Raw genomic sequence first — 230065 nt, forward strand, 5'->3', positions numbered from 1 at the left:
CTCGTTGCGGAATACCGGATGGCCGAGTGAGGCTTCGAGGTCTTTCGGGCCGATTTTGATCACCGCTTTTGGCTCGTCGATCAATTTCACGACGGCCTTGCGCACCAGTTTGCCCAGCTGTTTTTCCAGCTGCCGCACGCCGGCTTCACGGGCGTAACCGTCGATCAAGGCTTTTAACGCGGTGTCGCTGATGGCCAGGCTACCTTTCGATACGCCGGCCTTTTCCAGTTGCTTCGGCCACAGATGACGCTTGGCGATGGCGATTTTTTCTTCGGTGATGTAACCCGACAGGCGAATCACTTCCATCCGGTCCAATAATGGGCCGGGAATCGAATCCAGGGTGTTGGCGGTGCAGATGAACAGCACTTTCGACAGGTCCAGACGCAAGTCCAGGTAGTGGTCGAGGAATTCGACGTTCTGTTCCGGGTCGAGGGTTTCCAGCAGCGCCGAGGCCGGGTCGCCCTGGTAGCTCTGGCCCATTTTGTCGATCTCGTCGAGCATGATCACCGGGTTCATCACTTCGACGTCTTTCAACGCCTGCACGAGTTTGCCCGGTTGCGCACCGATGTAGGTGCGGCGGTGACCCTTGATCTCGGCTTCATCGCGCATGCCACCGAGGCTGAAGCGGTAGAACGGCCTGCCGAGGGATTCGGCGATGGATTTGCCGACACTGGTTTTACCCACGCCCGGTGGACCGACCAACAGCACAATGGAGCCGCTGATCTCGCCTTTGTAGGCACCGACCGCGAGGAACTCGAGGATGCGTTCCTTGATGTCGTCGAGGCCAGCATGGTGTTTGTCCAACACTTTGCGTGCGTGCTTGAGGTCGAGTTTGTCCTCGCCGAACACGCCCCACGGCACCGATGTCGCCCAGTCGAGGTAGTTGCGGGTGACCGCGTACTCCGGCGAACCGGTCTCGAGGATCGACAGCTTGTTCATTTCCTCTTCGATGCGTTTTTGCGCCTGAGCCGGCAGGACCTTGCCTTCCAGGCGCTGCTCGAATTGCTCGATGTCGGCGCTGCGGTCGTCCTTGGTCAGCCCCAGCTCTTGCTGAATGACCTTGAGTTGTTCCTTGAGGAAGAACTCGCGCTGATGCTCGCCGATCTTACGGTTAACTTCGGCGGAAATTTCTTTTTGCAGGCGCGCGACTTCAACTTCCTTGCGCAGCATCGGCAGCACTTTTTCCATGCGCTTGAGCATCGGCACACAGTCGAGCACTTCTTGCAGATCGTTGCCGGTGGCCGAGGTCAGGGCCGCAGCAAAGTCGGTCAGCGGCGACGGGTCGTTGGGGCTGAAGCGGTTGAGGTAATTCTTCAGCTCTTCGCTGTACAGCGGGTTGAGCGGCAGCAATTCTTTGATCGCGTTGATCAGCGCCATGCCGTAGGCCTTGACCTCGTCGGTCGGCTCGGTGGGCTGGTGCGGGTATTCGACTTCGACCAGATACGGCGGGCGATGGTGTTTGAGCCAACTGCGAATGCGTACGCGAGTCAGGCCTTGGGCGACGAATTGCAGTTTGCCGTTTTCGCGACTGGCGTGATGCACCTTGACCAGGGTGCCGTAGAGCGGCAGGACCGAGGTGTCGAAATGACGCGGATCTTCCTGGGGCGTGTCCATGTAGAACAGGGCCAGGGAGTGGTGATCGGATTTGCTCACCAGATCGAGGGTTTCAGCCCACGGTTCTTCATTGACGATGACCGGCAGCACTTGGGCCGGGAAGAACGGGCGGTTGTGGATCGGGATGATGTAGACCTTGTCCGGCAGGTTCTGGCCTGGCAGGGCGAGGTCTTTGCCGGTGGAGTGGTGTTCGGCGTTCTCTGGGTCGGCGTATTCGCTCGGGTCTTCGGGGAATTCTTGCTGGTCGCTCATGGGGCACCTGCGCAATTGGGTATGGGTGTTAGATGGGGCGGGTGGGGGGTGGTTTCAATGGCGGGGGATATTTCTGGTGTGTGTTCAGGGTTTGGACAGGTGCTTTTGACTTGGCGGCCTTTGGGCCGACCATGTTCCTGTTGACGGTGTACATATCCGTTCCTGCGGTAACGGCGGCTGGCGGTTTCGTCCTTACGACGAGTCCCTTTGGCAAACGCCCCAAAGGAACCAAAGGTCTTGCCCCGAGCGTCCGGCCCCTCGCCTAGGCTCGGCGTTCCTTCGCTCCGGCATTCATCTGGGGGCATCGCCTCCGGTCGGCTTCGCTTCGACCTCCTCTCGATGTGTTCGACTGCGTCGAACGGCGCTACGCGCCTACCCCCAGATGAACGCCTCCACTCAGCCTCCCGAAGGGGCGGGTGGATCAAGATCAAGAGCTGCAGGCGAGCTAACGCTCGGCCTGTTGAGTGGTGGAGGGCGGTGGGTGTATGCCGCTTCATTGTGGGAGCGAGCTTGCTCCGGGCGGCGTTCCGACGAAGGCTGTTTAACATTCAACATCAATGCTGCCTGATATACCGCATTCGCGAGCAAGCTCGCTCCCACAGGGGACGCGTGGTGTGGCGGGAAATCCAGCGGCCACAAAAAAAGGGCGACCCCCTCACAGGAGTCGCCTTTCCTTTAACCGCCGCTAAAACTTACTCGGACAGTTTGTACGCAATCACATAGTCACCCTGCTTGGTGCCCAGCGAACCATGACCACCCGCAACGACGAGCACGTATTGCTTGCCGTCCTTGCCGGTGTAGGTCATCGGCGTGGTTTGTGCGCCGGCTGGCAGGCGGCCTTCCCACAGCTGCTTGCCGTTTTTCACGTCGTAGGCGCGCAGGTACTGGTCGAGGGTGCCGCTCAGGAAGCCAACGCCACCGGCGGTGGTGAAGGTGCCGCCCAGGCTAGGCACGCCCATGCTCAGCGGGATCGGAACCGGTGAGCTGTCGCGCACGGTGCCGTTCTTGTGTTTCCAGATGATTTTGCTGGTGGTCAGGTCGATCGCAGCCACGTAGCCCCATGCTGGCGCCTGGCATGGCAGGCCCATTGGCGAGAGCAGGGGTTCGAGGACGACGCCGTAGGGCGCGCCTTTGTTTGGCTGCACGCCTTCGGTTTCGCTTTTACGCGGGCCTTGGGCGGCGATTTCGGCGGCCGGGATCAGTTTCGATTTGAACGCCATGTAGTCCGGGTTCATGAAAGCAATCTGACGCACCGGGTCAACCGAGATACCGCCCCAGTCGAACACGCCGAAGTTGCCTGGATACACGATCGAACCTTGCAACGATGGTGGGGTGAACGGGCCGTCGTAACGCAGGGATTTGAAGTCGATCCGGCAGATCAGTTGGTCGAACGGAGTCACGCCCCACATGTCGCGTTCTTTCAACGGCGGCGGCATGAGGTTGAGGTCGGATTTCGGTTGGGTCGGCGAGGTGTGATCACCGGCGACCGCGCCTTGCGGCACTGGCACTTCGTTGATCGGCACGATCGCCTGGCCGGTGCTGCGGTCCAGCACGTAGATGCTGCCTTGCTTGGTCGACACGAGTACCGCTGGCTTCACGCCGTCTGCGGTTTTCAGGTCCATCAGGGTTGGCTGGCCGCCGATATCCATGTCCCACAGGTCGTGGTGGGTGAGCTGGAAGTGCCAGCGCACCTTGCCGGTGCCGATGTCCAGCGCGGTCAGGCCGGCGGCGTGCAGCTCTGATTCAGGGGTACGCGCGCCACCGAACTGGTCCGGGGTCTGGTTGCCCATCGGCAGGTAAAGCATGCCGAGTTTTTCGTCCACGGCGAACATGGACCACATGTTCGGTGAGTTGCGGGTGTAGACCTTGCCTTCGGCAATCGGCGTGGTGTCGTCCGGGTTGCCGCTGTCCCAGTTCCACACCAGTTTGCCGGTGTGCACGTCGAACGCGCGAATCACGCCGCTTGGCTCGTCGATGGAAACGTTGTCGGTGACGTGGCCGCCAATTACCACCAGGTCTTTGGTGACTGCAGGAGGCGAGGTGGAGTAGTAACCGCCGGCGTTAAAGCCGCCGATGTTGGCGCTCAGGTCGACCTGACCACCGTTACCGAAGTCTTCGCACATCTTGCCGGTGTCGGCGTTCAGGGCGATCAGACGGGTGTCGGCAGTCGGCAGGAAGATCCGGCGCGGGCAGACGTTGCTGACCGGAGCAGGGCTGGCGGTGCCTGTCGGGCTCTGCTCGGACGCGTAAGCGGCGTCATCGTGATAGGTCACGCCACGACAAGTCATGTGCGCCCAGCCCTTGAAGTTCGCCGCGTTTTGCGTGGAGAGCTTCGGATCGAAACGCCAGAGTTCCTTGCCGGTGTCCGGGTCCAGCGCGATCACCTGGCTGTGCGGCGTGCAGACGTAAAGCATGCCGTTGACTTTCAGCGGAGTGTTTTCGGCAGTGGTTTCGCCTGGGTCGTTAGGGCCCGGGATGTCACCGGTGCGGTAGGTCCAGGCTGGTACCAGTTTGTTGACGTTTTGCGGCGTGATCTGCGCCAGTGGCGAGTAACGATCGCCGTGCGCACTGCGGCCGTAGGAGTTCCAGTCACCGTCGGGCATGGCCGGGGCGGTGTTGGTCATGCCCGGCACGCTGTCGCGGTCCAGTTGGCCTTTGATTTCACCGGGGTTGGTGAATTGGCTGGCCAGCGCAGCAACGGCGGCCAGCACCACGGCGACGCTCAGTGCGCCGGTGCCCATCGGCGCAGGGCCGGTAATCAGCAGCGGATGGCGGAACCACGGCAGCAGCATGACGATGCCCAGCGCAAACAACATCGCCAGACGCGGCACCAGTTGCCACCAATCGAGGCCGACTTCCCACAAGGCCCAAACGGTGCTGGCGAACAGCACCGCCGCGTAAAGGCCCAGCGCAGCGCGGCGTGCCAAGATCATCAACACGCCGGTCAGCGCCAGGCCGATACCGGCCAGTAGGTAATACAGCGAGCCGCCGAGCATGCTCAGCTTGATCCCCCCGGCCAGCATGGCCAGGCCCATTAGCAGAAGCAGGATACCGAGCAGGCTCGGCAGCAGACGGCTTCGACTCAAAGCACCATCAGTGCTCATAGTGTGGTTCTCCGTGACGTTTTAAATAGCCCGCGCAAGTTCACTGTAGATGACGATCCTGTGCGGGCAGGGTTCAGTTGAAAGTGTGCGGACGCCGCATTCCCTGTGGGAGCGAGCTAGCTCGCGATAGCGGTGGGTCAGGCAATATCAATGTTGGCTGTGATGGCCTCTTCGCGAGCAAGCTCTCGCTATCAAAGGCCAGGGCCGCCTGGGTGCAGGTGGCGAGGCCCAACGCGGTGAATCCGCCGATCAGGTTCAGGGCTTTTCGCCGAGCAATAGCGTTGCAGACAGCGCTGTCTCGCGGAGTTTGAAAATAAGGCATAGGAGAAGTAATTCTGGGTCTTTTTCTGGGAAGTGAACTGAAGCGGCGATATGACGCGGGCAGCGGAAGCGTTTCAGCTTGACGGGCGCAAGGATAATGTCCTGTTACAAATAGAGAAAGCGCTTTTAACGAGATGAATTCTTTCGTATTCGGTAACAGTGCCGGGAGGCGATCTTTGAGGGTTCACCTACATTTAACGGACAGCACACAGATCGCTTTCCACCAACGAAGCCCTCGGCTAAGGTGCGCGGCTTCTTTACCCTTTCTACGCTTGAAGGCCCGGCATGACCGAACAGAACAACAACCCACTGCACGGCGTGACGCTGGAGCAAATCCTCAACGCGCTGGTTGAACACTACGAATGGTCGGGGTTGGCCGAGCGCATCGACATCCGCTGCTTCAAGAGTGACCCGAGCATCAAGTCGAGCCTGACATTCCTGCGCAAAACCCCGTGGGCACGGGAGAAGGTCGAGCACTTGTACGTGAAGTTGATGCGCACCAAGCGCCCGGTCTGAATATGGTCAACCCACCGACGCCAGGTTCTGCCGTGAGGCGTCGTGTTGTTGCCGTGGCGGCTGTGCTGGGCTGGACCGGTCTGGCCATTCAGCTGTACCTGATTTTCTACTCACGCTGGACCCTGGCGGCCAGTCTGCTGGGTGGACTGGTCAGCTTCTTCAGCTATTTCACTGTGCTGACCAATACGCTGGTGGCGACCGTGCTGACCTGTGAACTGACGTCCCGCGAGTCGGCAGCGCGACGCTGGTTCTTGCAGTCGTGGGTGAGTAGCGGGATTGCCGTGAGCATCGCCGTGGTCGGCCTGGCATACAACGTGTTGTTGCGCCATTTATGGCATCCGCAAGGCTGGCAATGGCTGGCCGATGAACTGATGCATGACGTCATGCCACTGCTGTTTCTGGCTTATTGGTGGTTCTGTGTGCCGAAAGGCACGTTGCGACTGCGGCATATCGCTGTGTGGGTGATCTATCCATTGGTGTACTTCGCCTATTCGCTGCTGCGTGGGCACGAGTTGGCGGTTTATCCCTATCCGTTCATTGACGTCGGCACGCTGGGTTATCCACAGGTGTTTGTGAATGCGGGGGGGGTATTGGTGGGGTTTATAGTGATCGCGTTGTTATTGATCGCTCTTGATAGATGGCGCGCCCCAAAATGAACACAGGAGCCCCCTCACCACAGGAAACCTGGCAGGCACAAAAGCTGCGGTCATTCTTCGTCGCTGTCATCCAGCCGCCAGTAACCCACGGCTTTGACGAATTGCTCATTCAAACCATGCACCTCCAGCAACACCCGGCGTATCTGCCGCGACACTTTGCTCTCGGTCGCCACCCACGCATACAGATTGCCGCTCGGCACTTGCAGCTGCTTCACCGTCGTCAGCAGGTTGTCCTTGCCACCCTCGCGCAGTACCCAGATCACATTGACCTGCGCGGCGCTTTCCAGACGTTGCTGCTCGGCGCCGTTTTCCACTTCAACAATCACCAGTGCACGACGATTCGCGGCAAGGCCTTCGAGACGACGGGCGATGGCGGGCAGGGCGGTTTCGTCGCCGATCAGCAAGTAGCTGTCGAACATGTCCGGCACGATCATCGAGCCGCGTGGCCCGCCGATGTGCAGGAACTGGCCGGGCTTGGCCTGCTCTGCCCACGTCGAGGCAGGGCCGTCGCCGTGCAGTACGAAGTCGATGTCCAGTTCCAGCGTGTTCAGGTCGTAACGGCGCGGCGTGTAGTCACGCATCGCCGGCATCGGGCCGTTGTCTTTACCGGCACCGAGCACCAGGGTTTCCAGCGCTGCCTGTTCCGCCGCGTTTTGCGGGAACAGCAGTTTGACGTGGTCGTCCGTACCGAGGCTGATGAAGCCGGCCAGTTCAGGACCGCCCAGCGTGAGGCGGCGCATGCGCGGCGTCAGGTCGACCACCCGCAACACTTCCAGACGACGGCGTTTGATTTCATGCATGACACGGTGAATGGATTGCACGATCACTTCATTCATTCGGCTTGCTCCTGAACGGGTTGAACGACAGGGCCATCGACGATGGCTTTGGCGGTGTTGTTGAGCAGGTCGCGCACCCGCAGGATTTCTTCCGGGCTCCAGCGGCCGTGATGCATCTGCAAGGCGTGACGCAAGTTGTGCACAGCCTCGTGGATCTCGGCTGGACGATCATGGCCGCGCAATGACCGCTTGCTGACCTCGATGCGCATTCGCACGCCGTCCAGCGCAATGGCCTGATCGGTCAACGACAGACGTCCGGCGTCGGTGATGCTGTAGCGTTTTTTGCCGCCCTCGGCGTCGCCCAGAATCATTTCGCTTTCTTCAAGAAAGGTCAGGGTCGGGTAGATCACGCCGGGGCTGGGGCTGTAGGCGCCGTCGAACATGCTTTCGATCTGGCGGATCAGGTCATAGCCGTGGCACGGCTGCTCGGCGATCAGCGCCAGCAGCAGCAATTTCAGATCGCCAGGGGCGAAGACACGGGGGCCGCGACCGCCGCGTTCCCGGCCGGGGCGTTTCTCGAAGCCGTCGCGACCGTCGCCGTGCTCGCGGTGGGGGGCATGAGGGTCTCTCATTTTTCTGACCTCTGTCGTGTTTAGATACAACTTAAGATATATCTTAAGGCGTGGGCAAGACCTTTTTGTGGGACTCGTCTTTCAGTCGACGAGTGGTAGGTTGCTTCGAACCATGGAAATTTACGCATACGCCAGGCAAATTCTATTTATAGGGGATGGCTCGATAAATTAAAGTCATTGCTCTATTTTTTAATTGAGTTCAAGTTCTAAAACCTAAAAAGTCCCATGGTGCCTAGTGGGAACTGCTGTATGGTTTTTTAGTTAAATCTGTATGTAGGGCGGAACTTACAGCTGCTATTTTGTATTTTGATTTTTTGTTCTTTTTTCTTTCCGGTCATGGGGTTATTTAACTACGTGATCATAGGAAGTTGCCTGCTTACATTCCAGAACGAACAGTCGATCATGCCCCGGCGTTGAAAGTTCACATCAACACAACCCGTCACCGGTATGCGTTGTTTGAACTTTCAATGAACCGATCCTCTTCTAAAAAACAGGTACTGAACGATGTTCAAGAAATTCGCGATTGCTGCTCCATTGGCTGTTCTGGCACTGGGTTCCTCCATGGCTTTCGGCGCGGGCGAAGCTCGTCACTCCATCAGCCTCATCGCCCACGTACCCACCAACGGCTTCTACGTGGTGCCGACTGACCCTGACCTGGTCAACAAGGACCAGGACATGAGCTATCTGCCGACCACCGGTAAGATGGGCGAAGTCAACGGCTTCTTCGACGTGCGCAACAACAACGGTTCGGTTCACGCCAGCCTGGAAAGTCTGCCGAAGCTGATTTCTGGTGCCACAGCGATTGATCTGCAAGTCTCGTTCAACAACAAGGTCCTGACCACGACACCGCAAATGGTCGTGGGTGAGGCTGAGTCCGACGTGAACTTCCGCGCACCACTCAATATCAAGGCGTTGGGGGCTACCTTCGAACCGGGCGATTACACCGGTGCCGTGGCAATGATCTTCGATGCTGTCACCCCTTGATCGAACGATCAGGCACTAAGCGCTAACTTCTATAAGTAGCGTTACCCGGCGGACAACCTGCACGGCTTGTCTGCCGGACTCCAACGTGTTCGTAATCAGAGTAAGAGTTCATGTTCCCGATGACACCCATCGCGGCCGCGCTTGCGCTGTTGTTTTGTGCCAGCGCAATGGCGGCTCCTGTTTTCGCCGGTACGACACCGCGAAGTTTGTTGGCGCAGGCCAAGGGTTTGCCGGCGGATTTCGAGGAGCATTTTTTTGATGTGCCTCTGGCTGTTCGGGTCGAACTCGATCAGCAGCCGCTGGGGGAGGCCATGGTGGTGTTGTCCCGTGATGATCGCATCACCCTCCTCGAATTCACCGACACCAGCGAAAACCGTTACGGCCCGGCCGAGCGGGAAAAGTGGGCCAGCTTTCTGAAACCTGGCGTGCCGCTGGGCACGTGCACCGGTTCCTGCCCCGATCAGGTGCTGGCCGTGCATTACAACCTGGAAAACTCGCTGGTTTCGATCCTCACCGAAAACGCTGAGCGCAACGTGGAGGCTAAGCGTTATTTCGAGCAACCCGAGGGCGGCAGCAGCGGCCTGATGGTGCGCAACCAGCTCAATCTCAACGGCGGTCAACAACAGGATCTGGGCGGACGCTTCGGCCTTGAGGCCAGTGGCAGCCTGGGCAACTGGAGCCAGGCGTTCAACATGCAAATGGCCCGCCTCGGCGGCCCGGACGACAAGCTTTACCACGCGGTGCACGAGCTTTACACCCAGCGCGAGCTGCAAGGCAGTTTCCTGCGCCTGGGCTATTTCACCCCCAATTCCGAAGGGCTGACCCGCCAACCGCGCACGTTTGGCACCAGCCCCGACACGGCAGTCGGCGTCATGTACGGCAGCTCCGACAGCCTGGCGATCAACAGTCCCATGCCGAGTGTCTATCCGATCTATGTCACGGCCAATCGCCAAGGCTCGGTGGAGATCTATCGCGATGGCCTGTTGATCAACACTCAGTCGGTGCCCGCCGGTTTGCAGACGCTCGACACCCGACCGCTGGCAGGCGGGATCTATGAAGTGGAAGTGCGCCTGATCGAAGACGGCCAGATCACCTCGACCACCCGTGAGTTGGTGTACAAGCCCAACAACTGGCGCAACCTCGACGAGCGCTGGCGCTACAACCTGTTTGCCGGTGAAGAAAGCAAACTGCTCAGCAACTGGGATCAACAGGCCAGCGGCAGTGCGACGGCGGGGGCCTCGGTCAATTACTTGATGCACCCACGGGTGATTGTCGGCGCGTCGGCGCGGCAGATTCGCGAAAAAATGCAGTACGGCACCTCCATCGACTGGACGCTGGCCAACCAGATCAGCCTGTACGCCAACGTTTACCAGACGCAGGATCATGGCACCGGCCTGGACCTGCAAAGCCTCTACAACTATGGCGCCGGCAGCCTGGTCGTCAGCCACAACCGCAGCTGGCTCGACACCACCCATATTTACGACACCCTGCCGGACGGCACGCGGGTACGGCAACGCAATGTCTTCGTCGGCGAGACCAGCAACTCATCCCTGGCGCTCAATCATCGGATCAGCAGCAAAACCTCGATCAACGCCCGCGTATCCCACAGCGAAGGTAACACCGAGGGCGTCGGCCTGGACCTGGGCTGGAACCAGCGCACCGTGCTGTTCGGCAGCGATGCCAACTGGCGCTTGTCGCTGTTCGATCGGCCGGGCAGCTTCAGCAGCGGCGATGCGCGCAATCGCGGCGTCGATTTGAGCATCAATGTCGCGCTGGGCGCGCCGGGTCAGCAGATTACCGGCAGCATCGGCTCGCGCACCGACCGCGACGGCGGCCGCGACAACAACGCCTCCATCGGCTGGCGCAAGGACTTGAAGGATCACGTGCTGCAGAACGTCTCGGTGACCGCGCTCACTGATACTTACGGCGTCGGCGTGTCCAGCCTGGCCAACTTTCGCACCGACGCAATCAATGGCGATGGCTTTATCCAGCGTTCCTCCTACAACGGCAACTTCACCGGCGGCCTGAACGTGGACAGCACCCTGGTTGTGGGCGGGGAAAAAATGGTGTTGACCAGCCAGCATGAAATGCGCGGTGCCGGGCTGATTGTCGACGTGGAATCGGACATTGATGACATCGCACTGCGCGCGGACGATTACAGCGGCGGCAGTGCTGCACTGCGGCCGGGGCGCAATTTCATCCCGATCACCGCCTACCAGAACAGCTCGGTGAGTTTCGACTTCGAAGGCAACAACGTGCCTGCCGCCACCATCGAGCCGGCACGCACCCGTTATCACCTGAACAAGGGCGGTGTCGAGTACCGCAAGATCCGCGTGATGAAAACCCTGACCGTGCTCGGTCGACTGGTCGACTCGCAAGGGCAGCCGCTCAAGGGCCACCACGTGATCAACCACGCCAGTCGCGGGGTGACGGAAGTTGACGGCTTCTTCTCGATGGAAATGAACGCCGGCTCGCCGACCCTGGAAGTGCGCCAGGGCAACCAGTTGCGCTGCCAGTTCCGCCTCGATGCGAACCGTCACCGCAGTGAAAACAACGTGTTGATGATTGGGGACCTGCGCTGCACGCCGGACACCCTGGCCGATGTCGCGACCACCGAACAAAAGGCGGGTTGAGCATGAAACGGTTCACCGATTGGCTGGGGCTGGGGCTGTGCCTGTCGTTGGCAGGGCCTCCAGCAGCGGCCATCAATCAGGAGATCAAAGCGTCATTCGCGCCGGATCCGTCGCAGCCGGGCAAAAATGTTTTTATCAACAAGACGCCGAACAGTGGTTATTGCGCGACCTATCCAGAGCAATGTGTTCAACACAGCATGTTTAGTATTCAACTGCCTGTGCGTTTCGATTCCCGGCGCGCCATTGAGCCTGGCGAATCTATTGCGTTGAAGGTACCGGCCAACTGGCGACAGCTGACGGTGACTAACAGCGAAACTCATGAAACAGAAACCGTTGAAGTACGCATTATCGGCATTGGTTCCATGTTCATTCTGAGTGAATCCGTCACCACGCTGACCGGAGAGCCGGTAATAACCAAGGCCCATGACAAGCTGTGGACCAGTAATGGCTGGGTTTATCCGCCATCCCCTTGTCAGTACAGTGGTGTAGCGAGCTATGCCCCCAGAAGTTATCGATTTTTCTGGAAGGCCCCCGTGGAGGCGCCCTGCACCAAGGTGGCTGCTTTCACGATTCCGTCGATTTACTTCAACACGTTCGATTTTGCCTATGAGCTACGTACCCCCAATCCTTTGGGGATGTCTTCCGGGGTGTTTACCGGCTCGTTTTCCTACTCCATAGGCACGGGTGCGGATTTCGACTTCGGGCCGTTGATGCAGCCGAATGACAACATCCTGACCCTGGACTTTGTGCTGGATGTGCAGCACGTGCTGAAAGTCGACATTCCCCCGGGCGGCGACAAGGTTCTGCTCGTGCCCGCCGGGGGCTGGCAAAGCTGGCTGCAGGCCGGACGCAAGCCGGTGCGATTGTTTCGCGACCAGACCTTCACTCTTTCCGCCTCGTCTCGATTCAAGATGTATCTGGAGTGTTCTTCAATCCTCGGAACGGGCTGCAGTGTAAGCGATGCCGACAGCCTCATATTCGCCCCGTTGAAGGTCAGCGTGACCATGCCGCATGGAGTAACCGATGTGTACGGCAAACCGGTCGAGCACCGGGAACTGAGCACCGTCGCAAGCCCCGTCATGCTCCAGGCCAGCCAGTTTGTAGAGCGAAAACCGGGCAAGTTGCATTTCGAACTGGAGGCGTTCGATCCGATTTTCAGCCCAACAGCGCCCAAGCGTTATTCGGGCAGCGTGGTGGTGGTTTGGGATTCGGAAGTGTGATGGGCCGCGTATGGAGGATCCTCAAATGAGCAGGCAAACATCCCTGGCCCTGGGCACGGGCATTCTGATGTTGATGAGTGCGTCGGCGTTCGCGACGCGTGAAGAACATACCTTCGAAGTCCTGGTGGAGATTCCGACACCGAGTTTTTATGTGATACCGAGCGAGCCCGACTGGATTCACCGCGATCAAGTGTTGCCGTGGAATCTGAACACCGCAACGTTGGGCGGGTTACGCAAGAATTTCGACGTCAAGCATGACACCAGCGCCATCCAGGCCCGGTTGGAAAGCGAGCCGTATCTGTCAAACGGCAATGACGAGCAGAACATCTCTTTGCAGGTCAGTTTCAACGGCCAGCTACTCAGCCATGAGTCGCCGCCCCGCAGAGTGGTGTCGGCTACCGAGGCGATGATGGGGGGGCGTTTTGCGCTGGAGATCCAGCCCAAGGTGCCCGTCGGAGGTTTCCAACCGGGAAGCTACTACGGAGCGGTGCAGCTGATTTTCAGTGCCGAGGCGCCGTGAGGGGCCATGCAATGCAAAGGTGGAATCAAATAATGCAAAAGTGTTTGTGGTTCCTGGGGCTGTTGGCGGCGCTGAGCGCCCCCTCGGCGCAGGCGGCGAGTCAGGAGATCCAGGCGTTGTTTCAGCCGGATCCTGCGCAGCCGAACAAAAATGTGTTCATCAACAAAACGCCGAACACCGGGTATTGCGCGCTTTATCCAGCGCAATGCACCGATAACGGCATGTTCAGCATCCAGATCCCGGTCCGGTTCAATTCTCAGCGGGCCATGAACCCAGGCGAAGTTCTCCAGTTGCGGGCGCCGGCCAATTGGCGAAAGCTGACCGTCACCAATGCCCAAACCCTGGAAACGGAAACCGTCGAGGTGCGCATCATCGGCCTGGGCTCCCAATACGTTCTGAGTCACCCTGCCGCCGAGTTGACCGGGGAAACCAGCGCGCTCAAAGGTCATGAGCAGCTGTGGAGGGAAGGTCTTTGGGTTAATGCATCGCCGCCATGCCAATACAGCGGCGTGGGGTCTTACACCGCTGACCGGTTCCGTTTTTTCTGGAAAACACCGCAGGAAGAGCTTTGTACAAAGACCACTCAGTTCCACATTCCGTCGATTTCGTTCGACACCATGGATATCGCCTATGAATTGCGCACACCCAATCCTCTGGGCATGTCATCCGGGCTGTACACCGGGTCGTTGACCTACACGCTCGGCCCACAGGGCGATTTTACGTTTGGGCCATTGATGTTTGCGGATGACAACGTGCTGACCCTGGACTTCGTACTGGACGTACAACACACCCTGAAAATCGATGTGCCGCCGGGCGGCAACAAGGTCTCGCTTGAACCAGAGGGCGGTTGGCAGCAGTGGATCGACGGTGGCCGCAAGCCCGACAGAATATTCCGCGAACAGATCTTCTACATCTCTGCCTCGTCGCGCTTCAAGGTGATGATGGTTTGCGGCGATTCGAACGCTAGAGACCACTGCCGAATGTATGGAGGGGGAAATTACACGAAGGTGACAACCGACATGACGCTGCCTGCCGGAATCACTTCCAACGGGAGTCCGGTGAGTCGCTTCCGGTTACTGCACAACGTCTGGAGCGAGCCATTCCAGCCGAGTCAGTATGTGGATCGCCAGGTCGGTACGCTGCTTTTCGAAATCCCCCGCGAGTCGATCGAGCAGTTGCTGCAGCCAGGCACGAGCGCTTCGCTTTCCACCGCCATCACCATCATCTGGGATTCGGAAGTCTGAGTTGCCAGTGCTGATCAATTTAATTTTTACAGGATTGAAGACGATGAATCGTGTGTTCTTACTGTGGGCGCTCAGCCTGTTTTGCAGCGTTGTGCAGGCCGGGCCGCAAATCAATGTCGGCACTGTGTATGACTATCTGGATGCGGACAAAAGTACTTACTTGAAACGGGTGTTCAACAGCGGCGACGCCACCGCTTTCGTCAAGGTCAATGTGCTGGAAATTGTCTATGACGCCGACGGCACAACCCGGGAAATTCCGGTCGAAAACGCCGCCGATGGCGCCTCGCGCAACGGCGTGATGGCCAGCCCGGCACGGCTGATCGTGCCGGCCCAGGGCATGCAGGGCACGCGCTTGCTGTACATGGGCGAACGTGACCGCGAGCGTTACTTTCGGGTGCGCTTCGTGCCGGTGGTGCCAGAAAAGGAAGATGACTTTGTGGTGACCCAGGACGAGCGCGAAGACTACAAAAAGAGCCTGTCGGCCGGGGTCAACCTGATGACCGGGTTCGGCACGATCTTTTTCGTGCGGCCCAAGGACGCCCGTTTCGAGACCGCCGTCAACGAAACCGACAGCCGCTACGAACTGCGCAACAACGGCAACACAGTAGTGATCGTCGATGAATTCAAAAGCTGCTCATTGACCGAGGAAGCCGATTGCGGTGCAACCACCAAGCACCATGTAATGGCCGGCAAGACGTTCGGTTTCGACAAGGAAAAAGGCCGCGAGTACCGTTTTTTCCTGATTGAAGGCGACAGCAAAAAAACGCAGAAAATCACCAGCCGCTGAGCTGACAGGCATTCACCAATAATCTGCTTTCCATTGACGCAACAGGTAATGAAACATGATCAAGCAATGTGTTGTCGCCGCGTTGGTGGCGGTCAGCGGGCTAACGAGTTCACTGGCCGAGGCGGCTCGTGAATCGCAGATCTTTTGGGTATCTCTGGAAGTCCCTACCCGTGCCTTTTACATCTTGCCAACGGAGCCCGGCTGGTTACATCAGCCCCAGGAACTCGAATGGAATCCCGTCGCCGAAGAACTGAGCAGCGTGCGCAAATATTTCGATGTGCGGCATGCTTCCAGCGCCATTCAGGCACGTATGGAAACACTCCCGTATCTGTCGAACGGCAGGCCCAGCGAGGACATCCCGTTACAGGTCAGCTTCAATGGCGTCGTATTGCGTTCCGACATTAATGTGCAGGAGGTGGTGTCACAGGCTGAAGCGGCGGCGGGCGCTCGGGTGTTGCTCGAAATTGCCCCCGTGAAACCGGAAGGTGGCTACCGGCCGGGGGATTACAGCGGCAGCGTCGTGCTGATGTTCAGCGCCAAAACACCGGGGGCATGAATGTCTGCATCAGCGGGTACCCCTGATGCACAGGCATCAGGGGTGTTTGCGTTTGAACCTTATGACGAGGACTTTTGCAGTGCCTCGCGCGTCAGCCGCCTGCTCAGCTGCTTTTCCTGATAGCCAATGTCGTTCAGCAATTGGCCATAAACCTCATCGCTCATCGCTTGATCGACGAGCACGCTACTGTCGGCGATATCCAGTTGCCTGGCCAGGTTTTGAAGATGCCGTTTGAGGTTTTGTCTGTGCGCTGTCGGCTCTCCCTTGGCGCTGATCCAGGCCTGTTGGCTTTCGCGCAACTGATCCAGCAGGTCAGTCTTGTTTTCGTACAGCCGGGTGTTACGCGTGAACTCGTTTGGATAAGTATCACGCAGGTATTTTTCCCAGAACGGCTGCTCGATCATGTCATTGATCAAGCCATCGCCGGCTTCCATCGACATCACCGTGTCGAAGGCCGTATCGAGGGTTTTGCCGCTGACGCCCGCTATCGGGCGGAACAACATCGACTCCGACTGCCAGGGTAAACCGAGGCGTCGGGCGAGGCCGGTTTCATAGGCGAGAAATACCTCCACTTCATCAGGATTGCCTTCGCGACTGGCGAAATCTGCGCGTGCGATGTCTTCCACCCGTGCGAGGCGAGCGGCGCCTTTTGCCAGGGTGGCCAAGCTTTTTTCAAGGTCCTCGGTCGACGTCGAGAAGGCATAGGCTTCGGACACCAGCACCTTGATGCCCATGTGGTTGAACACCTGCGCACCGGCATCGGCGCAGGTGGTGGGCGCCGTCGCCATTTCAAACAGGTCCTTGCGCAACCCGGTGTCCAGGTCAATGGCCTCGATCATCCGCCAGACCCTATTGCTGAGCTGGTCGCGCCTTTCACCGCCGGTCCGGTAATCGGCGCCGAGTGCTTGTTTCTGGATCAGCTCAAAAAAGCCTTCGGAGCCAGGCTCGCTCATCAGATCGTGCCAGGCTTCTTCCCTAAAGGTGCCCAACCCGGAGACGTTGTTACTCCACCATTCGGAGTCGTCCTTCATGGGCCATTGGGCGATCGTGTCCAATGCCCCCTGGGCATAGGCTTGCTCAGGCGAAAGGCCGACTGAGCGCCGATATTCCTGGAACATAACCTTATTGGTGTCAGAGAGATCCCATTGATGCACGCGGGTACGCGCCACGATCAAGGCATCGTGGGAGCCCGGCACCACGGTCGGGATTTCACTGATCGGGTTTTGCTGCAAATCCAGAAAAAACCCCCGGGGCCGAGGCTTGTTGAATGACCCGAGCCCGAGGACGCCCTGGGGCCATGTGGTGGCGCCCGTGTTGCTCAAGCACAGCACTTTCAGCCTGGGCATGCGTTCAACGTTCGGAAGCAGGCCCAACGGCGGATTGTCATCGAGCCTGATGGTTTCCATGCGGGTCAGATTTTTCAGGCGCTCGACATCCGCTGCTGTCAACGTGATTTGGTTGTCGATCAGGCGCAGGGTTCGAAGGAAGTGCATCTGGCCGATGCCTTCGGGCAGTTGTTTCAACTCACAGGCCCTGGCACTCAGCTGCCGTAGATGCGGGAAGTTCTTGAGCAGGCCGGAAGCCTTTGCGGAAAAACGTGTGCGGTCCAGATTCAGGGTGTCGATCTGATCGAGGTACGGTTTGAGATTCGGCAGCTTACTCCACCACCGCTCAAGGTTGACGGGGAGTATTTCGTTGGACAGGTCCAGCGCATACCCGCCCTCGGCAGTGATACTGCGCTCGCCGAAGACCGTCGCCTGTCGCTGGAAACACTCGATCAGTCGATCGAAAATGTGCAGTCCGCCCTTGTCGCGAAAGGACTGGCTACCCGGCCCCCAGCCTTCAGGTTGCTGGAATCGCCACTGGTTGAGCAGCACCTTGAGGTCATCCAGCTCGCGTTCCAGTCGTGTCAAAGTCTCGTGCCCTTGCTCCTCCGGGCCGAGGGAGCGGACAAAAGTCTGAGTCTCGCGCTCGCTGAAATGCGGATACAAATCCTCCACCCGTTCGGTGAGCGTGGTCGCCGATCTGGACAAGGTCGGGCCGCGCAACAACAGCATGTCTTCGAATACCGGGATCGTGCGGATCGGCGGCTCGGCCAGCGCGGTACGACGCTCGGCGGGTGTATCGGTCTTGGCCATCACCCATTGCTTCAAAAAATTGCCCTGGCCTGGCCGGTAGCCCAATTGCGCCCGTTTTTCCGCGGGCAAGGCCTGGAGGATCGCTTCGTAAAAGTCCTGCGCTTGACTGAGTGGGCGATTGTCGCCATCCCTTATTTCATACCGGCCCCTTTCATCCCGGATCAGCACGCGGACCGTCGACGCTTCCTGGGAACCGACACTGCACCGCAGCGGCCCGATGTCTGAGGCATCACGCACTTCGATCCGTAGCTCAAGGAAGGTATCGGAATGCAGTCTCAGCGCGTTCAAAATCAGGTTTTCCGTTTCCGGAACCCACTGCACGGCGTCCTCGAACCCGGCGTAGGCATGGTTCGTTCGTGCCTCGAATGCGGCTTCGCGGGCGCGGCTTTTGATGCTCAACGGCAGTCGATGCTCCTGGGCCATGCGCTCGAGGTCAGCACCTTTTGCATTGCTCAACAGGGTTGTGACCGCACGGGTGGGCAACTCGGGAAAGGCTTCGCGAATCAGCCGGACGTGAGGATCGACGGTGGCCTGTGCGCCTTGATACAGGTAATTGAAGACATCTGCATAACGGCGTTGTGCTTCACCAGCCAGACGATTGCGCAGGGCTTGCACCTGTTCGGTTTGGGGCAATGGCCCACCGAGCAAAGCCTCGATCTGCGGGGCACCGAGAAAGTCGACCAGGCTTTGCGCGAACTGCTCGCTCAAAATGTGAGAAAGGCTGGTGGACAGGGTTTGCTCGCCGGTTGCGGTGGCATTGCCGTACTGGCGCAAAGGCCCTGTCAGATCAGCATTCTGATAAACCTTGATTGCTTTGTCCGCAGGCCAGCCATCCAGGTAAGTCGCCATCGGCTCGAACCAGTAGGAGGAGGGATCGAGCGCCTGACCTGTTCGAATCCGTTGAATGGTTTCGCCGATCAGCCGCTGGATTTCCAGGCGTTCAATGCTGTCTTCCAGAAGCGGCGGTGGGGCCGTGTGGTCGACGTACATCTTGCGCAACGCGCCCTCTTCAGTGCCGCTGATGATGCGCGCGTTTTCCAGCTCAGCGTCGCTGAAGGCATCGACACTGTGGCCCAGACGCCGCAACAGTGTCAGCCTATCCCAGGTCCGCGGGTTCTCCGCTTCGTGGGTCCAGGCGCCGAGGCCGTTGTGTTGCAACTCGGGCCTGTAGGCATTCGGACGTTGCGGATGGGTGACGCGGTAACCGTCGGTTTGTGCGTCTTTGTGCACGGCGAAATGTTTGTCATCCAGCGGCAGAATTGTTTGCCCTTCGTGGGCATGCAGGCCGAGTTCGTCAGGCCTGGAGTCGGTCGCCAAGGTTAGACCTGATAGTTCGTAAGCTTTAAGGTCGGGATGCCACAGCCGTCGTTCACCGTTGGCCCGTTTCACCGGTTTCATGCCTTCGACTAGCGGCGACAGTTTCAGGCGAGCGAGGTCGCCGATCTTCGCGCCTGCGGCAAACAGGGCCAGTTGAACGATGTCCGTGACCACGCCGACGACATGCTCGGCGGCTTCAATCCGCAGCCCTTCGGCCAGGTCGACAATACCTTCGATAACGTCGCTGGTGATCTGATACGCGGTGTACACCATCATCAATTCCCCCACGCCGGGGACGAACGGTGTGACGACCAGCAACGCCACATTGAAGATGTCCGAGACTATTTTCTTGAAGTTGTCCCACCACGCCCAACGTGCATTGCGGTCGGTATCGGCAGTTGACACGGCAATGTGCTGGGCGTCGTTGAGAATTTTGTTCAGTTTTGCCTGGTACAGGTGTTCACAAAGATCGCCTCTGATCGGCGTTGCGCTGAATTGCAGATTGACAGCGTTTTTCGGGACTTCCCTCCAGTTCGGTAGCGGGTCCGTGGTTGCTCTGTCATGCCATTTCACCTCGAACAGGCGTTGTTGCAGCTCGCCGAAAAAATGCCCTCGTTGCGTCTGATCAACGAACCGGCTGAAGTACTGGCGATAGCTCATGCCGGAGGAAGAGATGACGGCATTGTCGCGCAGCTGTCGGGTCAGTTCGTTCATGAAAGCGCTGGTCGAGGGGTATTCCTTGAGCGGATGCTCCGGGTCTTGCGGCACGTAAGCGATGACGGGCACGACACCGCGATGCTGCTCCAGATCCGGGGCGATCAGCACGATGCCTGTCAGCCGGCTGTCCAGAATGTACAGTTCAGCGAATTGCATTGCCCTGCCGTTACGCAGCAGCTTGCGCTGGCCGTCGAGCATGTTGAGGATCAGGACGCGGGCGCCGAAGTCGATATCTCCGGTCATTACCGCCTGTTGAGCCGCCGCCTTGAAAGCCGCTTTTTCGGTATCAGTGATCCAGCGCTGCAACACATACTGCGCAACGCCATCCCGGGGTCGCAGCTGTTCTTCCAGGTATTGGCTGTAGTGCGCGCCGATGTCCAGTTCGCGGCACAAATTCTGAAACCCGGGGATAGACATCTTGCGTTTGATCGGCAACACGGTGAAGTGCCCACGGGAATCGGGCTGGCTGATGAATTCCGAGTCCGGTTCACACGTTTCGTTTCGGGCGAAGTTGTGCAGCGCGGCATCGAGCAGCGATACGGTTCGCGTGACGAACCCGTCGTTCGAATCGATGAGGTACCAAGGATTTTTTTTGGGTAAATAAAGATGCAAGTAGGTAGTTTTTACATCGACCTCAACACCGAATTGTTTCTTCAGCGCGTCGGTAAGTAACGGCTCGGCGAACGGGTAAACGTTTTGCAACGTGTCGAGGAAACGGTCGATCTTGTTGCGAGAGGACCAGAGCTCGAGGTTGGCATTTTGCAAGTGCGCGTGATCGCGGTCCGTGGCTGTCTTGATCCATGGCGCAGGCGTTGTTTTCGTTAGGGCCAGCTCTCTGAGGCTTCGCAACGGAGTGTTCTTGAATGTGGGGTGAATCCGGCTCTCGATGAACGCGTAATGACGACCTTTATTGTCGGCTTGCGACAGTTCAGACGTACTTCCTTGTAAGTCAGGCATGCTGTTGATAAACCTTGGGCATTAATGGGAGTCATCAGCCTAACGCCCGAGGCTCAAAGTAAAAGTTCGAATTACAGCTGCTTAATAAGCGTTCGTCCCCACAACGCATTGGAATTATCAATGCCGAAAATAATTAATTACCGCCCTTTTTTATCCGCGGCGAGCTACCTCGACCGGCAGGCATTGCGTATGAGTACCCGGTTGCAGATACGGCGTCAGAATCGGCGCCATGCCCTTGAGCACCTGGACCGGCAACGCCGAAGTGAACTTGAAGGCCTCCGCCGTGCGCCCCGGCACGAACGCGGTCAAGGTGCCGAAATGGCTATCGCCGATGAAGAACACGAAAGTCGCTGTCCGGTTGATGGATTTCGAGCTCAGAATCCGTCCGCCCGAACCGATGGCTTCAATGCGGTTATCCCCGGTCCCGGTTTTGCCGCCCATGGCCAACGGTTTGCCATCCGGCGTTATGAAACTGCCAGAAACACGTTTGGCCGTACCGGCATCCACCACTTGCGACAAGGCTTCGCGCATGGCCGTGGCGACCTCGGACGGCATCACCCGTTTACCGACATCCGGGTCATTGATCAGTTTGGTTTCATACGGCGTGTTCGCCGCAAAGTGCAGGCTGTCGATACGCAGGGTCGGCATGCGCACGCCGTCGTTGAGAATGGTGCCGATCAGCTCCGCCAATGCCGCCGGACGGTCGCCGGAGCTGCCAATGGCGGTGGCCAGCGACGGCACCAGGTGGTCGAACGGATAGCCGACTTTTTGCCAGCGCTGGTGAATGTCGAGGAACGCTTCGATCTCCAGCATGGTGCGAATGCGGCTGTCGCGCGCACCTTTGTGACGGCTTTTGAACAGCCAACTGTAGACTTCCTGACGTTCGAACTGGCTGGCTTTGACGATCTGGCTCCACTTGGCATCCGGGTTGTTCAGCAGGTAGCCCATCAGCCACAGATCCAGTGGGTGAACCTTGGCGATGAAGCCCTGATCCGGCAAGTCGTAGGCGCCGGGGCTGTAATTTTCGTAGAGCCGTTGGAGGCGCTCGTCCGTCAGTTTTTCGGTGAGCTTGTCGCTTGTGAGGTGTGAACGCACGAAGGTGTTGAAGCTTTCCTGACTGGCCTGTGGCAGCAGATAACGATGCACGGCGGCCATGCGAATCGGTGTCGGGCGCATGCTGTCGAGGAAGGTTTCGAGCCGCGCCTGGGTGTCCTTGTTTTTGTACTTCTTCCAGAATTTCAGCAGGAACGACGTGCCTTCGCGGTCGGCAAAAGAGGCCAGGTATTCCTGACGCCGAGGGTCGCGATCGTCCTTGAGCAACTCGGCACTGCTGTTGGGGCCGGAGTAGGTGGTGTAGCGCACAAGGTCACGCATCAGCCGAATGAATGGCAGGTTGATCGATTCGCGCAGGGCATCGCGCAGAGTAGGCAGGCGGCCGTTGTCTTCTTTGCGGAAGTTCACGAATGTGTGTAATCCACCGCCGGTAAAAAAGGCTTCGCCGGGGCTGGCGGAGTATTTGCGGTCCAGCGCGGCACCCAGCATTGCCGGCAGGTTGCGGTCTGTATTCTGGATCAGGTAATCGACGGCCCAGCGGCTCAGGCGATCCTGATCCGGGACGTCGACTTTCTTCAATTCCGGTACGGTCATCTCAGCGTACTTATCGTGCAGCTCGGCGATGATTTGCAGATAGGTCGTCAGCACGCGCATTTTCGCGGTGGAGCCCAGTTCCAGCTTGCTGCCTTCATTGATATCGAACGGCTGATCGGTGCTGTCGGTCTGCACCCGCACCCGCGAACCGTCCGGGGTCAGTTCGAACAGGGTGAAGCTGTAGCGCACTTGCGTGGTGCTGGTGGGTGTCAGCAGGCGTTCGCCCATCAGGCCAATTTGTGTCGCAAAAACCGGGTCGGCCAAATGCTTGAGGTATTCGGTGGCCTGGGTTTGCAGATTGCCTTGCAGCGTGCTGGTGGCCGAGAGATCGAGACGATCGAGGTCGTACAGCGGCCGATTGAGCAATCCGCCCAATCGACTGCGCGCCACACTGATGCCTTTGTTGGTTTCGATCGGTTGAATGGTCGGCTGGGTCTGCCAGTCGCGATAGGTCACTTTGCTGGCCAGCGCCGCTGAGGCGAGGGGCGCATCGATCACGCCGTTCTGTGCCAGCAGGCGAATGTGGCTGTCGGTGAGGTCGGCCAGCTCCTCGTGACCCTTGGTCAGGTAATGGGAAGGGCGGCGCTGGGCAATCATCAACGAGAGCATTTCACGAAGCGCCAGGCCTTTTTCCGACATGCTTTTCGGATCTGTCGCGTTGCTGGCCAGCCGTTCGTTGGCCTTGTTGAAATCGGCGCCGTACCAAACGCGCAAACCTTCGGCCATGCCATGCACTTCACCGTGGCCGGGTACGGCCGACAGCGGCACGCTGTTGAGGTAATCGCGAACCACGTTCTGCCGAGCTTCCAGCGTTTCCGGTCCGGCCTGATAGGCGCGCACGCTGGCGGAAATCATCTGGCGGATTTTTTCCGCGCCCGACACGGTCAAGCCATCGGGCGAATGCCGGTACTTCTCAAGTTGCGTCGCCAGGGTACTGCCGCCCGCCGACTGGCCTGGCAGGTGCAACAACTTGGCGACCTGGGACCATGCCGCCATGCCGAACCGCGGCCAATCCACGGCGGGGTTGGCCCGGGGCTGACGGGGATCGAGCAGGAAGCGGTTTTCGATGAACAGCAAACTGTTGACCACTACGGGAGGGATCGCCGCAAAGCTTGAATAAAGTTGTTGTGGGTAGTTGTACTGGTAAAGCGGTGCCGCTCGGCAATCCGTGATCGACAGTCCAGCCTGAATTTTCTCCGCGTAGGGCACGAAAAGGCCCTTGTCGGTGTAGTCCATCAGCTTTTGGGAAAACCGGGTTTGTGACGCAATAACGTAATCGCGCTTGATCAGACGCGGCAGGAATTCATCCATGGAACTGTAGCCCAGACGCAGGTCGAAAGGCCCGGCGCCCGGATAGCGAATGGCGTCGCTGGGGCCGCGTTGCATTTCATAGGTCAGGGAGGCGGCAAATTGGCTGACTTCCCGGGATTGAAATTTCGAGGTGCGCATTTCCTTGGCGGCAGCCAGACCCAGGACAATCAGAATAATCAGCAACAACAACCAGAAAGCCCCCCAGCCGTGTTTCGTGCGACTGCTACGAGGTTTTTCAGGTAAAGGCGCTTCATCCACACGTTCAGTCGGGACCACATTTTTACTCGAATCGGTTTGCCATAAAGCGCCCATAGTCGACTGATCCATTCACGCAGATTGATCGGGCTTGTCTGAAGCTTAGACGGTGGTTGGCGATGGTGAAAAAATTGTGATCCTCCAAATGTCGTGGATCCACTTTGACCTGTGGCGAGGGGATTTAGCGGAACGCCGCACCGCCCCGTCCGGCTACGCAGCAGTCGTAATCCTTCAAGCGCGGTCTTTCTGAAAGGGCGAGGGTGACTGGTTTGGGGCGGCTGCGCCACCCAACGGGGCGGTGCGGCGCTCCGCTAAATTCCCTCGCCACGTTATAACCAACTGGCATCCCAGAGCGGGTAATCACCGATTTTTTCCACCAGACCTGCGCGCAATGGATTGGCAACTAGGTATCGAGCGAACGGCAGGAGTTCTTCTCCATCGCGGATTGCTCGGTCGTGGTAGCCGGTTTGCCAGAACGCCCCTTCGCGATTTAACGCCCGGTTGATAGTGAGTGTGCTAGGTGACTTGGTAGCCTGCATGACTTGCGCCAGTGTGTGTTGCTCGAGTTGCACCAGCCAATGAAAGTGGTCAGGCATGACCACCGAAGCTATCGAGTTGACCCATTTCTGTTCATGGACTCGCCTGAGTTCAGCGACCAACAACCGACCCAACCGCCAATCGGTGAATATCGGGTGGCGTTGATGCACAACCGCCGTTATGAGATAGGCCCGGCCTCGTTCCGAAAAGCGTCCATGGCGTAGCAAGTGTGAGTTTGGGTGTGGATGCATTCCTTTGCGCCCTTAAGTAGTGATTCCGATTCACCCTAGCCATCCCTCTACCTGCACGCAGCCGCAAATGCTGAGTGAATTTTCCGAAAATCCTGACGGATCCAGTCAGGAGCACAGAAATTGATGCGCGCTGGAATAACTTATTTAGAGCCATCTCCGTGTAAATACTGGTTGGATAGGAACATGACGACGCACCATTACCGTGCAATACTCCGCGCCGTTTCAATGACGAATAATCCTGCATAAGCCAGGTAATGCCCCTCCGTAAACCGCGCTTTTCCCGAGAGTTCTCGCTGAATGTTGTGGTTTATAGAGTGAAAACTCCTGTAGGAAGCTTTTTATACTGCACGCCCCGCTGATCTTGCAGGTTTTGTCCTACAAGACGGGTTTGCTCACGAAGCAGGCCCGGTTTCTCAGAAGCATTGGCTTACCGGTCAGCGCTTCGTTACTCGGTGGTCATATCCAATAACAAGATGAGGTTGTACCCCTATGCCAGTCGGCAATCACCTGCCCCACGGCGAGACCGCTCAAGGCGGCCCGCTCAAACGCGAACTCGGCGAACGGCATATTCGCCTGATGGCGCTCGGTGCCTGTATCGGCGTCGGTCTGTTCCTCGGTTCAGCCAAGGCCATCGAAATGGCCGGCCCGGCAATCATGCTTTCCTACATCATCGGCGGTCTGGCGATCCTGGTGATCATGCGCGCCCTCGGCGAGATGGCAGTGCACAACCCCGTCGCAGGCTCTTTCAGCCGTTATGCTCAAGACTACCTCGGCCCATTGGCGGGCTTCCTGACCGGCTGGAACTACTGGTTCCTGTGGCTGGTGACTTGCGTTGCGGAAATTACCGCGGTGGCGGTGTACATGGGCGTCTGGTTCCCCGATGTGCCGCGCTGGATCTGGGCGCTGGCGGCATTGGTCAGCATGGGCTCGATCAACCTGATCGCGGTGAAAGCCTTCGGTGAGTTCGAGTTCTGGTTCGCCCTGATCAAGATCGTCACCATCATTGCGATGGTGGTCGGCGGCGTCGGCGTGATCGCGTTCGGTTTTGGCAACGACGGCGTGGCGCTGGGGATTTCCAATCTCTGGGCCCATGGCGGCTTCATGCCCAACGGCGTGCAAGGCGTGCTGATGTCGCTGCAAATGGTGATGTTCGCCTACCTCGGTGTCGAAATGATCGGCCTGACCGCCGGTGAAGCGAAGAATCCGCAGAAGACCATTCCCAATGCGATCGGCTCGGTGTTCTGGCGGATCCTGTTGTTCTACGTCGGCGCGCTGTTCGTGATTCTGTCGATCTACCCGTGGAACGAAATCGGCACTCAGGGCAGCCCATTCGTGATGACCTTCGAGCGCCTGGGTATCAAGACCGCCGCCGGCATCATCAACTTCGTGGTGATCACCGCCGCACTGTCGTCCTGCAACGGCGGGATCTTCAGCACCGGTCGCATGCTCTACAGTCTGGCGCAGAATGGCCAGGCCCCGGCCGGCTTCGCCAAGACCTCGAACAACGGCGTGCCACGTCGCGCCTTGCTGCTGTCGATCGGCGCCTTGTTGCTGGGTGTGCTGCTCAACTACCTGGTGCCTGAAAAAGTCTTCGTCTGGGTGACGGCGATTGCCACCTTCGGCGCGATCTGGACCTGGGTGATGATCCTGCTGGCCCAGCTCAAGTTCCGCAAAGGCCTGAGCGCCAGCGAACGTGCCGGCCTGAAATACAAGATGTGGCTGTACCCGGTCAGCTCGTATCTGGCGCTGGCGTTTTTGGTGCTGGTGGTCGGCCTGATGGCGTACTTCCCGGAAACCCGCGTAGCACTGTATGTAGGCCCGGCGTTCCTGGTATTGCTGACGGTGGTGTTCTACGTGTTCAAGCTGCAACCGACCAATGTGTCGCAAGGTGCGGTGCATTCGGCTTCGTAAGGTGTAACGCCTGAAATGAAAAAGCCCCGGTCCATTGGCCGTAAGGCTGTTCACTTAAGAGAGTTTTGGGATGGGGTACATATCCGTTTCTGCGGTAACGGCGGCTAGCGGTTTCGCTTTTACAGCGAGTCACTTGGAAAAACCCCAAGTAACCAAGGGTTCTTGCCCCGCCATTCGGTGCCTCGCCTAGGCTCGGCATGCCGTAACGAAGGCATTGCTCCGGGGGCGGCTACCGCGGCATCCTTGCCGCGGTACCCCCTGCGCAACGCCTGCGTTCGGCCTCTGGGAAAAGGGGCGGCAGATCTGGAGCCAAAGCTAAGCAACAGCAACGGCAAGATCAAAAGATCGCAGCCTCGCTTTGCTCGACAGCTCCTACAAGGAAATGCGTTCACTTGAAGCCAGGCCGGCCGGTAGGCCGCCTCGCTTTGGCTATTGCGGTGCACGCCCCCTCGAGAGGCCGAGTGGAGGTTCTGCGCAGTGGGCAACCCGGCATGGATGGCGGCGGGCCCACGGAGCAGGACCGGAGCGAGGGCATGCCGAGCCTAAGCGAGGCACCGAACGAAAGGGGCAAGAGCGCTTTGGTTACTTTCGCGCTTTTCGAAAGTGACACGCTGTAAGAGCGGAACCATAAGCCGCCGTGACCGCAGAAACGGATATGTACACGATCAAAACCCGCCCGGCTTTCTGGCCGCCATCCATTTTTTTAAGCGAACAGCATTCCGATCCATTGGCAGGGCTTTTTGCATGTCAGGCTGTCGCGGTTTGCACTGATCGATTCAGGCGTTTATTGAAGTCCAGCCACGCCCCCAGCAACGCCATCAACCCAACCCCCAGCACTGCGCTGAAGACTTGCATCACAAAGGCATCGCCGCCCAACGAATTGAGCATGTCCGCCAAGGGCGCCAACAGCACGCCGAGGCAGAAAACTTCCAGTGAGTAGCGCCCCATGCGGCAGCATTGCTGCGCCAGCCAGTTTTGCGTCCAGCCGCCGCCGGGCAAGAGCCTGGCGGTGACATAGGCCAGCGCCAGGAAGTGCAGCAGCCGGACCGGCGACAGATCGGTCTTGCTGATCGGGTACAGCAGGTTGCTCAGGCTGGCGGGCATCACGGCATCGTGTATTTCCGGCCAGCGCCAGGAGACCGTAATCACGCCGGTAACCACCACGTACACCGCCGCGCTGACAAACAAGGGCTGGCGCAACAGCGGGCGAGTGTCGGGCAACCGTGGCCGCAGCCCGTGAATTGCCGCAAAGCCGCCGAGGATAAACAGCAGTTGCCAGGTGACGGGGTTGAAGTACCACACACCGTCCTTGATTGCCGCAAGGTTCCAGCCAAACCGCGGTGCCAGCAAGTACACCGCCAGTGATACCGCTACGACCGCCCACGGCTTACGCACCAGCAGCGGCAGGACCAGTGGCAATCCCGCCAGCAGCACGATGTACAGCGGCAGCGGGTCCATCAGGTTCGGCTTGAAGCGCAGCAGTAACTCATCCGTCAACGCTTGCTGGGGGTTGGTGATGAAGTGATGCAGGCCCATTTCCTCCACCAGGTCGCGGGTTTCCACATGGCTGTTAGCGAAGAACACGATGCCCATCAGCATGGCCAGCAGGAAAATATGGACCACGTAAAGCACCCAGGCACGCCGCAGAATCTTCACGCAGGCGATCAGGTAACCCTCGCGAGCAAGGATTTTGCCATAGGCCAGAACGGCCGCGTAACCGGCCAGGAACACGAATATTTCTGCGGCATCGCTGAAACCGACGTTGCGCAGGGTGATTTGGCCAAGGGGGTTGTGAGGCACGTGATCCCAAAAGATGAAGATCAGTGCCAGGCCGCGAAAAAAGTCGACTCGGTGATCGCGCTCAAACGTCATGACGGCGGGCTCGTGAACGGGTGTTGAGATAAGGAGTAGCCGAAAGCGGCGCAGGGTGGCGTGATTCGCAGGCAATTGCAAAACCTGGGTATTACGGGATGTCTCCTGGCAGGGCGATGGCCTTAACCGCTGGTCTGAAAGGCCATCAGACCTATGATTTCTGACAGCAGACAGGTTCAAAGTTTTATGACGTGAAACGGGAGAGTCACCATGAGGCTCTTGTGGAAAGGATTTTCCAGCTACACGGTGGTCGGTGTCGCCAACACGCTGATCCACTGGCAAATCTTTTTCCTGCTGAGTGTGGGGGTTGACTTGAGTCAGGCTGTCAGCAACCTGGCGGCCTTTTGCGTTGCCGCCTCGTTTTCCTTCTACATGAACGCGCTTTACACCTTCGATGCCAAAGCGTCGGTTGGCGGCTATCTTTTGTTTCTGGGGGCCATGGGAGGTTTGAGTCTGGGCGTCGGCCATGCAGGAGACGTGTGGAAACTTCACGGTCTGCTGACAGTGGCCATGTTTTCGGCATTGAGCCTGGTGCTGGGCTTTCTGTTTTCAAAGTACGTGGTCTTTCGCGAGCGTAACGCATGAAAGTCTCGTTGATCGTTCCGGTATTCAATGAAGAACAAGCGATCAGCCTGTTTTATCAGGCAGTGCGTCGCGAGTTGAGGCTTGAGCAGGCAGAGGTCGAGATCGTGTTTATCAACGATGGCAGTTCCGACCGTACGGCTGAGGAGGCCAAGGCCCTGGCGCAAGCCGATGAACAGGTATTGCTGATCAACTTCTCGCGCAATTTCGGCAAGGAACCGGCGTTGTTTGCCGGCCTGGAATATGCCACCGGCGATGCGGTGATTCCCATGGACGTGGATTTGCAGGATCCGATCAGCGTCATCCCGCGGTTGATCGACCAATGGCAAAAAGGCGCGGATGTGGTGCTCGCCAAGCGCCGGGATCGCACCGCCGATAGTTACCTGAAACGCCACAGCGCGTCGCTGTTCTACCGTGTGCTGAACCGTATCGCTTACACCCGGATCGAAGAAAACGTCGGGGATTTCCGGTTGATGGATCGCAAGGTAGTCGATGTTATACGTGCGCTCCCCGAGCACCAATTGTTCATGAAAGGTGTGCTGTCATGGGCCGGGTTCACCACCGTGGTCGTGGAATACGAGCGAGCCGAGCGAGTGGCGGGCACCAGCAAGTTCAATGGCTGGAAGCTCTGGAACCTGGCGCTGGAAGGCGTGACTTCGTTCAGTACAGTGCCGTTGCGCTTATGGACTTACGTCGGTGGCGGTATTTCGATCTTTGCGGTGCTTTACGCGGTGTACATGGTGCTGGACAAGGTTTTGTTCGGCAACAGCGTCCCCGGTTACCCGTCGTTGATGACGGCCATTCTGTTTCTCGGCGGCGTACAGCTGATCGGCATCGGCATCCTCGGTGAGTACGTCGGCCGAATCTACATCGAAGCCAAGCATCGGCCGCGCTATATCGTCAAAGACGTCGTCGGCGGCAAAGACCGGCTCGGGTTTTAGCATGGGCAGGTTCAGCGACTTTTTCAGCAAGGAACTCGGACGCCGCCAGGTCTGGCTGTTTTTTCTGTTGGCGACCTTTGTGTATGTCGTTCCGATCATCCTCGCGGACTATCCGTATATCGACGACAACTGGCGATCCCTGTCTGCCGGTACAGCCTGGGCGGGGCAGGGGCGGTTATTTACCGAGCTGTTCTACAACGCGCTGACCTTCAGCGATGCCGCGCCGAACATTTTCCCGTTGCCGCTATTGATCGCCACGCTGGCCATGGCCGCGGCGTTGACGAGCTTGACGTTTCATTACTACCCGCAACCGACGATTGCTTGCTGCCTGGTGCCGTTGCCGCTCTGGTACAACCCGTTCTTTCTGCAAAACCTGTCCTATCAATACGACGGCCCCGCCATGGCTTTAAGCCTGGTGGCGGTTATCTACGCGATCACCTTCCGTCATCCCTCGCGCATTGTTCATTGGCTGGTGCCCTCGTTCCTGATTGCGCTGGCGCTGGGGCTCTATCAAGTGAGCCTCAATGTGTTTCTGGGCCTGTGTTGCCTGGAGCTGCTCAGGAGCGCGAACGACAAGTTGGCCTGGCCGCCATGGTGCGGGCTGATCGGCTGGAAAATTTCGCAGGCCATCCTGGGCTGCTTGATTTACAGCGTCAGTGCTTATCCGTTCATGAATGCAAATCGCACCTTATTGTTGAACTGGACGGCGCAGCCCCTGCTGCAACTCCAAATCAACATCGCCCGGGTGCTGGAAAAAGTCGTGCTGCTGTTTCACGGCGGATTTGCCTGGGTGTTCGCCGCACTGCTGCTGTGTGCCATTGCCGGCAATGTCCGGCTGGGGCTGAACGTGCTGGAGCGTCAGGACACAGGGCTGAAGAAAACCCTGATCGGCCTGGTGTGTTTACTGACATTGCCGGTCGTGATGCTGCTGGTGTCGGGTGTTGCACTGTTTTTCCGGGACTTCAATGAAGGTGCCAGGACGCTGATGGGCTTCGCAGTCCTGCTGGTGCTGTTGTTCTATTTAAGCCAACTGGCGCTGACTCGAATCCACGAGCGGCTGCCGCTGTTGCTGGCGATTCCATTGCTGGCGATGCTTTCGCTGTCGTTCGCCTATGGGCGGGTGCTGACGGTGCAGAAAACCTTCGCGTCCAGCGCGCTATTGAGTCTTGAGCACGACATCGCGTCGAATCAACAGCTGCGCGAAGCCAAGCGCATTTACATGTCGGTGACCTATTCCGACCACTGGCTGCTGGGGGCGGCGGGCTCGTTCAAGCAGATGCCGGTGTTGCACTATCTGCTGAACATCGACTTTTTCATGCTGGCCGAGAACCTGCCGAAAGTGGGCATCACCCATGTCGTTGCGGAGAAGGAGCGACGTAACGCGACCCGAGTGGGTTATCTAAGTTATCCACCGGTGGTGGATAACCCGTACTACCGGATTTATTTGCTGGGCGATTACGGTTTTATCGTCATGAAAGAGCCTGCCCCGATCAAGGCGCTTCGCTGGTGACGACGGGCGTCAGAACGCATCCATCAGCACGACAATGCAATCCCGGGACTGGAAACGGTTGATCTGCGGCACTAGGCGCCGAAAATGCTCAGACTGGCAATGAGCATCCAGCGCCGCCTGATTCGGCCACTGTTCGACGAAGATAAAGTGCCCGGGGTCTTTTTGATCGATGAACAAGTCATAAGCGATGCAATCCGGTTCCAGTCGAGTCTTCTCGACCAGCTCGGCGTACCACGGGCGAACCGTTTCAATGTATTCGGGCTTGATGAAATCCTGAGCGATGACTTTCAGCATGGTGTCCTTCCTTGGTGTAAAGCCAACCTCCCGATGAGGTTGGCGTTCAAACGTTGTTTACGCGGCAGCCAACTCATTCGGCTCAAAACTATCCGCCCGCTCCATCTGCCACATCCGCGATGTAAAACTCGCCATTCACTTCACCGGTCAGCAACTCCCCCGGTTTCAAGAACACAGGCAACTGCGAGAACAATTTGATCTCGGTCGCCGACATGCGTCGCACGAGGTGTTTGGCCGATAGCTGCGAAGGGAAACGGTCACTAGGGCTCCGCCGAAAATGATCGCACCATAACCGCGTGAGGGATTTGCAGCAGATCGAACAGGCCCACGAGGCTGAGAATGCCGGTGACGGCGGTGATCGGCCAGAGCCAGTCATGTCCCAGAAAGGGCAGGCTGAAGAGGGTAAACATCACACAGATAGCAAAGAAGGCGTAGCGGCTGAGGAGTGACAGGCTCATACGGTTTCCTTGGGTTCGGACTCGGCTTCTTGTAGGAGCAGAGCTTGCTCGCGAAAGCGGTGTGTCAGCCAACATCAACGTTGAATGTGATGGCCTCTTCGCGAGCAAGCTTTGCTCCTACAGAAAAGCGGTGTGTCAGGCATTTTGCGCCTGGAGAAATATTGAAAACAGCTCGGACTGGGACTTGATCCCCAGTTTGCTGTACATGTGTTTCTTATGGACTTTCACGGTTTCGACAGAGATTTCCAGCTTGCGGGCGATTTCTTTACTGGAGCAACCGCTGAGCATCAAGCGCCCGACATCCAGTTCCCGGGCGGTCAATTGCGCGCCTTTGAGTTGTTGCACCGACGCTTCCAGCTGCACTCGCCAGTCGGCTTGCGGCGGTGCTGGCGCGAGGGCCACAACTTCGTTTATTTCGTAGGGCAGGCGCTGGCGCAACAGGCCGAGCACCCAGGGCTGGATCAGCGACAGCAAAGCAATCTGCTGGCCGCTGAAACGCTGCTTGCTGCCCAGTGACAGGCACAACGTGCGGTCGCCTTCGAGCTGGCAATTGAACTGGATTTCATCGGCCACCACATTCAGACGAAAGTAGCGCTGGTAGTACTCGGTCAGCTCGAAATGCTCCGGCGCCACTTCCGACAGGCGATAGAGCCCGGTGCGCGACTGCTCGCGACAGGCGATGTAGAACGGATCGAGCAGATACAAGCCGCGCAGATAGTCCTGGAACAATTGATCGGGACTGCCATCCGCGCCCGGGCATTCGGCGAACACTGCGGGTGCTGATCGGCGCTGAAAAGTAGCGCCACCCAGCTGTCGAAGGTCACGTACTGATTCAGCAACCGTACAAGCTGCGTCCAGAAATTGGGCTTGTCGAGGGCGTCGATCAATTGCCCGACCGAGCGGTGCCAAGCGATGTCGTCTAACGAGAGTGTCATGCCTCTACCCCTATCGGGTTACCCCAGCGGCGTGATTCCCCGGCCGCTGGCTTGCTGCGCATACTGGCGCACAGACACCGACCGGGCAGTCTTTCTGCCAGGCATCAAGAACAAGGAATACCCATGAAAGTCGAACTCGCCCAGTTGGCGGGCCGTGACAACGACACGGCATACAACCTCGAACGCGCCCTGAAGGCGATTGCTGCCTGTGCTGCCGATACGCAGCTGATTGTGTTTCCCGAAACTCACCTGATGGGTTTTCCGTCCCTCGAAGCGTTGGCCGCAACTGCCGAACCGCTGGACGGCCCGACCGTCAGCGCGGTGCGGGCTGCGGCGCGTGAACGCAACATCGCCGTGGTGATCGGCATGGCCGAGACCGACAACGGCCGCTTCTACAACACCACGTTGCTGATTACTCCCGAAGGTATCGCACTGAAATATCGCAAGACGCACCTGTGGGCGTCGGATCGCGGTGTGTTCGAGGCCGGAGACCGTTACGCCACGTGTGAGTGGAACGGTGTGCGGGTTGGCCTGCTGATTTGCTACGACATCGAATTCCCGGAAACCGCCCGTGCCCTGGCGCAATTGGGTGCCGAGCTGCTGATCGTCACCAATGGCAACATGGACCCGTATGGCCTGACTCACCGCACCGCGATCATGGCCCGCGCCCAGGAAAACCAGGCGTTTGCGCTGATGGTCAACCGGGTAGAACAGGGCGATGGCGGGTTGGTGTTTGCTGGGGGCAGTGCGCTGGTGGATCCGCTTGGGACGTTGTTGTTCGAGGCTGGACGGGAGGAAGGACAGTTTGTGGTTGAGCTGGATCTGAATCAGCTGACGGCGGCGCGCCAGGATTATCGGTATCTGGATGATCAGCGGCTGCGGTTGCCGGGGGAGATTGTTGAGCATGCTTGTGGATTGCAGGAGTTGCTGATTCCTGGCCATTAGATCGTTCCCACGCTCTGCGTGGTAACGCCTCAATGGACGCTCTGCGTCCGCTCTTGGGACGCGGAGCGTCCCGGGCTGCATTCCCACGCAGAGCGTGGGAACGATCACCTAACAACAACGTAACCCCCGATATTTTTTGCCGAACTCGGCTCTGCCATAAATCTAATAAATTCGGAGTAGTCGCTCATGGCTCATTTGCAACGCACCCTGTCATTGGGTTCGGTGGTGCTGTTCGGCATCGCCTACATGACGCCGATCATTGTGCTCGGCACCTTTGGCATCCTCGCTCAATCCACCGCCGGCAGGGTGCCGGCCGCTTATCTGCCCGCAACATCGGTGGTGACCTGTTCGTGTCGATCTTCCTGATCGGCCTGATCGTCGGCCTGATCGTCGGCCAGTTCGCCTCGGGCCTGTCGGCTCAGGCCAGTGGTTCGCGGTTGCTGTTCGCCATGGGCCGCGACGGCGTGCTGCCAAAATCCTTCTTCGGCACCTTGCACGAACGCTATGGCACACCGGTCAACCGCATCCTGTTGTGCGCTGTGGTCGCTTTACTGGCGTTGAAACTGGATGTCACCACCTCGACCTCATTCATCAACTTCGGCGCGTTCCTCGCGTTCAGCCTGGTGAACCTGTCGGTGATCTTTCACTACTGGATCGGCGGTGAGAGCAAAGGGCTGCGTGAATTCGTGTTGTTCCTGTTGTTCCCATTTATCGGTCTGGCGGCGGATTTGTGGCTGATGGTCAGCCTCGATCACCTGGCGATCTATCTGGGCTTGAGCTGGCTGGCGATTGGCGTGGTGTACCTGGCGGTGCTGACCGGCGGCTTCCGTCGCCAGCCACCGGAGATGGATTTCCAGGAGGCTACCTAGGCGGGAGCGGTTTGGATTGATGAATCGGCAATTCGACCCGAAAGGTTGTTCCCACGCCAACCTCACTGCGCACCGTAATATCCCCCCGGTGTTTTTTCACGATGCCATAGGACAGGGACAACCCAAGCCCTGTCCCCTGGCCCACGGGTTTGGTGGTGAAGAACGGGTCGAAGATTTTCTGCAGGCTGTCCGGTGCAATGCCGGAGCCGGTGTCTGCGACCTCGATCCACACCGTTTCAGCTTCTACCCCGGTGCGCAGGGTGAGGGTGCCGCGTTCCGGGCCGATGGCCTGGGAGGCGTTGACGATCAGGTTCATGATCACCTGATTGATTTGCGAAGGCAGGCATTCGATGTCGGGCAGGTCCTGATATTCCTTGAGCACATCGGCCTTGTACTTGAGTTCGTTGGCGACAATGTTCAACGTCGATTCGATGCCCTGTTGCAGATTGGCCCACTGCCATTCCTGATTGGAGTCCACGCGGGAGAAGTCTTTCAGGTCCTTGACGATCTGCCCGACCCGGTTGATGCCGTCCTTGGATTCCTTGATCAGCAGCGGAATGTCCTCGCGCAGGAACTCCAGCTCGACCCGTTCGCGCAGTTGGTTCAAACGCTCGATCAGCTCGCTGGAGCCGATCGCCTCTTCCGCATCCCGATAGGCGTCGAGCATTTCCTGCAATTGTTTGAAGTAGCCATCCAGGGTGCCAAGGTTGGAGGAAATGAAGCCGATGGGGTTGTTGATTTCATGGGCGACGCCGGCCGCGAGTTGCCCCAATGAGGCGAGTTTTTCCGATTGCACCAATTGGGTTTCAAGCTGTTTGCGCTCGTCGATTTCCCGCTGCAACTCAACGCTGGCCTCTGTGAACTGCCGGGTTCGGCGCTCGACCATTTGCCCTAAATGGTCCATTTGCACGCTGGCCCGTTCGGTCATGTCCCATTTGGTCAGCAGGGTGTTGGCCATCTGCTGGACTTCAATATTGTCGAACGGCTTTTTCAGGATCAGCAGCCGGTCATGCGCCTGCAAGCGGTCCAGCAATTCATCCCAGGAATAGTCGGAATAGGCGGTGCACACCACCACCTGCAGGCGGGGATCTGCTTGCCACAAATGTTCGATGGTTTGCGCGCCGTCCCAGCCCTCAGGCATGCGCATGTCGACAAAGGCCAGGGCGTAGGGGCGGTTTTCCTGCAAGGCCCATTTGAGTTTGCCCAGCCCCTCCTGCCCGCCGAACGCCGAATCCAGTTCGAACAGGGGGCTGGCGGACTTCACGTCGCTGCCGAACAGCGTGGCCTCCATCTCGTCCAGTTCGACGGTCTGCTCCGGCGTGGGCGTGAGAATCTTGCGGAAGTCCACGTGAATGGACTGCGTGTCGTCGATCAACAGAATGCGTCGGTTCGAACGCTCGCTCATGCTTCAACCGGTACGGCTTTCAGCGGAATCTGCAACGTGAACAGCGCACCCCTGCCCGGTCCGTCGCTATGGGCGGTGAGGTGGCCATTCATCTCGATGGCGGCCAGGGCGCAGCTATGCAGGCCGAAGCCGTGGCCTTCCTTGCGGGTAGTAAACCCGTGAGCAAAGATCCGCGTCATGTTTTCCTCGGCGATGCCTTCGCCGTCGTCCCTGACGCTGACTTGCAGGGTTGTGTCATCGACGATTTTGACCCCCAGGGTCATTTGTCGCGGGCGGTTGCTGAGGTCGGACATGGCGTATTTGGCGTTGCTGATCAGGTTGATCAGGATCAGCAGCAAACGGTGTTTGTCGCCCATGACCTGCGGCACATCGCTGTATTCCTTGACCACCATGACGTGGTGTCGGGTCAGCGCGCCGGAGTTCATGCGCAGGGCGTCCTCCAGCAATTCGCTGATGTGCAGCGGTTCCATCAGGCTGTTGGCGCCCGCGTAGGACTGCTGAGTGGCGACGATGTCCTTGATGTGGTCCACGCTTTTGGTCAGCTGGGCCAGTTCGTCGGTCATGCCTTGTTGTTCAAGGGAAATGGCCTCCACCAGTTGATTCAGGTAGCCGGGCAGCAACTTGCCTTTCGCGTCCTCGGTCAGAAAGTCGCCGAGGTCGCCTTGATGTTCGTTGATCAGCTGCATGGCCTTGCCCAGGCCCTGCGCCTTGCTGCCGCGCAGTTTTCGGGTCACCAGGTCGGCCGAAATGTTCACGCTGTTGAGCACGTTGCCGACGTTGTGCAGCACATTGGTGGCGATCTCGGCCATGCCGGCCTGGCGCGCGGTGTCGAGCAGTTCACTCTGGGTGTCCCTGAGCTCGCGGGTGCGCTCTTCAACTCGCAGCTCCAGGTCTTCATTGGCGGTTTGCAGGGCTTTGTTGACGCGATTGATCACGGTGAAACTGCGCATCAGGTGAACCGCCAGGTACACCAGCAGCAACACCAGCAGCACCGAAAACAACAGCATGTAGAAGTGATAGCGCTGGTCGACCGTATCGGTCCGTTGCTGATCGGTGTTGAGCAGGTTGGTAATATCGTCCAGGCGTTCGGCCACGGGAACGGCCTCGATGTTTTCCAGCAACCGATTGACCACGGGTTGTTCGCGCAGGATCAGCGCGATGTGGTTGCTCAGAATATCGATCGGGCTGTGGAAAGGCTCTGGCAGTCGCAGTTTGTTCACCCCCAGTTTGTTCAGCCCGAGCAGGATGTCGGCGGCCTTGTCATCAGAGGTGACCTGAGCGAACTCCAGGCTGCTGAGCAGCAAGTCATAGGTGTCGGTGGCGATGTTCTGAAGTTGCAGCTGGTCCCCATCCACCCGGGCCAGCTGTTCATGAATGTCGTCCTCGGCGGTGGGCAGGAACGCCAGCGAGTTGCGCAGCACGGCGTTGTGTGACTTGAACTGCTCCACCAACCGGGTCTTTTCCTGGATGGCAGTCAGGTAGGCATCGTGGCTGGCGCGCCAGATGGGCGACTCGTTGCGGCCGTGGTTCGACTCCATCGGGTCGAACCGCTCCCACAGGTTCGTCATCTCGGTCAGCGGTGCGACCAACGGATCGTAGTTGTGACTGATGGCGACCCTGGCCTTGAGGATTTCGGTTTCCCATTGCGCGTTCAGTTGTTTGATCCGGCCGATCAAGTCCCGGGATTCGGTGTAAGTCGTCGTTTGGTTCGAATTGGATTTGAGGTACAGGAACAGCAGCGTTGAGGCCAGCATCAACGCGACGATGCCAAGCAACGCCAGGTTGCGGCGATTAGTTGTTTTCATAAGGGCTTGCCTCCCCATTCACCGGTCAGGGTCTTGAGGAACTTGATGATCAGGGTTTTGTCCTCGGCGGAAGGAATACGCCCGAGCTGGAACGTGAACATCACGTCCACCGCCTCTTCGAGGGTCTTGACCGAACCATCGTGAAAGTACGGCGCGGTCACGGCGACGTTGCGCAGGCTCGGGACCTTGAACACGTTGCGGTCCTCTTCGTCCTGGGTGACCAGATAGCGACCCAGGTCGGCTTCGGTGGGGTTGCCCCGAATCTTGAAGTAGTCGCCCATGACCCCGAACTTCTGGAACATGTTGCCGCCGATGTTCACCCCTTGATGGCAGGCGATGCAGCCGTAATCCTTGAAGCGTTGATAACCGTATTTTTCCTCCCGGGTGAGAATGTCGGTATCACCCAGCAGGTATTGGTCGAAGCGCGAGTTGGCGCTGATCAGCGTGCGTTCGTAGGTGGCCAGGGCATTCTGCACATTGTTCATGGTCACGCCGTCGGGGTAGGCCTTGCTGAACGAGGTCCGATAAGCCGGGTCAGCGGACAGCACTTCCACCACGTGTACCCAGTTACTGCCCATTTCACTGGGGCTCTGCACCACTCCGTGGATCTGGGTTTCCAGGGTGTCGGCGCGGCCGTTCCAGAATTGCCGGAAGTTCAGGCTGGCGTTGAACACGCTGGGGGTGTTGATCGTCACCGGAAGGCCGGCGAAACCGATGGAAAACGCCTTGTTGTCGGCCCCGCCGTTTTCCAGTCGATGGCAACTGGCGCAGGACAGACTGTCGTTGACCGACAAGCGTTTCTCGTTGAATAACTGGCGGCCGAGTTCGACCCGCAGCGGATTCTGTTGTGGCACCGCCGGCAGTGGTTTGAGCGGTTCATTCAGCGGATCGGCGCCGGCGCTCAGGCATAACCCGAACAGTGGCACCCGCAGCAGATGGCGAAAGGAGGAAGGCGACATCTGATGATTCCTTGGCTTGGGGCCTGTGTGTCGTTGCGCATCGTTCACGTGGTGGCGGATGAAGGGGGCTTCACCGACCCCAGATACCGGACGAACGCTTCCGGCTCTACGGCTTTGCTGAAGTAGTAACCCTGGCCTTCCTCGCATTGATGGGCCTTGAGGAAATCCAGTTGTTCGAGGGTTTCCACCCCCTCGGCAATGATGGTCAGCTTGAGGCTCCGGCCCAGGCTGATGATGGCGCTGACGAGGGCAGCGTCGTTGCTGTCGCTGCTTAAGCCGCGAATGAACGACTGGTCGATTTTCAGCACATCGATGGGAAAACGCTGCAAGTAACTCAGGCTGGAATAACCTGTACCGAAGTCATCGATGGCCAGTCGCACGCCCATGGCCTTGAGCCGGGTCAGCGCGGTCACCGTGGTTTCGACGTTCTGCATCAACACGCCTTCGGTGATTTCCAGCTCCAGCAAGGCCGGTTCCATACCTGTTTGTTTGAGTGTCTGTTCGATGCCGTCGACAAAGTCCCGCTGACGGAAATCGATGGCCGAGATATTCACCGACATATAGATTTTTGGCAGCCCCGCGGCCTGCCAGGCGCAGGTTTGTCGGCAAGCCTCGGCGAGCACCCATTTGCTCAACGGCACGATCAAACCGCTGTCTTCGGCTACACCGATAAATTTGGACGGGTAGACCAGACCGTGCCCCGGTTTTTGCCAGCGGATCAGCGCCTCGGCACCGACCACCTGGCCGCTGCCCAAGTCCAGTTTGGGTTGGTAATGCAGGACAAATTCGTTGCGCTCCAGCGCCAGGCGAATGCCAGACTCGATGCTTTGCTGATCCCGGGCGCGCTGGTTCATGTCGTCGATAAAAAAACTGTAATCGTTCGGGCCGCTTTCCTTGATGTTGCGCATCGCGGTTTCGGCTTTCTTGATCAGCGAGATGGCATCGAGGCCGTCCTCGGGGTAGATGCTGATCCCCAGGCTGGCGGTCACGCACAGGTCGTGGCCGGCAATGTGCTGAGGCGCGCGGATGGCGTTCAAGAGTTTTTCGGCGATGCCCTTGGTCTGCTGAGGGTGGCGGACATCGGCGAGGATCACCACGAATTCGTCAGAGCCGTAGCGGAATACCGAATCAGACTCGCGAATAGTCGCCACCAGATTGCGGCCGACCTGTTTGAGCATCTCGTCACCGGCCGGATGGCCCAGGGCGTTGTTGATGCGCTTGAAGCGATCGAGGCCCAGAAACATCACGGCCAGTTGCTTGTCGTGACGACGGGACAGGGCCAGAGACTGGTTCAGCCGGTCACCGAGCAACGTGCTGTTGGGCAGCTCGGTCAGTACGTCGTACTGCAACAGGTGCGAGACTTTGAGCAATTCGTGGACCCGCGCCTCGATGGTTTGCTCCAGGCTCAGGACCTTCATTGCTGCGTCCTGCGCCATCTGCCATTTCCAGGTCAGGGCACTGGCCATCTGGCGGATTTCCAGGCTGTCGAAGGGTTTTTTCAGCACCAGCAACTGGTCGCCGAACTCCAGCCGTTCGGCCATGTCTTCCCAGGTGTAATCGGAATAGGCCGTGCACAATGCGATTTGCAGGTGAGGGTCGGCCTTCCACAGTTGTTCGATGGTTTCCAGGCCGTCCCAGCCCGGTGGCATGCGCATGTCGGTGAACGCCATGGCATAGGGGTGACCTTCGGCCAGTGCGCGCGTGACCAGTTCGAGGGCTTCCTGGCCCTGGTAGGCCGAGTCGAGCTGGAACGTCAGCCGATCAAGCTGCACGGTGCCGAACAGAGCTTCTTCAGCACCAGCCAGGGTCTGTTCGCCTTCGGTCTCTGGGCCAAGAATCTTGCGAAAATCCTCATGAATCGAGGGCGTGTCGTCGATGATCAGGATGCGCCGGTTGGTCCGAACGAAAGGCGTTTTCATCCTTTGTCCTCCGCGGAGCGTGGCGGGTTGTCCAGGATCGACCCGATGTCATGGTTCGGGAGTACGATGCTGCCAGCCTTCAGCAGCGCGGCGGCCTGCTGGCTGCTGACCGCTTTGCTGAAGTAGTAACCCTGGGCGTTCATCGGTGAACCGGTGGCCATCAGCGAACTGCGCTGTTCCTGGGTTTCGACGCCCTCGGCGATGATGCCGATCCCGACTTCACGGGCAAAGTTGATAATGGCGCGCAGGGTATTCGCGCTGGCCGGATCGCGGGCGGCGGTGTCGATGAAGGCCTGAGCGAGTTTCAGGTGATTGACCTGGTAGGTCTTGAGGTAGTCGAACGAGGAATACTCGGTGCCGAAGTCGTCGATAGCAATCTTCACCCCCAGCTCACGCAGGCGCGGCAGCACATCGTTGTGGGTCCATTTGGTCTGGGCCAGCGTCGCTTCGGTGACGTCGAAGCGCAGGTCCCAGGGGCAGAGCTCCCAGCGTGCCGTGGTGCGCAACACGTCGTAGATCAGCTCGGGACCACTTTTGAGCTGGGCCAGGGACAGTTTGATCGCAATGACGGGTGGCGCCATGCCTTCATCGCGCCATTGGCGCATTTGCTGGCAGGCGTGATCCAGCACCCAGTGACCGAGCGCGACGATGGTGCCGGTCTTCTCCGCGGCGGGCAGGAACGCCGGGCCTTCCAGTAAACCGCGCTCGGGGTGGTTCCAGCTGACCTGAGCTTCCATGCCGAGGATTTTGCCGCTGCTCAAGTCCACTTCCGGCCAGTAATGCAGTTCGAGTTCATCGTGTTCGATGGCCGCTCTCAAGTCGCTGGCGATGGTCATGCGTTCAACCACCTCCTGATTGATTTCGTCGGAGTGGAAGTGGTACTGGTTGCGGCCCTTTTCCTTTGAGCGATACAGCGCCATATCGGCCTGGGTCAGCAGACCGTCGGCACTGGTGCTTTCCGGGGTACAGCTACTGATGCCGATACTCACCGAGACCCGTATATCATTGCCAGCCAGGGAATAGGGCAGTACCAACGTATCGCGGATCTTGGCGGCCAGGGCTGCGGATTGGGTCGGGTCACCGACGTCCAACTGCAGGATTGCGAACTCGTCACCGCCGAGGCGGGCCACCACATCGTTTTTGCGCACACTGGCCTTGATCCGGCGGGCCACCTCTTGCAACAACAGATCGCCCACCGGGTGGCCGAGGGTATCGTTGATGCGTTTGAAGTGATCCAGGTCCAGGTAAAACATGGCGAACGGTGCCGCCCCCCGACGAGCCGCGGCGAATGCCTGGTGCAACCGCTCGATCAGCGTCGCACGGTTGGCCAGCCCGGTCAGGCCGTCGGTGCGGGCCAGCAGGGCGATTTTCTCCTCGGCCAGTTTGCGTTCGGTGATGTCGATGATGATGCCTTCGACTTCCAGCAAACGGCCTTCATCGTCGCGCACTGGGATGTAGCGGTTTTCGACCCAGCGCCAGTCACCGTTACCGGTGCGCATCCGAAACTCGATGGAAGCGCCCGCCGCATGCCGGTCCAGCACCCGGGCCATGGCGGTGTCGACCTTCGTTTGATCATCGGGATGGATCAATTCCTGGGCCCAGTTGGCCGAGGCCAGGAGGTTCGCGGCGACGTGACCGTACTTGGTGATGTTGTGCGAGATGTACATCAGCGGAAACGACGGCTCGCCCTGCAGCCGATACAGAATGGTCGGGCTGTTCTGCACAATAATGTTGGCATCGGACAGCTCCCGTGTGCGCTCCTCGACCGCCTGTTCCAGCAGCGACATTTTCAGCGCCGCGTCTTCGGTCATTTGCCACTTGGCGGTCAATGCACTGGCCATCTGGCGGATTTCGATGGCATCGAAGGGCTTTTTGAGAATCAGCAGACGATCGCCCAGTTCCAGGCGTTCGTCGATGTCTTCCCAGGAATAGTCGGAATAAGCAGTGCAGAGCGCAACTTGCAACTTGGGGTCGACCTGCCACAGCCGTTCGATGGTTTCCAGCCCGTCCCAGCCCGGCGGCATGCGCATGTCGATGAAGGCCATTGCGTAAGGCATGTCGTTGGCCAGCGCCGTCTCGACCTTGTCCACGGCTTCGAGGCCCTGAAACGCCGAGTCAAGTGTGAAGCTTTGCAGCGATAGCGCCGCAGGGGTGCCGAACAGGGCGTTTTCGGCGCTGATCAGGCTGTCGTCCTCAATCGAGGGTGGACTGAGGATCTTGGTGAAGTCCGCATGAATCGAAGCGGTGTCGTCGACGATAAGAATCCGTCGATTGGTCCGTGCCAGCAGCGTATTTATCGTCATACGCTGGTACCGGCAGCAGTGTGGTGCGGTTTATTCATAGGGGGCATCCTTTCCCTGATCACCTGGCCGAACGTACAGATTATGGATCCGAGTCACTTGAGCATAGTCCGCTGTCCAGCACTTCGCGCAACTCAATGAGCTGATTCATTTCCGTTTGGGGGGGGTGAAAATCATCTAGCCTGTAGGTCAGGCTCCGGCAATAGGGGATGTTTGTCCCGGGTCCTACCACAACGATGTGCCCGTTTTACTTGAGGTGACGCCATGGAAGAGCAACTCCCCACGACTTTGTACGATAAACCCAAGGTGCTGCTGGTCGATGATGAGGAGTCAATCCTCAACAGCCTGCGTCGTCTGTTACGCAGCCAGCCCTACGAATTGCTGCTGGCCACCAGCGGTGCCCAGGCGCTGGAGATCATGGAGCAACACTCCATCGACCTGGTGATGACCGACGCACGCATGCCTAACATGGACGGTGCCACGCTGCTGGCTCACATCCATCAGCTTTACCCGACGACCACCCGGATTCTGCTCACCGGCTACGCGGACATGCCGACGATCATCAAAGCCATCAACGAAGGGAAGATTCACCGCTATATCAGCAAACCCTGGAACGACGAGGAAATGCTCCTGACCTTGCGCCAGGCCTTGGCTCATCAATATTCCGAGCGCGAACGTCAGCGCCTGGAGCAGTTGACCCGGCTGCAGAACGATCAGTTGAAGTCGCTCAACATCACCCTGGAAAAACACGTCGCCGCCCGTACCGCCGAACTCCAGCAGACTGCCGACATGCTCGACCTGGCCTACGAAGAGCTCAAGCGCAGCTATGTCACCGGCACCGAGGTGTTCTCGCTGCTGGCCAACTTGCGCTTGCCACCGGCCAAACAGACTAACCGCCAGATCATCGAACTGGTGCGGGTGTTTTGCAGACTTCACGAACTGGACGAGGGCACGAGCCGCGACCTGGCCATGGCCGCGGCGCTCTACAACATCGGCAAGCTGAGCTGGACCGACAGCATGATCACCGCGTCCGCGGACCTGCTGCACCACAATGATCGGGAGCGTTATCGCGGTTATCCCAAGCAGAGCGAATCGCTATTGATGACCCTCGACCCGATGAAGGACGCCGCCCGTCTGATTCTTCATCATCAGGAGCGCTGGGATGGCAGCGGTTTCCCCGACCGGCTCAAGGGCGAGGCGATTCCGTTCGGTTCGCGCCTGCTGAAACTGGCGGTGGATTTCATCGAGTTGCAGCGCGGACTGATCCTCGAGCGGCAGATGAACAGCGATGAGGCGCTGGTCTACATCCGCAGCTATGCCGGGCGGCTCTACGATCCCGAACTGGTGGAAGATTTCATCCAGGTCTGTGCCGCGTATCTGAGCGATGTCTCGTTGGCCGATCCGTCGGTCAAGGTGCTGACCACACGGGAAGTGGCGGCGGGCATGATCCTGGCGCGCAACCTCAATGCCGATAACGGCATGCTGCTGCTCAATGCCGGCAAGGTGTTGAACGGGCCGCTGGTAGAGAAGTTGATCGCCTTCGAAGCCATGGAGGGCGCGAAGTACAGCATTTTTATAAAGGTGCCAGAAGAAGAGGAGACAGCGCTGCTGGAGCGTGCAACGACATAGATGTTGGCGCAGGATGTGATCTTTGCGGGGTGACGAAGCTGCGGCGGCCATGTGATCCTTGCGCTTTTTCCTCAAGGCCAATCCTGAACCATGACGCTTTCATCCGCCGCCTCGCCCCGTCTCATCCGCATCGCCGCCGCCCTGTTGATCGGCCCGGACGGTCGCACACTGTTGGTCCGCAAGCGCGGCACCGAGGCGTTCATGCAGCCGGGGGGCAAGATCGAAGCCCATGAGCAGCCTGCCCACGCCCTGGCCCGTGAACTGGAAGAAGAATTGGGCTTGGTCATCGATCCGGCACACGCCACCTACCTCGGACAATTCTCTGCACCGGCCGCCAACGAGCCGGGTTTTGTCGTCCAGGCCGAACTCTTTCAGCTGACCATCGATTCAGCGGTAGCGCCTGCGGCGGAGATTGAAGAGGTGCGCTGGATCGACCCGGCCACCGACGGCGATGTCACGCTGGCGCCATTGACACGGGACCTGATCCTGCCGTTTTATCGAGCTTCGTTGCCGACCGCCTGAACATTTGCGCAACGCTCGTTTTATAAGAGCCAGGACTGCCTATGATTCCGCTTCAAGACTTGCTGATCTTTGCCGCTGCTGCGTTGCTGATGGTGCTGACGCCGGGGCCGAACATGATCTACCTTATTTCCCGTTCGATCTGCCAGGGGCGCAAGGCCGGGGTGACCTCCTTGCTCGGTGTGGTCGCGGGGTTTTTCGTGCACCTGTTCGCGGCCGCTGCCGGTTTGACCGCCGTGTTTCTGGCGGTGCCGATGGCCTACGAAGTGCTGAAGTGGGCCGGCGCGCTGTACCTGGTGTGGTTGGCCTGGCAGGCCGTCAAACCGGGTGCGCGTTCACCCTTCGAGATGCAGCAGTTGCCGCCGGATTCGTCCCGTAAATTGATCACCATGGGCTTTCTGACCAGCGCCCTGAACCCGAAGATCGCCGTGTTTTATTTATCGGTGTTTCCGCAGTTCGTCACTCCTGAGCACGGTGCGGTGTTCACTCAGAGCATCATTTTGGGCCTGACCCAGATCAGCGTCAGTTTCACCGTCAATCTGCTGATCGCGTTGTTCGCCGCGGGCATCGCCTCCTGGTTCGTCAACAACCCGACCTGGCTGGCGGTGCAGCGCTATTTCATGGGCTTCGTACTGTCGGCGCTGGCGGTGCGACTGATGCTTGAACAACGACGGACGGCTTGAACATGTGGATTGAGCGGCTTGATGCCAGTCATGCCCTGGATTATCGGGCGCTGATGCTCGAAGCCTACGACCTGCACCCCCAGGCGTTTACCTCCAGCGTGCGCGAACGCGCGGTGATGCCGCTGAGTTGGTGGGAATCACGCCTGACCAGCAAGCTGGACGTGGTGTTCGGCGCGTTCGAAGACGGTGAGTTGGCGGGCATCGTCGGCCTGGCCTTCGAGCCTCGGGAAAAGGCTCGGCACAAGGCGACATTGTTTGGCATGTACGTGTCCGGCAAGGTCCGGCAACGCGGGTTCGGTTATCACCTGGTGCAGGCCGTCCTGGCTGAGGCGCAGATCCGTCAGGGCCTGCGGTTGATCCAGCTGACCGTCACCGCTGGCAATGAAGCCGCGTTCAACCTGTACCAGCGTTGCGGCTTTATCCAGTTTGGCCTCGAACCTTTGGCGGTGCGGGTGGGCGAGGACTACTTCGACAAGATCCATATGTGGCGGGAGATCACCGCCTGACCTGAGACATGCGGTCACTTTGTAGCAGCTGGCGAAGCCTGCGTTCGGCCCGAGCCGAACGCAGGCTTCGCCAGCTGCTACAGATCGCATTTGGGGGCACCCTCGACTGATCAGCGCACTGCGCTGACACCATCCAATGTCGAGAACGACGTGTCCTTGGCCGTCAGCAAAAAATCGCGCATATACGGCGCATCCAGCATGTCGGCCCGAATCCCGGCGTACAGCGTCGCAAACAAACCCTTCTCGCCCAGCCGCTTGGCCTTCACGTAACCCCGTGAGCTATATTCATGCAGCGCCCAATGGGGCATGCCGCACACGCCGCGACCGCTGGCCACCAATTGCATCATCATCACCGTCAGTTCCGACGTGCGGACCTGCGCCGGTTCGATATCGGCCGGTTCGAGGAAGCGGGTGAAGATGTCCAGCCGATCACGTTCCACTGGGTAGGTGATCAGCGTTTCGGTGAGCAAATCTTCCGGAACGATGTAGGCCTTGCTCGCCAAACGGTGCTGGTTGGCCACCGCGAGCATCGCTTCGTAGGTGAACAACGGCACGTAAGTGATCCCGGCCAGTTCCAGCGGATCGGAGGTCACCACTAAATCCAGATCGCCACGGGCCAGCGCAGGCAAAGGGGCGAAGGAGAACCCTGAGGCCAGGTCCAGTTCGACTTCCGGCCAGGCATCGCGGAACTGGTCGATGGTCGGCATCAGCCACTGGAAGCAGCTGTGGCACTCGATCGCCATGTGCAAACGCCCCGCGGTGCCACCGGCCAGCCGCGCGATATCGCGCTCGGCACCGCGCAGCAACGGCAGGGTGGCGTCGGCCAGTTGCAGCAGTCGCAAACCCGCGCTGGTGAAGCGCACCGGTTTGGTCTTGCGCACGAACAGCGGCATCCCCAGCCGTTCCTCAAGCTCCTTGAACTGATGGGACAGGGCGGACTGCGTCAGGTGCAGGCGGTCGGCCGCATCCACCAGGCTATCGGCTTCGCGCAAGGCGTGCAGGGTCTTCAGGTGACGGATTTCAAGCACCGGGGGGCTCCATGAGGAAAACTTGTGATCAACACGAAAAGGTTGAGTTTGTCTCATGTTGGGTTGGCTGTCGACAATAGGGCCATCTTATATAGGGAGAAATTCACCATGGCTCTGGCCCACACACTTGGTTTTCCGCGCATCGGCGCTGACCGCGAACTGAAAAAAGCCCTCGAATCCTACTGGAAGGGCGATCTGGATCAGGACGCGCTGAAAAGCGTCGGCCGCCAACTGCGCGCCACCCACTGGCAATTGCAGAAAGACGCCGGTATCGACCTGCTGCCCGTGGGCGACTTCGCCTGGTACGACCAGGTTCTGACCCATTCCTTGACCTTCGGTGTGATCCCCGAGCGTTTCGACAGCGCCAAGAACTCACGCGGCCTGCCGACCCTCGACACCCTGTTCGCCATGGCCCGTGGCGCCACGGCTGCCTGCTGCGGCGGCGAACACAGCAAAGCGCAATACGCCCAGGAACTGACCAAGTGGTTCGACACCAACTACCATTACCTGGTCCCGGAATTCACCGCTGACCAGCAGTTCAAGCTGAGCTGGGAACAGTTGTTCGACGAAGTCGACGAGGCGAAGGCCCTCGGCCACAACGTCAAACCGGTGATCATCGGCCCACTGACTTACTTGTGGCTGGGCAAAGCCAAAGGCAACGACTTCGACAAACTCGACCTACTGGAACGCCTGCTGCCGATCTACGGCGAAATCCTCGGTCGCCTCGCCGCTCAAGGCGTTGAGTGGGTGCAGATTGACGAGCCGATCCTGACCCTTGACCTGCCACAGGCCTGGAAAAACGCCTTCGAACGCGCCTATCACATCCTTCAATACTCGCCGCTGAAAAAACTGGTGGCAACCTACTTCAGTGGTCTGGAAGACAACCTCGGCCTGGCGGTCAGCCTGCCGGTACAAGGTTTACACATCGATGCCGTGCGCGCCCCGGATCAGCTCGGCCAGGTGCTGGACCGTCTGCCGATTTACAAGATTCTCTCGGTGGGTCTGGTCAACGGCCGCAACGTCTGGCGCTGCGAGCTGGAGCAAGTCCTCGCGCAACTGCAACCGGCCCAGGAGCGTTTTGGTGACAACCTGTGGGTCAGCAGTTCCTGCTCGCTGCTGCACAGCCCGGTGGATCTGGATCGCGAAGACAAACTCGATCCTGAACTGAAAAGCTGGTTGGCTTTCGCCGTACAAAAGTGCGGCGAAATCGCCGTGCTGCGCGATGCCCTGAACGACCCGCAATCGCCCAAAGTGCAAGCCGCCCTGGCCGAAAGTCGTGCGATTCAGGCTAGCCGCGCCGAGTCACCGCGTATCCATAAAGCCGAAGTTCAGGCGCGTATCGCTGCCATCGGCGCAGCGGACAGCCAACGCCATTCGCCGTTTGCCAAACGCATCGAGCAGCAACGTGCGCGGTTGAAACTGCCGGCATTCCCGACCACGACCATTGGCTCGTTCCCGCAGACCGGTTCGATTCGTCTGGCGCGGCAAGCGTTCAAGCAAGGCAAGCTGTCGGCCAACGACTACACCGACGCCATGCACAGCGAAATCCGCCATGCCGTGCAAGTCCAGGAACGCCTGGGACTGGACGTGTTGGTGCACGGTGAAGCCGAGCGTAACGACATGGTCGAGTACTTCGCAGAGCAATTGGACGGCTACCTGTTCACCCGTTTCGGCTGGGTGCAGAGCTACGGTTCGCGCTGCGTTAAACCGGCGATCATCTATGGTGACCTGAGCCGCCCGACCGCCATGACGGTCGACTGGATCACCTACGCGCAGAGCCTGACCGACAAGGTCATGAAGGGCATGCTCACCGGTCCCGTGACCATGCTGATGTGGTCGTTCCCCCGTGAAGACGTCTCGCGCAAAATCCAGGCGCAGCAGTTGGCGCTGGCCCTGCGCGACGAAGTGGTCGACCTGGAAACCGCCGGCATCAAAATCGTGCAGATCGACGAAGCCGCCTTCCGCGAAGGCTTGCCGCTGCGCCGTGCGCAATGGCAGGAATACCTCGACTGGGCGGTGGAAGCCTTCCGCTTGAGCGCATCCGGTGTGCGGGACGAAACCCAGATCCACACCCACATGTGCTACAGCGAATTCAACGACGTGATCCAGTCCATCGCGGCCATGGACGCCGACGTGATCACCCTCGAAACCTCGCGTTCGGACATGGAATTGCTGGAGGCTTTCGAAGCGTTCGACTACCCGAACGACATCGGCCCGGGGGTCTATGACATCCACTCGCCACGGGTGCCGGACACGGCCGAAATGGTCAAGTTGATGAGCAAAGCGGTGAAACGGATTCCAGCCGAGCGGTTGTGGGTTAATCCGGATTGCGGGTTGAAGACTCGGGCGTGGCCTGAGACTGAGGCGGCGTTGGTGAACATGGTGGCGGCGGCTCGGCAATTGCGCAGTCAGTTGGCCTGATTTGATCTGATCGTTCCCGCGCGTGGGAACGATCTTCTGTGCAAATACGACCGTTCAGCACTCTTCATCAAACTGTCACGCAACTGTGGCAGCGCGCTTGAACAAACTTCATCAGACTCGCGCTCTACTGGGGTTTTGCGTTTCGGTGTTTTTTCATGTGTGCACGATTTTTCTCGACAGCGGTTTTCCTGGCCGCGCTGTTGTTTGGCTTGCCGTCCCTGGCGGCGTCTCGTTGCGATATCAATGTTCCGACCAAGCATGTCGATCTGGCGCAGGTGAGCCTGGCGTACCAGAGCATCGGCCGTGCGTCCGACCCCGCGTTGTTGCTGGTGATGGGCCTGGGCGGTCAGTTGATTCACTGGCCGGATGAGGTGGTGGTCGCGCTGTGTCAGCAGGGGTTTCGGGTGATTCGCTATGACAATCGGGATGTCGGCCTGTCGACCTGGCGGCAAGCGCCCGTCGACGCCAACCTGATGTTCGAAGTGCTGCGCTACAAACTCGGTTTGCCGGTGTCGGCGCCGTACACCCTGACCGACATGGCTGACGATGCCTTTGGCCTGATGGATGCGTTGCACGTTGAACAATTCCACGTGCTGGGCGCGAGCATGGGCGGGATGATCGCCCAGCATATGGCGGCTATGGCGCCGCAGCGTGTGGAAAGTCTCACTTTGATCATGACCAGCTCCGGGGCTGAAGGCTTGCCGGCGCCGAGTGCGGCGTTGGTGCAGTTGTTGTCGCGACGCGGCGCGCCGAATCGCGAAGTGGCGCTGGAACAACAAGCCGATTTGCTGGCGGCGCTGGGCAGCCCGACGGTGAGCGATGATCGGCAGGGGCTGCTGCATCAGGCGGCGCTCTCTTATGACCGTGCATTTAACCCCGAAGGCGTGAAGCGCCAGATCATGGCGATTCTCGCCGAGCGCAGTCGTGTCGCGCTACTCAATCAATTGCGAGTACCGACGCTGGTGGTGCATGGCACCGCCGACCCGCTGTTGCCGGTGATGCACGGCGTACACCTGGCGGCGCATATCCGCGGCAGTCAGTTGAAGCTGATTCCGGGGCTGGCGCATCGTTTCCAGGAGGCGTTCAAGGCGCCGCTGCTGGCGGCGGTGTTGCCGTACTTGCAGGCCCACCGCGAAGACACCTCGCATTGGGCGCAGATTGATCCGGTGGCGGCACCGAACCTGCTGTAGGTCTTTCGGGTGTATCGTTCAAACTTTCCGGCGCAATCCAAGCCTGCGAGGTGTGTGATGAGTACCCCCCTGAAAATCGATTTCGTCAGCGATGTGTCCTGCCCCTGGTGCGTTGTCGGCCTCTACGGCCTGACCCGAGCCCTGGATTTGCTGGGCGACGAGGTGCAGGCCGAGATCCGTTTCCAGCCGTTCGAACTGAACCCGAAGATGGCGCCTGAAGGGCAGAACATCACCGAACACATCACCGAGAAGTACGGCTCGACACCTGAGCAATCGCAGAAGAATCGCGAGATGATCCGCGCGCGCGGTGCCGAGGTCGGGTTTGCCTTTCGCACAGACGGCAACAGCCGCATCTACAACACGTTCGATGCCCATCGCTTGCTTTTCTGGGCGGGGCTGGAAGGGTTGCAGTTCAATTTGAAAGAAGCGCTGTTCAAGGCGTATTTCACTGATGGCGGTAATCCGTCCGACCCTGGTCAGTTGGCGCAGATTGCGCAAAGCGTTGGGCTGGATCGGCAGCGGGCCGAGGCGATTCTGGCGTCGGACGAGTTCGCCAAAGAGGTTCGCGAGGAAGAGCAGTTGTGGCTGTCGCGAGGTGTCAGTTCGGTGCCGACCGTGGTGTTCAATGGGCAATACGCAGTCAGCGGTGGCCAGCCGGTGGAGACCTTTGTCGGGGCGATTCGGCAAATCATGAGCGAGGTGAAGGGGGGAACGGTGAACTGACGAAATTCAGTCGTCAGAAAAGTGTCAATATGCCACTATTGTTTATGCCGTTGCTGCCGACACAGGCAGCACCGTTCTTAAATCATAGGGATTTGATCCATGACCTTTCACGCGTTACGCACTTTTTCAGCCTTGACCTTGCTCGCCTGCCTGACCCTCACTGGCTGCGCCCACATTCAACCGCCTGTTCCGCTGGATAAACAATTCTGGGATGCCAAAGAGCCGACCATCGGCGTGGCCATCACTGTGGTGCCGGCGCCGGTGCTGGCGCTGACCGGTCAACAGGGGATGCTCGATTACGCGATCAATCGGGGCGTCAACAGCAAACTCAGTGACAACGTCGAAAAATGGCAAGTGCGCGACCTGAACACTTTGCCGGATATCATCGTCGCCAAGCTGCAAGCCAAGGGCTACAAGGTCAAGCGAATCAACGAGCCGGTTGACCTGAAAGTCTATAAGGAAACCAGTTTCCGTGAAGGGTATACGGGCCGTGACCTGACGCCGATCAAGGGCGCTTACGGTGTCGATCGTCTGTTGCTGGTGAATGTCTTCGCTACCGGTGCTACCCGCAGCTACTACGGATTTGTGCCGACCAGCGTTCCGATGGCACAGGTGAGCGGGCAGGGCATGGTGGTCGATCTGGTCGACAACAAACTGCTGTGGTTCAAACCCTTTGCCGCGGTGCAAGCCGCCCAGGGCGAGTGGGATGAGCCGACCTACACCAACCTGTCCAATGCCTTCTACCAGGCCATGGACAATAGCCGTCAGCAAATGATCACGCCGTTCGAGCAATGAAGTGCCCGATCATGGGGGCCAGCGCGCTGGCCTTGTTGATGCTCGCCGGTTGCGCGCAGAAACCGGCGCCCGAGGCCGGTTTCAAGTCGCAGAGTGCCGGGTCCTACGTCCAGGCTCATGGGCTGAAAGTGGACATGCAGCTGCCACAGGCGTTTGTCGGTGCAAGCACGGTGATTGACGCCGAGGCGGCGCAGAAGGCGGCTTCGTCGAGTCATAACCTGGTGGCGGGTTCCAATGCGGCAGGGTTGGCCGGTTTGCTGGTGGCGAGCCTGATCAACACCCAAATGGGCAGTGGCAGCTTGCAGCGCGATGCGGAAAAGACTGCCCTCAAGGATTCGCGCCCGATGGCCGATCTGCTTGCCGGCGTGCCTTTGCAGGAACGTCTGCAACAGCGCTATCAACAGGCTTCGCAAATGGCCGGGCTGAAGCAAGGGGAGGGGCAAGTCACCGCGCGTCTGGTGATTGAACCCAAGCTGGTGCTGACGGCTGATCGCGGCAGTTTTTTGCTGATCAATCAGGTGCAGGTCCAGGACATTGCCGGTTCAGCGCTGTACCGCATGCGCATCGAAGTGGCCAGCCAGCCGATCCGGCGTTGCGGCAAGCAATGCATTGACGACGGCAGCCTGGATCTGGCGAAGGTCACGGCCGTGCTCGACGAGTGCATCGACGAATCCATGCGCGTGCTGGCCACCGACCTGATGCAACCGGCACCGCCGGAAGCCGCGCAGGAAACCTTGCGTTATGTGCTCGATGGCCAGCGCGTGGTCGAGCGCGGTTATCAACTGGCCAACAACGGCAACTACTGGCGCTATCGCAATCTCTACGGCGCGGTGAAATCGGTGCCGGTACCGTTTGAGGATGCGTTGACGCAAGCGCAGTTGCAGCAGGTTTACGCACAGTAGGAAGCCTGTGGCGAGGGAGCTTGCTCCCTCGCCACAATCGTTTAACTGATCGAATCGAAATCGAGAGTATGCGGCTGTCATCGTTCGTGCTCTTTGGTGCCATGGCCAACTGCTCAGTGGCCTGATTTTCTGGATGTGCCTGCCAGCGCGGCAGGTTTTCTGCCAGTTGTTCAGGTTGTTCTGAAAGCAGCCCGTAAACATCTTGTTCGCTAACGCTCCGGTGCCGAAGGGGCGCCAATCGAGTGCGTGTTGTTTGTACCTTATCGATCTCATGATTGATCGCATCGAGCGTCCGCTTTTGGGTGCGCACATAAGCATCCGGGCGCCCCAGCAGGTCACGTCGTTTACTGCGCAACGTGCCGTGGTGTTCGTAGAGCTCGCCCGTCCAGTTGGTAATGCCCGCCACAAACACCGACAGGCCGGCGGGTACGTTGACAAAGGTCAGCGCCGCCCCCGCCCCGAAAACACCGGCTTTGGTGTTCATCCTGCTGCCGGGGACGCTCGGAACCGGGTCGTTGTGGTTGACCATGCGGTAATGCACCAGCGGCGCCGCGCCTTTTGCGAAGTTGGCGTCACCGGCGCGGGGGCGCTGTAGGTGTAGAGCTGGATGTTGTAGCCTTCAGGACTGCGACGCAGCATTTCCGAAAGCAACAACGCCACTGCGCCATCCAGGCTGTGGCCGCAAATCATGAGCTTTCGCCCTGCGTAGAATTTATCCAGATACCTGACGACAAAGATGGCTGCTTTCTGCGCGGCTTCGTAGAAACCACGATGCACTTTGTTGTCGGTGTCTTCAAACGGCACTTGAAACGCATCGGCATCGCGCAAGCCATCGGCGACGAGTTCGAAGGTGCCACGTACCGCAATCAGGATCAGTTCGTCGTTGTGCGTGATGAAGGCTTGGGTATCGGTAGTACTCGTCAGGGCAGGTGAGCACGCGACTGCTCAAGCTTAATGCCAAATCCTTTTCCAATGACGTCATGTCAAAATCTCCTTATTCCGTGCAGCCGGGGTAAATAGTGCAGGTGCGCCCATCCACCATTTTGAAGGTGCTGAAATCGGTGTGATTATCGAAGCAATACGCGTCTTGATCCTCAAAGCTTTTGCCCATGCAACGCTTCCAGCCGCCGGGCACTTTGACCCACGTATCTCCCCAGCCCAGCCCTGCCTTTCCTCACCACGCTGGCGGCATCCCCACTTGCATCTCTCCAGGTTTTTCCATAAGCCGAGTTGATTTCCAACTTGATACGACTGACCACCAATGGGCAGCCTTTCTGAGTTCTGCGAATAGTGATTTCAGAATCGGGTTTGTATTCCTTTCGCCATTCGTTATTGAAAACGGGCGCTAAGTTATCCCTTGTTTCAACGGTGCAGGTTTCACCCTTCGCGGGCACGTAGTAAACCGCTGCAATGTAGGCAAAGTTGAGCGGCAAATCAGCGGTGAAGGTGAACGTGTTCCGCTGGCCAGTGGCAGCCTGCGGTGAACGCGAGGCAGCAACCCCGGTCGCGCAGCCGCGCCTCAGGATCCTTGCGCTCGGCGAGTTTGGCGTAGGCTTGCGCCTGTTCAGCCAACAGATAGCGGTGAGCATTGGCCAGACGAATCTCCATGGCCTGCTGATCGGATACAGGCACTTGGTGCCAGAGCGGTTGGTCTGGCACCGGATACTGGCCGGGAGCGGGGTTGTCGGCACATTCCCAGCGAGTCCCTTGCCAGTAGCACACGCTGATCGCCGGCCCGAGCTAGGCCGGATAAGCCTCTGCGGGCGGATGCTCCAGAGCGCGGGCCAATACCCGGTTGTCGTGAAAGCGGTACAACGCCTGATGAGGGCGCGCACCGATGATCAACCGTTCCTGCCAGTGTTTAACCAGTTGGGGGAGGTCACCCTTTTGAAGGCTGGCGAGCCAACCCCAGTGACGCTCCGGTTTCTTGAGCAATTCGCCGATGCGTTTGTCATCGGGTTGATCGAAGGTGAAGACGAACGGCCCGGCATCTCCCAGGTCGGCAACCAGGGTTGCGCCGTAAACACTCAGGTGTTGGTCGAAGCGGCTTGAATTCAACAATAACTGTCGGATTTCGCGCTCATTCTCTGAATCCAGCATCCCACATAATTCATGGCCAAAGCGCCGCTGTTCGGTCATCCATTGGCGGGGGAGTGCGTCGACCATGCGACGGTTCCTTCCGTCAGGCAGATACCCTCTCGACAGGCCTCGCAGATCGGGCAGAAATCCGCGCCGAGCAATTTGCTGGCCGCCATCAACGCGCCCTGGGAGGGCGCGATCACTGGGGGCAGTTCGGGTGGCGCAGACAAGCCATCAACTGACCAAGGCATTGATAACGATGTGGCTGCCCCGGGCACGGGAGTACCACCGATCTCGATTTCGCTGCTGCTGAAAATGCCGTGGTCTTTTAGTACCTGCGCAATGATCTGCGGGACGGTCAATTGCTGAAAAATGCGATGAATTTGCCCGGGAATGCCGTTGCCAGCGTCGTTGAAGGCGAGGAAGGCTTGTCTATTCAGCAGGCTTTCCTGGTCCAGGTCCGGTCTTTCGCTGACCAGTTCGACATCAATGGCGTAAGGCTGGCTGATGAGTTCCTTGCCGGTGAACCTGAGCACCTGAAGGTCATGTTTAAAGTTGTTGATTGTGAGGCTGAAGCGGGCGTGTGGGTTAGCGTCAAACATCCAGTGTTCCTTGTCTGGTGACGTGGCACAGGCTCGGGAACGTTGATGCAACACGTGTGAAAGGCCTTCCAAGGCCTGATCACAACAGAACGTCCTGGAGCCGGGTTCAGTGCAACGCTAACAAGGGCGCAAACGAATTGATGTCAGACGCGTCCCAAAATGCAGTTACCACTCATGGACGTTACGCGAGCTCTCGCTTCGCTCCAGCGTTCCGACGATGCCGGACTGACAGTCACCATGGAGGTCGACTGATATACCGCTATCGCGAGCAAGCTCGCTCCCACAGGGGAATGTGGTCAGGCGTGGAGGCGAACCCAAACTCTGACAAGCACAGTCGCCGCCATCAACCAAGCCACCGCCGCCACCGCCAACGAAGCCTCCAACCGCATCCGGTCCACCATCACATACAACGTCGCCAGATAGATGAAGTAAGGAATAATCGACCACATCCCAAACACGATGGTGGTCTTCAAGTCCTCCAGCGAACGCCCCTTGCCGACGATGTAATGAGCAATCAGCGCAAAGGTCGGAAACAGCGGCACCAATCCGGCGATGTAATAGTTTTTGGTCCTGGCCAGCGCGGCGAGGATCACCACCACGGCCGCGCCCAGGGTTGCTTTGAGAATCAGGTCCATCAGTGACTCAGCCCGTACTTCTTCACTTTGTCGAACAGCGTGGTCTTGGCCATGCCCAGTTCCAGGCTCGCCTGGGTCAGGTTGCCGCCGCTGCGTTGCAAGGCATCGCTGAGCAGGTTGCGTTCGAAAGCTTCTACCGCTTCGGCGAAGGCCAGGCCCTGATTGCTACCGCTGGCGCCGGACTTCTTGAAGGCCGGCAGGCCGAGGGCAAAGCGCTCAGCGACGTTGCGCAGTTCGCGCACGTTGCCCGGCCAGTCGTGGCTCATGAGATTTGACAGGGTCTGGTTGTCCAGGTCCGGCACCGCGCGGTCGAAGCGCAGGGACGACTGCTGCAGAAAGTGTTCGAACAATTGCAGGATGTCTTCGCGTCGTTCGCGCAGTGGTGGCAGTTCGAGGGTCACCACGTTCAAGCGGTAATACAGGTCGCTGCGAAACTCGCCAGCCTTGCTCGACTCATCCAGGTCGGACTTGGTCGCCGCGATCACTCGGCAATCCACTGCCACGCTCTGGTTCGAGCCGAGGCGTTCGAGGGTGCGTTCCTGCAACACCCGCAGCAGTTTGATTTGCAGCGGCAGCGGCATGCTTTCCACTTCGTCGAGGAACAGCGTGCCACCGTCGGCGTGTTCGATCTTGCCGATCCGCCGTTTGCCGGCGCCGGTGAAGGCGTTGGCTTCATGACCGAAGATTTCGCTTTCGAACAGGTTTTCCGGCAGACCACCGCAGTTCAGCGCGACAAACTGTTTGGAGTGCCGTCGACTGAAGTCATGCAGGCAACGCGCGACCAACTCCTTACCGGTGCCGGTCTCGCCTTCGATCAGCACGTTGGCTGACGTATCAGCGACGTTGGCGATCAATTCCCGCAGGTTTTGCATGGCGGGTGAGCGGCCGATAATCCGGCCTTCGAGGGAATCCCGTTCCGCCAGTTGCCGACGCAACGAAGAGACTTCCCGCGCGAGGCTGCGTTGCTCCAGCGCACGGCGCGCCACGTCGACCAGACGTTCGGGGGAGAAGGGTTTCTCCATGAAGTCATAGGCGCCTTTTTGCATCGCGCCGACGGCCATGGAGATGTCGCCGTGGCCGGTGATCAGTACCACCGGCAGGCTGCGGTCGCGGGCCTTGAGTCGGGTCAGCAATTCCAGGCCGTCGATGCCCGGCAGGCGGATGTCGCTGATGACGATGCCTGCAAAATTGTCGCCGACCCGCTCCAGCGCTTCTTCGGCGCTGCCGACGCCCACGCAGGGAATGTCTTCCAGGGTCAGCGCCTGTTGGCAGCCGAGCAGCACATGGGGGTCGTCTTCGACGATCAGCACACTAAGGTCGTTGTTCATATTGGCTCGGCGTGAGTGGGGCTTACCAACGGTAAACTGAGGACGAAGGTGGTACCACCGCTGGCCGGGTGTTCGACACCCAGATGACCGCCGGTGGCAGCGGCCAGACTCGCTGACAGGGTCAGGCCGAGGCCCAGGCCCTGTTCGCCGGGTTTGGTGGTGAAGAACGGTTCGAATAGATGTTTGCGTGCTTCGGCATCGATGCCGTGGCCGTTGTCGCGTACACGAAGGCGATACTTGCCATCGAACTCTTCGCCTTCGAGCCACAATTCTGGCAGCGGCTGCGCCTGCATGGCGTCGAGGGCATTGCCGATCAGGTTGACCAGAATCTGCTCGAGGCGGGTCTGGTCGATCTGCACCTGGGGATCGGCGAAGTCTCGGTGCAGTTGCAGATGAGCGCTTTCCACGCGACCACAGAGCAGCTGCAAGGCTGCATCCACCGCTTTGCAGAGGCTGGCCTGACCTTTGTCGTCACCGCGGCGAGCGAACGAACGCAGGCTGGCGGTGATCCGGCCCATACGGTCGATCAGTTCGTTGATGGTCTTGAGGTTGGTGCTGGCAACGTCCAACTGGCCCCGCTCAAGGAAACGCACGGTGTTGCCGGACAACGTCCGCAGCGCTGCCAGTGGCTGGTTCAATTCGTGGGCGATGCTGGTGGACATCTGGCCGATGGCTGCGAGCTTTCCGGCCTGCACCAGTTCATCCTGGGCGCGCCGTAGCGTCTCTTCGGCCAGACGCCGTTCGCGGATCTGACCCTTGAGTCGTTCGTTGCTCGCGCGCAGATCGGTGGTGCGTTCGGTAATCCGACGCTCCAGTTGATTGTTGGCTTCCTGCAAGGCTTCCCGTGCGGCCAAGCGCGTGGCGATCACCTTGCGCCGCTCGTTCCAGGCGATCAGCAGGAATGCCACCAGAGCAAACGCTACCGCCACCAGAATCCCTTGATTGATCGCTTCACGCCGCAAATCCTGCAGGGGCGTGAGCAAAGTGAAATTCCACGGGGTATCGCTCAATGGGCGGGTTTGCGACAGGTAGCTGATGTTCTCTTCATCGGACACGAGTTCGCTGTTGGCGGGGAACGTCAGTTTTTCCTCACCTTCGGCCAGTTGTTCCCGGGCCAGCGGCTGCAGTTCGTTCAGTGGAAACCAGTAGTACTGAAGGCTGCGGGCCAGTTTTTCCTTGGTCTCGTCGCTCAGCGGCACAACCGATTTCAGGCGCCGTGCCGGATCGCTGGACAGAATGATGATGCCGTTCTCGTCGCTGACGAAAGCTTCCAGCCGCGCACGCTGCCAGCGCTCTTCCATGGCTTCGAGGCGGACCTTGACCACCGCGACGCCGATGATCTTGCCGTGTTCTTCCAGGCCATGGGCCAGATAATAACCAGGCTCGCCGTTGGTACTGCCGATGCCATAGAAGCGCCCCGGCTGACCGCGCACGGCGTTTTGGAAGTAGGCGCGAAAGGACAAGTCTTCGCCCAGGTAACTGTCGACATCGCGGCAGTTACTGGTGGCCATGACGCGACCGGTGGTGTCCATCACATAGATCGCCCGGCTGCGGCTGCGCCGGTTCAGGCCTTCGAGGTATTCATTGACCGTCTGCCGGTGTTCCGGTGACGGGTCGGCCAACAGCTTTGAGACACTGGATTCGAGTTCCAGCAGGCTGGGCAGGTAGGTGTACTTGCTGATCTCGCTCTCGACGGCACGTGCGTGCAATTCGAGCTGACGCTGGCCGTTCTCGCTGAGGCTGCGAATTCCGTAGTGTTCACTGACCCAGAAGCCGATGTAACCCAATCCGATCATCAGGGCGATGACCAGCGGCGGGAGGAACAGATGGCGAATCAGACGGGGTTTCACGGCGAGTGATGGCGGCGCGGCGCGATAGAGAGAGGGGTCGCATTTCATCACAGATGCCTTGGGTCAACCAGCATGGCAAACGGGTTTGCTCTGGTTTCCAATCGAACGCGGAACCTGTGGCGAGGGAGCTTGCTCCCTCGCCACAAGAGCAAGCCTGCTCCTGAAAGAGCAGTACCGTTTTAGTGCTGCAGAATCTTGTTAAGAAAATGCTGCGTACGCTCGGCGCGGTGGGTGATGTCGCCGAAGAAGTCCTCTTTCTTGCAGTCTTCGATGATCTTGCCCTGGTCCATGAAAATCACCCGGTCCGCCACTTTACGGGCGAAGCCCATTTCGTGGGTCACGCACATCATGGTCATGCCTTCGTGGGCCAATTGCACCATCACGTCGAGTACTTCGTTGACCATTTCAGGGTCCAGCGCCGAAGTCGGCTCGTCGAACAGCATGACGATCGGGTCCATCGCCAGCGCGCGGGCAATCGCCACACGCTGTTGCTGGCCACCGGAGAGCTGGCCCGGGTGCTTGTGGGCGTGAGCCGAGAGGCCGACGCGCTCAAGCAATTGCAGGCCTTTCTTGGTGGCTTCTTCCTTGCTGCGACCCAACACCTTAATCTGCGCGATGGTCAGGTTTTCGGTGATGGTCAGGTGCGGGAACAGTTCGAAATGCTGGAACACCATGCCGACGCGCGAACGCAGTTTCGGCAGGTTGGTCTTCGGGTCGGCGATGGACGTACCATCGACCACCACGTCACCTTTCTGGAACGGTTCCAGGGCATTGACGCATTTGATCAGGGTGGATTTGCCGGAACCGGACGGCCCGCACACCACAATCACTTCGCCTTTTTTGACCTCGGTGCTGCAGTCAGTCAGTACCTGGAAGTCGCCATACCACTTGTTGACATTCTTGATAGAGATCATACGGCAAACCTTTTTTGCAGACGCTTGACCAGCAGCGAGGCGGCAAAGCTGATTGTGAAGTACACGAGCCCTGCGAAGATCAGGAACTCATTGGAGCGGCCGATGATGTCGCCACTGGCACGCGAGGCATTGAGGAAGTCCACCAGACCGACCGCGTAGACCAGCGAGGTGTCCTGAAACAGAATAATGCTCTGTTGCAGCAGCAGCGGGGTCATCTTGCGGAACGCTTGCGGCAGGATGATCAAACGCATCATCTGGCCATACGTCATGCCCAAGGCTTGGGCAGCACCCATCTGGCCCTTGGAAATCGACTGCACGCCGGCCCGGACGATTTCGCAGAAGTACGCCGCTTCGAACATCATGAACGCCACGATGCACGAGGCGAATGCGCCGATCGGTGTATCTTCGCCGGTGATCCAGCGCAGTACGAACGGCACCGCCAGGTAGAACCAGGTGATGACCAGCAGCAGCGGGATCGAGCGGAAGTAGTTAACGTAGGCGCCGGCAATGTTCGACAGCCATTTGCTGTGGGACAGGCGCATCAGTGCCAGGATCGTGCCGAGGATGATCCCGCCGACCACGCCCAGCGCCATCAGTTGCAGGGTCATGACCATGCCGTTCCACAGGCCCGGCAGGGAGGGGATGATGCCCGAGAAGTCGAATTCCATCATTTACCCCCTACGGAGATCAGGCCCGGTACGGCGACTTTCTTCTCGACCATGCGCATCAGCAGCATCAGGCCCATGTTCAGCGTGAAGTAGATCAGGGTCGCCAGGGTGAAGGCTTCGAACAGGTTGGCGGAGAACTCGGCGGTCTGTTTGGTCTGCGCAAGCAACTCCATCAGACCGATCAGCGAGGCCACGGACGAGTTCTTGAACACGTTCAGGAATTCCGAGGTGAGCGGCGGAATGATGATCCGGTAAGCCTGGGGCAGCAGCACGTTCCAGTAGATCTGCGGCAACTTGAAGCCCATGGCGCGAGCGGCAAATTCCTGACCGCGCGGCAACGCCTGAATGCCGGTGCGCACCTGTTCGCATACACGGGCGGTGGTGAACAGGCCAAGGCACACGACGACGCTGAGGAAGGCCGAGGTGGTCGGGTTCAGGTCCTGTTTGTACCAGTCCTGCAGGTTTTGTGGCAGCAGGTCGGGCACCAGGAAGTACCAGATGAACAGCTGAACCAGCAGCGGCACGTTACGAAAGAGCTCGACGTAGCAGGTGGCGATGCCCGACACGATGCGATTCGGTACGGTGCGCATGACGCCCAGAACTGAGCCCAGCGTCAAAGCAATGATCCAGGCCACGATGGCGATGGCGATGGTCCAGCCCAAACCGGAAATGTACCAGTCGAGATACGTCTCGCTGCCCACGCCGGTGGACTTGAAGAACACGCTCCAGTCCCAGTTGTAATTCATTAGGGTCTCCCCTCAGATCGTTCGATATACAAATGCCCGCCTGGGGAAGCTCCGTTCCCGCCTGACCTTGATGGTCAGGCACACACGAGCGGCTCGACAGCCACCGGTTCGAGTGTTTCCAAAAATGCCAGCAGGGAGTGACTATCCCCTGAAAGGGCAATGGCCCTTTCAGAAGATAAGGTTAGTCAGAAATCAGGACTTCTTGTCGTCAGCCGCTTTATCGGTCGGATTGGCGATCAGGGCCTTGAGCTCGTCGCTCATCGGGAAGTTCAGGTTCAGGTCTTTAGGCGGGATAGGCGACATGAACCATTTTTCGTAGATCTTGTTGATCTCGCCTGACTTGTAGGTGGCGATGATCGCGTCATCCACGGCCTTCTTGAACGGCTCATCGCCCTTGCGGACCATGCAGCCGTAGATTTCATAGGACTGCGGATCACCGGTCACTTCCCAGTCACTCGCCTTCTTGGCTTTTGCCGCTTCACCGGCCAGCAGCGCGTCGTCCATCATGAACGCGACGGCACGGCCCGATTCCAGCATCTGGAAGGATTCGCCGTGATCTTTGGCGGAGATGACGTTCATGCCCATCTGCTTATCAGCATTCATCGACTTGAGGAGGCGCTCAGACGTGGTGCCCGCGGTGGTCACGACGTTCTTGCCTTTCAGGTCGTCAAAGTTTTTGTAGGTAGAGTCTTTCTTGGACAGCAGACGGGTGCCGATTTCGAAGATGCCGACGGAGAAGTCAACTTGCTGCTGACGCTCGACGTTGTTGGTGGTGGAGCCGCACTCGACGTCCACGGTGCCGTTCTGCACCAGCGGGATACGGGTTTGCGAGGTGACCAGATTGTATTTGACCTGGAGGTTCGGCAAGTCGAGTTCTTTCTTGATGGCTTCGACGATTTTCAGCTGGATATCGTGGGAGTAGCCAACCGGTTTGCCGGAAGCGTCCGCGATATAGGAAAACGGAATGGAAGCGTCACGATGCCCGAGGGTGATAACGCCGGACTCTTTGATCTTCTTCAGGGTGCCGGTGAGTTCGGCGGCGAAAACTGGAGTGCTGATCAGAGCGGCAGCAATGGCTGCGCCCAGGATATGGGGAACGATGCGCATCAAATTTTCCTCGACATTGTTTTTATATGGAGCCAGTTCATCGGCCCTTTTTGTGCTTCGAATGCTTGCCGGCTCCCGAAGGGTTGGCACAGCGGACATTCGTCCAAGAGTGTAGAGCATGACTCGTGCCAGGCCAGGCCTAACAGATCAAATCATTGATTTATAAGGGTATTAAATATTTATGGCGCAGATTTTGACGTTGGCGAATCCGGTTAACCGAATCGACCGACAGGTCGCGTTCGGAAAACCGAATGGTGTTTGGGGCTGCTAACGTCTCATCGGCCAGACAAGAGCCAGTGATCGTGCCGTTCATACCAAATCAGCTTTCCTGGCTTAGCGGCGTTTCATGCAGGTAGATCCATTGGGCGTTGTGGTGATGGATGCCAATGATCGCCACCGAAACCCGTGAGCTTTCGCGCTGGTCGAGGCGATGGGTTTCCTTGTAGCGGATCGCCACGCTGTCGCCTTCTTGCCAGACTGTCTGCAGGTCGCTGATGACGATCTCCAGGCCTGGCTTGGCGCCGACCGCCCCCCTGAACATCTGTTCGACCATCGCCCGGCTGACGATGGCGGCCGAAGTGGTGACCATGGTGAAGTGCTCGGCGAATGCCGACATCAGCGGCTCGAGCGCGGCCTGCCCCTTACCGTTTGCATCGGTGAACAGGGTGTGGATCAGCTCGTGCACGTGATGAATGCTGTGGTGCGCCTGTTCAACTATTTTGTTGTGCATGACAGTCCTTTTGAGTGTTCAACTGACTCAGTTGAAAGAGTGGGAGCAGGCCCACCAGCGCGGCGATGGCGAAGGTCACGTGGTAGGCCTGGGTGGTATCGAAATGCTTCAAGAGCAGGTTGAAAACCATCAGGAAGAGGGCGGCGCCGATGCTGAATGACATCTGTCGGTTGATGTTCCAGATGACACTGGCCTTGTGGGTGTCATTGCCCTCAAAGTCCATCAACGACGTGGTTTGTGCTGTGTTGGCACCGATGCCGCCGCCGATTCCCATCAGGCTGTAGGCGATGACAATCACCAGAAGGTCTGAGGGATCGTTCACCAGTAACAGGGTGGCAATGCCGACGCTGTGCAACAACATGCCGAGGGCAAACAGCCGCTTTGCGCCCATTCGGTTATAGACCCGGCCACAAATCAGCATCGCGATGAACGCGCCGATGGCGTAGAGAATCATGAACATCCCTGTCAGTCGGGCGCTGAAATGCAGGGTGTTTTGCAGGAAAAAGATGCTCATCAAATTGACCCCCGTGAACACACCGGGAATCGCGTAATAAATAAAGATGGAGGTGCTGAGTTTTTTGCTTTTGAGCAGGCTCAGTTCAATGATCGGGTTTTTGCATGTGCGGTAGTGCAGCCCGTACAGCACGACGAAAGCAACGCCGGCCATGACGAAGAGGGCGGCCAACCATGCCGTAGCGTCGCCGCCATACAACGACATGCCCATCAGCAGGCTGCCGAGTGCCGCGCTGACCAACAACAAGCCCTTGATGTCGGGCCTGGGCAAACTCGTCGGCCGCGCTTCGTTGATCCAGAACCAGGACAACAATGCCGCGATCAGCGAGAACGGGATGTTGCTGTAGAACACCCAGCGCCAGGAGCTGCTGTCGACGATGATGCCGCCGATGGTTGGTGAAATGGCGGGCGCTAGCAGGGCAACGGCCATGACCAATGTGGATATTTTCGCCCGCTGCGCACCCTTGAACAGGTTGAACGTCAGCGCCTGGCCGACTGGAATCAACAGGCCGCCGCCAATCCCCTGGACGAAGCGCCAGATCACCAGTTCGTTGAAACTGTTGGCCAGCCCACACATCCACACGGAGCCGGTGAACACGATCATCGAGGCGGTGAGGATTTCCCGACGACCAAAACGACCGGCCAGCCAGGTGCTGACCGGGATGATCAGTGTCAGCCCCAGAATGTAAGCGTTAGCCACCCAGGCAACGTCTGAAGTACTAACGTGCAACGCCGTCGATATGCTCGGTAATGCGACCGCCGACATAAAGATGTTAATGCAGTCTATAAAAAAGCCGATCAGAAAAATCAGTGCAACTTTGTAGCGATAGGTCATGTTGTTTCCCCTTTGCCGCAAAGCATAGGGGCGGTGGACTTGAACTGTCGATGCGACTATCCTTGAAACACTGTTTGACAGGATTTAACAGTGAACCCTATTGCTATGCACACTCATCTTAATCGGGTCCAGACATTTCTGGCCGTGGTCGATTTTGGTTCTTACACCAAGGCCGCCAATTACCTGAGCATCAGCAAGGCCATGGCCAGCCTGCATGTCAAGGCGCTGGAGGACGTGCTGTCAGCGACGTTGTTGATTCGTAATACCCGAAATATATCCCTCACCGAAATCGGTCAGGACTTTTATGAAGAGTTCAAAGGTATTGTCGTGGATATTGATACTGCCTTCGATAATGTATTAAAAGGGCATAATCGGGTTTCCGGTAAACTGCGCTTCAGTTCCACCAGTGAATACGGTGAGGCGTATATTCTGCCGTTGATTCCGCACTTTATAGAGCGCTATCCGGAGATAAAACTCTGTTATAACTTTAACGCGTCACTCAATGATCTGGTGGCGGAAAAGTTAGACCTGGTTATCCGTTTAGGCAACTTGTCGGACTCGGCATTCAAGAGCCGTAAGCTGGCGGATTATGAAATTGTTTTGGTGGCTGCCGAGGCGTTTCTTGCGCGTCACCCGGTGCAAAATCCCCAGGACCTGAATTCGGTGCCGTGGATTGCCAATAGCAACCTGCAGGCACCGACTCAGTGGACGTTGCGTCATCCGCAATTGGGGACTGTAGAGATCAACGGGATCAATCAGTTTGAATCCAATTCATCCACGGCCATTCGCTCCATGACGTTGTCGTCCCTTGGGGTCTCGGTGCTGCCCGCGTGGGTGGTCAAGGACGACATTGCCAGCGAGCGGCTGATCCGCCTGTTGCCCGACTATTCGCTGCCCTCGCAGTCCGTCAACGTAGTGTTTCCCAATAACCCGCATTTACCTCACAAATCGAGGGCGTTCATTGATTTCCTGTTGCTGCATCTGGCGCAATGAGCACCTACAAAAAAGCCCCTGAATCGTGTGATTCAGGGGCTTTTTAATCGGATTTCCGATCAGGCCGCTTCGATTTTGCTGCGGTTCTGTTCGACCTTGTTCAGGTAATCCGCAAGCTTTTCCTGTTCCGCCGGGGTGGTGAACAGCCCCAGCTTGCTGCGGCGCCACAGAATGTCGTGCGCCGTGGTCGCCCACTCTTCGCTGCACAGGTAATCGACTTCGCGGGTGTAGAGACCGCCACCGAGGTGTTCGCCCAGGTCGCTGAGGTTTTGTACGCCCTCAAGCATGCGCCAGGTGCGGCTGCCGTAGGTGGTGGCCCAGCGGCGGGAGATTTCGCTCGGGACCCAGTCGAACTTGTCGCGGATCAGCGAGCTCAGCGCCTGCGGGGTGGTCATGTCTTCGCCGCCCGGCAGGGTTGCGCTGGCGGTCCAGCGTGGCTTGATGTCTTTGAAGTACGGAGTCAGTTGCGCCAGCGCCGACTCGGCCAGTTTGCGGTAGGTGGTCAGCTTGCCGCCGAACACCGACAGCAGCGGCGCTTCTTCACCACTGCCTGACAGCGCCAGGGTGTAGTCGCGGGTGACGGCCGACGGGTTGTCGGATTCGTCGTTGCACAGCGGACGAACACCGGAATAGCTGTGCAGGATATCGTCGCGGCTGATGCGTTTCTTGAAATGGGAGTTGACCACTTTCAACAGGTAATCGGTTTCGCCTTCGGTGATTGCGACTTTCGCCGGGTCGCCGGTGTATTCGCGGTCGGTGGTGCCAATCAGGGTGAAGTGGTTCAGGTACGGAATGGTGAACACGATGCGCTGATCTTCGTTTTGCAGAATGTGCGCGTGCTCACCTTCGTACAGTTTCGGCACGATCAGGTGGCTGCCCTGAATCAGGCGAATGCCGTAAGGCGATTCCATCTTCAGATCGTCACGAATGAACTTGGCGACCCACGGGCCGGCCGCATTCACCAGCGCCTTGGCGCGGATCGAAAACAAACTGCCATCGGCTCGCTCCAGGTGCAGGTGCCACAGACCCTTGGTGCGACGGGCACTGACGCAACGAGTCTGGGTGTGAACGTGGGCGCCTTTTTCGCGGGCGGCCATGGCGTTCAGTACCACAAGACGAGCATCGTCCACCCAGCAATCGGAGTATTCGAAGCCTTTGGTGATTTCGCTTTTCAGCGGACTGTCCGGGCCGAACTTCAGGCTTTTCGAACCTTCGAGTTTTTCTCGCTTGCCGAGGTGGTCATAAAGGAACAGGCCGGCGCGGATCATCCAGGCCGGACGCAGGTGTGGGCGGTGCGGCAGCACGAAGCGCATTTGCTTGACGATGTGCGGGGCCTTGGCCAGCAGCACTTCGCGTTCGGCCAAGGCTTCGCGCACCAGACGGAATTCGTAATGTTCGAGGTAGCGCAGGCCACCGTGGATCAGCTTGCTGCTGGCCGACGAGGTGTGGCTGGCCAGGTCATCCTTTTCGCAAAGGAACACCGAAAGACCGCGACCGGCGGCATCCGCTGCAATCCCCACGCCATTGATCCCACCACCGATGACGGCGATATCGTAGACCTCAGCGAGAGGGGGCATAGGCAAGGTAGAAGTGGGCATCGGCTGGCCTCGGGCTTTTATGATTTTCGGTATTGGAATTCGAACATTAATGTTCATTTTCGAAAATGGTAGCCCATAAAGCCGCCCACGGCCAGTCAACTTCGATTGAAAATACTGATCGAAGGGCTGTTAAAGGAAAATTTTCGAACATTTAGATGCGTATAACGACGCGAAAGAGGAGGTGCATGAGAGATCGCTATCGTCGGAACGCCGCCCGGAGCAAGCTCGCTCCCACAAGGGTTACGGTGAACCTGTGGGAGCGAGCTTGCTCCGGGCGGCGTTCCGACGATGGCGTCGGTACAGCCGACGAAGATGTGGGGGGTTAAACGACCTCGAGCCGAATCTTGTGCTGACTCAACAACTGCGCCAAGGCCGGTACAGGTTGCTGATCGGTCACCAGGCAATCGATCAGGCTGATAGGCCCCAGGCGAATCATGGCGTTGCGCCCGAATTTGCTGGAGTCAGCCGCCAGGATGACCTGTCGGGCATTGGCGATGATCGCTTGGGATACCCGAACTTCCTGATAGTCGAAGTCCAGCAGGCTGCCGTCTTCATCTATACCGCTGATGCCGACCAGGGCGAAATCAACCTTGAACTGGTTAATGAAGTCGACACTGGCCTGACCGACCACACCTCCGTCACGTCGGACATTGCCACCGGTCAGCAGAACGTCGAAATCGTCCTTGGCGCTGAGCATCGAGGCTACATGCAAGTTGTTGGTGATGATTTTCAGGTGATTGTGATTGAGCAACGCCCGGGCAATCGATTCGGTGGTGGTACCGATATTGATGAACAGCGAGGCGTGATCGGGGATCTGCGCGGCAATGGCTTCGCCAATACGCTGTTTTTCGTCGCGCATCTGGTCGGCACGCATGGCGTAGGCGGTGTTTTCGACGCTGGAATCGTAAGCGGCGCCACCATGGTAGCGACGCAACAAATTAGCTTCCGCGAGCTGATTGATATCGCGGCGAATGGTTTGCGGTGTAACGACGAACAGCGTAGCCATTTCCTCGATGCTGACATAGCCGCGTTCGCGGACCAGTTCGAGGATTTGCTGCTGACGGGGAGGCAGATTCATGGGGCTTCCTTTGGGCTGCCGTGCAAAATTTGCCCATGATGCCGCAGGAATCTGCTCCCGACCAGTTACAACCCTATTCGTGTGCTGGGCTTGGCTTACTCAGCGCCCTCGTGCGGTTCCCAATCGCGGGTGCGGCTGACGGCTTTTTTCCAGCCGGCATAGAGTTTTTCCTTCGCGGTTTCGTCCAGGGTCGGTTCGAATTCGCGTTCGATCACAGCCTTGCCGCGCAAGTCATCCAGGCTGCTCCAGAAGCCACACGCCAGACCGGCCAGGTAAGCCGCGCCCAGTGCGGTGGTTTCGCGCATTTGCGGACGCTCTACCCGAGTGCCGAGGATGTCGGCCTGGAACTGCATCAGGAAGTTGTTCGCCACCGCACCGCCGTCCACGCGCAGGGATTTCAAGCGTTCGCCGGAATCCTGTTGCATGGCGTCGAGAACGTCGCGGGTCTGGTAGGCAATCGACTCCAGGGCTGCACGAATAATGTGATCCACACGTACGCCGCGAGTCAGTCCGAACAATGCACCACGGGCATACGGGTCCCAGTACGGAGCGCCCAGACCGGTAAAGGCTGGCACGAGGTACACGCCGTTGCTGTCCTTGACCTTGTTGGCGAAGTATTCGGTGTCGTGGGCGTCGTTGATGATCTTCAGTTCGTCACGCAGCCACTGAACAGTAGAACCGCCGTTGAACACTGCGCCTTCCAGTGCGTAAGCCACTTCGCCGCGCGGGCCGCAAGCAATGGTGGTCAGCATGCCGTGCTTGGATTTTACGGCTTTGTCGCCAGTGTTCATCAGCAGGAAGCAACCGGTGCCGTAGGTGTTCTTCGCCTGACCGGGTTCGACGCACATCTGGCCAAACAGGGCCGCTTGCTGGTCACCGGCGATACCGCCAATGGCGATGCCGCTTTTGGTGTGGCCGTAGATTTCGGACGAGGATTTAACCTGCGGCAGCATCTCGCGCGGAATATCCAGCACCTCCAGCATCTTCGCATCCCACTCCAGCGTGTGGATGTTGAAGAGCATGGTGCGAGAGGCGTTGGTGTAGTCGGTGACATGCACCTTGCCGCCGGTAAATTTCCAGATCAGCCAGCTGTCGACAGTGCCGAACAGCAGTTCACCCTTGCGCGCACGCTCGCGGCTGCCTTCGACGTTGTCGAGGATCCACTTGAGCTTGGTGCCGGAGAAGTACGGGTCGGTGACCAGGCCCGTGGTGTCGCTGATGTACTGCTCGTGGCCATCACGCTTGAGCTGCTGGCAGATTTCGGTGCTGCGGCGGCACTGCCAGACGATCGCGTTGTAGATCGGGCGGCCGGTGGTCTTGTCCCAGACCACCGTAGTTTCGCGCTGGTTGGTGATGCCGATGGCGGCGACCTGGTCGTGATGCAGGCCGGCTTGAGCCAGGGCCTCGACCATCACGGCGCTTTGAGTGGCGAAGATTTCCATCGGATCATGTTCAACCCAGCCGGCTTGCGGGTAATGCTGTGCGAATTCGCGCTGGGCGGTGCAGACCACGTTCGCGTCGCGGTCGAAAATGATCGCGCGGGAGCTGGTCGTACCCTGATCAAGGGCAATGATGTAGTTCTTATTCTGAGTGTCGGTCATGTCGATTGCCTTGGACGAAAAAAGGGAGTGAGGTCCGGCGCGCGCTCTTAATGGGCAGGATCACGCGCCAACGGTATCAAGAAGTTCTTGGTTTGCCGTCAATGGCCGGTGCTGCTTCCTTTGTAGCAGGTGTGGCACTGGGCAGGTGACGGGCAATCAGCCCGCGATAAGCGGCAGCGCCGAGGCAGGCACCGACAATCGGTGCAAAAATCGGAATCAGGAAATACGGGATATCGCGCCCGCCGGTGAAGGAAATTTCACCCCAGCCAGCGAAGAAAGTCATCAGTTTAGGACCGAAGTCGCGCGCCGGGTTCATCGCAAAACCGGTCAGCGGCCCCATCGAACTGCCAATCACGGCAATCAGCAGGCCGATCAGCAGCGGAGCGAGTGGACCCTTTGGCAAGCCGTTGTTGTCGTCGGTCAGGGACATGATCACGCCCATCAGGATGGCGGTGATGATCACTTCAACCAGGAAGGCCTGTGCCGTGGACAAGACCGGGTTGGGGAAGGTGGAGAACACCGATGCCAATTCGAGACTGGCCTGAGTACCACGAACCATATGGTGGGTTTGTTCGTAATCGAAGAACAAATTGCTGTAAAGCGTGTAAACCAACAACGCTCCACAGAAGGCGCCCGCCACCTGGGCGAGAATATAGAACGGCAGTTTGCGCTTTTCGAAGTCAGCGAAAATGCTCAGGGCAATGCTGACGGCGGGATTGAGGTGAGCCCCGGAAACGCCGGCGGTCAGGTAGATCGCCATGCTCACCCCGATGCCCCAGATGATGCTGATTTCCCAAAGGCCGAAGCTGGCGCCCGCGACTTTGAGCGCGGCAACGCAACCCGTACCAAAAAAAATCAGCAGCGCAGTGCCCAGGAATTCGGCCATGCATTGGCTGGAGAGCGACGGTTGTTGTAAAGCAGTTGTCATTGAAAACCTCGTTTTTGTTGTTGTCTGGCGCTTTGGCATCAGGGTCAAAGCGCGATTTTCACCGAGGCAGAATCCCCATCCTGTTCTCGGCCTGCTGCTGGGTGCTGCGGTAAGACATTCGTACAGTATTCAGTTTCGAAAAAATATAGACAAGAAACGCTGCTGTCAAAGGTCGAAAGTGAACCGTCAGTCACAATCGAACTATTAGTCATGTGAATGACCACATCGTTCACGCGGCAGGCTGAACGTGGACGAACGGCAGAAGGCGCCGCCAAGCCTTTGAAATAGCGCCGCAATAGAGCCTTTTATTGATCAATGGCCTAGAATTCAGCGCAGTATTTTTCTTCTGTCGCCAGCCTGGAGCTGCCATGACCCCCGCATTGGATTTGTTGAAAAAAGTTCGTGCCGAACATCGCGTGCACAGTTACGAACATGATCCGAAGGCGGCGTCCTATGGGCTGGAGGCCGCGGAGAAACTGGGATTGGACCCGGCTCAGGTATTCAAGACCTTGCTGGCAGCCAGCGAGAAAGGTGAATTGCTGGTGGCCGTGGTGCCGGTCGTCGGAAGTCTGGATTTGAAGGGCCTGGCTCATGCTGCGGGCGTGAAAAAAGTCGAAATGGCCGACCCTGCCGCTGCGCAACGATCCACCGGTTACCTCTTGGGCGGGATAAGCCCGCTGGGACAGAAAAAGCGCTTGCGCACTTTCATTGATAATTCAGCTCAGCCCTTCGCCAGCATTTTTGTCAGCGCGGGGCGACGTGGGTTGGAAGTCGAATTGGCACCCGCGGTATTGGCGGAACACACTCAGGCCAAATTTGCCGATATCGGCCGCGCCTGACTCAGGGAGAAGGTTATGCAGCTTGAATTTCACCAGGTTGATGCGTTCAGTGATCGGCCGTTCAGTGGCAATCCGGCGATGGTCTATCGCCTCGATGCCTGGCTTGCCGATGAGCTGATGCAGAAGATCGCCGCCGAGCACAACCTCGCCGAAACCGCCTTCGTGGTGCGCGAAGGGCAGGGCTGGCGCATCCGCTGGTTTACCCCGACCACCGAAGTGCCGTTGTGCGGTCATGCGACCCTGGCCAGCGCTTACGTTCTGTTTGAAATCTATAAAGAGCCGGTCGAGCGGCTGGACTTCGTCTGCAAGTCCGGCCCGCTCAGTGTGAGCCGTGAGGGTGAGCGCTTGTGGCTGGACTTCCCGGCCATCGTACCGTCGGAAGTGGGCGTGACCCTGGATGTCGAGCGCGCGCTGGGTGTGGAAGCGGTTGATGTGCTGGGGTCGAACGAGTTGTTCGTGGTGCTGGAATCCGAGCAGGCGGTGCTCGAATGTCAGCCGGACATGGCGGCGCTGGCGAAACTGCCGTGGCCGGGGGCAATTGTCACTGCCAGGGGCAGCAAGCATGACTTTGTGTCCCGCTACTTCGCCCCGGCGATCGGCATCAATGAAGACCCGGTGACCGGTTCCACCCATTGCAGCCTGATTCCGTATTGGTCGAAACGTTTGGGCAAGTCGAGCCTGACGGCTTATCAGCGTTCGGCGCGAGGCGGGGAGTTGTTCTGTCGACTGGAAGGGGATCGGGTGAGAATTGGCGGGAATGCGACGCTCGTTGCGAGTGGAAAATTATTACTCGGATGATTTCTCTGTAGGAGCGAGGCTTGCCCGCGAAGGCGTCGTGTCAGTCGACATCTTCATTGGCAGGCCTGACGCCTTCGCGGGCAAGTCGGATCGCCGCACCGCTCGCTCCTACAAATTCAGGTATCAGCTAGCGCTGCTGTAGCGGCGGACGCCGGACTCGATGATCGGAATCTGCGCCGCCGTACTGCCCGATGCCTGGAACAACACTAGATGTTCAGCCGCGACACGAATGCCGACCTCCGACCCCACCTGATGATCAGCATGACTCGGAAATATCGACTCAAGCTGTGCGCCCGTCGGTAACTGCAAGCGATACAAGGTCGACGCACCCTGGAAAGACTTGCCGACGATCCGCGCTTTCAAGTCGTTGTCCGGTGCATAAACGATATCGTCCGGACGCAGCAACACATCCACCGCACCGCCAACCGGCCAGGTGTAGGCACGATTACCGCGTAACTCTCCCAATTCGGTTTGCACCGACTCGGGGCTGCTCAGCTGGCCGCGAATGAAATAACCCTGGCCGATGAAGCTGGCCACAAACGGCGTCAGCGGTTCGTGATACAGGTTGTAGGGCGTGTCCCACTGCTCCAGACGACCTTCCTTGAAAACTCCCACATGATCGCTCACCGCGAAGGCTTCTTCCTGGTCATGGGTCACCAGAATCGCGCTGGTGCCACGGGCCTTGAGGATGTCGCGCACCTCATGGCTGAGCTTGCGTCGCAACTCGCCATCAAGGTTGGAGAAAGGTTCGTCGAGCAGCAGCAGTTGCGGTTCCGGTGCCAGGGCCCGCGCCAGAGCGACGCGCTGCTGTTGACCACCGGATAGCTCATGCGGGAAGCGTTTGCCGAGGTTTTTCAGATTGACCAGCTCCAGCAACTCTTCGGTGACGCGATCTTTCTGAGGATGTTTACGGATCCCGAAGGCGATGTTCTCGGCCACGCTCAAATGCGGAAACAGTGCGTAGTCCTGGAACACCATGCCGATCCGACGTTTTTCCGGAGCGAGGGTGAAACCGGCGCGGGAGATCGTCTCGCCCGCCAACTGGATTTCACCTTCGTGCACCGGTTCGAAACCGGCAATGGCCCGCAGGGTGGTGGTTTTTCCGCAACCCGATGAGCCCAGCAAGCAGCCGATGTCGCCGGCATTCAAATGCAGGTTGAGGTTCTGCACGACCCGCTGGTCTTGGTAGCCACAGGCGAGGTTGCGCAGGTTAAGCAGTAATGGATGGCTCATGCGTGGTGGTACGAAGGCGGGACGAGAAACTCGAGCAGGGCCTTTTGTGCGTGAAGACGGTTTTCGGCTTGATCCCAAGCAACGGAGCGCTTGTCATCGAGCAAGTCGACGCTGATTTCCTCACCTCGGTGGGCCGGCAGGCAGTGCATGAACAGCACGTCCGGAGCGGCCAGGTCGAGCAGGGCGCGGTTGACCTGGAACGGTGCAAACAGCTTCAGGCGTGTGGCGGTTTCCTCTTCCTGGCCCATGGAGGTCCAGACGTCGGTGCTGACCAGGTGGGCGCCGCGTACGGCATCCTTCGGGTCGCGGACGATGGTGATCCGATCACCCGCCTTGGCCACGAACTCAGGGTTGGGTTCAAAACCCTCCGGGCAAGCGATGCGCAACTGGAAGTCGAACTGCATCGCCGCTTCTATATAGCTGTTGCACATGTTATTGCCGTCGCCGATCCAGGCCACGGTTTTGCCCTGGATCGAGCCGCGGTGTTCGAGGAACGTCTGCATGTCGGCCAGCAACTGGCATGGGTGCAGGTCATCGGACAGGCCGTTGATGACGGGCACGCGGGAGTTGGCGGCGAATTCGGTCAGGGTGCTGTGGGCAAAGGTACGGATCATCACGGCGTCGAGCATGCTCGACATCACGATCGCGCAGTCGCCGATCGGCTCGCCACGGCCCAGTTGGGTGTCACGCGGCGACAGGAAAATCGCCTGGCCACCAAGCTGGATCATGCCGGCTTCGAACGAAATACGGGTGCGGGTCGACGATTTCTCGAAAATCATCCCGAGCACGCGGTTTTTCAAAGGCTCGAACAGTACGCCGCGGTTACGCAGGTCTTTGAGCTCAATGCCTCGACGGATCACGCTGACCAGCTCTTCGGGCGTGCAATCCATCAGGGAGAGAAAGTGCCTTGCGCTCATCATTGACTACCTTTTTGCAACAGACCGCAGATACTCAAAGCCTTGTTTAACTGAAAAACGGGCGAGACCTGCGGCGTAAGCCGCACGGGGCGACGAAATAGGGGAAGGCGCGATCTTATAATTAAATGTCGCGTCTTACCAATAGGGCTACGGTTTTTAGGGGATTTCAGAGGGGCTACGGGATGACCGCAGTAGCGCTTTTGAAGCCTGTTTCCTGACAGCAGCCCGTCATTTGTACACTGGGGTCACGGGGCTTTGCAATCAAACGGGGTGAGGATGGATAGCAGCGGTCGGTTTCTGAGCTGTCTTTCGACGCCTTTGTGCTCAGGAACGATCGATGTGTCTGGTCTGAAACATTTGCTTATGCAAGGAGGCGGGTTATAACTAACCCACGAACGACGCAGGAAGCCTTCGGAATGGAATCGAAAGAACAACAGCTAATGGAGTTACTTGGCCTTACGGCTCGCTCACTGACCCATCTCACCGCTTCCATGACCTCGATGTCCTTCGAGTTGATGCGCAGTGAAGACGAAGTGACCAAGGCCGCCGGCCGGCGGATGATTGACCGCATGGCAACCATCAGCGCCGGACTCGACGAGCACTGGCGATTGATCGGCGAACTCACGGGTGTCCATATCGCTCATGAGCAGATCGAAACCATTCAGGAGATCCAGTTGCAGGCGCCGCCGAGGCTGCCGCCGAACTGATCCCCGGCGCTCATCGGCTGGCCTGATGGTCGCCGATTCACAAGACGAACGTCGCTGGCGCAGTCGTGGGTCAGGCTCCATAGTTTTGTTCCCGCGGCCGATATTGCCCGCCCAGAACAAGACAGAGACTGGCCATGACCAAGACTCTCCATCACCGTGCGTGCCACTTGTGTGAAGCCATCTGCGGCCTGACCATCGAAACCACCGAGGTCGAAGGCGCTGTGCAGATCACTTCGATCAAGGGTGACCCTCAGGATACATTCAGCCGCGGACACATCTGTCCCAAGGCTGTCGCCTTGCAAGATATTCAGAACGATCCTGATCGTCTGCGTCAGCCAATGCTTCGGGTCGGCTACGAATGGCAACCCATCGAGTGGGAAGATGCCTTCAGCCTTGTCGCCGAACGTCTGGCGGCGATTCAGGAGCGTCACGGGCAGAACGCGGTGGCGGTCTATCAAGGCAACCCCAGCGTGCACAACTACGGGCTGATGACCCACAGCAATTACTTTCTCGGCCTGTTGAAAACCCGCAACCGGTTTTCTGCGACCTCGGTTGACCAATTACCCCATCACCTGACCAGCCATTTGATGTACGGCCATGGCTTGCTGTTGCCGATCCCGGACATCGATCACACCGATTTCATGCTGATCCTCGGCGGCAATCCGCTGGCCTCCAATGGCAGCATCATGACCGTGCCGGATGTGGAGAAGCGCTTGAAGGCCATTCAGGCGCGCGGCGGTAAAGTGGTGGTGGTTGATCCGCGCCGCAGCGAAACGGCGGCGATTGCCGACCAGCATCTGTTCGTGCGCCCGGGTGGCGATGCCGCGTTGTTGTTCGGGCTGCTCAACACCTTGTTTGCTGAAGGCCTGACCCGCGACAGTCATTTGCCGGTGGAGGGTCTGGATGAGGTGCGGGAGGCAGTCGCCAGTTTCACCGCCGAGGCCATGAGCCCACTGTGTGCAGTGCCCGCCGAACAGATCCGCCAACTGGCGCGGGACTTCGCGGCAGCGCCGACGGCGGTCTGTTACGGCCGCATGGGGGTCTCGACCCAGGCGTTCGGTACCTTGTGCCACTGGGTTGTGCAGTTGATCAACCTGGTCACTGGTAATCTCGATCGCGTGGGGGGGGCGTTGTGCACCGAACCTGCGGTGGACTTGGTGGCGTCCACTTCAGGCGGGCATTTCAATCTGTGGCAGAGTCGGGTGTCCGGGCGTCCTGAATACGCTGGAGAATTGCCGGTGTCGGCACTGGCCGAAGAGATGCTCACCGAAGGGGAAGGGCAGGTCCGCGCGCTGATTACCGTGGCGGGTAACCCGGTGCTCTCGACGCCCAATGGCCGGCAACTGGAGCAGGCACTGGACGGTTTGGAGTTCATGGTCAGCATCGACCTGTACATCAATGAAACCACGCGTTATGCCGACCTGATTCTGCCGTCCACATCGGCCCTGGAAAACGATCATTACGACACGACTTTTAATATGTTTGCGGTGCGTAACGTCAGTCGGTTCAATCGCGCGATCCTGGCCAAACCCGAAGGTGCGTTGCATGACTGGGAAATTTTCGTGGGGCTGGCCAAGGCCTTTGCTGCGAAGACTGGCAAAGCATTGAAACCAACCGTCGCCCCGGCGCAGATGATCGATCAGGGCTTGCGGATGGGGCTGTATGGCGACGCGTCGAAGCACAAGCTATCGTTGGCGACATTGTTTGATCACCCTCATGGTGTCGATCTTGGGGCATTGAAATCCAATCTGGCTCCCCGTCTGAAAACGGCAAATCAGCGAGTCCAGGCTGCGCCTGCCGTGATCCTGGCTGACCTCGCCCGCTTTGCGGCGTTGCAAGCACCGGCCTTTGATGAGTTGTTGATGATTGGCCGCCGGCATGTGCGCAGCAACAACTCGTGGATGCACAACTACCACCGCCTGGTGAAGGGCAAGCCGCGCCATCAATTGCTGATGCACCCGGATGACCTGGCCAGTCGTGGGCTCAACGACGGGCAGCGAGTGCGGGTCAGTTCGCGAGTCGGTGTGATCGAAGTTGAAGTGCTCGGCAGTCTGGACATGATGAAAGGCGTGGTCAGCCTTCCTCACGGTTGGGGCCATGCACGGCCGGGTGTGCAGATGACCATTGCCAGTGGTCAGCCGGGCTCCAGCGCCAATGACTTGACCGACGAGTGTCAACTCGATGAGTTGTCGGGCAATGCGGCGTTGAACGGTGTGCCAGTGACCGTGGCGGCGGCTTGATCAAGTCTGTCGGGGAGACCGAGCAGGGTGCTCGGGTTTCCGTTACAATGCGCCACCGTGCCGACCACTGAGTCGGAAAGTTCAGCCGAGGTGTTCCATGGATATCATCGAAACGATTAAAGAGCAGATTGCTAACAACACCATTCTGCTTTACATGAAAGGCTCGCCGAATGCCCCGCAGTGTGGCTTCTCCGCGAAAGCCGCGCAGGCCGTGATGGCGTGTGGCGAAAAGTTTGCTTACGTGGACATCCTGCAGAACCCGGAAATCCGCGCCAACCTGCCAAAGTACGCCAACTGGCCAACCTTCCCGCAACTGTGGGTCGGTGGTGAGCTGGTCGGCGGTAGCGACATCATGACTGAAATGTCTGCTGATGGTTCGCTGCAGAGCACTATCAAGGCTGCTGTCGAAGCTGCTGCTGCCAGCAAGACCGAAGCCTGATCCGCTTTTTGTAGGCGCGAGGCTTGCCCGCGAAGGCGTCTTACCTGAAAGACCGCTTTCGCGAGCAAGCTTCGCTCCTACAAGAGCGAAGGCACAAAAAAGCCCCGCCTCTTTAAAGGAGCGCGGGGCTTTTTATTGTCTCGAGTTTAGCGGGCGCTAACTTACTCTTCGCCCATCTGCGATTGCAGATAGTTCTCAAGACCGACTTTATCGATCAGGCCCAGTTGGGTTTCCAGCCAGTCGATATGTTCTTCTTCGGACTCAAGAATATCTTCAAGCAGTTCACGGCTGCCGAAGTCGCCAACGGTTTCGCAATGAGCGATGGCTACTTTGAGATCAGCGTGACCGGTGCGTTCGATACGCAGGTCGCACTCAAGCATTTCCTGGGTGTGTTCGCCGATCTGCAGTTTGCCCAGGTCCTGGACATTCGGCAGGCCTTCAAGGAACAGGATGCGCTTGATCAGCTTGTCCGCGTGCTTCATCTCATCGATGGATTCGTGGTACTCGTGCTTTCCGAGCTTGTTCAAACCCCAATCTTCGTACATGCGTGCATGCAGGAAGTATTGATTGATCGCGACCAGCTCATTGGCAAGGATCTTGTTGAGATGCTGGATGACTGTAATGTCGCCTTTCATGATGGGGTCCTGCCCTGTATTAGCTGTCTATAAGGCAGAGTTTGAGCCGCGTAATTAAGAGTGTCAAACCTAAGTTATTGAAACTTAAGTGAAAATTAATCGGAATAAGAATGTTTGTGTTCCGCGTCTAGAGCGTAAGCGGTTGATTTTCAGACATAAAAAAACCGAACATCAAGTCCGGTTTTTTGAAATAGGGTATTTACGCGGCAGTAAATTCTACGGAATAGGGAATCGCGGACTGAGCCGATTGCAATTTGGTCAGGGTTTCGCGGACCACTTCCTTGGCAAGGCAGGCACATTTGCCGCATTGGCTGGCTACGCCGGTGGCCTGTCGGACTTCTTTATAGCTGCAGCAACCTTCATAGATTGCATCGCGGATTTGACCGTCGGTGACGCCAGTGCAGAGGCAGACATACATAAGTGAAAACCGTCGCTGGTTGTGACTCAATTGCGATGGATCTTAATGTTAACGAGAATGATTGTCAAAGTGGTTTCAGAAAGCTTTGGTCGAGGCTGACGAACGGTTTCCCCCTCAGCGTCGATCACACGGAAAACCTGTCGACAGCATTTCCCTTGGCAAAAAAACCGTTAAGGACAGGTCAAAAACGCAGTGTATGATGGCCGGTCCTTGCGAAGCGGGTTCGTGTCACAGGGCTGTCGCCTGAAGGTGGCAGGCTGATGCGAGCCCAGTTCTTCACGTTATTACACCAGGAGATATCCAATGAGCGTACTCGTAGGCAAACAAGCCCCTGACTTCACCGTACCGGCCGTACTCGGTAATGGCGAAATCGTAGACAGCTTCACCCTGTCGTCGGCCATCAAAGGCAAATACGGCCTGGTGTTCTTCTACCCACTGGACTTCACCTTCGTTTGCCCGTCCGAGCTGATCGCTCTGGACAACCGCATGTCTGACTTCAAGGCTCGCAACGTTGAAGTGATCGCCGTTTCGATCGACTCGCACTTCACCCACAACGCCTGGCGCAACACCCCGGTCAACAATGGTGGTATCGGTGAAGTTCGCTACACCATGGCTGCCGACCTGAAGCACGAAATCGCCAAGGCCTACGACGTTGAGTCCGAAGGCGGCGTGGCTTTCCGTGGCGCATTCCTGATCGACGACAAAGGCGTTGTCCGTTCGCAGATCATCAACGACCTGCCGCTGGGCCGTAACATTGAAGAGCTGATCCGTCTGGTCGACGCTCTGCAATTCCACGAAGAGCACGGCGAAGTTTGCCCTGCCAACTGGAAAAAAGGCGACAAAGGCATGACCGCTTCGACCGAAGGCGTCGCGGCTTACCTGACCGAGAACGCTGCTGCGCTGTAAGGCACGTTTGAGGCATAAAAAACCGGCCGTTGAGGCCGGTTTTTTTATGGGCGGGATAAACCCGACGACGATCAGTCGTTGTAGTCTTCCCAGCCGCCCATTTGTTTCCAGCGATTGACGATGCCGCAGAACAGCTCGGCCGTCTTCTCGGTGTCGTAGCGAGCCGAGTGGGCCTCGCGACCGTCGAAGTCGATATCAGCTGCCTGACAGGCCTTGGCCAGTACCGTTTGGCCGTAAGCCAGACCGGCCAGGGTTGCAGTATCGAAGCTCGAGAACGGATGGAACGGGTTACGTTTCATGTCCAGGCGCGCGACGGCGGCGTTGAGAAAGCCCAGATCGAAGCTGCTGTTGTGCCCGACCAGAATCGCCCGTTTGCAACCATTGGCTTTAAGGGCCTTGCGGATGCCGCGGAAGATATCGGTCAGCGCTGCTTCCTCACTCACTGCCATGCGTAGCGGATGATCGAGTTTGATCCCGGTGAATTCCAGGGCGGCCGCTTCGATGTTTGCGCCTTCAAAAGGCTCTACGCGAAAGAAGTAGGTGTGGTCGGGGTACACAAACCCTTTTTCGTCCATGCCGATGGTGGTGGCGGCAATTTCCAGCAACGCGTCAGTGGCAGAGTTGAAACCACCGGTTTCAACGTCGACAACGACTGGCAGGTACCCACGGAAGCGTTCAGCCATCGGGTGGCGCGAACCACCTCCACCGCCTTGACCTTCCTGTTCGTCGTCGAAATGGTCTTCACTCACGCGTGTTCCTCCAGCAGGCGCCAGCGCAGTTTTTCACCGGCGCGCAGCGGGATTACGGTCAGCTCGCCAAATGGCAGGCTGGTTGGGGCGGTCCACTCATCGCGGACCAGGGTGATGCGATCGGTGTTCACCGGCAGGCCGTAGAAACGCGGGCCGTTCACGCTGGCAAAGGCTTCGAGCTTGTCCAGCGCGTTGCGTTGTTCGAAGGCTTCGGCATACATCTCAATCGCGGCATAAGCGGTGTAGCAACCGGCACAGCCGCAAGCGGCTTCCTTGGCGTGCTGGGCATGGGGCGCCGAGTCGGTACCGAGGAAGAACTTGTCGCTGCCGCTGGTGGCGGCGTCGAGCAGGGCTTCCTGATGGGTGTTGCGCTTGAGGATCGGCAGGCAATAGAAGTGCGGCCGAATCCCGCCCACCAGCATGTGGTTGCGGTTGTACAGCAGGTGATGCGCGGTGATGGTCGCGCCAACATTGGCCGAAGCCGCGTTGACGAACTGCACGGCGTCAGCGGTGGTGATGTGTTCGAACACCACTTTGAGCGTCGGGAAACGCTCGACCACTCGACGCATGTGCTCATCGATGAAGATTTTTTCGCGATCGAAAACGTCGACATCGCCACGGGTGACTTCACCGTGAACCAGCAAGGGCATCCCGACTTCGGCCATGGCCTCGAGTGCAGGGAAAATCTTGTCGATGCTGGTGACACCGGAGTCTGAGTTGGTGGTCGCGCCGGCCGGGTACAGCTTGGCGGCGTGAATGAATCCGCAGGCCTTGGCCTCGCGAATTTCTTCGGGCTGTGTAAGATCGGTCAGGTACAGCACCATCAACGGTTCGAAGCGACTGCCGGCCGGGCGTGCAGCGAGAATCCGCTGGCGATAGCCGTCGGCTTCAGCGGTGTTACGCACCGGAGGTACCAGGTTGGGCATGATGATGGCGCGACCAAAGGTGCGCGCGACATCCGCGACTGTATTGGTCAACACAGCACCATCGCGAAGATGAATATGCCAGTCGTCGGGACGCAGCAGGGTCAGGCGGTCGGACATGAGGGGATTCCAGGCGGGTCAAACTGAGGGGAATGCTACCGGAAAAGACTCTTCCAGGCACTCGCTATCAAGTTTTGCAGGAAGCTTCCGATATCCAACAGGTATGCCGTAAACCTGTGTATGTCGGTCTTTTTGTTGTAGAAGCCAGTGGAGCCTCCCGTGCGCCAGCGTTATTTAGCCTTGCTCAGCGTATTTGCCAGCCTTCCCGCGATGGCGCTCACTTTCCAGACCCGTCTGGAGAGCATCGAGTGGACGGTCGAAGGAGACAAGTTCGAGTGCCGCCTGACTCAGCCGATCACCGATTTTGGTTCCGGCGAGTTCGTGCGCCGCGCCGGCGAGCAAGCGACGTTTCGTCTGAAGGCCGACAGCGCGATGATCGGCGGCGGTTCGGCGACCTTGCTGGCGGCGGCTGCACCCTGGCAGCCGGGGCGTGGCGACATTAACCTCGGGTCTGTGCGAATCGGCAGTGGCAATGTGCTGTTCAACAGTTCGCACGTTCAGGCCGGGCGTTTGATCAGTGGCCTGATGGATGGCCGCAGTCCGGTTGTTCGACATTACTCTGGCGATGGCCGGATGTCGGAAGTGCGTCTGTTGCCGGTCAAGTTCAGCAAGGCCTTCAACGACTACCAGGGCTGCGTGGCAAAACTGCTGCCAAAGAATTTCGAGCAGGTCAAACAGTCCGAAATTGGCTTCCCCGGCGAAGGCATCGATCTTGACGCGCGGGCCAAGGCTCAGTTGCTGGTGATGCTGGATTTCATGAAGGCTGATCCGACGGTCAACCACATCGAACTCGATGGCCACTCCGACAATAGCGGCAACCGCCTGACCAACCGTGACCTGTCGCGCCGCCGGGCTCTGGCGGTCATGGACTTCTTCAAGGTCAATGGTATTCAGGAATCGCAGATCACCCTGCGCTTCCACGGCGAGCGTTATCCGTTGGCGCCCAATACCAGTTCTGCCAACCGGGCGAAGAACCGTCGGGTCAATGTGCACCTGGCGCGGGTTGCGCCCACCGAAAAGCCAGCCCCTCAGGCCACTGCAGCGGCGAGCGCCGCGTCGACTTCCTGAACCCGCTGTATTCGTCGCTCACTCGACATAATATGTCGCTTCGTCGTCATAAGCTGTCGCGCCTCTGTAAATTATCCTGCATGACCGGTAGACTTGACGGCTTTCCGTAGAACCCGTGGAGTGATGGCATGGCGGACGTAAACAAGGTCGTTCTGGCGTATTCCGGCGGCCTGGACACTTCGGTGATCCTCAAGTGGCTGCAGGATACTTATAACTGTGAAGTCGTGACCTTCACCGCTGACCTGGGTCAGGGCGAAGAGGTCGAACCTGCACGCGCCAAGGCACAAGCCATGGGCGTGAAAGAGATCTACATCGACGACTTGCGCGAAGAATTCGTGCGCGATTTCGTTTTCCCGATGTTCCGCGCCAACACCGTTTACGAAGGCGAGTACCTGCTGGGTACTTCCATCGCTCGTCCGTTGATCGCCAAGCGCCTGATCGAAATCGCCAACGAAACGGGGGCAGACGCCATTTCCCACGGCGCCACCGGCAAGGGCAACGACCAGGTTCGTTTCGAACTGGGCGCGTACGCCTTGAAGCCAGGGGTGAAAGTGATTGCTCCGTGGCGCGAATGGGACCTGCTATCCCGTGAAAAGCTGATGGATTACGCTGAAAAGCACAACATCCCGATCGAGCGTCACGGCAAGAAAAAATCCCCGTACTCGATGGATGCCAACCTGCTGCACATCTCCTATGAAGGCGGCGTGCTGGAAGACACCTGGACCGAGCACGAAGAAGACATGTGGAAATGGACTGTCTCCCCGGAGAAGGCTCCTGACAAGGCGCAGTACCTGGAACTGACCTACCGCAACGGCGACATCGTCGCACTGGACGGCGTCGAAATGACCCCGGCCACCGTGCTGGCGACCCTGAACCGTATCGGTGGCGAACACGGTATTGGCCGTCTCGACATCGTCGAGAACCGCTACGTTGGCATGAAGTCCCGTGGCTGCTACGAAACCCCTGGCGGCACCATCATGCTGCGCGCTCACCGTGCGATCGAATCAATCACTCTGGACCGCGAAGTGGCTCACCTTAAAGACGAGCTGATGCCTAAATACGCCAGCCTGATCTACACCGGTTACTGGTGGAGCCCTGAGCGTCTGATGCTGCAACAGATGATCGACGCGTCCCAGGCCCACGTGAACGGTGTTGTGCGCCTGAAGCTGTACAAGGGCAACGTGATCGTCACCGGTCGCAAGTCCGACGAATCGTTGTTCGACGCCAACATCGCGACCTTCGAAGAAGACGGCGGCGCTTACAACCAGGCCGACGCGGCGGGCTTCATCAAGCTCAACGCTTTGCGCATGCGTATTGCGGCGAACAAAGGCCGGAAGCTTTTCTGAGATTTTTGAAGCCGTAATGGAATGACCGTAGTGAATAGAGTTGTGGCCTTGTCGATGACAAGGCCACACATCTGAATAGGGAGGATTTCCTGCTGGACATCGTTTTAACAGCGTTCTTTTTGTTTCTGTAATACCTTCCTTCTGTTTCTTCTCTCTGAAAGCTCTTCAAGCGTTACCTGCTGCGTGTCAGGTAAAAAGAGTGATCAAGTATCGTCAGGCCACGTGAATTCAAATTGTAAGCAATGCAGAGTGTTGGACCGTTGCGGTTCTTTGTCTCTTTTGAATGCGAGAGGGCGCTTTCCTTCAGTAATGCCTCCGAATCGGTACAGGTGAGAAACACGATCACTTGCGCAGGGCTTCCCTGTGGGTGCAGATTTTTTTCAATCCAGGCGCCAAACTCCTTTTTTTTGCTCAACCACCGCGCATCGACGATGTGCAGGTTTTTTAGCGGCTCGGTCAGGCTCACGTGCTGTAGCGCCGAGAGGCTTGTCTGAATTCCGATCCCGGAGGGAGGGTCCTTCAGGTTATCGGGCCGCTGACCGCGATCAGCGTTGTCCAACACGTCTAAAAAATGCTTTCCTTTCCCATAATCGGAGGGCGCGTACAGCGACCGGTAGTTGAAGTTGAGTGTGGCGAAGAAAAGAAAAAGCAAATAAAAGGGAAAACTGATCAGGAACCAGACATAGAGCTCTTTCTCCTTGTTGTCGAGAAACGGCAGTGAGACGGCGGCCGATGTTTCAGAAATAGCGGCAAATATGGCAATAACGGTCATCGGGTTGATGATTTTTTTCTTTAGTTTGTTCATGTTTTCTGCTCATGGGGATATTGTCTTTTCTCAAATGGGTAATGTTATTGGTTTTAATTTTAATAACTAATTGATTGGTGTCTTTGTTTGTGTGGTGCTCCTTTAAGGTTGGATTTCAATGGGGGATAGTAACGGCAATGAGCGTGGGTTGGGTATGTCTGTTGTTGATGTTTAAGGTTGTGTTGGATTGAATCTTTTTGAAGTGTTGCCTGGTGTGATTTTTTCTTAATCCTTGATGTGCGCTGTTTGCGGTATGGGTGTCAGGTCGAAAACATCCGTTACTTTTAAGCGTAGCTCAATAGTCGGTGTTCGTTGGATCGCTTGCAGCGGACCCTGTTATTTGGCTTTCTGGATGTAAATAGAAACAAAAAAACTGCGGAAAATATAAATACCTTCAGGTCGATAAGGTTTTTAGCCACCGGTATTTTTGGATGTTTTGTAAGATAAATCTCTAATGTCTGTAAGGAATGTCTCTCGGTGCAGGTCGCCGAGGGGGGCGGCATGCCATGGATGAAACGACTAGGCTATTGTGCGGGCTCTAAAAATTCGAACAGCGAAAATTGGACTTGCCCATGAATAAAGTGCTGATCGTGGATGATCACCCCGTCATTCGTCTTGCGGTACGAATGCTAATGGAACGTCATGGCTACGAAGTCATTGCAGAGACAGATAACGGCGTGGATGCATTGCAACTTGCCCGTGAACATATGCCGGATATTGTCATCCTGGATATTGGAATACCGAAACTTGATGGGTTGGAAGTTATCGCGCGTTTAACCTCGACAGCAATGCCCATGAAAGTTTTGATACTGACCTCTCAGGCACCTGGGCCTTTTTCCATGCGTTGCATGCAATCGGGTGCCGCCGGGTATGTCTGCAAACAACAGGATCTCACCGAATTACTCAGTGCAATAAAGGCAGTATTGTCAGGCTACAGTTACTTTCCGAATCAAGCCTTGCATACCGTACGTTCCAGTTTGGGGAACGCCAGCGAGGCCGATATGGTGGATCGTCTGTCAGGACGGGAAATGATGGTCTTGCAGCAGTTGGCCCGAGGCAAGACCAACAAGGAGATCGCCGATGGAATGTTTCTCAGCAATAAGACTGTCAGTACTTACAAGACCCGCCTGTTGTTGAAACTCAATGCTCGCTCTCTGGTCGACCTGATCGAATTGGCTCAACGCAATGGTTTGGTGTGACGGCCTCAACGTTTGACGAGGCGCGATAAGCGGGGGCATCAGGGCGTGGCACTTAGTAAAAAGCCTCCGTTTCGGGAGGCTTTTAGGTGTCATAGATCAAAATCGTAATCGGTCAATTGCTTTTGCAGTCGGCGCTCCTCCAACAGATTGTCGATGGTACGGCGTTTGCTCAGGTTGGTCTTCGCCACTTCAACCACCGGCTCAGCGTCATCAGCCTCAACGGGGGTGAAGTCGTCTTCTACGTCCAATTGCTCTTTGCCAGTGCTCATAGTGTTACTCCAGGCTAAGACTGCCTTTGGCGCTCCTTATAGCGATAATCTCCCGGCGGGTAAAAAAGATTTTTTCAATCGATAAATCAAAATACCTAATAGCGCCTCAATCGTCGGAAGTCTTTTGCTTGTATTCGCACAAGTCTTCGATCCGGCAACTGCCACAGCGAGGCTTGCGGGCCAGGCAAACGTAGCGTCCGTGGAGGATCAGCCAGTGATGGGAGTCGAGCAAATATTCCTTCGGCACGAACTTCATCAGTTTGTTCTCAACCTCGACCACATTTTTGCCTGGAGCAATGCCGGTACGATTGCTGACCCGGAAAATATGCGTGTCCACGGCCATGGTCAGCTGACGGAATGCGGTATTGAGCACCACGTTGGCGGTCTTGCGGCCGACGCCGGGTAACGCTTCCAGCTCTTCACGGGTTTGCGGCACTTCGCCTCCATGACGTTCCACCAGCAAGCGACAGGTCTCGATCACGTTTTTCGCTTTGCTGTTGAACAGGCCGATGGTCTTGATGTATTCCGACAGTCCCTCGACACCCAAGGCATAAATCGCCGCCGGCGTATTGGCCACCGGATAGAGTTTGGCAGTGGCCTTGTTCACGCCGACATCGGTCGACTGGGCCGAGAGAATCACAGAGATCAGCAATTCGAACGGCGAGGAGTACGCCAGTTCGGTCTTTGGTTCCGGGTTGTCTTCGTGAAACCTGCGGAAAATTTCCAGACGTTTTGCGGCATTCATGGGCAGTGCGTTTCCTCGAAGGCGGTCAGTGAGAGGGCGTCGAGCGGGTCCAGGCCTGACGTGCGGCGATCAGCAGTCCCAGCAGAATGAATCCGCCAGGGGCCAGGGCGGCCAGGCGCAAGCCACCGTCGGCGGTCAGTACCCAGCCTTGCCAGTCCGCTTGCGCAGTGCCAGCCAGCCATGGCAGATGGCTGCCGAATGTTCCGTTGCCGATGAATTCGCGCAGCAAGCCAAGGCCCGCCATCAACGCGCCGAACAAGCCACACAGGCGCAGGCGATCACGCCGGGCGCTCTGGAAAAAGCCGGTGTTTTCCAGCACGACGCATTGCAAGGCGATCAATCCTGCATACAACCCCACATGGTGGTGCCATTGCAGCGACCAGAGTTGCGCGGCGAGTTCCGCGCAGCTGGTCAGCGTGGCCGCCAGCAGGACGCCGGCAAGCAGGTGTGTCACCGGGAGAAGTCGGGATCGCAAGGCGCCCATGCACACACCAAAGGCATTGATCACTACGATGAACATCAGCCACAAACCCAAAGCGGACACCAGTGAATCCGTGGCGCCGATCAGCGGCGCGAGCATCAGCGAGTTCTGCAGAGACGATGACTTATTCATGGGGGCTGCTCCCGATCAACTGTTGCCGGTGTTCATCGAAGTAGCGCAACGCGTCATGGATGGCGTTGATCACTGCTCTTGAAGTAATAGTCGCCCCCGCCAATTGATCGAATTGCCCCTGATCCTTTTTCAAGGCCCAGCCAGCGTCGGCGGGCTCGGTTCGAGATTTACCGACAAACAGCTGAAACCAGGCATTAGGCCAGTTGGCAATCTTGCCACCCAGCCCCGGGGTTTCTGATTGCTTGAGCGTTTTGACGCCAAGCAACTTGCCGTTTGCGTCGATGGCGATCAGCAATTCGATGGCGCCCTCATAGCCTAAGGTCTGGCTGCGCAGCAACACGGCGCTGGGTTGGCCAGTCTTGGTCGCCAGATAGCCACCCAGCAGCGTGCTGTTGGCCAACTCAGTGTTTTCGAGGGCGAGCGGCTGTTCCAACGGCTGATTGTCGTAGCGCTCGACGGGCAGCAGATCCAGCAGGTTACGGCTGTCGATTAGGCGCTGTTCGGCCGCAATGCGCGGCGCGCTGATGTGCTGGACCAGGTACGTCACGCCAATCCCCAGGCCTGCCAGTAACACCAGGACCACAGCGCTCGATACTCGGCTCATGGCGCACCCCGTTCCTGTCTGGAGGCGACAAACCGCTCCAGCGCCGGCACACAGAGGTTCATCAACAGCACGGCAAAGGCTACGCCGTCCGGATAACCACCCCAGGTACGAATCAGGTACGTCAGCAGCCCGACGCCCGCGCCGAAAAGCAGTCGCGCGCCGGGGCTTTTTGCGCCAGACACCGGTTCCGTGACGATGAAGAATGCACCCAGCATGCTCGCGCCCGTGAGCAGATGAAACAGCGGCGAGCCATGGGAGTCGGAGCCTGAGCCGTTCCAGAACAGCAGGCTGATGATGAACAGGCTGGCGAGCATGCCGACCGGCGCATGCCAGCTGAACACCCGTTGTTGCAGCAGAAACCCGCCGCCCGCCAGAAAGGCCAGGTTGACCCATTCCATGCCTCGGCCGCCGAAGTGACCGAACGCCGGGTTAGCGGCAAACAGTTCGTCCATGGTCAGGCTTTTGTTGATCCGCAGGCTGTCCAGCGCCGTCGCCTGAACCCAGGCATCCGGCGTCTGGCTGAAGCTGAGCCCAAACACCTGCTGCAAGCCGCCGATCAGGTCCAGTCCATGGGATGACGGCCAGTGGGTCATCTGTTGGGGAAAGCTCACCATCACGAGGGCGAAACCGAGCATTGCCGGGTTGAATGGGTTATTTCCTACGCCGCCATACAGGTGTTTGCCGAACACCATCGCGAACGCCGCGGCACAGACCGTCAGCCACCACGGGCAATAAGGCGGCAAGGCCAGAGCCAACAGCGTTGCGCTGACCAGCGCACTGCCGTCGCTCAAGGTCGGCTTGAGCGCAAGCTTGCGCAAGCGCAACACGGTCGCTTCAACGGCCAGTGCGGTAACACCCGTCAGAATCAGGTTGATCAACACGCCCCAGCCGTACAGCCAGAAAAACACCAGTATCCCTGGCACGGTGGCCAGCAATACCAGCTTCATGGCCTGCTGAAGGCGCTCGTCGACCGATTCAAGGGGCGACATAGGCATCCACTTGGCGCTCGGCTTCATTCACCGCGAGTTCCAATGCTTCGATTTGCTCAGCCGGCACTTCGCTGGTGCGGGCTTTCTTGAGTTCGGCGCGGCGCATGGCCAACTGGATCTTTGCCCGATTCAACTGCGCATTTTTCGCCGGAACGACGGGCGCCGGGGCCGGCGGTGCAGTGCTTTCCAGCTTCGCCAACGCCTGTTCGGCAGCCTCGAACTGTTGTTGCAGGACGATCAGTTGCGACTGCTGTTCGAAGGTCGGCGGATGCCCGAACGCCTTGAGAGACTTGTTCAGTTGCGCCCGACTCATCGCCAGATCGATCTTGGCTTTTTTCAACGCCGTATCCGGCACCTCACTGTGCTGGACGGCGCGCTGGGCTCGGGCCTGACGTTCGGCGATTTTCTGTTCTTCTTCACGACGCAGGCGAGCGTTGCGTTGTTCGAATCGGCGCCGTGCGTGATCGCGCTTGGCCGTCCGGGCGCGTTGTTCCTCAGGGCTGAACGCCAGGCCGCCGACAATCGGTAGCACCGTGGCCAGCGGCAACGGCCGCATCTCGATGCAATCCACCGGGCAGGGCGCCACGCAAAGGTCGCAACCGGTGCATTCATCGACGATCACGGTGTGCATCAATTTCGCCGCACCGACAATGGCATCCACCGGGCAGGCCTGGATGCACTTGGTGCAGCCGATGCATTCGGCTTCGCGAATATAAGCGATCTGCGCCGGTGCCGAGCCGCGACTGACGTCCAGTTCCAGCACTGGCACGTTCAACAGCTCGGCCAGGGCTGCGATGGTTTCGCTGCCGCCCGGCGGGCATTTGTTGATCGGCTCGCCGCTGGCAATGCCTTCGGCGTACGGTTTGCATCCAGGATGGCCGCACTTGCCGCATTGGGTCTGCGGCAAGAGGGCGTCGATGCGTTGAATCAGACTCATGTTTTGATCAGTCCACTGAATCCGAGAAAAGCCACTGCGATCAGTCCGGCGCCGATCAACTCGATCGGCAGGCCACGAAAGGGCAGGGGAATATCATTATCGAGTGTGCGTTGGCGCAAGTCGCTGAACAGGCTCAGTACCAGCCAGAAACCCAGCCCGGCACCCAGGCTCAGGGCCATGGCGTGGAAGAGTCCTTTGTCGTCTTGAGCGTTGAGCCGCGTCAGGCCGAGTACGCCGGCGTTGCCCAGCAGCAGGGGCCAGAGGCCATCGAACGCAAGCTTTGGAAGTGACTGAGAAAGCACTTTCAGCAGCGGGCCAATCAGCAAAACGCTTAAAGGCAGGAATACGAAAAGGCGCAGCGACGTCAGCTCCAGCGGGAACAGCAGCCAACGGTAGGCCGAGTAGCCCAGCGTGCCGACGATCAGCATCAAGCAAGCCGTCGCAAGGCCCAGTGCGTGGACCTGCCGATGCTCGTTGCGCAACAGCGGATCGACGCCCAGCGGCCAGTGCAACACGAGGTTGTTGATCAGGGCTGCACTGATAAGCGTAAGAACAATTTCGGTCATGATCGTGCCGGCAAGAACGGGGCTTTTTAACAGAGCGGTCTAAAAAGCTTAGGCATTATCCGGCAAGGACGGGAGGTGGGCCAGACATGAAAAATCCCACAGTCGCGCCAGGCACGACTGTGGGATCGATTTACTCACAACCTTACTTGATGCGCTGACCTGGCTTGGCGCCGCTGTCAGGGCTGAGCAGGTAGATTTCTTCACCACCAGGGCCGGCAGCCATCACCATGCCTTCGGAGATGCCGAACTTCATTTTCCGTGGCTTGAGGTTGGCGATCATCATGGTCAGACGACCATTGAGCTTGGACGGATCCGGGTAAGCGCTCTTGATTCCGGAGAACACGTTGCGTTGCTCGTCACCGATGTCCAGGGTCAGGCGCAGCAGTTTGTCAGCACCTTCCACGTGTTCGGCCTTGAGGATCAGGGCGACGCGCAGGTCCACCGCGGCAAAGGCATCGAACTCGATCTCTGGCGACAGCGGATCCTTGGCCAGTTCGCCATTGCCGACAGGTGCAGCGTCACCGGTGTCAGTCTGGCTGGCGGTCAGGTCTTCTTTCGAAGCGTCGCTCATGGCTTGCACTTTTACCGGGTCGATACGGGTCATCAACGGTTTGAACTCGTTTAGCTGATGGTTGCTGAGCAAGGTGGCGTGATCGTTCCAGGTCAGCGGCGCGACGTTCAGGAATGCCTCGGCGTCGGCGGCCAGCAGCGGCAGCACAGGTTTGAGGAAGATCACCAGCTGGCGGAACAGGTTGATGCCCAAGGCGCAGATGGCCTGGACTTCGTCCTGCTTGCCTTCTTGTTTATTCAGCGACCACGGCGCCTTGTCGGCGATCCAGGCGTTGGCACGATCCGCCAGGCCCATGATCTCGCGCATGGCACGGGCGAAGTCGCGAGCCTCGTAGGCGTCGCAGATGCTCGGCGCTGCGGCCAGGAACGCTTCGGTCAGTTCCGGCGCGGCATTACCCGCCACCAGCACACCGGCGTTGCCTTTATGGATGAAACCGGCGCAACGGCTGGCGATGTTGACGACTTTACCGACCAGGTCGGAGTTGACCTTCTGCACGAAGTCTTCGAGGTTCAGGTCGAGGTCGTCGACGCCACGGCTCAGCTTGGCCGCGTAGTAGTAGCGCAGGTACTCCGGCGACAGGTGGTCCAGATAGGTCCGGGCCTTGATGAAGGTGCCGCGGGATTTGGACATTTTCTGACCGTTGACAGTCAGGTAGCCGTGCACGTTGATGCCGGTCGGTTTACGGAAACCGGCACCTTCGAGCATGGCTGGCCAGAACAGCGCGTGGAAGTTGACGATGTCCTTGCCGATGAAGTGGTACAGCTCGGCGGTGGAATCCTTGCCCCAGAACGCGTCGAAGTCCAGGTCCGGACGACGGGCGCAGAGGTTCTTGAAGCTGGCCATGTAGCCGATTGGCGCGTCCAGCCAGACGTAGAAGTATTTGCCTGGCTCGTCGGGGATTTCGAAACCGAAGTACGGCGCATCGCGGGAGATGTCCCACTGTTGCAGGCCGGCATCCAGCCATTCGGCGATCTTGTTCGCCACGGCCTCTTGCAGGGTGCCGCTGCGGGTCCAGGCTTGCAGCATTTCCTGGAAGTCCGGCAGCTTGAAGAAGAAGTGCTGGGAATCCTTGAGCACCGGGGTGGCGCCGGAGATCGCCGACTTCGGATCCTTCAGATCAGTCGGCGCGTAGGTCGCACCGCATTTTTCGCAGTTGTCGCCGTACTGGTCTTCGGTGCCGCATTTCGGGCAGGTGCCCTTGATGAAGCGGTCGGCCAGGAACATTTTCTTTTCCGGGTCGAAGTACTGAGTGATCGAACGCGTGGCAATGTGCCCGGCGTCGCGCAGCTTCAGGTAGATCTGGCTCGACAGCTCACGGTTTTCTTCGGCGTGAGTGGAGTGGAAGTTATCGAAGTCCACCAGGAACTCGGCAAAGTCGGCGCTGTGTTCAGCCTGGACGTTGGCGATCAGTTGTTCCGGGGTGATGCCTTCCTTCTCCGCGCGCAGCATGATGGCCGAACCGTGGGCGTCGTCGGCGCAGACATAAATGCATTGATTGCCGCGGTGCTTCTGAAAGCGCACCCACATATCGGTCTGGATGTATTCCAGCATGTGGCCAAGATGGATCGAACCATTGGCATAGGGCAGGGCGCTGGTGACGAGGATCTTGCGTGGCTCGGACATGGGGCTCGGCTACTTGATGAAACGGAGGTCGGCCACTATAAAGCGCCGGCGCATATTTTTCACCCCCAAGGCCAACCCCCGCGGACCTTAGTAGCAGCTGCCGAAGGCTGCGTTCGGCGGCGAAGCCGTCGCCAATCCTGTCACCCTGATTTGCCTGGCACACCGCGGCGCTTGGGTTTGCGACGGCTTCGCCGCCGAACGCAGGCTTCGCCAGCTGCTACAGGTATCATTCGACCATGGGTTATTTGTCACGTTTTGAAAGCATGCCGTCCAGGCCATAGAACGGTTAGGATACCCACCTGATTTTCCAGTCTTGCTATCGGAGTTGCCCATGAGCGTCGTCAATCGCGCAGCGGTGGAAGCCGTCCTTCGCCAATACACCGACCCTTACCTGAACCAGGATCCGGTCAGCGCCGGGTGCGTGCGCGGCATCGACATTCAGGGTGATCGCGTCAGCGTCCAACTGGAGCTGGGTTACGCCGCCGGTCTGTTCAAGAGTGGCTGGGCGCAGTTGCTGCAAATGGCCATTGAAGGGCTGGACGGCGTGACCATCGCCCGCGTCGAGATCACCAGTGTCATTGCCGCGCACAAGGCTCAAGCGCAGATCCCGGGGCTGGCCAACGTCAAGAACGTGGTGGCCGTGGCATCCGGCAAGGGCGGTGTGGGCAAATCAACCACCGCTGCCAACCTGGCCTTGGCCCTGGCCCGCGAAGGCGCCAAGGTCGGGATTCTCGACGCGGACATTTACGGACCGAGCCAAGGCATCATGTTCGGCATCCCCGAAGGCACCCGACCCAAGGTCAAGGATCAGAAGTGGTTTATTCCGATCGAGTCCCACGGCGTCGAAGTCATGTCCATGGCGTTCCTGACCGACGACAACACGCCGATGGTCTGGCGCGGGCCGATGGTTTCCGGTGCCTTATTGCAACTCGTCACTCAAACCGCCTGGGGCGACCTCGATTACCTGGTCATCGACATGCCACCAGGCACCGGTGACATCCAGCTGACCCTGGCGCAGAAAGTCCCGGTGGCCGGCGCGGTGATCGTTACCACGCCGCAAGACCTGGCGTTGCTGGACGCGCGCAAAGGCGTGGAGATGTTCCGCAAGGTCAACATCCCGGTGCTGGGCGTGGTGGAAAACATGGCCGTGCACATCTGCTCCAATTGCGGACATGCCGAGCATCTTTTCGGTGAGGGCGGTGGTGTGAAGCTGGCCAACCAGTACGGCGTCGAGCTGCTGGCTTCCTTGCCGCTGTCGATGATCATCCGCGAGCAGGCCGATGGCGGCAAGCCAACGGTAATCGCCGAGCCTGACAGCCCGATTGCGATGGTTTACCAGGAACTGGCCCGCCATGTCGGCGCGCGGATCGTGTTGCAGGAAGCGGCGACACCGGCAATGCCGAACATCACGATCAGCGACGATTGATGCGGTCCTGACTGAAACAAAAACGCCCGATGCATCTGCATCGGGCGTTTTTTTATGGGCGCAGAATCAGATCCGCAACCCGCCATCCATTTCCAGAATCCGACCGGTGTAGTAGTCGTTCTCGAAAATGTAGGCCGCCGAATGGGCGATCTCTTCAGTCTTGCCCATGCGCTTGAGCGGAATCGCGGACGTTATCTTCTCCAGCGCCTCAGGCTTCATGCTCAGCGTCATCTCGGTTTCGATAAAGCCCGGTGCAATGCCCGCCACCCGAATACCGTAGCGTGCCAGTTCCTTGGCCCAGGTCACGGTCGCCGCAGCGACACCCGCCTTGGCGGCGGAGTAGTTGGTCTGACCGACGTTGCCAGCGCGGGAGATCGACGAGATATTAATGATCGTGCCGCTGTTGTTCAGCTCGACCATTTTGGCCGCGACTTCACGGGTGCACAGGAATACGCCGGTCAGATTGACGTCGATGACTGCCTGCCACTGGGCCAGGCTCATCTTGGTCATCTCGCCGTCCTTGACCTTGATGAGCAGGCCATCGCGCAGAATCCCGGCGTTGTTGATCAGGCCATGGATCGCGCCGAAGTCTCCGGCAACCTGGGCGACCATATGGGTCACTTGCTCTTCATTGGCGACATTGCACAGATAAGCGCGAGCATCGACGCCTTTAGCCTTGCAAGCGGCGACAGTGTCGTCGAGTTTTTCCTGGTTCAGGTCCACCAGCGCCAGTTTCGCGCCTTTAGCGGCGAAATACTCGGCCATGGAACGGCCTAAACCCTGGCAACCGCCCGTGATAATGATTACTTTGTCAGTGAGTTGCATTTGCATGCCCCAATAGCAGGTCAGAGGAGTGGGTTCCTTTTAGAGAGCCTCTCGATCTGCACCTGATGTGGCCTGGCTGCACATGAGAACTGCCCCGATGGCGGACTGGAACTTATGCCAGGCGCCTGTCCGTTTTTTTCGTCGGATTCTATATAAGGAGTCATAAGTTGAGCGTTGAAGCGGCCAAGAATGCCCGAGAATTGCTTCTCAAGGAATACCGGGGAGTGCTCTCGACGCACTCCAAGGCGATGCCCGGTTTCCCGTTTGGCTCCGTGGTTCCGTACTGTCTGGACGAACAGGGCCGGCCGCTGATCCTTATCAGCCGTATCGCCCAGCACACGCATAACCTGCAGAAAGATCCGAAATGCTCACTGTTTGTGGGCGAGCGCGGAGCCGAAGATGTGCAAGCCGTTGGTCGCCTGACCTACCTCGCCGAAGCAGAAAAGCTCGAGGACGAGGCCGCTATCGAAGCGGCAGCTGACCGTTACTACCGCTACTTCCCGGATTCGCAGAGCTACCACAAGGCCCACGATTTCGATTTCTGGGTGCTCAAACCGGTACGCCACCGTTACATCGGTGGCTTCGGCGCGATTCACTGGGTCGATCAGCTGACCCTGGCCAACCCATTCGCCGGAAAGGCCGAAGCGAGCATGGTCGAGCACATGAATGCCGATCACGCCAAAGCCATCGCCCACTACGTCGAGTTGGCAAGCCTGCCGAAAACCGAGCCGGCGCAATTGGCGGGTATCGACACCGAAGGCATGCACCTGCGCATCGGTCAGGGACTCTACTGGCTGCCGTTTCAAGCGCCATGTAATACGCCGACACAAGTGCGCGAAGCCTTGGTTTTCCTGGCTCACGCCGAACATTGGCCGAAAAATGAAGTGGCCGACGCTTGAATTCACGAATCGGCGACGTCATCTAGGGATTACTGGCAAGGCATTCTTGCGTTGAGGAACCATTTGATGCGCCCTTTTTTATTGCTCTTTGTACTGTTCCCGGTGTTGGAGCTGTTCGTATTCGTCAAGGTGAGCGGGGCGATCGGGTTTTTCCCGGCCCTGCTGCTGGTGATTCTCGGCTCGATGCTCGGCGTGTTCGTGCTGCGTATCGCCGGTCTGGCCACTGCGCTGCGTGCTCGTGAAAGCCTGAACCGTGGCGAGCTGCCGGCCCAGACCATGCTTGAAGGTTTGATGCTGGCGCTGGCGGGTGGTCTGTTGATCCTGCCGGGCTTCGTCACTGATGTGCTGGGCCTGATCATGTTGCTGCCGATCTCTCGTCGGCTGTTGGCCAATAAAATGCGCCAGCGCGCCGAAGAGCAGGCGATCCGTCAGCGTGCATTCGCCGATGACCTGCAGCCACGTGGCGGTCCTGTTCCGCGCGAGCCGTTGGGCCGTGAGCCTAACGTGATTGAAGGCGAGTTCGAGCACCGCGATAACAAGTAATCCGCTACACCGGCACGGCACCTTCGGGTGCCGTGTTCGTTTGTGGGGCCGCAACATGAAAAAATTTGCTTACTCGCCCTTGTAATAAGCTGATGCGCCCTTATGTAACGGTCACCGCAAGGTTTCTGGCGATTACGCCAGACAGACTTCCGCGGTTCGCTCGTCGAATCGCACCCGGCACCGCCGGATTTGTTAAACCCGCCGGGAATACACCGGCCGATGAAAACCACAATTAGGAGAGATCGACAATGAAGCTTCGTCCTCTGCATGACCGCGTCGTCGTCCGTCGCAGCGAAGAAGAAAAGAAAACCGCTGGCGGTATCGTCCTGCCAGGTTCGGCTGCTGAAAAGCCAAACCAGGGTGAAGTCCTCGCTGTAGGCCCAGGCAAAGTACTGGACAACGGTGAAGTGCGTGCGCTGTCCGTGAAAGTGGGTGACAAGGTTGTGTTCGGCCCGTACTCCGGCAGCAACACTGTGAAAGTCGACGGCGAAGACCTGCTGGTAATTGGCGAAAGCGAAATCCTCGCTGTTGTCGAAGGCTGATTCCCCGCTCATTTTCCCGTTACTACAAAGTATTTAAGGAATATCGATCATGGCTGCTAAAGAAGTTAAATTCGGCGATTCCGCCCGCAAGAAAATGCTCGCCGGTGTCAACGTCCTGGCTGACGCAGTAAAAGCGACCCTGGGCCCTAAAGGCCGTAACGTGATCATCGAGAAGAGCTTCGGCGCTCCGACCATCACCAAGGACGGCGTGTCCGTTGCCAAAGAAATCGAGCTGAAAGATCGCTTCGAAAACATGGGCGCGCAGCTGGTCAAAGACGTTGCCTCCCGTGCCAACGATGACGCAGGCGACGGCACCACCACCGCTACCGTTCTGGCTCAATCGATCGTCAACGAAGGCCTGAAAGCCGTCGCTGCCGGCATGAACCCGATGGACCTGAAGCGTGGTATCGACAAAGCGACCATCGCCATCGTCAAAGAGCTGAAAGCCCTGTCCAAGCCTTGCGCTGACACCAAGGCCATCGCTCAGGTCGGCACCATCTCGGCCAACTCCGACAACTCCATCGGCGACATCATTGCCGAAGCCATGGAAAAAGTCGGTAAAGAAGGCGTGATCACCGTTGAAGAAGGCTCGGGCCTGGAAAACGAACTGTCGGTTGTTGAAGGCATGCAGTTCGACCGTGGCTACCTGTCCCCGTACTTCGTCAACAAGCCAGAGACCATGACTGCCGAGCTCGACGGTCCGCTGATCCTGCTCGTCGACAAGAAAATCTCGAACATCCGTGAACTGTTGCCCGTACTGGAAGCCGTTGCCAAAGCAGGTCGTCCACTGCTGATCGTGAGCGAAGACGTTGAAGGCGAAGCCCTGGCGACTCTGGTTGTGAACAACATGCGCGGTATCGTCAAAGTGGTTGCCGTCAAGGCTCCAGGCTTTGGTGACCGTCGCAAGGCCATGCTGCAGGACATCGCTGTCCTGACCGGCGGTACCGTTATCTCCGAAGAGATCGGTCTGAGCCTGGAAAGCGCTACCCTGGAACACCTGGGTAATGCCAAGCGCGTAGCCGTAACCAAGGAAAACACCACCGTCATCGACGGCGCCGGCGTTGAAGCTGATATCCAGGCTCGCGTTCTGCAGATCCGTCAGCAAGTGGCTGACACTTCGTCCGACTACGACCGTGAAAAACTGCAAGAGCGTCTGGCCAAGCTGTCCGGCGGTGTTGCAGTGATCAAGGTTGGCGCTGGTTCCGAAGTTGAAATGAAAGAGAAGAAAGCCCGCGTTGAAGACGCCCTGCACGCAACCCGTGCAGCCGTTGAAGAAGGCGTGGTACCTGGCGGTGGCGTAGCGCTGATTCGCGCTCTGCAAGCCATCAGCGAACTGAAAGGCGACAACGCTGATCAGAACGTCGGTATTGCTGTACTGCGTCGCGCTATCGAATCGCCACTGCGTCAGATCGTCGCCAACTCCGGCGACGAGCCAAGCGTAGTCGTCGACAAGGTCAAGCAAGGTTCGGGTAACTTCGGTTACAACGCTGCTACCGGCGAATACGGCGACATGATCGAAATGGGCATCCTCGACCCTACCAAAGTGACTCGCTCTGCTCTGCAGGCCGCGGCGTCCATTGGTGGCTTGATGCTGACCACCGAAGCCATGATCGCTGATGCTCCGGACGACAAACCAGCTGGCGGCATGCCAGACATGGGCGGTATGGGCGGCATGGGCGGCATGATGTAAGCCAGCCTTACCCTGTACGAGCTTACCCCTATAAAAAAGCCCCGCCTGCGATAAGCAGGCGGGGCTTTTTATTGCCCATCATTCAAGTCAAGGATCAGACGCTGACCGTTTCTGCCTGGGTCACTCGATCAGCCTTGGAAACCGGGCGATAAAGGATGTAGTAGTAAGACCCCAGACAAATCAGCCAGCAGAAGATTGCCGTCCACACATTGTGCGAAAAGAAGTGCGCTCCCTGCATCATCCGGCTGATGGAAAACACCGTGCCCAACGCGAAAGCGAACACAAACGCGTTGCGTGCCAGACGCGGGCGACGGTCACGCAGGACAAAGAACAGCGCAAACAGTGTGAAACCGGTCGCCGCATGACCGCCGGGCCAGCAACGGCCAGGTTTATCGGTGTGCGGGCGAGGGCTGAGCAGTTCGCTATAGGTTTCGTGACCGCCGAACTGCTCAAGGCTCCATGGGCATTGAACGGCCGTCACCGCTTTGACTGGCGTGACAAAGGAAGTCGCCAGAGCCAGAGACAGCACCAGGCAGCCCAGTTCCCGTTTAATCGGTTTGAGCCTGTCCATGAAAAAGGAGGCGATGAAACCGAAGATGGCCAACACCGAAAAGGCGATGACTACTTGCTTGGCGCGGTCATGCAGGATGTTTTCGAGGAAGTAACTGTGCCGCCCGATGAAGTCACCCGCGACCGGGTCATAAAGCAGCGTGGCAAGGTCCATGTCCAGGGACGTCAGTTCGAGCAGCACCAGAATGATCGCCGCGATGGCGGGAACACCCAGGCACACCCAGAAATTGAGGGGTCGGGAGGCGGGTCGGGCGGTGGTCGAAACCATGGCAGTTCCTTGGTCGGTTAAATGTTCTTAAGAGTGCAGCCGCGCGGAGTTTGAGCCTGGATCTGTCGCCTGTGTGTGAATCGATAGTGAAAAACTTGTCAAGGCCTCAACAGGTTTATGGGCTGGGTTTACAACTGCACACAGGCCTAGCCCTGAGCCACACTTGGCCTTAAGCTGCGCGGGCCAAGACGGCCGTTACTGTGTACGGAGGAGATACCCATGCGAATTCTATTGGTTGAAGACAACCGCGATATCCTGGCCAATCTTGCGGATTACCTGGGGCTCAAAGGCTACACCGTGGATTGCGCGCAGGACGGTCTGTCAGGTCTGCATCTGGCGGCCACCGAGCACTATGACTTGATCGTACTCGACATCATGTTGCCAGGTATCGACGGCTACACCCTGTGCAAACGCCTGCGCGAAGACGCGCGCCGCGACACGCCGGTGATCATGCTCACCGCTCGCGATCAACTGGACGACCGGCTGCAAGGTTTCAAGTCCGGCGCCGATGACTACCTGATCAAACCCTTTGCCCTGTCTGAACTGGCGGCGCGCATCGAGGCGGTCATGCGTCGCGCCCAAGGTGGCGGCCGCCGCACCTTGCAGGTCGGCGATCTGATCTACGACCTCGATACCCTGGAGGTGACCCGCGAAGGACGTCTGCTGAAACTCAACCCGGTGGGCCTGAAGTTGCTGGCCGTATTGATGCAGAAAAGTCCTCACGTACTGCGCCGCGAAATTCTCGAAGAGGCGCTGTGGGGTGATGACTGCCCGGACAGTGACAGCCTGCGCAGCCACGTCCATCAATTGCGCCAGGTAATCGACAAGCCGTTCGCCAAACCGTTGCTGCACACCGTGCACGGTGTGGGTTATCGCTTGGCCGAGGGCCGAGATGGAGTTTAAACAGAGCCTTGCTCAACGGATCATCATCGCCTTTGCGCTGATGAGCGCACTGGTTGCGGGAGCCTTTGCCATGGGCATTGTGGCGACCGTGCACCTGGTGGAAGAAAAACTGATTTCGGCGGGGCTGGGTGGCGATTTACAACGTCTGTTGCTGATGGACAGTGTCTCGGACTGGAGCCACCGTCCCGAGCCGGACCAGCTGTTCTATTTCAGCGGCGGGCCTGGCGACTTCAATTTGCCCAAGGACCTGCGGCACCTGGACCCGGGCTTTCACGAAGTGTTTCGCGAGCAGCTGTCGTATCACGCGATGGTCGAAGTCGTCGACGGCCGGCACTACGTGCTGTTGCAGGATCAGAGCGATTTCGAAGAGCGTGAACGGGTGCTGTTTGCCGTGGTGCTGGTGGGCTTCGTCCTGAGTCTGGCATTGGCGGTGTTTCTCGGCTGGGTACTGGCGCGCAAAGTGATGGCGCCGGTGGTGCGACTGGCCCGCCAGGTCCGTCACCGTGATCAGTTATTAGGTCTGGCGCCACCGCTGGCGCCGGATTACGCCGCCGATGAAGTGGGCGAGTTGGCCGTGGCCTTCGATGCCACCCTCGGGCGCTTGCGCCAGGCGTTGACCCGCGAACGGATGTTCACCAGTGACGTCAGTCACGAGCTGCGCACACCCTTGATGGTGCTGGCCAGTTCCTGCGAGCTGCTGCTGGAAAACCCCGGCATCGATCAGCGTGGACGTGCTCAGGTCGAGCGAATCGCCCGCGCCTGTGAAGAGATGCGCGAGCTGGTGCAAACCTTCCTGATGTTGGCCCGCGCACAACGTGAAGACGCCAGCATGTCGCCCCAGCAGACCCTGAACCAGATAGCCGATGGACTGCTCCATCTGTGGCGCGAGCCGATCGAGGCCAAGGGGCTGGCGCTGATCTTTGAGCCGGGCAATCCGGCAAACACCTGCTACAACGCAACCCTGCTGCACGCGGTCATGGGCAACCTGCTGCGTAACGCGCTGCATTACACCGAGCACGGGTTCATCCGCCTGACCCTGACGGCCACGGGTTTCATCGTCGAGGACAGCGGCGTGGGCATTCCAGAGGAAAAACGCGAGGCGATGTTCGAGCCCTTCGTGCGGGGCAATGAGAAACGCGGCGAGGGTCTGGGGCTAGGGCTGTCGCTGGTGCAGCGGATCTGTGAAAACCAGGGTTGGAACGTCAGCCTGACGAACATGGAACCCAATGGTTGTCGTTTTCAGGTGGAGTTGTATTTGTCGGATGTGAAATGATCGACCTATTGCACCGCAGTAGCCCGGAGCAATCATTATCGTCCTGTAAAGCCTCGAAATAATTCGAGGTTTTACATAACATTTTTTTCACAAAGGCATCACCTGACGCTGACACGGCGTTACCTATCGTGGGTGCCATCAACGGCTCAGGAGACCTTGTTGATGGACGGCCCGATCAAACTTGATTTTTCCGAAAAATACGACGATCAACACGCTAAACGATACCTGCGCAAACATAAGGATGGCCTTGCCCGCCGTCTGTCCCACTGGCGTGACGAGCAACTAGCGCGCAAAGCGCTGGCACTGGCCGGTGAGCCGGGTCTGGTCCTCGATTTGCCCTGTGGTGCGGGACGTTTCTGGCCATTGCTGGCGGAAAAAACCAATCGTGCCATCATCGGGGCTGACAACTCCGAGTCCATGCTGAAGATTGCCATGCAGGCGCAACCTGCCGATGTGGTGAAACGGGTACAACCCTTGCACACTTCTGCATTCGACATTGCCTTACCTGATAACGCCGTCGACAGCATTTTTTGCATGCGTTTGCTCCATCACATCGGTGAAGCCGAGCATCGACTGACTGTTTTGCGTGAGTTCGAGCGCGTCACCCGCGACAGCGTGATCCTTTCTTTGTGGGTGGACGGCAATTTCAAAGCGTGGAAACGTAAGCGCGCCGAGAAAACCCGTGGGCAGCAAGGTTACCAAAATCGATTTGTGTTACCGGCGGCTACGGTTGAAAAGGAATTCGAGCAGGTGGGTTTCCGTATCGAGGAACAACTGGACTTTTTACCGCTCTATGCCATGTGGCGGGTCTACGTATTACGCAAGAGGTAACAGAATGGCAGTGCAATGTGCAGCAGAAACGGACGTCGCCCCTCAGGACCGCTTCGACTATTTCTGGAATCAGCGCGGTGAATGGGTGGAAGAGCCCAACGTCCGTCGCGGAGGAGAAAGCGGCGTGCAGCGCGTCGTGAGCAGCAATGGACAGCTGCTTTACGTTAAACGTCAGACCGGGCATATCTATCGCAGCTGGCTGCACCCGTTCGGTCGGCCGACGGTGTTGCGCGAGCGCGATGCGCTCACTGTCATGCACCTGCTCGACGTTCGTGTTCCGGAGATCGTTTTCTGCGGTGCTCAGCGCGATCCTGTACACAAATGGCGCGCATTGCTGGTGACCAAGTCGCTGGACGGCTTTGAGGAAATCGAGCACTGGTACGCTGGCGGCGGTCGCGAGCGTCACGGTGAGGCCGTGCATGATCGAGTGTTGAAGGATCTGGCCGAGAATCTGGTTCGGATGCACAAGGGGCGCTGGCAGCACAGCTGCCTCTACATCAAGCACGTATTCGTGCGCGTCACCGGCGAAGGCGAGGCTGCCAAAGTCGAAGTGGCGTTGATCGATCTGGAGAAATGCCGGCACCGTTTGACCGCCCGTCGCGCGGCGTCCAATGACATGAAACAACTGCGTCGCCACTCGTCATTCAGCACGACGGACTGGCAGAAACTCGTCTATTTTTATGAGACGGCGTTTGGCAGCGCTATCAAAGGTTTATAGCAATGAAACTCGAAATTGCACGAGTTGGGTTTTTGATAGGAGCCTTGGCAGTTGCTTCACTGGCGGTGGCGGCATGGGAGCAGCCCCGCACGCAAGTCCTCAGTTCAGTGAATGGCGACGCGCACTGTCCGTTGCCACGCGTTGCCAAGGCATCCGTGGCATCCCAACCCGATCATGATTTATTGCTGTTCATGTTCGGTCTTTCTCAAGGATTGAGGCCACAAAGTTGAACAGATTGAAGCCCAAATAAAAGGCCTCGCCAATCGCGAGGCCTTTTTTATTCCCGATGCTGATCGTTCCCACGCTCTGCGTGGGAATGCAGCCCGGGACGCTCCGCGTCCCCTCAAAAGCCGAACGCGGAGCGTCCGTTGCGGCATTCCCACGCGGACGGTTCGACGCCTCGACGTGGGAACGATCATCGGCGCTATGGCTTATCGGGTTTGGCCAGCACCGTGTAAACACAGGGCAACACGAACAGCGTAAACAACGTCCCGATCGACATCCCCGTGGCGATCACCGTGCCAATGTCGAACCGGCTGACGGCACCCGCCCCCGTGGCGATGATCAACGGCACCATACCGAACACCATCGCAGCAGTGGTCATCAACACCGGACGCAGACGAATGGCCGCCGCTTCCTCCACGGCTTCGCGCGGCGTCAGGCCTTTGTCCCTGCGTAACTGGTTGGCGAATTCGACGATCAGGATGCCGTGCTTGCTGATCAACCCGATCAGCGTCACCAGGCCGACCTGGGTATAGATGTTCATGCTCGACCAGCCCAGGAACAGCGGGATCAACGCGCCACAGATCGATAACGGCACGGTCACCAGAATCACCAGCGGATCGCGAAAGCTTTCGAACTGGGCGGCCAGTACCAGGAAAATGATCGCCAGTGCCAGAGCGAAGGTGACCCACAGCGCACTGCCTTCCTGGACGTATTGCCGTGATGCGCCGGCATAGTCGAAGGCATAACCCACCGGAGCCTCTTCCCGAGCGATCTGGCGCACGGTGTCGATGGCTTCACCCATGCTGACCAGCGGCACCCCGGACAGGATGCCCGAATTGAGTTGCTGGAACTGGTTCAACTGCCGTGGACGCGCCCGGTCGGTCACCGTGATCAGGGTCGACAGGGCCAGCAATTCACCTTGGGTGTTCTTGACGTAATAATTGTTGAGCCAGTCGGGGTTATCCCTGAAAGGCCGTTCGACCTGAGCGATGACTTTGTAGCTGCGACCTTCAATGGTGAAACGGTTGATCTCCGCCTCACCCAGCAACGTCGCGAGTGTCCCGCCAAGATCCTGCATGGAAACACCCATCTGTGCGGCCTTGGCGCGATCGATATCCACCACCACTTCGGGCTTGTCGAACGCCAGGTCGAGGTCGACGAAGGCGAACTTGCCAGATTCCATTGCCCGTTTTTTCACCCGGTCGGCCACTTGCAGCAGTGACTCGTAATCGTTGGCGGAACTGATGACGAACTGAAACGGCAGCCCCTCGCCGGTGCCAGGCAGGGAAGGCAGGTTGAAGCCGAAGATCTGCAGCCCGGAAATGCTCTCCAGTTTGCGCTGGACCTCGGGCAGGATTTCCATCTGAGTGCGGCTGCGTTCGTTCCACGGTTTGAGCAGGAAGCCGCCGATGCCCGATTGCACGCCGTTGAAGCCATTGATCTGGAACGACGAGTAGTACTCGGGAAACGTTTTGAAGATCGTGACGAACTCGTCGGTGTAGGTGCTCAGGTAGTCGAGGTTGGCCGGTTGTGGGGCGTTGGCTATCATGAAAATGATGCCCTGGTCCTCGTCGGGCGCCAGTTCCGACTTGGTGAATTTGAGCAGCACCGGTATCAGGCACAGCACGATCACCGCGAACACCAGCACCACCGGCCGGGTGTTCAGGGTTGCGTGCAGCATGCTTTGGTAACGGCGCTTGAGGCCTTCGAATATCAGGTCCAGTCGATGGGCCAGGCCGCTGGGATTTTCGTCGTGACGCAGCAAGAAGGCGCACATCATCGGCGACAGGGTCAGGGCGACGATGCCAGAGATCACCACCGCACCGGCCAGCGTCAGGGCGAACTCCTTGAACAGCGCCCCCGTCAGCCCCGTCAGGAAGCCGATCGGCGCATAGACCGCCGCCAGGGTGATGGTCATCGAGACCACCGGCATGGCGATTTCCCGGGCGCCTTCGATGGCCGCATCCAGCGGCGTCTTGCCTTCTTCAATGTGCCGGTGAATGTTCTCCACCACGACGATGGCGTCGTCTACCACCAGGCCGATGGCCAATACCATCGCCAGCAACGTCAACAGGTTGATCGAGTAGCCCATCATCTGCATGAAGAACATCACGCCGATCATCGACAGCGGGATGGTGACCACCGGGATCACCACCGAACGCAGCGCGCCGAGGAACAGGAACACCACCACGATGACGATCAGCACCGCTTCAAACAGGGTTTTCACCACTTCGTCGATCGAGGCCTGGATGAACAGCGTGGCGTCGTAGGCGATTTCACCTTTGAGGTTCGGTGGCAGTTGGGCTTCCAGGGACGGCATGATCTTGCGCACTTCCTTGATCACGTCCAGCGGGTTGGCGCCAGGCGTGGCCTTGATGCCGATGTACACCGAAGGCGTGCCGCCGAAAGAACTGATCGAGTCGTAGTTCTCCGCGCCCATTTCAACCCGCGCCACATCGCTGAGCAGCACGCGACTGTCGCCCTCGACCTTGAGCGGGATCGCGGCGAAGGCTTCAGCGGATTTGAGCTCGGTGTTGGCGTTGATGCTGGTGACGACGTACTCGCCTTTCACTTCGCCGGCGGCGGAGAGGAAGTTGTACTTGCGCACCGCATCGGTCACGTCGCTGGCACTCAGGCCGAAACCGGCCAGCTTCACCGGGTCCAGCCACAGGCGCATGGCGAATACCTGGTTGCCGAGAATCTCGGCTTCAGCCATGCCCGGCAGGGTCGCCAGTTTCGGCTGGATGACCCGCGACAGGTAGTCGGTAATCTGCGGGTTGCTCAGCTCCTTGCTGAAGAAACTGATGTACATCAGTGCCGAGGCGTCGGCGGCTTCCTTGCTCAGTACCGGGTCTTCGGCGTCCTGAGGCAGCTGGTTTTTCACCTCGTTGGCCTTGGCCAGCAATTCGGTGAACAAGCGGTCGCTGTTGGCGCCAATGCGCGCGTAGATCGAGATCACCGAGAAGTTCTGGCGACTGACCGACGTCATGTAGTCGATACCCTCGGCGCTGGCCAGACTCTGCTGCATCGGTTGGGTGATGTAGCCCTGGATGGTCTCGGCGTTGGCCCCGGGGTAAGCGGTGGTGACCGTGATCAGGGCGTTTTCCATTTGCGGATATTGGCGCAGCGGCAACTTGCTCCAGGCCTGGACGCCCAGCAGCACAATCAACAGGCTGACCACGGTGGCGAGCACCGGGCGGCGGATGAACGGGTCGGTAAAAGCCATGGGGATTCCTTGATCAGTCAACGCGAGGCTGACTGCGCTTCTCGGCTAGTGTCTTGTCGTCGCTGATCGCGATATGTGCGCCGTTGTCCAGTTTGATCTGGCCGGCCGTGACCACTTTTTCACCGTTCTGCACGCCCTTTGTGATCATCACCACACCGTCGCGGCGCTCGCCGGTTTCAATGAAACGCCGTTCGGCGATCAGAATCGGCTCGCCCTTATCGTCCTTTTCGACGCTGCCGTCTTCGGCTTTTTTCTGCGCGACGACATACAGCGAATTGCCGTACAGCGTGTAGGTGATCGCGCTTTCCGGCACGACGATGTGCGGCTGCGGGTCGGGCAACAATATTTGCAGGCTGGCGAACATCCCCGGCAACAGTTTGCCGTCGGGGTTGGCCAGGGTCGCGCGGACCTGGACGTTGCGTGTGCTGTTTTCAACTTTCGGGTTGATTGCACTGAGGGTCCCGGGGAAGTTCTGCGCCGGGTAGGCCGAGACAATGATCTGCACCGATTGGCCGATCGCGATCTTCGGCACCGACTGCTCGGGCACGAAGAAGTCGACGTAGAGGCTGCTGAGGTCTTGCAGGGTGGCGATCATGGTGCCGCTGGCCACGTAGTCACCGACGTCCACCTGACGAATGCCGATGGTTCCGCTGAACGGCGCGACGATGCGTTTTTTCTCGAGCGAAGCCTTGAGCTGATTGACCGTGGCCTTGTTCTTTTTGAACACCGCCGAGAGTCGGTCGAACTCGCCTTTGGAAATCGCCTGGCTGCCCACGAGCTGGCTGCCACGGTTGTAATCCACTTGGGCCAGTCCGAGGTCGGCGAGGGCGGTTTCCAGCAGGGCGGTTTCCACGGCGCTATCGAGTTGGACGATCGGCTGACCGGCCTTGACCTTCTGCCCCGACTGGAACTGCACATCGGTGACGGTGCCGGCGATCTCCAGGCTCAGGTCGACGCCTTGCAGCGCCTTGAGGGTGCCGACGGTCGGCAGGCGGGCTTGCCACGGCCGTTCGGTGGCGGTGGCCACGGCGACACTGATCGGCGGTTTCGGCGCAGCAAAGCCCTGAATCATCGTGTAGATGGAAAAGGCTTTGTAACCGGCCAGGACCAGTACGATCAGCAGAACAGCACCCAACATGATCAGCATGCGGCGACGCAGCATATTTCCACTTCCTTGGAGAAAATCAGGTGAGACAGTCGGGCACATTACTCCGAGTGGGAGGTTGATTCCAACTGGCAGAACTTACAGGTGGGCGTCACCCCGACCTGTAGCAGCTGGCGCAGCCTGCGTTCGGCTGCGAAGCCGTCGTAAATCCATGCAACGTGGTTTGTCTGACACACCGCGTCGTCGGATCTCACGACGGCTTCGCCGCCGAACGCAGGCTTCGCCAGCTGCTACAAAGGACCGTGTTTAGATGAGGTGGAGGTGGTTGTCCCAGAGCCCTGCGGGCAGCTCCAGTGGTTTTGCTACAAGATCTGTCTGGCGGCAATCGTAGTACCGGCATCGCCCCTGTCCCGAGGTCACGACAAAGCCATCGGCTACCGCGCCGACCCCGGCGCAATCGGGAAGCGGCGCGTCCAGGCGCACGTCACCGCTGTCCAGGTCCCAGATGAAAAAGCGATTGCCCCGTGGCGCGGTCAACGCGACCAGGCGCAGTTCGCTGTGCACCGCGACGCTGGCGGTGTAATGCCCCATGGCCTGCAACTGATGCTCAGGCACCGGGAAGGCCACGAACGGCTGGCCGGGCCGCTTGATCGCCAGCAGCTGCGAAGGCTCGTGAGACGGTCCCATGAACTGCTGGCCGGCGACGATGGTGCCGTCGCTGGCAATCCCCAAATGACGCACGCTGTTCATCTGCTGGGCGAGGGTTTCCTTGCTCAGCAGGGTGCCGTCGCGTTGCATCAGGACCAGGCTCGGTTCCATGGCGTTGAGGTTCATCTCGACGCGGCTTTCGGCCTCGGTGCGAATGCCGCCGTTGGCGACCACCAGCGTTTCACCATCGGGCATCCACGACACCTGATGCGGGCCGACGCCGTGGGTGGGGATCTCGCCGCTGTGGATAAGTCGCTCGCCTTCGAACTTATACACACCCAGCAAGCCACGACCCGGATCAGAGGTGTCGTTCTCGGTGGCGTACAGCCAGTCGCCGCTCTTGTGAATCACCGCGTGACCGTAGAAGTGCCGGTTCGGCCGTGAGATCACGGTTTGCAGCAGCGTGCCGTCGCGCAGGTCGATCAGGTAACTCTCGGTCCCAGGACGACGGGCGACGAACAGCGCAATCGGCAGCGTCGGGTGGTTGATGATGTCGTGACAACGCTGGCCGACCTGGGTGGCAAACACCCGGGTGCCGTCCAGCCGATACCCAACGGCATAATGTTTGCCGTCGGTATCGTCCCGCGCCGAGAGCAGCAGCGGGCTTTTGTCCTTCTGCTTGAACAGCGTCCAGCCGCCGAGTGTCACCGCACCCAGCAGCAAACTACCTAACGTCAGAGCCTGGCGTCGCAGCATGGAACTTGCCCTCATCAGTCACCGTCGTTGGCGTTGAAGCCCAGTTGGATGCCCAGCGCCTTGGCCAGTTCGCCTTCGTGCAGGCGGTGGACGACGTTGAGGCTGTCGTAGAGATCGTTGAGTTGCTGGCGACCGGCGTCATCGCCGAGCATGTCGGTCAGCGAGCGCTGGTTGCTGGCGAACAGTTTCAGGGACGCAGCGTAAGCGGCATCGATCTTGTCGGCCAAGGGTTTCTGCTCGTTCGGCAACAGACCGCGCAGGCCTTTGTTGTCGACACCGACCCAGACGGTTTGCGCCGCGGCCAGGCTGGCTTCCAGACCTTGCAGCGAGGACTTGCTGCGCCAGGCGTCGGCCTGGAACGGCTGAGGAATGCCCTTGCTCTGACGGCCCATCGGCGTGCCGAGTTTTTTCTTCAGGGAGTCCAGCGCGGTGACTTGCACGCGCAGCAGGTCCGCGATCGCTTCGTGGGAGTCGGCGTAGCGCTGGTTGGGGAATTTGCTCATCTGCGCGAGCATGCCGTCGTTGGTGTTCCAGCGCGACAGGATCTCTTCGGCCAGTTGTTTCTGACGCTCACCGATGGCGCTCAGCAGCGGGCAGTACTTGGCTTTCTGGGTGGCATCGGCCATGTCGATCTTGCTGTCGAACAGGATGTATTCATAGGCGGAGAGGCCCTGAACCACAACGCTGGACTTGGTCAGGGCGGCGGCATCGATCTGCGGCTGCGCGGTGACCAGTTGCTCGACCTGACGGCCCACGAGGTTTTTCTTGTCCGGCCAGAACTGCACCTGCCACGAACGGTTGCCCTCGGCCAGCGGGCCGATCAGCAGCGGTTGCAGCTCGGCCCAGGCTTTCTGCGCATGCAGGAAGTCGGCACGGGCGGTGTCGAGGGTTTCCTTGCCTTCGCAGAAGGCCAGGGCGCTGACCGCCAGTTGACGGTCGGCTTCTACCCAGCGGCTGTAGGTCGGCAGGATCACTTGCTTGGCGATGGCCGCCGAAGTAACGGCCTGCGGATCCTGAGGCGAACAGGCGCCCAAGGCGAGCGCGGCAAGGCTGGTGAACAACAATTTGGGACGGAACATGTCGGGCTCCCGCAATGGAATACGGATTAAAGGGAATTCAAAAACGCCAGCAACGCAGCGCGTTGCTCGGCATTGAAAGACAAAACCTGTTGCTGCGCCGCTGTTGCTTCGCCGCCATGCCAGAGCACGGCTTCGAGCAGATTGCGAGCGCGGCCATCGTGCAAAAACTGGGTGTGGCCACTGACCGCCTGCGTCAAACCGATGCCCCACAATGGCGGGGTGCGCCAGTCGCGGCCACTGGCCTGGAATTCGCTACGGTTGTCGGCCAGACCGTCGCCCATGTCGTGCAGCAGCAGATCGCTGTAAGGGCGAATCACTTGATTGGCCAGTTCAGGTTCGGCGGCGTTGGCGGCGGTGGTGTATTTCGGGGTATGACAAGACTGGCACCCGGCCTGGAAAAACAGATTCTTGCCGGCCAGCACTTGGGGAGCGCTGACATCGCGGCGGGCCGGTACGGCGAGGTTACGGCTGTAGAACAACACCAGTCGCAGGATGTTATCGCTGACCTCCGGCTCGCCATCAGGGCCATTGCCGTTGGGCGCCTGCTTGCAAGCGGTTTGCGTGTCAGTGCAGTCGTCGACGGGCCTCAGGCTTGTGGTGAGGCCCATGTCACCGGAAAACGCATGAACATTTTGTTGATTGAGGTTCGGTTGCCCGGCCTTCCAGCCAAATCGCCCGAGGACGGTTTTTTGCTGCGTGTCATCCCAGACCCGGTTCGGGCGTCCGGCGATGCCGTTTTTGTCTTTTGCTTGAGCTTGTGCATTGGCCAGGATCGCCTCGTCGGGGATCGCTTCCAGCAGACCCAGGCCAATCATCGGCGGTGCGACACGCGCCGAGAAACGGGTATCAGGGTGCATCGGACCGTAGCCGAGTTGGGTGATCTGCAACGTCGGTTTGCGCAACTCGACTTCGGTGCCGTCCTTGAAACGAATCGGAACGGGCGTGTAATCGACACGCACTTTGCCTTCCGGGACGACACCGGGCACGGCCATGTCCTGGAATTGTCCGCCGTAGACCGGCTCCGGGACGACACCAAGTTGCTCGATGACGTTGGCATACGCCGGCGCATCGGGAATCGACAGGCGCACCAGCATCGACACGGCGTTCTGCGCATCAGGCGTGGGCGGATGACCGCGGCCGTCCTTGATGTGGCAGTTCTGGCAGGCGTTGGTGTTGAACAATGGGCCGATACCATCCCGGGCGGTGGTGGTCGACGGGGCGATCACCCAGGGACTGCGGAAGAAGCTGTTGCCGACGCTGAAGTCCACGCGCCGTGACGGCGGCAGGTTGGCGGACGGCAGGGAAAACGAGTTCTGATCGGTCTTTCGCACGGTCGCGCTGCCACCGGACCGGGCTTCACCGGGTTCGGCTTTGGTAAAACGTGGGGCGTCGTCGCAGGCACTCAGGCCCAGGGCCAGCAACAGTGCGGACAAGCGAAGAGGCAGCGAGGGCATCAGGCATCCTGCAAGACGAGCAAAACAAGGGCGCAAAGTCTAACAGGGCAGGGGAGTTTGAATAAGAGGAATTATCGTTTGCTTGATGTGGGGCAACTGATCGTTCCCACGCTCAGCGTGGGAATGCAGCCCGTGACGCTCTGCGTCACATCAAAAGCCGAACGCGGAGCGTCCGTTGAGGCATTCCCACGCAGAGCGTGGGAACGATCGGCGACCCGAAGGTCGCCTCTTAGTCACTCAGGCAGCGTTGATCAGAACTCGTGATCAGCGTTGTCCGGGTTCAGGTCGCTGATGCCCAGTTTGCCAGCGGCGGCTTCGATCGAACCGGTCTGCTTGACCAGGGAAGCGATAGCGTCGCGTACGATCTGGTTGCCAGCAGTGTTGCCGGCAGCGATCAGCTGGTCGTAGTGCTCACCCTTGTTGGCATGATCGACGATAACCTGCATCTTCGCTTCGGTCGCAGCCAGGTCGGCTTTCAGCGCGGTGTCGGCAGCCGAGTCAGCCTTGGCTACCAGGGACGACAGGCTGGCGCCGGTCATTTTGGTGCCGTCGACGCGGGTGTACTCGCCCAGGTACACATTACGAATGCCTTTGGCATCGTAGAACTGCGAGTTGTGGGTGTTGTCGCTGAAGCAGTCGTGTTCGTCTTCCGGGGAGTTGGCTTCCAGGGAAACCTTCATGCGCTCGCCCGCCAGTTCGCCCAGGGACAGGCTGCCCATGCCGAACAGCATTTTGCGCAGGCCGCTTTCGGCAGGCTCGGCTTCCAGGGTGGCGCGGTAGTTGTCGGCCACGTTCGGCTTCCAGTTACCGACCATTTCTTCCAGGTCGCTGACCAACAGTTGGGTCACGGACTTCAGGTAGGCGCGACGACGATCGTTATGACCGCCGGTTGCGCCTTTGCCTTCCAGGTAGTCGGACGCTGGACGGTTGCCGGCGCCAGGGCCGGTGCCGTTCAGGTCCTGGCCCCAAAGCAGGAATTCGATGGCGTGGTAGCCGGTGGCAACGTTGGCCTCGGAACCACCCAGCTCGTTCAGACTGGCGAGTTTTGCCGGGGTGATGTCTTTCACGTCGACCTTGTCTTCGCCGACCTGAACTTGAGTGTTGGCGATGATATTGGCCGTGGCGCCCGGGTTACCCAGTGCGTGCTCGTAGGATTTGTCGACGTAGTCGATCAGGCCTTCGTCCAGTGGCCAGGCGTTCACCTGACCTTCCCAGTCGTCGATGATGGTGTTGCCGAAGCGGAACACTTCGCTCTGCAGGTAAGGCACGCGGGCAGCGACCCAGGCAGCCTTGGCAGCTTTCAGGGTGTCGGCGTTCGGCTTGGCGAGGAAGGCGTCGACGGCGGTTTGCAGGGTCTTCGCGGTGGATTCGGCATCGCTGTAAACGGCGAAGACGATGTCGGCGTAATGCGCGACAACGGCTTTGGCGGCTGCTTCGTCGACTTTACCGGCAGCGGCAGGTGCGGCGGCCGGGGCTGAGGTGCTGGCCGCCGGAGTCGGCGCCTGCGCAGCGACAGCTTTGTCTTTGCCTTCGCCACAACCGGCGAGGGAAATAGCGATGGCCAACAGACTGGCGGTAGCCAGAGGCATACGAATCATGGCGAACATCCTGCTTCGAGAGGGGGTGGAATGGCGCAGCAAGCGCGCAAAGCTGCGACATAATGCAAATCTTTCGCATTATGTGTAAAGGGTTGTGCTTGGAAATATTTCTTATTCACGCGGGGTTTGTGTCGTAGATCAAGAGATCGCAGCCTCGTTTCACTCGACAGCTGCTACAGAGTGAAACGAGGCTGCGATCTTGTGATGTTTACAAAATAGCCGCGTTACTGCGCTGAGCCTGTTTCAGATACGCGCTCAATTCCCGCGCCGGCAGCGGTTTGCTGTAGAGATAGCCCTGACCTTCGTGACAGCCTTCGGAGATGATGTAGGCCTCTTGCTCGGCGGTTTCCACGCCTTCGGCAATCACCTGCATGCCCAGGCTCTTGCCCAGCTGGATGATGGCCCGAACGATGGTCGCATCGTCGTCGTCATCGAGCAGATCCTGAACGAAGCTCTTGTCGATCTTGATCTTGTCCAGCGGCAGGCTTTTCAGATAGCTCAATGACGAGTAACCGGTGCCGAAGTCGTCGATCGCGATCAGCGCACCGGAGCGGCGCAGGCTGAGCAGGTGCTGGGCAGCCGTGCTGATGTCTTCCATCAGGCCGGTTTCGGTGACTTCCAGCTCCAGGCTGCGGGGCGGCAGGCGGTACATCTGCAGCAGGTTGTTGACCACCCGTGGCAACTCGGCGTGGTGCAGTTGCACCGTGGACAGGTTTACCGCCATGCGCAGGTCGACAAAACCCTGGTCATGCCAGTCGCGCAATTGCTTGCACGCCTGATCCAGCACCCATTCACCGATGGCGATGATGGTGCCGTTCTGCTCGGCCAGGGGGATGAACAAGTCTGGCGGAACCAGCCCGTGCTCGGGATGCTGCCAGCGAATCAACGCCTCGACACCCACCACTCGGTGATCGCGATAGCTGATCTGCGGCTGGTAGACGAGGTACAACTGGTTACGGGCCAAGGCGTCGCGCAGGTCTTTTTCCAGCTCGCGACGTCGGCGCATCTCGGTGTCGACGCTGGCGATATAGAACTGATAACGGTTGCGCGAGCGAGTCTTGGCCAGGGTCATGGTCTGCTCGGCTTTTTGCAGCAGTTTTTCGGTGCTGTCACCGTCCTCGGGGAACAGGGTGATGCCGATGGTGGCGCGCAGGCGAATCTCTTGATGGTCGAGGGCGAACGCCGCTTCCAGGTCATCGAGAATGCTTTGGGCCAGTTCGGCCGCTTCGTAGGGTTGTTCGATATCGGCCTGAACCAGGGCGAACTGGTCGCCACCAAGGCGGGCGAGGGCGCCGAGGCGTCCGCTGTGAGCTCGCAGGCGATCGGCGAGGGCCAGCAGCAGTTGGTCGCCGGTCTGGTAGCTGAATTGTTCGTTGATGCCTTTGAAATCGTCCAGGCCGACCACCAATACCGCGACCCGACGTTGCAACTTGCCGGCGTCTACCAGAATTTTGTCCAGTTGCTGCTGCAATTGCTGGCGGTTCGGCAGACCGGTAAGGAAGTCGTACTGGGCCATGCGAAGTAGGCTGTTTTCCGCTTCGTGGCGCAAATGGGTGTTGCGCTCGATGGACTCGAGCAACTGGTTGGCGGTGCTGATCCAGATCCCCAATTCGTTCTTTTCATGCCCCTTGAGCAGCGGGATTTTGTGTTCGCTGGGGCGGTCCGGATTGATTTCCGTGAGGTGCTCGATGATTCGCGACAGCGGTTTGGTCAGCAGCCAGTGATAGACCAGGTACAGCACCAGCCCCATGGCCATGGCACGCAATACGCCGGAAATGAAAATGATCACCGAACTGACGATGAAACCCTGGCCGTAGGTGGCGGTGTCGAGCGTAATGCTCAGGTCGCCGTAATACTCGCTGTAAGGGCCGCGACCCACCAGTTGGGTGGTGAAGGTGCGTTCCTTGCCGAGGATCAGGTCGGTCAGCCAGCGACTGCCGGAATGCTGCAACTCGCGAGACTTTTGCGCGAGCATGGCCTCGTTGGGATGGCCAATGGAGGCCTTGCGCACTGCGTCGTCCTGAAACAGGCCTTCGATAACCTGCATGCCCATCTCGCGGTCCAGGCTGTAGACGGCCTGGGTCGAGGGGTCGCGGAACATGTCGAGGATGCGTTGGGCATCGCTGGCCACGGCCTGGCGTGTTTTATAGGCATCGAAAACGATCTGAGCGCAGCTCAAGACCACGCCGACGATCAATGCCGACAGGAGCACGACCCGGAGCAACTTCACCGACAAGCTGTTCTTGAGTTCCAGCTTCAAAGAGTCATTCCTTGTTCCGTGCGGGTAGCGTCAAGTTGCCATGAGTATTGGCAATCCGGTGATGTCAGTCAAAGGGACAATCAATCACATAGGGTTTTGCCTGTAGCTTGGCCGAAATGCTGTCGTATGGAGTATTTGCGCTAGTTGTACTGTGTCGGTTGTTGAGTCCTTCAACTTGAGGGGGATGTGGACATATTTTCCGTTTGATTGATGTTAGACGGCTGTGGCGTTGGGGCAAGGGGCTGAAGGCTGGTTTCATCGTGGGAAATTGCTCTGGTTTCTGCTGATGTACACGTTTTGAATGTGGGAGCGAGCTTGCTCGCGATAGCGGCCGCACAGGCAACGGATGCGTCCGTTTAAACAGCGGTAAAAAAACCAGACCTTTCCCACGAGGTTTTCAGGTTGCCCGTAGGAAGCGGGTTCAATAACCTTTTGGGTGTCGCTGAAAACTCAGCGATCGGGTGTGAGAACCCGGCAAGTCATAGTCATCCATCGCCAGTATCCGCATAATTGCCGCCAGCTTATCTGCTGCATATGCGTTATGGCGGCTGTGTGCGGGCAGACTTCGGTCTGGCCGGGTGTCTATGACCGGTTTCTCACCTCGCACATAGCTGCCACCTCTTCGTCGCGTGAGAAACGGCGAGGGAATGGCACCCAACGTCATAGGCATTCCCTTGGATAAATTAATCCCCGATCCCCCCTTCAACAGCTCCAAACCCTACAACCCCAGCCCCATGTTCCTGATCTCCCCGGACATGAACACCGAATCCCTCCTGGCCCACGCCTGTGAGTCATTGGCCTCGGCAAGTGTTCTGGCCAGCGATTTCGCCACCTACCTGAGCGGCTCCCAGCGCAGTACCGCGTTGGCCATTGCGCAGATCGTCATGTTGGCGGACTTAGCCGTTAATCGGGCGCTGGATATCGTCGACCCGCAGGAATAGTCGTTCAGTCAGTTCTACCGCGTCATCGTTCTTCGCGAGCAAGCCCGCTCCCACAGGTGCAGTGGTGTCCTTGTGGGAGCGAGCCTGCTCGCGAAGGTGGTCCAACTGCCGCCGCAAGACTTTTCCTGGCCCAAAAAAAAACCCGGCAAAAGCCGGGTTTTTTGACTGGCGTCGATCTTAAGCGGTGAAGGTTTTACCTTCGAACTGCTCAGCCACGAATTTCCAGTTGACCAGGTTCCAGAACGCTTCGACGTATTTTGGACGAAGGTTGCGGTAGTCGATGTAGTAAGCGTGTTCCCAGACGTCGCAGGTCAGCAGCGGGGTGTCGCCGTTGGTCAGCGGGTTGCCGGCACCGATGGTGCTGGCCAGGGCCAGGGAACCGTCAGCCTTTTTCACCAGCCAGCCCCAACCGGAACCGAAGGTGCCGATGGACGTCTTGCTGAACTCTTCCTTGAACTTGTCGAACGAACCGAAGGCTGCGTTGATGGCGTCGCCAAGTGCGCCGGTTGGTTGACCGCCGGCGTTTGGCGCCAGGCAGTTCCAGTAGAAAGTGTGGTTCCAGACCTGAGCGGCGTTGTTGAAGATGCCGCCCGAGGAAGACTTGACGATTTCTTCCAGGGTCTTGCCTTCGAACTCGGTGCCTGGCACCAGGTTGTTCAGGTTCACGACGTAGGTGTTGTGGTGCTTGTCGTGGTGAAATTCCAGAGTTTCCTTGGAAATGTGCGGCTGCAGGGCATCGTGTGCGTAAGGCAGCGGCGGCAATTCGAAAGCCATGATGATTCTCCTAATCAGGTCAGTTGCGGTGAGCGCAAGGCCGATCACGGGCGGCCAGACAAGCGCCGGGGAGTTTGTACTCTTTGCGGCGCCGGGTTCGGATCATAGCACCGGGGGTGCGGCATAACCACGCAACAACTGTGTGGAATAGAGGTTCCAGAGGCTTTTGGAATAATCAGCCAGCGATTAATTGAAAGGCCACTGCAAACATCATCACCGCTACCAACAGATCGAGAATCCGCCAGGTGCTTGGCCGGGCCAGCCATGGCGCCAACCATGCGGCGCCTAATGCCAAGGTGAAAAACCACAACAACGACGCACTCGCGGCGCCCACCACATAAGCGCCGGGCTCTGTTTGTTGCGCGCCGAGGGAGCCGATCAGCAACACGGTATCCAAATAAACGTGCGGGTTGAGGAACGTCACGGCCAGCGCGCTGAGCATCACCGCGCGCAACGAGCGCACAGTCTGGTTTTCACCTTGTTGCAGGCTCTGTTTCGAGCAGGCCCGACGCAACGCCAGGCTGCCATACCAAATCAGAAACGCCGCGCCACCCCAACGGGCGACCGCCAGCAACGTCGGGTTTTGCGCCAGCACCGTCGCCAGGCCGAATACCCCGGCGGCCACCAGCAGTGCATCGCAGGTGACGCACAGCGCCGCCACGGGCAGGTGATGTTCGCGCCTGAGGCTCTGAGCCAACACAAACGCATTCTGAGTACCGATCGCCATGATCAGCCCCGCGGCCACCAGCAGGCCGTTCACATAGCTTTGCCACATAAGATGTTTACTCCGCGTTGGCCGCCAGATCCCGCAGCACGTGCAGGGCGCGTTCGGCATCGGCCTGGCCGACGAATAAATGGTCGTGGTAATAGCCGGCAATCACGTTGCAACTGATGCCGGCCTGGCCTAATGCCGTGGCGAACGCGGCGGTCAGGCCGACGGCTTCGAGGGCCGAGTGCACGTTCAAGGTGATCCAGGCCGCGATGTAATCGAAACTGAAACCGGCCTTCTCGGCGTGGGAACGTTCCAGAATCACTGTCAGACCTTCCTGCTCGCGGAAACTGCCGACGATCTCAAGGCCCGCGGGCAACTTGCCGTCGCGCAGGGTGCAGAACACGTATTCGCCGACGTTAAGTTGCGGGCTCATGCTGCGCAGCAGGGTTGCCAATGAAGTTTCGCCAGCCATGTCGATGATCCTTGTTCAAGAGTTCTTGCTGGCCATTCTCCGGTGCAACGCTGTATAAGAAAAACCAATCATGCTGATCGCTCATTAGGAAAACTGATGTTCGACTATAAATTGCTTTCTGCCTTGGCTGCGGTGGTTGAGCAGGCCGGTTTCGAACGTGCTGCGCAGGTGTTGGGTTTGTCCCAGTCGGCGATCTCTCAACGCATCAAATTGCTCGAGGCGCGGGTCGGTCAACCGGTTCTGGTGCGCGTTACACCGCCGGCGCCCACCGAAATCGGCCGACGACTGCTCAACCATGTGCAGCAGGTGCGTTTGCTTGAACGTGACTTGCAAACCCTGGTGCCGGCACTCGACGAAGAAGGCTTGCCCGAACGCCTGCGCATCGCTTTGAATGCCGACAGCCTCGCCACGTGGTGGGCCGTGGCGGTCGCGGATTTTTGCGCGCAGCAGCATCTGCTGCTCGATCTGGTGGTCGAAGACCAGACCGTCGGCCTCAAACGCATGCGCGCCGGTGAAGTTGCGGCGTGCGTCTGCGCCAGTGAGCGACCGGTGGCTGGCGCGAGAAGCGTTTTGCTGGGGGCCATGCGCTACCGTGCGTTGGCCAGTCCGGCGTTCATTGCCCGGCATTTTCCTGAAGGCGTGCGCGCTGATCAGTTGTCGAAAACGCCAGCGCTGGTCTTTGGCCCGGACGATTTCCTACAGCATCGCTACCTCGCGTCCCTTGGCGTCGATGGCGGATTCGAACACCATCTATGCCCCTCGTCCGAAGGCTTCATCCGTCTCATAGAAGCGGGACTCGGTTGGGGCCTGGTGCCTGAACTGCAGGTGCGCGAGCAACTGGAGCGCGGCGTATTGGTGGAGCTTCTGCCAGATAAGCCGATCGATGTGCCGCTGTACTGGCATCATTGGCGCAATGGCGGTCAGTTACTGGGGTTACTGACCGATCAGTTGGTGCGCTCGTCAAAGCAATGGCTGGTGCCGTTGGACTGATGGGCAGCGTCAAGTCCTCACGCCCTACGCTATATGCAAAACGCAAAACGAAATATTCGGAGCAATTCATGAAGATTCTGGTCACCGGCGCAAGCGGCTTCATCGGCGGGCGCTTTGCGCGTTTCGCCCTGGAGCAAGGCCTGGACGTGCGGGTCAACGGTCGCCGGGCCGAAAGTGTGGAGCATCTGGTGCGCCGTGGCGCCGAGTTCATCCAGGGCGACTTGAGCGAGCCGGAACTGGCGCGCGACCTGTGCTCAGACGTCGAAGCCGTGGTGCATTGCGCCGGCGCGGTCGGCTTGTGGGGGCGTTATCAGGACTTTCATCAAGGCAACGTGCAGGTCACGGAAAACGTGGTCGAGGCCTGCCTGAAACAGCGGGTTCGACGACTGGTGCACGTGTCGTCGCCGTCGATTTACTTTGATGGTCGCGATCACCTGGGCCTGACCGAAGAACAGGTGCCCAAGCGCTTCAAACATCCCTACGCCGCCACCAAGTACCTGGCTGAGCAAAAGGTTTTCGGCGCTCAGGAGTTCGGCCTCGAAACCCTTGCCCTGCGCCCGCGTTTCGTGACAGGGGCCGGCGACATGAGCATCTTCCCGAGATTGCTGAAAATGCAGCGCAAGGGACGGCTCGCCATCATCGGCAACGGCCTGAACAAGGTCGATTTCACCAGCGTGCAGAACCTCAATGAAGCGTTGCTCAGCAGTTTGCTGGCCAGCGGTTCGGCCTTGGGCAAGGCCTACAACATCAGCAACGGCGCGCCGGTTCCGCTGTGGGACGTGGTCAATTACGTGATGCGCAAGATGGAAGTCCCACAGGTCACCCGATACCGTTCCTACGGTTTGGCCTACGCCGTGGCGGCGCTCAACGAGGGGGTGTGCAAGGTGTGGCCGGGTCGTCCCGAACCGACCCTGTCGCGCCTGGGCATGCAGGTCATGAACAAAAATTTCACCCTGGACATCAGCCGCGCCCAGCAATATCTGGACTACGATCCCAAAGTCAGTCTCTGGACCGCCCTCGATGAATTCTGTGGCTGGTGGAAGGCCCAGGACATTCACTGACTCAGGGTTACGAGCGGCAACACTGAACCGAGTTCGGGGTTCAGGGTCAATCGATGCGGCAGTGGGGGTTATACTGCGCCGCATCAAGCCATCACCGCGTTCCACAAAGGTTGACTCAATGTCCATGCGTAACGATGCCAACGACGACTTCGACGATGTACCGAGCCTGCGTGCCAAAAGCCTCGACGACGATGATTTTCCGACCACCGCTCGCACCTCCGTGCATTCGCGGACCGCGCCAGTAGTCAACGTCAAAAGCGCGAGCACCGGCCCGCTGTGGGCATTGGTGGGTGCCTTGTTCTTTGCTTTTGCAGGTCTTGCCTGGTGGAGCTTTCAGCAGCTCTCGCTGATGGAACAGCAATTGGTGGCGACCCAGGAAAGTTTCGCGCGTATCAGTGAGGATGCGGCGGGGCGCTTGCAGGACATTTCCGGCAAGGTTGTAGCCAGCCAGACCAACGTCAGCAGCGACAGCGAAGCCTTGAAGCTGCAAATCAAGCAGCTGGAAAGCAAACTTCAGGATCAGAGCAAACAACAGCAAGGCGTTGCCGGCCAGACTTCGGAGCTGGACAAGCGCCTGGCGCAGATGACCGCTCAGAGCACCGAGCTGGACAAACGCTTGGCGCAGATGACCGCTCAGACCACTGAGCAACAGACCGCCACCATTCAATTACAGGCTCAGGTCAAAGTCTTGAACAGCGATGTGGCCGTGCTGAAAAGCGCGCCGGCGGACACAGACAAATTCGACGCACAGCTGAAAAGCCTCGGCGCCGACATCGTCGCGCTGAAGAAGCAAGGCAACCCGAGCGCTGCCATCGAGCGTCTGGAGCAGGAAGTCATTGTGCTCAAAAGCGAACAGGACAATCGCCCGGCCCCTGCCCAAGGGGCGACCAACACCGCCGAATTCGACGCCTTCCGTGGCCAGGTCACCCGCAACATCAACACCCTTCAAGCGCAGATCCAGAATCTGCAGCAGCAGCTGCGCGCAAGGCAGTGAGCCTCAACCGGCGTGGGTAGCAGCTGTTGATCGTTCCCACGCTCTGCGTGGGAATGCCTCAATGGACGCTCTGCGTCCGCTTCGGCAGGGACGCGGAGCATCCCGGGCTGCATTCCCACGCAGAGCGTGGGAACGATCGGTATCAGAGATCAGCGAACCTTATCTTCCCGCCCACGCAACACCCTGTTCGGCATCGCAATCGCTGCCGCCAGCCCCAGCAGCGACACCGCCGCGCTGACCATCAACAAATGCCGGAAGGTCATCAGCAGTTCGGCGCGCAAGGCGTTCTGCGCATCCCCCGGCGCGGCGTTCAAGCCGTCTAGCAGCACATTCCCCGAACTGCCCTCGGCAATCATCGAAGAGCCTGCCAAGTGGGCGAAATTTGAGTCCTGCAACAACGCCAGCAGCAGTGCTGACATCAACGCCACACCCACCGCGCCTCCCGACGAGCGGCCATGAGGTTGGGGGTGACCTCAGGGGCCAGCGCCAATGATGGCGACTTGGGTTTTCAGCGTTTTCATTGTTTTCAAGACTCGCAAGTGCCACGCGACCATGCCCGGTGAATTATTTTTATGGATCGAGTGCTTGCATTTTTCCCCCGAGAGTCTGTCAATTGAAGGGGAAAACTGAGCCGATACCTGTACATTCTGCCAATCGGTGCGATTATCGCCCGCTACCCCCGAGGCCTGGATTGAAGTGATGAACAAGCCTGACCTACCTTCGATTCCAGTGTTCAAGCTCTACGGTGAAAGCCTGGATTGGCCAACCCCGGACTTGCTGCACTGTGAAACCATTTCCAAACACAGCCGCGAACATCAATGGGAAATCAAACCCCACCGCCACGCCGATTTGTGTCAGTTGCTCTTCGTATTCAAAGGTCAGGCAGAGCTTGAAATCGAAGGCAAACGTACGCAATTGACCGAACCGGCGATCCTGGTTTTGCCGCCGTTATCGGTGCATGGCTATCGGTTTTCCGAGGACGTCGAAGGGTTTGTGGTGACCCTTGCCGCGCCGCTGGTCGCCCATCTTCAGGCGCAACTGGGCAATGCTGTGAACGCCCTGGCGCAGGCCGAAAGTTATCTCGCGGGCAAGGAAGGCGAATACCTCAACAGCGTGTTTTCAGCGCTGCAAGACGAATACACCGGCCACCAACCAGCTCGCGAAATGCTCATGCATTCGCTGGTCGGCGTGATCATGGTGTGGGTCAGCCGCCAGGTGATTTCCCGCCGCAACGCCAGCCAGCGTCCGCAGCGTGCCCGGGAATACCTCAACGGTTTTATCCAACTGGTGGAAGAGACCTATCGCCAACACGTCAAGGTCGAGGACTTGGCCCATCGGCTGGGGATTTCCGTGTCCCACCTCAACGGCACCTGCCGAGAGCTGGCGGGACAACCGGCGTTGCAGATCATGCACGAGCGTCAGTTGCTGGAGGCCAAGCGCTTGCTGACCTATACCAGCATGACCATTTATGAGATGTCCGACGTGTTGGGGTTCTCTGATCCGACCAACTTCACGCGCCTGTTCCGGCGTCGAGTGGGGATCTCGCCCAAGGCATTTCGCGACCGTTTGAAGGCCGATCAGGACAACAAGGCCTGATCTCCTTCGTTACCGGAGGGCGTTGAGGGTCGCGTTGTGGGGAATGCAGCGCTCGAAGTTGCAGCTCGCGTATTCACGGGGCAGTTGTCGCAACTGCTCGACGCGCCAGGCTGCGGTGCCATACAGCGCGAGCGTGGCCGCGCAGGTGATGAAAATGGCGAGGTATCTTCTTGTTTTGATGTTCATGGCGTTGACCTCTGAACGAATACCCTTCGGTACTGCTTTCAGCATAGGTCAGCGCCAGTGAGTTGCCAGCCAGTCGGGCCCTGTATGCCCGATTGATCGTTCCCACGCTCCGCGTGGGAATGCAGCCCGGGACGCTCCGCGTCCCATCTGAAGCCGAACGCGGAGCGTCCGTTGAGGCATTCCCACGCAGAGCGTGGGAACGATCTCTCCTTAAAGCCCCACATCCCACGCCGGCTCTTCCGGAAATCTGAGCACCAGAAAATCCAGCATGCTGCGCAGTGTCGCCGGCATGTGTTTGCGTGAGGCATACACCGCGTAGACATTCATTTGCCGAGGTTCGGCGTGGGGCAGCAGGCGGATCAATTCGCCGCTGTGGATAGGCACACCGGCCTGATAACTGGGCAGCATCGCCACCCCGGCGCCGGCCATCGTCGCGCGCAATAGCGTGCTGGCTTCGTTGGCGCTGATGTTGCCCTGCACCGGCACTGACACCTGCTCACCGTCCTCCTCGAAATGCCAGAGGCTTTTGCCGAAGTAGGAGTGAGTCAGGCAATTGTGCTGGCTGAGGTCCTCGACCCGCAGTGGCGTCGGGTGCTCGAGCAGGTAAGCGGGGGAGGCGCAGATCACCGAGCGGCAGACCGTCAGCCGCCGCGCGATCAGGTTCGGGTCCAGGTCGTTGCTGGTGCGAATCGCCAGATCAATGCGCTCATCCACCAGGTTCACCGTGCGGTCGAGCATCTGCAGGTCGATGCTGACGCCGGGGTAACGTTTGACGTAAGCGGCCATGGCATCCGCCAGTTGTGCCTGACCGAACGACGTGCTGACGCTGATTCGCAACACGCCGCGCGGCGCATCGTCCGGTTCGCTGACGGCGGCTTGCATGTCCGTGGACAGGTCGAGCATCTGCCGACAACGGGGCAGGACTTCACTGCCGGCGGCGGTCAGACTCAATTTGCGCGTAGTGCGGTGCATCAGGCGTGCGCCGACCCAATCCTCCAGCTCCGCGAGATAGCGCGAAACCACTGGCCGTGACAGGTCCAGATGATCGGCGGCGGCCGACTGGCTGCCGAGGTCAACCACCGTGACGAACACCCGCATTGCTTGTAGACGATCCATCATTTGCCCACTTTCAGAAACAAACTATGTCGCAGCATCGCATTTTTTGTACTGAGTCATGCAACTAAGCTCTGTCCCATCGCCAAGCATGGCATTCGGACAACGGAGCAACAGATGATCGGCTTCACCTCGCTTAAACGTATTTTGCTGGCCACCGCCACCCTCGGTTTCGCCGCCCACGCAGCGGCGGCATCGACCCTGACCCTGGATGTCTACAACCCGGGCGACAAGGCGATCTTCCCGGTGACCTCGGTGTTGGTCAGCGGCGAGAAAGACGCGATTTTGGTGGATGCACAATTCGGCAAATCCCAGGCCGAGCACGTGGTCGAAAAAATCCGCGCCAGCGGCAAGCAACTGACCACCATCTACATCAGCCACGGCGACCCGGATTACTACTTCGGCCTCGACACCCTGACCGCCGCATTCCCCAAAGCCAAAGTGCTCGCCTCGCAGCCGACCGTGGATCACATCAAAAAAACCGTCGACGGCAAACTGGCGTTCTGGGGCCCGAAAATGGGCACCGACGTACCGGCCAAAACCATCGTGCCGGATGCACTCAAGGGCGACAGCCTGATGCTCGAAGGGCAGAAACTGCAGGTGGTGGGTCTTGATGGCAAGCAACCGGATCGCACCTTTGTCTGGATTCCGTCGATCAAGGCTGTGGTCGGTGGCGTTGTCGTCGCAGAAAACATTCACGTGTGGATGGCCGATACCCAGACGCCGCAATCCCATGCCGATTGGCTGACGACGCTGCACGCCATCGAAACCTTGAAGCCGACAACCATCGTGCCGGGTCATTACCTGGGTGAGAGCGTCCGTTCGCTGGCCGCTGTGCAGTTCACCGCCGATTACATCAAGGCTTTCGACGAAGAAACCGCCAAGGCAAAAGACGCCGCCGCGCTGATCGCCGCGATGAAAAAACGCTACCCGACACTGGGTGAAGAAAGCTCTCTGGAACTGAGCGCCAAAGTCGCCAAGGGCGAGATGAAGTGGTAACCCGATTCACCCACTCACACTGATCCACACTGGAGAACGTCATGAGCAAGATCGCAATCATTGGTGCCACCGGTCGTGCCGGCAGCCAACTGCTGGAAGAAGCGCTGCGTCGTGGTCACAGCGTTACGGCCATCGCCCGCGACACCTCGAAGATCGGCCAGCGTGCCGGAGTGGTCAGCAAAAATGTTGATGCGCTCGACGCCGAAGCCTTGCAAGCGGCAGTCGCTGGCCATGACGTGGTGATCAGCGCCGCGCACTTCACGACGCTTCCTGCCAGCGCCGTTGTCAGTCCAATGAAAAAGGCCGGCGTGAAACGTCTGCTGGTGGTGGGCGGTGCCGGTTCGCTGTTGCTGCCGGACGGAACCCGCGTCATCGACAGCGAAGGATTTCCGCAGGCGTACAAGGCTGAGGCGGGTGCAGGGGCTTTGTTTCTTGAAAACCTGCGTCAGGAAAAGGAGCTGGACTGGACCTTCCTGTCGCCGTCGGCGGAGTTTGTTGAGGGGGAGCGTACGGGGGCGTTTCGGGTTGGTAAGGATGATTTGTTGGTGAGCAGTGCAGGGCGGAGCGGGATCACGTTTGCTGATTATGCGATTGCAATGCTCGATGAAGTGGAAACACCGACACATTCGCGGCAGCGGTTTACAGTGGGCTACTGATTCCCGCAACACCGCAAACCTGTAGCAGCTGGCGCAGCCTGCGTTCGGCTGCGAAGCAGTCGTAAACCCGATACCCACGATTTTTCTGACACACGGAGGTGTCTGGTTTTGCGACTGCTGCGCAGCCGAAACTGCTACAGGGTTCGGCTCAACGCGCCTGAGCCTGCTCCACCAACCACCCCATCAATTCCCTCAACTTCGGCGAAGGCCCGGGTTTCTCGGGGAAAACCAGGTAATACGCCAACCCCGTCTTCACCTTCAAGTCAAACGGCATGACCAGCCGCCCGGCGCTCAAATCATCACCAATCAACGACCAATCCCCGATCGCCACGCCGGTCCCTTGGGACGCCATCGACATCGCCAGATCCAGCGTTTCGAAATGCTGGCCCTTGCCGACATTGCTCAGGCGAATATCAGCCGTTGCCAGCCAGGCCTTCCAGTCTCGTTCATCCCGGGTCGGGTGCAGCAACATGTGCTGCTCCAGATCCTCCGGCGTCAGCAGCGGCACCGTCCCGTCGAGCAACGGCTTGGAACAGACCGGCGTCAGCTGTTCATCAAACAGGTGTTGGGACACCAATGAACCGTCCGGCGGTGCACCGTACATCACCGCTGCATCGAATTGCTCGCGATGAAAGTCCACGCCGTGTTTGACCGTGGTGGTCAATTCCACCGGCACGTCCGGGCGCTCCCTTTGCCACTGCAACAGCCGCGGCAACAGCCAGCGCATGACACACGTCGGGGCCTTGAGTTGCAGGGTTTCGCGCTTCTCGCCGATCTGCTCCACCGCCTCGTCGATCAAGCCGAAAATCTGCTGCACCCGTGGCAGCCACTCCTGTCCTTCGGCGGTCAGGTCAAGGCCCCGGGCCTGGCGGATGAACAGTTCATAACCCAGATGTGCTTCCAGCCCGGCGATCTGCCGACTCACCGCACCTTGGGTGATGTACAGCTGTTCGGCAGCCCGGGTGAAGTTGCAGCACTGCGCGGTGATCAGAAAAGTGTGCAGCGCCGGCAGGGGAGGCAGTCGTTTCATTGGGATCCAAGGTATGACGTGAGGACATGGCTAGTATGACTTTTTATCCATTGTTGCGGCTACGTGTCGCCCGTTCCAATGAGGCCATCCCTGGACCTGCCCACGCATCATAAACACTGCGCAGGCCCGGCGTCTCAAACGAACAAGAAGGGCAAAGACATGGCGACGTGCGGCGAAGTATTGGTCAAGTTACTCGAAGATTACGGGGTCGAGCAGGTGTTCGGCATTCCCGGGGTTCACACCGTGGAGCTGTACCGCGGGCTGGCCCGTTCGAGCATCAACCACGTCACTCCGCGTCACGAACAGGGCGCCGGTTTCATGGCCGACGGTTACGCTCGCACCAGCGGCAAGCCGGGTGTGTGCTTCATCATCACCGGCCCTGGCATGACCAACATCACCACCGCCATGGGCCAGGCCTACGCCGACTCAATCCCGATGCTGGTGATCTCCAGCGTGCAATCGCGCAGCCAGTTGGGCGGCGGTCGCGGCAAGCTCCACGAGCTGCCGAACCAGAGCGCATTGGTCGGCGGCGTGGCGGCGTTCTCCCACACCTTGATGTCGGCGGCTGAATTGCCGGGCGTGCTGGCCCGTGCTTTTGCCCTGTTCCAGGCCGGTCGTCCGCGCCCGGTGCACATTGAAATTCCGTTGGACGTGCTGGTTGAAGAGGCCGACGACCTGCTCAGCAGTCTCCCGGTGAACATCGACCGCGCCGGTGCCTCGCCGAGCGCCATCAGCCGCATGACCGCGCTGTTGGCCGGTGCCAAGCGCCCACTGATTCTCGCCGGTGGCGGCGCCATCGATGCCGCCGCCGAGTTGACTGAACTGGCCGAACTGCTGGACGCCCCGGTGGCCTTGACCATCAATGCCAAAGGCATGCTCGAATCCAACCATCTGTTGCTGATCGGCTCAACCCAGAGCCTGGCCGCCACTCGCGCTCTGGTGGCCGAGGCTGACGTGGTATTGGCAATCGGCACCGAGCTGGCCGAGACCGATTACGACATCACCTTCGCGGGCGGTTTCGAGATTCCCGGTGTGCTGCTGCGTGTAGACATCGACGCTGACCAGACCGTGCGTAATTACCCGCCAAAGGTCGCGTTGGTGGCCGACTCGCGCAACGCGGCTCAAGCCTTGCTGAGCGGACTGTCCCATCACTCGCTGGCCGAGCGCCGTAACGATTGGGGCCAAGTCCGTGCCGCACGCTTGCGAGACGAACTGGCCGCCACCTGGGACGCTCCGACCCTGGCCCAGACCCGCTTCCTGGAAACCGTCCTGCACGAACTGCCAGACGCGGTATTCGTCGGCGATTCGACCCAACCGGTGTACACCGGCAACCTGACGTTCAACCCGGAACGTCCGCGTCGCTGGTTCAACTCGTCCACCGGTTACGGCACCCTCGGTTATGCCTTGCCGGCGGCGATCGGCGCCTGGCTCGGCGGTAGCGTCGAAGGGGGTGTTCGGCCTCCAGTGGTGTGCCTGATCGGCGACGGTGGCCTGCAATTTACCCTGCCGGAACTGGCCAGCGCCGTGGAAGCGCGCACCCCGGTGATCGTCCTGCTGTGGAATAACCAGGGCTACGAAGAGATCAAGAAATACATGGTCAACCGCGCCATCGAGCCGGTTGGCGTGGACATCTACACCCCGGACTTCATCGGTGTCGCCAAGGCGCTGGGCTGTGCAGCCGAAGCCATCAACGGTGTCGAACAACTGCGCAGCGCACTGCGTGCCGCCGCCGATCGCCAGGGCCCGACCCTGATTGAAATCGATCAGACCCAGTGGATGAAGGCGGTATCGAAATGACTTTCCGCATGACTTTCCCAACGGCACTGGACGGTCTGTTCATCGATGGCCAATGGTCGGCCGGCAACGAACATTTGCGGGTGATCAACCCGGCGACCGAAGCCCTGTTGACCACCGTTAATGGCGGCGATGAGCGCGCGGTCGATCACGCCGTTACTGCCGCGACCAACGCCTTCAAGCAATGGTCGAAAACCACCGGCACCGAGCGCGGCGCGATCCTGCGCAGAATCGCTGCGGGGGTGCAGGCCGGTCGTGAACAGTTGATGCACTTGCAGTCGAGCAACAACGGAAAACCACTGTTCGAAGCGGCCATCGACGTCGATGACGTGATCGCCACGTTCGACTATTACGCCGGTTTAGCCGAAGGTCTGGACGCCAGGCAGGACAGCAATGTCGAGTTGCCTACCGACGATTTCAGCGCTCGTGTGCGCCGCGAACCTTGCGGCGTAGTGGGCCTGATCGTGCCGTGGAACTTCCCGATGGTCACCACCGCCTGGAAACTCGCCCCGGCCCTGGCCGCCGGTTGCTGCGTGGTGCTCAAGCCGTCCGAAGTGACACCGCTGCCAGAACTGGAACTGGCGGCGATCATCGCTGAGGCCAGTCTGCCCAAGGGTGTGTTCAACCTGGTCTGCGGCACCGGCCTGGCCGTCGGCGCGCCGTTGTCGGCCGACCCGCGCGTGGCCAAGATTTCCTTCACTGGCAGCAACGCCGTCGGCGTGCAGGTCATGCAACGCGCGGCGGAAACCGTCAAAGGCGTGAGCCTGGAACTGGGCGGTAAATCCTCGCTGCTGGTGCTCAAAGACGCCGACATCGAACTGGCCGTGGAAGTGGCCTGTGGCGGTGGTTTCTTCAACGCCGGGCAAATGTGTTCGGCCACCAGCCGTGTGCTGGTCGCTGATGAACTGGCGGATGAATTTCTTGTTCGTTTGAAGGCCCGCACCGAAGCCATTCGCGTGGCCGACCCGTTCGATCCGAACGTGGAGATGGGCGCACTGGTCAATCAGGCGCAATACCAGCGTGTGCTCGGCCACATCGATCGCGGTTTGAGTGCTGGCGCCAAGCTGATGTGCGGCGGCAATCGTCCGGCAGACCTGCCGCGCGGCTATTTTTTGCAGCCGACGATTTTCACTGATGTGCCCTTGGACAGTGCGTTGTGGTGTGAAGAGATCTTCGGGCCGGTGATCTGCGTGCGCAATTTTGCCTCTGAAGCCGAGGCGATTGCCCTGGCCAACGACAGCCAGTTCGGTCTGGTGGCCAGCGTCGTCACTCGCGACGCTGAAGCTGCGGATCGGGTCGCTAACGCTTTGCAGGCGGGGCTTGTGTGGATCAACGCGCCGCAAGTGATCTTCCCGCAGACCGCCTGGGGAGGTTATAAACAGAGCAGCATCGGCCGCGAGTTGGGGCCGTGGGGTTTGCAGGCTTTCCAGGAAATCAAACACGTGATTCGGGCGCTCTGACGGCTCGAAAACGGTCAGTACCTGCCTCTTGATGAGGCATGCACTGACGTCATGGCTACAATGAGTTTTTTTCGATAGTCAGGTGTTTTGCACGACCTCAGGATGAAGCGGTCATTTCAGCTCAAACCCTTTGAAACCGGGGACTTTAAGCCGATCTGACCGCGCGGATGCAACGGTTGCGACCAACCTCATACTTAAAAAAACAAAGGGAGTCCTTCATGGGCGAGCATGATTTAAACAGACGTCAATTCATCAAAACCGTGGGCGTGGCGTCGGTAGCTGCGGCGGCCATGAGCATGCCCTTCATCCGGGCCAACGCCAGTGACACACGCTTCCAGGGCAAGACCTTGCGTTTGCTGACCTGGTCCGATGACACCGGCCTCGCGGCACTGCGCAATATCGCGGCAACCTTCGAGGACAAGTACGGCTGCAAGGTCATTGCTGACCGCACCGGCAGTACCTCGGAAATGGTCGCCAAACTCAAGGCCGCTGGTGATCGTCCGCAGTACGACATCATCACCCTGGCCGGCGTCGGCGCCGAAGGTCTGGCCGCGGCCAACCTGCTGGAAAAACCCGACCTCAACCGCATCCCCAACCTGGTCGATGTACCGGAGAAATACCGCACCGGCGCTAATGGCCACGGCATCGGTTACCTGCTCTGGTGCAACAGTCTGGTCTACAGCACCCGCACCGTTAAAGAAGCGCCGGACAGCTACGCCGCCCTGTGGGACGCCGACCTGTCGCCGAACATCTTCCTGCCGCCGCCGAACTGGACCGAAGCGATGGACCTGATCATCATCGCCGCCAAACTGGCCGGTGGTGACGAGCACAACATCGAACCGGGCTTCAAGAAACTCGCCGAGCTCAAGGACCGTGTAGTGACCTTGGGTGAAAACCCGAACCAGATCGCCGAACTGTTCCGCACCGGTTCCCTGGACATGGGTGGCTTGTACGCACCGGCATTCTTCCCGAAACAGATCCGCGATCCAGCCTACGGTCTGGGCGCCACGTTCGGCATGAAGGAAGGTTTCTACACCGACTTGATGCTCTCGGTCATGCCGAAGAATCGTCCGGGTGACACCGACCTGGTCTACGCCTTCATCAACCACTCTCTGGACCCACTGGTGCAGGGCAAGATGGCTGAGGACATCTACAACGGTCCGGTCAACGCCAAGGCGATCATCTCCGCCGAAGCGCGCAAGAGCCCGTACATCCTCACGCCGGAGCAGATTGCCGAGAAGGCGATCATGCACGACAACGCCTTCCTGGCCTCCGTGCATGACCAATGGATTCGTCGTTACACGGAAATCTTTTCTTCCTGATCTGAATCGCAGGGAGGTTCTTCGAACCTCATCGCGGGCAAGCCTCGCTCCTACAAGAGCGTCGCAATACCTGTAGGAGCGAGGCTTGCCCGCGATCGAGTGCGCAGCACTCGCCACGATCTTCCATTGACGAGACCTTTGCTATGGAACACCAACCTTTGACTCATCCGGTAAGCGCCGCTCCATCGCGCACCAAACGGGGTGTTTCGCCGACGACGCGTGCCTGGTTTTTCCTCTCGCCGTCGATGCTGTTTCTGGGCGTATTGATCGTCGCCAGCCTCTTGGTCCTGCGCATGAGCGTGGGCACCAAGGGCGCGGAATGGACCGGGTTCAGCCTGGCCAGTTATGCCCAATTGCTGGAACCGTATTACCTCAAATCCTTGTTGCTGACCCTGCGCCTGGCGCTGATCAGCGCGGTGATCGCGGTGGTGCTGGCGATTCCGGTGGCCTACACCATGTCGCGGCTGACCTCACCCTTCGTACGGCGGATCTTCCTCGCGGCGGTGCTGCTGCCATTGCTGGTCAACCTGCTGCTGCAAAGCTACGGCTGGCTGGTGATTCTCGGCCCGGGCGGGATGCTCAACCAGGCGCTGATGGGCCTGGGCCTGATCAAGCGACCGATCATGTTTCTGTACAACCAGAACGGCGTACTGATGGGCCTGGTGCAAACCGCGTTCCCGTTGGCCGTGCTGCCGATAGCCAGCGCTATGCGCGGGGTCGCCCGTACTTATGAAGAAGCCGCCGCCACGCTGGGCGCCAGCCGTTTGCAAGTGTTCCGTCAGGTGGTGCTGCCGATGAGTATGCCGGGGATCATCACTGGCGCGACGTTGGTGTTCGCCTACAACGCCAGCAGCTTCGTGGTGCCGTTGCTGCTCGGTGGCCGTCGCGTGCCGATGCTGGCCGTGATGGTCCATGACCAGATCGCTCCGCTGATGAACTGGCCCGCCGCGTCCGCTGCCGGTGTGGTGTTGATTGTCACCACGCTCGCGATCATGACCTTGTCCGAATACATCACTGGCCGTCGTCGGCGCATGCTGGAGGCTTCGCAATGAGCTCTGTGATCAAGAAACGTTATGGGCTGCTGCCCGGCGAGACCGGCAAGTTTGCCGGCATCCTGTCGGGCTTCATTCTGCTGTTGGCAGTGTTGCCGATCCTGACGATGATCGTGATGTCGTTCAGCGGTGCGTCGAACCTCGACTTCCCGCCGAGCAGCTACAGCCTGCAATGGTACAAGGCTGCCTGGAACACCTTCGTGTCGCCGGATTCCAGCGATGTGCTGAGCCTCGGCAAAGTCATGACCACCAGCCTGATGGTCGCGTGCCTGACCATGGTGTTTGCGACGATTGTCGCAGTGCCGGCGGCTTATGCCCTGACCCGTTGTGAGTTCCGCGGTAAAGCCGTGGCGCTGCAATTGATGTCGTTGCCGTTGGTGTTCCCGATGGTGGTGTTGGGGCTAGCGTTGCTGCTGGTGTTCGACAGCCTGCCGTTTCAAATGACCACCTCGCGGTTGGTGATTGCTCACGTGATCCTGGCGTTACCGTTCGTGGTGAAAAACTGCACGGCGGCGATGCTGTCCATCGGCAGCGAAGTCGAAGAGGCCGCGCAGATGCTCGGTGCCTCGCCGACCCGGGCGATTATCGATGTGGTGGTGCCGCTGATGAAGTCGGGAATCCTGGCGGGCATGCTGCTGGCGTTCATCGTCTCGTTCAACGAATTCACCGTGACCTACTTCCTCTACACCATCGACGTCATGACCGTGCCGATCTGGATGTACAGCCGCACCGTGTCTTCGCTCGACCCTACCGTTTTCTCGTTTGCCGTGCTGATCGTGCTGATCGACTTCGTCCTGATCTGGGCGTTGGAGAAGCTGGTCGGTGAAGGTGGCGTTTCGTTCTGATTCTTGAGGTGCAACATGACTGGTCTGATTCTGGAAAACGTCGAGAAACATTACGGCTCGGCCTGCGCGGTAAAAGATGTAAACCTGCATTTGCCCGAGGGCAAACTGGTGTGTTTTCTCGGCCCTTCGGGCTGCGGCAAAACCACTTTGCTGCGCATGATTGCAGGGCTCGAAACCCTGAGCGGCGGCGAGATTCGCCTGGACGGTGAAGACATCGGCCACACCCCGGCGCATCAACGTAATTTCGGCATGGTGTTTCAATCGCTGGCGCTGTTTCCGCACATGACGGTGGGGGAGAACATCGCCTATCCGCTGAAACTGCGTGGCGTCAGCAAGGCAGATCAGCAGGCGCGAGTGGTGGAGTTGCTGCAACTGATTCAGTTGCAGGAAATGATCGACCGTCCGGTGTCGAAACTCTCCGGCGGTCAACGCCAGCGCGTGGCAATTGCCCGCGCGATCGCCAATCACCCGAAAATTCTGCTGCTCGACGAACCGCTGTCGGCACTGGACGCCAAGTTGCGCGAGTCGATGCAGGTGGAAATCCGTCAGCTGCAACAACGCTTGAACATCACCACCATCCTGGTGACCCACGACCAGCGTGAAGCCATGACCATGGCCGATATCGTGGTGGTGCTGGGTGAGCATCGGGTGCAGCAAGTGGGCACGCCGATTGAGATTTATCGGCACCCGGCCAACGAATTCGTCGCGGACTTTATCGGATCGGGCAACATCTTTCCGGCCACGGCGCTGGGCAACGGGAAGATTGGGTTGCCGGGTGGCGCTGCGCTGCAAGTGCCGATCTGCAGCAGCATTGTGGTGGGGGAGAAAGTCAAAATGCTGATTCGCCCTGAAGACCTGCAGCTGTCGCATCCACAGGCGACGGCGGGGAATCGGTTGCTCGGTAAGGTGACGTTCGTGCGCGATATCGGCGCGACGATTGAAACGACTGTGGAGTGTTCGGGGGTTTCGTTTACGGCGTTGAGTACGCCGTGTCAGGGGTTTGGGTTGAGCATTGGCAATCCGGTGTCAGTGACGTTGCCGGCTGAGGCGTGCCGCGTACTCAGCGCCTAAAAACACCACCAACCCTGTAGGAGCGAGCGGTGCGGCGATCCGACTTGCCCGCGAAGGCGATTTCATATTCAGATAGATGTTGACTGACACGACGCCTTCGCGGGCAAGCCTCGCTCCTACAGGGGGCGTTTCAATTCAGCTACACGGTCAACCGCAACCGCGCCAAATCCCGGAGCGGCGGCGCGCCGAACAACCGACTGTACTCCCGGCTGAATTGCGACGGACTTTCATACCCCACCCGATACCCCGCCGCCGAAGCCTCCAGCCCTTCCGCCAGCATCAACCGCCGCGCTTCTTGCAGGCGCAGCTGCTTCTGATACTGCAACGGGCTCATCGCCGTCATCGCCTTGAACCGGTGATGCAACGTCGACACGCTCAAGTTCACTTCCTTCGCCAGATCGTCGATGCGCAGCGGCTGTTCATAGTTGCCGTTGAGCCATTTGATCGCCTGGCTGATGCGGTGGCTCTGGCTGTTGGCGATGGCGATTTCATACAGCCGATGCCCCTGTTTGCTGCGCAACAACCGATAGAGGACCTCCCGACGAATCAGCGGCGCGAGCATGGCGATGTCTTTCGGGGTCTCCAGCAACCGGGCCAGTCGCAGCACGGCGTCGAGCATTGCGGTGTCGATTTGTTCGACATACAGACCGCGACCGGTGGGGCGGGTCGGTACGCCCAAGGGACCGGCATCGGCAATCAGCGCTGTGATTTCCGTCGGGTCGATGTCCAGCCGAACGGCGAGGATCGGTTCCTCGGGCGAGACATTCACAACACGTCCGCTCAGGGGCATCGAGACCGACACCACCAGGTAATTCAGCGGGTCGTAATTGAAGTATTCATCCGCCAGCCGAACCTCTTTGCGCCCCTGGGCCATGATGCACACCGCCGGTTGTGCCAGGACCGGAGCGAAGTTATGCGATTGGCTATGTCGCGACATGAACAGCGAGCCGACGGCAGTGGCATAACTGCCATCCTCCTGGGTGTTGCGGCGGATGATGGCGGCCAGTTCCGTGCGCTGTTTCTCCATGTCGGCGTCCAGCGGGGCTTGAAATTGATCGAGCGACGACATGCAGGGCATCCTCGGTGAGGCGTTGGTAATGAGCCGAGCTTAAGTTTGTGCAAGACAACGCGGTAGACACATCCTGCCAAAAGCTTGCCTGATTCTGCACGGGGTTGAAGCGTTGCGCTGCTTTGGCAGCTTATGGTCGGGAAAACTTGCTTGAAAGTCGTGTTTCAGTCCTGTAACAGCATTGACTCGTTGTTACAGGTGCGGGATGCAGCGTCGCAGGATTGTGCAACAAGCCGGCAGGAATCGACTAACGGCGCGGCGTCCGGGCGCTTAACCTTGGATCCTGTCGCAGCCCGTCCCACGGCTGCCACTCGAGTACCTGGGAGGGTTGAACATGTCTACGCAGATCCCCGTCAGTCATATGGCCTTTGTCCGTGCCCGTGTGGGGCGTTCAGCGGAACTCGGTGCGCGCCTCAGCGCTTTGATCGAGCCGTCTCGCAGTGCACCGGGTTGCTTGAGTTTTGCCCTGCAGCATTCGCAATGCGATCCCGAGTTGTGGCTGGTGTCTGGATTCTGGATCAATCAACAGGCCATGACGGCGTATTTCAACAGCCCGGCCATGGATATTTTCGCCGAGGTGATCCAGGAACGGGTGGTCAACAGCCTGGATTTCCATACCTTCAAGGATGTCTCGGTGGGACAGGCGCTCGGTCACCCGCAGGCACCGGTACACAAACTGGCCGGTTGAGGGTTTAATGGCTCAACTTTCAATTAGCCAGGATCCGCGCCATGGCACGCAAAGCCTTTGACACCTTCGAAGCCGTATCTGCCGTCGTACCTCGTGAAGGCGGTTATTACGCCGCAATCGCCACCAAAGCCATCGGTGGGTCGGGTGCGCCGCGCTTTCATAAGCTGCTCGAAGAGCAAACCTTCAAAACTGCCCGAGATGCCGATGAAGCCGCCGCGCTGGAATTGACACACCTCAAAGGCGTCGGCGAAGACGGCGACCTGATCTGGTAATTACCTTTTCGCCCCCGGCCGATACATCTTGAACAACGCCTCGGGCCCCAGCTGGAAGTAATCCGCTGGCCCACCGCCGCGTAGAATCGGTTCTGCCGCGGCGGTGTCGTACACGCCATCCTTCAATAGCCACCTGGCGATATGCACGGCGACCACTTCGCCGAGAATCAGCCAGCTCGGCACCACTTCGCCGTCTGCCCGCTGCAATTGAATGATCTGCGTGACCTTGCACTCGAAGGACACCGGGCTTTCAGCAACCCGTGGCACCTGAATGATTTTCGACGCTGCCGGCGTCAGCCCGGACAGTTCGAACTCGTTGACCTCAGGCGCGACCATGGCACAGCTCTGGTTCATCTGTTCGGCCAGCGGACGGGTCGCCAGGTTCCAGGCGAACTCGCCGGTCTGTTCGATGTTGTTCAGGCTGTCTTTACGCCCGACACTGGAAAAACCAATGATCGGCGGAATGTAGTTGAACGCGTTGAAGAAACTGTAAGGCGCCAGGTTCAAGCGGCCATTGGCATCCTGAGAGGAAATCCAGCCAATGGGACGCGGGCCAACGATCGCGTTGAACGGGTCATGCGGCAGACCGTGGCCGTTGGCGGGTTCGTAGAAATGGATATCGTCAGCCATGGAGTAAATTCCTGGGAGGTGTGCGGAGGGCGTTCATAGTGTAAGGATGAATTAGTTATTTCCAGCGACGAGACCCCCTGTAGGAGCGAGGCTTGCCCGCGAAGGCGATTTCAAGTTCAGCATTGATGTTGGCTGACACGACGCCTTCGCGGGCAAGCCTCGCTCCTACTGGGGGACTGTGACTATTCAAAGAAAAGGGGCAGACCCGGCTAAGGTCTGCCCCTTTTTTTGTGTCGATTGCGGACTTAGTCCGTCTCGATCCGCGAATGCTTGCGGGTGTCTTTCATGGTGATGTACACCAGCAACGACACGGCAATACACGCAGTCACATACCAGTAGTACCCGGTTTCCATGCCGATGCTCTTGAACCACAGCGCGATGTATTCGGCGGTGCCGCCGAAGATCGACACGGTCAGCGCATACGGCAAACCAACGCCCAGTGCACGAATCTCGGTCGGGAACAGTTCGGCTTTGACCACCGCGTTGATCGAGGTGTAGCCGCTGACGATGATCAGCGCCGCCATGATCAGGAAGAACGCGCCCCACCACGTCTGGATGGTGTGCAGGGTGGTCAGGATCGGCACGGTGAACAGCGTTCCGAGAACACCGAAGGCAATCAGGATTGGTCGGCGACCGACTTTATCCGAGAGCCCGCCAATGATCGGTTGCAGGCACATGAACAGGAACAGCGTCGCCGCCGAAATAGTGGTGGAGTCGGAGATGCTCATGCCGACGGTGTTCACCAGGTATTTCTGCATGTACGTGGTGTAGGTGTAGAACGCCAGCGTACCGCCCATGGTCAGGCCGACCACGGTCATCAGTTCCTTCGGATGGCGCATCAAGGTGCGCATGGCGCTTTCCTTGGCTTTCTCTTTCTTGGTGAACGACTCGGTTTCTTCCATGCCGCGACGCAGGTACAGCGCGACCACGGCACACAGCGCGCCGATGGCGAACGGGATACGCCAGCCCCAGGCATACAGCTCTTCGGTGGTCAGCACGTTTTGCAGGACGATCAGCACCGCCAGGGCGATGAGCTGGCCGGAGATAAGGGTCACGTACTGGAAGCTGGAGTAGAAGCCGCGACGTTCCTTGGTCGCCATCTCGCTGAGGTACGTCGCCGAAGTGCCGTACTCGCCACCGACCGACAGGCCTTGCAGCAAACGGGCGAAAATCAGCAGGATCGGCGCGCCGATGCCAATGGTTTCATAACCCGGGCTCAGGGCGATCAGCAGCGAGCCGAAACACATCAGGTACACCGAAGCCATCAGCGCTTTCTTGCGACCGGCGCGGTCCGCGTACAGACCCATCAACCAGCCACCGATCGGGCGCATCAGGAAGCCCACGGCGAAGATCGCAGCAGTGTTCAGCAGTTGCGCGGTGGTGTCGCCTTTGGGGAAAAAGGCTTTGGCGAAGTAGAGGGAGAACGCGGCGTAGACGTACCAGTCGTACCACTCGACCATGTTGCCGACAGAGCCGCTGAAGATCGATTTGATGCGACTGGCAGTGGTTCTTTCTTTGGCAGGCGAAGCGGTCGACCCAAGAGGCAGGGTTTGTGAGTTATCCATGACGGATCCTTCATTTAATTGTTTTTGTGGAGCGCGTTGAAACGCAGCCTGCTTGGGCTATAGCAGGAGGTGTGCCAAGGGGAGGAGGGCCGGTTTAGAGGGGGTAGGACGTTTTATTGAGCGGATAGTCGCTCAGGGTTTACATGTGAGTGAGCGGATTTCCGCCTATTGATCGTTCCTACACTGTGTGGGAACGATCATTCGGGCAGGAACATCTCGCGGGTCAGGCCATGCCGCTGCATCTTTTCATTAAAGGTCCGGCGCGGCAGCTGCAGCTCTTCCAACACCGCTTTCACATCGCCCTTATGCCGGGTTAACGCCGCACGCAAACAATGCGCTTCAAACGCTTCCTGCTGCGCCGCCAGCGACTGCCCGGGATCAATTCCCACCGGTTCCGGCTCGCCCAGTCCCAACACCTGACGTTCGGCAACGTTCGCCAGTTCGCGCACATTCCCCGGCCAGTCGTGGCTCAGCAGATGGCTCAACTGCGGACCACTCAGCGGTGGAAAGCTTCGCCCCAAACGCTCGGCTGCGTTCTGCGCAAACGACTCGAACAACAATGGAATGTCTTCACGCCGCTCGCGCAACGGCGGCAGCCGCAACTCGGCCACGTTCAACCGATAGGCCAGATCCTCGCGAAAACGTCCGGCCCGGGCTTCGTCCAGCAAGTCGGGTTTGGTCGCGGCGATGATTCGCAAATCCACGCGGATGCTTTGATTCGAGCCCAACCGCTCCAGTTTCTGCTCCTGCAACACCCGCAGCAATTTCACCTGCTGGGCCAGCGGCATGCTTTCGATCTCATCGAGAAACAGCGTGCCGCCATCGGCGTATTCGAGCTTGCCGATGCGTTTGCCCGACGCGCCGGTGAACGCGCCGCTCTCATGGCCGAACAACTCGGCCTCGAACAACTGCTCGGGAATTGCCGCGCAATTGAGCGCCACAAACGGTTTGTCGGCGCGTGGCCCGAAGTCATGCAGGCAACGCGCAACCAACTCCTTGCCGCTGCCGGTTTCACCGCGAATCAACACATTGACCGGCAGCGTCGCCAGGTCCAGCACTTGCCGACGCAGCGTCTGCAAACCACGGGACACGCCCAGCAGCGTCGCATCGAGTTTGGCGCGGTTGTCCGCCTGCTCGTGCAAGGCGCGGTTTTCCAGCACCAGCCGCCGCTTGTCCAGCGCGCGGCGCAGACTGCCGAGCAGGGTTTCGGGGCTGAAGGGTTTTTCGAGGAAGTCATAGGCGCCATCGCGCATGGCGTCGACTGCCATCGGCACATCGCCGTGACCGGTCAGCAGAATCACCGGCAAGTCGGCATCGCGGCGCTGAACCTCGGCCAGCAGTTCCAGGCCGGTCATGCCGGGCATGCGCACGTCGCTGAGGATCACGCCGGGGAAATGCTTGGGCAACTGCGCCAGGCATTCATCGGCGCGGCTGAACAACTGCACCTCGAACCCCGAGAGGCTCAGCCATTGTTCGACGGCGCTACGAATACTGCTTTCGTCGTCGACCACCATCACGGAATTCAGCATGAGCCAGGCGCCTCCAGGTCGATGGGCAACGTCACGGTGAACACCGCGCCGTTTGCATGATTGTCGGCGCTCAGGCGTCCACCCGATTCATGAACGATGGCAAAGGATACGGCCAGCCCGAGGCCCAGGCCATCACCCACCGGTTTGGTGGTGAAGAACGGATCAAACACGTTCGCCAAGTGCTCTTCGGCAATGCCGCCACCGTTGTCGGTGACCGTCAAGCGCCAGAGTTGTTCGTCGGCTTCGAGACGGATTTCCAGGCGTTTGCAGGGTTTGTCCTGCAGGGCGTCCAGGGCATTGCGCAGCAAATTGATCAGCACCTGTTCCAGACGAATCGCATCGCCACGCACCCACGCCGGGCGCGTCAGGTGCAGCACCGTGCTCACCTGTTCATCGCGCAACCGTGTGTCGAGCAGCTGCAACGATTGGTCCACCACCGCCGCCAGGTCCAGGCGTTCGCGTAAACCGCTGGGGCTTTTGCGGGCGAAGGTTTTCAGGTGACCGGTGAGGGCGGCCATGCGCGTCAGCATGTCATCCACCGGTTTGAGCGCCTTGTAGGCGTCATCGACCCGACCGTGATCGAGCAGCAGTCTCAGAGTAGCAAGCTGCATGCGCTGGGCGGTCAGCGGCTGGTTGATTTCATGGGCCAGCGCGGCAGACATCTGGCCGAGTGCGGCGAGTTTGGCCGATTGCACCAGACCGTCTTGAGCGGTGCGCAGGTCGCGAGTGCGTTCTTCCACCAGTTGTTCGAGCTCTTCGCGACTGCGCTGGCGCAGCTTGGCCAAACGCCAGCGCTGATTGAGAAACAGCAACAGAAACACCACCGCCAGCCACAGCCCGGCAGCGGCGAGCCCGGCGTTGCGGCTGTCTTCGAACGCGACTTGCGGGCGGCGTAGCAGATGCAACGTCCAGCCTTCAGTGCTCAGCGGCAGCGATTCCCACAGGTAATTTGCGGTCCCGTCAGGCCCCACGACCCGCGACAGATCACTGTTGTCGTCGAAGCGCCGGACCGATTGGTATTCCAGCGGTGTGAGCGGTTGTTTGTCGTATTGGCGGGTAGCCTTGAGTTCGGCGTGATCGCTGTCACTCAGCGGTTTCAACAAGCGATAGCGCCAGCCCGGCTGGTTGGCGATGAAGATAATGCCGCGTGCGTCACTGACCAGCAGGGTGTCGCTGCCCTGACGCCACTCGCGCTCCAGTTCCGGAAACTCGAGTTTCACCACCATCGCGCCGAGGAACTGGCCGTTGTCATCGGTGACCGCGCTGGACAGGAAGTAACCGGGAATTCCGCTGGTCACGCCGACGGCATAAAAGCGCCCCGTGCCTTGGGTGCGGGTCTGGCTGAAGTAGGGGCGGAAACCGTAATTGTGGCCGACATAACTGCTGGGCAAGCGCCAGTTGCTCGCCGCGACGGCAAGGCCGGTGTGATCGAGCAGTTCCAGGGTCGAGGATTGGGCTGCGCCGTTGATTTTTTCCAGTTTCAGATTGAGTGCCGCTTGCTGTTCGGCGTTGACCGGGCCGGCCAGCGCCGAACGCAACTGCGGGTCCAGCGCCAGCACGGCGGGCAGGGCGCGGTAGCGATCGATCAGGGTGTGCAGAGACGTCGCGTACAGCGCCAATTGTTGATTGGCGCGGGCAGCGTCTTCCACCAAGGCCTGACGCTCGGCGTGACGGATGGCCAAACCGGCCGCGAGGGCCGCGCCGGCGAGGATCAACAAGGTATACAACGACAAACGCACGGTACGGGAAGTCGGCAGCATGCTGTGGGAAACAGGTTGGCGTTCGGGCGGGCACCATAACATGCCGCTCACGTTCGTTACTGCTTCGGCGGTGGCCTCTGTTTACACGGCGGTGAATCTGGACGACCGAGAGTGCAGCATTGTCTGGGTATACTTCAGCTCATGGATGGCGCTGTTTGTCATTTTCCTGAGGCTTTCGACCGTATCGCCGGAGGGGGTGTAGAATTTGCTGGGGACGACGCTGTATGTATTAATCGCCTTCACTCCAGCAGCCCCGAACATCGCCTCAATGTTGTTCATATTGGTATTCAACGTGTCGATCAGATGGCTAATATTTGAGTCGGCCTTCGCAATTTTCTCTGGGGAGAGTTTGGCCGCGGCACCTATGACTTCATGCACTATCTCAGGCAGGCCCAGGGCGCCGGAAAACCCCGCACTGATTTCGCTGGACATTGCTGTACCCGCCAACTTCATCCCGGTGGTTGCTCCCAAGTTGGTGCCTTCTTTGGCTCCCTTTAACCAGCCCTTTTGGTTCAGTGCGATGACCCCGTTCACAATTCCCTTGAATTTATTGGTGATGTAAGAGTTGTAACTCCCGGTCTTGTATTCACCTTTGGCAACGATCCTTTGCGGGTCCAACTTTCCGGCTTTGAATTTGACCGATGCACTCAGGCCTGATCGCTCCAAGGCAAAATCCAAACCCAGGCTTACTGCTTTTTTTGTCACGATCCCCAAGGCGGCACCTGTCGCTACGCCTGCCGGGCCGGCGGCGGCACCCAGTGCCGTTGTTCCCAGACCGATGGCAATACCGGCGCCATAGGAGACCGCCTGGCTTCCAATATGGAGGGCTGTTCTGATCGCGGCGGAGGCTCCATAAGCCTTTGCCGAGCGATGGTTGAGAATTTGTCTTTGGGCTTCCTTTGCCCTGCGTTCGGAGAGCCCCACTATAGCTGTATGTTTGTCAACAGCCTTAGACAGACTTGGTCGGGCACTTCCTTTGGCGCTTCGCACTTTTCTCTCATCCAGTTGCTGTGATGTTTCCAGAAAACCATCAATGAAGTTTTCGAGAGACTGGCCGGTGGGGTCGGTAAAGACAATCGGGTTATTCCCCACCATCGCATAAAGATTCAGCCCATCCACATCCTCCGCCGGGTCGGCGCTGATCCAGCGTTGCAACCACGGCGCGTAGTATCGCGCGCCGTAGTAATACAACCCGCTGACATCCATCTCCTTGCCCGAGTAACGGATGAACTTGTACGCCACTTCGATCTGCGAGCGCACCGCCATCCACGCCGTGGCGCCGAACGGGTAGTAGCCTTCGTGGCTGATCAGTTGCGCCTGTTGATCCAGTTCCATCAGGCAGGAACCCAGGTGGTCGTCCAGGGTGTAGCGCAATTGATCGTTGTCGATACCGGTCGGTTTACCCGTCACCCAATGCAGACAACGGACGCTGCCGAAGCCGCCGACGAGGGTGATCACGTGCAGTTCTTCGCCGTTGTCGCGGGTGCGGATTTCCAGTCCCGGCAGATAGCGCACTTCGTGGAAATGGCGGGTCGCCGATGTGTGGGTTTCTTGGCGCTTGAAGACCCGTGCACCCTGGCTGTAGCGGTAATGCTCTGCGTCGTCGGGGCCGTTGTCGCGATGGACCAATGTCGCCCACTCCAGTTGATCGCGAGCGTTCCATTGCAAACCTCGCCCCGGCTGCAACGCCAACAGGTTGCCATGACGGTCGAACAATCTGTCGAATTGCGGGTCGGGATCACCTTCGGTCCAGCGCACGCCGCGATTGCTGACCGAGTCGATGAACATCTGGCGAGTATGGCTGGCGCCTTCGCGCACATGGCTGAGTTTGATCAGATTACCGCCGTGATCGTACTGGTAAGTCTGGGTGTAGTTGCGCCGATCGTTGGGGTCGGTTGGCTGCGGCCGGCCCGGGATGTCCGAAGGTGGACCGTCGTCGTAGCCGCTGGCGCTGGTCAGCCGGTACAGCGAGTCGTAGGTGAAGTCGCGGTGGCCATCGACCCGCTGGTTGGCGAAAAACGTCGGTGTGAAGACGTGGTCGAGGATGCGGGTGATGTTGCCCACCCGGTCGTATTGATATTCGAAATCCTGAAGAACCGACGCCTGATCCTTTTGTGCGGTTTGCTGGAGCAGGCGTCCGTCGGTCAAATCGTACATCCAGCGGCTGGTCAAGCCGTTTCCGGTTCGCTGCTCGACGATCTGTCCGGCAGCGTTGTACCTGGCGTCCTCCAATACCGATTGCCAGTCGGTGTGTCCGCTGAGCTGCAATTGCACCTGGGTGAGGTTTCCAGCGAGGTCGTAGCTCGACTGTTGCCGATGTCCACCGGCATCAGTCTGCTCCAGCGCCGCGCCCAGTGGACTGAAAGTGCGACGGCTGATGAAGGCCTTGGCATCGTGGAAGGTGCGGGAATCAAACAGTGGCTGACCGAGCAGGTCATAGCTGTCGAGGCTCAGTTTGCCCGACGGATCGACCTGTTCGATCAACTGGCCGCGCAGGTTGTGTGCGGGATCGGCCGAGGCATCGGCATAAGTAAAGGTTTCGACGTTTGGCTGACCATTTTCCTCAAGGGCGACCACACGTAACTGAAGGTCATAGGTAGTGCGCCAATGACTGCCGCGTTGATCCCAATGCCGCAGCTCTTCCCCGGCCAGCCCCGGCAGGCTTAGCCGCCAGCCGGCATCGACGCTGTCGACTTTCAAGGGTACGCCGCCCAACCCGTAAACGGTCACGAGGTTGGGTATGGGCAGGCGCGGATCCCATTGCGCCATTAGGCGCCCGGCTGCATCGTGTTGTTGGCGAGTCTTCAGGGCGGCAGGCGTATCACTGGAAAACGTGCGTAGGTATTCCACTTGCCTGACAGGCAAGCGGCGCGGGTCATAGCCCTTGATGTTCGGCGTGCGGTGATGAATGGATGAGGCCACGTTTTCACACTCCGTTGCGCCAAGGGATTACGCCGCATGTTGTGTCTGCGCTAAATACTGGGACACCCTGCTGATCAAGTTTCTGGCATGTTTTATCTTGCCGCGCGCGATGGTTGTTTCTTGTTCAAGGGTCGTGCGGTCGTGGGGCGAGGTCTTCACTGGCATCCCGTCTGCACCAAAGAGAACCGAAGCCGCTTTGACGTCGGCCTCTGTCAGAGTCTGCAACGCTAGCTGTATGACGCTGTTTTCTTTGTCGAAATGACGTTCCAATGCGTCGAGCTGTGCACTGATCCGATCCAGATCACCCTGGCCGAAAGCGCCGTTGAGCGCTTCTGTCAGTTGAGAGGCTTGCCGGGCGAAAGCCAACGCCTGTTTCAGGTAGGGCACCTTGAGGTTCTTGCCGATGGCCCTGGCGGTGGTTTCAATCCCTAGTTTGGTCAAGCCTGCCGAGGACTCCGGGCTGAAGCTCTTTACGACTGCCGTGATACTGAACGGCTCGGTCGAGGCTTTACCTTTCAGGCGAGTGACGGAGAGTGACACGGGGTCGGGAGTGATGGTGTAACCCAAGGTCGTTTCGTCGCCCAGTTTTTCCATGACTTTGCTCGCGGCGTCCGCAAAAAAGATGCCGGTGATCGCTGCGGCTACGGGAACCAGTACCGGCGCCGCCGGCCCGGTCAAACTGGCTGCCCCGCCACCAAGCACTGCGCCGAATGCCCCGGCCTTGATTGTGACGGCGAAGCTGGCCACGCTGAACACTAGTTTTTTGCCCGCCGTTTTATAGATGTCGCGGGTGCGGGTGAGGTTATAGAGCTGATAATTGAGTTTTTTCAGTTCGCGGTTGGTCGTGTCGAGAAAGTCGGCGTGCTCGATGAGTTTTTGTCGGGCTGGGCTTTCCTCCTGTTGAGTGCCGAGCTGATCGATGTAGCGCAAAGGGTTGTTCGCCACAAACCGATACAGATTCAGCCCATCCACGTCCCCCGCCGGGTCAGGGCTGATCCAGCGCTGCAACCATGGCGCATAGTAACGGGCGCCGTAGTAGTACAGTCCGCTGGCGTCCATTTCCTTACCCGAGTAACGAACGGTTTTATAGCTGGCCTCCAGTTCCGAGCGGGTCGCCCACCACGCGGTGCCGCCGAAGGCGTAGTAGATTTCCAGACTGATCACGCCGCCCTGGCGATCGAGTTCCAGTGAGCACGAGCCAAGGTGATCGTCGAGGCTGTAGCGTAGCTGATCGGCCTCAACGCCGGCGGGCTGGCCGCTAACCCAGTGCAGGCAGCGGGCGCCCGGCAGCACGATCACGTGCAACTGCTGGCCGTCGCTGCGGGTGTGGATTTCCAGGCCTGGCAGGTAGCGAACTTCGCGACGATGGGTGATCGACGGAGTGTGAGCCAGCGAGCATTTGTACACCCGCTCGGCCTGGCTGTAGCGGTAAGTCTCTTCGTCATCGGGCAGGCCGTTGCTGTGCTGGAGCACGGTGACTCTGGCCAGTTGATCGCGGCTGTTCCATGCCAGCGGCAGCGTGCCGGGTTGTAGGCACAGCTGATTGCCGTGAGGGTCGAAATGCTCGTCGAAAACCGGATCCGGATCGCCTGCTGGCCAGCGCACACCGCGATTGCTGTGAGGGGCAATGCGCATTTGTCGGGTGAGGTTGTGGCCTTCACGCACATGCCGCAGTTCGGTCAGGTTGCCGCCGGCGTCGTATTCGTAATGCTCGGTGTAATTGAAGCGACGGCCCGGGTCGATCGGCCGGATCGGTGCCGGCAGCCCCGGTTGCAGGTGGGGAATGTCACCCTCGAAACCGTGGCTTTCGGTCAGGCGGTATAACGAGTCGTAGATAAACTGGCGATGGCCATCGATGTGCTGGTTGGCGAAGTGCACGGTGGCCAAACTGTGGTCTTCGATGCGCAGAACATTGCCCACTGGGTCGTAGGTGTAGTGAAAATCCTGCAATGGTTTTTCCTGATCCTTCTGCGCCAGCAACCGCAGCAGACGACTGTCGGCCGGGTCGTAGAACCAACTACTCAGAACGCCATTGCCGGCGAGTTGCTCGGTGAGCTGACCGGCGGCGTTGTAATGGGCCTCGTGCAGAATCTCTTCCGGCTCGGCGGCGCCAGCCAGCTGCAGAGATACATGATTCAGTTGTCGGGCACGGTCGTAGTGCAATTGCTGTCGGTGACCACCGGCATCGACTTGCGTGAGCAGGGCGCCGCAGGCGCTGTAGGTTCGGTGGCTGAGAAAGGCTTCGGCATCGAGGGTGCGGGTTTCGCGCAGCGGTTGGCCGAGCAGGGCGAAACTGTGGAACGTGACGGTGCCCGAGGGATCCTTCAGCGCGGTCATCTGGCCGCGCAGGTTGTGGGCGGCGTTGGCCGAGGCATTGGCGTAGGTAAAGGTTTCGACGTCCGGCTGGGCATTTTCTGCGACCGCCACTATGCGCAGTTGATTGTCGTAGGTCATGCGCCAATGACTGCCGCGCGCATCCCAGCGTTGCAACGCTTCACCGGCCAGCCCCGGCAAGCTCAGACGCCAGCCGGCATCGACGCTGTCGACTTTGAGTGGTTCGCCGGTCAGGTTGTAAACGGTGGCGAGGTTGGGTTTGGGGGCGCTGGCGAACAGGCGCGGATCCCATTGCTCGGCCAATCGACCGGCAGCGTCATGCAACTGGCGAGTGACGAGGCCCTCCACAACACCGCCATCGACCTTGCGCAAATAATCCACTTGCCGGACGGGCAAACCGCGACTGTCGTTGACGAACAGTGTCGGCGTACGGTGGTGCAGGGACGCAACACCGCGCGGTAGCATGCCGTTATTGTCATTGGCGCTGACATCAAAAGAGCGCACCTGCCCGGAGCCAGTCATCGCAATTCCCTTCAACCTGTTTCGTTCGAAGTCAGGCCGCTCTTTTGGCGGTTTTTTCTGCCACCTGTCGACCGTATCGTTTTAGCGTCACTTGCGTACGCTTAATGTCACCTATCGCGCGCTCTTTGAAAGGTGAAAGGTTCGCCTGGTGAACCGTGCTTGCCTTGTCGGTGCCCACGCGTCCTAGTACAAGATCCCTCAAATAAAATTGGTCTTGGTCATAAAACTCTTTAATGCCCAGTTCGGCGAAATCCGCATTGATCTGTGCCGCTACGCCCACAGTCGCTTCGCGCAACTGCTCAAGCGTCGACTCGATTTCATGCAGCTCTATCTGGAACAGCCCTTCCTCAGCCCGGTTCGCGTCTTCGGCCACTTTCGCCATGGCAAAGGCTTCCCCGACTCCTGGGATGTAGGCCCCGACCGTTCTGGATACCAGTGCAATCGAGTTAGCCATAAATTCATCACCCGTCGCAGGGCGAAACAGATTTTCGTTGGAGTTTCCCGCCAGGCCCAATCCTGCCCGTTCTTTAAGCGTGTCGGCGCTGAACGCGGAAGGATCCGGCACGATGGGGGTGTCGAGTTTCAAGGGGCTCATCAGTTGGGCATACAAGCCGGTACTTTTATCGGCGACTCTGTTGCCCAGAAGCATGCCGAACACGCCGCCCGATAAATGCGGATTGGCGTTGGTGAATTTTGGAATGGCCCCGCCAGCGGCGCCAGCGCCGTGGAATGACGTGTACCAGCCAACAGCGCCGTTGGCGATTTGATAGACAAGGTTTTTCAGAATGTTCAACCGGAATGCAGCCGGGTGGGAAAGATCAGAGAGCTGTTTGTCCAAGGTGTCCATTTCATGATGGACGCTGGATAGAAACTGGAAACCGCTGACAATTCTATTCTTCAACTCGCTGGGTGTTCTTTTTTTGCCTTGATTATCGAAATAGCTCAGCGGATTGTTGCCCACAAACGCATAGAGACTCAGGCCATCCACATCCCCCGCCGGATCGGCGCTGATCCAGCGTTGCAACCACGGCGCGTAGTATCGCGCGCCGTAGTAATACAACCCGCTGACATCCATCTCCTTGCCCGAGTAACGGATGAACTTGTACGCCACTTCGATCTGCGAGCGCACCGCCATCCACGCCGTGGCGCCGAACGGGTAGTAGCCTTCGTGGCTGATCAGTTGCGCCTGTTGATCCAGTTCCATCAGGCAGGAACCCAGGTGGTCGTCCAGGGTGTAGCGCAATTGATCGTTGTCGATACCGGTCGGTTTACCCGTCACCCAATGCAGACAACGGACGCTGTCGAAGCCGCCGACGAGGGTGATCACGTGCAGTTCTTCGCCGTTGTCGCGGGTGCGGATTTCCAGTCCCGGCAGATAGCGCACTTCGTGGAAATGGCGGGTCGCCGATGTGTGGGTTTCTTGGCGCTTGAAGACCCGTGCACCCTGGCTGTAGCGGTAATGCTCTGCGTCGTCGGGGCCGTTGTCGCGATGGACCAATGTCGCCCACTCCAGTTGATCGCGAGCGTTCCATTGCAAACCTCGCCCCGGCTGCAACGCCAACAGGTTGCCATGACGGTCGAACAATCTGTCGAATTGCGGATCGGCATCACCTTCAGCCCAGCGCACGCCACGGTTGCTGAACGGGTCGATGAACATCTGGCGAGTATGGCTGGCGCCTTCGCGCACATGGCTGAGTTTGATCAGATTACCGCCGTGATCGTACTGGTAAGTCTGGGTGTAGTTGCGCCGGTCGTTGGGGTCGGTTGGCTGCGGCCGGCCCGGGATGTCCGAAGGTGGACCGTCGTCGTAGCCGCTGGCGCTGGTCAGCCGGTACAGCGAGTCGTAGGTGAAGTCGCGGTGGCCATCGACCCGCTGGTTGGCGAAAAACGTCGGTGTGAAGACGTGGTCGAGGATGCGGGTGATGTTGCCGACACGGTCGTAGAAGTATTCAAGGTTTTGCAGAGCCGGCTCGGTGGTTTTTTGCGCTCGTTGCTTGGACAGGCGCCCATCGGCGGGATCGTAGGTCCAGGTGCTGAACACGTCATTGCCGGCGCGTTGGTCGGTGATCTGACCATTGGCGTTGTACTGCGCGTGTTTCAGAACTGGCTGCCAGTTCAAGCTTCCTTTTATCCGCAGCTGAACCTGCTTGAGCTGCCCGGCAATGTCGTAGCGCAATTGCTGCTGGTGATCACCGGCATCGGTCTGGCTCAACCCCGTGCCGAGCGGGCTGTAAATGCGGCTGCTGCGGTAGGGCTCGCCCTCAAGGGTTCGGGTTTCGCGCAGTGGTTGCCCCAGCAGGCTGTAGCTGTCGAGCCTCAAGGTGCCGGAGCGGTCGAACTGTTCGGTCGGCTGGCCGCGCAGGTTGTGGGCGGGATCGGCCGAGGCGTCGGCATAGGTAAAGATTTCGACGTTTGGCTGGCCGTTTTCCTCGATGGCAATCGGGCGTAACTGAGGGTCGTAGGTGGTGCGCCAATGACTGCCGCGTTGGTCCCAATGTTGAAGCGCTTCCCCGGCCACGCCGGGCAGCGTCAAACGCCAACCGGCATCGACGGAGTCGACTTTGAGCGGCTCACCGGAAAGGTGGTAGACCGTAGTCAGATTGGGGATGAACCCGAACAATCGCGGGTCCGATTGCTCGACCAGGCGCCCGGCGGCGTCGTAGTGCTGGCGAGTGAGCAGGGTTGCCAGCGGTCCGCCGATGACCTTGCGCAAGTACTCGGCTTGGCGAATCGGTAAGCCGCGACTATCAATGGCCGTCACATTCGGGGTGCGCCAATGAACCGTCGTTGTCATTGTTTGCCTGCCTTTAGCTCACCTTCAGGTGGAGCAACGTAGGTGTCATTAAAGTCCAGGCTGGTGGTGTACCAGGGATGAATGATTTCAAGTGCAACATCCCCTCGGGCGTTGATGACTTTGTTCGGGCGACCGAGCACGTCGTAAAAGTTCTGATCGTGATGGCCGAATTCACGGAAGGAATGGTCATTGATATAGCGGTGCCCATTGGCGAAGTACGGGCGAAACACCCGCACGGGCAATCCCTTGTTGTTGTATTCCACACGTTCGCTGACGCGCCAGCGCGGATCGGCATGCGCAACCTTTGGTTCGCCGTTTTCAATCACCAGCTCTCCGTTTTCCACCACAAAAGCAGGGCCGGGTTCGACTAATTGTTTGATCTGCAATGGCCGGCCAAAACCATCCACGAAGGCTTTAATGATCTGGATTTGCTGCAGATCATCGTCGTGGTACCGGTCGGCGGTGAGGACAACACTGTGCACGGGTTCGCGAGGAACGGTGTCGATCAGATCGAGCAGCGCTTGTTCAGGTCCGCTCAGGGATTTAAGCCGGGACAGGCGATGACGGGCGCTGGCGCGAACGTGCAGGCTGGGTAGCACGTCACCTTGTGCGATCCAGGTGTTCAGCCAGTCAGGTGTCTGCCTGACGGAAACGGGAAGTTCACCCATCCAGCTGAACAGGTCTTTGCGCAATACACTGGCCGCATTTTGCAGGGCGCCTTTCGGATCGTCGATCGCTGGGTCAGGACGATGGTCCTCGGGGCGTACGTGTTCGTCGAGGGGGCGAAAACCGACCTCCACGCCGTCTTCGGTTCCATAAAAACTGATGGCAAGTGGTTGTCCGGACGGCTCGTAAAGGGCTTCCTCGACATTGTCATTGGCGTCGATGCTGTGCATGAGTTGCAGCGCGTGATAGTCATATTCGAAACGGGCCTCGCACCCATCCGGCTGCTTGATGCTGCTCGGCAGCAGGCAGTAGGCGTCGTAACGGGCGGTCGTGATGCCGTGACTTGGCGTTTCGTTGTACTCAATCACGTTGAAAAAACTATCGAGTTCGCCGTACTTGGCATAACCATAGCGGGACGACCATAGATTTCTCTCCTCGTCCTCCTCCTTGTCTGCCAGCTCGTCTACCCCCAGCACCAGGGGCATGGGCAAGTAGCCGACTCTTTCCAGCTCGTCCCGAATAATGAGCGACGGCACCGTGTCGTAGGCTTCCAGTGCGGTCTTGTCCAGTTGTGCAATTTCCAGCGGTGCCCGCAGTGCCTCGAAATCGGCCTTGCCATCGGCAAGCAATGTTCGATCGTCAGTCTTGAGGTAGCGATTGACAGACTGCGTGGTCAGTAGCCTCTGAGCGACCCATTCGGGCGAGGCGTATAGATCGATAAACCGTTCATAGGAGATATCTGCAGGAGTAAGTCCTGCAGGTGCCGCCCCCTTGGGCAACACCATTGCATTGCCTCGTTGCTGATAGGGAAGGCCCAGTCGCCAGCCTTGCAGGTCTTCCTTCAAGTGAATGAACGTGGTTCGTGACTCGCTCAGGTAGTAGGACTGTTGGGCCGGGTCGTGAGCATCCGTCCACCATTTCTTTTCATCAACGTCATCGAACGGCGGTTCGTCATCATCCGGGTTTCTGCGTCGTGCGTAGCTGACCGTAATGGCATGCACAGGCAAACCGAACTCGTCATGGCCCAACGTGATTTCATGCCGGCACAGAGGGTCATTCTGGAAGCGTTCGTACTGATAGCTGATCTTTTCCAGCGGCAAGGGCAGCATGATCGGGTAAGCGTCATGGCCTGCCTTTTTGCGCAGTTCGCGGACCTTGTAACGACTTTCCTCCACAGCGAAAGGCACCGCCGTGGCCAGGTCATCGTCGGCGGCGTAGGTCTCCACGCGCAGCACAGAACCGGCGAGGGCGCGGGCGATTTCGTGGGCGGTGCCTTCGTCGGCGGGCGGAACGGGATCATCGAAATGGTCGTTGCGGTGATACTGGCAAAACAACGTGGGCTTCAATGCAAGGGCATCGGGATCACGATTGAAGTAGCCATCGCCTGGCAGATCGATCAGCCGCCCGGTATGGAACCAGGTGCAGACCAGCGCCGGGGCGGTAAAACCGATGTCGTCTGCAGCACGTGCGCCGGCTTCGCTGTCGGTCTGGCGCAGCAGCCCAAAGCCGCGAAACTCGCGGTTCCGGCCATCGTAATAACCCTGAAAATACTGGAAACACTGATTCAGGCGGTTACCGGTGATTTCATCGAGCTGGTTTTGTTGTTTGACCACAGGTACGGGGAACGGCAGGTAGCACACTGGGTTGGTCGCTGGTTTTTCATCCAGCCATTCCTGCGCGGAACTGCGATACATCACCTGCGTACTGCAACCCATGTTGTTGTTGCTGGCCACCAGCATGTAAGGCTTGGCGCTGACGAAATCGTAGCGCCAGTGCCGCGGCGCCATGTGCGGCACGGTCAAGATCAGGCTCGCGCAACCCAGGCCTTGCAGGTCGGCAAGGGTGACCTGGCACAGGTTGTCGTAACGAATGTCGTCAGGCCAAGGGACTGTGACCGGGATTTGCTCCAGACCATTGCCGCCGTGATTGAAATAGATCTCGAAACCGTCGGACTTCAGATAAATCAGTGCCGGTGCGCCGGAGCCGTCCAGGTCGGCGATGCGCACGCGTGCCACGTCGAATGTTGCGTAGTCGAAGGGCAGGGTACTCATGACAAAACCCTTGCCGAACCGGCCTTGACCGAGGTTCGGCCAGCATTTGATTTCGTCGTGCCGGATGCGGCACAGCTCGCTCATGTCGCTGCCCAGCAAGTTGCTCAGCATCACCAGTTCGCTGCGTGAGTTGCTGAACAGCGGCAGGCGGTCGGTGTCCGGTTTGTGCTCCACGTCCTGAGCCTGGGCGAAACCGTCCTCCCGCCGATTGGCGTACAGGCGCACGCTTCGCGGGCCGATCAGCGCCATCGAACTGAGCCCGTCACCCATCAAGTCGCCAGACTGTGAAAGCGTGTGGAAGAACTCCACCGGGAACGCCGAAAAGGGAATGAACCCTGACCAGCTGCGATCGGGATTGAGGGTGTGAAAACCGCTCACACCGGGTGAGGCGAGGATCCAGTCGAGCCGGCCGTCGCCGGTCAGATCGGTCAGCGCCTGATAGGTCGGTTGATTGCGATCGGCCACGGGGATGCGGCTCAGTTCTGTCCATGGGCCGTAATGGATTTCATCGGCCTCCGTCGGCGAGCGCAAGGGTTCGCGGTAATACCAGCTCCGGTCGTAACGACAGATAAATCCGGGCACGCCTTCACCAAACAGATCGACGCATTGGTGGTGCGCGCCGTCCTCGATGCCGGGCATGTTTTCGAAGGGGAAGAACGGGCTCGACTGCTTATTGAGTTCGAAGCCTGAATAGTCGAACTCCACCGGCGGCATGTTTTCCACCGCGCCGCTGGCGTCGTACGCCTGATAGTGCGCCGCCACCAGTTGGGTGTATTCCAGGAAGGTCGTTTGGTATTGCAGCAGCAATCGCCGAACAAGCACCGGATTTGAGCCCAGCTCTGGGAAGTGATGAAACATCAGCACTTGATGGCACAGGCGTCGGGTCCCCAGTTCAAAACCATAGGTGTAGCTGTGGAAGGGATCACTGCGCAGTTGCCACTCACCATAACCCTCGCCGGGTTCATCGAACGGCGGTCCGTAAAGTGGTTTCTCTTCCAGATCGAGGGTGCGTTCGCCGTAGTCGAACACCAGGTGGAAATGCCAGTCCAGGCTCGCCGGGTTTTCCACGGTCCAGGCATACAAGTCTGTGCTGGCCCGGGCATTGCCGTAACACACCCGGTGCAGGTGACGCTGGGCACGATAGTCGTGCGAGTCATCCGGGTTGTGCGCTTGATCTTCGGGCTTGTAGTCGAAACAGATATGTTCGCCATGGGGGGTCATGCTTTCGAGCAGCAACCACACACCGATACGCGGCGGCGCGTCAGGGTTGGCCGGGTCGACCGGTTCGGCACGGCGCGAAGCATCAGACTTGCCATAGACGTGAAGACTGCCATTGGCCCCGTGCACCAGCCAAAAGGGCGGGCTATCTTTCGGTTGCCAACGCTCGATCAGATCGAACGAACTCTCGACCCGTGGCCAGTAGCGCACCACGCGGTGCTCGCCAATATCGAGCTCGCGGTATTGGGTCTCGATTCTGGAGGTTGGCTTGCCCTCGTCATCCAGTTCGGGCATCAGCTCCTCGCCGCCGGGGCCAACCATGATGTCGACGTCGAGGTAATCGGGCACCCCCTTGCTGGTCTGGCGAGTGATGGCACTGGCGCCCAAACGCCAGCCTATACCGAACGGACCGTTACCGGCCTGGCTGTCATAGCTCAGCGCCAGTGCAGGATCGAATCCGCGCCCGCCTGAAAGCGGTAGCGGTAACTCGAACGAGGCACTGCCCGTCACGCCGACCGATCCCCAGCTTTTGCCAATCGTGGCAATGGAAGCACTCTTGGCGATGGAGGGCTCAGTGATGCTCAGGGAGGCTTGTTCTTCCATGGGGCTGATCCTGTTTCGGCTTTGCGTCCGCCTGTTGCAACGGTATCGCGGGATGGAGCAAAGCTAACAAGATCAGCAGGCCGCGTGACCTGTCAGATATGACAGGTGAGGTCAGTATTTTTAGAACGAATGACGTGGGAAAGTCAGTCTTATATAGCGAACAGTAAAAGGGACACAAAAAAAACGGCCGGGCATCTGAGAGATGACCCGGCCGTGGTGGCAGGTTGAAGCGCTTACTGCACTTCCACCGCCAGGCTTTCACTGATCTTTTTCTGCCAGATGGCAGGACCGGTGATGTGTACCGACTCGCCCTTGCTGTCGACCGCAACGGTCACCGGCATGTCTTTCACGTCGAACTCGTAGATCGCTTCCATGCCCAGTTCGGCGAAAGCAACAACGCGGGATTTCTTGATGGCTTGCGCCACCAGATAAGCCGCGCCGCCGACCGCCATCAGGTAAACGGCTTTGTGGTCCTTGATCGCTTCGATCGCAGTAGGGCCGCGTTCGGATTTGCCGATCATGCCCAGCAGGCCGGTTTGCTCGAGGATCTGACGGGTGAACTTGTCCATCCGCGTGGCCGTCGTCGGACCGGCAGGGCCGACCACTTCTTCGCGCACCGGATCAACCGGGCCGACGTAGTAGATGAAGCGACCTTTCAGGTCCACCGGCAGAGTTTCACCCTTGTTCAGCATCTCGACCATGCGCTTGTGCGCAGCATCGCGACCGGTGAGCATCTTGCCGTTCAGCAGGACGGTTTCGCCCGGCTTCCAGCTCTGCACGTCTTCCGGGGTCAGGGTGTCGAGGTTGACACGACGAGCCGATGGGCCGGCTTCCCAAACGATTTCCGGGTAGGCGTCCAGCGGTGGCGCTTCAAGGGATGCCGGGCCGGAACCGTCGAGCACGAAGTGCGCGTGACGGGTAGCGGCGCAGTTCGGGATCATGCACACCGGCAACGAAGCGGCGTGAGTCGGGTAATCCATGATCTTCACGTCGAGCACGGTGGTCAGGCCACCGAGGCCTTGGGCGCCGATGCCCAGTTGGTTGACCTTCTCGAACAGCTCCAGACGCATCTCTTCGATACGGTTGGACGGGCCGCGCTTTTTCAGCTCGTGGATGTCGATGGATTCCATCAACACTTCCTTGGCCATCACCGCGGCTTTCTCGGCGGTGCCGCCGATGCCGATGCCGAGCATGCCCGGTGGACACCAGCCGGCGCCCATGGTCGGAACGGTCTTGAGCACCCAGTCGACGATCGAGTCGGACGGGTTGAGCATGGCCATTTTCGACTTGTTCTCGGAGCCGCCGCCCTTGGCCGCCACGTCCACTTCCACGGTGTTACCCGGGACGATGGAGTAGTGGATAACGGCCGGGGTGTTGTCCTTGGTGTTTTTACGAGCGCCCGCCGGGTCGGCGAGGATCGAGGCACGCAGAACGTTTTCCGGCAGGTTGTAAGCCCGGCGCACGCCTTCGTTGATCATGTCGTCCAGGCCCATGGTGGCGCCATCCCAGCGCACGTCCATGCCCACGCGTACGAACACGGTGACGATGCCGGTGTCCTGGCAAATCGGGCGGTGGCCGGTGGCACACATGCGCGAGTTGATCAGGATCTGCGCCATCGAATCGCGAGCTGCCGGCGATTCTTCACGCAGGTAGGCCTCGTGCATCGCCTGGATGAAATCCACGGGGTGGTAATAGGAAATGAACTGCAGGGCGTCAGCAACGCTCTGTATCAGGTCGTCTTGCTTGATCACGGTCATGAGTCGCGCTCCTCTAAAAGACGGGAACATTCAATAAGGTGCTTGCAGCTTGGGTGCATCGGTCGGTTGCAAGCACCTCTTAAGGCACGCCGGGGCTGCTGGCGCGACGCTAAAAAGGCGCGGCAGTATACCGCGCCTCGGTGGCGGGCACACGCGCCGGTAGTCAATCGTTGGTCGCATGGACCGCATCGCTGTGGCGCGACCTGGACTGACTTTGTCGCTCGACGCAATACGTGTAGCAGCTGGCGGAGCCTGCGTCCGGCTGCGTAGCAGTCGTAAAACCATACACCTCGGTATGTCAGGTAGACCGCATACGCAGGATTGACGACTGCTGCGCAGCCGGACGCAGGCTCCGCCAGCTGCTACAGGGAATGTTGTGTTCAGGGGAAACCGGGTCATGGCTTTGACGCCAGTTTTCCGCCCTGAAAATTGAATGGTCATTTATCAGGCACGCTACTACAGTGGCATTCGGTCTGTAGAGTAGGACACTCAAGCAGCCTTCTTTCGCACGGTGAGTCAACGATTGACCCATAACGCCATCCAGCGCTTGTTACTTAAACGCTTTGCCCTCGCAGCCGGCACCTACGCCCTGGCTTTGCTGCTGCTGTGGCTGGCGTTTTTCACGGGTCATTACGAGCAACCCTTGGCCAATGTGGCCATCGGCAGTGCGCTGGTGGTGATCAGCCAGGCGGCGTTGTTCGCGGTGTTTTACAGCGGCTGCAACCTGCGTTTTTCCGACCCCAGCCTGACCGAAGCGCAAGTGTTGCTGGGGCTGGGCTGGCAAACCTGGCTGATCGCCCATCTGGATGAGGCTCGTGGCGCGTTTCTGGTGTTCTACGTGCTGATTCTGCTGTTCGGGTTGTTTCATCTTTCGCGCCTGGCCTTTCTCCGGTGCGCGCTGTTGGTGTTCGCAAGTTTCAGCGCCATCACGTTGTGGGAGGGCTACCAATTCCAGCTACCCGACCCAGCGTTGGCCGCGTTGCAGGTGTGCGTGCTGCTCATCGTGTTGGTCTGGCTGGAGCTTTATGCCCGTTACGTCCAGGACTCGCGTCAACGCATGCGTCAGCGCCGATTTGCCTTGCAGGCGCATCAGGACACCCTGCGCGGGATGATGCGCCAGCTCGAAGACCTGGTGGCCACCGACGAACTGACCGGGCTGTTTAATCGCCGACATTTCCTGCGCCTGGCCTCCCGTGAGCTCAACGCCATGGACGCCGATGTCGTGCATGGACTGGCGCTGATTGACCTCGACCATTTCAAACGGATCAACGATGTCCACGGCCACGCCGCGGGCGATCAGGTGCTGCAAGCCTTTGCCGCCGTGGCCAGCGCTTGCTTGCGTGAGGGTGATGTTCTGGCCCGTTACGGCGGCGAAGAATTTGTCGTGCTGTTGCCCGATTGCAACGCCGAACGCCTGACCTCATGTTGCGAGCGGTTGCGCATTGCGTTCACGGATGTCGAACTGGTCGGCCTCAACGTCAGCCATCTCAGTTTGTCGGCGGGCATGACGTTGCTGGAACTGGGCGACGATCTCGACGAGGCCTTGCAGCGCGCCGATCAGGCGCTCTATCGGGCCAAGCGTGACGGTCGCAATCGTTGCGCGGCGGCGTGGGAGAACGTCGATGCCTGAGTTACGGGTCGGCGAACGCCAATGGTCGGTGGCGGCGGGCAGCAACTTGCTCGATGCCTTGAATCAGAACGGCGTGTCTGTGCCTTACAGCTGTCGCGCCGGCAGTTGCCATGCCTGTCTGGTGCAATGTGTACAAGGGCTGCCGAGTGACAGCCGACCCGATGCCCTGAGCGCAGACCAGCGTCAGCAAGGCTGGCGCCTGGCGTGTCAGTGTCAGGTGGTCGAGGACTTGCAGGTGCACACCTTCGATCCTCAGCAGGATGGCCGCCCGGCCGAAGTGGCGGCTGTCGATTGGTTGAGCACCAGCGTGTTGCGTTTGCGCCTGATCCCTCGGAGTCCTTTGCGCTACAGCGCCGGGCAGCATCTGGTGTTGTGGGCGGGCAACGTGGCGCGCCCGTATTCGTTGGCCAGCCTGCCGGATGAAGACCGGTTTCTGGAGTTCCATCTCGAGTGTCGCCAGTCGGGGGAATTCAGCGATGCTGCCCGTCAATTCAAGATCGGCGACTCGATCCGTCTCGGCGAGTTGCGCGGCGGGGCATTGCATTACGACCTGGACTGGAACGCCCGCCCCCTTTGGTTGCTCGCGGCCGGTACCGGATTGGGCCCGTTGTTTGGCGTCTTGCGTGAAGCGTTGCGACAGGATCACCAAGGCGTCATCCGTGTTATTCACCTGGCCCATGATGCCGATGAGCATTATCTGGCCAGACCGCTGCAGGCCATGGCAGCCAGCCGCCCGAACCTGAGCATCGAGCTTTGGACGGCGGCCGAGTTGCCAGAGGCTTTGGCGCAACTGCGGCTTGTTTCCCGGCAAACCCTGGCCTTACTCTGCGGTGCACCCGACAGCGTCGATGCCTTTGCCCGATGCTTGTACCTGGCGGGATTGCCGCGCAATCAACTGCTGGCGGATGTCTTTGTGCTCCGTGGTTGAGCGCTGATTTTCGATGTTGTCAGCGTTTTTCAACCGGCATTGATTCTCGCGGTCGATCGTTCCCACGCTCCGCGTGGGAATGCAGCCCGGGACGCTCCGCGTCCCTAGAGCAGACGCGGAGCGTCCGTTGAGGCATTCCTTTGCTGCGCGTGGGAACGATCATCAAAAACCAAAAAGCCCCGCCATTCACCTGGCGGGGCTTTTGTTTTTCAGCGCATTGTCACTCAGACCATCGGGTCGCCAACGTGCAGGATTTTCATCCCGTTGGTGCCGCCGATGGTGTGGTAGCTGTCGCCCTTGGTCAGGATGACCCAGTCGCCTTTCTCCACAACGCCCAATTTAAGCAACTCGTCGATCGCGGCCTGGCTGACTTGCTCAGGCGGCAGCGATGCCGGGTCGAACGGTACGGTGTAAACGCCACGGAACATGGCCGCGCGGGCCTGGGTTTCGCGGTGCGGGGAGAACGCGTAGATCGGGATGGAAGAGCGGATGCGCGACATGATCAATGGCGTGTAACCACTTTCGGTCAGGGCGATGATCGCCTTTACACCCGGGAAGTGGTTGGCGGTGTACATGGCCGCCAGGGCGATGCTCTGGTCGCAGCTTTCGAAGACCTTGCCGATGCGGTGGCTGGAGGTCTTGCTGGTCGGGTGCTTTTCAGCGCCGATGCAGATGCGCGCCATGGCTTGCACCGCTTCCAGCGGGTAAAGGCCGGCCGCACTTTCAGCCGAGAGCATCACGGCGTCGGTGTAGTCGAGCACGGCGTTGGCCACGTCGGACACTTCAGCACGGGTCGGCATCGGGTTCTGGATCATCGACTCCATCATCTGCGTCGCCACGATCACCGCCTTGTTGTGGCGGCGTGCGTGCAGAATGATTTTCTTCTGAATGCCCACCAGCTCGGCGTCGCCGATTTCCACACCCAGGTCACCACGGGCCACCATGACGGCGTCGGAGGCATTGATCAGCGCGTCGAGGGTGTCGTCGTCGGCCACGGCTTCGGCGCGTTCGATCTTCGCCACCAGCCAGGCAGTACCGCCGGCTTCGTCACGCAGTTGACGGGCGTATTCCATGTCGGCGGCGTCACGCGGGAAGGACACGGCGAGGTAGTCGACTTCCATTTCCGCAGCGAGCTTGATGTCGGCCTTGTCTTTTTCAGTCAGGGCCGGTGCGGTCAGGCCGCCACCGCGACGGTTGATGCCTTTATGGTCGGACAGCGGACCGCCGATCAGCACGGTGCAATTCAGCTCGGTGGCATTGGCGGTATCAACGCGCATGACCACACGGCCGTCGTCGAGCAGCAGCTCGTCGCCTACGCCGCAGTCCTTGACCAGGTCCGGGTAGTCGATACCGACGACGGTCTGGGTGCCTTCGGTCAGAGGATGGCTGGTGGAGAAGGTGAATTGATCACCGATCTTCAGCTCGATCTTCTTGTTGGCGAATTTGGCGATACGGATTTTCGGGCCTTGCAGGTCACCCAGCAGGGCGACGAAGCGGCCGTGCTTGGCAGCGAGTTCACGCACCAGCTTCGCGCGAGCCTTGTGCTCGTCGGGGGTGCCGTGGGAGAAGTTCAGGCGGGCGACGTCCAGGCCAGCCAGAATCAGCTGTTCGAGAACTTCCGGCGAGTTACTGGCCGGGCCAAGGGTAGCGACGATTTTGGTACGACGGACGGACATGCATAGACTCCTGAGTTCAAGCGCTGAGTGAGGCTACTATGCTCTTGGGGTGTAGTCATTGTTCATGTGCACTACTTTTTGTGAAGAGCTTTGTTATTCGTTTGTTTCTTTAAACGAACATTCCTGAAGATTTTGCGCGACGGGTCGATACATTGCTCAAGACAGGAGAACCCCCATGCGATTCGTGCTCATTGCCGCCCTTGCCCTCGCCGTTATTAGCGTCACGGGCTGCACCCGTTGGTCGATGAACCATCATTTGAATAACGCCTACAGCGCCTATGACCGCGGCAACTGCGAGCAAGTAACGCTCGAATTGTCAAAAGTCGAACGCGCCAGCCGCGCGCGGCCTTATGTGTGGCCGGAAGTGTCGATGATGCGCGGCTTGTGTCTGGAGCGTCAGAAACTGTTTGTCGATGCGGCTCAAACCTACCAGTTCATCATCGCCTCGTACCCACAAAGTGAATACGCCTTCCGCGCCCGCGCCCGCCTGGAAACCTTGCAGTCGCTAGGCCACTATCCGCTGCGCAGTGCGGCGGTCGTGCGTCCGACCCGGTTCTGATTAACGGGGGCATTCAAAGGCTGGCCCCCCTGCGGTGGTGAGCTATAGTCGAATAGATCGGTTTTAGAGCCTCGTCTCTACATCGACGTAACACCTGTGATCGGCAGGAGTAAGCGGCAGCGGTTTTGTGGACTGTCGCACCGGGATCGGGGAGAGCGCGCCTATGTCTATGCCTTTCTATAAGCAATAGAAGCAGAAATAGAAACAGGCCCGTTCCGAAGCATTAGTGCGGCCCTGCTTAAGGGCCTTGCTGGGCCAATTGCGCATGTTCACTGACCGCCGGATCGAGCGGCATCAATTGCCGTATTTTCTAAGAGTGTTCAACAGCGTCACCGACAAACCCATTGGCTTTCTGGGCAACGTGTCCGAGGACGGGCTGATGCTGATCAGCCAGTTGCCGATGATGATCGGCGCCGATTTCGATTTGCGCCTGAAAATCCCCGCCAGCAACGGTTGTATGCAGGTCATTGATCTTCAGGCGTGTTGCCTGTGGTGCCATGAAGACACGACCCCTCACCACTATGACGCCGGGTTCAGCCTGCAACGGGCACCGCCGGAGTATGGGCAATTGGTGAGTGCGCTGAAGCAGTACTTCAGTTTTCAGCCGTTGCCTGCCTCGGCCTGAAATTCTGCGGCGCCGTTGCAATCGCAATCGCGAGCAAGCTCGCTCCCACAGTGATTAGCGTTGTGCACAAAAAAAAGTGTGTTCACCGCAGAAACCTGTGGGAGCGAGCTTGCTCGCGATGGCGTCAGTGCAGACAACAGAAACCAAATGGCTGAAACACTACGCCGTACCGATCGCCTGCTCGTTCTCCAGCGACTTCTCCACCAGCAACAACCCCAACTCACTCAACTGATAAATCGCCATCGCCAGGTGACGTTCTTTATCTTCGAGGCCTTCAGCCAGGTCCAGTAGCAAAATACCGACTGATGAATAAGTTTCGAAAGTCTGGATCAGCAGCTCCTCGGGATTTGCATCTGGGGCGACGGCGAACATCTTCATGGCTCGTTCCTCGGTAAAGCGGTTTTGGGTGTTGTTTTGATTGAGGTAATGTTTCAGTGCCTTTTTGGCGGCGGCGTGGAGCTTTTTAGGGTCGAGGGTGGCGTAGGGCGAACGGGGGATGGATTCGAATTTCTCGGGTGGAGGATTGAACATCGGGTTAACTCCTTTGGATCGCTGATGGGTAGCGACAGGAGAACCTTAAGGTTGGACGGCTATCTTCAATAGTCAGCCAGGACCGCTGCTAGTTGTAGGTAGAGGCGCTTGGTTTTGTAGGCGTTGTCGTTTGCTCGAATATTCGGGTACGAAAAGAGAAAGAGCAGCTGTCCAACGATGAACATTTGTCATGCCACCAAAGCTATTTCTTCATCGCAATGCGCCCAACAATTTTGAGAAATTGTCGAGCGATATTTGCAAGTGTTGAATGTTTCATCACTCATCAGAATGTGGTTTTTTCGGGGGCTCTACTTCTTTAAAGTCGGTGGAAACAGAGATAAGCGCCAGAGAGATAAATTCTTGGTTTCGATCTAGCGTTTGGAGCGTCCCTCGGATGTTATCTGCGACTTCAGTAGCCCCTTGTTTCTCCACCAAATTGGTTAGTTCTTCTATTGCCGCACCCATTGCCAGCTGGTTCTGATGGATCTGGGTTAGCACTGCAGTGAATAGACTTTTCTCATCCATGATTTATTCCTCGACGTAGAGCTAAATGCTTGTTGGTTATGACCGATGCTCAAAACTATTATGGGAGAATTGACCACTGCATCGCGTCCTTAGGTGGTTTCTCTACCAGTATCTCTATCACTTCCTATCGATATCGTGAAGCAGCTATTTTCTATGCTAGGTACCGTTACATCATTCCGGCTTTTTTCCAACCCAGATACCGCGTCACCAGCTCGGCCCCCAATTCCCCGGGTCGCGCATCCACCACCGGAACTCCATGAGCACTCAATCGCTCATGGAGTTCGGCCCGGTTATTCAAATAATCCACCGTCCCGCAGTAAGCCAACGCCTCTGGCAAGGTTTGCACGGGTGCGTGTCGCATGCTGTCTAGCAAGTCTTCGCGCAGGCTCGCCACCAGCACGCGATGTTGTTTGGCCAGACGCTTGACGGCTGTCAGCAGTTCTTCATCGTCCTCATCCCGCAAATTCGTCACCAACACCACCAACGCCCGGCGTTTTTGCCGAACCAGCAATTGGTTGACGGCGGCCTGATAGTCGGCAGGGCGTTGGCTGCTATCGAGGTCGTAAACCGTATTGAGCAGCACGCTGAGCTGGCCTGTGCCTTTAACCGGCGCCAGGTAGCGCGGTTGATCACTGGCAAACGTACTCAAACCCACCGCATCACCCTGGCGTAGGGCGACGTAGCTGAGCAGCAGACAGGCATTGAGCGCGTGATCAAAGTGCGACAGTTCATCGTCCTGGCTGCGCATGCGTCGACCGCAATCGAGTAGAAAGATGATCTGCTGGTCACGTTCATCTTCGTATTCGCGGGCGATGGGCGTGCGGTGGCGGGCCGTGGCTTTCCAGTCGATCTGGCGCAGGCTGTCGCCTTCTCTGAATTCGCGTAGTTGATGGAATTCCTGGCCCTGGCCCCGTCGTTGGCGCTGGTGGACGCCCAGCTGGCTCAGCCAGCTATCCACCGCCAACAGCTGGCCGCCGTAGAGTCGGGCGAAGTCGGGGTAGACGCGGGTGTTGTCGGCGACGTTGAGCAGGCGTTTGTCCGACCACAAGCCCATTGGGCTCGGTAGGCTTATTTCGCACTGTTCGAAGGTGAAGTGCCCTCGTTTGAGCGGGCGCAGGCGATAGCCGATCCGGCTGTGTTGGCCGGGTTGCAGTTCGACTGACAACGGCAGGTTTTCAAAGCTCAGCCCCTGCGGTACGTGATCGAAGATCTGAATGTGCAACGGCTGGTGGAAATCATGCTCGACCTCCAGCCGTACTTCGCCCCAACGACCGAGCGCCAGGCTGCCAGGCATCTGCCGCTGCACGCGCGGCGAGGGCAGGCGTTTGAGGCGGATGGCGTCGAGTATCGCCAAGAACAACAGCGCCAGCAGCAATCCCCAGTTGATCGACAACAGACTGCCGGGGGCTTCAACGTCCAATGCCCGCAAAGTGCCCAGCACAATGCCGATGGCCAGCAGGATCGCCAGCCAGATCAATAGCAGGCGCGAAGGTTTCACAGACGCGGCGCCGGCACTTGATCGAGCAGTTGCTTGAGCACCTGATCGACGTCCAGCCCTTCGATGTCCAACTCCGGCGCAATGCGCACACGATGGCGCAGCACGGCCAATGCGCAGCCTTTGATGTCATCCGGAATCACGAACTCGCCACCGCGCAGCAGCGCCCGGGCTCGGGCACAACGCACCAGCGCGATTGACGCGCGTGGCCCCGCGCCGAGAGTCAAGCCCGGCCAGGTGCGGGTGGTGCGGGCCAGACGCACGGCATAGTCGAGCACCTGATCGTCCAGCGGCAAATCACTGGCGATGCGTTGCAAGGCCAGCACGTCTTTGGCTTGCAATACGGTGCGCAGCGGTTGCACGTCGAGCATGTCGGCGCGGGTCGAGCGGCTGACTTGGCGAACCATGTTCAGCTCTTGCTCGGCGTCGGGGTAATCCATGCGCACCTTGAGCATGAAGCGATCGAGCTCGGCTTCGGGCAGTGGATAAGTGCCTTCCTGTTCGATGGGGTTTTGCGTGGCGAGCACCATGAACGGTTGCACGATGGGCAGGGCGCGCCCTTCGAGGGTGACCTGGCGTTCCTGCATCGCTTCGAGCAGCGCGGCCTGGGTTTTCGCCGGGGCGCGGTTGATCTCGTCAGCGAGCAAAAGGTTAGTGAACAGCGGACCTTTGCGCAGTTTGAACTGCTCGGTTTGCAAGTCGTACACCGCGTGCCCGGTCACGTCGCTGGGCATCAGGTCGGGGGTGAACTGGATGCGTGCGAACTCGCCACCGAAGCAGCGGGCGAGGGCGCGCACCAACAAGGTTTTGCCCAACCCCGGCACGCCTTCGAGCAGCACATGGCCGCCAGCGATCAGGGCGGTGAGGACGTCGTCGATCACCGTGTTTTGGCCGATCACGGCTTTTCGTAATTCGGTCCGTACCGCTTGGGCCAATTGGCTGGCGCGCTGGCGTTGCTGAGCGGCGTGGGAGGGCACGCCGGGCTCGATCTGTTCACTCATAGCGTGTTCCTCAAGGTTTGCAGGTGGGCGACCTGACGGCTGAATTCAGCGCTGGACAGCCGCTGCTTCGGTCGCGGGCTCATGGCCTGGCTGATAGCGCGTGTGGATTGGCCGGTCAGGCGTGCGAGCACCCGCCATTGCTCGGCAACGTCCAATTGTTCGAAACCGGGATGACGGCGCCGCACACGACGCAGGATGTCTTGCTGCAAGGCTTGCAGCAGGTGCTGCTGGCCGTTGCGGCGCAACATGAAATCGGCGCTGGCGCGCAGGTGTTCCTGAAGTTGCCGGCGACCTTTCGGTGCAGGTTCCAGCAGCGGACCATGGCGCACTCCGACATGCCAGAGCGCAAGACCGATCAGGGCGATGAGGGCGACTAACGCCTGAGGGAAATTACGCAGGAGCAAGGTCAGCAGACTGTCGTGATCGGTGTTGAACAGCAGGGTCACGTTCGTGTCGGCGGTCAGGTACCAGAGCATCCAGGCGTTGTCGTACTGGTCGATGGCCGGGGTTTTCCACAGGTCGGCGTCGGTGACCACGGTGATCGAACCGAGCCCGTGGTTCAGCTGCATCATGTGCGTGGCCTTGCCGCTGTTGGCCCAGGCTTGCGCGAGGTTTTTCGGGTCTTCGAGATGGAACGCCGTATCGAAGCTGGCGTAGGCCGGCGCGTCTTCGTCTTCCAGATACAGCTTGGTCAGTTTGGGGTAAGGGTTGCCGCCAATAGTGGGCGGCGGCTCCTTGAGGTCTTTGCTCAGCGACTGGTGCAGCTGCACCCGGTCGAGCAGCAGGTCATTGCTCTGGCCGGTCCTTTCATCCCACAGCGACTGGGCGACAAACAACAGGCGCCCGCCGGCCCGGGTCCAGTTCATCACTTGATCGATCTGGCGCGGGGTCATGTTGTACCGGTCCCCGAGCAACAACAGACTGTGTTGATGTGGATCGAGGGTGGGCAGGATATCGAGGTTGTTGGCGTGACTGACGGTCAGGCCCTGTTTGCGCAGGAAATGCGCTGCGGCCAAATAGGGATTGGCCTGGGCTTCGGGGGACGGGCCGTGATCGATTTCTGCCTGATAGGGCGTGGCCTTCAGGTACAGATAAACACTCAGCACGCCCACCAGCACGCTGATGAACACGCCGACCGAAAGCCGCAACCGCCGGCTCAACGGGGCGCTCCCGGGCCGAACAATGTTCGCCAGCCGTCACAGAGTTCCTGTTGCAAATGCGCGGGCGGCAGGCGATGCCCGTAGGCCATGTTCTGCCAGTGCCTGGTCAGGTTTCTGCTGAAGGCCAGCAAGGCCGGTTGATGCAGTTGCTCGACGCGTTGGAGCACCTCGCCTTCCGTGTCGGCGGGTTTCAGCGCCATGTTGTGGTCGTGCAACAGATGGCTGAGCAGGGCGCGATAGAGCAACCCGAGGGCAGCGCGCGGGTTGGTTTGCCAGAGACTTTCGGCGCTGGCTGCGATGTCAGCGGGCAGGGTTTCTCGATTCAGGTCCAGACCGAACGCTTGCGGCGGCAATGGGCGTCCGACTTTACGGTTGAACGCCGGCCGACGGCTGACGAACGCCTGCAACCCGTCGCGGTAACGCCAGATCAGCAAGCCGATGGCACCCATCACGGCGCCCCACAACAGCCCTTCAATCAAGGTGGCGAGAAAGCCGAAACGCTGGCTATCGAACAGACTGGCCAAGGCCTTCAGCCATTCAGGTGTTTTCCCGTCATCCGGTGTTTGGGTGTCGGGTTTGTCTTCGCCAAATCGATAGCGGGTCACCGTTTCTTTGTTCTTGAACGGGGGCTGATCGAGAATTTTCTTGATGCTGTCTTTGGACGCCTGACTGGTCAGCGGTTGATCCAACAGGCGTGGGCTGTCCGGCGTGATCACGGGCTCGTCGGCCCAGACGTTGGGTGCGGCCGGCACCAGCAGTATCGCGGCCAGCAGCAGCGTGACCGCCGTGGTGTTGAGGCGTTGGCGCAATCGGCGGAACACCAGTTCGATGTCCCAGGCTTCCAGCACCGTGCGCCGATTCAGATAAAGGCTGAAGCCGCAGGCCACGTAGATCGGTTCCCAGACAATCAGCACCAGCACGTAAAAGGCATTGGTCAGGTGTTCCAGCCATCGCCAGTCCTGTGTGGCGGCGGTGATCAAGGTCTGCCAGCTCCAGTCGAGTTCGACCTGTTGCGGCAAGAACATATAGAACAGCACCATCAGGCCGATCCATAACGCGCTTTCCAGATGCACGCCGATGATCGTCAGCCACTGTGCCGCGCCGGCGTTGCGCTGTAGCAACACCCGCAAACGCTGTTGGCGTGCCTGACCCTTCAGGCCTTCAAGTTGCACCACTGGCATCACAAAACTGCGGCTCAGGCTCAGCCTTCGCCAGGTCAGGCTGGCCAGTAGTTGTGGCTTGAGCAGGCGCGGCCATTGGCGCAGCGCCTGTTTCAATGTGGGTGTTTCACCGAACATTACTTTGGAAAGGATGTACAACGGCAGTCGTTCGAACGCCGGTTTCAGCCACCAGAAGATGAACACGGCGAGGGAGGGCGAATCCCACAGAAACAAGGTGAGCAGCGCGAAGATCGGCAAGGTGATGATGGCCCAACTGGTCATCAGCAATCGTCGATGGCGCTGGCTCAGCAGCACGCCCAGGTCCATGGCTTCCCAGGTGGTGCGCGGGCGGATCACGACCGTGGCGTCACTCAGGCGCATGGCGGGTTCGTCCGGCAAACAGCAGATAAGTCGCCACCAACAACCAAAGCACCGCGCCGACCAGGTATTTGGTGATTGGCGCCGGCGCGGTCATCGACGACCAGTAGGCTTCGATAAACGCGGCAATCAGCAGAAACAGCATGACGCCGCAGATCAGCAACACGCTCTTGCGCGCCGCCAATCGCAACGCTTCGGCGCGGGGCAGGCGCCCCGGCGCGATCAATGCCCAGCCCAGTTGCAGGCCGGCGGCACCGGCCAGCGCAATGGCGCTCAGTTCGAACGCGCCGTGGCCAATCACGAACGACCAGAAGGTTTGCCCGTAGCCGATGTGCGTCAGGTGCCCGGCCACCGCGCCAATCATCAAGCCGTTGAAGAACAGGAAAAACGCGCTGCCCAGACCAAACAGCAAGCCGCTGGCAAACGTCTGAAAGGCGATGCCAATGTTGTGCATGATGTAGTAACCGAACATCACCCAGTCTTCACTGGCGGCGCGTTCCGCCGAACGCCCCAGGTGACCGGCGTCGGGGTCATACATGCCTTGCATCTCGCTGACCTGCTCGGCCGGAATCAGGTTGTAGACCAGGTCCGGGAACAGATACACCAGCAGCGCGAAGCCGATCAGGCTGCCAAAAAACATCAGGCCGGCGGCGAGCACAAAGCGCCATTGTTCGCGCACCAGGCGCGGGAAGTCGGCAAGGATAAAGCTCAGTAGGTTGGCGCCCATTCGACTGCGATGCCGATAAAGCTGTTGATGCCCTCGCAGCACGTGTTGCTGCAAGGAGTCGATCAGGAAACTGCTGTAGCCGCGTTCCTGAGCCAGTGCCAACTGTTGGCAGAGCCGTCGATAGTCTTTCGGGAAACTGGCGATCCGTGAGGTTTCCTTGCCTCGCTCCAGCTGGTCGAGCATCAGGGAAAACTGCTCCCATTCGGCCTTGTGGCGATTTTCGAAAAGGCTTTGCTTCATGCGGGCCCCAACAAGCCACGGGCGATGCCGTTGAGTTCCGCCACGGCGCGTGGCGCGGAGACCTGCAACGGTTGGGCAAGGATCGACGCCAGTTCGTTCGTCCGCGCTTCGGAGAGTTCACCCTGGCGTTCGGCAAACCCAAGAATGGCGCGTTGTTCGAGCAGCGTCAGGGTAAAGGCCGGGCGCCGAGGCTGGACGTCGGGCAGTTGCGGTCGAGTCAACGGTTGTTCGCGGTAGATCACCAGCGTGCCGGCGGCCAAGTCGCCGAGGCGTTTGAAGGTGGGGTGTTGCAGGCAACTGATGGCGCCGAGGAAGTAGCCAAATGGCAACAGGTCGACAAATCGCAGCAGGTTGCGCAGCAGCGAAGCAGACCAGCCGATCGGCGTGCCATCGTCCTGCACCACCCGCAACCCCATCCATTGTTTGCCCGGCGAGCGCCCTTGGTTGAGCACCTCGAACAGCACCATGTACCACCAGCTCACCACGAACAAAAGAATCGAGCCGAGCCCAGCGCCGAGTTTGCCGAGAAACGCCAACACAATAAACAGCAAGCCCAGGACCAATCCGCGTAACCCAAGGTCGATGGCGAACGCCAGCGCACGAACCATCAGCCCGGCCGGGCGCAGTGGCAAGTCGATGCCTTCCGGCGTTTCGACTTGATACCGCGTATCCAGTGGCGCGGACAGCGTCGCTTTCCTTGGCAGTGCTGTGGTCTCGAGCATGGGCAACCTTAATGTGGCCTGTTCGGGATTCGATGTCCGGCCGATGCTAGCAGCCTCTCGGGGGGAAACGACATAACTATGTATTGCACGGTGAGTGGCCGGAGGTGATTGAATGACGAGATTACTGGCCGGGGCGGGATGTGAACGCCTAGACTTCGCCGATCTTCAGTTCAGGAATAGCCCGTGACCTCTATCTTCTGGTACGACTATGAAACCACTGGCATCAACCCCCGTTGCGACCGCCCGCTACAAATGGCGGGGATTCGCACTGACTTCGATCTCAATGAAATAGACGAGCCGGTCAACCTTTACTGCCAGCCCAGTGAAGACATCCTGCCCCATCCGGCGGCCTGCGCGATCACGGGTATTACCCCCGGCCGACTGGCCGAGCAGGGCCTGAGTGAAGCCGATTTCATGACCCGGGTGCATGCCCAACTCGCTGCGCCCGGTACGTGTGGGGCGGGGTACAACACGTTGCGTTTCGACGACGAGATGACCCGTTACAGCCTGTACCGAAACTTTTTTGACCCCTACGCGCGCGAGTGGCAGGGCGGTAACAGCCGCTGGGACCTGATTGATGTGGTGCGTGCAGCGTATGCCTTGCGCCCTGATGGCATCGTTTGGCCAAAGGACGACGAGGGGCGGGTGACGCTCAAACTCGAACGCCTGACCGCCGCCAATGGCATTGATCACGGCAATGCTCACGAAGCGTTGTCGGACGTTCGCGCCACCATCGCCCTGGCGCGTCTGATCCGGGAAAAACAGCCAAAGTTGTATGACTGGTTGTTTCAGTTGCGCGGTAAACAAAAGGTGATGGATCAGATTCGGCTGTTGCAGCCAATGGTGCACATCTCCGGGCGCTTCTCGGCGGCGCGCAGTTATGTTGGTGTGGTGCTGCCATTGGCCTGGCATCCGCGCAACAAGAACGCTTTGATTGTCTGTGACCTGCACCTGGACCCTCAGGGCTTGCTCGATCTTGATGCCGACACCTTGCGTCAACGGCTGTATACCCGCCGCGATGACTTGGCCGAGGGCGAGTTGCCGGTGCCGCTCAAACTTATCCACATCAACAAATGCCCGGTGGTGGCGCCGTTGTCGGTACTTCGTTCTGAAGACCAGCAACGTTTGGGGCTGGATATGTCGCTCTACCAAGCGCGTGCGCTGCGGCTAAGTGACGCACAAAAAGTTTGGCGAGATAAAGTTCAGGCGATTTATGCCAACGAAGACTTCACCTCGAGCCAAGACCCTGAGCAACAGTTATACGATGGTTTTATCGGTGATCGGGATCGGCGTCTATGTGAGCAAGTCAGGTCTGCCGACCCTGCTCAATTAGCGCAACAACAATGGCCTTTCGATGATGAACGCTTGCCTGAATTATTATTTCGATATCGCGCCCGTAACTTCCCCGATACGTTGAGTTTCGAAGAGCAAGAACGCTGGCGAATATTCTGTCAGCAACGTTTGTCAGCACCCGAATGGGGGGCGCCAAATACGCTGGACACTTTTGTAGCGGCCGCAGCCCAATGGAACATTAGTGCTACATCGCTTCAGCGGGAGGTGCTGAATGAATGGCAGAATTATGTCCAGGGATTGCGCAAACGATTGAATCTTTGAAAACGAATATGTCCGGGGCTGAATGCCAGCATCAAAAAACGCCAGCATCAGCTGGCGTTCTTTTTTGTCGCGGATGAGTCTGCGACAAACTCTGCGGCTTAGCCCAGCAGGGTAGCCCAGCCTTCAACCACGTCACCGCCCCACTTGGCTTTCCACTCTTTCAGCGTTTTGTGGTTGCCACCTTTGGTTTCGATGACTTCGCCGTTGTGCGGGTTTTTGTATTGTTTAACTTTGCGAGCACGTTTGGTGCCGGTAGTTTTTACTGCGCCGCCGCGTGGCGCTTTGGTTTTGGACTCTGGATCCAATAGCGCAATGATGTCACGCAGAGATTTGGAGTATTCGCCCATCAGGGTGCGCAGTTTGCCTTCGAATTCCAGCTCGGTTTGCAGTTTGTCGTCTTGGGACAGGTTCTTCAAACGGGCTTGCAGCTCTTTGATAGCTTCTTCGGTGGCGCGATATTCGTTGATCAAGGACATGAGGACTACCTTATGTTGGGGCGCTGGATGGCAGGTGACAGTGCGGCAATAATAGTCAGGGTGTTTCATCAAGTAAACATTAACCGTGGTTTTATTTAAATGAGTTACGGTGAATAGGGCATAAATGGCGGGTGTAGTTAAATAGTGTGATGCCGTCATCACAGATATTCACAATCGGGCACTTGAAGATGGGCAACAGGAACACCATCGCGCGGGTAGTGGAGGCTGCCAAAATCTCTGTCGCCCACCTTCGTGCCAGGCAAGACGTCATCAATACTGCAGTTTTGCTGCGCAATCGCTAGAATGGCCGCCTTTGCGAAGTTCTGGAGTTTGACCCTCATGCGCACTTTTCGGCTGGTGATTGCTTGCCCGGACCGCGTCGGCATCGTTGCTAAAGTCAGTAACTTTCTGGCGTCACATAACGGCTGGATCACTGAAGCGAGCCATCACTCGGACAATCTCAGTGGCTGGTTCTTCATGCGTCACGAAATTCGTGCCGATTCGCTGCCCTTCGGTATCGATGCCTTTCGCGAAGCGTTTGCACCGATTGCCGAAGAGTTCTCCATGAACTGGCGCATCACCGATACCGAGCAGAAAAAGCGCGTGGTACTGATGGCCAGTCGCGAGTCTCACTGCCTCGCCGACTTGTTGCACCGCTGGCACAGTGATGAGCTGGATTGCGACATTTCCTGTGTAATTTCCAACCATGACGATTTGCGCAGCATGGTCGAGTGGCACGGGATTCCGTATTACCACGTACCGGTCAACCCGCAGGATAAAGAACCGGCATTCGCCGAAGTATCGCGTCTGGTCAAACAGCACGATGCCGAAGTGGTCGTACTTGCCCGTTACATGCAAATCCTGCCGCCCGAGTTGTGCAGCGAATACGCTCACAAGGTCATCAACATTCATCACAGCTTCCTGCCGTCGTTCGTCGGTGCCAAGCCGTATCACCAGGCATCGATGCGGGGTGTGAAGTTGATCGGCGCTACTTGCCACTACGTGACCGAAGAGCTGGATGCCGGTCCGATCATCGAACAGGACGTCGTTCGCGTCAGCCACAGCGACAGCATCGACGACATGGTGCGTTTCGGTCGGGACGTCGAGAAGATGGTGCTGGCCCGTGGTCTGCGTTATCACCTGGAAGATCGGGTGCTGGTGCACGGCAACAAAACCGTCGTGTTCTGACAGCCAGTTGCTGATCGTTCCCACGCAGAGTGGGAACGATCTGGGTAAATAGAGGACATGACCATGGCCGATCCACTGGACAAAGCCACTTCCAGGGCACCCACCACGTTGGGTGAGGGTTGTCTGAGTCGCTACGACCCGGATGACATGAACCCCGAAGACGGCACGGAGTTTCCCGGTGCTGCCGAGTTGTGGGAACAGTTGCAGCAAGAACCCGACGACAAGCCTACGCCTGCTTGAACTTCATCAACTTCTTCAGCAGCGGCCGCCCGAGCATCAGCAAAAACACCGGGCCACCCACCACCAGGTAGAAGTAATAGGTCACCGCCCGCCAGATCAGAATCGCCGCCGCCGCGGTAGATTTTCCCACCATCGGCGCCAGCAGCGCCGCCGAGGTCAACTCCGCTGCCCCGGCACCGCCCGGCAACAGGCTGAACTGCCCCGCGCTCAGCGAAAGCATCTGGATCAGGAAGCTCCAGGCCCACTGCAAATCCGCCCCGAGCCCACGCAACGCCAGATACAGCACGCTATAGCGCAGGAGCCAATGCAGGCAGGTCAAGGCAAACACCATGATCAATGTCTGAAAGGGCAACTTCAGCGTGTCAGCAAAAGCCGCCAGGAAGTGCAGGAGTTTTCGCGCCCAGCGCAGGCGCGTGGTGGCTTTGACATTGAGGCGAGCGAGCAACCGGCCGCTCAGGCGAATCAGCATTCGATGGTAACGGGCAACCACCACACAACTGAACAACCCGCCGAACATCGAAAGGGCGCTGACGGTCAGCAGCCATTCCATGCGTTGGCTGAGGTGCTGGAACAACGCATAGATCAGGATCCCGCTCAGCGCGCAGAGAAAAAACAGTAAATCGCTCAGCTGATCCATGGCAAACACGGCGCTGCCTCTGGCCGGACGCACGCCATTGCGCGCCAGCAGCGCCATGATGGTCAGCGGGCCGCCGCTGCCGCCGGGGGTGGCGCAATAGGCGAATTCGGCGGCCATCACCACCCCGAGACTTTTGAACGGGCCCACCTTGTCGCGCTGATCCCCTAGCAACAGGCGCAAGCGCATTGTGTTCAGCACCCAGCACAGCAGGATCATGCCGAACATGATCAGCAGCCATCTCAGCGGAAAGCTTTGCAGTCGATACCAGGTTTCGTTACCGCCCAGCAGCGACGGAATCAGCACCGCAGCAAGCAGCGCGACGAGCAGCAGAATCCCGCGACTCATGCGGCGCGACCCATACAATCGCTTTGCAGCGCCAGCCAGCGTGCCTTGGTCATCGGCACACGACCCTCGCCGAGCAAGCGCTTGAGGGTTTGCAGCCAGTAAGTGCGCGAGAGCTCATGGCGCATATCGACCGGGTGCAGGCCGAGACGAATCACCGGTGCGTGCCGCCAGCGTTGTTCGCGTTGATGGCTGACGAGTTTCGACACCCCCCGGCGCCAGGCGCTGCGCGCACTCCAGACCAGGCCTGGAGCATCAACGGCGCTGAAGTCCGGCAGACGATACAGATGCTGCGGATCGCTGGTGTAACTGAGGGGTAACTGGCGCAAGGCCTGGCGCGTCCCTTCGCTCATCAGCCAGGCCGGGGCGACGAACCCCTCCAGCGGCCAGTGATAACGGTGGAACACTTCGATGCCGGCGCGCAGGCGGGCAAGAGCGGCTTCTTGAGACAGGCTGTAAAACTCGCCTTCATGGGTGTAAATCCGGCGCATGAACCAGTCTCGTGGGGTAGTGGGAGTGGGCTCTTCATCGCAATGAAAGTAACCGTGCAATGCCAGTTCGTCACCTCGGGCGATCCGACGGGTGAGCCAACGTCGAAACCCCGGATGCTCCTCCAGATCGTTGTGCTTGTGCAAATTTGGCACGACCAGCCAGGTCATCGGCACCTCGCCCAGGGCGTCGACAGCTTCGACAAAGGGTTGGTAATCGGCCCAGGTTTGCGGTGCGACGTCGTGCAGGACGAGTAACAGGCTGGGCGGGTTCATGGGCTCAACCATTGGCGGTCAGCAGCCAGTGGCTGCCGAGTACGGCGTGATAGTGCCGCAGCAGGCTGTTGACCACCGTGTCCCAAGAGTAATGCTGCTCGACATGGCTGCGGGCCTGTTTGCCCAACACGACGCTGCCCGAGCTGAACAGTTCGCGGACCGTGTTGGCCATCGCCAACGGATTATTCGGCGGGCAGAGGAGGCCGCATTGATCGGTGATGATTTCCTGAAAGGCCCCGGCCGCCACGGCCACCACCGGAATGCCACTGGCCATGGCTTCAAGAATCACCAGGCCGAAGGTTTCCTGATCGCCGGCATGCAGCAGCGCATCGGCGCTGGCCATCAATCGCGCCACGTGTGCCGCCGGACAGAACTCACCGACCACGGTGACGTTGTCGGGCACTGCGGCTGGCATCGACGAACCTACCAGCAGCAGGTGATAGCGTCGGCCCAGGCGTTTCATGCAGTCGAGCAGCACCGGCAGGTTTTTTTCCTTGGCGCCGCGCCCGGCGAAGATCAGCAAATGAGTGTTTTCATCGATGCCCAATTCGGCCCGCAGACCCGGGTCCCGGGCATTGGGATGGAAGGTTTGCAAGTCGACGCCCAGCGGTTGAACGAAAACGTTCTTCACCCCCAACCCGATCAGTTTGTCGGCCATGACCTGGCTTGGCGCCAGAACCCGATCGAAGTTGCCATAGAGCTTGCTGACATAGGCTTCGACGTTGGTTGTGACCCAGTTGCCCATGCGATTGCTGACCAGCAGCGGCAGGTCCGAGTGATAAAAGCCGACCACCGGGACATCGAGTTGCCGCCGAGCGTCGAGTGCCGCCCATGCGGTGAGGTAGGGGTCGCCGACCTCGATCAGGTCGGGCTGTAAATCCTGCAGAACATTGCGCCAGGGCGCGAGACGGAGGGGGAAGCGATAGCCTTTGCCGAAGGGCAGAGCGGGGGCCGGAACCGTGTAAACGCCATCCTGTTCACTTAAGTAAGCCCCAGGGATCAGCAGACTGTGGCGAATGCCCGGCTTGATGCCCAGGCGACGGTGTTTTGCATCCAGATAGGTGCGCACGCCACCGCTGGCAGGGGCGTAGAACATGGTTATGTCAGCGATATGCACGATGAACATCCCTCCGGTCCGTTATTCTCCCTTGGTTGACCTTTATGAAGGATAGATGTTCGGTTGGGGTTTTGTGGCGGGGGTGTCAGCGAGGTTTGTGATGTTTGAGCAATCGCCTTCGCGGGCAAGCCTCGCTCCTACGGGTTCACGCTAAACCCTGTAGGAGCGAGGCTTGCCCGCGAAAGGGCCAGTTCAGACACTAAATACGGAAACTGCCCACCAACTGCTTCAACCGCGCCGCCTGCTGTTCAAGATCCGAACACGCCCGCAACGTCGACTGCAGGTTTTCCACCCCTTCCTGATTCAGTGTATTGATCTCGGTAATATCCACGTTGATCGATTCAACCACGGCAGTCTGTTCCTCAGTTGCCGTCGCCACCGACTGGTTCATCCCGTCAATCTCGCCAATACGCAACGTCACGCTATTCAAACGCTCACCGGCCAGGTTGGCGATTTCGACGCTGTCCTGACTGTGGCGCTGGCTCTCGCTCATGGTGCTGACGGATTCGCGGGCGCCGATTTGCAACTCCTCAATCATGGTCTGCACCTGCTGCGCCGATTCCTGAGTGCGGTGCGCCAGGTTACGAACCTCGTCTGCAACCACCGCAAAACCGCGACCGGCTTCACCGGCACGCGCCGCTTCGATGGCTGCGTTGAGCGCCAGCAGGTTGGTTTGCTGGGAGATGCTGGTGATCACTTCGAGAATCTGCCCGATATTCACGGTTTTGCTGTTCAGCGATTCAATATTGGTGCTCGAGGCGCTGAGCATGCTCGACAGCTGATTCATCGCGGCAATGCTGCGGTCCACCACTTGCTGGCCATCTTCGGCCAGGCTGCGGGCATCGCTGGCCTGACTCGAGGCTTGTGCTGCGTTACGGGCGATTTCCTGAGCGGCGGCGCCGAGCTGGTTGATCGCCGCGGCCACGCTGCTGGTGCGCGAGGCTTGCTGGTCGGAATTGAACATCGACGAATTCGAGGCGGCCACTACACGCAGGGCCACTTCGTTGACTTGTCCGGTGGCCGAGGACACTTCGCGGATCGACGTATGAACCCGTTCCACGAAACGGTTGAACGCCGTACCAAGAATGCCGAATTCGTCCTGATTCTGGATGGTCAGGCGCTTGGTCAGGTCGCCTTCACCGTCGGCGATGTCTTCCATGGCGCGGGTCATGACGTGCAGCGGCTGGATCAGGATGCGGATCAGCATGCCCAGCAGGGCGATGATGATGGCCACGGCAATGACCGTCGCAACGACCGCCGAGGTGCGGAATTCGCTGAGCATCGAGAAGGCTTTGTCTTTATCCACCGACAGACCGATGTACCAGTTGACCGATGGCAGGCCTTTGATTGGAGTGAAGGTGACGATGCGGGTCTTGCCTTCGACGTCCACTTCACTGAAGCCGCTGCTGATGCGCGGGGTATTTTTCGGGTACGCCTCGCTCAGGGACTTCATCACCAAGGCTTTGTCCGGGTGGACCAGAATCTTGCCATCGGCGCTGACCAGAAAGGCGTAACCCATGCCGCCGAAGTCGCGGGCGCTGAGGGTGTCGATCAGGGTTTGCAGGCTCAGGTCGCCGCCCACCACACCGACGCTTTGTCCGGCCTTTTTCGAGGCCGTGGCGATAGAGATGATGGTCTGGCCGGTGGCCGCGTCGATGTAGGGTTCGGTCAGGGTTGCAGTGCTGCTGCTTTCGGCGCCTTTGTACCAGGGGCGTACTCGCGGATCGAAGCCGGCAGGCATTTTTGCGTCAGGGCGAATCGTGAAGCTGCCGCTGGCATCGCCCAGGTAGGACGCCATGAAGGTCGACGTCAGGGCTTTCTGCTCAAGCAGACTGGCGACGGTGGCCTGTTCGGGGTTGATGGCGATGTTCTGGGCGAGGTTGTCGATCAGCAGGATACGGCCGGTCAGCCAGGTCTGGATGTTGTTGGCGGTAACGTCTCCCATCTCGGTGAGGTAGTTATCCAGGTCTTCACGAATCGCATTACGCTGTAAATAGTCGTTGTACAGCGTAAACGAGGCAAAGGCAGCAATAACGATGAGGGCGGCGGCAAGCAGTATTTTATGGCTGAAGCGCAGATTTTTATTCATGGCTTGGGGTCCGCTAAAGTCTTAATGTCCAGGGCGTGCTTTTATAAAGGCGCGCAAATTGGGCAGTGTTGAAAGTAAGCTGATATTTCCGTCTTTCCTTCGGGGAATTACCGAGGCTATTTTCAGTCTGGTCTCTCGCTTGTTATCGGCCATGAAGGATCAAAGATTAACCATGGGTGACAAAATGCCTGACTCATTGCAACTCGTTATCGGCGCCGACCTCGCGGGCCAATCTGTCACTCAGGCCATGCGCCTGGCGAACCGTCACGGGCTGGTGGCGGGCGCTACCGGGACCGGTAAAACCGTCACCTTGCAGCGGCTGGCCGAAGCCTTCAGCGATGCCGGCGTGGCGGTGTTTGCCGCCGATATCAAGGGTGACCTGTGCGGTCTGGGCGCCGCCGGCAATCCTCAAGGCAAAATCGCCGAGCGGATCGCCGGGATGCCTTGGCTGAACCACACGCCTCAAGCGTATCCGGTGACCCTGTGGGACATTCACGGTCAGTCCGGTCATCCATTGCGTACAACCTTGAGCGAAATGGGGCCGTTGCTGCTGGGCAGCCTGCTGGAACTGACCGACAGTCAACAGTCGACGCTGTATGCCGCCTTTAAGGTGGCGGATCGTGAAGGGCTGTTGCTGCTGGACCTTAAGGATCTGAAGGCGCTGCTCAATCACCTGCGTGACAACCCCGAATTGCTCGGTGACGACGCCGCGCTGATGACCACCGGTTCCAGTCAGGCGCTATTGCGGCGCCTGGCGACCCTGGAGCAGCAGGGCGCAGAAGCGCTGTTCGGTGAGCCGGCGCTGCAACTCGAAGACATTCTGCAACCGACCGCCAATGGCCGCGGGCGCATTCACTTGCTCGATGCCAGCCGTCTGGTGCACGAAGCGCCGAAGGTCTACGCGACGTTCCTGTTGTGGCTATTGGCCGAATTGTTCGAGCAATTGCCCGAGCGCGGCGATTCGGACAAACCACTGCTGGCGCTGTTTTTCGATGAGGCGCATTTGTTGTTTGCCGGTACGCCAAAGGCGTTGCAGGATCGCCTTGAGCAGGTGGTGCGACTGATTCGCTCGAAAGGCGTTGGCGTGTATTTCGTTACCCAATCGCCGGGCGACTTGCCGGATGACGTGCTCGCTCAGCTCGGTTTGCGCATTCAACATGGCTTGCGCGCATTCACCGCCAAGGAGCAGAAATCCCTGCGAGCGGTGGCCGAGGGCTTCCGGCCGAACCCGGCGTTCGATGCTTTGTCGGTGCTGACCGAGCTTGGGATCGGCGAGGCGCTGGTCGGCACGTTGCAGGACAAGGGCACGCCAGAGGTGGTTCAGCGGGTTTTGGTTGCGCCGCCGCAATCGCGGATCGGGCCGCTGAGCGAAGCCGAGCGTGCGGCGTTGATCGCCAGTTCGCCATTGCAGGGACGTTATGACAAACCGATCGATCGTGAGTCGGCTTATGAAGTGCTGATGGGACGCAAAGGTCTGGCGCCGGAGCCCGAAGCAGTCCCGGGCAAGGCTGCACCAGAGGAACCGAGCTTCACCGACAAGGCCGGGGAGTTCCTGGGTACGGCGGCAGGGCAAGCGCTGAAATCGGCGATGCGTCAGGCGGCTAATCAACTGGGCCGACAGTTGGTCCGTGGGTTGATGGGGTCGTTGCTCGGTGGCAGCAAGCGCCGCTGAATAACTTGTAGGAGCGAGGCTTGCCCGCGAAGAGGCCCTTAAGGGCGCCAAAAGCTTCGCGGGCAAGTCGGATCGCCGCCCGCTCGCTCCTACAGGATTTGTGTCAGGTTTTGGGTTTGGCGTGCGCCGCTAACCGCTCCAGCGCCGCCCGCAGATTCGGATCGCTGATTCCATCGGCCGTGGCCTGAATGGTCGCGCCTGCGTCCGTCGACAAACTGATGGTATGGCCAGCCGCCCCTTGCTGAACGGTCGGTGGCTGAACCTTGAACAGAATCCGCGTCAAACTGGCAAATTCATCAAACATCTGCAATTGCCGCTGCAGACGCTTTTGTTGATAACGCAGGCGGGTTGCCCAATGACCGTCGGTCACTATCAGCAACAAACTGCCTTCGCGCCACGACGCCACATGGCAATGCTCGCGGGCAGCGGGCTGCAATTGGCTTTCCAGCAGACGTTGTAAATGACCCAGGCGCTGAGCGTGGCCGAAGATGGCTTTCAGCGGTTTGGCTTCGCGAAGCAGAACGGCGGGTGCTCTGGCCGTAAGAGGGCGAAATGCCATGATCAGACACCTGAAGTAACAGAGCCGCCATGGTAGCAGAAAGCACCACAGGCACCCGACCCATTGCTTTGCGAACGCTTTACCCATTAAATCAACAAGTAACTTGTGCCGTGAATGGCTTGAAGTTCAGTAAAAAGCCCTTATTTTAAGTGAGCCCCGTCACAGCGCTGTGCCAGCATCGTGGAATAACGCCACTTTCCTCACCATCGTTTCCGGGTAGAATGCTCGTTCGCATGCGGCCATGAGGGCTGCACGGGCGACTCACGGGGCCGCCCTCCATCCCTTTAGTGTGGAAGATCCTGCCGATATGTTTGCGCCTTTGTTAAAGAAACTTTTTGGAAGCAAGAACGAGCGTGAAGTCAAACGCATGCTCAAGACGGTGCAACTCGTCAATGCCTTCGAAGAGCAAATGGTGGCCCTTTCGGACGATCAATTGCGTGCCAAGACAGATGAGTTCAAGGCCCGCATCGCCAAAGGGGAAACCCTCGACAAACTGCTGCCAGAAGCCTTTGCGGTCGCCCGCGAAGCCGGTAAGCGCGTCATGGGTATGCGCCACTTCGATGTCCAGCTGATCGGCGGCATGACCTTGCATGAAGGCATGATCGCGGAAATGCGTACTGGTGAAGGCAAGACCCTGGTGGCAACACTGGGCGTTTACCTCAACGCGCTGTCCGGCAAGGGCGTGCACGTTGTGACGGTGAACGACTACCTGGCACGTCGTGACGCCAACTGGATGCGTCCGCTCTACGAATTCCTCGGGATGACGGTCGGCGTGGTGACGCCGTTCCAGCCGCCGGAAGAGAAACGTGCGGCCTATGCTGCCGACATTACCTACGGCACCAACAACGAATACGGTTTCGACTACCTGCGCGACAACATGGCGTTCAGCATGGAAGAAAAATTCCAGCGCGAACTCAATTTTGCCGTGATCGACGAAGTCGACTCCATCCTCATCGACGAAGCCCGTACCCCGCTGATCATTTCCGGTCAGGCTGAGGACAGCTCCAAGCTGTACATCGAGATCAACAAACTGATCCCGCAGCTGGAATTGCACGTCGAAGAAGTCGAAGGCGAGGTCACCAAGGCTGGCCACTACACCGTGGACGAGAAGACCCGTCAGGTCGAACTCAACGAAGCCGGTCACCAGTTCATCGAAGACATGCTGACCCGCGTTGGTCTGCTGGCTGAAGGCGAGAGCCTGTACTCGTCACATAACCTTGGCTTGCTGACCCATGTTTATGCCGGTCTGCGTGCGCACAAGCTGTTCCATCGCAACATCGAATACATCGTGCAGGACGGTCAGGTTGTCCTGGTCGACGAACACACCGGTCGTACCATGCCGGGTCGCCGTCTGTCCGAAGGCCTGCATCAGGCTATCGAAGCCAAGGAAAACCTGAACATTCAGGCCGAAAGCCAGACCCTGGCCTCGACCACGTTCCAGAACTACTTCCGTCTGTACAACAAGCTGTCCGGCATGACCGGTACCGCTGACACCGAAGCGTTCGAATTCCACCAGATCTATGGTCTGTCGGTGATGGTTATCCCGCCGAACAAACCGCTGGCGCGTAAAGACTACAACGACCTGGTGTTCCTGACCGCCGAAGAGAAATACGCGGCGATCATCACCGACATCAAGGAATGCATGACCCAGGGCCGTCCGGTGCTGGTGGGTACTGCCACCATCGAAACGTCCGAGCACATGTCCAATCTGCTCGAGAAGGAAGGCATCGAACACAAGGTCCTGAACGCCAAGTTCCACGAAAAAGAAGCTGAAATCATCGCTCAGGCCGGTCGCCCGGGTGCGCTGACCATCGCCACCAACATGGCCGGTCGTGGTACTGACATCCTGTTGGGCGGTAACTGGGAAGTGGAAGTCGCTTCGCTGGAAGACCCGACCCCTGAGCAGATTGCCCAGATCAAGGCCGACTGGCAGAAACGTCACCAGCAAGTGCTGGAGTCGGGTGGTTTGCAGGTGATTGCGTCCGAGCGTCACGAGTCGCGCCGTATCGACAACCAGTTGCGTGGTCGTGCCGGTCGTCAGGGCGACGCCGGTTCCAGCCGTTTCTACCTGTCGCTGGAAGACAGCCTGATGCGCATCTTCGCCTCTGATCGGGTGAAGAACTTCATGAAGGCCCTGGGCATGCAGCCGGGTGAAGCGATCGAGCACCGCATGGTGACCAACGCCATCGAGAAGGCTCAGCGCAAGGTTGAAGGCCGCAACTTCGACATTCGCAAGCAACTGCTCGAGTTCGACGACGTCAACAACGAACAACGTAAAGTGATCTATCACATGCGTAACAGTTTGTTGGCCGCCGACAACATCGGCGAAACCATCGCCGACTTCCGTCAGGACGTGCTTAACGCAACCGTCAGCGCACACATTCCACCGCAATCGCTGCCTGAGCAGTGGGACGTGGCCGGTCTGGAAGCGGCGTTGCAGAGCGACTTCGGTGTGGCGTTGCCGATCCAGAAATGGCTCGACGAAGACGACCACCTGTACGAAGAAACCCTGCGCGAGAAGCTCATGACCGAGCTGCTGGCCGCGTACAACGAAAAAGAAGAGCAGGCGAGCGCCGAAGCGCTGCGCACCTTCGAGAAGCAAATCGTTCTGCGTGTGCTCGACGACCTGTGGAAAGATCACCTGTCGACCATGGATCACCTGCGTCACGGCATCCACTTGCGTGGTTATGCACAGAAGAACCCGAAGCAAGAGTACAAGCGCGAGTCCTTCACGCTGTTCTCCGAGCTGCTGGATTCGATCAAGCGCGACTCGATCCGTGTACTGTCCCACGTCCAGGTTCGCCGCGAAGATCCGATCGAAGAAGAGCAACGCTTGCGTCAGGAAGCCGAAGCACTGGCGGCGCGCATGCAGTTCCAGCACGACGAAGCACCGGGTCTTGAGCAACCGGAACTGCTGGGTGAAGAGGTCGATGTCGCCCTTGCCACCGCTCCGGTACGCAACGAACAGAAGCTGGGCCGTAACGAGCTTTGCTATTGCGGTTCGGGCAAGAAGTTCAAGCATTGCCACGGGCAGATCCAGTAAAACCCGTTTCATACGCTGAAATACCCGCGCCGCGACCGGCTTATGCCGTCGCGGCGTTTTGCCATTTAAACCACCGTTCTTCCTGAAAGCGGTGTTGACATCATTATTAAGGAGCGCATTCATGGCTGTTGGTCTTGGTCCTTTGCCAACGTTGCACCCGGTTGCCGGTTTTGAACTCGGTATCGCCTCGGCTGGCATCAAGCGCCCAGGGCGCAAGGATGTCGTGGTCATGCGCTGTGCCGAAGGTTCCACGGTCGCTGGCGTGTTTACCCTGAACGCCTTTTGCGCCGCTCCCGTGATCCTGGCCAAACAGCGTGTTCAAGGTCCGGTACGTTATCTGCTGACCAATACCGGCAATGCCAACGCCGGCACCGGTGAACCAGGCCTTGCCGCCGCCGAGCGCACGTGCGCCAAACTGGCTGAGCTGACCGGCGTCGACGCCAGCCTGGTGCTGCCGTACTCCACCGGTGTCATCGGCGAGCCGCTGCCGGTCGAGAAAATCGAAGCCGCGTTGCAAGCGGCTATCGACGACCTGTCGGTCAACAATTGGGAAGCTGCCGCCACCGGCATCATGACCACCGATACCCTGCCCAAAGGTGCCAGCCGCCAGTTCCAGCATGACGGCGTGACCATCACTGTCACCGGTATCAGCAAAGGCGCGGGCATGATCCGCCCGAACATGGCGACCATGCTCGGCTACATCGCCACCGACGCCAAAGTCGCCCGCGACGTGCTGCAGAACCTGCTGCTGGACGGTGCCAACAAGTCGTTCAACCGCATCACCATCGACGGCGACACCTCGACCAACGACTGCTGCATGTTGATCGCCACCGGTCAGGCGGCACTGCCGGAAATCACTGCAGCCAGCGGTGATTTGTTCGCCAAGCTGAAACAGGCCGTGTTCGAAGTCTGCATGGACGTGGCCCAGGCCATCGTTCGTGACGGCGAAGGCGCGACCAAGTTTGTGACCGTTGAAGTCAACGGCGGCGGCAATCACCAGGAATGCCTGGACGTCGGTTACACCGTGGCTCACTCGCCGCTGATCAAAACCGCACTGTTCGCCTCGGACCCGAACTGGGGCCGCATTCTGGCTGCTGTGGGTCGTGCCGGCGTCCCGGATCTGGACGTGAGCAAGATCGACGTGTTCCTCGGTGAAGTGTGCATCGCCAGCCGTGGCGCTCGCGCATCGACCTACACCGAAGCCCAGGGCGCGGCCGTGATGCAGCAGGAAGAAATCACGATCCGTATCGAACTGGGACGCGGTGATTGCAGCGAAACCATCTGGACCACCGACCTGTCCCACGAATACGTGAAGATCAACGCCGAATACCGCACGTAACCACTGTCGGTGGGAGCGGGAAAAACCGCTCCCACCGTGAGTGACATTTCCTTTTTGCAAAGGCGCCCGAACATGAGCCTCCACCTGATCATCGGCGACAAACTGCTTTCCTCTTGGTCCCTGCGCGGCGCGTTGGCCCTCGATCTGGCCGGCGCCCCTTATACCGAAGAACTGATCAAGCTGAACCAGCCGGACACCCGTGAGCGTCTGCTCAAGCACTCGCCGACCGCGAAAGTCCCGCTGCTGAAAACCGAACACGGCACCATCGCCGACTCTCTGGCGATTGCCGAGTATCTGGCAGAGCAGTTTCCCGACGTCGGCCTCTGGCCCAAAGACACCGCCGCCCGCGCCCAGGCCCGTTCGGCCTGCGCGCAGATGCACAGCGGTTTCTTCGCCATGCGCGGCAACATGCCGTTCGACCTGAGCCACGATGCTGCATTGTCACCGACACCGGCTGATGTCCAGGCCGACATTGAGCGCATGTTGGCGTTGTGGGTTGAGTGCCGCGCTGCCGCCACCGAAACCGGTCCGTTCCTGTTTGGTGGCGCGACCCTGGTCGATGCCTTCTTCGCACCGATCGCCGTGCGCCTGCGCACCTATCAGGTGAGGCTGCCCGCAGCGGACGCGGCCTACGTCGAAACCATCTATCAATGGCCAGCCTTCAAGGCCTGGCAGAAGGCGGGTCTGGAGGAAGTAGAGCAGTGAAACGAGTCCACGTAGCGGCCGCTGTTATCCGTGATAGCAGTGGCAAGATCCTCATCGCCCGCCGTGCCGACACCCAGCACCAGGGCGGCCTGTGGGAATTTCCCGGCGGCAAGGTCGAGGCAGACGAGTCCGTGACAACGGCTCTTGGCCGTGAGCTTCACGAAGAGTTAGGCATTGTCGTCGATGTCGCGCGACCGCTGATCAAGGTTCAGCACGACTACCCGGACAAACAGGTGTTGCTGGACGTTTGGGAGGTTTCGGCCTTCACCGGCGAACCTCACGGCGCCGAAGGCCAGCCTTTGGAATGGGTCGCGCCCCGTGATCTGTTGAATTACGATTTCCCGGCGGCCAACCAGCCGATCGTCGCTGCTGCACGTTTGCCTGCCGAATACCTGATCACCCCCGAAGACCTGGAAACCCCGGCCTTGCTGCGAGGTATTCAAAAAGCCATTGCTGGCGGCATCAAGCTAATCCAGTTGCGGGCACCCAACGGCTACGATCCTAAGTACCGCGATCTGGCGGTGGACGCAGCGGGGCTGTGTGCTGGCAAGGCGCAGTTGATGATCAAGGGGCCGTTCGAGTGGCTGGGAGATTTCCCGTCCGCCGGTTGGCACATCACCTCCGCGCAACTGCGCAAGTACGCGGCGGCTGGTCGCCCGTTACCGGCGTCTCGCTGGTTGGCGGCGTCCTGTCATAACGCTGAAGAGCTGGCGTTGGCCGAGCAGATGGGGGTGGATTTCGTGACGCTGTCACCGGTGCAACCGACCCGCACTCATCCGGATGCTCAACCGTTGGGCTGGGAGCAGGCTGCGACCCTGATCGAAGACTTCAGCAAACCGGTGTTCTTGTTGGGTGGTGTCGGCCCGGCGGAGCGGCGCAAGGCTTGGGCCGCCGGGGCTCAGGGGGTGGCAGGGATCCGGGCGTTCTGGCCTGATTCTTTGGTGTAGCCACTGGTCCCTTCGCGTGCAGGCGGTCTGACAGCCGCCGATTAAACCTCTGGTTTCGCCGCCGGTTGCCAAAGGATCTCGGCAATCCCCTGGCGCTTGGCAATCAACCGCGCCACCACAAACAATAAATCCGACAGCCGATTGATGTACGCCAACCCAACCCCGGCCAACGGTTCCACCGCATTCAAATGCTGACACCGCCGCTCCGCACTGCGCGCCAGGCTTCGGCACACATGGGCCTGGGCAATTAACGCCGATCCCCCCGGCAGGATGAAATTCTCCAACGGCCCCAACTCTTCGTTCCACACATCGATCGCGGTTTCCAGACGTTCGATTTCTGCCGCGTTCAGCGCTTGGTACACCGGCATCGCCAACTCGCCGCCCAGATCAAACAACCGATGCTGGCAGGGCGCCAGAACCTCGATCACTTCGTTCAAACCCGGATACTCGCTACTTTGCGTCGCCAACCCGGCCAGTAGCACACCCACCTGGCTGTTCAGCGTATCGACCTCGCCAATGGCTTCGATGCGCGGATGGTCCTTGGGCACGCGGCGGCCGTCGCCCAGCCCGGTTTCGCCTGTGTCGCCGGTGCGGGTGTAAATCTTCGACAAGCGAAAGCCCATGGTTACCTCGATAGCTGATTGAGTTCTTGAGAGACGAGCGGCGTGCCCGCCAAGGGCAGGCGCAACGTGAAACACGTGCCTTGGCCCAGGGTCGATTGCACTTCCATCTGACCCTTGTGGTTGTTGGTAATGATGAAATACGAGACCGACAGACCAAGGCCGGTACCCTGACCGATTTCCTTGGTGGTGAAGAACGGCTCGAAGGTGCGTTTGCGCACGCTTTCGCTCATGCCGATGCCGTTGTCCTCAACCTGGATTTCCGCCCAGGGCGGATTCAGTTTGGTGCGCAGAATGATTCGTCCCGGCTCGCGGTCGTCCTCACGTTGGTGAATCGCCTGAGCGGCGTTTTTCAGCAGATTGAGCAGCACTTGCTCCAGTTCGTTCGCAGTGCCAGGCACCGGTCCCAACGCTGGATCGAACTGGCGAATGATCGCCTGCCCTTTGAAGTCGAAACCGATCGCCAGGTCGAAGTCGTTGCCGGCGATTTCCACCGCCTGATCGATCAGCGCCGGCAGGTCGCACGGGGCCATTTGCCGGGTACTGCGGCGGCTGAAGCTGAGCATGTGGGTGACGATCTTCGCCGCTCGGGCACCTGCTTGTTGGATGCCATCGAGCAACTGCGGCACTTCCCGCGCTTGCAAGTACTGGTTGACCGTCGAAAGCGCGATGCCGACCTGCTCGGCCTGTTCGAGGTTCTTCGGGAGATCGGGGGACAGGCGTCGGCGGATGTTTTGCACGTTGTGCAGGATCGCGCCCAATGGATTGTTGATCTCGTGGGCCATACCCGCGGCGAGGCCACCGACCGAGAGCATTTTTTCCGACTGCACCATCATTTCTTCCAGGGACAGGCGCTGAGTGATGTCGTCAATCCGGATCACCACACCGCGCCCGGCACCACCCATCAGCGGGTAGAACGTCAGCGCGTAGTGCTTGGGTTCTTCGTCCTTGAGCCACGTCACCCGCTCGATTTTGGCCACCGTGTGTTGCTCGACGGTTTGCTTGAGCTGTGGCAGAAACGGCTTGAGCGGTTCGAAGGCGAGGAAAATCGGCTGATTCAAGGCTTCGTCGAGGCGCGTGCCAGACAGGGCGCTGGCCTCCTGATTCCACTGGGTCACGTAAAGCTGCTCGTCGAGGGCGATCAGCGCCGACGGCATGGAGTCGATGATGCTGTTGAGGTAGTTCTGGAAACCGGTGAGTTTCTTCTCGATCTTGCTGCGCACCTGGACTTCGAGTTCCAGTTTGCGATTGGTATGGCGGGTTTCTTCGGCCAGGCCCTGGGCTTGGTCATAAGCGGCCTGGGAATCGTCCCGGGCCCGTTTGAGTTGCTGCTCACGGGCCTCGATCCGCGAGAGCATGGTGTTGAACGCCTCGGCGAGACTGCCGATTTCGTCGTGGTTGCCGCGGGAGGCGCGCAGGGCGTAGTTCTCTTCGCGGGTCACTTGCCGGGACAACTCTTCGAGCTGGTGGATCGGCCGGGTAATCAGGCGTTTGATCTGCCGGGCAATCACCAGCCATAGCAGCACGCTGAAGATCAGAATCCCGAGGCTGGCGGTGAGGGTGCCGGTATAGAACGCCATCGGCAGTTCGCTGCTGGCGACCAGTAACAGGTGGCCGGGCGCGGTGCCGGGGCGGGGCAGGGTGATCACTTGATTGCTGCGAAACTCGGTGGCTTGCCAGGATTCGATGTGCCGGTAACGTTCTGGCAGGTTCAGCTTTTCGCCATGCTGCAACTGCGCCAGACGCTCGCCCTTGCCGTTATAAAGGGCCGCCGCGCGCAGCGGTGAATAGCTGTTGAGTTCATTGAGCAGGCGTTCGGCGCTTTGCGGTGACTGCAACGCTTCCGACACCAGGCTGGGGTTGGACACCAGTCGGCCAATGGTCTGCAAGGCCTGAGGTGCCATGCTTTCCTGGGAAATGTAGTACGCGGCGCTGATAAAGGTCAGGTTGGCGACCAGCAGGACGGTGGTCAACAGCACCAGCAGGGCGGCCAGCAATTTCTGGCCGACCGGAAGGTTTTCAAGTCGCTGGCGCAATAGCATCAGGTTCATCGCTGAATAGGAACAAGTGGCCAGCGTAGCCGCTGCTCAGTCGCTGGGCAATCCAAGGCTGTGCAGATGGGCGATCAACCTTGACTTAAGCTGATTGAGGTGCGGCAGGTTCAACTGATGCCTCGCGGCGACTTTACACGCATGGCCCAATAGATAGCTGATCTCGGTCCGGCGCTGGTTCGCGACGTCCTGGTACATCGAAGAGTAATTGGCGGCGGTCGCGTGAATCACCCGTTCGACTTCTTGTTGAAGGTCCTCGGCCGCTGCTGGCTGACCGCATTGCTCAAGTAACTCGGTCAGTTCGACGCAGAGGGTGGCGACTTCGCAGTGGTGTTCCTGTAAGCCGCCATTACGGCAATCATGCAGTACGGTCAGCGGATTGATCGCACAGTTGAGTGCCAATTTCCGCCACAGCCTTGTCAGAATGTCGGTGCTCCACTCGTGGGGAATACCGGCGGCGCTCACGTCATCCAGCCAGATTGGCGCCACGGGATGCCCGGCATCCCCCAGCCAGGTGTAACCGTGGCCGGCGAACACCACGCGCCAGTCGCCATCGCGAAAGGCGCCTTCGGTGCTCGACGCGCTGATGCAGCGTGCCTGCGGCACCTGCGCCGCGACGGCGTCCTGGCTGCCAAGACCGTTCTGCAACAGAATCAACTCGGCGCCGAGGGCGAGGCGAGGTGCCAGTTGGGCTACGGCCTTCTCGGCGTCGTAGGCTTTGCAGGCCACCAGCAGGCGGTTGATCGGTTCACGGCTGTCAGGTGTCTCGGCGGGCACCGGATAACACCGCACTTCATCGTGTTCGACCAGCGTCAGCCCGCCCGCCGCCTCATACGCTTGCAAGCGCGCAGCGTCCCGCACGATTAGCCTGACCGGCACAGTTGCCCGCGCCAGACGCGTGGCCCATAAGGTGCCGAGGCTGCCGGCGCCCAGAACATGCCAGGTGGTGGACATCAGCTTTTTGCTCTGTTTATCGCGCGCATGGGAGGCTCGCAGTGAATGATGGGAAAGACCCGTTATAATCAGCGCGGATTTTAACCGCAAGCCAGGTGTGCTCCATCGTGATCGAGCATGCCCTTTTATTGGAGAGATTACATGCCGTCGTTCGACGTGGTATCCGAACTGGACAAACACGAAGTCACCAACGCGGTCGAGAACGCCGTCAAGGAACTCGATCGTCGTTATGACCTGAAAGGCAAAGGCACCTTCGAGTTCAAGGAAAAGGACCTGACCGTCAACCTGACCGCAGAAGCCGATTTCCAGCTCGAAGCGATGATTGAGATCCTCAAGCTGGCCTTGGTCAAGCGCAAAATCGACGTGCAGTGCCTTGAAGTCAAGGATGCCTATGCGTCGGGCAAACTGATGAAGCAGGAAGCGGTCCTCAAGGAAGGCATCGACAAAGAGATGGCGAAGAAAATCGTCGCTCATGTCAAAGACGCCAAACTTAAGGTTCAAGCTGCCATTCAGGGTGAGCAAGTGCGCATTACCGGCAAGAAGCGTGACGACTTGCAGGAAGCTATTGCGGCCTTGCGGGCCAAGGAATTCGGGATGCCGCTGCAGTTCAACAACTTCCGCGACTGACCTTTGAAGCGGGGACCTCTCGGCGTTTTTGGCGTCCGAGGCCCAAGCAACGGCAGAAATGATCGAGCCTATAAGGGTTCGATCTTTCTGCCGCTTATATTTTTGCGTGCCGGGTAGCCGGAAATCAGGAGAAAGTTGATGGATTTGAATGCTGAAGTAGACAACCTGGTCAAGGCGTCTCAAGCCTGGCTTCCGATGATCATGGAATACGGCAGCCGCGTGCTGCTGGCGATCCTCACCCTGGCCATCGGCTGGTGGTTGATCAGCAAAGTGGCACAAAAACTTGGCGGTCTGCTGGCGTTGCGTAATGCCGACCTCGCGCTGCAAGGGTTCATCAGCAGTCTGGCGAACATTATTCTCAAGGTTTTGCTGGTAGTCAGCGTGGCATCAATGATCGGCGTGGAAACCACTTCGTTCGTGGCGGCCATCGGTGCGGCGGGTCTGGCCATCGGTCTGGCCTTGCAGGGCAGCCTGGCGAACTTCGCGGGTGGTGTGCTGATTCTGTTGTTCCGCCCGTTCCGCATTGGTGACTGGATCGAAGCCCAAGGTGTTGCCGGCACGGTCGACAGCATTCAGATCTTCCACACTGTGCTGCGTACCGGCGATAACAAAACCATCATCATGCCTAACGGCAACTTGTCGAACGGCATCATCACCAACACTAACCGTCAGCCGACGCGCAAAGTTGTGTTTGATGTGGGCGTTGATTACGAGGCGGATCTGCAAAAGGCCCGTAACGTATTGCTGGACCTGGCCAAAGACGAGCGTATTTTGGCTGACCCGGCGCCGCAGGCAGTGATTTCTACTCTGGGCGACAGTTCGATTACTGTTTCCCTGCGAGTGTGGGTCAAGACGGCGGATTACTGGGATGTGTTGTTCATGTTCAACGAACAGTCCCGTGATCGTTTGAAAACGGCTGGTATCGATATTCCGTTTCCACAGCGGGTTATTCGAGTGGTTCAGGAAGCTGCGGTGCAGTAAGCAACAAACAGGCAACAAAAAAGGCCCATCCGAAGATGGGCCTTTTTTTGATTACCGCGAACTAGCTTTCGGTAATTACAGAACCGAAATCGGGTAGTCGACGATCAGACGGAACTCTTTCACGTCGCCTTCACCTTCGTCGGCGTTAGCAAAGTGCCATGCCTGACGAATACGGAAGGACAGGTCTTTTGCCGGGCCAGTCTGAACAACGTACTTGGCTTCGAAGTTGGTTTCGTTGTGTTTGCCGTCTGCACCGTACAGTGGGTCACCTTCGGAGTTGCGGTACTGGCTGTTAGCAGCCAGACCGGTGCCATCGATATCCCAGCCTTTAACGTAACGGGTCATGAAGCTAAGGCCTGGAACGCCGTACTCGGCCATTTTCAGGTCGTAGCGAATCTGAGCAGATTTCTCGTTAGGGCCGTTGAAGTCAGAGTACTGGATGGAGTTGGCGAGGAAAATCGAGTCGCCACCACGGTTGTTCTTGCCCACACCCACGTAGTCGAACGGAGTATCACCATTGATCTTCTGGAAGCCGACGGTGACGGTATGCGCTTTCAGGAACGAGAAAGCAGCTGCCAGCGAGTAGGCGGTGTTACTGATATCGCCGACTTTCGCGTCACCGGTATCGGTAGTGCGGTAGATGTTGCCGTCCAGGTTCAGCGACTGATCGCCACCCATTGGGATGGTGTAGTTCAGGTTGGCGTAGTACTGGTTCCAGATGTCTTCCAGCTTGGCACCGTAAAGCGACGCGCTCAGGTTGTCGGTGATGCCATACTTGCCACCGAAGTAGTCGATGGAGTTGGCTTCCACGCCAGCGTAGTTGGCGAACAGGCCGCCTTTGCTGGAGTTGTTATCCTGGCTGGTGGCCGAATAGAAGTGACCGGCTTCCAGATCAAGATCTTTGACCTCGCTGCTCTGCAGCTGGAAGCCCGTGGCAGCTTGAGGAAGGATCCGGGAGCCGCCAATAGCGAACACCGGTGCGGTGCTTGGCTGCATTTCGCCGAACTTCAATTCGGTTTTGGAGATACGGGCCTTTATGGATCCGCCTGCCTTACCTTGGCTGTCGTTGGCGTGGCGAATACGCCTCGGATCGTTTAGGTCGGCGACGCCGCGGGACATGTTGCCTGAGCCGCTTGTGCCATCGCCACCGTCCAGTTTGACGGCTAGGTAACCGAATGCATCAACCCCAACGCCAACAGTACCCTGGGTGTAACCGGAGCTGAAATTACCCCAAATGCCCTGGGTCCAGTCTTTTACGTCGCGGGCGCCGTCTTTGTTGTCACGGTTGAAGTAGTAGTTGCGAACCAGCAAGTTCAACTTGGCGTCGTCAACAAAACCCTTGGCTTCAGACTGGTCACTTACAAAAGGTGCGGCCGTAGCCAATTGAGTACTGGCTGCTGCTGCAACTGCCAGTGCGATCATGCTCCACTTCATCACGCGCATCGTGATTTGCTCCTTTGGTTTTAGAAGAGTACTGCCGTCCCACCTGATTTATTATCTGGGCGGCTCTTTCTTTATTGTGTCGGCGCAAACTTATATCACGCCGGCCATGTTGGCGATACTTGCGTACCTAACCTTTCAGCTTCTTTACGACCCTGTCGCAAACGGCTTGGTAGATGTCGCAAATTTACAGCCCCCGACGCAAGCGGACTGACAACTTTTAGCGTTGTTTTCCAGGGCTTGAGCATCGGTAAAAAGAGTCCCTGGTGAAACGCTTGAATCTCCATAGGGCAACCCTGCCACTGTTATTATTTGCCTTAAGGCTTCCACTTCCAGCGGACGCTTTAGAGGCGATGTGGGTGTGAATGCAACAAGCGTGCACAAATCAGAATCCTGCCGGTTTTTTTTCTGAAAGCCTGCCTGTCGCTGTAAAAACCTCATAAAACCGGGGTGCTCAAGCACGTTTTGTTCGGGCTTGACGCCATGGTTCGCATCGTGTTGCACCCTTACAGCCGACTGCATGACAACCCAAAACGTTACCGGTTCACCCCACCAGTGAGTAAATGGCGGATGCCTGAGCGAATCAGCGTAGACGCACTGTGCGGTTTTGGTGCAAATAATTTTTATCGCTGTACTGAATTCATACAGTGCGCCCGTTTGCCAAACACGAACGCTTCATTGTTTATCAGTCATTTCGGCGTTTTTTGTGTGGGTGCTGGTTCTGTAATGGTGCGTCCTGATCGAAAACGACTCATGTCGGGGCGCGAGTCCAGTCGTTTGTAGGTCCTGAGGTGGCTTCGACAAGGGTTCGTCGTGAAGCGTACGACGTTCGCAGGTATGCTGCCGTCCTGTCGCTTGGTGCGCCGTCTCTCGGGATGGGCGCTAAGCTGAAAAATGATGACCAGGCGGGAGTGCGCGCAGTGTTCGCTTTAGATCCACGACTTCAACAAGACACGTTACCGATCGGGGATTTCCCGCTCTGCCGGTTGCTGCTGTCCAATGATTCGAACTACCCCTGGTTCATTCTGGTGCCACGTCGCGAGGATATCAGTGAGATATTTCAGTTGGGTGTCGCAGATCAACAGCAGCTGTGGCACGAAACGACCGCACTGGCGGAAATGCTCAAGGACTCGTTCGACGCGGACAAGTTGAATGTCGCAGCCCTGGGTAACGTCGTCAGTCAGTTGCACATGCACGTGATTGTGCGCAAGCGTGAGGACGCCGCCTGGCCGGCTCCGGTCTGGGGTGAACACCCAGCCAAGCCTTATAGCGCAGAGCAGATCGCGGCGATTCGCGAACGGTTGCGTCTGGTTTTAACCGATGATTTCACGTTTCTGGAGGGTTGAATCATGAGCCTGGAAGATCGCGTTACCGATCTGGAGAGTCAGTTGGCGTTTCAGGATGACACCATCCAGGCATTGAGTGATGTGCTGGCGACGCAGCAGCGTGCAGTTGAGCGTCTGCAGTTGCAAATGGCGGCATTGCTCAAGCGGCAAGAAGAAATGGCTGGCCAGTTCGAGACGTTTGAAGAAGAAGCGCCACCGCCGCATTACTAAATGGCATGTCATAAAAAAACCGCGAACAGCCAGGCTGTTCGCGGTTTTTTTTAGCCTTGAATCAGCGGCGCGGCAGTGCGGCGATCACATCTTCGGCTTGCAGGCCTTTGTCACGATTCATGACGGAGAACTCCACGCGCTGGCCTTCGACCAGGACGCGATGACCTTCGCCACGAATGGCCCGGAAATGCACGAAAATATCATCGCCGGAGTCACGGGAAATAAAGCCGAAGCCTTTGGAGGTGTTGAACCACTTGACGGTGCCGGTATCACGGTTGGTCATGTCATAGCTTGGCGAGGCGGCGGCCGGTGAGGATTTGTAGAAGCTGATGGCCAGGTGCAGAAGAACGGCAATCAGTGCAGCGACCAGGCTGAACAGAACGGCAGGTTGACCGGCAATGACAGGCATCGGCGCGATCAGCGTCAGGGTTTGCAGGACGACGGTCAGAACCAGCAGGGCGCTGACCAGGTTTTGCAGCTGATGACGCGGGCCTTTGTTCCAGTAGGGGATAACAGGAGCGAGGGTGAGGTTGAGCAGGCCGAAAAAGGCCAGGTACAGCGCATCGGGTTGTTGCAGGTAAGGTACAGCTTCGGATCGCAGGCTAGGGATGAAGGACAACAGCAAGGCTGCTGCGCCCATTAGCAGGTGGACAATTTTCAACATTTTGAGTAACTCACGTTAAGACGGATCACAAGGAAGAGCTGATTGAGTACGGTTCGCTTCAGAACAATAAGAGGCGGTGGACACGTACCCGGTACCAGCCTATGCGCGTCCCCCGGAAAATAGGCGGTAGCGACACACTGCCTATTTAACAGCAAAGCCTGCGGCTACTCAAATCAGGCAGTCCAGCGGTGCACCGAGGGTCGATTTATTGCAGGCAACCGGATAGTCCGGGGTCGATTCGATTGCCGAGCGAATTCGCGCTCTCGGATTTCCTGCCCTGCGTGGATGCTGCGGTCCCTGCTGGACCCGTCACAAGGTCGGTGCGCGGATGGCGTCCATGAGGTGTTGTTCGCGCCCTGTCGTCTCGTCCCTTTAAATGCCTTTCTGTTGAATGATATTGCGCCTGGGAGTGTAGGAAATTGTCTGGAGTAGGACGGTCTCCATGATCGCCCTTCAGTTGTTGGCTTATCCTACGTTGATGGTCATAAAGTCATCTGGATATAACTTTGCGCCTGCGTTTTTATAGAGCAACAGCTTGTTGCTCTTACAAAAAAGCAAGGATGACAAAGGAGTGTCAACGATATGGTTTACGAAGGCAGGCGAAGCGAGGGGATGGGCTGTCCAGCCAAGGATGTAAGGATCGATCCATTTGTCAGCGAATTTGATATGGGCCTGGCCCAGCCTTTATCCCGGTCAGTGCGGCTGAATGGCTTTGCAACCTGTTTGCGGCTTGAACAGGTCTACTGGGATATTTTGGGTGACATGGCCAAGGTCAACTGCTGTACGGTCAGTGCGCTGTTGTCCCATGTGGACCGCGAGGTGCATTTGCGTCACGGCGGGGTCAAGAACTTCACCGGGCTGGTGCGGGTTGTGTGCGTTGTGCATAGCCTGAAGGAAGGCGGCTGCGTCGCCATGCCCTAGCCACCGCGGTGGAATGGGCAGAGTGTCGGTCTGTGCAGTCTTACGGCTGCACAGGCTGCATTTAATGGATATAATCCCGCTCTTTGCCGCAAAACCCAGCGTGTGCGGTAGCAATCTGATCGCCGAGACAACCCCCATGCCGATGTACGACTATCAATGTGCTTCCTGTGGTCATCAGTTGGAAGCCATTCAAAAGATCAGCGCAGCACCGCTGGTCGACTGCCCTGCCTGCCAGGCGCCAGAGCTTAAGAAGATGCTGTCCATGCCGGGCTTCCGCCTCAGCGGCAGCGGCTGGTACGAAACCGATTTCAAGACCGGTTCCAAGAAGAATCTGGCCGGCGGCGACAAAGCTGACTAGGGTCTTGAACCTGAGTTGAACGACACGTGCGAGCTCTTGCATCATCTGGCGCCTTTCTCAAGGGCGGGCTGCTGCAGGATCTCCAACCGAATTTCGAATTACGAGAAGTGAAACCACTACCATGATGCGCAGCCATTATTGCGGCCAACTGAACGAAAGCCTGGAAGGCCAGGAAATTACCCTTTGCGGATGGGTCCACCGTCGTCGTGACCACGGTGGGGTGATTTTCCTCGATATCCGTGATCGTGATGGTCTGGCCCAGGTGGTGTTCGACCCGGACCGCGCTGAAACCTTCGCCGCCGCCGACCGCGTGCGCAGCGAGTACGTGGTCAAGGTCACCGGCAAGGTACGGCTGCGTCCGGCCGGTGCCGGCAACGCCAACATGGCGTCGGGCATGATCGAAGTGCTGGGCTACGAGCTGGAAGTATTGAACGAAGCGGAAACCCCGCCGTTCCCGCTCAATGAGTTCTCCGACGTCGGCGAAGAAACCCGCCTGCGTTATCGCTTCATCGACCTGCGTCGTCCGGAAATGCTCGAGAAGCTGCGTCTGCGTTCGCGCATGACCACCAGCATCCGTCGTTATCTGGACGAGAACGGCTTCCTCGACGTCGAGACGCCTATTCTGACCCGCGCCACCCCGGAAGGTGCTCGCGATTACCTGGTGCCGAGCCGTACCCACGCCGGTTCCTTCTTCGCCTTGCCGCAATCGCCGCAGCTGTTCAAGCAACTGCTGATGGTTGCCGGCTTCGATCGCTACTACCAGATCGCCAAGTGCTTTCGCGACGAAGACCTGCGTGCCGACCGTCAACCTGAATTCACTCAGATCGACATCGAAACCAGCTTCCTCGATGAAAAAGACATCATCGGTATCACCGAAGGCATGATCCGCAACCTGTTCAAGGAAGTGCTGGATCTGGAATTCGGTGAATTCCCGCACATGACCTTCGAAGAAGCCATGCGCCGTTACGGTTCCGACAAACCAGACCTGCGTAACCCGCTGGAACTGGTGGACGTTGCCGACCAACTGAAAGAAGTCGACTTCAAGGTGTTCAGCGGCCCGGCCAACGACCCGAAATGCCGCATTGCCGCCTTGCGCGTTCCTGGCGGGGCGAGCATGCCGCGCAAACAGATCGACGACTACACCAAGTTCGTCGGCATCTACGGTGCCAAGGGCCTGGCGTACATCAAGGTCAACGAGCGCGCGAAGGGCGTCGAGGGGCTGCAATCGCCTATTGTCAAAAATATCCCTGAAGCCAACCTCAACGTGATCCTCGATCGTGTTGGCGCGGTCGATGGCGACATCGTGTTCTTCGGCGCCGATAAGTCGAAGATCGTCAGCGAAGCGCTGGGTGCACTGCGGATCAAGGTCGGCAACGACCTGGACTTGCTGACCTGCAAGTGGGCGCCAATGTGGGTTGTCGACTTCCCGATGTTCGAAGAGAACGACGACGGCAGCTTCACTGCCTTGCACCACCCGTTCACCGCGCCGAAGTGCACCCCGGAAGAACTGGAAGCCAATCCGGCGACCGCTCTGTCCCGTGCCTACGACATGGTCCTGAACGGCACCGAGCTGGGTGGCGGTTCGATCCGTATCCATCGCAAGGAAATGCAACAGTCGGTGTTCCGTCTGCTGGGTATCAGTGAAGCGGAACAGGAAGAGAAATTCGGCTTCCTGCTCGACGCCCTGAAATACGGCGCGCCGCCGCACGGTGGTCTGGCCTTCGGTCTGGACCGTCTGGTGATGCTGATGACCGGCGCCCAGTCGATCCGTGAAGTGATCGCCTTCCCGAAAACCCAGAGCGCCGCTTGCGTCATGACTCAGGCACCGGGCGTTGTAGATGCCAAGGCACTGCGCGAACTGCACATTCGTCTGCGCGAAACGCCTAAAGCAGAGTAAGGCTGGCCAGAAGGGCGCATCTTCGGATGCGCCCTTTCTTTTATAGGCAAGGTCGAGATTTTTGTTTGCCGGCTGGCGTGTCATGGCGCGGCGGGCAATGTTTCAAAGAAAATTCGGAGCGAGTTATGGCGGGTCATTCCAAGTGGGCGAACATCAAGCACCGCAAAGAACGTCAGGATGCCAAGAAGGGCAAGATTTTCACCAAGTGGATTCGTGAACTGACCGTTGCTGCCCGTCAGGGCGGTAGTGATCCGGGTTCTAACCCGCGTTTGCGTCTGGCGCTGGACAAGGCCCTTGGCGCGAACATGAGTCGCGACATCATTGATCGCGCGGTCGCCCGCGGCGCCGGTGCTGCCGACACCGACGACATGGTCGAACTGACCTACGAAGGTTACGGCCCTGGTGGTGTCGCGGTGATGGTCGAGTGCATGACCGACAACCGCAATCGCACCGCCGCCGCTGTTCGCCATGCGTTCAGCAAGTGCGGCGGCAACCTCGGCACCGACGGTTCGGTGGCATATCTGTTTGAGCGCAAGGGGCAGATTTCCTTCGCGCCAGGCGTCGATGAAGACGCGCTGATGGAAGCGGCGATGGAAGCCGATGCCGATGATGTGGTGACCCACGAAGACGGTTCCATCGACGTGTTCACCTCGTTCGCTGGTTTCTACTCGGTGCGAAACGCCCTGGAAGCGGCCGGTTTCAAGGGCGATGACGCGGAAATCGTGATGCTGCCGACCACCAGTGCCGAGCTCGATCTGGAAGGCGCCGAGAAGGTTCTCAAGCTGACCGACATGCTTGAAGACCTGGATGACGTGCAGAACGTTTACTCCAACGCGGACATTCCAGAGGCAGTCGCCGCACAGCTCGGTTGATTGATCTGCAATACTCTTGAAGCCGGAAGTGCAGGCCGTGATGAACTCACCGCCACGCACGTCCGGCTTCTGCCTTTACGCCGTGCAAGTGTTTGCCGGCGGGCATCATTTTGAAGCTGCAGGCGTTATGACTTTAATCCTTGGTATCGACCCCGGTTCGCGCATCACCGGTTATGGCGTGGTGCGTGATACCGGGCGTGGCTGCGTGTACGTGGCGTCGGGCTGCATTCGCACAGGTTCCGGCGAGCTGCATGAACGCCTGCAAATCGTCTATCGCGGCGTACGCGAAGTTATCCAGACCTACGGCCCGGTGACCATGGGCATCGAAAAGGTCTTCATGGCGCGCAACGCCGACTCTGCGCTGAAGCTTGGCCAGGCCCGCGGCGCCGCTATCGTTGCCGGTGCGGAAGAAGCCCTGGAGATCGCCGAGTACACCGCAACCCAGGTCAAGCAGGCGGTGACCGGAACCGGCGCGGCGAACAAAGAACAGGTGCAGATGATGGTCATGCACATGCTGAAATTGACCAGCAAGCCGCAAATCGATGCCTCGGACGCGCTGGCCATTGCCATTTGCCATGCTCACACCCGTTCCAGCCTGTTGCCCCATGGTCTGGGCACGGCACGCAGTCGTGGCGGGCGCCTGCGTCTCTGATAGCATCAGCAATCATTTTTTATGGAATGAGGGTTTTGCGCCTGTGTCGTCGGCGCAAAACCCTTGCTCTGTCAGTCGCCAGCTGCTGAGCTGGCCAACGCTCAAGGATCTGAAACGTGATTGGACGCTTGCGCGGCACTCTGGCTGAGAAACAGCCGCCGCACCTGATTCTGGATGTAAACGGTCTGGGGTATGAGCTGGAGGTGCCCATGACCACGCTTTATCGCTTGCCGTCGGTCGGTGAACCGCTGACCTTGCACACCCATTTGGTCGTACGCGAAGACGCGCAGTTACTCTATGGTTTCTTCGGCAAGCGCGAGCGAGACTTTTTCCGCGAGTTGATCCGTCTCAATGGTGTAGGACCGAAATTGGCCCTGGCCCTGATGTCGAGCCTGGAAGTCGATGAACTGGTCCGCTGCGTGCAGTCCCAGGACACCTCGGCACTGACCAAGGTGCCGGGCGTGGGCAAGAAGACTGCCGAGCGTTTGCTGGTGGAACTCAAGGATCGCTTCAAGGCGTGGGAGACTGTACCGACGATGTTCGCCCTGGTGCCAAACCAGCCAGGTGGGCCAGATGCGCCGGCTCCAGTCGCCACCGCCGAAAATGACGCAGTCAGCGCGCTGATCTCCCTGGGCTACAAGCCGCAGGAGGCCAGCAAGGCGATTTCTGCGATCAAGGAGAAAGGTTTGAGCAGTGAAGACATGATTCGTCGTGCCCTGAAGGGAATGATCTAAGTGATTGAAGCTGACCGTCTGATTACCGCCACGCCTGGCCCTCGTGACCGCGAGGAAGTCCAGGACCGGGCGATTCGTCCTGTCAGCCTGGCCGAGTACATTGGCCAGCCGACCGTTCGCGAGCAAATGGAGTTGTTCATCCAGGCGGCCCGTGGGCGCAATGAATCCCTGGACCACACACTGATTTTCGGCCCGCCGGGCTTGGGTAAAACCACCCTGGCCAACATCATCGCCCAGGAAATGGGGGTTTCGATCAAGAGCACTTCGGGCCCTGTGCTTGAGCGCCCGGGTGATCTGGCTGCGCTGTTGACCAATCTTGAGCCACACGACGTATTGTTCATCGACGAAATCCATCGGCTCTCGCCGATCGTCGAAGAAGTGCTGTACCCGGCCATGGAAGATTTCCAGCTCGACATCATGATCGGCGAAGGGCCGGCCGCGCGCTCGATCAAGCTTGATCTGCCGCCGTTCACCTTGGTCGGCGCGACGACGCGGGCCGGGATGCTGACCAATCCGCTGCGCGACCGTTTCGGGATCGTCCAGCGCCTGGAGTTCTACAACACCGCTGACCTGGCAACGATTGTCAGTCGTTCGGCGACTATCCTCGGCTTGCCGCTGGACCCGGAAGGCGCCTTCGAAATCGCCCGTCGCGCCCGTGGTACGCCGCGAATTGCCAACCGCTTGCTGCGCCGGGTTCGAGATTTCGCCGAAGTTCGTGCCAAGGGACACATCACCAAACCAATCGCCGACCTGGCGTTGAACCTGCTGGATGTCGACGAACGTGGCTTCGATCACCAGGATCGACGCCTGCTGTTGACCATGATCGAGAAGTTCGACGGCGGGCCGGTCGGGGTCGACAGCCTCGCCGCAGCCATCAGTGAAGAGCGCCACACCATTGAAGACGTGCTGGAACCGTACCTGATCCAGCAGGGCTACATCATGCGCACACCCCGGGGGCGGGTGGTGACGCGGCATGCGTACCTGCACTTCGGTTTAAACATTCCGACACGTATGGGCGAGATGCCCGTGGTAGACGAGTTCCTCGATGCCGTGGACGATTAATAACCTTTGCGCGCTGATTTTTTCGGCGTTTGTGCGGTCCTAGGACCGTACTTTCGCCAGAAAGCCGTGAATCAATGAAAAACAGTTGCCTGGCCGGATTGGCAACCTGAGGAGTAAGCACTAGAGTATGCGCGCGCAAAACGGGCTTGAGCCTTTCGCACTTCGTTGTCGCGTTTATTACGAGGACACCGATGCGGGCGGCATCGTGTATTACGTTAATTACCTCAAGTTTATGGAACGGGCTCGAACCGAGCGGCTCCGGGAGCTGGGCTTTGCCCAATCGGCGCTTGCAGGGGAGGACCTGTTGTTCGTCGTGCATTCCAGCGAAGCGCGTTATCACGCGCCGGCGCGACTGGACGACGAGCTGCTGGTAAGCGCTGAAGTAATCGAATTGAACCGTGTCAGCCTGCGCTTCAAACAGCAGGTCAGGCGAGCCACGGATAATGTGCTGCTCTGCGAAGGGCAGTTTTTGGTGGCCTGTGTGCGCACTAACAGTTTGAAACCCCGGGCCATTCCCGAAGCTCTACGTGCGGCCTTTGCCGACGTGAGCGGCGCGGGTACACACTCAAAGCAGGAGATAAAGCGTGGAAGCTAACGTCGTCGACCATTCCTCCATGTGGAGCCTGGTCAGCAATGCCAGTATCGTGGTGCAACTGGTAATGCTGATCCTGGTAGCCGCATCGGTGACCTCATGGATCATGATCTTTCAGCGCAGCAACCTGCTGCGCGCCGGTCGACGTGCCCTGGAGAGCTTTGAAGAGCGCTTCTGGTCGGGTATCGACCTGTCCAAACTCTACCGTCAGGCCGGCAGCAACCCTGATCCGGATTCGGGCGTCGAGCAGATCTTCCGTGCCGGTTTCAAGGAATTCTCCCGTCTGCGCCAGCAGCCAGGTGTTGACCCGGAAGCGGTCATGGAAGGCGTAGCCCGTGCCATGCGCGTCGCCATTTCCCGCGAAGAAGAAAAGCTCGAGCAGAGCCTGCCGTTCCTCGCCACCGTCGGTTCCGTCAGCCCATACATCGGTCTGTTCGGTACGGTCTGGGGCATCATGAACTCCTTCCGTGGTCTGGCCACTGCCCAGCAAGCGACCCTGGCCACTGTGGCTCCGGGTATTGCCGAAGCACTGATTGCTACCGCGATCGGCCTGTTCGCCGCCATCCCGGCCGTTATCGCTTACAACCGTTTTGCCGCTCGCAGCGAAACGCTGATCAGCCGCTACTACACCTTCGCCGATGAATTCCAGGCGATCCTGCACCGCAAAGTGCACACCAGCGAAGAATAAGCAGGTAATTTCCAATGGCTTTAATCGCTCGAGCTCGCAAAAAGCGCAAGCCGGTTGCCGAGATGAACGTGGTGCCTTACATCGACGTGATGCTGGTACTGCTGGTCATCTTCATGGTGACCGCGCCGATGCTCAATCAGGGCGTGAAAGTTGATCTGCCCAAGGTTTCCAGCGAAGCCTTGCCGCAGGACAACAACACCCAGGTACTGACCATTTCGATCAAGGCTGACAAGACCTATTACTGGAACCTTGGCAGCGAAGTCGACACTGAAAAGCAGCAGGACAAGGCAATGACCTTGCCGCAGATGACTGACGCCGTGACCAAGATCATTCGCGCCGGTACTGAAGGCGGCAAGCGTACCCAAGTGTTCATCCGCGGCGACAAGACCGTTGATTACGGTTCCGTCATGGGCGCCATGGGTGGGTTGCAGAAAGCCGGAGTCGGTAACGTTGGCTTGATTACCGAGGCGCCCTGATGCAGCAACAGCGAGAGCCAACAGCCTCGGAAAGCTATTTCTGGCCTAGCGTCTGGGCGCTTGTCTTGCACGTGCTGGTATTTGGCATGCTGTTCGTCAGTTTCGCCTTCACACCGGAACTGCCGCCGGCCAAGCCGATTGTCCAGGCGACCCTGTACCAGCTGAAATCGAAAAGTCAGGCAACCACCCAGACCAATCAGAAGATTGCGGGTGAGGCGAAGAAATCTGCCGCGCGTCAGACCGAAGTCGAACAGATGGAACAGAAAAAGATCGAACAGGAAGCGATCAAAGCCGCGGAACAAAAGAAGGAAGATGCGGCTCAAAAAGCCGAAGAATCCAAGAAGGCCGACGAGACGAAGAAAGCGGACGAGGCAAAAAAGGCTGATGAAGCCAAGAAAGCCGATGAAGCGAAGAAGACCGCCGAAGCCAAAAAGGTCGAAGAGAAACAATTGGCTGATATAGCCAAGAAGAAGTCTGAAGAAGAAGCCAAGAAAGCGGCTGAAGAAGAGGCCAAGAAAGCGGCCGCTGAAGAAGCGAAGAAAAAGATCGTCGAAGACGCGAAGAAGAAAGCCGCGGAAGACGCCAAGAAGAAATCTGAAGCTGAAGACGCGAAGAAGAAAGTCGCCGAAGACGCGAAGAAGAAAGCTGCTGCCGATGCTGCGAAGAAAAAATCGCAGGAAGCGGCACGTAAATCCGCCGAAGACAAAAAGGCTCAGGCCCTGGCAGATTTGCTTTCCGACACGCCGGAGCGTCAGCAGGCCTTGGCGGATGAGCAGGGTGACGAAGTCGCCGGCAGTTTCGATGATCTGATCCGTGCTCGTGCAGCGGAAGGCTGGGCTCGTCCACCTTCAGCCCGCAAAGGCATGACAGTCGTGTTGCAAATCGGCATGTTGCCGGACGGTACGGTGACTTCGGTCAGCGTCGGCAAGTCCAGTGGCGATGGTCCATTTGACGCTTCTGCTGTAGCAGCGGTGAAGAATATTGGACGTTTGACAGAAATGCAGGGAATGAAGCCGAGCGATTTCGCTCCGTATCGTTCATTCAAGATGACATTCACACCTGAGGATCTAGCCTTGTGAGAAACCTTCTTCGAGGAATGCTTGTCGTTATCTGCTGCCTGGCAGGGATAGCGGCAGCCGATGAAAAAAACATTCTGGTCACCAGCGGCAGTGATCGGGCCACCCCGATCGCAGTCGTTCCATTCGGCAACCAGGGCGGCAGCGTGCTGCCGGACGACATGGCCGAAATCATCGGTAACGACCTGCGCAACTCGGGTTACTACTCGCCGATTCCAAAACAGAACATGATCAGCCAGCCAAGCCAGGCCAGCGAAATCATCTTCCGTGACTTCAAGGCGCTGGGTGCCCAGTACGTCATGGTCGGCAGCATTGCTCCTGCGGGCGGTCGCCTGCAGGTCCAATACGCACTGTTCAACGTCGCCACCGAGCAGCAAGTGCTGACCGGCAGCGTGTCGGGCAGCGTCGATCAACTGCGCGACATGTCGCACTACATCGCGGACCAGTCGTTCGAAAAACTTACCGGTATCAAAGGTGCGTTTTCGACTCGTCTTCTGTACGTGACGGCCGAGCGTTTTTCCGAGAAGAACACTCGCTACACGCTGCAACGTTCGGACTATGACGGTGCCCGCGCTGTGACCCTGCTGCAATCGCGCGAGCCGATCCTGTCGCCGCGTTTCGCACCGGACGGCAAGCGCATCGCTTATGTCTCGTTCGAGCAGAAGCGTCCGCGTATTTTCATGCAGAACATCGACACCGGTCGCCGTGAGCAGATCACCAACTTCGAAGGCCTGAATGGCGCGCCAGCATGGTCGCCGGATGGTCAGCGTCTGGCGTTCGTGCTGTCGAAAGACGGTAACCCTGACATCTATGTGATGAGCTTGGGTTCGCGTCAGATCACGCGTGTTACCAACGGTCCTGGCATCAACACCGAACCGTTCTGGGGTAAGGATGGTTCGACCATCTACTTCACCTCGGACCGTGGCGGCAAGCCTCAGATCTATAAAACCAGCGTCGGTGGTGGCGGTGCGGAACGTGTGACCTTTATCGGTAACTACAACGCCAACCCCAAGCTTTCGGCTGACGAAAAGACCCTGGTGATGATCCACCGCCAGGAAGGTTTCACTAATTTCAAGGTGGCGGCCCAGGATTTGCAGCGCGGAAGCGTAAAAATCCTCACTGATAGCACTCTGGACGAGTCGCCTACTGTTGCGCCCAACGGCACCATGGTAATCTACGCCACCCGCCAGCAGGGCCGGGGAGTCTTGATGCTCGTGTCCATTAATGGACGCGTAAGGCTCCCGCTTCCTACCGCACAAGGCGAAGTCAGAGAACCTTCCTGGTCCCCTTACCTGAACTGACGCGGCGCTACACGTTGTACTTAACACACTGGGGTTCATTAGGAGTTTCACGATGGAAATGCTGAAGTTTGGTAAATTTGCTGCGCTGGCTCTGGCCATGGCTGTAGCTGTAGGTTGCTCGTCCAAAGGCGGCGACAACGCCGGTGAAGGCGCTGTAGATCCAAACGCTGGTTACGGCGCTAACACTGGTGCAGTTGACGGCTCCCTGAGCGAAGAAGCTGCTCTGCGCGCAATCACCACCTTCTACTTCGAATACGACAGCTCGGACCTGAAGCCAGAAGCCATGCGCTCCCTGGACATTCACGCCAAAGACCTGAAAGCAAACGGCGCTCGCGTTGTTCTGGAAGGCAACACCGACGAACGTGGTACTCGTGAGTACAACATGGCACTGGGCGAGCGTCGTGCGAAAGCCGTTCAGCGTTACCTGGTACTGCAAGGTGTTTCCCCAGCTCAGCTGGAACTGGTTTCCTACGGCGAAGAGCGTGCAGTTGCTACCGGCAACGACGAGCAGTCCTGGGCTCAAAACCGTCGCGTCGAACTGCGTAAGTAATTCGTCATGCGAACGTGCCGTCGTGCTGTAACTGTTTTGGCTCTCAGCCTCGCACCGCTTGCGGTGTGGGCTGCGGTTCCTGTGGTCGATAACGACTCCGGCTATAACAATAGCGGGACCAGTTATCCGCCTGCGGGTTACGGTACGAACGGCGCCTATGCCGGGGGAGGGGTTTCGGCCCCTGTCTCGGCACAGGGCGAGCTGTTCAACCAACTGCAATCCATGCAGGAGCAGATCTCGCGCCAACAAGGCATCATCGAAGTTCTGCAAAATGATGTAGCGCGCATGAAGCAAGAGAACCTGGAGCGATATCAGGATCTTGATCGGCGCATAGGAACCGGCGTTGCACCAGCCGCGACTCCTGAAAATTCTTCCACCGGTGGCAGTTTGAATGCCCCCGGTGCAGCAGCAGGCGCAGGAGCGGCAGCAGGAACGGCAGCCGCTCAAGCACCTGCCGCGGGTAGCGAGCCGGCTGATCCAGCGAAGGAAAAACTGTATTACGATGCAGCCTTCGACCTGATCAAAGCCAAGGATTTCGACAAGGCCAGCCTGGCGTTTGCCGCATTCCTGCGCAAGTACCCGAACAGCCAGTACGCGGGTAATGCTCAGTACTGGTTGGGCGAAGTGAATTTGGCCAAAGGCGATCTGCAAGGTGCAGGTCAGGCATTCGCCAAGGTTTCGCAGCTGTACCCCAAGCATCCAAAAGTGCCTGATTCGCTGTACAAGCTGGCTGATGTAGAGCGCCGCCTCGGTCACACCGACAAGGTCAAAGGCATTCTGCAGCAGGTCGTGTCGCAATACCCGGGCACATCCGCCGCTCAGTTGGCCCAGCGTGATCTGCAAAAAATGTAAGGGCTGCTTGATCTGTTTTGAAGAAACCCGCGCCTGTCGCGGGTTTTTTCGTTAGAATTCACGCCCTTTTTATGAAACACGCTTTTTGGGATCTGCGCGGTGGCGGGGTTCCTTGAAGTGCCTGACGGAGGCGGACAGCCTGTTTAGCTGTTATGCCCGTGGCGACTATGCAAGACACATTGAGAATCACCGAAGTTTTCTACTCGTTGCAGGGTGAAACGCGGACTGCCGGGCTGCCCACTGTTTTTGTGCGCCTGACCGGTTGCCCGTTGCGTTGCCAATACTGCGACAGCGCCTACGCGTTCACGGGCGGCACCCTTCGCCCGCTTGATGACATCCTCGAGCAAGTGGCCGGTTTTCGTCCGCGCTACGTCTGTGTCACGGGCGGCGAGCCCCTGGCGCAACCCAACGCCATCCCATTGCTCAAGCAGTTGTGTGACGCCGGTTACGAGGTCTCGCTGGAAACCAGCGGTGCCCTGGATATCTCGGCGGTCGATCCACGGGTCAGTCGCGTCGTCGATCTGAAAACCCCGGGTTCGAAAGAAGCACATCGCAATCGCTACGAGAACATCGAACTGCTCACGCGCAACGATCAGGTGAAGTTTGTCATCTGCTCGCGGGAAGACTACGACTGGGCTGTGTCCAAGCTGATTCAGTACGGTCTGGATCAGCGTGCGGGCGAAGTCCTGTTCTCGCCAAGTCACCATGACCTGAACGCGCGAGACCTGGCTGACTGGGTGGTGGCGGACAACCTGCCAGTGCGCCTGCAATTGCAGTTGCATAAATATCTTTGGAATGACGAACCGGGGCGCTGAAATGACTGAACAACTGAACACTGTGGAAAAACGTGCGGTCATCCTGTTGTCCGGCGGCCTGGACTCGGCGACCGTCGTGGCGATGGCTCGTGCTGAAGGCTATAGCTGCTACACCATGAGCTTCGATTACGGTCAGCGTTCCCATGCCGAGCTGTATGCCGCCGAACGCATCGCCCGCGACCTGGGCGTGGTTGAGCACAAAGTAATTGGTCTGAACCTGAACGGTATTGGTGGTTCTGCGCTGACCGACAGCAGTATCGATGTACCGGAAGAGGCGGGTGAAGGTATCCCTGTAACTTACGTGCCCGCACGCAATACCGTGTTCCTCTCGCTGGCGTTGGGTTGGGCCGAAGTCCTTGGGGCGCGTGACATCTTCATCGGTGTGAATGCTGTGGATTATTCCGGTTACCCGGATTGCCGCCCCGAGTTCATCGAGTCCTTCGAGCGCATGGCGAACCTGGCGACCAAGGCCGGCGTTGAGGGCAATGGTTTCCGTATCCAGGCGCCCCTGCAAAACCTCAGCAAAGCGCAAATCGTCGAGGTGGGTGTGAAGCTGGGGGTCAATTACGGCCTGACCGTTTCCTGCTATCAAGCTGACGATAACGGCCGTGCGTGCGGTAAGTGCGACAGCTGCCGACTGCGTGCAGAAGGCTTTGCGGCGGCCGGAATCAGCGACCCAACACCTTATTTTTGATTTATTTCAAATTAGGTGTTGAATAGTCCTTAAAAATCAGTATTATACGCGCCACCACACAGCGGGTCGTTAGCTCAGTTGGTAGAGCAGTTGGCTTTTAACCAATTGGTCGTAGGTTCGAATCCCACACGACCCACCATTTTTGTAGCAGTTTTAAAAGTCTGGAAGGCCCACGCAAGTGAGGATTTCCGGATTTTTTTTTGCCCGCGATTTGAGCTTGCCCAGTTCCGGGCTGCAACCCGTGACGCAGGTCAGAATCATCTTTTGCATCCACCGGATATTCTGTAGCCTTGCGCAGCTTCAACGTTGTCCGTGCCTGATGATACTCACTTTCCCGGCGGTACCCTGAAGGGGTCGGAGCCGGGTGTATACTCGACTTTCGCGCGAAAGCGCCTGCAGGTCTTGCGAACATGACGCAGATTTCCGAACGCCTTCTGGTTCAAGCCCATCTCGACGCCAAGCAGCCCAAGCCGCTGACTGCCGAGGAGGAAGCTTATTACCGTGCCGCCATCGCTGCCGAGCTCAAGGCTCAGGACGCGGTGCTGGTTGCTCACTTCTATTGCGATCCGGTGATTCAGGCCCTGGCCGAAGAAACCGGTGGTTGCGTTTCCGACTCGCTGGAGATGGCCCGCTTCGGTAGCGCTCACCCGGCCAAGACCGTGGTGGTCGCCGGTGTGAAGTTCATGGGCGAGACCGCCAAAATCCTCAACCCTGAAAAACGCATCCTGATGCCGACCCTGGAAGCGACCTGCTCGCTGGACCTGGGTTGCCCGGTGGACGAGTTCTCGGCGTTCTGTGATCAACACCCGGAGCGTACGGTGGTGGTGTATGCCAACACGTCGGCGGCAGTCAAAGCTCGGGCGGATTGGGTGGTGACTTCAAGCTGCGCGCTGGAGATCGTAGAAAGCCTGATGGATAACGGCGAAACCATCATTTGGGGCCCGGACAAACACCTGGGCACCTACATCCAGCGCCAGACCGGCGCGGACATGCTGCTGTGGGACGGTGCCTGCATCGTTCACGAGGAGTTCAAGTCCAAACAGCTCGAAGACATGAAGGCGCTGTACCCGGACGCAGCGATTCTGGTGCATCCGGAGTCACCGACGTCGGTGATCGAGTTGGCGGATGCCGTCGGCTCCACCAGTCAGTTGATTGCCGCAGCGAAGAGCCTGCCAAACAAGACGCTGATCGTCGCCACCGACCGCGGCATCTTCTACAAGATGCAGCAGCTGTGCCCGGACAAGGTCTTCATCGAAGCGCCAACGGCCGGTAACGGCGCAGCGTGCCGCAGCTGCGCACATTGCCCGTGGATGGCGATGAACACCCTTGAGCGCCTGCTGAAGAGCTTGAAGGAGGGGGCGAATGAGATCTTTGTCGATCCGGCGTTGATCCCGCAGGCGATTCGGCCGCTCAAGCGCATGCTCGACTTCACCCAGGCTGCGCGGATGAAATTGGCCGGCAACGCCTGATCGTCGACAGTGATCCCAAAAAAAACGCCCCGATTCGATCGGGGCGTTTTTGCATCTGGCGGATTATTTGGTTTTCTTCGGAATCCGTACTAGCTGGGTATTGGAGTAGATGTCATGCCAACTGCGTTTCTGTTTGTCGAACAGGGGCCAGAAGAAACCCAGCCCGACGCACAGCCAGGACGCGATCGCCACCACAAACCGCAGCAGCGCCTGCCACAGGCTGATGGATGAGCCATCGGCATTCTGCACGCGGATGCACCAGACCTGCATGCCCAGAGTTTGGCCGGACCAGGTCCAGAACTTGGCGAAGAAACCGAACAGCACGAACAGCAGCACCGTCGACAGCAATGGATCTCCATCCAGCGCACCGGCTTCGGTCAACGTGCGCATTTTGTCTTCGCCGATGATCGCCATCTGGATCATCTTGTAAAGGCCGCTGGTGACGATCAGCAGGGCAGTACACAACAGGAAGTCATAGAACATCGCTGCCAGGCGACGACCCAAGCCAGCGGCAGGAAATTCGCCCTGGGGTTTCAGCAGGTGTTTCGGCATGGCAGGGCTCTCGGCGGAAAAAGAAGCCATTTTACGGATTTACGCGCACAAAAAAGCCCCTGATGTCAGCATCAGGGGCTTTTTCGTTACAGAAGATTAGGCTTCTGCTTGTACTTCGTCAGCCTGCATGCCTTTCTGGCCTTGCACAGCAACGAATGTCACTTTTTGGCCTTCTTTCAGGCTCTTGAAGCCGTTGCCCTGAATAGCGCGGAAATGCACGAACAGATCCGGACCGCTTTCTGGAGTGATAAAACCAAAACCTTTCTCGTCGTTAAACCACTTGACGGTACCGCTCTGACGTTGGGACATTTCTTATTTCCTTTGACGCAAAAATTAATGACAGCCTCCTTCTTGTGAAAGAGTACTGGGGCTGGTTGCAGGAGAGTAAGAAGACGTCGAACGGGATGTAGCTAACTTGTAGGCTACTGCCCAGGTCACGATTCCAGGCGACCCATGCAAACACAGTGAACAAACTCTACGCCAACTACGGGAGAAAAAACAAGCCCCGTGGAGGGCCCGTATTTGCTCGCGTTGGTGGGTTTCTGTCGCAACTAGTGCTGGCTTATGCAATCGCCGTGTTCAATTGTTTTCGATCGTTATAAGCCAAGTTCTTAATCGAAAATATGCACTATTTTATGGCGGTTGCGTTACACATTAGTGCACTGTTAACGCAACCGCGTTACTTATAGAAACAGTCAATCAACCACGATAGTAGCGTTGTGGAACAAATGGCATTTTGCTTACAAGCAAAGGCACCTTTTTCCCACGAACAATCGCCCACACCGGCGTATCCATTGCGATGTAAGCGCTGTCGACGTAACCCATGGCCAGAGGACCACCCAGGGTCGGGCCGAAGCCGCCACTGCACACTGCACCAATGATGTCGCCGGCTTCATTGACGATTTCTGCACCTTCGCGCACCGGCGTGCGTTCCTGAGGCAACAGGCCAACGCGCTTGCGGCTGACACCGGCTTGTTGCTGTCCGAACACGGTTTCAGCGCCAGGGAAACCGCCGGCACGCCCGCCATCAGCGCGACGAGGCTTGGAAATGGCCCACAGCAGGCTAGCTTCGATCGGCGTGGTTTCGGTGTTCATGTCGTGGCCGTAGAGGCACAGGCCGGCTTCCAGGCGCAGGGAGTCGCGAGCGCCAAGGCCGATGGCCGCCACTTCCGGTTCGGCCAGCAGAGCGCGAGCCAGGGCTTCGGCGTTGGCGGCCGGCACGGAGATTTCGAACCCGTCTTCACCGGTGTAACCCGAACGGCTGACAAAGCACTCTACGCCCAGCAGCTTCACGCGGGCGAACTGCATGAAAGTCATCTTTGTCACTTCAGGCGCCAGGCGCGCGAGTACGGTGACGGCGGCCGGACCTTGCAGCGCCAGCAACGCACGTTCTTCGAACAACGGCTCGAGGGTGCACTGGTCGCCAATGTGCTTTTGCAGATGCGCCAGGTCCTGATCCTTGCAGGCAGCGTTGACCACCAGGAACAGTTCGTCGTTACCGAGGTTGGCGACCATCAGGTCGTCAAGGATGCCGCCGGTCTCGTTGGTGAACATCGCATAGCGCTGCATGCCCACCGGCAGGTCGATGATGTCCACCGGCACCAGGGTTTCCAGGGCCTTGGCGGCATTGGCGCCGGTCAGGCGGATCTGGCCCATGTGCGAGACATCGAACAGCCCGGCCTGATCACGGGTGTGCTGGTGTTCTTTCATCACGCCCAGCGGGTATTGCACCGGCATGTCATAGCCGGCGAACGGCACCATGCGGGCGCCGAGTTCGATGTGCAGTGCGTGCAATGGGGTTTTCAACAGTTGTTCGGTGGACATATTCAGCTCCTGAAAAGTGTGCAGATGACAATGCGCGCGCATCAGCACTCGATAATGTTGACCGCCAAACCGCCACGGGCGGTTTCCTTGTATTTGCTTTTCATGTCGGCGCCGGTCTGGCGCATGGTGCGGATGACCTTGTCGAGGGAGACGAAGTGCTGACCGTCGCCGCGCAAGGCCATGCGCACCGCATTGATTGCTTTGACCGAGCCCATGGCGTTACGCTCGATGCAAGGCACTTGCACCAGCCCGCCGATCGGGTCGCAGGTCAGGCCGAGGTTGTGTTCCATGCCGATTTCAGCGGCGTTTTCCACCTGCTGCACGGTGCCACCGAGGACTTCGCACAGGGCGCCGGCGGCCATGGAGCACGCCACGCCAACTTCACCCTGACAGCCGACTTCAGCACCGGAGATCGAGGCGTTTTCTTTATAGAGAATGCCGATCGCGGCCGCGGTCAGCAGAAAGCGTACGACACCGTCTTCGTTGGCGCCGGGGATGAAGCGCATGTAGTAATGCAAAACAGCGGGGACGATCCCTGCCGCACCGTTTGTAGGCGCAGTCACCACGCGCCCGCCGTTGGCGTTTTCTTCGTTGACCGCCAGTGCATAGAGGTTGACCCAGTCCAGCACCGACAGCGGATCGCGCAGGGACGATTCCGGGTTCTTGCACAGTTGCCGATGCAGCGCTGCCGCACGGCGTTTGACCTTCAAACCACCGGGCAGGATGCCCTCGTTGCGGCAACCGGCGTCGACGCAATCTTGCATCACTTGCCAGATTTTCAGCAGGCCGGCGCGAGTTTCCGCTTCCGGGCGCCAGGCACTTTCGTTGGTCAGCATCACCTGGCTGATCGACAAGCCATAAGTAGCGCAGTGACCGAGCAAGTCCTTGGCGCTTTTGAACGGGAAGGTCAGTGGCGTGGCGTCTTCGACGATGCGGTCGGCGCCAGCGGCGTCTTCATCGACGACAAAACCGCCGCCGACCGAGTAGTACTCGCGGCTGCGGATTTGTATGCCAGCAGCATCGAAGGCGCGAAAAATCATGCCGTTGGGGTGATAGGCCAACGGTTTGCGGATCATCGCCAAATGCAGCTTTTCATTGAATTCGATGGCGTGTTCACCGAGCAGGTTCAGACGACCGCTGCTGCGAATCTCTTGCAGGCGGGCGGCGACGGTTTCGGTGTTCACGGTGTCCGGGTGTTCGCCTTCCAGGCCGAGCAACACAGCCTTGTCGCTGCCGTGTCCTTTACCGGTGGCGCCGAGTGATCCGTAGAGCTCGACTTTGACGCAGGTGGTTGCAGCCAGCAGCCCTTCACGGCGCAAACCTTCGGCGAAACGCGCAGCCGCACGCATCGGGCCGACGGTGTGCGAGCTGGAGGGGCCGATGCCAATCTTGAACAGGTCGAACACGCTTAACGACATGGTTGTTCTCCGGTTTCTTGTTATGAGGAGCACCGCGACCCCGTAGGAGCGAGGCTTGCCCGCGAAGCTTTTAGCAACCTTGATGGCCTCTTCGCGGGCAAGCCTCGCTCCTACAGGTTTTGTGGTGTCCTTGTGGGGGCGAGCGAACCCGCCCCCCTATAGATTAAGCGTAGCTTTCGATCGACGGGCAGGCGCAGATCAGGTTGCGATCGCCAAACACGTTGTCGACGCGACCGACCGGTGGCCAGTACTTGCCTTCGATCAGCGACGCGACCGGATACACCGCTTGCTCACGGCTGTACGGATGCGTCCACTCGCCGACCAGTTCCGCCGCGGTGTGCGGGGCGTTTTTCAACGGGTTGTCGTCCTTGTCCAGCGTGCCGTTTTCCACTGCGCGGATTTCTTCGCGGATGCGGATCATGGCGTCGCAGAAACGGTCCAGTTCTTCCTTGGATTCGCTTTCGGTCGGCTCGATCATCAGCGTGCCAGCGACCGGGAACGACATGGTCGGGGCGTGGAAACCGAAGTCGATCAGGCGCTTGGCGACGTCATCGACGCTGATGCCGCTGCTGTCTTTCAACGGGCGCAGGTCGAGGATGCATTCGTGCGCCACCAGGCCGTTGCTGCCGGTGTAGAGCACTGGGTAATGCTCTTCGAGGCGACGGGAAATGTAGTTGGCATTGAGGATCGCCAGTTGCGAGGCGCGCTTCAGCCCCGCGCCACCCATCATCCGAATGTACATCCAGGTGATCGGCAAAATGCTCGCGCTGCCGAACGGTGCGGCGCAGACCGCGCCTTCCTTGCGTGCCATCTGCGCGTGGCCCGGCAGAAACGGCGTCAGGTGCGACTTGACGCCAATCGGGCCGACGCCCGGGCCGCCACCGCCGTGCGGGATGCAGAAGGTCTTGTGCAGGTTCAGGTGCGACACATCGCCGCCGAACTTGCCCGGTGCGCAGAGGCCGACCATGGCGTTCATGTTGGCGCCGTCGATGTACACCTGGCCGCCGTTGTCATGAATGATGCCGCAGATTTCGCGGATGCCTTCTTCGAACACGCCGTGGGTCGAGGGATAGGTGATCATCAATGCCGCGAGATGCTCGCGGTGCTCGATGGCCTTGGCGCGCAGGTCTTCGATGTCGACGTTGCCGCGGGCATCGCAGGCGGTCACGACTACGCGCATGCCGGCCATGTTGGCGGTGGCCGGGTTGGTGCCGTGGGCGGACGAGGGGATCAGGCAGATGTCGCGACGGTCTTCGCCACGGCTCTGGTGATAGGCGCGAATCGCCAGCAGGCCGGCGTATTCGCCTTGCGAGCCGGCATTCGGTTGCAGCGAGATGGCGTCGTAACCGGTGGCGGCGCAGAGCATCGCTTCCAGCTCGTCAGTCAGCTGCTGATAACCGGCACTTTGCTCGGCCGGGGCGAACGGGTGCAGGGCACCGAATTCAGCCCAGGTCACCGGGATCATTTCGCTGGCGGCGTTGAGTTTCATGGTGCAGGAACCCAGCGGGATCATGGTGCGATCCAGTGCCAGGTCCTTGTCGGCGAGTTTGCGCAGGTAGCGCATCAGCTCGGTTTCCGAGTGATAACGGTTGAACACCGGGTGGCTGAGGATCGGCGACTGGCGCAGCAGGGCGGCCGGGAGGGTGCTGATCACGGAAGCGGCGAGGGCAGCGAAGTCTGGCAGGGTCTTGCCGTCGGCGAGCAAGGCCCACAGGCTTTCCACGTCAGCTTGCGACGTGGTTTCGTCGAGGGACAGGCCCAGACGTTCGCCATCAACGACGCGCAGGTTGATCTGCTGAGCGCGAGCCTTGTCGTGCAATGCGGCAGTGTTGGTGCCGGTCTTGATCGTCAGCGTGTCGAAGAAGCTTTCTTGCTCGACGCTCAGACCCAAAGCGCTCAAGCCTTGGGCCAGAATCGCGGTCAGGTGATGCACGCGCTGGGCGATCTGCGTCAGGCCTTTTGGGCCATGATAGACGGCGTACATGCTGGCGATGTTGGCCAACAAAACCTGGGCAGTGCAGATGTTGCTGGTGGCTTTCTCGCGACGGATGTGTTGCTCGCGGGTCTGCATCGCCAGGCGCAGCGCCGGTTTGCCGAAGCGGTCGACGGACACGCCGACCAGACGGCCCGGCATGTCGCGTTTGAACGCATCCCTGGTGGAGAAATACGCCGCGTGCGGGCCACCGAAGCCCAGCGGCACGCCGAAGCGTTGCGCGCTGCCGATGGCGACGTCAGCACCGAACTCGCCCGGCGGGGTCAGCACGGTCAGGGCCAGCAAGTCAGCGGCGACCGCAACCAGCGCGTTGGCAGCGTGGAAGCGTTCGGTCAGTTCGCGGTAATCGAACAGGTCACCGTTGCTCGCCGGGTATTGCAGCAGGGCGCCGAAAAACGGCGTCACATCAGTTAGTTCGCGCTCGTCGCCGACCACCACGTCGATGCCCAGCGGCTCGGCACGGGTGCGCAGCACGTCGAGGGTTTGCGGGTGGCAATGCACCGACGCGAAAAACGCGTGGCTGCCTTTGTTCTTGCTCAGGCGTTTGCAGAAGGTCATGGCTTCGGCGGCGGCGGTGGCTTCATCGAGCAAGGACGCGTTAGCGATCGGCAGACCGGTGAGGTCGCTGATCAGGGTCTGGAAGTTCAGCAGCGCTTCGAGACGGCCCTGGGAAATTTCCGGTTGGTACGGGGTGTACGCGGTGTACCAGGCCGGGTTTTCCAGCAGGTTGCGCAGGATCGGCGACGGCGTGTGAGTGCCGTAGTAGCCCTGACCGATGTAGGTCTTGAACAGCTGGTTTTTACCGGCGATGGACTTGATCAACGCCAGGGCATCCGCTTCGCTCAGGCCGTCTTCGAGGCCGAGGACGCTGGTGCCTTTGATGCTGTCGGGGATGACGCTGGCGCTCAGGGCTTCCAGGGAGTCAAAACCGAGGCTGTTGAGCATGGCTTGCTCGTCGCCGGCACGCGGGCCGATGTGGCGCGCGATGAATTCGTTGGCAGTGCTCAGATTAATTTGAGTCATGTTGGGCGCTCCTCAGGCTTCGGCGTTGGCTTTGATCAGACGGTCGTAAGCGTCTTGGTCCAGCAGTTTGGCGACAGCCGAGGCATCGCTTGGCTGAAAGCGGAAGAACCAGCCTTCGCCCAGCGGATCTTCGTTGACCCGTTCAGGGCTGCTGTCCAGCGCCGGGTTCACTTCCAGCACTTCACCGTCCAGCGGCATGTACACGCCGCTGGCGGCTTTTACCGATTCCACGGTGGCAGCTTCAGCGCCTTTGTCGTAGGACTGCAGCTCAGGCAGTTGTACGAAAACCACGTCGCCCAGGGCGTTCTGTGCGAAAGCGGTGATGCCGACTGTGACGGTGCCGTCAGCTTCGGTACGCAGCCATTCGTGATCTTCAGTAAAACGCAACTCGCTCATGGAAACTCCTAAGGGGGGCCAGACTCGTCTGGTGGACGCGATTGAATGCTGGGCAAAGCCCTGCTTTATGAGTGGATACTAAGCAAAATTGCGGCCAATGTTTTTTTATCGTTATAAATCAACGTCTTAGGTGTTTTTATAGCGTGCGTGATGTGGAGGGCTGTAGCGAAATCGCTACAGTCAGGAGCAAAGAAAAAAGCCTAAGTGGATCAAAGCCTTGCACAGCGGTGATCGGAAGGGGGTGTAGTGATATCGTTCCACTGTAGCGCTTTCAGTACAGGTGAAGGTCGCTTTTGATGCACGGTCTTACGGCTTGTTGGGAATACCGTACTTGCGCAACCGATGGGCAATCGCCGTGTGAGAGGTTTGTAGGCGGTTGGCCAGTTGGCGGGTCGAGGGGTAGCTGACGTAGAGTTTTTCCAGCAGGTTTTTCTCGAACTCCTCCATCGCCTGTTCGAGGCTGTCGACGTCGCTGTCGCTCTGGCGCGCCACCGAGGTGCCAGCGATATCGAGGTCGCCGATATCGACCAGGCTGCTTTCGCAAATGGCGGCGGCACGGAAGATCACGTTCTGCAATTGCCGCACGTTACCCGGCCAGCGATTGCCCAGCAGTGCCGGATAGGTGCCCGGCGCCAGGCGACACACTGGGCGCTGAATCTGCGCGCAGGCTTGCTGCATGAAGTAGCGGGCCAGCAGCAGGATGTCCTGGCCGCGTTCGCGCAGGGGCGGGACTTCGACGTTCAGGACGTTGAGGCGATAGAACAAATCTTCGCGGAACGAACCTTCGCTGACCATTTTTTCCAGATTGCGGTGCGTGGCGCTGAGGATCCGCACATTGACCTTCACCTCACGATCCCCGCCCACCCGGCGGAAGCTGCCGTCGTTCAAGAAACGCAGCAATTTTGCCTGCAAGTACGGCGACATCTCGCCGATCTCATCGAGAAACACCGTGCCCTGGTTGGCCAGTTCCATCAGCCCCGGTTTGCCGCCCCGTTGCGCACCGGTGAAGGCGCCGGGGGCGTAGCCGAACAATTCGCTTTCGGCGAGGTTCTCCGGCAATGCCGCGCAGTTCAGCGCCAAAAAGGGCGAACTGTGTCGAGCGCTGATGGCGTGGCAGGCACGCGCAACCAGTTCTTTGCCGGTGCCGGTTTCGCCCTGGATCAGCAACGGTGCATCGAGGGCCGCAACGCGCTGGGCGCGGGCCTTGAGCGTCCGAATCGACGGAGACTCGCCGAGTAGCGCATCGAACCCTTCGGCATGGTCGTGGTGCAGTGCCGAAAGGCGTTCGCCGATACGGTTCGGCTGATACAGGGTCAGCAGGGCGCCGGCGTCGGTAATCGGTGTGGCATCCAGCAGCAACGTCTGGCCGTTGACGGTGACTTCCCGCAGCGGCAGACGGAAGCCGTTTTCCAACAGGGCTTCGAGCAGTGCCGGGTCGGCGAACAGGTCAGCGATGCTTTCGCCGTCAGGCTCGCGCCCGTACAAGGCAATCAATGCCGGGTTGGCCAGCAGCACTTTGCCGGTACTGTCCAGCGCCAGGACGGGGTCGGTCATGGCCGCGAGCAACGCATCAAGCTGCAGGTGCCGACGCTGACCGGGAAGAATGTCGACCACCGTCACCGCTTGCACGCCGCGCACGCTGAACAACGCATCGCGCAGCTCTTCGAGGACTTCCGGGCTCAAGGTCGGGGCGTCGATATAGACGTTGGGCGGGACCATTTCCACCGCATCCAGATTGAGATTGCGCCCACCGAGCAAGGCCAGGACTTCCTGGGTAATGCCGACGCGGTCGATGAAGCTGACGTGGATACGCATGGGGCGTTTTTTGGTTCTGGAGTGCGGAGGGTGGCAAGTATGCCTTGGAGGAGGGCTGGGGTGAAATCTTGAGATTGGAGTTTGCTGAAAGATCGACCCTTCACCCACCCTTTCCCCTTTGGGGTGGCTCCCGCCATCGCTATTCCAACATCTTGCCGAGCAACCAACTCCCCGCCGGCCCCGGCGGATGCAGCCGCGACCACAGCGCATCGACGAACACCGGTTTCGGCCAGCCACGCACGTCCAGTTCCTCCAGCGTCCCTGCACCAAACCGCTCCACCAGCCACCGGGGCAACGGCGCCCAGCCGAATCCACCCTGGGCCATTTCCAGCAGCATCAGATAACTCGGTGCCGACCAGACGCGTCCCTTCGCACGGCTTTCATACGGATTGACGATCGTCGCCAGACGCAGTTCCCGATGGTGTTGCAACACGTCTTGATCGATGTGGCTCAGCGCCGCCAACGGATGCTCACGAGACACGAACAGGGCAATCTCCGTCCGTTCCTCCACGGTCGAACTGACCAGGTCCGGCGGGTAACTGTCTTGTTTTTCGGCGAAGGCGACATGTGCTCGACCACGTTGCACCAGCGCCACCAGGTCATCGCATTCGGCGATCAGGCATTCGAGTTCCAGGTCCGGATAGCGCTGCTCGAAAGCACTGAGCGCCGCTTCGAAACGGTCGGATTGATAGGTGTCGGAAATCGCCACGGTCAATTTTGGCTCTACCCCTTGAGACAGTTGGCTGGCGGTCATTTCCAGTCGGCTGGTGGCGGCCAGAATTTCCTCGGCCCGTTGCAGCATCACGTGCCCGGCCGCGGTCAGGCTCGGCTTGCGGCTGCTGCGGTCGAAGAGGGTCAGGTTCAGATCGATTTCAAGGCTCGCCACCGCAGCGCTGATGGTTGACTGACTGCGGCCCAGTTTGCGTGCCGCCGCAGAAAACGAACCTTGAGTCGCCGCTTGCACAAACGCCTGCAACACTTCTTGAGACGCCATGAACTATCGCCTTGATCGATGGTTATTGGTTATGAAGTATCGGTGTGAAGAAGGATCATGGCAACCACAGTCACTCAGAGGAGTCTGGCCATGAGCGCGAACAAATCCATTACTGAACGTATTTTCCAGGCCATTGGTTTCGAGTTGTTGGCCATCCTGATCTGTACCCCGTTGCTGGCGTGGATCATGGACAAACCGATGCTCGATATGGGCGTCGTGACCACGGCTATCGCGGCACTTGCCCTGGCCTGGAACGTGGTCTTCAACGGATTGTTCGACCGTGCGCTCAAACACTACGACATCGTGCACAACGCGTGGGTGCGTGTTGTCCATGCGCTGTTGTTCGAAGGCGGTCTGGTCGCGGTGGGTGTGCCGTTGATTGCCTGGTGGCTGAAGGTCAGCCTGTGGCAAGCGTTTCTGCTGGACATCGGTGTGTTGCTGTTTTTCCTGCCGTACACCTACGTCTACCACTGGGCCTATGACGTAGTGCGGGAGCGGGTCCTGATGCCTCGCACAGTTGGTTGAGCGCGGTTATTTTTGTGGCGAGGGGCAAGCCCTCGCCACAGGTTTCAGGTTACAAAAACATCCCGCCCGACGCTTCGACGCGTTGCCCATTGATCCACTGACTGCCCGGCGCCAGCAACAGCGCAATCGCGGCGTTGAGGATGCGGCCACCATCAGCCATCAGCGGCAGCAGGTTCTGGGTGAGGAAAAACGGCCCTTTCAAATGGATGTTCATCAGCAAATCGAACTGGGCGACGGTGGTGTCAACGAAGTTCGCGGTCAGGCCGATGCCGGCGTTGTTGATCAAAAAGTCAAAGTGCTCCCGATCAAAACGGCTGCGCAATACATCGGCGACCTGACTGAACAATAGAAGGTCGGCCCATGAACAAACTGGAACTGCTGCGCACCTTCGTTCGTGTCAGCGAGATGTCGAGTTTTACCCTCGCCGGTGAAGCCTGGGTTTGCCGAGGTCCACCGTGTCCGAGCACGTCCAGGCCCTCGAATTGCTGGTAGGCACGCGTTTGCTGCAACGCACCACGCGCAAGGTTCAGGCGACTCAGGACGGCCTGGTGTTGTACGAGCGCAGCAAGGACTCGCTGTCGCACATGGACGAAATCGAAGGGCTGTTTCGCCAGGACGAGGCATCGCTCGTTGGGCGGATTCGCATCGACATGCCGAACATTCTGGCCCGTCGGGTGGTGATGCCGCGTCTGCCCGAGTTCATGGCTCAGCACCCCAATCTTGAGCTGGTAATCAGCAGCACCGACCGCCGGATCGATTTGCTCAGCGAAGGGTTTGATTGCGTGATGCGAGTCGGCGCGCAGCCGGATCAATCGGTGGTCGCGCCCCACGTATGCGATTTCGCGATGGTCAACTGCGCCAGCCCCGCGTATCTGCGGCGTTATGGCGTGCCTGAACGGCTCGAAGACCTGGCGCAGCATCGGTTGGTCCATTACGTCGGCGTACTGGGCTCACGGTCGGAGGGTTTTGTGTACGAGCAAGAGGGCACGTTGCATCGGGTGCCGATGGCGGGCAGCGTCACGGTCAACAGCACCGATTGTTACGAGTCGGCGTGTCTGGGCGGTTTTGGTTTGATTCAGGCGCCGCTGATGGGCATGCAGCCCCACCTGCTCAGTGGCGAGCTGGTGGCGGTGCTGCCGCCATTCAATGCGCCATCCACGGAGGTATCGCTGCTCTATGCCCGGCAACGGCATTTGCCGTTACGGGTGAGGGCATTTATGGATTGGTTGGGGCAGGTGATCCAGTCAACCACCTGACCTTAGAACAACTGGGTGAACAACCAATACAAGCTGCCCGACAACAGCATCGCCGCCGGCAAGGTCAATACCCAGGCCATCAGCAGATTGCGGATGGTCTTCATCTGCAAACCTCCGCCGTTGGCGACCATGGTCCCGGCCACCCCCGAAGACAACACGTGCGTGGTCGACACCGGCAGACCGAACATGTCGGCGGCGCCGATGGTCCGCATGGCGACGGTTTCCGCCGAGGCGCCTTGCGCATAAGTCAGGTGGGTCTTGCCGATCTTCTCGCCGACGGTCACCACGATGCGTTTCCAGCCGACCATGGTGCCCAGCCCCAGGGCGATGGCCACTGCGATTTTCACCCACAGCGGAATGAACCGCGTGGCGTTGTTGATCTGTTGCTTGAACAGTTGCAGTTTGCCGCTGGTGTCGGCGTCAAAGTTGCCGACCTTGTTCTTGTCCATCAGGCGAATGGTTTCGCTGGTCAGGTACATGTCGTTACGCACGTTGCCCATGGCCTCGGCCGGGGCTTTCGAGAGCGAGCCGTAGCCCTTCACTTCGTTACCGATATTGCCGGCCAACGCGGCGAGGGCGGGGATCAGTTGTGGTGAGGCTTCCTTGCTGCGCATGTGATCGGACAGCACCGCGCGAGGATCGGGCGGGCGCCGGTAGCGGCGAACTTTTCACCAGTGCTTGCTGGGTGACTTCGGCTACGGCGGCAAACTGTAGCGCCTGGTCTGCCGCCATGGCGCGGTTCAGCGCGTAAGCCATCGGCAGCGCGTAACCGATTTTAGTCGCCTGAACCCAGTCCACACCGCTGGTGCCGTCGCGACCGTGCATCAAGGCATTGGCCACGCCGACACCGATGATCGAGCCGATCAGGGTGTGCGACGAAGACGCTGGCAAACCCAGCCACCAGGTGCCGAGGTTCCACACTATTGCGGCGGGGCGATGATGCCGAACGCCACCGCGCCGCTGGACAGCAGCACCCCGAGGAAGTTAAAGAAGCCTGACCAGGCCACCACGAAATTCGGCGGCAAGGAGTTGGTGTAAATCACCGTGGCCACGGCGTTGGCGGTGTCTTGGAAACCATTGACGAACTCAAAGCCGAGGGCAATCAGCAGCGCCACGCCCAACAGCAGAAACGGCGTCCAGGTGGTCACCACGGTGCCAAGTTCGTTCATGTCGTGCATCAGGCTGTAAGCCGTGAACAACAGGCCACTGCCCAGCACCGCGAAGAAAATCACGATGGTCAGCAGGCTGGGTTTCTTGTCGAGTTGCGGTTTTGCGCTACTGGTGGGCGCCTGAGCGGCGGTGAGGGAAGGAGTAGCCATGACGGACAATCCTGAGAAGGGAAGAGTGTCGGTCATGATCGTTGCTCATGTTACAGAGAGGCTGCGCTGGGTCTGTGTTTGGGTTTTTGCTAATGCCGTCCATCAGAACCCACCCCCGTTCCCTATGGGAACGGGGGTGGAGGTTTGTTCAATAATCCTGGCGCTTACGAAACGCCCAACGCCCGGCGATCACGGTAAACGTCGCGACCAATGCCACCAGAATCCAGAACCCCTCCGGATCGTCGGAAAGCGGCACCCCACCGACGTTCATGCCAAAGAAACCGGCGATGATGTTGATCGGCAGTGCCAGCACCGTGACCACGGTCAGGGTGAACAGTGTGCGGTTACTCTGTTCGTTGAGGTTGGCGGCGATTTCTTCCTGCAACAGTTTGATTCGCTCGCCCAAAGCCGTGAGGTCGTTGATGATCAGCGCGAACTCCTCGGTGGACTTGCGCAGTTCCTTGACGTCTTCCTTTTGCAACCACTGCGGTGGGCGATTGAGCAGGCGCAGCAATGAGCCTGGTTCCAGCGCCAGCAAGCGTTGCAGGCGCACCAGCACTCGACGATTGGCACCCAGTTCGGCGCGATTGGTCGACAGTCGCGAGGACAGCAACTCATCTTCGACCTGATCGACGCTGAGGCTGGTCTTGCGCACGATCTGGGTCAGCACTTCGCCCTGATCGCGCAGCAGATGCACCAGCAATTCCAGCGGCGAACGAAAGCACTCACCGGCCTTCACCGAGGAGCGCAGCTTGTCTACCGAGTGCAGCGGTTGCAGGCGTGCGCTGATGATCAGCCGACTGCGGGCGCAGACCCACAGCGTCGAGACATCCGAGGAAACCATGCTGCTGAGGTTGAACACCACATCATTGACCACCGCCAGCAACGCCGAATCCACATGCTCGATGCGCGTCGAACGTGAGCCCTCATGCAGCGCTTCGAAAAATTCGTCCGGCAATTCCAGATGGCTCTTCATCCAGCGCTCGCAGGCGGCGTGGGCGAGGTTCAGGTGTAACCAGAGAAACTCGTCGCTGTCGCCGGGCTGTTGCAGGCATTGCAATGCCTTGGCCGAATCGATCTCCCGGCCGCGCTCACCGGGGCGAAAACTGAAACCGTACAGCAGACCGAACAGGTCCGGGTCGCGATGGCTTTGGTCGATGCTGTGGTTCATGAGGGCTCGCTGAAGGAGGCGCTGTCGGTCGCTTTGTGTAGCAGCTGGCGAAGCCTGCGTTCGGCTGCGCAGCAGTCGTCAAGCCTGAGCACGCAGTCTTCCTATGGCAATGCATTGCCTGATTTCACGACTGCTCCGCAGCCGAACGCAGGCTTCGCCAGCTGCTACAGATCGCGTTACGGCGGGTTTCACAGGTTCACTTGAACCGCATCATTGCAAGGATTTTTGACCGTTTTGTGACAGTCTCGTGGCGCTGAAAATTCACTCTACCGGTGGTCGGAAGCGCTAAAGAAAGGCGCTGGCACGCCGATGATGTTGATGTTGAATTTCGCGGTGCGGTCTTGGGCCAGCGTCGCTGACAGGGATGTCCGGACACCTTGCACGCCTGACGGGCGTGCCTTATCCCTGTCATGAGAGCACTCGATGTTTTTGCAAAAATCCCTGAGAGCACAAATCCTTGCCTTGTTGAGCGGCAGCCTGTTGGCCATGTTGCTGATCGCCCTGGCCTGCTTTCACTTTCTGTCCAGCGGTGTTCAGAACTACGCGAATCTGATCGAAGGCCCGCTGCACACCTCGCAATTGATCGATGAAGCCAACCTGCAATTCAAGGTTCAGGTTCAGGAGTGGAAAAACGTTCTGCTACGCGGTAAGCAGCCTGCGGACCTGGACAAATACTGGAAACAATTCGAGGACCGTCAACGCGATGTGCAGGGCATCCTCGGCGAGCTGGCCGGGCAGAAGGGTATTGAGCCGCAACTCAAGACTCGCATCGAACGCCTGCGGGACGAACATCGCCTGTTGGGTACGGCTTATCAAAAAGGTCGTGACGCCTATGTGGCGGCAGGTGCCGACCCAACGGCTGGCGACACGGCGGTCAAAGGTATGGACCGCGCGACCAGCGATCAGATGAGCGAGTTGGTCAGCGAATTGCGCAAGCAGGGTGCCGAGCAATCGAAGCTGATCAGCGCCGATGCCGATCGCACCGTGTTGCTGGGGATCATTGTGATGCTCGCCTCGGGTCTGCTGATCGGCCTGTTGAGCCTGTGGCTGGTCAACCGCAACCTGGTGGAACCGATTCGCAAACTGATCGAGTACGTGGCGCAACTCAGCCAGGGCAAGTTTGCCGAACGCGTGGCCAGCAGCCGACAGGATGAGTTGGGCAAGTTGGCGGTAGCGGCCAACACCCTGCGCGATTTCCTCGCCGAAACCTTCAGCCGTTTGCAGCGCAGTGCCTCGGATCTGGACAACGCCAGCGGTGAACTGAATTCCATCGCCACCCTGATGGCCAGCGGCACCAACGAGCAGTTCAACAGAACCGATCAGGTGGCCACGGCGATGAACGAAATGTCCGCCACCGCGCAAGAAGTCGCGCGTCACGCCGCCGATGCCGCGCGTGCAGCCGACGATGCCGACCAGTCCGCTCAGCAGGGCGAAAAAGTCATGCAGGGCACCATTCACACCATCACCCAAATGCGTGGCGAAATCGCCAACACCGCCATGGTCATCCGTCGTCTGGAAACCGACAGCGGGCGCATCGGCAAGGTACTGGAAGTGATTCGCGGCATCGCCGAGCAGACCAATCTGCTGGCGCTCAACGCAGCCATCGAAGCGGCCCGTGCCGGTGAAGCAGGGCGCGGTTTCGCTGTGGTGGCCGATGAAGTCCGCAGCCTGGCCCAGCGCACGGCGGCGTCGATCATCGAAATCAACCAGATCATTCAAACCGTGCAAACCGGAGCGGTGGATGCGGCCCAGGCGATTGAAAGCGGTCAGTCGCGCAGTGAAGAAAGTGTCGAGCAAGTGACCCAGGCCGGCGCCATGCTGGAGCGCATCACCCATGCGGTGGAAGCCATCCGCGACATGAACCGCCAGATCGCCACCGCCGCCGAAGAGCAGACCTCGGTGGCCGAAGACATCTCGCGCAACCTCACCGAAATCACCAGCATCGCCAGCACCAACCTGGACAACGTGCAGCGCACCGAAGCGGCCAGCCACAACTTGCACGGGTTGTCGGGGCAGTTGAATGAAGTGACGGCGCGTTTAAGCGCGTAACGCAGCAGCACGGAATCCGATACGGTGAAAGAGCGGCGCAAGCAGATCGCCGAATTGCAAAAGCAACTGCAGGAACAACAGCAGCAACTGCAAGCGGCCCAGGCCAAGCAGGAAAGCAGCGATGCAAAAGCGGCAGACGTCGCGGCGCCGCAGTCGCAGATCGCGACGGCGGCGTTGTTGCAGGCGTTGCAGGATTCTGGTTCAAGTACGTCCTGCGCGCGGGTCAGCACGTCCGCCTAAGCAATGATATTGACGGCGCTTGAACGCTCAGGTGACCGTTGATCGAATACGCTTGGTTGAAGCGCCTGATTTAGCCGCCACCTGTTATTTCTGACAGTAGACAGGTTTTTTCTCGCAGCGCTAGATAACCACTGGCACGCATTTTCGAACCGAACATGCGCCAGTACTTCCACAAGGAGCGTTGCGATGGCCGAGTCTTTGAGCCCTATGACAGTTGTCGGTGGTCAGGTAGTCGTTTTATACGTTGACCTGGCAAACCCACTGAGCCCGAAAGTAATCATTCCAGAACGAGAACACTTTAAAGTTGGCGAGGAAATCACTGTGTTGATGGGTGACATTGTGGTGGGCACTCACATCTATCGAGAAGGTGATCACTTTCCAGTACATTTTTCTTTGGACAAAGAAAAACTGGCACAGGTGACTGGAACGGGGGCGTTTTACTACGTGATTAAACATCTGGATGAAACGATCTCCACCTCAAGTGCTTCCCATGCCAAGGTCGAGATGTTTAACAGCCAATCGTCCGTGAGTCACGCTAACGAGATCAAGGCGTAGAGGCTGTGGTCGCTGCGTCAAAGTACTTGATTGTCTGAATCGGACATGCAAAAAAACCGCACGATCCGAAAATCGTGCGGCTTTTTATGTGTGCATCAGGTGTCTTGTTTGTCGCTCAGGACTTTGCCGGTGGTGGCATCGAAGTCC

196 protein-coding genes, 1 tRNA gene and 13 pseudogenes (2 of these 210 only partly in view) are annotated in these 230065 nt (G+C 58.9%); 100 read left to right on the top strand and 110 right to left on the bottom strand.

All coding sequences use genetic code 11. The features are described from left to right. From lon to ACYZT3_RS06505, 3 genes and pseudogenes are all read right to left on the bottom strand, one after another. A protein-coding gene (lon, locus tag ACYZT3_RS06495; RefSeq protein ID WP_282375287.1) for an endopeptidase La crosses the window boundary here: on the bottom strand, nt 1-1866 show its 5' portion. 552 nt of this gene lie to the left of the window's left edge; only the first 1866 of its 2418 coding nucleotides appear in the window; its start codon is at nt 1864-1866; its stop codon lies off the left edge, out of view. A 692-nt stretch (nt 1867-2558) separates the two neighbouring features. Further along, the gene (locus ACYZT3_RS06500; protein ID WP_282375288.1) at nt 2559-4970 is read right to left on the bottom strand and encodes a glucose/quinate/shikimate family membrane-bound PQQ-dependent dehydrogenase; all 2412 of its coding nucleotides are present in this window, start codon (nt 4968-4970) and stop codon (nt 2559-2561) included. A 181-nt stretch (nt 4971-5151) separates the two neighbouring features. Continuing rightward, a pseudogene (locus ACYZT3_RS06505) lies at nt 5152-5292 on the bottom strand (porin); the annotation flags it as partial. A 284-nt stretch (nt 5293-5576) separates the two neighbouring features. Between ACYZT3_RS06505 and ACYZT3_RS06510 the strand changes: the two are divergent. Both ACYZT3_RS06510 and ACYZT3_RS06515 read left to right on the top strand, forming a co-directional pair. Beyond that, nucleotides 5577-5807, top strand: coding sequence for a VF530 family protein (locus ACYZT3_RS06510; protein ID WP_282375289.1), 231 nt, complete (start codon nt 5577-5579; stop codon nt 5805-5807). A 2-nt stretch (nt 5808-5809) separates the two neighbouring features. Further along, on the top strand, nt 5810-6463 hold the full coding sequence (locus tag ACYZT3_RS06515) for a Pr6Pr family membrane protein (RefSeq protein ID WP_282375290.1): 654 nt from the start codon (nt 5810-5812) through the stop codon (nt 6461-6463). 50 nt (nt 6464-6513) lie between these two features. Here ACYZT3_RS06515 and ACYZT3_RS06520 read toward each other — a convergent pair whose 3' ends face one another. Next, the gene (locus ACYZT3_RS06520; protein ID WP_462031740.1) at nt 6514-7299 is read right to left on the bottom strand and encodes a siderophore-interacting protein; all 786 of its coding nucleotides are present in this window, start codon (nt 7297-7299) and stop codon (nt 6514-6516) included. After that, nucleotides 7296-7871, bottom strand: a complete 576-nt coding sequence (locus ACYZT3_RS06525) for a PadR family transcriptional regulator (protein ID WP_282375292.1) — start codon at nt 7869-7871, stop codon at nt 7296-7298. The genes ACYZT3_RS06520 and ACYZT3_RS06525 overlap by 4 nt, the downstream gene beginning before the upstream one ends. 504 nt (nt 7872-8375) lie before the next feature. Between ACYZT3_RS06525 and ACYZT3_RS06530 the strand changes: the two genes are divergently transcribed. From ACYZT3_RS06530 to ACYZT3_RS06560, 7 genes are all read left to right on the top strand, one after another. Further along, nucleotides 8376-8855, top strand: coding sequence for a CS1 type fimbrial major subunit (locus tag ACYZT3_RS06530; protein WP_462031741.1), 480 nt, complete (start codon nt 8376-8378; stop codon nt 8853-8855). 110 nt (nt 8856-8965) lie between these two features. Then, nucleotides 8966-11488 (top strand): CS1-pili formation C-terminal domain-containing protein, encoded by a 2523-nt coding sequence (locus ACYZT3_RS06535; RefSeq protein ID WP_282375294.1) that lies wholly within the window; start codon nt 8966-8968, stop codon nt 11486-11488. A gap of 2 nt (nt 11489-11490) precedes the next feature. Further along, complete coding sequence (locus tag ACYZT3_RS06540) at nt 11491-12708, top strand: hypothetical protein (RefSeq protein WP_462031742.1); 1218 nt, start codon at nt 11491-11493, stop codon at nt 12706-12708. A 25-nt stretch (nt 12709-12733) separates the two neighbouring features. Then, on the top strand, nt 12734-13228 hold the full coding sequence (locus tag ACYZT3_RS06545; protein ID WP_282375296.1) for a CS1 type fimbrial major subunit: 495 nt from the start codon (nt 12734-12736) through the stop codon (nt 13226-13228). Nucleotides 13229-13290: 62 nt separating this feature from the next. Then, the gene (locus ACYZT3_RS06550; RefSeq protein ID WP_462031743.1) at nt 13291-14472 is read left to right on the top strand and encodes a hypothetical protein; all 1182 of its coding nucleotides are present in this window, start codon (nt 13291-13293) and stop codon (nt 14470-14472) included. A 43-nt stretch (nt 14473-14515) separates the two neighbouring features. After that, nucleotides 14516-15259, top strand: coding sequence for a molecular chaperone (locus tag ACYZT3_RS06555; RefSeq protein WP_462031744.1), 744 nt, complete (start codon nt 14516-14518; stop codon nt 15257-15259). A gap of 55 nt (nt 15260-15314) precedes the next feature. Then, nucleotides 15315-15815, top strand: coding sequence for a CS1 type fimbrial major subunit (locus ACYZT3_RS06560; RefSeq protein WP_462031745.1), 501 nt, complete (start codon nt 15315-15317; stop codon nt 15813-15815). Between the two features lie 59 nt (nt 15816-15874). Here ACYZT3_RS06560 and ACYZT3_RS06565 read toward each other — a convergent pair whose 3' ends face one another. From ACYZT3_RS06565 to ACYZT3_RS06575, 3 genes are all read right to left on the bottom strand, one after another. After that, nucleotides 15875-20944, bottom strand: coding sequence for an NEL-type E3 ubiquitin ligase domain-containing protein (locus tag ACYZT3_RS06565; RefSeq protein WP_462031746.1), 5070 nt, complete (start codon nt 20942-20944; stop codon nt 15875-15877). A 150-nt stretch (nt 20945-21094) separates the two neighbouring features. After that, the gene (locus ACYZT3_RS06570; RefSeq protein ID WP_462031747.1) at nt 21095-24214 is read right to left on the bottom strand and encodes a transglycosylase domain-containing protein; all 3120 of its coding nucleotides are present in this window, start codon (nt 24212-24214) and stop codon (nt 21095-21097) included. Nucleotides 24215-24486: 272 nt separating this feature from the next. Continuing rightward, nucleotides 24487-24945 (bottom strand): REP-associated tyrosine transposase, encoded by a 459-nt coding sequence (locus ACYZT3_RS06575; RefSeq protein WP_462031748.1) that lies wholly within the window; start codon nt 24943-24945, stop codon nt 24487-24489. Between the two features lie 489 nt (nt 24946-25434). Between ACYZT3_RS06575 and ACYZT3_RS06580 the strand changes: the two genes are divergently transcribed. Next, complete coding sequence (locus ACYZT3_RS06580) at nt 25435-26856, top strand: amino acid permease (protein WP_282375302.1); 1422 nt, start codon at nt 25435-25437, stop codon at nt 26854-26856. A 747-nt stretch (nt 26857-27603) separates the two neighbouring features. Here the strand turns inward: ACYZT3_RS06580 and ACYZT3_RS06585 are convergent. Continuing rightward, entirely contained in the window at nt 27604-28728 is a 1125-nt protein-coding gene (locus tag ACYZT3_RS06585) for an OpgC family protein (protein WP_282375303.1), read from the bottom strand. Between the two features lie 210 nt (nt 28729-28938). Here ACYZT3_RS06585 and ACYZT3_RS06590 point away from each other — a divergent pair, with 210 nt between their 5' ends. Genes ACYZT3_RS06590 through ACYZT3_RS06600 form a run of 3 tightly spaced genes read left to right on the top strand, consistent with a single transcriptional unit; the run spans nt 28939 to nt 31761 of the window. Continuing rightward, a complete protein-coding gene (locus ACYZT3_RS06590; RefSeq protein WP_462031749.1) occupies nt 28939-29313 on the top strand; it encodes a GtrA family protein in 375 nt (124 codons plus the stop codon). Next, nucleotides 29310-30251, top strand: coding sequence for a glycosyltransferase family 2 protein (locus ACYZT3_RS06595; protein WP_282375305.1), 942 nt, complete (start codon nt 29310-29312; stop codon nt 30249-30251). Before ACYZT3_RS06590 ends, ACYZT3_RS06595 begins: the two co-directional genes overlap by 4 nt. A gap of 1 nt (nt 30252) precedes the next feature. After that, nucleotides 30253-31761, top strand: coding sequence for a glucosyltransferase domain-containing protein (locus ACYZT3_RS06600; protein ID WP_462031750.1), 1509 nt, complete (start codon nt 30253-30255; stop codon nt 31759-31761). A gap of 9 nt (nt 31762-31770) precedes the next feature. Here the strand turns inward: ACYZT3_RS06600 and ACYZT3_RS06605 are convergent, their stop codons facing one another. The 4 genes and pseudogenes from ACYZT3_RS06605 to ACYZT3_RS06620 all read right to left on the bottom strand — a co-directional run bounded on the left by ACYZT3_RS06605 (nt 31771) and on the right by ACYZT3_RS06620 (nt 33448). Beyond that, nucleotides 31771-32055: a putative quinol monooxygenase gene (locus ACYZT3_RS06605; protein WP_282375307.1), complete on the bottom strand. Its 285-nt coding sequence runs from the start codon at nt 32053-32055 to the stop codon at nt 31771-31773. 57 nt (nt 32056-32112) lie between these two features. Next, a pseudogene (locus tag ACYZT3_RS06610) lies at nt 32113-32305 on the bottom strand (FMN-binding glutamate synthase family protein); the annotation flags it as partial. Nucleotides 32306-32345: 40 nt separating this feature from the next. Further along, nucleotides 32346-32513 (bottom strand): annotated as a pseudogene (locus ACYZT3_RS06615) (FMN-binding glutamate synthase family protein); the annotation flags it as partial. A 135-nt stretch (nt 32514-32648) separates the two neighbouring features. Beyond that, nucleotides 32649-33448: pseudogene (locus ACYZT3_RS06620) on the bottom strand (helix-turn-helix transcriptional regulator). Between ACYZT3_RS06620 and ACYZT3_RS06625 the strand changes: the two are divergent. From ACYZT3_RS06625 to ACYZT3_RS06640, 4 genes and pseudogenes are all read left to right on the top strand, one after another. Further along, nucleotides 33447-33575 (top strand): hypothetical protein, encoded by a 129-nt coding sequence (locus ACYZT3_RS06625; protein ID WP_462031751.1) that lies wholly within the window; start codon nt 33447-33449, stop codon nt 33573-33575. The pseudogene ACYZT3_RS06620 and the gene ACYZT3_RS06625 sit on opposite strands and share 2 nt — an antisense overlap. Beyond that, a complete protein-coding gene (locus tag ACYZT3_RS06630; protein ID WP_282375310.1) occupies nt 33572-34393 on the top strand; it encodes a carbon-nitrogen hydrolase family protein in 822 nt (273 codons plus the stop codon). The genes ACYZT3_RS06625 and ACYZT3_RS06630 overlap by 4 nt, the downstream gene beginning before the upstream one ends. 186 nt (nt 34394-34579) lie before the next feature. Beyond that, on the top strand, nt 34580-34759 hold the full coding sequence (locus ACYZT3_RS06635; RefSeq protein ID WP_462032444.1) for a hypothetical protein: 180 nt from the start codon (nt 34580-34582) through the stop codon (nt 34757-34759). Next, nucleotides 34717-35262 (top strand): annotated as a pseudogene (locus ACYZT3_RS06640) (APC family permease); the annotation flags it as partial. The gene ACYZT3_RS06635 and the pseudogene ACYZT3_RS06640, both read left to right, overlap by 43 nt. Here the strand turns inward: ACYZT3_RS06640 and ACYZT3_RS06645 are convergent. Genes ACYZT3_RS06645 through ACYZT3_RS06665 form a run of 5 tightly spaced genes read right to left on the bottom strand, consistent with a single transcriptional unit; the run spans nt 35255 to nt 43653 of the window. Then, complete coding sequence (locus ACYZT3_RS06645) at nt 35255-36667, bottom strand: ATP-binding protein (RefSeq protein ID WP_462031752.1); 1413 nt, start codon at nt 36665-36667, stop codon at nt 35255-35257. The pseudogene ACYZT3_RS06640 and the gene ACYZT3_RS06645 overlap by 8 nt on opposite strands. After that, nucleotides 36664-38472, bottom strand: a complete 1809-nt coding sequence (locus ACYZT3_RS06650) for a DAHL domain-containing protein (RefSeq protein ID WP_462031753.1) — start codon at nt 38470-38472, stop codon at nt 36664-36666. Before ACYZT3_RS06650 ends, ACYZT3_RS06645 begins: the two co-directional genes overlap by 4 nt. Next, nucleotides 38469-39431 (bottom strand): cytochrome-c peroxidase, encoded by a 963-nt coding sequence (locus tag ACYZT3_RS06655; protein WP_282375313.1) that lies wholly within the window; start codon nt 39429-39431, stop codon nt 38469-38471. The genes ACYZT3_RS06650 and ACYZT3_RS06655 overlap by 4 nt, the downstream gene beginning before the upstream one ends. Nucleotides 39432-39475: 44 nt before the next feature. Then, complete coding sequence (locus tag ACYZT3_RS06660) at nt 39476-41350, bottom strand: putative bifunctional diguanylate cyclase/phosphodiesterase (RefSeq protein ID WP_462031754.1); 1875 nt, start codon at nt 41348-41350, stop codon at nt 39476-39478. Continuing rightward, nucleotides 41347-43653, bottom strand: a complete 2307-nt coding sequence (locus ACYZT3_RS06665) for a putative bifunctional diguanylate cyclase/phosphodiesterase (protein WP_462031755.1) — start codon at nt 43651-43653, stop codon at nt 41347-41349. The genes ACYZT3_RS06660 and ACYZT3_RS06665 overlap by 4 nt, the downstream gene beginning before the upstream one ends. 261 nt (nt 43654-43914) lie before the next feature. Here ACYZT3_RS06665 and ACYZT3_RS06670 point away from each other — a divergent pair, with 261 nt between their 5' ends. The 4 genes from ACYZT3_RS06670 (at nt 43915) to ACYZT3_RS06685 (ending at nt 46987) form a co-directional block, all read left to right on the top strand. Beyond that, nucleotides 43915-45279, top strand: coding sequence for a response regulator c-di-GMP phosphodiesterase, NosR family (locus ACYZT3_RS06670; RefSeq protein ID WP_282375316.1), 1365 nt, complete (start codon nt 43915-43917; stop codon nt 45277-45279). A gap of 90 nt (nt 45280-45369) precedes the next feature. Further along, complete coding sequence (locus ACYZT3_RS06675) at nt 45370-45801, top strand: NUDIX hydrolase (RefSeq protein ID WP_462031756.1); 432 nt, start codon at nt 45370-45372, stop codon at nt 45799-45801. A 41-nt stretch (nt 45802-45842) separates the two neighbouring features. Further along, nucleotides 45843-46481, top strand: a complete 639-nt coding sequence (locus tag ACYZT3_RS06680; protein WP_462031757.1) for a LysE family translocator — start codon at nt 45843-45845, stop codon at nt 46479-46481. Between the two features lie 2 nt (nt 46482-46483). Beyond that, a complete protein-coding gene (locus tag ACYZT3_RS06685; protein ID WP_282375336.1) occupies nt 46484-46987 on the top strand; it encodes a GNAT family N-acetyltransferase in 504 nt (167 codons plus the stop codon). Between the two features lie 110 nt (nt 46988-47097). On the opposite strand, the gene metR is transcribed toward ACYZT3_RS06685, so the two are convergent. Next, complete coding sequence (metR, locus tag ACYZT3_RS06690) at nt 47098-48015, bottom strand: transcriptional regulator MetR (RefSeq protein ID WP_131060908.1); 918 nt, start codon at nt 48013-48015, stop codon at nt 47098-47100. Nucleotides 48016-48123: 108 nt separating this feature from the next. Here metR and metE point away from each other — a divergent pair, with 108 nt between their 5' ends. The 5 genes from metE (at nt 48124) to ACYZT3_RS06715 (ending at nt 54046) form a co-directional block, all read left to right on the top strand. Next, entirely contained in the window at nt 48124-50436 is a 2313-nt protein-coding gene (gene metE, locus ACYZT3_RS06695; protein ID WP_282375340.1) for a 5-methyltetrahydropteroyltriglutamate--homocysteine S-methyltransferase, read from the top strand. 155 nt (nt 50437-50591) lie between these two features. Continuing rightward, complete coding sequence (locus tag ACYZT3_RS06700; RefSeq protein ID WP_282375341.1) at nt 50592-51626, top strand: alpha/beta fold hydrolase; 1035 nt, start codon at nt 50592-50594, stop codon at nt 51624-51626. Between the two features lie 57 nt (nt 51627-51683). Beyond that, nucleotides 51684-52349, top strand: coding sequence for a DsbA family oxidoreductase (locus tag ACYZT3_RS06705; protein ID WP_462031758.1), 666 nt, complete (start codon nt 51684-51686; stop codon nt 52347-52349). Nucleotides 52350-52448: 99 nt separating this feature from the next. Further along, on the top strand, nt 52449-53144 hold the full coding sequence (locus tag ACYZT3_RS06710) for a hypothetical protein (protein ID WP_282375343.1): 696 nt from the start codon (nt 52449-52451) through the stop codon (nt 53142-53144). After that, a complete protein-coding gene (locus ACYZT3_RS06715; RefSeq protein ID WP_462031759.1) occupies nt 53141-54046 on the top strand; it encodes a hypothetical protein in 906 nt (301 codons plus the stop codon). Before ACYZT3_RS06710 ends, ACYZT3_RS06715 begins: the two co-directional genes overlap by 4 nt. Before the next feature lie 58 nt (nt 54047-54104). Here ACYZT3_RS06715 and ACYZT3_RS06720 read toward each other — a convergent pair. The 13 genes and pseudogenes from ACYZT3_RS06720 to ACYZT3_RS06780 form a co-directional block, all read right to left on the bottom strand. Next, nucleotides 54105-54961, bottom strand: a pseudogene (locus tag ACYZT3_RS06720) (lipase family protein); the annotation flags it as partial. Nucleotides 54962-55040: 79 nt separating this feature from the next. Continuing rightward, a pseudogene (locus ACYZT3_RS06725) lies at nt 55041-55654 on the bottom strand (hypothetical protein). 132 nt (nt 55655-55786) lie between these two features. After that, entirely contained in the window at nt 55787-56212 is a 426-nt protein-coding gene (locus ACYZT3_RS06730; protein ID WP_282375345.1) for a DUF4123 domain-containing protein, read from the bottom strand. Then, nucleotides 56182-56727: a hypothetical protein gene (locus tag ACYZT3_RS06735; protein ID WP_462031760.1), complete on the bottom strand. Its 546-nt coding sequence runs from the start codon at nt 56725-56727 to the stop codon at nt 56182-56184. The genes ACYZT3_RS06730 and ACYZT3_RS06735 overlap by 31 nt, the downstream gene beginning before the upstream one ends. A 296-nt stretch (nt 56728-57023) precedes the next feature. Continuing rightward, the gene (locus ACYZT3_RS06740) at nt 57024-57353 is read right to left on the bottom strand and encodes a GlpM family protein (protein ID WP_462032343.1); all 330 of its coding nucleotides are present in this window, start codon (nt 57351-57353) and stop codon (nt 57024-57026) included. A gap of 8 nt (nt 57354-57361) precedes the next feature. Further along, on the bottom strand, nt 57362-58690 hold the full coding sequence (aauR, locus tag ACYZT3_RS06745; RefSeq protein ID WP_462031761.1) for a two-component response regulator AauR: 1329 nt from the start codon (nt 58688-58690) through the stop codon (nt 57362-57364). Next, nucleotides 58687-60588 (bottom strand): two-component sensor histidine kinase AauS, encoded by a 1902-nt coding sequence (gene aauS / locus ACYZT3_RS06750; protein WP_462031762.1) that lies wholly within the window; start codon nt 60586-60588, stop codon nt 58687-58689. Before aauS ends, aauR begins: the two co-directional genes overlap by 4 nt. A gap of 131 nt (nt 60589-60719) precedes the next feature. Further along, complete coding sequence (locus ACYZT3_RS06755; RefSeq protein WP_109634476.1) at nt 60720-61454, bottom strand: amino acid ABC transporter ATP-binding protein; 735 nt, start codon at nt 61452-61454, stop codon at nt 60720-60722. Next, nucleotides 61451-62122, bottom strand: coding sequence for an amino acid ABC transporter permease (locus ACYZT3_RS06760; RefSeq protein ID WP_282375349.1), 672 nt, complete (start codon nt 62120-62122; stop codon nt 61451-61453). The genes ACYZT3_RS06755 and ACYZT3_RS06760 overlap by 4 nt, the downstream gene beginning before the upstream one ends. Then, entirely contained in the window at nt 62122-62868 is a 747-nt protein-coding gene (locus ACYZT3_RS06765; RefSeq protein ID WP_462031763.1) for an amino acid ABC transporter permease, read from the bottom strand. Before ACYZT3_RS06765 ends, ACYZT3_RS06760 begins: the two co-directional genes overlap by 1 nt. A 192-nt stretch (nt 62869-63060) precedes the next feature. Then, on the bottom strand, nt 63061-63975 hold the full coding sequence (locus ACYZT3_RS06770) for a glutamate/aspartate ABC transporter substrate-binding protein (protein ID WP_462031764.1): 915 nt from the start codon (nt 63973-63975) through the stop codon (nt 63061-63063). Nucleotides 63976-64294: 319 nt separating this feature from the next. Continuing rightward, a complete protein-coding gene (locus ACYZT3_RS06775) occupies nt 64295-64705 on the bottom strand; it encodes a DUF4440 domain-containing protein (protein ID WP_282375352.1) in 411 nt (136 codons plus the stop codon). Beyond that, nucleotides 64686-66053, bottom strand: a complete 1368-nt coding sequence (locus tag ACYZT3_RS06780) for an MFS transporter (protein ID WP_282375353.1) — start codon at nt 66051-66053, stop codon at nt 64686-64688. Before ACYZT3_RS06780 ends, ACYZT3_RS06775 begins: the two co-directional genes overlap by 20 nt. Nucleotides 66054-66158: 105 nt before the next feature. Between ACYZT3_RS06780 and ACYZT3_RS06785 the strand changes: the two genes are divergently transcribed. Then, on the top strand, nt 66159-67046 hold the full coding sequence (locus tag ACYZT3_RS06785) for a LysR family transcriptional regulator (RefSeq protein ID WP_462032344.1): 888 nt from the start codon (nt 66159-66161) through the stop codon (nt 67044-67046). Between the two features lie 59 nt (nt 67047-67105). On the opposite strand, the gene glpD is transcribed toward ACYZT3_RS06785, so the two are convergent. From glpD to ACYZT3_RS06805, 4 genes are all read right to left on the bottom strand, one after another. After that, nucleotides 67106-68644, bottom strand: a complete 1539-nt coding sequence (gene glpD / locus ACYZT3_RS06790; protein ID WP_282375354.1) for a glycerol-3-phosphate dehydrogenase — start codon at nt 68642-68644, stop codon at nt 67106-67108. A 322-nt stretch (nt 68645-68966) separates the two neighbouring features. Then, on the bottom strand, nt 68967-69722 hold the full coding sequence (locus tag ACYZT3_RS06795; protein ID WP_007916700.1) for a DeoR/GlpR family transcriptional regulator: 756 nt from the start codon (nt 69720-69722) through the stop codon (nt 68967-68969). Between the two features lie 95 nt (nt 69723-69817). Then, nucleotides 69818-71323, bottom strand: a complete 1506-nt coding sequence (gene glpK, locus ACYZT3_RS06800; RefSeq protein ID WP_282375355.1) for a glycerol kinase GlpK — start codon at nt 71321-71323, stop codon at nt 69818-69820. A gap of 76 nt (nt 71324-71399) precedes the next feature. Beyond that, nucleotides 71400-72251, bottom strand: a complete 852-nt coding sequence (locus tag ACYZT3_RS06805) for an MIP/aquaporin family protein (RefSeq protein WP_282375356.1) — start codon at nt 72249-72251, stop codon at nt 71400-71402. Nucleotides 72252-72619: 368 nt separating this feature from the next. Here ACYZT3_RS06805 and ybaK point away from each other — a divergent pair, with 368 nt between their 5' ends. Together ybaK and ACYZT3_RS06815 are read left to right on the top strand one after the other, a co-directional pair. Then, a complete protein-coding gene (ybaK, locus tag ACYZT3_RS06810; RefSeq protein WP_007971306.1) occupies nt 72620-73090 on the top strand; it encodes a Cys-tRNA(Pro) deacylase in 471 nt (156 codons plus the stop codon). 15 nt (nt 73091-73105) lie between these two features. Further along, nucleotides 73106-73888 carry a PhzF family phenazine biosynthesis protein gene (locus ACYZT3_RS06815; protein ID WP_282375359.1) on the top strand — a complete coding sequence of 261 codons (783 nt, stop codon included), beginning with the start codon at nt 73106-73108 and terminating at the stop codon, nt 73886-73888. 123 nt (nt 73889-74011) lie between these two features. Here ACYZT3_RS06815 and ACYZT3_RS06820 read toward each other — a convergent pair whose 3' ends face one another. Together ACYZT3_RS06820 and argF are read right to left on the bottom strand one after the other, a co-directional pair. After that, nucleotides 74012-75121 carry an ABC transporter ATP-binding protein gene (locus tag ACYZT3_RS06820; protein ID WP_282375360.1) on the bottom strand — a complete coding sequence of 370 codons (1110 nt, stop codon included), beginning with the start codon at nt 75119-75121 and terminating at the stop codon, nt 74012-74014. Then, nucleotides 75118-76038 carry an ornithine carbamoyltransferase gene (gene argF, locus ACYZT3_RS06825; RefSeq protein ID WP_282375361.1) on the bottom strand — a complete coding sequence of 307 codons (921 nt, stop codon included), beginning with the start codon at nt 76036-76038 and terminating at the stop codon, nt 75118-75120. The genes ACYZT3_RS06820 and argF overlap by 4 nt, the downstream gene beginning before the upstream one ends. 416 nt (nt 76039-76454) lie before the next feature. Between argF and ACYZT3_RS06830 the strand changes: the two genes are divergently transcribed. From ACYZT3_RS06830 to grxD, 3 genes are all read left to right on the top strand, one after another. Beyond that, entirely contained in the window at nt 76455-76745 is a 291-nt protein-coding gene (locus ACYZT3_RS06830) for a hypothetical protein (protein WP_461977429.1), read from the top strand. Nucleotides 76746-76879: 134 nt separating this feature from the next. Beyond that, the gene (locus tag ACYZT3_RS06835) at nt 76880-78985 is read left to right on the top strand and encodes a molybdopterin oxidoreductase family protein (protein ID WP_282375363.1); all 2106 of its coding nucleotides are present in this window, start codon (nt 76880-76882) and stop codon (nt 78983-78985) included. A 97-nt stretch (nt 78986-79082) separates the two neighbouring features. After that, a complete protein-coding gene (gene grxD, locus ACYZT3_RS06840; RefSeq protein ID WP_282375364.1) occupies nt 79083-79424 on the top strand; it encodes a Grx4 family monothiol glutaredoxin in 342 nt (113 codons plus the stop codon). Nucleotides 79425-79585: 161 nt separating this feature from the next. Here the strand turns inward: grxD and bfr are convergent, their stop codons facing one another. Further along, entirely contained in the window at nt 79586-80059 is a 474-nt protein-coding gene (gene bfr / locus ACYZT3_RS06845; protein WP_017340571.1) for a bacterioferritin, read from the bottom strand. Nucleotides 80060-80258: 199 nt separating this feature from the next. Continuing rightward, complete coding sequence (locus tag ACYZT3_RS06850; protein WP_282375365.1) at nt 80259-80477, bottom strand: bacterioferritin-associated ferredoxin; 219 nt, start codon at nt 80475-80477, stop codon at nt 80259-80261. A gap of 303 nt (nt 80478-80780) precedes the next feature. Between ACYZT3_RS06850 and ACYZT3_RS06855 the strand changes: the two genes are divergently transcribed. Continuing rightward, nucleotides 80781-81383 carry a peroxiredoxin gene (locus ACYZT3_RS06855; RefSeq protein WP_064679479.1) on the top strand — a complete coding sequence of 201 codons (603 nt, stop codon included), beginning with the start codon at nt 80781-80783 and terminating at the stop codon, nt 81381-81383. 71 nt (nt 81384-81454) lie between these two features. On the opposite strand, the gene rnt is transcribed toward ACYZT3_RS06855, so the two are convergent. Together rnt and pyrC are read right to left on the bottom strand one after the other, a co-directional pair. Further along, nucleotides 81455-82132 (bottom strand): ribonuclease T, encoded by a 678-nt coding sequence (rnt, locus tag ACYZT3_RS06860; protein WP_282375366.1) that lies wholly within the window; start codon nt 82130-82132, stop codon nt 81455-81457. Then, nucleotides 82129-83175 (bottom strand): dihydroorotase, encoded by a 1047-nt coding sequence (gene pyrC, locus ACYZT3_RS06865; protein WP_282375367.1) that lies wholly within the window; start codon nt 83173-83175, stop codon nt 82129-82131. Before pyrC ends, rnt begins: the two co-directional genes overlap by 4 nt. A 159-nt stretch (nt 83176-83334) precedes the next feature. On the opposite strand from pyrC, the gene ACYZT3_RS06870 reads away from it, so the two are divergent. Both ACYZT3_RS06870 and ACYZT3_RS06875 read left to right on the top strand, forming a co-directional pair. Continuing rightward, nucleotides 83335-84243, top strand: a complete 909-nt coding sequence (locus ACYZT3_RS06870) for a flagellar protein MotY (RefSeq protein WP_462031765.1) — start codon at nt 83335-83337, stop codon at nt 84241-84243. 128 nt (nt 84244-84371) lie between these two features. Then, nucleotides 84372-85589, top strand: coding sequence for an argininosuccinate synthase (locus ACYZT3_RS06875; RefSeq protein WP_007898502.1), 1218 nt, complete (start codon nt 84372-84374; stop codon nt 85587-85589). 172 nt (nt 85590-85761) lie between these two features. On the opposite strand, the gene ACYZT3_RS06880 is transcribed toward ACYZT3_RS06875, so the two are convergent. Further along, nucleotides 85762-86394: a hypothetical protein gene (locus ACYZT3_RS06880; RefSeq protein WP_282375371.1), complete on the bottom strand. Its 633-nt coding sequence runs from the start codon at nt 86392-86394 to the stop codon at nt 85762-85764. A gap of 572 nt (nt 86395-86966) precedes the next feature. Here ACYZT3_RS06880 and ACYZT3_RS06885 point away from each other — a divergent pair. Then, entirely contained in the window at nt 86967-87593 is a 627-nt protein-coding gene (locus tag ACYZT3_RS06885; protein WP_462031766.1) for a response regulator, read from the top strand. Between the two features lie 89 nt (nt 87594-87682). On the opposite strand, the gene ACYZT3_RS06890 is transcribed toward ACYZT3_RS06885, so the two are convergent. The 8 genes from ACYZT3_RS06890 to metG all read right to left on the bottom strand — a co-directional run bounded on the left by ACYZT3_RS06890 (nt 87683) and on the right by metG (nt 94510). After that, complete coding sequence (locus tag ACYZT3_RS06890) at nt 87683-87862, bottom strand: PA3496 family putative envelope integrity protein (RefSeq protein ID WP_282375372.1); 180 nt, start codon at nt 87860-87862, stop codon at nt 87683-87685. 106 nt (nt 87863-87968) lie between these two features. Then, a complete protein-coding gene (gene nth / locus ACYZT3_RS06895) occupies nt 87969-88607 on the bottom strand; it encodes an endonuclease III (RefSeq protein WP_282375373.1) in 639 nt (212 codons plus the stop codon). Nucleotides 88608-88632: 25 nt separating this feature from the next. Then, the gene (locus ACYZT3_RS06900; protein WP_462031767.1) at nt 88633-89220 is read right to left on the bottom strand and encodes an Rnf-Nqr domain containing protein; all 588 of its coding nucleotides are present in this window, start codon (nt 89218-89220) and stop codon (nt 88633-88635) included. Continuing rightward, nucleotides 89213-89824: an RnfABCDGE type electron transport complex subunit G gene (locus ACYZT3_RS06905; RefSeq protein WP_462031768.1), complete on the bottom strand. Its 612-nt coding sequence runs from the start codon at nt 89822-89824 to the stop codon at nt 89213-89215. Before ACYZT3_RS06905 ends, ACYZT3_RS06900 begins: the two co-directional genes overlap by 8 nt. Further along, nucleotides 89821-90813, bottom strand: coding sequence for an RnfABCDGE type electron transport complex subunit D (locus ACYZT3_RS06910; RefSeq protein ID WP_462031769.1), 993 nt, complete (start codon nt 90811-90813; stop codon nt 89821-89823). The genes ACYZT3_RS06905 and ACYZT3_RS06910 overlap by 4 nt, the downstream gene beginning before the upstream one ends. Continuing rightward, nucleotides 90800-91750, bottom strand: coding sequence for an electron transport complex subunit RsxB (gene rsxB / locus ACYZT3_RS06915; RefSeq protein WP_282375377.1), 951 nt, complete (start codon nt 91748-91750; stop codon nt 90800-90802). The genes ACYZT3_RS06910 and rsxB overlap by 14 nt, the downstream gene beginning before the upstream one ends. Continuing rightward, nucleotides 91747-92316 (bottom strand): Rnf-Nqr domain containing protein, encoded by a 570-nt coding sequence (locus tag ACYZT3_RS06920; protein WP_462031770.1) that lies wholly within the window; start codon nt 92314-92316, stop codon nt 91747-91749. Before ACYZT3_RS06920 ends, rsxB begins: the two co-directional genes overlap by 4 nt. A gap of 142 nt (nt 92317-92458) precedes the next feature. Continuing rightward, nucleotides 92459-94510, bottom strand: a complete 2052-nt coding sequence (gene metG, locus ACYZT3_RS06925) for a methionine--tRNA ligase (protein ID WP_462031771.1) — start codon at nt 94508-94510, stop codon at nt 92459-92461. Nucleotides 94511-94841: 331 nt separating this feature from the next. On the opposite strand from metG, the gene apbC reads away from it, so the two are divergent. Beyond that, a complete protein-coding gene (apbC, locus tag ACYZT3_RS06930; RefSeq protein ID WP_282375381.1) occupies nt 94842-95936 on the top strand; it encodes an iron-sulfur cluster carrier protein ApbC in 1095 nt (364 codons plus the stop codon). A gap of 66 nt (nt 95937-96002) precedes the next feature. Here the strand turns inward: apbC and ACYZT3_RS06935 are convergent, their stop codons facing one another. Continuing rightward, nucleotides 96003-96761: an SDR family oxidoreductase gene (locus tag ACYZT3_RS06935; RefSeq protein ID WP_282375382.1), complete on the bottom strand. Its 759-nt coding sequence runs from the start codon at nt 96759-96761 to the stop codon at nt 96003-96005. Between the two features lie 167 nt (nt 96762-96928). Between ACYZT3_RS06935 and ACYZT3_RS06940 the strand changes: the two genes are divergently transcribed. From ACYZT3_RS06940 to groL, 4 genes are all read left to right on the top strand, one after another. Next, a complete protein-coding gene (locus tag ACYZT3_RS06940) occupies nt 96929-97660 on the top strand; it encodes a HugZ family pyridoxamine 5'-phosphate oxidase (RefSeq protein ID WP_282375383.1) in 732 nt (243 codons plus the stop codon). Between the two features lie 66 nt (nt 97661-97726). Further along, nucleotides 97727-98203: an FxsA family protein gene (locus tag ACYZT3_RS06945; RefSeq protein WP_282375384.1), complete on the top strand. Its 477-nt coding sequence runs from the start codon at nt 97727-97729 to the stop codon at nt 98201-98203. 248 nt (nt 98204-98451) lie between these two features. Further along, nucleotides 98452-98745, top strand: a complete 294-nt coding sequence (locus tag ACYZT3_RS06950) for a co-chaperone GroES (RefSeq protein WP_007948593.1) — start codon at nt 98452-98454, stop codon at nt 98743-98745. Between the two features lie 49 nt (nt 98746-98794). Then, nucleotides 98795-100435 (top strand): chaperonin GroEL, encoded by a 1641-nt coding sequence (gene groL, locus ACYZT3_RS06955; protein ID WP_282375385.1) that lies wholly within the window; start codon nt 98795-98797, stop codon nt 100433-100435. A gap of 94 nt (nt 100436-100529) precedes the next feature. Here the strand turns inward: groL and ACYZT3_RS06960 are convergent, their stop codons facing one another. After that, a complete protein-coding gene (locus tag ACYZT3_RS06960; protein ID WP_462031772.1) occupies nt 100530-101273 on the bottom strand; it encodes a phosphatase PAP2 family protein in 744 nt (247 codons plus the stop codon). Nucleotides 101274-101492: 219 nt separating this feature from the next. On the opposite strand from ACYZT3_RS06960, the gene colR reads away from it, so the two are divergent. The 5 genes from colR to ACYZT3_RS06985 all read left to right on the top strand — a co-directional run bounded on the left by colR (nt 101493) and on the right by ACYZT3_RS06985 (nt 105228). Continuing rightward, nucleotides 101493-102176 carry a two-component system response regulator ColR gene (colR, locus tag ACYZT3_RS06965; protein ID WP_457457092.1) on the top strand — a complete coding sequence of 228 codons (684 nt, stop codon included), beginning with the start codon at nt 101493-101495 and terminating at the stop codon, nt 102174-102176. Continuing rightward, nucleotides 102166-103449, top strand: a complete 1284-nt coding sequence (locus tag ACYZT3_RS06970; protein WP_282375389.1) for a sensor histidine kinase — start codon at nt 102166-102168, stop codon at nt 103447-103449. Before colR ends, ACYZT3_RS06970 begins: the two co-directional genes overlap by 11 nt. Nucleotides 103450-103611: 162 nt before the next feature. Further along, on the top strand, nt 103612-104280 hold the full coding sequence (locus tag ACYZT3_RS06975; RefSeq protein WP_282375391.1) for a class I SAM-dependent methyltransferase: 669 nt from the start codon (nt 103612-103614) through the stop codon (nt 104278-104280). A gap of 4 nt (nt 104281-104284) precedes the next feature. Further along, nucleotides 104285-104998, top strand: a complete 714-nt coding sequence (locus ACYZT3_RS06980; protein ID WP_282375392.1) for a lipopolysaccharide kinase InaA family protein — start codon at nt 104285-104287, stop codon at nt 104996-104998. Between the two features lie 2 nt (nt 104999-105000). Further along, nucleotides 105001-105228 (top strand): hypothetical protein, encoded by a 228-nt coding sequence (locus tag ACYZT3_RS06985; RefSeq protein WP_282375393.1) that lies wholly within the window; start codon nt 105001-105003, stop codon nt 105226-105228. A gap of 194 nt (nt 105229-105422) precedes the next feature. On the opposite strand, the gene ACYZT3_RS06990 is transcribed toward ACYZT3_RS06985, so the two are convergent. The 7 genes from ACYZT3_RS06990 to ACYZT3_RS07020 form a co-directional block, all read right to left on the bottom strand. Next, nucleotides 105423-108449, bottom strand: coding sequence for a multidrug efflux RND transporter permease subunit (locus tag ACYZT3_RS06990; protein WP_462031773.1), 3027 nt, complete (start codon nt 108447-108449; stop codon nt 105423-105425). Nucleotides 108450-108462: 13 nt separating this feature from the next. Next, nucleotides 108463-109611, bottom strand: a complete 1149-nt coding sequence (locus ACYZT3_RS06995; RefSeq protein WP_462031774.1) for an efflux RND transporter periplasmic adaptor subunit — start codon at nt 109609-109611, stop codon at nt 108463-108465. A gap of 249 nt (nt 109612-109860) precedes the next feature. Further along, the gene (locus ACYZT3_RS07000; protein ID WP_462031775.1) at nt 109861-110958 is read right to left on the bottom strand and encodes a DUF1513 domain-containing protein; all 1098 of its coding nucleotides are present in this window, start codon (nt 110956-110958) and stop codon (nt 109861-109863) included. Nucleotides 110959-110972: 14 nt separating this feature from the next. Further along, entirely contained in the window at nt 110973-112037 is a 1065-nt protein-coding gene (locus ACYZT3_RS07005) for an imelysin family protein (protein WP_282375399.1), read from the bottom strand. A gap of 26 nt (nt 112038-112063) precedes the next feature. Next, nucleotides 112064-113491 (bottom strand): di-heme oxidoreductase family protein, encoded by a 1428-nt coding sequence (locus ACYZT3_RS07010; RefSeq protein WP_282375400.1) that lies wholly within the window; start codon nt 113489-113491, stop codon nt 112064-112066. Nucleotides 113492-113742: 251 nt separating this feature from the next. Further along, on the bottom strand, nt 113743-115089 hold the full coding sequence (locus ACYZT3_RS07015) for an imelysin family protein (protein WP_282375401.1): 1347 nt from the start codon (nt 115087-115089) through the stop codon (nt 113743-113745). A gap of 208 nt (nt 115090-115297) precedes the next feature. Next, nucleotides 115298-117349 (bottom strand): putative bifunctional diguanylate cyclase/phosphodiesterase, encoded by a 2052-nt coding sequence (locus ACYZT3_RS07020; protein ID WP_282375402.1) that lies wholly within the window; start codon nt 117347-117349, stop codon nt 115298-115300. Between the two features lie 674 nt (nt 117350-118023). Between ACYZT3_RS07020 and ACYZT3_RS07025 the strand changes: the two genes are divergently transcribed. Then, nucleotides 118024-118290 (top strand): DUF6124 family protein, encoded by a 267-nt coding sequence (locus ACYZT3_RS07025; RefSeq protein WP_282375403.1) that lies wholly within the window; start codon nt 118024-118026, stop codon nt 118288-118290. A gap of 177 nt (nt 118291-118467) precedes the next feature. Here ACYZT3_RS07025 and ACYZT3_RS07030 read toward each other — a convergent pair whose 3' ends face one another. From ACYZT3_RS07030 to ACYZT3_RS07040, 3 genes are all read right to left on the bottom strand, one after another. Next, nucleotides 118468-119064, bottom strand: coding sequence for a superoxide dismutase (locus ACYZT3_RS07030; RefSeq protein WP_462031776.1), 597 nt, complete (start codon nt 119062-119064; stop codon nt 118468-118470). Between the two features lie 175 nt (nt 119065-119239). After that, the gene (locus ACYZT3_RS07035) at nt 119240-119839 is read right to left on the bottom strand and encodes a LysE/ArgO family amino acid transporter (protein WP_462031777.1); all 600 of its coding nucleotides are present in this window, start codon (nt 119837-119839) and stop codon (nt 119240-119242) included. 7 nt (nt 119840-119846) lie between these two features. Continuing rightward, nucleotides 119847-120248, bottom strand: a complete 402-nt coding sequence (locus ACYZT3_RS07040) for an ACT domain-containing protein (protein ID WP_282375406.1) — start codon at nt 120246-120248, stop codon at nt 119847-119849. 96 nt (nt 120249-120344) lie between these two features. Here ACYZT3_RS07040 and ACYZT3_RS07045 point away from each other — a divergent pair, with 96 nt between their 5' ends. From ACYZT3_RS07045 to ACYZT3_RS07055, 3 genes are all read left to right on the top strand, one after another. After that, nucleotides 120345-121238: a LysR family transcriptional regulator ArgP gene (locus ACYZT3_RS07045; protein ID WP_462031778.1), complete on the top strand. Its 894-nt coding sequence runs from the start codon at nt 120345-120347 to the stop codon at nt 121236-121238. Between the two features lie 68 nt (nt 121239-121306). After that, the gene (locus ACYZT3_RS07050) at nt 121307-122299 is read left to right on the top strand and encodes an NAD-dependent epimerase/dehydratase family protein (RefSeq protein WP_282375408.1); all 993 of its coding nucleotides are present in this window, start codon (nt 121307-121309) and stop codon (nt 122297-122299) included. Between the two features lie 118 nt (nt 122300-122417). Further along, complete coding sequence (locus tag ACYZT3_RS07055) at nt 122418-123293, top strand: ATPase (RefSeq protein WP_282375409.1); 876 nt, start codon at nt 122418-122420, stop codon at nt 123291-123293. A 149-nt stretch (nt 123294-123442) separates the two neighbouring features. Here ACYZT3_RS07055 and ACYZT3_RS07060 read toward each other — a convergent pair. Beyond that, nucleotides 123443-123745: pseudogene (locus ACYZT3_RS07060) on the bottom strand (MFS transporter); the annotation flags it as partial. A 247-nt stretch (nt 123746-123992) separates the two neighbouring features. On the opposite strand from ACYZT3_RS07060, the gene ACYZT3_RS07065 reads away from it, so the two are divergent. Next, nucleotides 123993-124889, top strand: coding sequence for a helix-turn-helix domain-containing protein (locus tag ACYZT3_RS07065; protein ID WP_282375410.1), 897 nt, complete (start codon nt 123993-123995; stop codon nt 124887-124889). 9 nt (nt 124890-124898) lie between these two features. Here ACYZT3_RS07065 and ACYZT3_RS07070 read toward each other — a convergent pair whose 3' ends face one another. Beyond that, on the bottom strand, nt 124899-125120 hold the full coding sequence (locus tag ACYZT3_RS07070) for a hypothetical protein (RefSeq protein WP_282375767.1): 222 nt from the start codon (nt 125118-125120) through the stop codon (nt 124899-124901). Nucleotides 125121-125285: 165 nt separating this feature from the next. Next, nucleotides 125286-126191, bottom strand: coding sequence for a LysR family transcriptional regulator (locus ACYZT3_RS07075; protein WP_462032345.1), 906 nt, complete (start codon nt 126189-126191; stop codon nt 125286-125288). Between the two features lie 114 nt (nt 126192-126305). Here ACYZT3_RS07075 and ACYZT3_RS07080 point away from each other — a divergent pair, with 114 nt between their 5' ends. Together ACYZT3_RS07080 and ACYZT3_RS07085 are read left to right on the top strand one after the other, a co-directional pair. Beyond that, nucleotides 126306-127187: an MBL fold metallo-hydrolase gene (locus ACYZT3_RS07080; protein WP_462031779.1), complete on the top strand. Its 882-nt coding sequence runs from the start codon at nt 126306-126308 to the stop codon at nt 127185-127187. Between the two features lie 41 nt (nt 127188-127228). Then, nucleotides 127229-127843 (top strand): NAD(P)-dependent oxidoreductase, encoded by a 615-nt coding sequence (locus tag ACYZT3_RS07085; protein ID WP_462031780.1) that lies wholly within the window; start codon nt 127229-127231, stop codon nt 127841-127843. Between the two features lie 148 nt (nt 127844-127991). Here ACYZT3_RS07085 and ACYZT3_RS07090 read toward each other — a convergent pair whose 3' ends face one another. Beyond that, nucleotides 127992-128873, bottom strand: a complete 882-nt coding sequence (locus ACYZT3_RS07090) for a LysR substrate-binding domain-containing protein (protein ID WP_282375414.1) — start codon at nt 128871-128873, stop codon at nt 127992-127994. A gap of 159 nt (nt 128874-129032) precedes the next feature. Between ACYZT3_RS07090 and ACYZT3_RS07095 the strand changes: the two genes are divergently transcribed. The 6 genes from ACYZT3_RS07095 (at nt 129033) to ACYZT3_RS07120 (ending at nt 136417) form a co-directional block, all read left to right on the top strand. After that, complete coding sequence (locus ACYZT3_RS07095; RefSeq protein WP_282375415.1) at nt 129033-130670, top strand: 5-guanidino-2-oxopentanoate decarboxylase; 1638 nt, start codon at nt 129033-129035, stop codon at nt 130668-130670. Nucleotides 130671-130678: 8 nt separating this feature from the next. Continuing rightward, complete coding sequence (locus ACYZT3_RS07100; protein ID WP_282375416.1) at nt 130679-132127, top strand: aldehyde dehydrogenase family protein; 1449 nt, start codon at nt 130679-130681, stop codon at nt 132125-132127. 218 nt (nt 132128-132345) lie between these two features. After that, nucleotides 132346-133449 (top strand): extracellular solute-binding protein, encoded by a 1104-nt coding sequence (locus tag ACYZT3_RS07105; protein ID WP_282375418.1) that lies wholly within the window; start codon nt 132346-132348, stop codon nt 133447-133449. Nucleotides 133450-133592: 143 nt separating this feature from the next. Beyond that, nucleotides 133593-134501: an ABC transporter permease gene (locus ACYZT3_RS07110; protein WP_462031781.1), complete on the top strand. Its 909-nt coding sequence runs from the start codon at nt 133593-133595 to the stop codon at nt 134499-134501. Then, nucleotides 134498-135346: an ABC transporter permease gene (locus ACYZT3_RS07115; RefSeq protein WP_282375420.1), complete on the top strand. Its 849-nt coding sequence runs from the start codon at nt 134498-134500 to the stop codon at nt 135344-135346. Before ACYZT3_RS07110 ends, ACYZT3_RS07115 begins: the two co-directional genes overlap by 4 nt. 15 nt (nt 135347-135361) lie before the next feature. Further along, nucleotides 135362-136417, top strand: coding sequence for an ABC transporter ATP-binding protein (locus tag ACYZT3_RS07120; RefSeq protein ID WP_282375421.1), 1056 nt, complete (start codon nt 135362-135364; stop codon nt 136415-136417). 139 nt (nt 136418-136556) lie between these two features. Here the strand turns inward: ACYZT3_RS07120 and ACYZT3_RS07125 are convergent, their stop codons facing one another. Next, nucleotides 136557-137486: an AraC family transcriptional regulator gene (locus ACYZT3_RS07125; protein ID WP_462031782.1), complete on the bottom strand. Its 930-nt coding sequence runs from the start codon at nt 137484-137486 to the stop codon at nt 136557-136559. Between the two features lie 334 nt (nt 137487-137820). On the opposite strand from ACYZT3_RS07125, the gene ACYZT3_RS07130 reads away from it, so the two are divergent. Both ACYZT3_RS07130 and ACYZT3_RS07135 read left to right on the top strand, forming a co-directional pair. Then, entirely contained in the window at nt 137821-138174 is a 354-nt protein-coding gene (locus ACYZT3_RS07130; RefSeq protein ID WP_462031783.1) for an antibiotic biosynthesis monooxygenase family protein, read from the top strand. A gap of 41 nt (nt 138175-138215) precedes the next feature. Beyond that, a complete protein-coding gene (locus tag ACYZT3_RS07135; RefSeq protein WP_462031784.1) occupies nt 138216-138446 on the top strand; it encodes a hypothetical protein in 231 nt (76 codons plus the stop codon). Here the strand turns inward: ACYZT3_RS07135 and ACYZT3_RS07140 are convergent, their stop codons facing one another. The 9 genes from ACYZT3_RS07140 to ACYZT3_RS07180 all read right to left on the bottom strand — a co-directional run bounded on the left by ACYZT3_RS07140 (nt 138447) and on the right by ACYZT3_RS07180 (nt 158797). Further along, a complete protein-coding gene (locus ACYZT3_RS07140; RefSeq protein ID WP_282375426.1) occupies nt 138447-139076 on the bottom strand; it encodes a flavin reductase family protein in 630 nt (209 codons plus the stop codon). A gap of 245 nt (nt 139077-139321) precedes the next feature. Continuing rightward, complete coding sequence (locus ACYZT3_RS07145; protein WP_282375427.1) at nt 139322-140641, bottom strand: MFS transporter; 1320 nt, start codon at nt 140639-140641, stop codon at nt 139322-139324. Between the two features lie 197 nt (nt 140642-140838). Further along, on the bottom strand, nt 140839-142170 hold the full coding sequence (locus ACYZT3_RS07150) for a sigma-54-dependent transcriptional regulator (protein ID WP_282375429.1): 1332 nt from the start codon (nt 142168-142170) through the stop codon (nt 140839-140841). Next, nucleotides 142164-143972 carry a sensor histidine kinase gene (locus tag ACYZT3_RS07155; RefSeq protein ID WP_282375756.1) on the bottom strand — a complete coding sequence of 603 codons (1809 nt, stop codon included), beginning with the start codon at nt 143970-143972 and terminating at the stop codon, nt 142164-142166. The genes ACYZT3_RS07150 and ACYZT3_RS07155 overlap by 7 nt, the downstream gene beginning before the upstream one ends. Nucleotides 143973-144011: 39 nt before the next feature. Then, nucleotides 144012-146852: an RHS repeat-associated core domain-containing protein gene (locus tag ACYZT3_RS07160; protein WP_462031785.1), complete on the bottom strand. Its 2841-nt coding sequence runs from the start codon at nt 146850-146852 to the stop codon at nt 144012-144014. A gap of 27 nt (nt 146853-146879) precedes the next feature. Beyond that, nucleotides 146880-149708 (bottom strand): RHS repeat-associated core domain-containing protein, encoded by a 2829-nt coding sequence (locus tag ACYZT3_RS07165; protein ID WP_462031786.1) that lies wholly within the window; start codon nt 149706-149708, stop codon nt 146880-146882. A gap of 31 nt (nt 149709-149739) precedes the next feature. Continuing rightward, nucleotides 149740-152502 (bottom strand): RHS repeat domain-containing protein, encoded by a 2763-nt coding sequence (locus ACYZT3_RS07170; RefSeq protein ID WP_462031787.1) that lies wholly within the window; start codon nt 152500-152502, stop codon nt 149740-149742. Continuing rightward, nucleotides 152499-157040: a SpvB/TcaC N-terminal domain-containing protein gene (locus ACYZT3_RS07175; RefSeq protein ID WP_462031788.1), complete on the bottom strand. Its 4542-nt coding sequence runs from the start codon at nt 157038-157040 to the stop codon at nt 152499-152501. Before ACYZT3_RS07175 ends, ACYZT3_RS07170 begins: the two co-directional genes overlap by 4 nt. Before the next feature lie 233 nt (nt 157041-157273). Beyond that, on the bottom strand, nt 157274-158797 hold the full coding sequence (locus tag ACYZT3_RS07180) for a fumarate hydratase (protein ID WP_057960547.1): 1524 nt from the start codon (nt 158795-158797) through the stop codon (nt 157274-157276). A 523-nt stretch (nt 158798-159320) separates the two neighbouring features. Here ACYZT3_RS07180 and ACYZT3_RS07185 point away from each other — a divergent pair. After that, nucleotides 159321-160427 (top strand): GGDEF domain-containing protein, encoded by a 1107-nt coding sequence (locus ACYZT3_RS07185; protein ID WP_282375435.1) that lies wholly within the window; start codon nt 159321-159323, stop codon nt 160425-160427. Then, nucleotides 160420-161355, top strand: coding sequence for an iron-sulfur-binding ferredoxin reductase (locus ACYZT3_RS07190; RefSeq protein WP_282375436.1), 936 nt, complete (start codon nt 160420-160422; stop codon nt 161353-161355). The genes ACYZT3_RS07185 and ACYZT3_RS07190 overlap by 8 nt, the downstream gene beginning before the upstream one ends. A gap of 224 nt (nt 161356-161579) precedes the next feature. Here the strand turns inward: ACYZT3_RS07190 and pyk are convergent, their stop codons facing one another. Beyond that, entirely contained in the window at nt 161580-163031 is a 1452-nt protein-coding gene (gene pyk / locus ACYZT3_RS07195; protein ID WP_462031789.1) for a pyruvate kinase, read from the bottom strand. A gap of 175 nt (nt 163032-163206) precedes the next feature. On the opposite strand from pyk, the gene ACYZT3_RS07200 reads away from it, so the two are divergent. Together ACYZT3_RS07200 and ACYZT3_RS07205 are read left to right on the top strand one after the other, a co-directional pair. Further along, complete coding sequence (locus ACYZT3_RS07200; RefSeq protein ID WP_282375438.1) at nt 163207-163590, top strand: tetratricopeptide repeat protein; 384 nt, start codon at nt 163207-163209, stop codon at nt 163588-163590. A 265-nt stretch (nt 163591-163855) separates the two neighbouring features. After that, the gene (locus ACYZT3_RS07205; RefSeq protein WP_282375439.1) at nt 163856-164215 is read left to right on the top strand and encodes a PilZ domain-containing protein; all 360 of its coding nucleotides are present in this window, start codon (nt 163856-163858) and stop codon (nt 164213-164215) included. 159 nt (nt 164216-164374) lie between these two features. Here ACYZT3_RS07205 and ACYZT3_RS07210 read toward each other — a convergent pair whose 3' ends face one another. The 8 genes from ACYZT3_RS07210 to ACYZT3_RS07245 all read right to left on the bottom strand — a co-directional run bounded on the left by ACYZT3_RS07210 (nt 164375) and on the right by ACYZT3_RS07245 (nt 172154). Next, nucleotides 164375-164746: a DUF6124 family protein gene (locus ACYZT3_RS07210; protein ID WP_462031790.1), complete on the bottom strand. Its 372-nt coding sequence runs from the start codon at nt 164744-164746 to the stop codon at nt 164375-164377. Nucleotides 164747-165022: 276 nt separating this feature from the next. Further along, nucleotides 165023-165271 carry a hypothetical protein gene (locus ACYZT3_RS07215; RefSeq protein ID WP_462031791.1) on the bottom strand — a complete coding sequence of 83 codons (249 nt, stop codon included), beginning with the start codon at nt 165269-165271 and terminating at the stop codon, nt 165023-165025. A gap of 166 nt (nt 165272-165437) precedes the next feature. Then, complete coding sequence (locus tag ACYZT3_RS07220) at nt 165438-166769, bottom strand: DUF58 domain-containing protein (RefSeq protein ID WP_462031792.1); 1332 nt, start codon at nt 166767-166769, stop codon at nt 165438-165440. Then, the gene (locus ACYZT3_RS07225) at nt 166766-167767 is read right to left on the bottom strand and encodes an AAA family ATPase (RefSeq protein WP_282375445.1); all 1002 of its coding nucleotides are present in this window, start codon (nt 167765-167767) and stop codon (nt 166766-166768) included. Before ACYZT3_RS07225 ends, ACYZT3_RS07220 begins: the two co-directional genes overlap by 4 nt. Further along, nucleotides 167764-168927: a DUF4350 domain-containing protein gene (locus ACYZT3_RS07230; protein WP_462031793.1), complete on the bottom strand. Its 1164-nt coding sequence runs from the start codon at nt 168925-168927 to the stop codon at nt 167764-167766. Before ACYZT3_RS07230 ends, ACYZT3_RS07225 begins: the two co-directional genes overlap by 4 nt. Next, nucleotides 168924-170468, bottom strand: coding sequence for a DUF4129 domain-containing protein (locus ACYZT3_RS07235; RefSeq protein WP_462031794.1), 1545 nt, complete (start codon nt 170466-170468; stop codon nt 168924-168926). Before ACYZT3_RS07235 ends, ACYZT3_RS07230 begins: the two co-directional genes overlap by 4 nt. After that, complete coding sequence (locus tag ACYZT3_RS07240) at nt 170455-171432, bottom strand: stage II sporulation protein M (protein ID WP_462031795.1); 978 nt, start codon at nt 171430-171432, stop codon at nt 170455-170457. Before ACYZT3_RS07240 ends, ACYZT3_RS07235 begins: the two co-directional genes overlap by 14 nt. Continuing rightward, nucleotides 171429-172154 (bottom strand): RDD family protein, encoded by a 726-nt coding sequence (locus ACYZT3_RS07245; protein WP_462031796.1) that lies wholly within the window; start codon nt 172152-172154, stop codon nt 171429-171431. Before ACYZT3_RS07245 ends, ACYZT3_RS07240 begins: the two co-directional genes overlap by 4 nt. A gap of 183 nt (nt 172155-172337) precedes the next feature. Here ACYZT3_RS07245 and sbcB point away from each other — a divergent pair, with 183 nt between their 5' ends. Beyond that, nucleotides 172338-173768 (top strand): exodeoxyribonuclease I, encoded by a 1431-nt coding sequence (gene sbcB / locus ACYZT3_RS07250; RefSeq protein ID WP_462031797.1) that lies wholly within the window; start codon nt 172338-172340, stop codon nt 173766-173768. A 98-nt stretch (nt 173769-173866) separates the two neighbouring features. Here sbcB and mvaT read toward each other — a convergent pair whose 3' ends face one another. Beyond that, a complete protein-coding gene (gene mvaT, locus ACYZT3_RS07255) occupies nt 173867-174244 on the bottom strand; it encodes a histone-like nucleoid-structuring protein MvaT (RefSeq protein WP_007933316.1) in 378 nt (125 codons plus the stop codon). 339 nt (nt 174245-174583) lie between these two features. Here mvaT and purU point away from each other — a divergent pair, with 339 nt between their 5' ends. Together purU and ACYZT3_RS07265 are read left to right on the top strand one after the other, a co-directional pair. After that, the gene (gene purU / locus ACYZT3_RS07260; RefSeq protein ID WP_282375451.1) at nt 174584-175432 is read left to right on the top strand and encodes a formyltetrahydrofolate deformylase; all 849 of its coding nucleotides are present in this window, start codon (nt 174584-174586) and stop codon (nt 175430-175432) included. Nucleotides 175433-175495: 63 nt separating this feature from the next. Beyond that, entirely contained in the window at nt 175496-175672 is a 177-nt protein-coding gene (locus ACYZT3_RS07265; protein ID WP_462031798.1) for a hypothetical protein, read from the top strand. Here the strand turns inward: ACYZT3_RS07265 and ACYZT3_RS07270 are convergent. From ACYZT3_RS07270 to ACYZT3_RS07290, 5 genes and pseudogenes are all read right to left on the bottom strand, one after another. Further along, nucleotides 175659-176654, bottom strand: a complete 996-nt coding sequence (locus tag ACYZT3_RS07270; RefSeq protein WP_462031799.1) for a lysylphosphatidylglycerol synthase transmembrane domain-containing protein — start codon at nt 176652-176654, stop codon at nt 175659-175661. The two genes, ACYZT3_RS07265 and ACYZT3_RS07270, sit on opposite strands and share 14 nt — an antisense overlap. Further along, nucleotides 176651-177427: a polysaccharide deacetylase family protein gene (locus ACYZT3_RS07275; RefSeq protein WP_282375454.1), complete on the bottom strand. Its 777-nt coding sequence runs from the start codon at nt 177425-177427 to the stop codon at nt 176651-176653. The genes ACYZT3_RS07270 and ACYZT3_RS07275 overlap by 4 nt, the downstream gene beginning before the upstream one ends. Next, nucleotides 177420-178541: a glycosyltransferase family 4 protein gene (locus tag ACYZT3_RS07280; protein WP_282375455.1), complete on the bottom strand. Its 1122-nt coding sequence runs from the start codon at nt 178539-178541 to the stop codon at nt 177420-177422. The genes ACYZT3_RS07275 and ACYZT3_RS07280 overlap by 8 nt, the downstream gene beginning before the upstream one ends. A 190-nt stretch (nt 178542-178731) precedes the next feature. Beyond that, nucleotides 178732-179496 carry a methyl-accepting chemotaxis protein gene (locus tag ACYZT3_RS07285; RefSeq protein WP_461979610.1) on the bottom strand — a complete coding sequence of 255 codons (765 nt, stop codon included), beginning with the start codon at nt 179494-179496 and terminating at the stop codon, nt 178732-178734. A gap of 93 nt (nt 179497-179589) precedes the next feature. Further along, nucleotides 179590-180621: pseudogene (locus ACYZT3_RS07290) on the bottom strand (HAMP domain-containing protein); the annotation flags it as partial. Between the two features lie 184 nt (nt 180622-180805). Here ACYZT3_RS07290 and ACYZT3_RS07295 point away from each other — a divergent pair. After that, nucleotides 180806-182293: a helicase HerA-like domain-containing protein gene (locus ACYZT3_RS07295; RefSeq protein ID WP_462031800.1), complete on the top strand. Its 1488-nt coding sequence runs from the start codon at nt 180806-180808 to the stop codon at nt 182291-182293. Between the two features lie 103 nt (nt 182294-182396). On the opposite strand, the gene ACYZT3_RS07300 is transcribed toward ACYZT3_RS07295, so the two are convergent. Beyond that, a complete protein-coding gene (locus ACYZT3_RS07300; protein ID WP_008147416.1) occupies nt 182397-182852 on the bottom strand; it encodes a DUF721 domain-containing protein in 456 nt (151 codons plus the stop codon). Between the two features lie 307 nt (nt 182853-183159). Here ACYZT3_RS07300 and secA point away from each other — a divergent pair, with 307 nt between their 5' ends. From secA to ACYZT3_RS07320, 4 genes are all read left to right on the top strand, one after another. Further along, nucleotides 183160-185895, top strand: a complete 2736-nt coding sequence (gene secA / locus ACYZT3_RS07305; protein WP_282375465.1) for a preprotein translocase subunit SecA — start codon at nt 183160-183162, stop codon at nt 185893-185895. Nucleotides 185896-186016: 121 nt separating this feature from the next. Continuing rightward, nucleotides 186017-187234 carry a bifunctional glutamate N-acetyltransferase/amino-acid acetyltransferase ArgJ gene (argJ, locus tag ACYZT3_RS07310; protein WP_282375467.1) on the top strand — a complete coding sequence of 406 codons (1218 nt, stop codon included), beginning with the start codon at nt 186017-186019 and terminating at the stop codon, nt 187232-187234. 72 nt (nt 187235-187306) lie between these two features. Continuing rightward, on the top strand, nt 187307-187939 hold the full coding sequence (locus ACYZT3_RS07315; RefSeq protein WP_282375469.1) for a glutathione S-transferase family protein: 633 nt from the start codon (nt 187307-187309) through the stop codon (nt 187937-187939). Then, the gene (locus tag ACYZT3_RS07320) at nt 187936-188886 is read left to right on the top strand and encodes a Nudix family hydrolase (protein WP_282375470.1); all 951 of its coding nucleotides are present in this window, start codon (nt 187936-187938) and stop codon (nt 188884-188886) included. Before ACYZT3_RS07315 ends, ACYZT3_RS07320 begins: the two co-directional genes overlap by 4 nt. 41 nt (nt 188887-188927) lie before the next feature. On the opposite strand, the gene ACYZT3_RS07325 is transcribed toward ACYZT3_RS07320, so the two are convergent. The 3 genes from ACYZT3_RS07325 to ACYZT3_RS07335 are packed head-to-tail and all read right to left on the bottom strand — an operon-like array spanning nt 188928 to nt 192511. After that, nucleotides 188928-189509, bottom strand: coding sequence for a cob(I)yrinic acid a,c-diamide adenosyltransferase (locus tag ACYZT3_RS07325; protein WP_282375471.1), 582 nt, complete (start codon nt 189507-189509; stop codon nt 188928-188930). A 2-nt stretch (nt 189510-189511) separates the two neighbouring features. After that, nucleotides 189512-191548 carry a sensor histidine kinase gene (locus tag ACYZT3_RS07330; protein WP_282375472.1) on the bottom strand — a complete coding sequence of 679 codons (2037 nt, stop codon included), beginning with the start codon at nt 191546-191548 and terminating at the stop codon, nt 189512-189514. A 45-nt stretch (nt 191549-191593) separates the two neighbouring features. Next, complete coding sequence (locus ACYZT3_RS07335; RefSeq protein WP_282375473.1) at nt 191594-192511, bottom strand: putative 2-dehydropantoate 2-reductase; 918 nt, start codon at nt 192509-192511, stop codon at nt 191594-191596. A 141-nt stretch (nt 192512-192652) separates the two neighbouring features. Between ACYZT3_RS07335 and ACYZT3_RS07340 the strand changes: the two genes are divergently transcribed. Both ACYZT3_RS07340 and ACYZT3_RS07345 read left to right on the top strand, forming a co-directional pair. After that, complete coding sequence (locus ACYZT3_RS07340) at nt 192653-193138, top strand: YajQ family cyclic di-GMP-binding protein (RefSeq protein WP_282375474.1); 486 nt, start codon at nt 192653-192655, stop codon at nt 193136-193138. 138 nt (nt 193139-193276) lie between these two features. Next, complete coding sequence (locus tag ACYZT3_RS07345; protein ID WP_282375475.1) at nt 193277-194119, top strand: mechanosensitive ion channel family protein; 843 nt, start codon at nt 193277-193279, stop codon at nt 194117-194119. A 75-nt stretch (nt 194120-194194) separates the two neighbouring features. Here ACYZT3_RS07345 and ACYZT3_RS07350 read toward each other — a convergent pair whose 3' ends face one another. Next, nucleotides 194195-195562, bottom strand: coding sequence for an OprD family porin (locus ACYZT3_RS07350; protein WP_462031801.1), 1368 nt, complete (start codon nt 195560-195562; stop codon nt 194195-194197). Nucleotides 195563-196479: 917 nt separating this feature from the next. Between ACYZT3_RS07350 and ACYZT3_RS07355 the strand changes: the two genes are divergently transcribed. Both ACYZT3_RS07355 and ACYZT3_RS07360 read left to right on the top strand, forming a co-directional pair. Further along, a complete protein-coding gene (locus ACYZT3_RS07355) occupies nt 196480-196905 on the top strand; it encodes an HIT domain-containing protein (RefSeq protein ID WP_462031802.1) in 426 nt (141 codons plus the stop codon). Nucleotides 196906-196908: 3 nt separating this feature from the next. Then, on the top strand, nt 196909-197115 hold the full coding sequence (locus ACYZT3_RS07360) for a SlyX family protein (protein ID WP_056741397.1): 207 nt from the start codon (nt 196909-196911) through the stop codon (nt 197113-197115). A 61-nt stretch (nt 197116-197176) separates the two neighbouring features. On the opposite strand, the gene ACYZT3_RS07365 is transcribed toward ACYZT3_RS07360, so the two are convergent. Then, nucleotides 197177-197779 (bottom strand): cold-shock protein, encoded by a 603-nt coding sequence (locus ACYZT3_RS07365; RefSeq protein ID WP_282375479.1) that lies wholly within the window; start codon nt 197777-197779, stop codon nt 197177-197179. Between the two features lie 582 nt (nt 197780-198361). Here ACYZT3_RS07365 and ACYZT3_RS07370 point away from each other — a divergent pair. The 18 genes from ACYZT3_RS07370 (at nt 198362) to nadA (ending at nt 212788) form a co-directional block, all read left to right on the top strand. Then, nucleotides 198362-198700, top strand: coding sequence for a ribbon-helix-helix domain-containing protein (locus ACYZT3_RS07370; protein ID WP_282375480.1), 339 nt, complete (start codon nt 198362-198364; stop codon nt 198698-198700). 136 nt (nt 198701-198836) lie between these two features. Next, nucleotides 198837-199058 carry an FmdB family zinc ribbon protein gene (locus ACYZT3_RS07375; protein ID WP_010208103.1) on the top strand — a complete coding sequence of 74 codons (222 nt, stop codon included), beginning with the start codon at nt 198837-198839 and terminating at the stop codon, nt 199056-199058. A gap of 121 nt (nt 199059-199179) precedes the next feature. Continuing rightward, nucleotides 199180-200955 carry an aspartate--tRNA ligase gene (gene aspS, locus ACYZT3_RS07380; RefSeq protein WP_282375481.1) on the top strand — a complete coding sequence of 592 codons (1776 nt, stop codon included), beginning with the start codon at nt 199180-199182 and terminating at the stop codon, nt 200953-200955. 125 nt (nt 200956-201080) lie between these two features. After that, nucleotides 201081-201827 (top strand): YebC/PmpR family DNA-binding transcriptional regulator, encoded by a 747-nt coding sequence (locus ACYZT3_RS07385; protein WP_282375482.1) that lies wholly within the window; start codon nt 201081-201083, stop codon nt 201825-201827. A gap of 127 nt (nt 201828-201954) precedes the next feature. Further along, nucleotides 201955-202479 carry a crossover junction endodeoxyribonuclease RuvC gene (gene ruvC / locus ACYZT3_RS07390; protein ID WP_059406065.1) on the top strand — a complete coding sequence of 175 codons (525 nt, stop codon included), beginning with the start codon at nt 201955-201957 and terminating at the stop codon, nt 202477-202479. 116 nt (nt 202480-202595) lie between these two features. Next, nucleotides 202596-203213 (top strand): Holliday junction branch migration protein RuvA, encoded by a 618-nt coding sequence (ruvA, locus tag ACYZT3_RS07395; RefSeq protein WP_282375483.1) that lies wholly within the window; start codon nt 202596-202598, stop codon nt 203211-203213. Continuing rightward, complete coding sequence (gene ruvB, locus ACYZT3_RS07400) at nt 203214-204275, top strand: Holliday junction branch migration DNA helicase RuvB (protein WP_282375484.1); 1062 nt, start codon at nt 203214-203216, stop codon at nt 204273-204275. Between the two features lie 127 nt (nt 204276-204402). Beyond that, nucleotides 204403-204870 (top strand): tol-pal system-associated acyl-CoA thioesterase, encoded by a 468-nt coding sequence (gene ybgC / locus ACYZT3_RS07405; RefSeq protein WP_131059803.1) that lies wholly within the window; start codon nt 204403-204405, stop codon nt 204868-204870. Continuing rightward, nucleotides 204860-205555: a protein TolQ gene (gene tolQ, locus ACYZT3_RS07410; protein WP_017340467.1), complete on the top strand. Its 696-nt coding sequence runs from the start codon at nt 204860-204862 to the stop codon at nt 205553-205555. The genes ybgC and tolQ overlap by 11 nt, the downstream gene beginning before the upstream one ends. A 23-nt stretch (nt 205556-205578) precedes the next feature. Next, the gene (tolR, locus tag ACYZT3_RS07415) at nt 205579-206031 is read left to right on the top strand and encodes a protein TolR (RefSeq protein ID WP_161807482.1); all 453 of its coding nucleotides are present in this window, start codon (nt 205579-205581) and stop codon (nt 206029-206031) included. Beyond that, nucleotides 206031-207110, top strand: a complete 1080-nt coding sequence (gene tolA / locus ACYZT3_RS07420; RefSeq protein WP_282375488.1) for a cell envelope integrity protein TolA — start codon at nt 206031-206033, stop codon at nt 207108-207110. The genes tolR and tolA overlap by 1 nt, the downstream gene beginning before the upstream one ends. Further along, nucleotides 207107-208408 (top strand): Tol-Pal system beta propeller repeat protein TolB, encoded by a 1302-nt coding sequence (tolB, locus tag ACYZT3_RS07425; protein WP_449644827.1) that lies wholly within the window; start codon nt 207107-207109, stop codon nt 208406-208408. Before tolA ends, tolB begins: the two co-directional genes overlap by 4 nt. 52 nt (nt 208409-208460) lie before the next feature. Further along, nucleotides 208461-208958, top strand: coding sequence for a peptidoglycan-associated lipoprotein Pal (gene pal / locus ACYZT3_RS07430; protein WP_131059800.1), 498 nt, complete (start codon nt 208461-208463; stop codon nt 208956-208958). Between the two features lie 6 nt (nt 208959-208964). Continuing rightward, nucleotides 208965-209810 (top strand): tol-pal system protein YbgF, encoded by an 846-nt coding sequence (ybgF, locus tag ACYZT3_RS07435; RefSeq protein ID WP_282375496.1) that lies wholly within the window; start codon nt 208965-208967, stop codon nt 209808-209810. A gap of 167 nt (nt 209811-209977) precedes the next feature. Beyond that, nucleotides 209978-210625, top strand: coding sequence for a 7-carboxy-7-deazaguanine synthase QueE (gene queE / locus ACYZT3_RS07440; RefSeq protein ID WP_282375498.1), 648 nt, complete (start codon nt 209978-209980; stop codon nt 210623-210625). Between the two features lies 1 nt (nt 210626). After that, nucleotides 210627-211319: a 7-cyano-7-deazaguanine synthase QueC gene (gene queC, locus ACYZT3_RS07445; RefSeq protein WP_282375499.1), complete on the top strand. Its 693-nt coding sequence runs from the start codon at nt 210627-210629 to the stop codon at nt 211317-211319. Between the two features lie 63 nt (nt 211320-211382). Further along, nucleotides 211383-211458, top strand: a tRNA-Lys gene (locus ACYZT3_RS07450). A gap of 271 nt (nt 211459-211729) precedes the next feature. After that, nucleotides 211730-212788 (top strand): quinolinate synthase NadA, encoded by a 1059-nt coding sequence (gene nadA, locus ACYZT3_RS07455; protein WP_282375500.1) that lies wholly within the window; start codon nt 211730-211732, stop codon nt 212786-212788. 63 nt (nt 212789-212851) lie between these two features. Here nadA and ACYZT3_RS07460 read toward each other — a convergent pair whose 3' ends face one another. The 8 genes from ACYZT3_RS07460 to ACYZT3_RS07495 form a co-directional block, all read right to left on the bottom strand. After that, nucleotides 212852-213340: an RDD family protein gene (locus tag ACYZT3_RS07460; protein ID WP_282375501.1), complete on the bottom strand. Its 489-nt coding sequence runs from the start codon at nt 213338-213340 to the stop codon at nt 212852-212854. 96 nt (nt 213341-213436) lie between these two features. Then, nucleotides 213437-213649: a cold-shock protein gene (locus tag ACYZT3_RS07465; RefSeq protein ID WP_003175786.1), complete on the bottom strand. Its 213-nt coding sequence runs from the start codon at nt 213647-213649 to the stop codon at nt 213437-213439. Nucleotides 213650-214039: 390 nt separating this feature from the next. Further along, nucleotides 214040-215164 (bottom strand): glycine cleavage system aminomethyltransferase GcvT, encoded by a 1125-nt coding sequence (gene gcvT, locus ACYZT3_RS07470; protein WP_462031803.1) that lies wholly within the window; start codon nt 215162-215164, stop codon nt 214040-214042. A gap of 41 nt (nt 215165-215205) precedes the next feature. Beyond that, nucleotides 215206-216582, bottom strand: a complete 1377-nt coding sequence (locus ACYZT3_RS07475; protein ID WP_282375504.1) for an L-serine ammonia-lyase — start codon at nt 216580-216582, stop codon at nt 215206-215208. 163 nt (nt 216583-216745) lie between these two features. Next, the gene (gcvP, locus tag ACYZT3_RS07480) at nt 216746-219598 is read right to left on the bottom strand and encodes an aminomethyl-transferring glycine dehydrogenase (RefSeq protein ID WP_282375505.1); all 2853 of its coding nucleotides are present in this window, start codon (nt 219596-219598) and stop codon (nt 216746-216748) included. A gap of 12 nt (nt 219599-219610) precedes the next feature. Then, a complete protein-coding gene (gcvH, locus tag ACYZT3_RS07485; RefSeq protein ID WP_282375507.1) occupies nt 219611-219994 on the bottom strand; it encodes a glycine cleavage system protein GcvH in 384 nt (127 codons plus the stop codon). Between the two features lie 306 nt (nt 219995-220300). Then, nucleotides 220301-221809, bottom strand: a complete 1509-nt coding sequence (locus ACYZT3_RS07490; protein ID WP_462031804.1) for a sigma-54-dependent transcriptional regulator — start codon at nt 221807-221809, stop codon at nt 220301-220303. Between the two features lie 139 nt (nt 221810-221948). Further along, a complete protein-coding gene (locus ACYZT3_RS07495; protein ID WP_282375511.1) occupies nt 221949-222803 on the bottom strand; it encodes a LysR family transcriptional regulator in 855 nt (284 codons plus the stop codon). A gap of 90 nt (nt 222804-222893) precedes the next feature. Here ACYZT3_RS07495 and ACYZT3_RS07500 point away from each other — a divergent pair, with 90 nt between their 5' ends. Further along, nucleotides 222894-223328 (top strand): multidrug/biocide efflux PACE transporter, encoded by a 435-nt coding sequence (locus ACYZT3_RS07500; protein ID WP_282375513.1) that lies wholly within the window; start codon nt 222894-222896, stop codon nt 223326-223328. Between the two features lie 49 nt (nt 223329-223377). Here the strand turns inward: ACYZT3_RS07500 and ACYZT3_RS07505 are convergent. Then, nucleotides 223378-223665 (bottom strand): annotated as a pseudogene (locus tag ACYZT3_RS07505) (SDR family oxidoreductase); the annotation flags it as partial. A 23-nt stretch (nt 223666-223688) separates the two neighbouring features. Here ACYZT3_RS07505 and ACYZT3_RS07510 point away from each other — a divergent pair. Continuing rightward, nucleotides 223689-224584, top strand: a pseudogene (locus ACYZT3_RS07510) (LysR family transcriptional regulator). Nucleotides 224585-224586: 2 nt separating this feature from the next. Here the strand turns inward: ACYZT3_RS07510 and ACYZT3_RS07515 are convergent. Further along, nucleotides 224587-225903: pseudogene (locus ACYZT3_RS07515) on the bottom strand (inorganic phosphate transporter). A 148-nt stretch (nt 225904-226051) separates the two neighbouring features. Then, nucleotides 226052-227074, bottom strand: coding sequence for a transporter (locus ACYZT3_RS07520; RefSeq protein ID WP_282375514.1), 1023 nt, complete (start codon nt 227072-227074; stop codon nt 226052-226054). A 423-nt stretch (nt 227075-227497) separates the two neighbouring features. Here ACYZT3_RS07520 and ACYZT3_RS07525 point away from each other — a divergent pair, with 423 nt between their 5' ends. The 3 genes and pseudogenes from ACYZT3_RS07525 (at nt 227498) to ACYZT3_RS07535 (ending at nt 229918) form a co-directional block, all read left to right on the top strand. Beyond that, nucleotides 227498-229123 (top strand): methyl-accepting chemotaxis protein, encoded by a 1626-nt coding sequence (locus ACYZT3_RS07525; protein WP_282375515.1) that lies wholly within the window; start codon nt 227498-227500, stop codon nt 229121-229123. Between the two features lie 3 nt (nt 229124-229126). Next, a pseudogene (locus ACYZT3_RS07530) lies at nt 229127-229363 on the top strand (hypothetical protein); the annotation flags it as partial. A gap of 186 nt (nt 229364-229549) precedes the next feature. Further along, the gene (locus tag ACYZT3_RS07535) at nt 229550-229918 is read left to right on the top strand and encodes a hypothetical protein (protein ID WP_462031805.1); all 369 of its coding nucleotides are present in this window, start codon (nt 229550-229552) and stop codon (nt 229916-229918) included. Nucleotides 229919-230013: 95 nt separating this feature from the next. Here the strand turns inward: ACYZT3_RS07535 and ACYZT3_RS07540 are convergent, their stop codons facing one another. Next, nucleotides 230014-230065, bottom strand: the 3' portion of a protein-coding gene (locus tag ACYZT3_RS07540) for a PepSY domain-containing protein (RefSeq protein WP_462031806.1). 254 nt of this gene lie beyond the right edge of the window; 52 of the gene's 306 nt are visible here — the last part of the coding sequence; its start codon lies off the right edge, out of view — the gene reads right to left on this strand; its stop codon occupies nt 230014-230016.

This window comes from Pseudomonas sp. MDT1-16 (assembly GCF_054898115.1).

Bases quoted from the DNA above. Each gene is read 5' to 3' on its own strand.
- ACYZT3_RS06500 (WP_282375288.1), bottom strand. From the start codon at position 4,970: ATGAGCACTGATGGTGCTTTGAGTCGAAGCCGTCTGCTGCCGAGCCTG.
- ACYZT3_RS06510 (WP_282375289.1), top strand. From the start codon at position 5,577: ATGACCGAACAGAACAACAACCCACTGCACGGCGTGACGCTGGAGCAA.
- ACYZT3_RS06515 (WP_282375290.1), top strand. From the start codon at position 5,810: ATGGTCAACCCACCGACGCCAGGTTCTGCCGTGAGGCGTCGTGTTGTT.
- ACYZT3_RS06520 (WP_462031740.1), bottom strand. From the start codon at position 7,299: ATGAATGAAGTGATCGTGCAATCCATTCACCGTGTCATGCATGAAATC.
- ACYZT3_RS06525 (WP_282375292.1), bottom strand. From the start codon at position 7,871: ATGAGAGACCCTCATGCCCCCCACCGCGAGCACGGCGACGGTCGCGAC.
- ACYZT3_RS06530 (WP_462031741.1), top strand. From the start codon at position 8,376: ATGTTCAAGAAATTCGCGATTGCTGCTCCATTGGCTGTTCTGGCACTG.
- ACYZT3_RS06535 (WP_282375294.1), top strand. From the start codon at position 8,966: ATGTTCCCGATGACACCCATCGCGGCCGCGCTTGCGCTGTTGTTTTGT.
- ACYZT3_RS06540 (WP_462031742.1), top strand. From the start codon at position 11,491: ATGAAACGGTTCACCGATTGGCTGGGGCTGGGGCTGTGCCTGTCGTTG.
- ACYZT3_RS06545 (WP_282375296.1), top strand. From the start codon at position 12,734: ATGAGCAGGCAAACATCCCTGGCCCTGGGCACGGGCATTCTGATGTTG.
- ACYZT3_RS06555 (WP_462031744.1), top strand. From the start codon at position 14,516: ATGAATCGTGTGTTCTTACTGTGGGCGCTCAGCCTGTTTTGCAGCGTT.
- ACYZT3_RS06560 (WP_462031745.1), top strand. From the start codon at position 15,315: ATGATCAAGCAATGTGTTGTCGCCGCGTTGGTGGCGGTCAGCGGGCTA.
- ACYZT3_RS06565 (WP_462031746.1), bottom strand. From the start codon at position 20,944: ATGCCTGACTTACAAGGAAGTACGTCTGAACTGTCGCAAGCCGACAAT.
- ACYZT3_RS06570 (WP_462031747.1), bottom strand. From the start codon at position 24,214: ATGGGCGCTTTATGGCAAACCGATTCGAGTAAAAATGTGGTCCCGACT.
- ACYZT3_RS06575 (WP_462031748.1), bottom strand. From the start codon at position 24,945: ATGCATCCACACCCAAACTCACACTTGCTACGCCATGGACGCTTTTCG.
- ACYZT3_RS06580 (WP_282375302.1), top strand. From the start codon at position 25,435: ATGCCAGTCGGCAATCACCTGCCCCACGGCGAGACCGCTCAAGGCGGC.
- ACYZT3_RS06585 (WP_282375303.1), bottom strand. From the start codon at position 28,728: ATGACGTTTGAGCGCGATCACCGAGTCGACTTTTTTCGCGGCCTGGCA.
- ACYZT3_RS06590 (WP_462031749.1), top strand. From the start codon at position 28,939: ATGAGGCTCTTGTGGAAAGGATTTTCCAGCTACACGGTGGTCGGTGTC.
- ACYZT3_RS06595 (WP_282375305.1), top strand. From the start codon at position 29,310: ATGAAAGTCTCGTTGATCGTTCCGGTATTCAATGAAGAACAAGCGATC.
- ACYZT3_RS06600 (WP_462031750.1), top strand. From the start codon at position 30,253: ATGGGCAGGTTCAGCGACTTTTTCAGCAAGGAACTCGGACGCCGCCAG.
- ACYZT3_RS06605 (WP_282375307.1), bottom strand. From the start codon at position 32,055: ATGCTGAAAGTCATCGCTCAGGATTTCATCAAGCCCGAATACATTGAA.
- ACYZT3_RS06625 (WP_462031751.1), top strand. From the start codon at position 33,447: ATGCCTCTACCCCTATCGGGTTACCCCAGCGGCGTGATTCCCCGGCCG.
- ACYZT3_RS06630 (WP_282375310.1), top strand. From the start codon at position 33,572: ATGAAAGTCGAACTCGCCCAGTTGGCGGGCCGTGACAACGACACGGCA.
- ACYZT3_RS06635 (WP_462032444.1), top strand. From the start codon at position 34,580: ATGGCTCATTTGCAACGCACCCTGTCATTGGGTTCGGTGGTGCTGTTC.
- ACYZT3_RS06645 (WP_462031752.1), bottom strand. From the start codon at position 36,667: ATGAGCGAGCGTTCGAACCGACGCATTCTGTTGATCGACGACACGCAG.
- ACYZT3_RS06650 (WP_462031753.1), bottom strand. From the start codon at position 38,472: ATGAAAACAACTAATCGCCGCAACCTGGCGTTGCTTGGCATCGTCGCG.
- ACYZT3_RS06655 (WP_282375313.1), bottom strand. From the start codon at position 39,431: ATGTCGCCTTCCTCCTTTCGCCATCTGCTGCGGGTGCCACTGTTCGGG.
- ACYZT3_RS06660 (WP_462031754.1), bottom strand. From the start codon at position 41,350: ATGAAAACGCCTTTCGTTCGGACCAACCGGCGCATCCTGATCATCGAC.
- ACYZT3_RS06665 (WP_462031755.1), bottom strand. From the start codon at position 43,653: ATGACGATAAATACGCTGCTGGCACGGACCAATCGACGGATTCTTATC.
- ACYZT3_RS06670 (WP_282375316.1), top strand. From the start codon at position 43,915: ATGGAAGAGCAACTCCCCACGACTTTGTACGATAAACCCAAGGTGCTG.
- ACYZT3_RS06675 (WP_462031756.1), top strand. From the start codon at position 45,370: ATGACGCTTTCATCCGCCGCCTCGCCCCGTCTCATCCGCATCGCCGCC.
- ACYZT3_RS06680 (WP_462031757.1), top strand. From the start codon at position 45,843: ATGATTCCGCTTCAAGACTTGCTGATCTTTGCCGCTGCTGCGTTGCTG.
- ACYZT3_RS06685 (WP_282375336.1), top strand. From the start codon at position 46,484: ATGTGGATTGAGCGGCTTGATGCCAGTCATGCCCTGGATTATCGGGCG.
- metE (WP_282375340.1), top strand. From the start codon at position 48,124: ATGGCTCTGGCCCACACACTTGGTTTTCCGCGCATCGGCGCTGACCGC.
- ACYZT3_RS06700 (WP_282375341.1), top strand. From the start codon at position 50,592: ATGTGTGCACGATTTTTCTCGACAGCGGTTTTCCTGGCCGCGCTGTTG.
- ACYZT3_RS06705 (WP_462031758.1), top strand. From the start codon at position 51,684: ATGAGTACCCCCCTGAAAATCGATTTCGTCAGCGATGTGTCCTGCCCC.
- ACYZT3_RS06710 (WP_282375343.1), top strand. From the start codon at position 52,449: ATGACCTTTCACGCGTTACGCACTTTTTCAGCCTTGACCTTGCTCGCC.
- ACYZT3_RS06715 (WP_462031759.1), top strand. From the start codon at position 53,141: ATGAAGTGCCCGATCATGGGGGCCAGCGCGCTGGCCTTGTTGATGCTC.
- ACYZT3_RS06730 (WP_282375345.1), bottom strand. From the start codon at position 56,212: ATGGTCGACGCACTCCCCCGCCAATGGATGACCGAACAGCGGCGCTTT.
- ACYZT3_RS06735 (WP_462031760.1), bottom strand. From the start codon at position 56,727: ATGTTTGACGCTAACCCACACGCCCGCTTCAGCCTCACAATCAACAAC.
- aauR (WP_462031761.1), bottom strand. From the start codon at position 58,690: ATGAACAACGACCTTAGTGTGCTGATCGTCGAAGACGACCCCCATGTG.
- aauS (WP_462031762.1), bottom strand. From the start codon at position 60,588: ATGAAATGCGACCCCTCTCTCTATCGCGCCGCGCCGCCATCACTCGCC.
- ACYZT3_RS06755 (WP_109634476.1), bottom strand. From the start codon at position 61,454: ATGATCTCTATCAAGAATGTCAACAAGTGGTATGGCGACTTCCAGGTA.
- ACYZT3_RS06760 (WP_282375349.1), bottom strand. From the start codon at position 62,122: ATGGAATTCGACTTCTCGGGCATCATCCCCTCCCTGCCGGGCCTGTGG.
- ACYZT3_RS06765 (WP_462031763.1), bottom strand. From the start codon at position 62,868: ATGAATTACAACTGGGACTGGAGCGTGTTCTTCAAGTCCACCGGCGTG.
- ACYZT3_RS06770 (WP_462031764.1), bottom strand. From the start codon at position 63,975: ATGCGCATCGTTCCCCATATCCTGGGCGCAGCCATTGCTGCCGCTCTG.
- ACYZT3_RS06775 (WP_282375352.1), bottom strand. From the start codon at position 64,705: ATGCACAACAAAATAGTTGAACAGGCGCACCACAGCATTCATCACGTG.
- ACYZT3_RS06780 (WP_282375353.1), bottom strand. From the start codon at position 66,053: ATGACCTATCGCTACAAAGTTGCACTGATTTTTCTGATCGGCTTTTTT.
- ACYZT3_RS06785 (WP_462032344.1), top strand. From the start codon at position 66,159: ATGCACACTCATCTTAATCGGGTCCAGACATTTCTGGCCGTGGTCGAT.
- glpD (WP_282375354.1), bottom strand. From the start codon at position 68,644: ATGCCCACTTCTACCTTGCCTATGCCCCCTCTCGCTGAGGTCTACGAT.
- ACYZT3_RS06795 (WP_007916700.1), bottom strand. From the start codon at position 69,722: ATGAATCTGCCTCCCCGTCAGCAGCAAATCCTCGAACTGGTCCGCGAA.
- glpK (WP_282375355.1), bottom strand. From the start codon at position 71,323: ATGACCGACACTCAGAATAAGAACTACATCATTGCCCTTGATCAGGGT.
- ACYZT3_RS06805 (WP_282375356.1), bottom strand. From the start codon at position 72,251: ATGACAACTGCTTTACAACAACCGTCGCTCTCCAGCCAATGCATGGCC.
- ybaK (WP_007971306.1), top strand. From the start codon at position 72,620: ATGACCCCCGCATTGGATTTGTTGAAAAAAGTTCGTGCCGAACATCGC.
- ACYZT3_RS06815 (WP_282375359.1), top strand. From the start codon at position 73,106: ATGCAGCTTGAATTTCACCAGGTTGATGCGTTCAGTGATCGGCCGTTC.
- ACYZT3_RS06820 (WP_282375360.1), bottom strand. From the start codon at position 75,121: ATGAGCCATCCATTACTGCTTAACCTGCGCAACCTCGCCTGTGGCTAC.
- argF (WP_282375361.1), bottom strand. From the start codon at position 76,038: ATGAGCGCAAGGCACTTTCTCTCCCTGATGGATTGCACGCCCGAAGAG.
- ACYZT3_RS06830 (WP_461977429.1), top strand. From the start codon at position 76,455: ATGGAATCGAAAGAACAACAGCTAATGGAGTTACTTGGCCTTACGGCT.
- ACYZT3_RS06835 (WP_282375363.1), top strand. From the start codon at position 76,880: ATGACCAAGACTCTCCATCACCGTGCGTGCCACTTGTGTGAAGCCATC.
- grxD (WP_282375364.1), top strand. From the start codon at position 79,083: ATGGATATCATCGAAACGATTAAAGAGCAGATTGCTAACAACACCATT.
- bfr (WP_017340571.1), bottom strand. From the start codon at position 80,059: ATGAAAGGCGACATTACAGTCATCCAGCATCTCAACAAGATCCTTGCC.
- ACYZT3_RS06850 (WP_282375365.1), bottom strand. From the start codon at position 80,477: ATGTATGTCTGCCTCTGCACTGGCGTCACCGACGGTCAAATCCGCGAT.
- ACYZT3_RS06855 (WP_064679479.1), top strand. From the start codon at position 80,781: ATGAGCGTACTCGTAGGCAAACAAGCCCCTGACTTCACCGTACCGGCC.
- pyrC (WP_282375367.1), bottom strand. From the start codon at position 83,175: ATGTCCGACCGCCTGACCCTGCTGCGTCCCGACGACTGGCATATTCAT.
- ACYZT3_RS06875 (WP_007898502.1), top strand. From the start codon at position 84,372: ATGGCGGACGTAAACAAGGTCGTTCTGGCGTATTCCGGCGGCCTGGAC.
- ACYZT3_RS06880 (WP_282375371.1), bottom strand. From the start codon at position 86,394: ATGAACAAACTAAAGAAAAAAATCATCAACCCGATGACCGTTATTGCC.
- ACYZT3_RS06885 (WP_462031766.1), top strand. From the start codon at position 86,967: ATGAATAAAGTGCTGATCGTGGATGATCACCCCGTCATTCGTCTTGCG.
- ACYZT3_RS06890 (WP_282375372.1), bottom strand. From the start codon at position 87,862: ATGAGCACTGGCAAAGAGCAATTGGACGTAGAAGACGACTTCACCCCC.
- nth (WP_282375373.1), bottom strand. From the start codon at position 88,607: ATGAATGCCGCAAAACGTCTGGAAATTTTCCGCAGGTTTCACGAAGAC.
- ACYZT3_RS06900 (WP_462031767.1), bottom strand. From the start codon at position 89,220: ATGAATAAGTCATCGTCTCTGCAGAACTCGCTGATGCTCGCGCCGCTG.
- ACYZT3_RS06905 (WP_462031768.1), bottom strand. From the start codon at position 89,824: ATGAGCCGAGTATCGAGCGCTGTGGTCCTGGTGTTACTGGCAGGCCTG.
- ACYZT3_RS06910 (WP_462031769.1), bottom strand. From the start codon at position 90,813: ATGTCGCCCCTTGAATCGGTCGACGAGCGCCTTCAGCAGGCCATGAAG.
- rsxB (WP_282375377.1), bottom strand. From the start codon at position 91,750: ATGAGTCTGATTCAACGCATCGACGCCCTCTTGCCGCAGACCCAATGC.
- ACYZT3_RS06920 (WP_462031770.1), bottom strand. From the start codon at position 92,316: ATGACCGAAATTGTTCTTACGCTTATCAGTGCAGCCCTGATCAACAAC.
- metG (WP_462031771.1), bottom strand. From the start codon at position 94,510: ATGTCCGAGCCACGCAAGATCCTCGTCACCAGCGCCCTGCCCTATGCC.
- apbC (WP_282375381.1), top strand. From the start codon at position 94,842: ATGAGCGTCGTCAATCGCGCAGCGGTGGAAGCCGTCCTTCGCCAATAC.
- ACYZT3_RS06935 (WP_282375382.1), bottom strand. From the start codon at position 96,761: ATGCAACTCACTGACAAAGTAATCATTATCACGGGCGGTTGCCAGGGT.
- ACYZT3_RS06945 (WP_282375384.1), top strand. From the start codon at position 97,727: ATGCGCCCTTTTTTATTGCTCTTTGTACTGTTCCCGGTGTTGGAGCTG.
- ACYZT3_RS06950 (WP_007948593.1), top strand. From the start codon at position 98,452: ATGAAGCTTCGTCCTCTGCATGACCGCGTCGTCGTCCGTCGCAGCGAA.
- groL (WP_282375385.1), top strand. From the start codon at position 98,795: ATGGCTGCTAAAGAAGTTAAATTCGGCGATTCCGCCCGCAAGAAAATG.
- ACYZT3_RS06960 (WP_462031772.1), bottom strand. From the start codon at position 101,273: ATGGTTTCGACCACCGCCCGACCCGCCTCCCGACCCCTCAATTTCTGG.
- colR (WP_457457092.1), top strand. From the start codon at position 101,493: ATGCGAATTCTATTGGTTGAAGACAACCGCGATATCCTGGCCAATCTT.
- ACYZT3_RS06970 (WP_282375389.1), top strand. From the start codon at position 102,166: ATGGAGTTTAAACAGAGCCTTGCTCAACGGATCATCATCGCCTTTGCG.
- ACYZT3_RS06975 (WP_282375391.1), top strand. From the start codon at position 103,612: ATGGACGGCCCGATCAAACTTGATTTTTCCGAAAAATACGACGATCAA.
- ACYZT3_RS06980 (WP_282375392.1), top strand. From the start codon at position 104,285: ATGGCAGTGCAATGTGCAGCAGAAACGGACGTCGCCCCTCAGGACCGC.
- ACYZT3_RS06985 (WP_282375393.1), top strand. From the start codon at position 105,001: ATGAAACTCGAAATTGCACGAGTTGGGTTTTTGATAGGAGCCTTGGCA.
- ACYZT3_RS06990 (WP_462031773.1), bottom strand. From the start codon at position 108,449: ATGGCTTTTACCGACCCGTTCATCCGCCGCCCGGTGCTCGCCACCGTG.
- ACYZT3_RS06995 (WP_462031774.1), bottom strand. From the start codon at position 109,611: ATGCTGCGTCGCCGCATGCTGATCATGTTGGGTGCTGTTCTGCTGATC.
- ACYZT3_RS07000 (WP_462031775.1), bottom strand. From the start codon at position 110,958: ATGCTGCGACGCCAGGCTCTGACGTTAGGTAGTTTGCTGCTGGGTGCG.
- ACYZT3_RS07005 (WP_282375399.1), bottom strand. From the start codon at position 112,037: ATGTTCCGTCCCAAATTGTTGTTCACCAGCCTTGCCGCGCTCGCCTTG.
- ACYZT3_RS07010 (WP_282375400.1), bottom strand. From the start codon at position 113,491: ATGCCCTCGCTGCCTCTTCGCTTGTCCGCACTGTTGCTGGCCCTGGGC.
- ACYZT3_RS07015 (WP_282375401.1), bottom strand. From the start codon at position 115,089: ATGATTCGTATGCCTCTGGCTACCGCCAGTCTGTTGGCCATCGCTATT.
- ACYZT3_RS07030 (WP_462031776.1), bottom strand. From the start codon at position 119,064: ATGGCTTTCGAATTGCCGCCGCTGCCTTACGCACACGATGCCCTGCAG.
- ACYZT3_RS07035 (WP_462031777.1), bottom strand. From the start codon at position 119,839: ATGTGGCAAAGCTATGTGAACGGCCTGCTGGTGGCCGCGGGGCTGATC.
- ACYZT3_RS07040 (WP_282375406.1), bottom strand. From the start codon at position 120,248: ATGGCTGGCGAAACTTCATTGGCAACCCTGCTGCGCAGCATGAGCCCG.
- ACYZT3_RS07045 (WP_462031778.1), top strand. From the start codon at position 120,345: ATGTTCGACTATAAATTGCTTTCTGCCTTGGCTGCGGTGGTTGAGCAG.
- ACYZT3_RS07050 (WP_282375408.1), top strand. From the start codon at position 121,307: ATGAAGATTCTGGTCACCGGCGCAAGCGGCTTCATCGGCGGGCGCTTT.
- ACYZT3_RS07055 (WP_282375409.1), top strand. From the start codon at position 122,418: ATGTCCATGCGTAACGATGCCAACGACGACTTCGACGATGTACCGAGC.
- ACYZT3_RS07065 (WP_282375410.1), top strand. From the start codon at position 123,993: ATGAACAAGCCTGACCTACCTTCGATTCCAGTGTTCAAGCTCTACGGT.
- ACYZT3_RS07070 (WP_282375767.1), bottom strand. From the start codon at position 125,120: ATGCTGAAAGCAGTACCGAAGGGTATTCGTTCAGAGGTCAACGCCATG.
- ACYZT3_RS07075 (WP_462032345.1), bottom strand. From the start codon at position 126,191: ATGGATCGTCTACAAGCAATGCGGGTGTTCGTCACGGTGGTTGACCTC.
- ACYZT3_RS07080 (WP_462031779.1), top strand. From the start codon at position 126,306: ATGATCGGCTTCACCTCGCTTAAACGTATTTTGCTGGCCACCGCCACC.
- ACYZT3_RS07085 (WP_462031780.1), top strand. From the start codon at position 127,229: ATGAGCAAGATCGCAATCATTGGTGCCACCGGTCGTGCCGGCAGCCAA.
- ACYZT3_RS07090 (WP_282375414.1), bottom strand. From the start codon at position 128,873: ATGAAACGACTGCCTCCCCTGCCGGCGCTGCACACTTTTCTGATCACC.
- ACYZT3_RS07095 (WP_282375415.1), top strand. From the start codon at position 129,033: ATGGCGACGTGCGGCGAAGTATTGGTCAAGTTACTCGAAGATTACGGG.
- ACYZT3_RS07100 (WP_282375416.1), top strand. From the start codon at position 130,679: ATGACTTTCCCAACGGCACTGGACGGTCTGTTCATCGATGGCCAATGG.
- ACYZT3_RS07105 (WP_282375418.1), top strand. From the start codon at position 132,346: ATGGGCGAGCATGATTTAAACAGACGTCAATTCATCAAAACCGTGGGC.
- ACYZT3_RS07110 (WP_462031781.1), top strand. From the start codon at position 133,593: ATGGAACACCAACCTTTGACTCATCCGGTAAGCGCCGCTCCATCGCGC.
- ACYZT3_RS07115 (WP_282375420.1), top strand. From the start codon at position 134,498: ATGAGCTCTGTGATCAAGAAACGTTATGGGCTGCTGCCCGGCGAGACC.
- ACYZT3_RS07120 (WP_282375421.1), top strand. From the start codon at position 135,362: ATGACTGGTCTGATTCTGGAAAACGTCGAGAAACATTACGGCTCGGCC.
- ACYZT3_RS07125 (WP_462031782.1), bottom strand. From the start codon at position 137,486: ATGTCGTCGCTCGATCAATTTCAAGCCCCGCTGGACGCCGACATGGAG.
- ACYZT3_RS07130 (WP_462031783.1), top strand. From the start codon at position 137,821: ATGTCTACGCAGATCCCCGTCAGTCATATGGCCTTTGTCCGTGCCCGT.
- ACYZT3_RS07135 (WP_462031784.1), top strand. From the start codon at position 138,216: ATGGCACGCAAAGCCTTTGACACCTTCGAAGCCGTATCTGCCGTCGTA.
- ACYZT3_RS07140 (WP_282375426.1), bottom strand. From the start codon at position 139,076: ATGGCTGACGATATCCATTTCTACGAACCCGCCAACGGCCACGGTCTG.
- ACYZT3_RS07145 (WP_282375427.1), bottom strand. From the start codon at position 140,641: ATGGATAACTCACAAACCCTGCCTCTTGGGTCGACCGCTTCGCCTGCC.
- ACYZT3_RS07150 (WP_282375429.1), bottom strand. From the start codon at position 142,170: ATGCTGAATTCCGTGATGGTGGTCGACGACGAAAGCAGTATTCGTAGC.
- ACYZT3_RS07155 (WP_282375756.1), bottom strand. From the start codon at position 143,972: ATGTTATGGTGCCCGCCCGAACGCCAACCTGTTTCCCACAGCATGCTG.
- ACYZT3_RS07165 (WP_462031786.1), bottom strand. From the start codon at position 149,708: ATGACTGGCTCCGGGCAGGTGCGCTCTTTTGATGTCAGCGCCAATGAC.
- ACYZT3_RS07170 (WP_462031787.1), bottom strand. From the start codon at position 152,502: ATGACAACGACGGTTCATTGGCGCACCCCGAATGTGACGGCCATTGAT.
- ACYZT3_RS07175 (WP_462031788.1), bottom strand. From the start codon at position 157,040: ATGGAAGAACAAGCCTCCCTGAGCATCACTGAGCCCTCCATCGCCAAG.
- ACYZT3_RS07180 (WP_057960547.1), bottom strand. From the start codon at position 158,797: ATGACCGTGATCAAGCAAGACGACCTGATACAGAGCGTTGCTGACGCC.
- ACYZT3_RS07190 (WP_282375436.1), top strand. From the start codon at position 160,420: ATGCCTGAGTTACGGGTCGGCGAACGCCAATGGTCGGTGGCGGCGGGC.
- pyk (WP_462031789.1), bottom strand. From the start codon at position 163,031: ATGTCCGTCCGTCGTACCAAAATCGTCGCTACCCTTGGCCCGGCCAGT.
- ACYZT3_RS07200 (WP_282375438.1), top strand. From the start codon at position 163,207: ATGCGATTCGTGCTCATTGCCGCCCTTGCCCTCGCCGTTATTAGCGTC.
- ACYZT3_RS07205 (WP_282375439.1), top strand. From the start codon at position 163,856: ATGTTCACTGACCGCCGGATCGAGCGGCATCAATTGCCGTATTTTCTA.
- ACYZT3_RS07210 (WP_462031790.1), bottom strand. From the start codon at position 164,746: ATGTTCAATCCTCCACCCGAGAAATTCGAATCCATCCCCCGTTCGCCC.
- ACYZT3_RS07215 (WP_462031791.1), bottom strand. From the start codon at position 165,271: ATGGATGAGAAAAGTCTATTCACTGCAGTGCTAACCCAGATCCATCAG.
- ACYZT3_RS07225 (WP_282375445.1), bottom strand. From the start codon at position 167,767: ATGAGTGAACAGATCGAGCCCGGCGTGCCCTCCCACGCCGCTCAGCAA.
- ACYZT3_RS07235 (WP_462031794.1), bottom strand. From the start codon at position 170,468: ATGCGCCTGAGTGACGCCACGGTCGTGATCCGCCCGCGCACCACCTGG.
- ACYZT3_RS07240 (WP_462031795.1), bottom strand. From the start codon at position 171,432: ATGAAGCAAAGCCTTTTCGAAAATCGCCACAAGGCCGAATGGGAGCAG.
- ACYZT3_RS07245 (WP_462031796.1), bottom strand. From the start codon at position 172,154: ATGCTCGAGACCACAGCACTGCCAAGGAAAGCGACGCTGTCCGCGCCA.
- mvaT (WP_007933316.1), bottom strand. From the start codon at position 174,244: ATGTCCTTGATCAACGAATATCGCGCCACCGAAGAAGCTATCAAAGAG.
- purU (WP_282375451.1), top strand. From the start codon at position 174,584: ATGCGCACTTTTCGGCTGGTGATTGCTTGCCCGGACCGCGTCGGCATC.
- ACYZT3_RS07265 (WP_462031798.1), top strand. From the start codon at position 175,496: ATGGCCGATCCACTGGACAAAGCCACTTCCAGGGCACCCACCACGTTG.
- ACYZT3_RS07270 (WP_462031799.1), bottom strand. From the start codon at position 176,654: ATGAGTCGCGGGATTCTGCTGCTCGTCGCGCTGCTTGCTGCGGTGCTG.
- ACYZT3_RS07275 (WP_282375454.1), bottom strand. From the start codon at position 177,427: ATGGTTGAGCCCATGAACCCGCCCAGCCTGTTACTCGTCCTGCACGAC.
- ACYZT3_RS07280 (WP_282375455.1), bottom strand. From the start codon at position 178,541: ATGTTCATCGTGCATATCGCTGACATAACCATGTTCTACGCCCCTGCC.
- ACYZT3_RS07285 (WP_461979610.1), bottom strand. From the start codon at position 179,496: ATGTTCAATTCCGACCAGCAAGCCTCGCGCACCAGCAGCGTGGCCGCG.
- ACYZT3_RS07295 (WP_462031800.1), top strand. From the start codon at position 180,806: ATGCCTGACTCATTGCAACTCGTTATCGGCGCCGACCTCGCGGGCCAA.
- ACYZT3_RS07300 (WP_008147416.1), bottom strand. From the start codon at position 182,852: ATGGCATTTCGCCCTCTTACGGCCAGAGCACCCGCCGTTCTGCTTCGC.
- secA (WP_282375465.1), top strand. From the start codon at position 183,160: ATGTTTGCGCCTTTGTTAAAGAAACTTTTTGGAAGCAAGAACGAGCGT.
- argJ (WP_282375467.1), top strand. From the start codon at position 186,017: ATGGCTGTTGGTCTTGGTCCTTTGCCAACGTTGCACCCGGTTGCCGGT.
- ACYZT3_RS07315 (WP_282375469.1), top strand. From the start codon at position 187,307: ATGAGCCTCCACCTGATCATCGGCGACAAACTGCTTTCCTCTTGGTCC.
- ACYZT3_RS07325 (WP_282375471.1), bottom strand. From the start codon at position 189,509: ATGGGCTTTCGCTTGTCGAAGATTTACACCCGCACCGGCGACACAGGC.
- ACYZT3_RS07330 (WP_282375472.1), bottom strand. From the start codon at position 191,548: ATGCTATTGCGCCAGCGACTTGAAAACCTTCCGGTCGGCCAGAAATTG.
- ACYZT3_RS07335 (WP_282375473.1), bottom strand. From the start codon at position 192,511: ATGTCCACCACCTGGCATGTTCTGGGCGCCGGCAGCCTCGGCACCTTA.
- ACYZT3_RS07340 (WP_282375474.1), top strand. From the start codon at position 192,653: ATGCCGTCGTTCGACGTGGTATCCGAACTGGACAAACACGAAGTCACC.
- ACYZT3_RS07345 (WP_282375475.1), top strand. From the start codon at position 193,277: ATGGATTTGAATGCTGAAGTAGACAACCTGGTCAAGGCGTCTCAAGCC.
- ACYZT3_RS07350 (WP_462031801.1), bottom strand. From the start codon at position 195,562: ATGCGCGTGATGAAGTGGAGCATGATCGCACTGGCAGTTGCAGCAGCA.
- ACYZT3_RS07360 (WP_056741397.1), top strand. From the start codon at position 196,909: ATGAGCCTGGAAGATCGCGTTACCGATCTGGAGAGTCAGTTGGCGTTT.
- ACYZT3_RS07365 (WP_282375479.1), bottom strand. From the start codon at position 197,779: ATGTTGAAAATTGTCCACCTGCTAATGGGCGCAGCAGCCTTGCTGTTG.
- ACYZT3_RS07370 (WP_282375480.1), top strand. From the start codon at position 198,362: ATGGTTTACGAAGGCAGGCGAAGCGAGGGGATGGGCTGTCCAGCCAAG.
- ACYZT3_RS07375 (WP_010208103.1), top strand. From the start codon at position 198,837: ATGCCGATGTACGACTATCAATGTGCTTCCTGTGGTCATCAGTTGGAA.
- aspS (WP_282375481.1), top strand. From the start codon at position 199,180: ATGATGCGCAGCCATTATTGCGGCCAACTGAACGAAAGCCTGGAAGGC.
- ACYZT3_RS07385 (WP_282375482.1), top strand. From the start codon at position 201,081: ATGGCGGGTCATTCCAAGTGGGCGAACATCAAGCACCGCAAAGAACGT.
- ruvC (WP_059406065.1), top strand. From the start codon at position 201,955: ATGACTTTAATCCTTGGTATCGACCCCGGTTCGCGCATCACCGGTTAT.
- ybgC (WP_131059803.1), top strand. From the start codon at position 204,403: ATGCGCGCGCAAAACGGGCTTGAGCCTTTCGCACTTCGTTGTCGCGTT.
- tolA (WP_282375488.1), top strand. From the start codon at position 206,031: ATGCAGCAACAGCGAGAGCCAACAGCCTCGGAAAGCTATTTCTGGCCT.
- pal (WP_131059800.1), top strand. From the start codon at position 208,461: ATGGAAATGCTGAAGTTTGGTAAATTTGCTGCGCTGGCTCTGGCCATG.
- ybgF (WP_282375496.1), top strand. From the start codon at position 208,965: ATGCGAACGTGCCGTCGTGCTGTAACTGTTTTGGCTCTCAGCCTCGCA.
- queE (WP_282375498.1), top strand. From the start codon at position 209,978: ATGCAAGACACATTGAGAATCACCGAAGTTTTCTACTCGTTGCAGGGT.
- queC (WP_282375499.1), top strand. From the start codon at position 210,627: ATGACTGAACAACTGAACACTGTGGAAAAACGTGCGGTCATCCTGTTG.
- nadA (WP_282375500.1), top strand. From the start codon at position 211,730: ATGACGCAGATTTCCGAACGCCTTCTGGTTCAAGCCCATCTCGACGCC.
- ACYZT3_RS07460 (WP_282375501.1), bottom strand. From the start codon at position 213,340: ATGCCGAAACACCTGCTGAAACCCCAGGGCGAATTTCCTGCCGCTGGC.
- ACYZT3_RS07465 (WP_003175786.1), bottom strand. From the start codon at position 213,649: ATGTCCCAACGTCAGAGCGGTACCGTCAAGTGGTTTAACGACGAGAAA.
- gcvT (WP_462031803.1), bottom strand. From the start codon at position 215,164: ATGTCCACCGAACAACTGTTGAAAACCCCATTGCACGCACTGCACATC.
- ACYZT3_RS07475 (WP_282375504.1), bottom strand. From the start codon at position 216,582: ATGTCGTTAAGCGTGTTCGACCTGTTCAAGATTGGCATCGGCCCCTCC.
- gcvP (WP_282375505.1), bottom strand. From the start codon at position 219,598: ATGACTCAAATTAATCTGAGCACTGCCAACGAATTCATCGCGCGCCAC.
- gcvH (WP_282375507.1), bottom strand. From the start codon at position 219,994: ATGAGCGAGTTGCGTTTTACTGAAGATCACGAATGGCTGCGTACCGAA.
- ACYZT3_RS07490 (WP_462031804.1), bottom strand. From the start codon at position 221,809: ATGCGTATCCACGTCAGCTTCATCGACCGCGTCGGCATTACCCAGGAA.
- ACYZT3_RS07495 (WP_282375511.1), bottom strand. From the start codon at position 222,803: ATGGCGTCTCAAGAAGTGTTGCAGGCGTTTGTGCAAGCGGCGACTCAA.
- ACYZT3_RS07500 (WP_282375513.1), top strand. From the start codon at position 222,894: ATGAGCGCGAACAAATCCATTACTGAACGTATTTTCCAGGCCATTGGT.
- ACYZT3_RS07520 (WP_282375514.1), bottom strand. From the start codon at position 227,074: ATGAACCACAGCATCGACCAAAGCCATCGCGACCCGGACCTGTTCGGT.
- ACYZT3_RS07525 (WP_282375515.1), top strand. From the start codon at position 227,498: ATGTTTTTGCAAAAATCCCTGAGAGCACAAATCCTTGCCTTGTTGAGC.
- ACYZT3_RS07535 (WP_462031805.1), top strand. From the start codon at position 229,550: ATGGCCGAGTCTTTGAGCCCTATGACAGTTGTCGGTGGTCAGGTAGTC.